The following is a 218,602-nucleotide window of genomic DNA, read 5'->3' as shown; positions in this document are numbered from 1 at the left end:
GCTCGATCCGATGGCGCCGGCGGCGGGTTCGCTGCTCGCGGGCGCCGCGATCCTCGTTCCGCTCAGCCTTGTCGTCGAGCGGCCCTGGACGCTTTCGCCGTCGACGACATCGCTCACCGCATTGCTGGCGCTTGCCGTGTTCTCGACCGCGATCGCGTTCGTGATCTACTTCCGCCTGATCCAGACCCTCGGCTCGGTCGGCACCACCGCGCAAGCTTACTTGCGGGTGCCGATCGGGGTGGCGCTCAGCGTCATGGTGCTGGGCGAACGGCTGAGCCCGACGGCGTGGATCGGCCTCGCCTGCGTCGTGATCGGCGTCGCCGCGATGACGATTCCTGCACGAAGGATCGCCACAGCCTGACGTCATCGCCGCGATGACGATTCCTGCGCGTAAGATCGCTACAGCCTGAAGTTTCGCCCGCTGAAACCGGCGCCTTGCTGCCGCCGGCCAATGCCTGCATGCTGCCCGCAACGAGATCACTGGGCGGGAAACGGACGATGTTGCGGCGGGTCAGCCTCATTGCCGGTGCGTGCATGGCGTTGCTGGCGATGGCCGGCACGGTGCGCGCACAGGACTTCCCGAGCCGGCCGATCCGCATCGTCATTCCCTACGCGCCGGGCAGCGTCGCCGACGTGTTCGCGCGCATCATGGCGCAGGACATGCAGGAGCAGTGGAAGGGGACGATCGTCGTCGAGGCCAAATCCGGCGCCAATGGCTCGATCGCGGCCGAGGAGGTCGCACGCGCCGCTCCCGATGGTTACACATGGCTGTTGGTGACGACCTTCTTTACCGCAAGCCCGGCGCTGAACACGCAGCTGCGCTGGGATCCCGTGAAGGATTTCGTGCCGGTCGGGCAGATCTGTCTCGCCCCGAACTTCTTCATCGTGCCGACCTCGCTGCCGGTGAAGACCGTCGCCGACTATGTCGCGCTGGCCAAGGCCAAGCCGGGGACGCTGAACTACAGCCATCCCGGCAAGGGCTCGACCGGCCATCTCGGCTTCGAGCTGTTCAAGCGGCTCGCCGGCATCGACGTCACCGCGATCGGCTATCGCGGCTATCCGCAGATGGTGCCCGATATCGCGAGCGGCCTGATCACCTCGAGCTTCCTGTCGGCCAACCAGGCGCTGGCCCAGGTGCAGTCCGGCAGCATCCGGATCATCGGGGCGATCAGCGACGGCCGCTCGAAGTATTTCCCCGACGTGCCGACCATGGCCGAGCAAGGCTTTGCCGAAGCGCAGGTGACGCCATGGTTCGGCTTCGTGGTGCCGGCAGGCACGCCGCAGCCGGTGGTCGAACGCATCAGCGCCGCGCTGGAGACGGCGCTGGCCTCCGCTGAGGTGCGGAAGAAGCTAGATGTCGCCGGTTGCGACGCCCGTAGCGCGCCGCTGAGGCAGTTCGCCGATATCATCAAGGCGGACGTTGCGCTCTGGGCCAGGGTGGTCAAGGAGGCCGGCATCCCGCCGGACTGAGCCCCGCCGCCCTGTGCCGGAATCGGCCACCGGCACCCGCCCGGGGTGACGCCGGTCACACCTCCGGCGGGTTGGGCCGTGCAGCATGTTTCCCCAAAGCCCGTAATTTCCCGTATATTAGGGCGCATTGGACCCCGGCCCTTGATGACATGACCGCTGAATTGCCGCCGAATTCGCAAGCGCCGCGTGCGTTCTCCCTCTCCATTGGCCAGCTCACGTTCGGCAGCTTCCTGCTGGTCCTGGCTGTGATCATCATCACATCCACCGCCAGCGTGATCGCGATCCGTCACATCGATACGACCTTCGCCGAGCTGCAGCGGCTGCAGAGCGTCGGCGACATCGCCGAGGATATCGACCGCCGCATGAACGAGCTGCGGCTGGCGGCGCGCGATTTCGTCACCGAGCCGGGCAGCCAGTCGGTCCAGGTCGCGGAGGCGGCCCAGTCGCTGAGCGAGATCCTGAAAAAGACCCGCATCAAGCTGGCGCCCGAGCAGCAGGACATGATCGACGGCGTCACCCAGCGGCTGGCGACCTATCGCAACGGTATCGAGCGCATCTCGGCGCTGCTCAGCCGCCGCGCCGAGCTGGTCGCCGGGCTGCCGCCGCTGCGCGACGCCTTCGACAAGGCGGTCGCCGCGAGCAACGATGCGGCGTTGGCCAATGCGCTGTCGCAATCCCAGAGCCGGATTGCCACCGCGTTGCTGGCGCACAACACGTCCGCCGCCGAGCAGGCCGCGCAGAGCATGCGGGCGATGACCATCTCCGATCCCGCGCTGCGCGGCGCCGTCGACAATTATGCCGAGGCGATCATCGCGGTCTCGGTGCGTGAGGGCCAGATCGCCGACATCGACAAGGAGGTGCTCGGCGCCGAAGGCCGGCTGATCCAGAAGGTCACCGAGCTGCTGCGCGAGCTCAGCTCGCGCCGCGGCCATGTGCTGTCGCGCGATTTTGCCCGGACGCTGGCTGAAGCAAAATGGCAGAGCATCGTGCTCGGCACGGCGGGCGTGCTGATCGGCCTGTTCGCGTCGGTGCTGGTGGTTCGCCGCACCGTCCGCCCGCTGGCCAGGATCGCGGGCTCGATCCGCAAGGTCGCCGGCGGCGAGAAGAGCGCGTTCATTCCCGGCGCCGACCTCGACAACGAGATCGGCGACATCGCACGCGCCGCCGAAGTGTTCCGCCAGACCCTGGTCGACGCCGACAGCGCGCGCGAGGCTGCGCTGCGCGCGCTCGCCGAGCAGCGGCTTGCCGAGGAGAGCTACCACAAGCTGTTCGAGGCGTCGGTCGAGGGCATCTACGTCACGACGCCGGGCGGCGCGCTGCTCAACGCCAATCCGGCGCTGGCGCGGATGATGGGCTATGCCGCGCCGCAGGACCTGATCAAGGGCATCGACGACATCGCCACCACCGTCTACGTGGATCCGGCGGCGCGCGAGCAGTACCAGCAGCTGATGCAGCGCGACGGCACGGTGCGCGACTACGAGTACCAGGTGCGCGCGAGCGACGGCACCGTGCTATGGCTGTCCGATTCGGCGACCGTCGTCCGCAACGACGAGGGCGAAGTGATCCGCTACGAGGGCACGGTGCGCGACATCACCGACCAGAAGCGCGCCGAAGACGCGATCGCCGAAGGCCGTCGGCTGTTGCAGATGGTCATCGACACCGTGCCCGCCGTCATCAACGTCAAGGACCGCGACCTGCGCTACGTGCTGATGAACCGCTACATGGCGGGAATCTTCGGCATCGAGCCGCAGGACGCGATCGGCCAGACCACCGGCGAGCTGATGTCGCGCTATGGCGCGGCGAAGACCGATGAGAACGACAAGCGCGTCCTGTCGGCGCGGCGCGAGCTCGGCTTCTATGAAGAGGAGTACAAGGACGTCGCCGGCAACATGCGGCAATGGCTGGTCAACAAGCTGCCGATCCTCGACGCGCAAGGCGAGATCGAGAACATCGTCACGGTCGCGCTCGACATTGGCGAGCGCAAGCGCTCCGAGCAGGAGATGCGCAAGGCGAGGGATTCCGCGGAGGCCGCGTTGCGCAATCTGCGGGAAACCCAGAATTCGCTGATCGAGGCCGAAAAGCTCGCCGCGCTCGGCCGCCTGGTGGCCGGCGTCGCCCATGAGGTCAACAATCCCGTCGGCATCAGCCTGACGGTGGCGTCCGCGCTGGAGCGCAAGACCGCGAATTTCGCCACCCAGGTCGAGCGCGGCGACTTGCGCCGCTCCAGCCTCAACGATTTCCTGAACACGGCGCGCGATGCCTCCTCGCAACTCGTCGCCAATCTCAACCGCGCCGCGGAGCTGATCCAGTCGTTCAAGCAGGTCGCCGCCGACCGCAACTATTCGGACCAGCGCACCTTCGACCTCGGCGATCTCACCGAGCAGGTGGTGATGAGTCTGAGGCCCGGCCTGCGCAAGCACAATCTGACGCTCAATGTCGATTGCGAGCCGAACCTGATCATGAATTCCTATCCGGGACCGTATGGCCAGGTGCTGACCAATCTGTTTCTCAACGCGGTCGCGCATGCGTTCCCGGACGGCAAGGCCGGCGAGGTCGAGATCCAGGTCCATGCCGCCGGCGGCGACAATGTCGAGGTGATCTTCGCCGACAATGGCTGCGGCATGAGCCTCGACGTGCGCCGCCGCGCCTTCGATCCGTTCTTCACGACGCGGCGCGATCAGGGCGGCACCGGGCTCGGCCTGCACATCGTCTACAGCATCGTCACCACGCGGCTCGGCGGCCGGCTCTCGCTGGATTCCGCGCCGGGCAACGGCACACGCATCCAGATGATCCTGCCGCGCGTCGCGCCGCTGGAGCAGGCCGCGGAGTAGCGCGAAGCGTAGTGGCCAACCACGCGTTTGCTCTCGATCCGTCATCCCCGCGCAAAGGCGAAGCCCTTGCGCGGGGGTGACGGATCTAGCAGCGAGTTTCAAACCGCTAATTGATATCCGCGAGCTTGTGCAGCGTGGCGCCGAAGATCAGGCTCGCCTTGCCGACCAGCGCGGTCCCGCTCATGGTGCCGCGGGTGTCGGTGAAGGTGCCGGAGACGCCGATGCCGACGGGCGCGGGCCCGCCGAACAGCGGGTTGTCGGTGTCGCGCGGCGTCGTGTGGCGTTGCACAAGGATTTCGCCCTTGAAGGCATCGCCCTTCACCGAGTAGCTGCCGGTGTAGTAAAGATAGGCGTCGCCGCCCAGTATCTGGCCGTCGCGGAAGAGAATGACGCCGCTGCCCTTGCCGACGCGACCGTCCAGCAGGGTGACGTGAATTGAGTAAAGTCCGTTCTTCATGACGTCCCGATTGCTGGCCGCCACGCCCACGGCAAGCCAGTTGGTTTTTTATGCCAAAGCGAGCAACCTCGTGCAATGCGGCAGGTTGATTCCCGGGTGTCCCGCGTTCGGGTGACCCTCGGTTCCTGCCAGGCAGTGTGACGGCGCAATGACAGCGGACCGTACGCGCGAATCAAAGTGGCCCGCGAAATGCATGGCTCTGGTTGCACTGGCCGGTGAGTGCTGGAGCAAACACATGTCTGACTGGATTGAATCCGGCGGCCATTGGGCACGCCCTCGCAGGCTCAATGGAACTCCGGCCCGCTATACGGGCCACATGATCGTATCCCTCGTGCTGATAACGCTGGTGTTGGTCGCGGCCATGCGAATCGCGCAGGCGCGCGATCCCGACGGCCGCTACGCCAATTCGCCGCTGAAGGAATGGTTCGACGGCCTGCGCAGCGGCAAAGGGCCGTGCTGTTCGGATGCCGACGGCACAGCGGTCAGCGATGTCGACTGGGAATCCAAGGACGGGCACTATCGTGTGCGCCTCGACGGGGCGTGGATCGATGTCCCCGACGAGGCCGTGGTCACCGAGCCCAACCGGGTCGGCCGCGCTATGGTCTGGCCGATTCCCAGCTACATGGGCGTGACGATCCGCTGCTTCATGCCTGGCAGCATGACTTAGCGCCGCACGCGTGGCTCAGACGTATTTCTGGTCGCGCTCGAGCAGTTCGATCGAGATGCCCTGCGGGCCGCGGATGAAGCAGATCCGCACGCCCGGACGGATCGTGGTCGGCTCCTTGGTGAATTCGACGCCCTTGGCCTTGATCTCGGCGGCGACCGCGTCGATGTCCTTCACCGTGAGCCCGAAATGATCGAGCCCCTGATAGGGCGTCACCGGCGCGGCGTTGACGCCGTCGCCCTGGGCCACCTCCGCAATGAACACCTTGGCGCCGCCGAGCTGGACGTCGATGCGGCCGGGGCCGCGGATGATCTCGCCGCCGAGAATGTCGCGCAGCCAGGTCGCGGTAGCCTCGGGATCGGGACTGCGCAGGTGGACGTGGTCCCAGGTGACGACAGGCATTGCGATCTCCTTGTTGTTGTCGTGCTGCTGTTCGGTGCGCGGCACTCGCTCCCGGGCGGCGCAAATCTAGCGAGCGGTCTGCTGGGATACCATCCCTCCGTTATGCCTGCCCAAGATTGTCGTCCCGGAATGAAACCATTGCGGCCGTCAGCGATTGTCTTCGCGTGGCCGCTCGACCTGCGGCCGTCCCGGAAGCCGCGCGGTGCGGCTTCCTCTCTGTGTGGGGGGCGGCCCGATCAGGCCGCCAGGGTGAGGGCACGACGATGCGGATCGGCTTGGCGTCGTTTCGGAGGTTGGCCGCCGGACGTCTCGGTGAAGGGGGCTTCTACGCCAGCCTGCTGCTGCCGCTGATTGCGCTCGCCGGGATCGCCGCATGGTTCATGCTCCCCGAGCCGAGCGACGCCGGAGACCAGGATGCCTGGCCGGTGTCGTCCATGATCCGCACCGCGCAGAATGCCCCGACCGGCGCGCAACCAGCCCAAATCACAAATCAGACCGCGAGGGATGCGCTAGCCGCACCGGCGGACGAGCCGACCACCGTCGGCGTGGCCATCGCCCCACAGGGGGCAGAGGAGGCCAAGCCGTTCGGGCCCGGCGCTGAAAGGCCGCCGCTGGACAAGCTGCGGATCGCCTCGCAATCGTGGCGGCGCGGCGGGTTGGGTTCGAAGGCGCTGGTCACCCTGACGCTGCGCAATGCCAATGATTTCGCCGTCAAGGATATCGAGATCGCCTGCGCCTTCATCCGCCGCGACGGTCGGCCGCTGACCGAGCGCAAGCGGCTGATCTCCGACACTATCGCCATGAAAAGCCGCAAGACCTACTCGCAAATGTTGGTCGGGTTCGTCAACGTTAACGCAAACAAGGCGAAATGTTCGGTCGTGACGGCGAGCCGCCTCTAATTCCCGGCATCTCGAAAAAGTGACCGCGAATTGACCTGCCGGGTGAACCGTAACGGCCGGACAGGAACTAACTAATAAACCAGCCGTTGATGAACGACCCGGGAGCGCGGATAGCGTCCGGGTGATCATGCGCAGACGATGAAATCGCCCGCGCGATGACTGATGTCGTCGCGCCGAGATGAGCCGCGCCCTGCTGCGCGGGGGGAGCTACCAAAATGCCTGTGGCGCGTTATTTCCTGTTCGTTGGTGGAGTGCTGCTCGCGCTGCTCTTCGTCGTCAATGCCATCGTGCCGCAGGAGGCCGTGGTCGCCGGCCAGAACCAGGGACTGTCGTCGCCGGGCGTCGACAAGACCATGGTGCGCATCAAGTCGACCCAGAAATTGCCCGAGCGGGTGGTCTACGACACCAATTTGCCGACCATTGTTCCGGCGCAGGTCAACGCGGTCGCCGCGGCCATCCCGTCGGCTACGGGCGATGCGTCGGCGCAAGCCCGCGTCCGCAATACGTTCGCCCAGTTCATTCCGCCGGAGAAGGCTGACGCGCAGAAGGTCGCGGCTGAGGCAAAATCGGCTGAACAACCGGCGCAGGCCCAGCCTCAGCAGCCGAAGAAGCGCAAGGTCGCGCGCTACCATGCCCATCCCCAGCAGCCGATGCGGCTGGCGCAGCCCGGCATGTATCAGCCTTACCGCGTCGCGCAGCAGCAGCCGCGCATGGGCTTCTTCGGCGGCTTCGGGACCTGGTAAGAAAAGGCTGCCGCAGCCGGCAATCGATCCGCCGCCGCAAACACTTGCGGCGGCATTTTCATGTCCGCGATCAGGCACGTCGCCGGATGCGGGAAGGCGTCCGAGCGCCGCCCGCTACCTTTAGCGCGGCAGGCGCGGGATCTTGTCCGCGAAGCCGTTGTAGCAGGTCAGCCGCTCGTCCTCTTCCTTCACGAAGCGGCAATCGTTGACGCCCTTGGCCGGGGCGGCCTTCGGCTTCGGCTGCGGCTTGAAGATCTCGTCGTAGCAGATCAGCCGTTCCTTGGTGGCATCGTCGATGTCCTGACAGGCCTGAAGCTTCTGGGCGACCGATTGCGGCTTGCCGGGCGCGGCAGGCTTCTCGCCCTTCTTGGCGGCCGACTTCTTGCCGACCTGGACCAGCGGCTTGTCGCCGACCATCGGCTGCGAGGTCGCTGCCGGCTTGTCGGCGTCGGCGGGGGCCGGCGTGGTGCCCTGGGCGAGCGCGGCAGCCGGGCAGAAGAGCGCCAGCGCGAGGATGATATGTCTCATGTCGAAAATGTCCGAAATGGCGTGATGACCGGAAGGGATGGCGCCGGGGATCGGAAAAGCCCGGCAAGCGCCGAGACTTAACGCAAGTCTTGCCCGAATCCTACCCCCAGAGGTGACCCGCCCGGCACCGATCCACCGGCAAAAGTGAGGGCAATTCGTCGCCGTTCGACCCGCGGGGAGAGCGTGAATTGCCTTTGCCCGGCGGGGCGGCTATGACCACGCCATCTGCGCGACTGGCGCTTGGATGGACCACCATCGGGGAGCGTAGAGACTGAACGCCGCGCGCCTGGGCACCGCTTCGAAACGGAGGTGCCATGACGGCGAACATTCTCGATGGGCATGCACATGCCCAAATTGTCATCGACAAGATTGCTGGCGAACTCGACCGGCTGCCCCGCGCGCCGGGGCTTGCGGTCGTGCTGGTCGGCTGCGACCCGGCGAGCCAGATCTATGTGCAGAGCAAGGTCAGGATGGCCGAGCGGCTCGGCCTGCGCGGCGAGGTCGCACGCCTGCCGGATGATGCCAGCGAGTCCGATCTGCTTGCCGGAGTAGAGGCGCTCAATGCGCGCGACGATATCGACGGCATCCTGGTGCAGCTGCCGTTGCCGGCGCATATCGACGCCTTGCGCGTGATGGCGGCGGTCGATCCCGCCAAGGATGTCGACGGCCTGCACGCCCTGAACGCCGGCCGGCTGTTTCACGGCGATGACGCGCTGGTGCCGTGCACGCCGCTCGGCTGTCTCCGGCTGATCAAGTCGGTCCGATCAGACCTCACCGGCGCCCATGCCGTGGTGATGATCGGCAGCTCCAACATCGTCGGCAAGCCGATGGCCGCGTTGCTGCTGCAGGAGCACGCGACCGTGACGCAGACCCATATCCACACCCGCGGCATCAGCAGGATCTGCCGCGAGGCCGACATCCTGGTGAGTGCGGTGGGCAAGGCCGGCCTCGTGCGCGGCGACTGGATCAAGCCCCAGGCCATCGTCATCGACGTCGGCACCACGCGCGTCGAGAGGCCGGACGGCGGCTATGCGGTGTGCGGCGACGTCTCGTTCGACGAGGCGGTGCAGGTCGCCGGCGCCATCACGCCGGTGCCGCGCGGCGTCGGCCCGATGACGATCGCCTGCCTGATGGAGAACACGCTGAAGGCGGCAAAGGCGAGGGCGGCGCGGCTGCATTAGCGCGGGATACCTGCGGCGATATGCGAGCGGTGGGTGTCGCTCGCGCATCACGCGCGAAGTTCATGACGTCCGGGGTAATGGAAAGCCCGCACCATTCGTCTATCGTCGCGCGACAGATGGAGGCGCGCGATGCTGTATGCGGAAGATCTCACCGAGGGCCAGACGTTCAGGCTTGGCAGCTACACGATCGGCGAGGCCGAGATCCTGGAGTTCGCCGGCAAATACGATCCGGTGCCAATCCATGCCGATCCCGTCGCGGCTGCGGCAGGCCCGTTCGGCGGACTGATCGCAAGCGGCTTCAACACCATTGCGATCTATCAGCGGCTCGTCGTGGAGGCGATCTGGACCAAGGTGGCGGGGATCGTCGGGCGGAGCTTCGAGATCCGCCTGCCGAGCCCGGTTCGGCCCGGCGCCACGCTCACCGGCCAATCCCAGATCCAGAAGATCACCATCAGGCCGGAGCGGCGCGACGCTGTTGTGATCTTCAAGACGGAGCTGGTCAACGACGAGCAGCGCCCGGTTCTTGTCCTCGTGCTCGACGCGCTGATCCGCATGCGGCCGGCGGAGCAGGGGCCGGTATAGGCGCGGCCTGAGGGGCATCCCGAAGTCATCCGCCTCGGACGGCCGTCAGCGCCTCTACGTGTTCCCCGCACGGGACCTTGTCGTCGCGCAATGTTGCGGCAATTATGACAAGCCGGCGGCAGAACGGCAGCGCATCAATGACGTCATCATCGACGAGGTCGTGCTGCCCGGTATTTACTTCGTCGATGCGCCGAAGGCATTCGACCCAGACGGATGTGCCGCCGTGAAACGCAGCAAGCAGACGAACGGAGAGATCGAAGCCAGGCGGCGCAAGGCCGAGGAATGGCGCCGCATCCAGGCGCAACGCGCCGCTGAACGGCAACGTCTCCGCGACTACAAGATTGCGCTGGCGCGCGACGAGGTTGCCGTGGATACGACGCGGCTCGCGCCATCGAACAGCTATTCGACTCCCGATTTCGTGCTGCGCGGAACCTATCGACCGGAGCCCTTTATCTGCAAGGACTGCGGCGTTGCCGAGGTCTGGACGCCGTTGCAGCAGAAATGGTGGTACGAGACCGCCAAGGGCGATGTATTTACCGCGGCAGTGCGCTGCCGGGCCTGCCGCACCAGGGAGCGCGCGCGCAAATCCGCCGCGCGCCGCGTGCACCTGGAAGGGCTCGCAAGGAAGAAGCCTCCCGTCTCGTAGCGATGGGCGTGACATCAGAGTCGCACTTCACATCTGATACGCGGGGAACCGCTGCGCAGGCGGTCAATGCGTCGCGCGTGCGGAACGTTTCGTTGCCTGATTGGTTCGAGACCTTGAAGCCCCCGATGTGGGGTGCGGGCGGGGAGGAACCAGCCAAGGAAACTTGTCAAGGAAACCTGTCAAGGAAACCATCGCGGCCGGAACCAACGAGAAGGAGCAGCGGATGAAACTCAATTCCACGCAAGTCAAGCAGACCATGACGCAACTGAATGCCCAGGTGCTTCCGGACGATCACCCGGCCGTGGCGCAACTGAACAGCGTGTTCGGTGAGCACACGTTCTTCGTCGACACCAGCGGGCTCAAGGTGCTTGAACCGGCCCAGACCTCCGACATGCCGGGGCAGACCGGCGAAGTCGTCAGTCTCGCCGAGTGGAGCGATCCGGAGCTGACCTCGCTTCGGCCGCACGAGCCCGAGCCGACCGGCGTGCTCATCGCGCTTGAACCCAGCAAGCACTGAAGCGTTCCAGCGCGAAGTGAATACCGGTTCGCGCAACCAAAACGCCACCAAGCAAGGGGATTGAGAGCATGATCCGATTCAATCGGATCGTGCTCTTTGTGCTGCATCGTGCGACACCGCGATCGGCCGTCCTGATGGCGACAGCCCCGACGTCGCATCAAGAGGTGCCGAAAGTCACATGGCAAATCAGCGCCGCCTGCGTATGCATCGGTTTGAGATGGGTATCCAGGCGGTGAGGGGCAGATGGGGATCGTGCGGCGCTGGAGCCCTGACGAGGACGAGAAGCTCAGAGAACTCGCCAGGGCCGGCAAGAACGCTCTCGAGATCAGCAACGAACTGACCCGCAGCGCTTCGGCGGTGCGCCGGCGCGCCGAGGTCCTGTCGGTCCTGATCATGGCAAAGGCGTTTCGCGCGCGCCCCTCGCATGTCGCCACCCATCTCGAGCGGGTCGCGATCGACGCGATCCGCAACCGCCGTCCGTTTCCCGCGGGCGTCGGCCCGAGCACCATTGCCGGAATGATCGAGAAGGGCTGGATCGTCCCGGAGATGGGGCGCAGATACAACGTGACCGATGCCGGCGTGGAGGCCGTGCGTCGGAAGATTCCGAGTGGCTGAAAGGAATGCCGGCTGCACGCCGGGCGCGCCATGCCGAAGCGGCTCGCTCTTCCGGTGGGGGAAGGCGGACTATTCGCGACCGAACGCAAGATTTCGCGCCCGAGACGGATGTCCCATCCGTTCAATCATCGGGGCGCGACGACCTGCGGCCTCTCTGTGTCCTCTTCAGCCCACCGATCTGATTGCGCCGATGCTCAACGCCCAGCCAGCCCAAACCGACCGATACCAAGCCGACCGATACCAGCGTTTCGCCGATCTCGCTGTCACCGTCGGTGACGCGATCAATGCGATCGCCGGGTTGAATCCGGCTCAGCGTACAGACGTGGACTTCCTCGAACGCGAATTCATCCCGGCGCTGGGGCTCAATGACGAACTGCTTCATGAGCAGCCGCCGGAGCTGGCGCCGAACTTCGGCAAGGGCCTCCACCTTTGGCAATACCCGAACCAGCTTGCGCCATACCTCGCCTGGCTTGCGCGCAATTCGTCCGGCGTTTCCTCGTACATGGAAATCGGCTGCCGCTGGGGCGGCATGTTCGTCCTGGTTACGGAGTGGCTCAGGAACAGCGGCGCCGACCTCAAGACCGTGATTGCACTCGATCCGATCGCGCCGACGCCCTTTATCTCGACCTATTTCGATCTGCTGCAGCAGCAGGCCGCTATCGAGCCGATCTACATCCAGGATTTTTCGACCTCGCCGCTGGTCGGTGCGCATGTCGACCGGCTGAAGCCGGACTTCGTCTTTATCGATGGCGATCACAGCCTGCGCGGTGCGCTACAGGATCATCTGCTGGTGCGTTCCCACGCCCGCATCATCGTGCATCATGACATCCATTCCCAAGCCTGTCCGGATACCACGCTGCTCTGGAAGGCGCTGAAGCAGTTCGAGGCGCCGAGCTTCGATACGTTCGAATTCACCAGCCAGTATCTGTCGATCAATGGCTCATTCCTCGGCATCGGCGCCATGAAGCGGCGCTCGGCCCAGATGTAGGACCGGGAGCCGGGCAATCGCCGCGATCACGAGCTCGCGGGCCGATCGCGGAGGTTCAGCTTGCTCTTGTCGCCGCCGGCCCAGGCCAGGGTCTTCGGGTCCATCACGCGGAACCAGAGCGGCGGGATCGCCGCCAGCCCGAACATGCCGGTGTAGCCGTTCGGCAGCCGCGGGATGTCGTCGAAATCGCGCAGCGACTGGTAGGGGCGCATCGGGTTGGCGTGGTGGTCGGAGTGACGTTGCAGGTGGAACGTCATCAGGTTCGAGACGATGTGGTTGGTATTCCATGAGTGGCGCGGCTCGACCGCCTGGTAACGGCCGTTCGGCAGCTTCTCGCGCAGCAGCCCGTAATGCTCGACATAGTTGGCCTGGGTCAGCGCGTACCAGCCGAGGAAATGGTGCGCGACGATGAACGGCGCGACCTTCCAGCCGAACAGCGCAATCAGCACGGCCGCGACGACGAGCGTCAGCGCAAAGCCCTGCAGGATCTCGTTGTTGACCGACCAGACCGGCTCGCCGCGCCTGGTCAGCCGTTCGGCTTCATTGCGCCAGCCGCGCTTGAACGCGCCGGGCAGCTCGCGCGTTGCGAACGCATAGATCGATTCACCGAAGCGCGCGCTGGCGGGGTCCTCGGGGGTTGCGACCCAAGTGTGATGGCCGCGATTGTGCTCGACGCGGAAATGCGCGTAGCCCACCGCGCAGTTGGCGAGCATGCCGAACAGGATGTTGAGCCTGTCCGGCTTGTGGCCGAGCTCGTGCCCGATCAGGAGCGCGCCGCCATTGATGGTGCCGACGCCGAGCAGCAAGGCGACATAGGACCACCACGGCAGATCCTGGGTGCCGAAGAAGGCGATCAGCGCGACGTAGTTGATCCAGGGAAACACCACGGTGACGCGTGCGAGCCGCAGGTAATAGGGATCGGCCTCCATCGCGGCGACCACTTCCGCCGGCGGATTGTGGGTGTCTTCGCCGAACACGACGTCGAGCAGCGGGATCAGGATGAAGATGAAGACGAACGGGATCAGCGTCACCAGCGGATTGTGCGTCCGCAGGAAGAGCCAGTAGGACAACAGCGGGATCAGCGGCGGAATGAACGAGAGCATCCAGAGATAGCGTTTGCCGTCCCGGTAGGTGATCGTTTCGCCAGCAGCATTGGTGCCCGTGAAGATCATCGCATTCCCTCCAGCATCTCTTGCGAGGCGGCGTTCGCCATTGTTGGGCCGAGCATGCCGCGAGGCGGGCCTGCGCCGCCAGTTCACAACAGGCCAATTTTGTGGCATTTTGCGCCAAGCTTGTTCGGCCGGACGTTCACGAGGGGGAGGTCGCCGACGCCATGCACGGATCGGAATCCGATGCCCTTCGCTCGCCGGTCTCCGCGGCCTATGCGCGGGCCCTGGTGCGGGCGTTTGGCCAGACGCGAAGCGATCGCGACGAGCTGCTGAAGGGCACCGGAATTCGGCTCGAGGCGCTCGACCAGCCCGGCGCTCACATGCCGGTATCCTCGCTGGTGGTGCTGGCGGCCAACATCACGCGCCGGCATGGCGAGCTGTGGCCGTTGTCGGCCGCGGCGGTGTGGTCGACATCGCTGCAAGGCGCGCTCGACGTCGCGACCAGGACGGCGCCGACCATCGCGGACGCGCTGGCGACCGGCGCGCGCTTCGGGTCGACCCGCGCGCCCTTCGTCCGTAACCGGCTGCGCAAGACCGCGCGAGCGATCCAGATTGAAATCTCTCCCGCCGTCGCGATGGATGAAGCGCTGTGGCACGCCGTGGCGCTGGCGGTCAGCCTCAATGTGCACGCCGTGTACGTCCAGCTGCTCGAGGATTCGATCGGGCAGGCGACGCTGCAATTTCCCTGGCCGCCGCCTGCGGGCGCGGCGCGGCTGCTCGAGCATTATTCCTGCGCGGTGAAGTTCAACGCTGCCGCTTTCATCTTCGAGGTGCCGAAAGCGCTTGGCGCGCGGCCGTCGCCGTTTGCCGATCCGCAATTGCACGCCAAGGCCATCGAAGCGCTCGAGGCGATCGAGAATCCGCAGCCCGACACCACGGCGCTGGCGGGGATCGTCGAGCGCCTGATCGCGGCGCGCCTGCCGCAGCGTCTTGGTGAGGAGGAGGCCGCGCGCCTCATCGGCACCTCGCGGCGAACGCTGGTGCGGCGGCTCGCCGAGACCGGCAGCGCCTTCCGCCCGCTGCTCGACGGCGTGCTGCGCGAGCGCGCGAGGATCATGCTCGCGGCCGGCACCCAATCGCGCGACGAAATGGCGGCCGCGCTCGGCTACACCGATGCGACGAGCTTCAGCCGGGCGTGCCGGCGGTGGTTCGGCGAGAAGAACGGGCGGGGTTAGGGCGCGATTGTTGGCTCGCGCAAGTCCACAGACCCTGGTGGACGGTACGCAGACCTAAACGATGCCGATCCCGTCAATGCGTATGCAGGGCGTCGTAGGCGTGGGCAAAAAACACAGCGGCGCTGAGGAGCAGCAGCGCGACAATGGTCGCTTCCATCATGACACTTCCCCATTATTGTTTGGGACAAGTGGTACCGGTCAATTGTTTCCGCCCGGTTTCGTCCGCTGATGAAAATGGTTTCGCGGCAGGATCGCTGCAACGATCGGCTGCCGGATCGAGCTCGCGCGGTGCTCGGATCGCTCGGCATCGATACTGTGACGCCGACCTAAAAGCTACGCCGCCGGGCCCGAAATGGTTTGTCCCGGCGGCGCCCTGTCATTCCCAGCGCTAGGGCCCTGAAATTCCCAGTGTCATTTCCTTAGCAGATCCGCGGAGAGACGGCTGTTGCCGAACTCACACAAGCTTCTAAGAGAGGAGCCGACGCCAGGGCCTACACGTCAGCTCCTCCGAAACGTGACCGTGCTGCGTCCCCAACGGTCCCGTCCCTCAGAGAAGCCTGCGCCGATCTAGTTGCCGATTTGCTAACCGTCCCTCTCGTCGGCAGGGCGGCCGATACCATCACTCGAGTTCCGATATCGTTTTTCGGCGAGCCTGGCCGGGAGGTAATCCCTATTGGTGCTATTGGCGGCAGGAACGAGCGGTGGTTTTGGAAGTAGTGTCTTCCGGCTCCCGGCTCTATACCCCCAACCCGGCTGGGAGCCACAGGGGCGGCCTCGGCGCGTGGCGTCGGGGTCGTTCTCATCTTGCAGCGTCGCTTCAGAACAGACGCTAAACCGCCGTATTGCGCCCGTGTTGCGCGGAGTGATTTGTAGCGGCTGGTAGCGCGTTGATTTTACTTGCAGCGAGTTGAGCTGGCTCGCAACGCGAAAACGCTCACTCAGAACGAAATGAGCGCGGCTTAAATTATTGATCTATCGGTAAAATCGCTGGCGCGCTCGGAGAGGTTCGAATTTTCCCTCTAAGTCGTTCAGGCACCAATGAATTTTTGCTTCGATTTTGTTCGAGGGGCAAGTCGAGGGGCTGGCAGTGAGGTCAGTCAATCAAATTTGTCGCCTTGATCTTGCGAGCTGTCGTTCGGGAGATCGGCGGCGCGGTGAAGAGCTTTGGAGACAAAAAAATCGCCGCTCGCTTGAAATAAATCGCGAGCGGCGGCTTCCCAGCCCCCGGGAGGGTCACGCAAAACCCGGTGCCGATCATTCAGCACAAAACGTGCCAAGGTTTTATGTCACGTAGCGTAGGCGGTCGGGGCTCGCTCCCGATTCGGCATAGGAACAACTGGCCCCGGCCCCATCGCCAGGGCCTTTTTGGGCCTGCTGCTCAGCACAATGCCGCCCTGGGGGCTCCGACGATCATTAGCCGGTGCGCTGAATATTTGAGCTTGTCCAATCACGTCCGTGGTCCCGTCTCCGGGGCACCAATGTTGAGGGATGTAGGGCTGGTTCTAAGCACCCTAAGGCTCGGTGCAGCCAAACCATTCACACTGCGTCCACCTACTGCGTGCTGAGCGATACCCCGAGGATATGCGCTTTCGCGGCTGTGGCGGCGGGAGTTCGCTTCAGCGTCTTTGCAATTTTTTTGACGCCAGCTTTTTGCTTGGCAAGCGACTTCAGCGTCTTAACATCATCCTTCGTCCACTCACGACGAGCACTCTTTTTCTTTTTGACCAAGGCATCGATCCTTCATCCACTTTCGTGGCGGCGTTCTAGCACGGGAGGTAGTTGGTGCAAGCGATCAGCCGTTGTGGGCACGGCCCTGTGGCACTCACCTCGAGGAATGTTGCAACGGGGAATACAAAAAAATGGAAGCCGACAGACGAAAGTTTTAAGCGCCACCTGCGTCCCAAACGATGCGAGCCGGCTCAGGTCATCGCATCAGCCTGAACAGCTCAAGCACGTCGGCAAGCCGCAGCTTCGCGCCCTTGGGCATCTGCTCGAGGAGGAGATGACTGGTATCAGCTGCGATCTCGTCCCGCTTGAGCGGATCGTGCTCGACATGAAACGCCCGCATGTTGGCGGCGAACTGCCGGGCTACCGCAGGCGGGATTTCCAGCGGTCTCCGGATGGGCATGTCTGGACAGATAATTATCGGACCCTGGATTTGCGAACCCTAGGCAAATATTCGATTGCGGCAACTGGAAAACAGGCAGAGAATTTGATGGTCCCCGCGGCTTTAGAAGTTGCGCATGCGCCCTAGCGGTACGCAGGGCGCACGCTATCAACCCACAACAAGCCCCACGGCTATCACCGAAGGAGGAGGGAATGACCGCTCATAATTCCGGATGGAGGCCGCCTACTGCCGCCCAACGTGAGGCGCAAAAGGTCTTCAAGGAAACCGATGCCAAGCCGGCGATGTCCGAGTATCAACGCACCCAAGCGGCGTTTCATGCAAACCGCGAGCGCTTAAAGGCTGAACGACTGGCCCGTGAGGCCGAAGCGGCGGCCCGGAAGCACCGCAAAAACTTGGTCACGGCCCACTCTCAGAATGTGCACGGCGGTCTGCGTCACCGCTGATATGAGAATCCAGATTAACCGTCTCAGTTGGCGGAGATTAGACACCAGCGCTGACTGACATGCGTTAATGCGATTAATCGTGCTTTTTGTCGCGCTTCATGTCCATGCGGTCGATGCGTTCGTCGATCAGCCGACGTATTTCCTCGTCCCGCCGCGCTCTTCTTCTCCTGAGGCTGCCACACAGGCCATAGACGAGGATGATCAGGACGAGCGCAAAGCCCACGAGATAGAAGGACCGGTCCATTTCCATTATTCGAGCTGTCGATACATGGCCGGGTGAATTCGGTTCTTGACCTTGATCCAGTGCGCACACCGGCCGCCGCGGTAGGGGCGACTTGGAAACGCCTCACGTCGGTCTTAGTTGCTGGCCCCTCCAACACCACGACGAAGGCTCCCTGACGCACCCATCAACTCAGCGGGGGCCTCCGCGGCTTACGTCACAGCGATGGACGCTTGGAGTTCATATCCATCCTGCACCGGTCGCAATGGAGCCGCCGGCAACAGGAGGGAGAGCAGATGAAGATGACGAGCATTCGTGAACTGTCAGCCGACGAGCCGGGAGCAGTTTCGGGAGGTAAGCCGTCCAGCCCGGTCAGAGTTCCTGCAAATGCGTTACGACAAGCTGCTGGCGGCGATCGACAAGAATCTTGCGATGGTGAAGCAGCTGCAGCCCGGCGGTTACCTTCCGCCCGGCTGAGGCAATCAGCCGCCGATCGGCAACATGCGGATTCACTCAAACAACAACGCCGCCCGCTTGAAATGATCGCGAGCGGCGTTGGTCCAGCCCCGGGAAGGTTCTGCAAAATCCCGGCAGCTAAGGCTGCAACATGTAGAACTAGCAGTCTGTTCGGTGTCCGATACTATTCCGCAGCCCTGACACATGGGCCCATGCGTTGCCTTTGTCATAAGAGGGTCAAATAGCTTTGCTCATACTTTTGTCGGCCGGCTATGGCCGCTGCCAGGATAATTGATGTGGCCGGTAGGGGCCGCCTGAATTTTAAAGCAAGGCAGGCGGTCCCGCTAAACCCTCAAGGTGCGCACGGAAGGCTGTCCGACAATTGTAATCGCCGTGACGTATTAAGCTGAAATATGCTCGAAGGTCTCAGCGAGGAGTGTGGCAATGGAGAATATTCGGAGCTACCGCGCACTCAGCACGTTGTGCCGCCAGAAAGCGGCATTGCGTCCTACCGAAAGATCGATGTGGCTCTGCCAAGCTGAGCGTTGGGAGCAGATCGCCGAGGCCGAAATTGCAGCGCATTTCAGGGCCTGCAACACCGATTATTCGGAGAATAATCAATCGGCGGCTTGAGTTCACACCGATCTTAAGCCGCTTGGAAAGCCCAATCGATCCGCGTGGTTCAAACTCCGAACCAATGCCTCATCTGCCTCAGCATCGCTAGCACGGCATCGGTATAAAAACCGTGGGTCAAATACTGGTCTACTTGCGATGTGCCTAGCACCGCGATTGCTGCAATTGCGAAGCCTTTGATCATAGTGGGCCCCATTGAGAGACCGCCAACTGGGCTAGTCGGTTAAGCCTTTCCGAATTCGCTGTCGTCTGCAGTGAGCCTAGCCTGACACCAATTGGTACCAAATCGTTAATGCGTTGCGTGTTGAAGGGCGGGATAAGTCGCTCACTGCCGGGAGCGTACATGGGCCGTTCCGGTTCGCGCGTCACTTTTTTCCAAAAGAAACGGCCCGAGCACCCTTGGAGCTTAATGCTGGGGCCGTCTCACCGCGCCGGCTGAATCGAGAGGGGGCCGTTCGCGTCTTACGGCCCCCAGCCAAGGAAATTCTCGAAAATCTCACGCACTGAAATGCTCTCACCTCGGCAAGAACCTACTTTACTCTTATCCACAGGCTTGAGGATTCCGGGAGAGCACGGTGTTCCGAGGAGCGGAACCGATCAGCATGTCAGCCAAACAGAAGCCACGCCATACTGGCAAGAAGCGCAATGAATGACACTGCTACAGTGCTGGCGAGGGCGATCTCCACGCTGTCTATCCGATCAGATCAGAGTACAGCCGCATTGAAATTCCCCAGCGATAAAATGACCGCTGTGGCCATTAACAACCGAAGGGTGTCCTAGTTCCGATCTGCGGGTGTCCTAACTAGGACGGTACCCCGAGTTTGCGTGACCCGCGGGCGCGCGCCTCATTTGGCCTTCCCCAGACTGATCTCGACCAGCCGGCGGATCACCTCAGAACGGCTGGGCGTGTCTTTGCGCCCTGCGTCACTGCCTGAGCTCATCTTGCGCTCTATGACCAACACCAGCAAAAGCGCGATCAGTGGGGAGATGATTAACGCAAGGATGAACCATCCTGCTCCATTGCGACCGCGCGCATTCGCGGCGACGCCGACAACGATCGATAGACCTCTTGGTCGAGCGCAAGGGAGTGCGATGCCGTGGTTTTACGGGGGACGATTTGTGAACTGGTTCACAAACGGCCGGCGAGCGAGCTGACGCGCATCTACGCGGACATGCGGGCTCTCAAGACAAAGCGAAACTACCTCGTCCATGGGGAGACTTATGAGGCGTCTTTCAAGCGGCGTCCTCGTGCACCGTATCGCAGTACCCTTTGATAACCATCCGAATTGTACGCAAATGCGTCCGAAACTGCGCCGTTTTGTATCGGTTCGTTGTCGAGCGCTCGCCTTGAATCTATGGCTGTTCCGCTTCTCTTGAAGAGACCGCAGTGAAGGTCTCATGCATCGGTAAGGCGAACACACGCGACCGACGAGCCGCTTTCAAAGCAAAGATCGATGACGATAGCAAAACGCGACGCACCCGTCCGGCCTACCTTGGAAAGACTCGGTCTTACTGTTGCAGAAGCTGCAGTGCTTTCCTCACTCGGCCAGACGTCGGTCTATAAGGCGATTAGGGAAGGGCGCTTGCGAATTCGCAAGTACGGCACACGAACCATCATCACGCGTGCCGACCTGGCGTCCTTCTTGGAGAACCTACCCGATGGTCGCGATGGCTTCGAAGCCTGATACCTAGCGGCGGGCGGAGACAGCCAGTTAGGCGGCCCTTATCGATTTGACGTTGTTTTTTGGTGGTCGCGTCGCGAAGTCAGCAAACGCCTGCATCACGACACGACGCTTCTTGAGCGCCTCACCGCGCTTATAGGCTTTTTCAGCATCATCGCCGGTGATGTGATGTAGGCAATGCTCGACGATCTCCTCCTCGAAGTCGGTTTCCTCCTGTGCCCAGGTCCGGAACGTGGTCCGGAAGCCGTGGACCGTCAGTGTTTCGTCTCCGGTGATCTCCTTCAGATGTTTGAGCATGGTCATATTTGAGATCGGCTGCTTTAGGCTGCGACCTGGAAATACGAACTCGTCACTAACGCGGCTCTGATAGGCCTCGCGCAGATAGGCTAAGGTCTGTCGGGGCATCGGCGTCCGTTTGGGCCGTTCGTTTTTGGTATCAAGCGTGTTCAGATCCCAAAGCCCGCCTTCGAGATCGAGTTGCGGCCAGCGCATGTTCTGCACTTCATTGGTTCGAGCCAGCGTGAGGATTGCGACCTCGAGGGCCCGCGCGCTTTGATCGGGATCAGCGTTGAGCTTCTGCATGAATGCCGGCAGATCATGGTAGTCCATGGCCTTATGACTGCCGCGGATCGTGCCCCGCTTTCGCTGCTTCGGCATAATCGGCTTCAGTCGGCTGTCCCAGTCCGCCGGGTTGTGTTTCGGCCGTGGATTCAGCGCTATCGCCGCGTCCAGAATCTTTTTGATCCGCTGGCGTGCATCGCGAGAGATCTCGCGCTGATGCCAGACCTTCCGCAGGACTCCGCTAACATGTTCGGTTTCAATCTGGTCGAGTTGCAACTTGTGCAGCGGTTGGCAGGTAACCTGTACGATGCGCCGAAGCTTGTTGCGCGCAGCTTTGTGTTTCAGGCCGGTCTCATAAGTCTGCCGCCATTCCTCGGCGAATTCACCAAACAGACGCGATCCTTGCTCGCGGCGTCTGTCCTCGTCGCGCTGATCTCGCGGATCGGTCCCTTTGGCAAGAAGCCGCAGGGCGTCGATCGCCTTGTCCTTGGCCTCTGAGGGCTTGAGGCCTGCAGCTTTGGCCGAGCCGAAACCCATCTTTCTGACGATGCCATTGCGCTGGTAACGGAACGCCCAGCGCCGGCCGCCGCTGGGGGTGACGATCAGATAGAGGTTGTTGCCGCACGGGTACTCGCCGGGACCGACGGAAAGGTAGTTCTTTGCGGTGATCTCCGGTTTTTCAGTTGGAATCTGCATGGGAGATTCGAACTCCTGTCCCTCGCAAAATAATGCGGCTCTCGGCGATGGGAGATTCTAACTCAGATCGAGGGACAGCAAAAGGGGCGTTCCGGCGCGGGATCGCCGGCGACGACGAGCGACGGACGACGACGCTCGGCGACGCGAAAATGAGATGTAAAACAGGCGCTTAGTTGGTTGGTGGAGGCCGCGGGCGACGATGAGCGAAGGGCGGCAAAAGCGGGCTTGGCGCGCTCGGAGAGATTCGAACTCCCGACCCTCGGAATCGAAATCCGATGCTCTATCCAGCTGAGCTACGAGCGCGTCGCGGGTCGATTATCAGACTTGGGCGGGGAGGGCCAGCAGGCACGGAGCGCGGCACCCGGCGGTGCCGGCACGTCCCGCCGTCTCCCCTACAGCCGTCAGAAGCAGGGATGCCGGCGGTGGTCCTGGCCGATATAGGCGGCCGCACTCTGGTAGCACTTGTTGCGCGGGGAGCCGTCGTAATAGGCGAAGCTGCCGGCAGTCGGGCCCGGGCCGTAATTGTGCAGATAGCTGATGTGGTAGGGCAGGCCCCAATGGGCGTGGTGGTGATGCCTGTGGTGGCGCGGATGGGCCGTGAGATCGGCCGCGACCGCCGGGGTCAGGGCCATCACGGCAACAGCGAGGGCGGCGAAAAGCTTGGTCTTGGTCATGGGCGGCCTCCGGGCATTTACGGGAATCGGCATTGTGGGCCGCCCCGGGGGCCCATCTAACCCGGAATCGGGGCCAAAAGCTGCGGGAAATCAGTCACAGCGCGCCAAATTTTGCCTTTTTGCGGATGCTTAACGGATTGCCAACACAGTCCGGCCAGAGTCTTGCGGTCAGGTCCGCCCGGGCCCGGCCTTTCCCGCGGTTTCGAACGATCCATGCGCATCACGCCCCTTGTCGCCTTGCTGCTCTCGGTTCTGGCCGCGACGCCTGCGCGGGCGGTGCTGCACATCACGCGCGACCATGGCGGCTATGTCGAGGAGTACAAGGCCAAGTACAAGCAGATCCGCGAGCGCCGCGAGCGCGTCGTGATCGACGGCATCTGCAACTCGGCCTGCACGCTGGTGTTCGGCATCGTGCCGCTGAACAAGATCTGCGTCACGCCGCGGGCCAGCATCGGCTTCCACCAGGCCTATTACGACAAGGCCTTCACCTTCGGCATCAAGGTCACCAGCCTCGAGGGCACCTCCGATCTGATGTCCTACTACCCCGATACGGTGAAGGACTGGATCCGCCGCAATGGCGGGCTCACCACCGAGATGAAGAAGATCAAGAACGGGGTCGATCTCTGGAAGATCGTCGATCCCTGTCCGGAAGAGTGGTAGGCGCGGACGCGCTCGCGCTTCGAACCTCCTTGCTCAGGTCTTTGTTTCAAGTCTTGGGAGATTCAGGTGTGGGGTTTCAGGTCTTGGGCCTGACGTCGCCATCCGACACCAGCAGCACGGACGCCTTCGACTTGCCGAGCACGGCCGCGGCGACGCTGCCGAAATTCAGGCTGTCGCCCTGGATGCGGTCGACACCGATCACGACGAGGTCGGCCCGGCTTGACGCGATCTCCTGCAGGATCGCGACCTCTGGTGCGGTGTTGGCACGTAGCCGCGTCGTCACGTTGATGTCGTAGCGCGCCGCGGTCGCCGCGATGTCCTTCAGGATGGCTTCCTCATGCGCCAGCGACATGCTGGGGCTGGTGCGGCGGGCGCCCTTGTCGCGCGTGGTCGAGACGTAGACCACCTGCAGCGGCTCGCTCGAGAGGCGCGCCAGCGCGATCGCGACCTCGGCTCCGCGCCGCGAGACGTTGCTGCCCGAGACCGGCACCAGGATCTTCCGCGCATTCGCCGTCGGCTCCTTCTCGTGCACGCCCTTGGCGGCCGCGATCGCCAGCGGACCGTCGAAGCCGGAGGTCAGGTCGTCGAGCCGCCGGTCGAAGCCGCCATCGGGGCCGGCGACCGCGTCCATGCCGACCACCAGCAGGTCGAAACCTTTTTTGGCTTCCTCGGCGATCGCCTCCGCCGCCGTCTCCTCGCGGGCGCGGCTGATGACGTCGACATTGCCGCCGCCGTCGGCATCGGCTTCGGCGCTCGCCTTGGCCGCGTTGATGACCGCCGCCTCGGGGCTCTCCTCATCCGCACGGTTCTTCTCCTGCAGCTTGGCGTTGGCGCCGACATGCAGCACCGTGATCGGCAGACCGCGCCCGCCGGCGAGCTGGCCGGCGAGATGCGCGGCGAATGTCGCGTTGCTGCTCTCGTCGACCGCGACCAGCAGCCGCTCGAGATTGGCGACGAAGCCGCGCTGCTCGTATTCCTCGCGCTCCAGCCGATCCTTCTCGTCCTGGCCGAGCGGCAGCCGCGCCAGCGCGCTGCGCAGCATCGGCGGCATCGCCATCGTGGTCAGGATCGCCATGGTCACGATCATCGAGAACATGGTCTGGCTCAGTACCCCCATCGAAAGGCCGATGGTGGCGATGATCACCTCGGTCGAGCCGCGCGCATTCATGCCGCTCGCCAGCGCATAGGACTCCTGCCGGGTCAGCCCGCCGAGCGCACCGCCGGCAAAGGCGCCGCCGAATTTGCCGATGCTCGCAATCAGCACCAGCGCCGCGGTCAGCCCCAGCACCGACGGATCCTTCAACACCGTGAGGTCGGCGCTGAGGCCGGCGAGCCCGAAGAATACCGGCATGAACAGGCTCGAGATCAGCCCGCGCAGCCGTTCGTCGATCTGCCGGGTCAGGATCGGGGATTCCCCGACCAGCACGCCGGCGATGAAAGCGCCGAGCACGGTGTGCACGCCGATCAGATGCGTGATCATCGCCATCCCGCACATCAGCAGCAGGATCACGGTGATCACCGCCGCCGAAGAGACCAGATTGTCGTTGGCCCAGCGGATCAGCCGGAACACCAGCCGCCGGCCGATCGTGAAGCTGACCGCGAGGAAGGCGAGCGTGCCGAACAGCGCCTGCGCGACCGAGAGGATGTCGAGGCTGCCGCGCGAGGCGAGGCTGAAGATGACAGCGATGATGATCCAGCCGAGGGTGTCGTCGATGATCGCGCTGGCGACGATGATCTGGCCGACATTGCGGCGCATGAAGTTCATTTCGCGCACCACGACGGCGACGATCTTCACCGAGGAGATCGACAGCGCCGTGCCGAGAAACAGCGAGGCGATCAGCCGTGCTTCGGGATGCGGCAGCAGGCCGTCGGGGAGGAATTCGGCGAGCACGAAGCCGCACACGAATGGCACCGCGATGCCCGCGACCGAGATCGTGGTCGCGGCGCGGCCGACCTTCCGCACCAGCTTGAGGTCGGTGTCCATGCCCGTTAGCAGCAACAGGAGCAGGATGCCGAACTGCGCAATGCCGTCGATCAGCGCCTTCTGCTCGCCGGATGGCGGAAAGATCACGCCGTGCGCCGATGGCCACAGCCAGCCGAACAGCGATGGTCCGAGCAACAGGCCGCCCAGCAGTTCGCCGACCACGGAGGGCTGGCCGATCCGCTGCATCAATTCGCCGAGACCGCGCCCGACCGCGATCAGGAGCGCGATCTGGACGAGCAGGATGAACTCGGATGGCTTGCTCGCCTTGTCGCCCGCAGCGTCGGCTGCCGTGATGCTCACGAGCAGGATGACGGTCGCCCAAATCGCCGGTTGAAGCCGCCCCCAGCGGATCACCATGGCATCTCCGATTTCCAATTCCAGCGCGGCTCGGCCGGCTTGCCGCATGCGGTCAACGCCCGGGTTCCGAAAGCGATCCACTGGGTCAGATTTTGGAACGGACGCACCGGCGGTTCGTTTCGCTCATGATGCGTTCATCCTGGTGATGCGAATGTCTCCATGAGCGAGCCTGACCGCCGGAGCGGCTATGGCTCAGCTCGCGCGAACGGGAGGCTGCAATGGCAACCAGATCCAATCTTTCGAAGGCTGAACTCGCGCGTAGCGTTGCCGGCGCCACATCGGCATTGGTGCTTAGCGCGCTCGTCCTATTCGTCGCCGCGCATCACCTGAGCGGCGGGTAGGAAGGCGGCGCGTGCTGCGCCGATTCATCAAAGCAGGAAGGTCCCGATCAGGAGGCCGGCCGCAAATGCCCAAAGCCCGAGGGTGCAGGCCGATATGACCCGGACGAGATTGCGCAGATCCACGTCCTGCCAGCTGCTATGGGACCGATACGTCAATTGCAGGCACCCCCTGCGGCGGCCGCCTTTGCTTCGCTTTTGCTTCTTTGCTTCTTTGCTTCGCTTTTGCTTCCTGGGCCGACAGCCTGTTCCCGATAGGTGCCGAAATGAAGGCAACCGGTGGTGGCGCCCGATCACGCATTTGCGAGCCGTCGCCTAACGCGCGATGAGATCGTGTGCCGTCGTCATCGCGCTCTAGCTCATTGTTTGAGCATGATTTTTTCGGAAAACCGCCGCGCATTTCCCGGATCATGCTCCGGCTTGCGGTATTGTCTTCCTGTCTGTGGGGCCACGTCCGTGCCGGTCAGGCGGCCCGGCGCCTGCGTGCCGCCTTTTTCGCCGAACGCGACCGCTCCGCCGCGGGGCGGCTCGCGGCTGCCTTGCCGCCGAGCTTGCCGCCCTTGCGCGACGGGGAATGATCCTCGCGCGTGCCGCGGCCGGAGCCGCTCTTCTTGCCGCCGTGGGTCTCCTTGTTGACGGTCGCCCATGCGCGCCGCTCGGCCTCGCGATCCGGAACACCACGCGTCTCGTAGCCTTCCTCGATGTGCTCGGCCTGCCGCTTCTGCTTGTCGGTATAGCTCGACTTGTCGCCTCTGGGCATCGCGCTCTCCTGTCTATTTTGATCGAGACGTCTGCCGGACTTCGGCCGTGTCGTCGCTCGTCTCGACAACCTCGAATCTGGATCGGCTGAAGCGGCCCAATCCGCTGAGCTCGTAATAGCCGTCACGTTCGATATCCCTTGTCACCTCGTAGACGCGCCCGAGCGAGAGCGTATCCCGCTGCAACGTGTTGTCGACGCAGCGAACGTGAAAAATCTTGCCGGTTTCGGCCATGCGCTCATCCTGAATTGTTGGTCTGGTTCGGCGTTACTTATCGCGCAACGTCACGATCGCAACCGGCAACCCTGCCGCGGGCCGATCACGAAATTTCGTTCGGTAACTTCCATTCGGGCGCCGGTTCGAACACTTCGCTATCGGCGGGAATTCGCTTCATGTGATAGCCGGTCGGCAGCACCTGGCCCGGCGCTTCATCCGCGACCGGAACGTCGAAGACCAGCCCGCAGATCAGTGCATGTTCCCACGCTTGCTTCTCCGTCGGAAAAGCCTTGTCGATCTGTCTGTCGCGATCGAACAGCGCGTAGGGCATCTGGCATCCTCGCTGCATTGGCTTGGCGCAGGCGGCTCGCTTGTCGTTCGCCCGATATGTCGAAAACGTCCGTTGCCGACCGGTGTTCCTAAATTCGCCCGCCGGCCGCGAACGCCGAGCCGCTCCCTTGCATGATATCGCTGAGATATTTCGCCGGTGGCTTGCCGAGCGCCTTCTTGAACATGGTGATGAAGGCTGTGACGGATCCATAACCGAGTTCGGACGAGACCTGCTGAACGCTCGCGCCGGCGGAGAGTTCGCGCAACGCGACGATCAAATGCAGTTGCTGACGCCAGCGTCCGAATGTCAGGCCGGTTTCCCTCAGGATGAGCCGCGCGAGACTGCTCTCGCTCAGCGCCACGCGTTCGGCCCATTCGGCCATCGTGCGGCGATCGGCCGGATCGTCGGCGAGCGCTGCCGCGATCCGTCGCAAGCGTGGCTCGGGCGAGATCGGCAGATGCAGCTGCTGCAGCGGCATGTGCGGCAATTCGCTCAGCAGCAATTGCGCAACGAGGGTTTCAGTGCCGTGGTCCTGCTGCATACGGTCGGAAAGCGCGATGATCAGCTCTCGCAGCAAGGGTGAGATCGACAATGTGGAGCAGCGGTCGGGCAGGTCGGCCGCACCGGGCTCGATGAAGACGAAGAAGATTCGTGCATTGGCGGTTGCGATATTGGTGTGGCGCGTGCCGCCGGGAAGCCAGACGCCGCAATGCGGCGGCACCATCCACAACCCGTTCGGAACGCGGCACATCACGCCGCCGCCGAGCGCGAAGACGAGCTGTCCCTTCCGGTGCGCATGCTCGGCCGCCTCGACCTTGTTTTCGGTGACGTCGAGGCGCACGGCGATGGCCGCCGCCGCGACGTCATCCGGATCAAGGTCCGGCCAGGGATAGCGAAGTTGAAAGCCCATAAGGGAGCCGGAAACCCGTCGAGTGACCGAATTTAGCGATCGATAGAACAGATATGTAAATTCTTCCGACAGCCAAGTCGATAGCCTGGCGATGCAGATGGGCAGGAGCATGCGATGACGATGATAGCGCCGATGCGCACGCTGGGCGGGCAGGGGCTGTTGTTGACGGGGATCCTGCTGATCGCCTCGACGCTCCGCGCGCCCATTACCGGCGTCGCGCCGATGCTCGGCATGATCGGTGAGACCAGCGGGATCAGCGCGGCCGAGGCCGGAATCCTGACGACGCTGCCCTTGCTGGCGTTCGCCGCGATCTCACCTGTTGCAGCTGTGCTCGGGCGCAAATGGGGCATCGAGCGGTCGCTGTTCGGTGCGCTGCTTGTCATCGCGGCCGGGATCGCGCTGCGCTCGTCCGGTCCGGTCTGGGCGCTGTTCGCGGGCACCGCCACCATTGGTGCCGGAATCGCCGTTGGAAATGTGCTGCTGCCGAGCCTGCTCAAGCGGGACTTTCCGACCCGTATCGCCAGCCTGACCGGCGCTTACGCGATCACGTCCGCATTGGCCCAGGCGCTCGCGTCGGTCGTGGCCATCCCGCTCGCGCAATTGCTGGGATCGAACTGGCATCTCTCGCTTGCCAGCACGCTGATCTTTCCGTTGGTGGCGCTGATGGCCTGGGCACCCCAGCTGGGGGCGCACTCGGCCCCGACAGTCGAGCCGGCCTCCTCGCCGCATCGCGGGCGCATCTGGCACTCGCTGCTCGCCTGGCAGGTGACCGGCTTCCTCGGCCTGACCTCGCTGGTGTTCTACATCATCGTCGGATGGCTGCCCGCCATCCTCGTTCAGGCAGGCTACGCGGCGGCGACGGCGGGTACGCTGCACGGTGTGCTGCAATTGGCGACCGCGGTCCCCGGCCTGATCCTCGGGCCGATGGTCCGGCGCATGAAGGACCAGCGCGGGATTGCGATCACCGTGTCGCTTGCGACCTGCCTCTCGCTGCTGGGATTGTGGCAGTGTCCGTCGCTCGCAATGCTGTGGGTCGCGCTGTTCGGCTTCGGGGCGGGTGCAGCCTTCATCCTCGGCTTGACATTCGTCAGCCTGCGAACCTCGCACAGCCAGCAGGCGGCCGTGCTGTCGGGCATGGCGCAGTGCCTCGGCTACTCGCTCGCCGCCGCGGGCCCGCCGCTCGCCGGACTTGCCCATGATGCGACCGGAGGCTGGGAGGTTGCGCTCGCGTGCTGCGCCGTCGCGACGGTGTTGATGGCAGTCCTGGGCCGATCAGCCGGCCGCGCGGCGACAATCTGATTGTCCTTCGATGCGGAAATATCGCGAGCCAGATCCGGCTCGCAACAAGGCGTGGCGGCGGGCGGTCGGTTGTCTGCGCCGCAGGCGCGCGCTACAGAAGGCGGGAAGCCTCGCAAGCAAGAGCCAAGGGAAAAGTATCGTTGAGGACATCTGCCAGCACGCGCATCGCGATCGGATCGACGCTCTTTGCCTTGGCGTCGAGCGCATTCCTTTTTCTGGTTCCTCCGAGTCCGATCGACAGGAACCTGTTGCGTGGCGCCTTCCGTCTTTACAAGGGATATGCGTATCTCATCCCCGTCAAATACGTGGACGGCACGCTCGAGACTGCCCGATTGTACGAAGACGACCGGCTTCTCGGCCCCGCGAACACCACCCAGCAAGAGATCATCGACAAGGGTGCCGGCCGCTTCGCATTTTACCGGGACACCTGGAATTACTTCGGCCCGGCCTTGATGTTCTCGACAAGCGACAACACCGACCCGAACACCAACGGCAGGAAGTATCACCTGAGATGACGAGCTGACCTGCGCTGTGTCCGGCTGTCGTCACGTCGTGCGTATCACGCCCAGTTCCTTCGACCGTTGGAGCAGAGCCGGCCGGTAAGGCGGGGAGGGATCGTCGTCGTCAGGGATGGCGCAATGGCCGAACTCCTGCTGGATGCGCTGGATCTCCATGACCCGATCGTTCAACCGCTGCAGATGCTCAAGCGATGTTGCCTTCCAGTAGCGGAAGGTGTCGAGCGAAATCGGCACGAAGGCGGTGCCGAACAGGGTTGGATCGGGCACGATGGTCCGCCCGAGCAGCAGGTAGCGATCCTGACCGACGATGACGAGGGTGGCATACGGCCGCCCTTCACTTACCCTGAGGCCCTTCAACGAAAGTTCGCACAGCTTGCTGAAATAGGGTTCCTCGCGCCAGCGGTCGGGATCATCGAGGTCGACCTGCACATTCAGCGCGTCGAGCCCGAAATGCGGCACCATGCCCGTGGTCTCGGGAAACCAATCATCATCGAGGTGGCCTTGCAGCCAGGCACAGCTGAATGAGCGGCACTGCCGGGGACGCTCGTGGTAGATCTCGCATCCGCCGCCCGCCAGGATGTGGCTGCAGACCGTATTCACCGGCTTGCCGAGATCGGTCACCTCAAGCACCTTGCAGCAGAGGGTGCATGATCCACATTGCCTGACCGTCGGAGCCACGGGAAAGCCGAGGGCCCACGAGCCCTGCCGTTCGCGGAGGAGCAGCTTCTGCTTCTCCAGCGTGCTCAGTGCACGCTCGACCTTGAGACGCGACAATCTGGTCACGCCGATAATATCTTTCGTCGTCGTCGCGCCGCTCTCGACCGCCCGAACGACGACCAACGCCACTTGATCCATTGTTTTTCTTCTTGTCCGGCTCGTGGCCGGTTCTTCTTGTGCAGTGTTTTTGGCCGCCGGTATTCGGCGACGGTATATTCCAGTGCAATCCGGAACGTGCCGCGACCGACGGCTGCGAGATTCTACCGAAGCGTATCGGCGAGGGCGGCATGTCGCATCCGACAAACGCGCATGGCATCCCTGAGGACAAATCGTCGTGATTGGCAGCGCGTGCGGCCGGCGCTTCGCATCGCATGAGAGGGCTGACGAGCCGGCGAGCTCGCGAGCCGCTGTTACCGCGGCAAGTCGACCCGACGGGCAACCCCTCGCGCACACCACTGACCGCGCAACACACTCAGTGTCGTCCCTGCCTAGTGCGCAATTGCGCACGGGAGCAGGGACCCGTAACCACGAATGCTGATTATTGCGCGATGCTGATACGACGGGTCCCGTTCACAACAACCGCCGCGGAGTATGGGTCCCTGCTTGCGCCGGGACGAAAGTGTGCTTGCGGAAACGGGCGCGGCACCCCGCCAAAATTCGCGATTGCTGGCTGCCTCATCTTCGGGCAATGACAGCCTGCAATGAACAAGAGCTTCGAGGAAACTGCCGCTCGTCTGGCGCCGGCGATCTTTGTGGTGCTGTGGAGCACCGGATTCATCGGCACCAAATACGTCATCAACAATGCGGAGCCGCTGACCTATCTGGCAATCCGGATGGCGTTCGTGGTGGTGGTGATGGCGGTCATCGCCGCGATCGCGCGGCCGAACTGGCCGGACCGGACTGGTATTTTCCACAGCGCGGTCGCCGGCATCCTGGTGCACGGCTTCTATCTCGGCGGCACCGCGATTGCGATCGCGCATTCGGTTCCGGCGGGGCTCTCGGCCTTGATCCCGGGCCTGCAGCCGATCCTGACCTCGACCATTGCCAACCGCTGGCTGGGCGAGCGCGTCACGCCGCTGCAATGGGGCGGACTGGTGCTCGGCCTCGCCGGCGTCGTCTTGATCCTGCACAACCGGCCGATGACGAGCGAGGCGGGGTGGGGCTGGCTCGCCTCCGGCGTCTCGCTGATCAGCATCACCTTGGGCACGCTCTACCAACGGCGCTATTGCAACCGGATCGACTGGCGCGCCGGCAATCTGGTGCAGTACATCGCGGTGACGATCTTCTTCGGTATCGGCGCCTTCGTGTTCGAGACCAATGTGGTGCATTGGACCGGCGAGTTCGTGCTGGCGCTGGCCTGGCTCGTGTTCGCGCTGTCGATCGGTTCGATCGGGCTGTTGTACTGGCTGATCCGTCACCATGCCGCGACCTCGGTCGCGAGCCTGTTCTATCTGGTGCCGGCGGTGACCGCGCTGATGGCCTACGTCCTGTTCGACGAGCGGCTGGATCATGTCGCCATTGCCGGCATGGCCGCCTGCGCCGCGGCGGTGCTGCTGGTCAATCGCCGCGCTTAGTCTTTGCGACGGATCTTCGCGTAAGCTGCAAGCGCGCGTTCGCGCCCCTGCTTGTGATCAACGATCGGCGGCGGGTACGTCTTGCCGAGTTCGATGCCGGCGCTCGCCAGCTCGATCGGTGTCGCTGTCCAGGGCTGATGGATCAGCTCGTTGGAGAGCTGCGCGAGCTCCGGCACCCAGCGCCTGACATAGCCGCCGTCGGGATCGAATTTCTCGCCCTGCAGGACCGGATTGAAGACGCGGAAATAGGGCGCGGCGTCAGCGCCGCAGCCCGCGACCCATTGCCAGTTGGCGGGGTTGGAGCCGGCATCGGCATCGACCAGCGTATCCCAGAACCATTGTTCGCCTGTGCGCCAGTCGATCAAGAGGTGCTTGACCAGGAACGAGGCCGCCACCATTCGCACCCGGTTGTGCATCACGCCGCTGTGCCAGAGCTCGCGCATGCCGGCATCGACGATCGGATAGCCGGTGAGTCCGCGTTGCCACGCCTCCAGGGCGAGAGCGTTGCGCCTCCACCGAAAGGCATCGAACAGCTCCTGCAAGTTCCGATCCGCCATATCGGGGACGTCGAACAGCAGATGGCGGCAGAATTCGCGCCAGCCGAGCTCGCTGAGGAACTTGTCGATGTCGCCGGCAAGGCGCGAGTCTTCCGCGGCGGCGAAGCGGGCCGCGTGAAAGACCTGCCGCGGGCTGATCTCGCCGAAGCGCAGATGCGGCGACAGGCGCGAGGTGCCGTCGCGGTCGGGCCGATCGCGGTCGTCGGCGTAACCGCTGATCCCCTCATCGAGGAATCGCTTCAGCCGCGCCTGCGCCGCGGCTTCACCCGGTGTCCAGGTCTCGCGCAGGCCGCCGGCCCAATCCGGCCGTGTCGGTTCGAGACCCCAGTCATCGAGGGCGTCGCTCGCGATGCCGCCGATGGATGTGAGTCTCTTCGGCGCCGGCAACGGCCTTGGCGGATCGCCGAGGCCTTGGACGCGCCGCCAGAACGGCGTGAACACGCGCAAGGCCCGGTTGTCCTTGTTGCGGATCGCCTTCGGTTCGACGAGCAGATCGCCGCGGAAAATTTGCGAGTCGATGCTGTCACTTGCGAGCGCGGCTTCGACTTCTCTGGCAACGGCCTGATGCGGTGCCTGCGCGATGTCGTTCCAGAATACGGCGCGTGCGCCGATTTCGCGCGCCACCGTGGCGATCACCGACGCGGCCGGTCCGGTGCGCAGCACCAGCGATCCGCCTGCCATGGTGAGGCTCTTGCCGAGTGCGCGCAACGACTGCGCCAGCCACCAGCGCGTCGCACCCCCGAGCCGACGTACGGCCGGCGGCATCAATGCACAGCTCTCTTCGTCACGCACATAGAGGCCGACGACCGGCGCGCCGCTTGCCGCCGCCTCATGCAACGCCGGGTGATCCGACAGCCGCAGATCGTCGCGAAACCAGACGATGATCGGCTGTGCGCGGGTCACCCGGACGCAGTGAGCCTGCCGTTACTTCGGCTGCGGCACGATGCGGATGTAAGGCTTCGGCGCCTTCCAGCCCTGCGGGTAGATCGTCTTGGCCTCGTCGTCGCTGACCGAGCCCGCGATGATCACGTCCTCGCCCTGCTTCCAGTCGGCAGGGGTGGCGACGCGATGCTTGGCGGTCATCTGCAGCGAGTCGATCGAGCGCAGGATCTCCTGGAAATTCCGGCCGGTGGTCATCGGATAGACCATCACCAGCTTGATCTTCTTGTCCGGTCCGATCACGAACACGTTGCGGACGGTCTGGTTGTCGGCAGGGGTGCGGGTGAGGGGATCGCCCGAGGTCGAGGCCGGCAGCATGTCGTAGAGCTTCGACACGTTGAAATCGGTGTCGCCGATCATCGGATAGTTCGGCGCCGCGCCCTGGGTTTCCTTGATGTCGTCGGACCATTTGGCGTGGCGGTCCACCGGGTCGACCGACAAGCCCATCAGCTTGACGCCGCGCTTGTCGAACTCAGGCTTCAGGCGGGCGAGCGCACCGAGCTCGGTGGTGCAGACCGGGGTGAAGTCCTTGGGATGGGAGAACAAAAGCGCCCAGCTGTTGCCGATCCAGTCATGGAACTTGATCTTTCCTTCGGTGGTCTCGGCTTCGAAGTCGGGGGCGACGGCGCCAATCTGAAGTGCCATGATTTTACCTCATCTCTTTGAAGTTGCGATTGAATTTGTATTTGAGGCTGTCTGTTCCAGTATAGGACGGGATAAGGCTTAAGTGAACGGGTTCTGAAAAAAGGTGAAACATTTCTCCTTGAGGGTGGAATTCCAAGCAACTTGTTTTGATCCGGATCCCTACGGCGAAATATCAGCTGCGGCACAAAGGCTTGGAAATGCCCAGATAATGCCGCTTATCGCAGTCATCACGCCGGCCCTGGCTGCTATAGGACTGAACCGTGACGACGTTTAAAGCGACCAAATAGCAACCATCTAAAAATCTCGGAACGCAAGTTCCGAATCATTAACCACTCGTTTACGCCCGCATGGAAAAGCTGGCCTGAGATAGGAATTGAAAGCTCCCACAATGTCTACCCCAAGTACCAAGACCGCTGAGCCTCTCAGCGGTGCGTTGCATCCGTCCTGCCGCAAGACTGCCGCCCATGCGCTCACCATCGTGCGCGACGGCGTGATCACCGGCGAAGGCCCGACCACCAAGGGCCGCATCCATTTCTCCCGGTCGCTCGATGCCGATGACGCTGCCTGGTGCGCGCGCATCCTGACGGCGGCCGCGGTTGAGCATCAGCCGGTCAGCCGGGCCGAGATCGAGGCGCTGTTCGCGATCAACGAGGCCGCCGCCGAGCGCAGCGATGGCGGCCGGTTCGACGATCTGCTCGCCAAGGCGATCGCCCATCATGCCGCCTCCGAGTCCGGCCTGCCGGTGCCGCCGCGCACGGTGGCGCTGTCGCCCGACACCGAGATCGATCGCTGGGCGCCGAGGCAGGGCGCCAAGATGGACACCAAGGTTCTGGAGTGGATCGCGGGCCAGATGCGCGGTCAGCGCCGCACCGGCCGCGCGCTGGCGGCGATGGTGGCGACGCTGGTCGGCGCGACTGCGCTGCCGCTCGCGGCGCAGCTCCCCAACGTGTTCGACATCGGAATGATGTAAACCATCATCCCGCGTGACTGGAATTCGAGCAGAGCGGCGGGGATTACTTCCCCGCCGTTTTCTGTTTGCCACCGGTTTCCTCGAGCCCGAGCGTCCGCCCCGGAAACCCGGCGACGTCGAAATAGCGGGTCGAAAGCACGCGTTGGAATTTCAGCACGGTGCGCAGGCCGTTGGCCGACGGCTTCTTCGACATGATGGTGCCCTCGGCCATCTTCGGCACGATGCCGTTCGGCAGCGCCTCCGACATCACCCGGCCGATCAAGCCGCCATTGTTCGGCGCGCGCAGGCCGAGCAGCTGGGCCGCGGTCATGCCGACATCGGCGTTGCTGACCGGCAGCGGATCGACATAGCCCGCCTTGAAGTCGGGGCCGATCGCCGCGGTGAAGTTGAAGGTGTCGCCGCGGCTGAAGCTGCCATGCATGCCCTGGCCCTGGCGCAGCACGGTGTCGGCGACCTGCACCGAGCAGTTGGTCGGGATCTCGCAACCGCTCGACCAGGAGCGGAAATTGACCACGATCGACGGGTTCGGCGTCACCGCCTTGCCCTTCAGATTGAGGTTCGAATTCGGCAGCGTGCCGGGGAAGGTGCCGAGCTTGTCGTCGACAAACAGGCCGCTGACATAGTCCTGCTCGAGCAGCGCCTTGATGACGCGGTCGGCGAGCTTCTTGTCGCGGTTCGGCAGATAGATCAGATCCGAGCCGCCATTGGTCGCGATCACGACGTCAGGCTTGGCCGGATCCTGGCCGAGCACGCCGTTGCCGGCCTTCGGGTGGGCATTGTCGGCGACCTTCGCGTTCTTGTCGTTGGGGTCGAACAGCGGCAGGTCCAGCGCCTTGGCGAGGTCGATCGCCAGAAAGCCCATCGGCAGGAAATCCTTCGGCGTGTCGCCATAGACGATCTTGGCCGAGGGGCTGGTCTTGCTCTCCTTCGAGATCGTCGAGAAGCCGTGGTCGGAGGAGACCATGATGTTGGTGTCGGCGGAAAGCCCGAGCTCGTCGAGCGCCTTGCGCAGCTGCGCGAGGTTGTTGTCGGCATTCTTGATGCCGGCCATCGAGGTCGGGCCGTTGATGCCGGGGGTGATGGTGTTGAGGCTGTCGCCGGTGTTGTGCTGGCTGCCGTCCGGATCGCGCGACCAGAACACCAGCACGAACGGCTTGTTGCGCGCCTTGAACATCGGCAGCACGACCTTGGTCGCGACGTCGGCCATGTAGGCCTGCTGCGCCACGTTGGCGACCGTGGTGCCGGGTGTCTTGGCGTCGCCCGCCTTGGCGTTGTCGCCGCGGCTCGGGGTGGCGAGCGGCAGGCCCGCTTTGGTCAGCGCCTCCTTCATCTCGTCGGAGAGCGGCACGCCGGTCTTGCCGCCGGTGGAATCGTCGATCACAATCGTGTTCTTGCCGCGATCGGTGTGGTCGAACAGCAGGGTCGGGCCGACCTTGCCGATGGCGGCGGTGCTGAAACCCTGGCCGCGGGCCATCTTCAGCAGCGTCTCCTCGTTGAGGTAGTCGCCGTTGAAGTGATCGTCGACATCGGCGAGCACCGCGTCGTTCTCGATGAAGGGGACCACGGTGTCGCCGGCGGGCACCGAGGTGTAGCCGGTATAGATCGTGTTGGAGAAGGTGCCGGTGTCGCCGAGATAATGGCCGGTCGACAGCGCCGAGCTGTTAGGTTAGCCATCGTGAAGGTCGGGAACAGCGAGTGCGAATTCTTGAAATTGACGCCCTTGTCGCGGATCTCGGCCATGGCCGGTGCCGTCTCCGGCGTCACGATGCCGCCGCGCAGACCGTCGGGGACGAACAGGATGAGGTTGCGGGGGTTAGCGTTCTGCGCCGAGGCGGCGCCCGCCGAAAGCGCGATCATGCTCGCGGACAGTAAGGTAATGGCACGACGCATATTGTTATTCCCCCTGATGAAGCCCCGCGGCAGCCCGCCGCAGTCTTCGTTTAGTTTTGCCATATGACAGAAATGTTACAGCGCTTGTTCGGCGCTGTAACGGCCGGATTTCTCCCGCGGACGGTCGGTCAACACACCGTCATTCGGCAGGCTGAATCGCGGTTCTCCCATTGCGCGCAGCACTGCCGGCATGCCCGTACCGGGCATAGAGCGCCGGCAGCACGGCAAGCGTCAGCAGGGTCGCGCTGATCAGCCCGCCGATCACGACCGTAGCGAGCGGCTTCTGCACCTCGGCGCCGGTGCCGGTGGCGAACGCCATCGGCACGAAGCCGAGCGAGGCCACCAATGCGGTCATCACCACGGGGCGGAAGCGGGTGAGGGCGCCTTGCTCGATGGCTTCCCGCATCGGCACGCCGCGCTCGCGCAATTGCCTGATAAAGCTCAGCATCACGAGCCCGTTCAGCACCGCAACGCCCGACAGTGCGATGAAGCCGACCGCCGCCGAGATCGAGAACGGCATGCCGCGCAGCCAAAGTGCGGCGATGCCGCCGGTGAGCGCTAGCGGCACCGCGCTGAACACCAGCAGCGCATCGCGGGCCGAGCCCATCGCCGCCAGCAGCAACAGGAAGATCATCGCAAAACACGCCGGCACCACCACGGCCAGGCGCTGTCGCGCCGCGGCAAGATTCTCGGATTGGCCGCCCCAGGTCATCCAATAGCCCGGCGGCAGCTGCACCGATTGCGCGACTTTTGCCTGGGCTTCCTCGACCACCGAGCCGAGATCGCGGCCGCGAACATTGGCTGTCACCACGATGCGGCGCTTGCCGTTCTCGCGGCTGATCTGGTTCGGCCCTTCGGTGAAGGAGAACTGGGCGACGCGGTTGAGCGGCAGGCTCTGCACCGGCGAACTCGGCGTTGCCTTCGGCAACGCGACCGGCAAATTGCTCAGCGCCTCGAGATCGGAGCGCACGCTCTCCGGCAATCGCACCACGATGTCGAAGCTGCGGTCGCCTTCGTACACAACGCCGGCATCCTGGCCGCCGACCGCGGCACCGATCACGTCCTGCACGGCAGAGACGCTGAGGCCGCGCCGGGCGATCGCCCCCTTGTCGACCTTGATCTCGAGCACGGGCAGGCCGCCGGCCTGTTCGACCTTGACGTCGGTCGCGCCGCGCACGCTGCGCAGCGCTGATGCAATCTGGTTGGCGGCTTTCTGCATCGGCCCGAACTCGTCACCGAACACCTTGACCGCGATGTCGCCGCGAACGCCGGCGAGCAGCTCGTTGAAGCGCATCTGGATCGGCTGGGTGAATTCATAGACGTTGCCGGGCAGCCGGCCAACCGCCTTCGAGATGTCCTCGATCAGTTGCTCCTTGGTCAGCGATGGATCCGGCCACTGTTCGCGCGGCTTCAGGATGATGAAGGTGTCGGACGCGTTCGGCGGCATCGGATCGCTCGCCACCTCCGCGGTGCCGGTCTTGGAGAAGACGAACGACACCTGCGGAAAGCGGCTGACGGCCTTCTCGACCGACAGCTGCATCGCCTGCGACTGCGACAGTGCTGTGCTCGGAATCCTGAGCGCGTGCATGGCGATGTTCTTCTCGTCGAGCGAGGGGATGAACTCCTGGCCGAGGCGGAAGAACCCGAACAGGGCGGTCGCGAACAGCACGACCGCCACCGCGATGACCGGGATCGGCGTTGCAACCGCGCGCCGGAGCAGCGGGCTGTAGCAGCGCTTCAGGGCGGCAACGAGCCGGTTTTCCTGCTCCTGCACGCGGCCGGTGATGCCGATCGCGATCAGCGCCGGAACCAGTGTCAGCGACAGCACGAAGGCGGCCGCGAGCGCAAGGATCACGGTCAGCGCCATCGGCTCGAACATCTTGCCTTCGACGCCGGTGAAGGTCAGCAGTGGCACATAGACCAGGAGGATGATGGCCTGGCCGTAGAGGCTCGGCTGCACCATTTCCACCGCGGAGGCCTGCACCGTCGCCAGCCGTTCATCGCGCGTCAGCACGCGGCCGAGCGCATGCTGCTTCTCGGCGAGGTGACGCAGGCTGTTTTCGGTGATGATCACGGCGCCGTCGACGATCAGGCCGAAATCCAGCGCGCCGAGGCTCATCAGATTGGCGCTGATCCGGCCTTGCCACATGCCGATCGCGGTCATCAGCATCGCGACCGGGATCACCAGCGCCGTGATCAATGCCGCGCGGAAATTGCCGAGCAGCACGAACAGCACGGCGATCACGAGCAATGCGCCTTCGCTGAGGTTGCGCGCCACCGTGCCGATCGTTGCATCAACCAGCTGGGTCCGATCCAGCACCGTCTTGACCTCGATGCCGGCCGGCAAGGACGGCATGATTGTCAGCAGTTTGGCGTCGACCGCGGCCGACACGGTGCGGCTGTTGGCGCCGATCAGCATCAGCGCGGTGCCGACCACGACCTCGCGGCCGTTCTCGCTGGCGCTGCCGGTGCGCGTCTCGCCGCCGATCGAAAGCGTGGCGAGGTCGCGGATCCGGACCGGGACGCCGCCGCGGGTGGTGACGACGACGGCGCCGAGCTCGTCGATGTTCTCGAGCCGGCCGCCGGAGCGCACGACGAAGCCTTCGCCGTTGCGCTCGATATAGCGCGCACCGCGGCTGACATTGTTGGTCTCGATCGCCTTGGCGACGTCGGCAAAGGTGAGGCCGAGCGCGATCAGCTTCGCCGCATCGGGATGGACCTGATACTGCTTGAGGTATCCGCCGATCGTATCGACGCCGGCGACACCAGGCACCATCTTGATCTGCGGCTTGATGATCCAGTCCTGCACGGTACGCAGATAGGCGTCCTTCTCGACCTCGCTTTGCAGCATCTGGCCGTCCGCCGTCAGGAAGCGGCCGTCGCTTTGCAGGCCCGGCGCGCCGTCGGCCTGCACTTTCTGCCCGGAATAATGGACGGTCCACATGTAGATTTCGCCGAGGCCGGTCGAGGTCGGGCCGATCCGCGGCTCGATGCCTTGCGGCAGCCGCGCGCGGACCTCGGTCAGGCGCTCGCCAACCTGCTGGCGGGCAAAATAGATGTCGGTGGCCTCGCTGAACACCGCCGTGATCTGCGAGAAGCCGTTGCGGGAGAGCGAGCGCGTGCTCTCGAGCCCCGGCGCGCCGGCCAGGGCCGTCTCGATCGGGAAGGTGATCTGCTTCTCGATTTCGGCCGGCGACAGCGCCGGGGCCACGGTGTTGATCTGGACTTGCTTGTTGGTGATGTCGGGCACCGCGTCGATCGGCAGCCTGGTCAGCGCAAGGCCGCCGAGGAACATCGCGATCGCCGCCAATGTGACGACCACCCAGCGCCGTTGGATCGCAAGACCGATGATGCGCTCAATCATGGTCGTGCTCCGCCTCGTCCTTCTCGAACTCCGCCTTCAGCGTGAAGGTGTTCTGTACCGCGATGGTCTCGCCGGCTGTGAGGCCGGCAACGATCTCGATATCGTCGTCGTCCTCGCGGCCGGTCCGCACCGATCTCGCCTCGAAGCCGTCGGCATCGCGCACGAACACGGTCGGCGTTCCCTTGATGGTTTGAAGCGCCTTCTTCGAGACGATCACGGTCGACGGCGCGCCTGACAGCGGGACCTCGGCGGTGACAAAGGTACCCGGCTTCCAGCGGTGGTCCTTGTTGGGCATGGTCGCGATCACGCGCGCGTTGCGGGTCTCGCGGTCGAGCAGGGGGCTGACAAAGATCACACCGGCATTGGCTTCATCTTCGGTGCCGATGGCCCGGATTCTTACCGAAACGCCTTCGCGGACCGCGCCGATGTCTTCGGGTGAGACCGCGAGGTCGACCCAGATGTCATCGAGATTGACGATGACATAGAGCTCGCTCTCCTGGCCCTCGCGCCCGATCAATCCGCCGAGATCGACGCGCCGCTCGGACACCCGGCCGCTGATCGGCGCGCGCAAGAACTGCGTCCGCAGGCTCTCCGGGGGCTGGTTCGGCAGGTCGGCGATCTCGGCCTCCGAGAGACCAAGCGCAAACAGCTTCTGCCGAGCGCCGTCGAGCTTGATCTGGGCATCGTTCGCGGTCAGCCGCGTGCGCAGGAACTCGTTTTCCGACACGATGCGGGTCTCGACCAGCGTCTTCTGCCGCGCGTAGAGGGTCTGCTGCAGATCGTTGGTGAGCCGTGCGGCGAGGTATTCGCTCTTGGCGTCGGCCACCTCGCGGCTTTCGATCGCGGCGACGATCTCGCCCTTCTCGACGACATCGCCGAGGCGCTTGCGCAGTTCCGTGACCGTCGCGAGCACGCGCACCGATACCCGGCCGATGTGATCCGCATCGGGGATCAGCGATCCCGGCGCGAGGAAATGCCGCTTCAGCATGCCGCCGCTGGCTTGCGCGAACGTGATGCCGGCTTCGCGAACCTGGTCTTCGCTCAGCTCGATATGTCCGGGGGCCTCGTGCCGGGCCTCGGCCTTTGTGTCTGTCGTCGCAGTCTCCTGCATCGCGGCCGGGAACCTGACCGGCCAACCGATCCATCCGGCCGCCACAACGACCAGTGCAATGCCGGCGGCCACGCCGGCGAAAAATAGAACAACCCGTTTCATATGCGCCTCTCCGCAGCGCAGGCCGATGGCCCTGCGCTGTCGCGACATCGATCTGTGCGGAAGGGTGCGCGCTGCCGAATGGCAGCAGCGCACGGCCGGTCATGTCGACCGGATCAGGCGCGGGGTGGCTTGAAGGGCGAGCGGCGATCGGCCGAAGCCGGCAGCCCGATGTTGGTGTCGCCGTAGCTGTGCGGTGCATAGGCGATCGGGAACGCGGCCTCCTGCGGAGCCACGGAGGCGACGTGCGTCAGGCAATGGTCGCTGTGAGGCGAGGCGGGATGCGCCGGAGCCTTGCCGCCGGCGTCGTTGATCGGCTGCGCGATCGAGAAACCGGGAGCCGCGTCGGCATCGCCGTCGGAGGTCCAGCCGTGGAAGAACGACAGCACCAGCGCAAGCGAAATCAGTCCCGCAAGCAGGCTGCGCCAGCGGCGCGATCCCGTCGCGTGAGGGGAAGACTGAATCATGGTGCGCGAAGCGTCCATGAGGCCTACTTAGCGCCGTGCTAGCGCGCATTCAAGTTCGCGTCCGCGACAGATTGGCCGTGGATACTATAACGTTACGCGCTGTCTGCGGTTCGGCGCAGCAGCCATCGGCGCGCCGCGACGACCGCCCAGATCGCTTCGACGAGGCCGAACGGCCAGGCGCCCTGCAGGAAACCGTAGGCCGAGCCGAGCGCGCAGGAGACAGCGAAGGCCAGGATGAACCAGGGGCTGCGATCTTCGGCCGCATAGCAGACGAGCATCATGGTCACGGCGAATAACCCGAACAGCGTCAGCGCATCCATTCCGCAGCAGAACTCCTGTTGTAACGCTGTTGATATCTGAGCATGCTTGGGATGGAATATCCATCCAGCGTCGCCGCCCTGAAAGGACTGCCCCATGAAGCGCATGCATGTTCACGTCGCGGTCAAGGATATCCCGCAATCGGTCGGCTTCTACTCGGCGCTGTTCGGGGCCGAGCCGACGGTCGTGAAATCCGACTATGCCAAATGGATGCTCGACGATCCCCGCGTCAACTTCGCGATCTCGAGCCGCGGCCGCGAACCGGGCCTCGACCATCTCGGCATTCAGGTCGAGAGCGCTGAAGAGCTCGGCGAGGTGTACGGACGGCTGCGCAAGGCCGGCGGCGAGGTCATCGAGCAGGGCCAGACGGTGTGCTGCTATGCCAAGTCCGAGAAGTCGTGGATCGACGATCCCGCGGGGATCGCCTGGGAGACGTTCCATACGACCTGTGAGAGCATCGTCTATGGCGACGGCACCGGCGAGCGGACCGCGCGAGTGGCGCACGAGAAGCAGGAAGACAAACAGAGCGCGTGTTGCGCCCCACAGCCCAAGGCCGCGCCGCCGGAGGCTTCGGCTTGCTGCAGCTCGTGAGTATGGAGCGGCCGAGGGGCCGGCTCTGCGCGAGTCCACGTTGGCCTTAACCGTCCGATAACTGATTTTCCTAACCACCCCTTGGGTTGTGTTCCCGTACAAGGGCATCCACAGGGGCAGGAAAATGTCGGTTGTCTCAACGAGCAGCGTGCCGGAATACCGGCGGCTGTCGATCAAGGGTGTGTTGCGCGCCAGCAGGATGGGCGCGATCCAGTGGCTCGTCTTGAGCGCCGCGCTGTTGGTGCTCGCCATCACGCTCGGCACCGGCTATCTCGCGCTGCAGTTTCGCGAGCGCGCGCTGGAGATGTCCGAGCGCGAGCTCAACAACACTGCGCTGCTGCTGTCGCGGCATTTCGACCAGCAGCTTACAGATCTCCAGCATGTCCACGACGACATCGTGAATTACCTGCGGGCCGAGCAGGTCGAGACCGCCGATCAATTCGAAAAGAATATGTCGCTCTTGAGCGCGCACGAGATGCTGCGCACGCGGCTGGCGGCGCTGCCGCATGTCGGCGGGCTCAATCTGTTCAACGCCAAGGGATGGCTGATCAACTCATCCGAGATGTGGCCGGTGCCCGACATCAGCGTTGCGGACCGGCGCTATTTCCACGAGTTCACTTCGGGGCGTCCGACCTCACCCGTGATCGTCGAGCCCGCAATGAGCAAGGTGACCGGCAACTGGACCACGATCTTTGCGCGCAAGATCACCGGGCGCAACGGCGAGATCATCGGCTTCGCGAGCCGCGGTGTCGAGCCGAGCCATTTCGAGGATTTCGTCGCCTCGCTGGCACTGAGCGGCGACACCGTGATTTCGATGATCCACCGCGACGGCACCATCATCGCGCGCTATCCGCAGGATGCCAGCGTGATCGGTCGCAACATCATCAACCTGCCGGTGTTCCAGAAGGTCATCAGCTTTGGCGGCAACACCTCGGGACGGTTCGTTGGCGCTTCGGGCGAGGAGAGCGTCGGCGCGGTCAGATCGCTGTCGCATTTTCCGATCCTGATCCTCGCTAACACGAAGACATCGAGCGCGCTGGAGGACTGGCGCACCCAGACCAAACTGCAATTCTGCGCGGCCGTGTTGGCGGTACTGATCATCAGCTTCGCGGTCTTCCTGATCGTCCGCCAATTGCAGCGGCAGCACGATGCGGCAAGCCGCCGGCTGTCCGAGAAGAGCCAGCACCTCGACACCGCCATCAACACCATGACGCAGGGGCTGCTGCTGTTCGACGCCTCGGCGCGGCTCGTGATCTGCAACCAGCAATACATCGACATGTTCGGCCTCTCGCCTGATGTCGCGAGGCCGGGCTGCCATCTGCGCGAGCTGATCCTGCATCGCCAGGCGATCGGCTCGTTTGTCGGCGACGTCGACGAGTACTGCGCCCGCTTCACCAACCCGAGGGGCGATGAGGTTCGGGACTCCGTGATCATGACGCCTGACGGTCGCAGCATCCGCCTGATCTATAAGCGTGCGCCCGACGGCGGCTGGGCCACCACTCTCGAGGACGTCACCGACGGGCGGCGTGCGCAGGCGCGGATCGAGTATCTCGCGCATTACGACGCGCTGACCAATCTGCCAAACCGGACGCTGTTCCAGCGCCACGCGGAAGGGCTGCTGCTCGAGGCCGCCACGCGCGAGTTCGCCATCCATTACATCGATATCGACGAGTTCAAGCGGATCAACGACACGCTAGGCCATCTGATCGGCGATGAGTTTCTCCGGCGCGTGGCCGAGAAGTTGCGCCAGTCGGTCGGGTCGAACGACTTCATCGCGCGGCTCGGCGGCGACGAGTTCGCGATCGTCCAGCACGACATCACCTCGAACGACGACGTCGGCGACCTGGTCGCACGCATCTATCAGTCGCTGCGCACGCCGTTCGACTGCCTCGGCCACCATTTGTCGAGCGACGCCAGCATCGGCATTGCGATCGCCCCGCGCCACGGCTCCGATCTGTTCCGCCTGCTCAAATGTGCCGACCTTGCGATGTACGCCGCCAAGGCGGCGGGCCGCAGGACCCATCGCTTCTTCGATCCGGCGATGGAGGCGCAGGCCAATCTGCGCCGCGTGCTGGAGGCCGATTTGCGTATCGCGCTGGCCGAGGGCGGCTTCGAGCTGCACTACCAGCCGCTGGTCGACCTGCGCAGCGACGAGGTGACCGGCTGCGAGGCGTTGCTGCGCTGGCGGCATCCCGTGCGCGGCATGATCTCGCCGGCGGAGTTCATACCGGTTGCCGAAGAGACCGGGCTGATCGAGGAGATCGGGCAGTGGGTGCTGCGCACCGCCTGCACCGAGGCGGCAGCCTGGCCGGCGCATGTGTGCGTCGCGGTCAACGTCTCGCCGATCCAGTTCAAGTCGGAGACGCTGGCGCTGAAGGTTGCGAATGCGCTTGCCGACAGCGGGCTCGACCCGCGCCGGCTCGAGCTCGAGATCACCGAGGCGGTGCTGATCGCCGACGACGATGCGGCGCTGGTCACGCTCGGCCAGCTCCGCGCGCTCGGTCTCCACATCGCGCTCGACGATTTCGGCACCGGATACTCGTCGCTGCAATATCTGCAACGCTTCCCGTTCGACAAGATCAAGATCGACCGCAGCTTCGTCAAGGAAGTGACCCGCAACAGCGGCTCGGCCTCGATCATCCGCGCCGTGGTTTCGATCGCAGCCGACCGCAACATGATCACCACTGCCGAGGGCGTCGAGACCGATCAGCAGCGCGACACCGTGCAGATGCTCGGCTGCACGCAGATGCAGGGCTACCTGTTCAGCAGGCCGGTTCCTGCACGGGACCTGCGGACGCTGCTCGCGGCCGATTGCGTCGCCGCCTGAGCGCCTGCCGATCCGGTCCGTCAGGAACAATCGTCGCCGTCTCCGATTGAGAGTGGAAGCTCTTGAGAGGCGAGGCGGTCCATGAAAAGCAAGCTCGTGTCCGATGCGCCGAGCGCGCAGGTTCACGTCGTCGTGCTCGACAGCGGCGAGGAAGCGTTCGGCGCGCTGACGAAGTTCGCCAATGATGCGAAGGTGACGGCGGCGTCGCTCACTGCGATCGGCGCGTTCGAGCGGGCAACCGTCGGCTGGTTCGATTTCGCATCCAAGAGCTACCGGAAGATCGAGATCAACGAGCAATGCGAATTGCTGTGCGCGATCGGCGATATCGCGACCGGCGACGACGGCAAGGCCAGCCTGCATATTCACATCGTGCTCGGACTGTCGGATGGATCGACACGCGGCGGCCATCTGCTTGCCGGCATCGTTCGGCCGACGCTGGAGGTTGTGGTCACGGAAGCCCCCGCCAGGCTTCGCCGGCGGAAGCGATCCGAGCTCGGCATCGCCCTGATCGATCCAGCCGCGACCGCCTGACGCTTTCCGCCGAAAAGTTCCTAAAAATCGACCTGCCGACGCTGAGGCGCGGAACCGAACCCGTGGAACCGCGTTCCCTTGCGGGGCTCGACCGGCAGGCGATCAATGAAAACCGCAGCAACGTCCGCGGCCATGCTGCTGTTTGCCTCGTGCATGGCAAACGCAGAGAGTGGCCTTGCGTCCTATTATCGTGGCATCGGCAGGAGTGGCGAGATGACCTGCGCGCATCGCAAGCGGCCATTCGGCAGCATGATCACCGTCTCGTATCTGGGAAAATCGATCCGGTGCCGCGTCAACGACCGGGGCCCGTTCGTTCGTGGACGGATCATCGATGTGTCGACCACGGCGGCCCGCGCGCTCGGCATCCTTCAGCTCGGCGTCGCGCATGTCGTGATCCAGTAGAGCGCGGCCGGCGGCAGGATCAGGGCCTGGAAGCAGTCGCCCGCTGTTCGGCGATCGCCTTGCGGAGCGTCCGTGACAGCGCCTCGACCGAATAGGGTTTCTGGATCAGCTCGAAGCCGCTGTGCGCGTTCTCGGCGAGCACGTTGCTGTAGCCGCTGGTCAGCACCACCGGCAGTCCAGGAAAGCGATCGCGGATGATTCCGGCGAGCTCGACGCCGTTCATGCCCGGCATGATCACGTCGGAGAACACCAAGTCGGCGGAGAACTCGTTCTCCGAGAGGATCGAGAGCGCGGCATTGGCATTGGCCGCGCGCTTGACCGAATAGCCGAGATCCTCGAGCAGCTCGGTGGAGAACTGGCCGACATCGTCGTTGTCCTCCACCACGAGGACGCGATAGCCGCGGCCGATCGAAGCCTGCTCGGTGCCCGCGCGGGCTGCGACCTTGGCGTCCGCCGGGCGCATCGCGTGCGGCAGATAGATGGTGAAGGTCGCACCGTGCCCGGGCGTAGAGGTGACCTCGATGTCTCCATCGGATTGCTTGACGAAGCCGAAGGCCTGGCTCAATCCGAGACCCGTTCCCTTGCCGACCTCCTTGGTCGTGAAGAACGGCTCGAAGATCGCGTCGAGGTTTTCCGGCGAGATGCCGGTGCCGGTGTCCTGGATCGAGACCGTGACGAAATCGCCGCTGCGCGAGGCCTGGGCGCGCAGGGCAGGGATATTCTTGACCTTCCGGACGCCGATCGTCAGCTGGCCTTCGCCGCTCATGGCATCGCGGGCGTTGACCGCGAGATTGAGTAGCGCGGTCTCGAACTGGCCGATGTCGGCGATCGCAAAGCAGTCGGGATCCTCGATCCTGACCTCGATGTGGATCCGCGCGCCGACCAGCGGGCGGATCAGCTGCGTCACGCTGTCGACCTGCGTGCCGACATTGAACACTTCCGGATTGAGCGGTTGCCTGCGCGCAAATGCCAATAGCTGGGCGGTGAGCTTGGAGGCCCGCTCCACGGTCTCGGAGATCGCATCGATATAGCGGCGGCGCCGGTCATCCGGCAGATCGCGGCGGCGCAGGAAGTCGGTCGCGGAGCGGATGATGGTGAGCAGGTTGTTGAAATCGTGCGCGACGCCGCCGGTGAGTTGGCCGACGGCTTCCATCTTCTGCGATTGCCGCAGGGCTTCCTCGCCGCGGCGCCGTTCGGTGATATCGACGGCCTCCGGAACGGCGCCGACGATGGTGCCGTGCTGGTCCTGCAGCGGCCGCATCGCGAAATCGAAATAGCGCTCGCCGATCGGCAGGCGCAGCTGCATCTCGATCTTGACTTCCTCGCCGCGCATCACGGTCGCGAAGGCATTCTGGATCACGCGCGGCATGCCCTCGGTCGCGGCGAACCACGGCGTGTCCCAGAACGGCTTGCCGACGACGTCGGCGGCATCGGTACAGATACCGGCCAGCGCCGTCTGGTTGCTGTAGAGCAGGCCGCCATTGCGGTTGAGCAGCATCTGGTATTGATGGCTGGTTTCCAGGATCGCGCGCGTCTGCGCTTCGCGGGATTCGAGTTGCGCGGTGCGCTCCAGGATGCGCCGCTCCAGCGACTCGTTGAGCTTGCGAAGCTCGATCTCGGCTTCCTTGGCCGCCGTGATGTCGTGGGCGACGCCGATGAAGCCGATGTGCTTGCCGTTCGGGTCCCAGCGCGGCTGCGATTCCGAGCGCAGCCAGCGCCAATCGCCTGCGGCGTTCCGATAGCGGGCCTCGAGCACGAATGGCTTCAGCGAGAGCTCGCCGGTGATCTGCTCCTGCAGGATTTGCGGCAGGTCATCCGGATGCAGCGCCTTGCGCCAGTCGAACACGATCGCTTCCTCAAACGGCAGTCCAAGGAAGTCGAGATAGGCCTGGTTGGCAAAGGAGCGGGTGCGGTCGAGCTTGGTCACCCAGATCGGCACCGGCGCGCTGTCGGCGATCAGGCGGAAGCGCTCTTCGCTCTCGCGCAGGGTCTCCTGTGCCAGCATCTGATCGGTGACGTCGAGATCGGCGCCGACCAGCCGCAACGCACGGCCGCTGCGGTCGCGCTCGATCTTGGCGACGACGCGGATCCAGCGGCTCTCGCCGTCGTTCGGGCGGATGATGCGGTATTCGGCCGTGTAGTCTTCGCCGCCGGCCTTGAGCACGCCGAACAGGTGCCGGATCGTGCGCTCGCGATCCTCGGGGTGGATGCGCGCGACCCAGTTCTCATAGGTCTCGTTGACCTCTTCGGGTGGCAACCCATGCACCAGGAGATATTCGGGAGAGCGGCGGTTGCGCACGCCGTCGCGGAAATCGATCTCGAGTCCGCCGACCCGCGCGATGCGCTGGATCCGCGCCAGCTCCGCCTCGCGCTCCTGGAGCTCGCGATGGGCGCGATCGCGTTCGCGCGCGATCTCCTCAAGATGCTGCCGCAGCCGTTCGGCTGCCGCAGCTTCGGGAAGCACATCAGCGGGATCGGATGGGGTCATACGCGCCGGCAACCTCTCGGTGCAGTCTCACACAGGACGCGGCGGCTTTGCCAGCTTGATTTATCGCGATCACTTGCCCTTCACTTGGCTTTGGGCGGCCGGCAATTATAGGCCCGGCGGAACCCGGCGGCCTGTGCATCCTCCTCGGAGCAGAACCAGCGATCCGGATTGCCGAGGCCTGGATAACTGCGGCACGCCTGCAGGTGGTAGATGCCGACATTGCCGGTGACGCGGGCCCGCACGGCGTACTTGCCCTTGATGTTGCAGCTGGCCGGCATCGGCAGGTCGTCGGGGAAGAGCGCGTTGCGGATCTGCTGGTCGCGGTCGGCGGGGCAGGCGTTGCCGAGCAGGGCGCCGTCCTTCCTGGCCGTACGAAAATCGCGTGGCGCCACGAAGCAGCCCTTCCAGAGCCCGGCACGATTGTCCTTGGCGGTGGCTTCATCCGGCTTGAATCGGCCAGTGGCCGAGTTTTCGACATTGAGAGCGTAGCCCTTCTGGACCAGCACCTGGCTGAGGCTGGTCGGGTCGCCCTCGATCTTGCAGACGCCGAGGCGGCGCTTCTTGAAGGTCGGATCGACGCCGATATCGTCGCATTGAATTGGCTTGCCGCCGATCAGCCTGGTCAGCTGGTCGCGCGCCTCGATCCCGCAGGTCCAGGCGTCGGCGTGCTCGTCGATGCAGAGCTGATCGACCGCCGGCGCGTCGATGCCGTCGAGCCGATAGGTCGTGTTGCCGAGCTGAATGGTGCCGGCGTCCTTGATGACCGCAGTGGCCGTGGGGCCTGCGGTTGCAGTCAGGCTGGTAGTTGCAGACAGGAAGGCCAGGAGAAGCGTCGTGGCGACCGGATTTCGAAACCGCATTTTCTCAACTTCAGATCTTTGGCGGGCAGCCGAACTTCTAGCACAAGCCGGTACGATCCAACCAAGGACTGTTCGCGAGTGGGGGCGTGCGCACCGTCACGTCCCGATCGGCATTCCGCGACGTAGAACGGCCGGACAATTGCCATTGAAGCGGTGCGCATGGGCAAGTTTCGTTATCAACGTCCTCCGCCGAAATCATCACCGGCATTTGGAGCCTGCAATGCTTCGCGCGCTGGCGGCGGAAGAGAAAGACGGCCCAGGAGGCCGCGCCCGATCAAAGATCCAATTGACTTGATGGGAACAAAATAGGAACATGATGCGCCACCTGAATCCCGGATACCCCATGATGTCTGCACGGCCCGAATCTGACGACGATGACGGGCTGGAAGCCGCTGTCGATCAGGCCATTTCCGCCTGCGGGGGGAATCTGCGTGCCACTATCCGGGCGCTGATCGTGGCCAATGAATTCCTGGAGAACGAGGTCAGCGAGCTGATGAAGGCCGTCGCGAAGGCTCATTCGCGTGGCCGCTTCAAGACCTATTCGGGCTGAAATACCGATCGGGCTACTGCCGAGGACTGACCTTGGACTGGCCGGGCAGTAGGCAGGGTCTGCATTAGACCGTTGCCTCCGGGGCAATTTGCTGTACCAACGGAGTGGTTACGCCCAATCGCCCGTGCCAGATTGCGCGGGGAGGAATCCTGCCAAATGGACAATTCGAAGTCCGAAAAAGCCCAAGCAAGAAGAGCATGTTCAAACGAATCCTGATCGCCAACCGCGGCGAGATCGCCTGCCGGGTCATCAAGACTGCGCGCCGTATGGGGGTTGAGACGGTCGCCGTCTATTCCGAGGCCGACCGCGACGCGCTGCATGTCGAGATGGCCGATGAGGCCGTGCTGATCGGACCGCCCGCCGCGGCCGAGAGCTATCTTTTGATCGACAAGATCGTCGAGGCCTGCCGCAAGACCGGCGCGCAGGCGGTGCATCCCGGCTACGGCTTCCTGTCCGAGCGCGAGGCGTTTCCGCGCGCGCTGGAAGCCGCCGGCATCGTCTTCATCGGTCCGAACCCCGGCGCCATCGCCGCGATGGGCGACAAGATCGAATCCAAGAAGGCCGCGGCGAAGGCGAAAGTCTCGACCGTGCCGGGTCATCTCGGCGTCATCGAGGACGACAAGCACGCCGTCCAGATCGCCGACGAGATCGGCTACCCCGTGATGATCAAGGCCTCCGCCGGCGGCGGCGGCAAGGGCATGCGCATCGCGCATTCGAAGGCGGAGGTCGCCGAAGGCTTCAACCTCGCCAAGGCCGAGGCGAAGTCGTCGTTCGGCGACGACCGCGTCTTCATCGAGAAATTCATCGTCGATCCCCGGCACATCGAGATCCAGGTGCTCGGCGACAAGCATGGCAATGTGATCTATCTCGGCGAGCGCGAGTGCTCGATCCAGCGCCGCAACCAGAAGGTCATCGAGGAGGCGCCGTCGCCGCTGCTCGATGAGACCACCCGCCGCAAGATGGGCGAGCAGGCCGTCGCGCTGGCGAAGGCCGTGAACTACGATTCGGCCGGCACCGTGGAATTCGTCGCAGGCCAGGACAAGAGCTTCTACTTCCTGGAGATGAACACCCGCCTGCAGGTCGAGCATCCCGTCACCGAATTGATCACCGGCATCGATCTCGTCGAGCAGATGATCCGCGTCGCCGCCGGCGAGAAGCTCGCGATCGCGCAGAAGGACGTGACGCTGACCGGCTGGGCGGTGGAATCCCGCGTCTATGCCGAGGATCCGTTCCGCAACTTCCTGCCGTCGATCGGGCGCCTGGTGAAATACCGTCCGCCGGCCGAGGCCAGCCATGACGGCATCACGATCCGCAACGACACCGGCGTGCAGGAAGGCGGCGAGATTTCGATCCATTACGATCCGATGATCGCCAAGCTCGTCACCCACGCCCCGTCGCGCGCCGCGGCGATCGAGGCGCAGGCGACCGCGCTCGACGCCTTCTATGTCGACGGCATCCGGCACAACATTCCGTTCCTGTCGGCCTTGATGAACCATCCGCGCTGGCGCGAGGGCCGGCTGTCGACCGGCTTCATTGCGGAGGAATTCCCGAAAGGGTTTTCGGCGCGCGCGCCCGAGGGCGAGATCGCGCGGCGGCTGGCCGCGGTCGGTGCCGCCATCGATCACGTGCTGGGCGAGCGCAAGCGGCAGATCTCCGGCCAGATGGGCGGCCGCGTGGTGCTGCGCGAGCGCCGCCGCGCGGTGTGGCTCGACCGTGCCGAGATCGCGCTCGACGTGGCGCGCGAGGGTGACGCGATTGCAGTGCGCTTCATCGGCGCCGACGGGCTGCCGGGCAACCCTCATAACCTCGTATCGAGCTGGGTCCCGGGCGATCCGGTTTGGCAGGGCACCATCGACGGCAACTTTGTTGCCGTGCAGGTGCGGGCGATCAACAGCGGCTTCCGCCTCGCGCATCAGGGTTTTGAGGTGCCGGTCTATGTCTTCACCGAGACCGAAGCGACCTCGGCGCGGCTGATGCCGGTGGTCTCGGCCGCCGACACCGGCAAGAAGTTGCTGTGCCCGATGCCGGGCCTCGTCGTGTCGATCGCGGTGACCGAGGGGCAGGAGATCAAGGCCGGCGAGACCCTGGCGGTGGTCGAAGCCATGAAGATGCAGAACGTGCTGCGCGCCGAGCGCGACGGCACGGTCAAGAAGATCCACGCCGCCGCCGGCGCCACGCTCGCGGTCGACGCGCTGATCCTGGAGTTCGCGTAACCCTGTCATATTGGGGCGCGCGGTACGCGCGAACCCGGAATCTCGAGATTGAGAGCGAGATGAGATTCCGGGTTCGATGCTTCGCACCGCCCCGGAATGACGGAGAATAGGACATAGCAAATGGCCTTCCGCAAACGCCGCGAAGCCCTGCGATCGATTCTCACCGGATCGACCTGCATCCGCCCGGGCTCGGTCTATGACGCGACCTCGATCCGGATTGCGGAGGATCTCGGCTTCGAGCTCGGCATGTTCGGCGGCTCGGTGGCGTCGCTCGCCGTGCTCGGCGATCCCGATATTGCGCTGATCACGCTGACCGAATTCGCCGAGCAGATACGCCGCATGTCGCGTGCGTCGACGCTGCCAGTGCTCGTCGATGCCGACCACGGTTACGGCAACGCGCTCAATGTCCGCCGCACGGTTCAGGAGGTGGAGGCCGCCGGCGCGGCCGGCCTCACCATCGAGGACACGCTGCTGCCGCAGGCGTTCGGCCAGGCCAAGACCCAGCTGATCTCGCTGGAGGAAGGCGTCGGCAAGATGAAGGCGGCGCTTGACGGCCGCAGCGATCCGTCGCTCGTCATCCTGGGCCGGACCGGTGCCGTCTCGATCACCGGTCTCGACGATGCGATCGCACGCGCCAGGGCCTATGAGGCGGTCGGCGTCGATGGCTTGTTCTTCACCGGCATCAAATCGCGTGGCGAGTTGGAGGCGCTCTCGGCCGCGACGACGCTGCCGATCGTGCTCGGCGGCGCGCCGGAGGAGATGACCGCGCTCGACTATCTGGCAAGCCGGCGCGTCAGGATCGCGCTGCAAGGCCACGCGCCATTCGCGGCCGCAACCCAGGCCGTCTACGAGACGCTGAAGGCGCTGCGCGAAGGCACCTCGCCGAAGAACCTCAAGGGTATCGCCTCGTCCGAACTGACCGGCCGCGTCATGCGCGAGGCGGAGACCAAGGCGCGCAGCGGCGAGTTTCTCGGTCTGAAGAAATGAGCGGTGTGATCCGCCACGTCACCATCAGCGGCCGCGTCCAGGGCGTCGGCTATCGCGCCTGGGTCGACGAGCAGGCAAACGCGCGCGGCCTCGAAGGCTGGGTCCGCAACCGCCGTGACGGCAGCGTCGAGGCGGTGTTCGCCGGCCCCGACGACGTCGTCACTGAAATGATCACGGCATGTGGCCGCGGTCCGTTCTCGGCGCGCGTCGCTGCCGTGCACGCCGCATCTGGCAGTTCCGATCTTTTGAACCAGCGCCGGGCAGGGGAGCGGTTCTCGGTCCTGCCCACGATCTGAAGCGCGTCGTTACGCGACCGCTGAGATCACCAGCGCCTGAATCCGGCCTTCGATCGCGCCGTTGCCGAAGCGGCGCGCGATCGCCGACGCGGCGTGCTCGGTCGCGGCATCAAGGCCGATACCGCCGCGCGCCTCGATCTCGCCGCGTAACCGTGATCCCTGGCAAAAGCCGATCGCAGGATCATGCGGCGCATTCGCCCGGCTTTGCAGCCGAACGTCGTCGATCTCGATCTTGCTGAAGCCCGCGGCTGCAAGATCGGCCCGGATCGGGTCGGCCGCGTAGTGGCCATAAGGCGTGCGCGCCAAGAAGCGCGGCGGGTCGGCCGGAAAGACCTCCGCCAATGCCTGGGTCACCACGTCGGCAAACTCGTTGTCTTCGATGCGACCCCACATGCTGAACAGGAAACGGCCGCCTGGCTTCAGCACACGGCGCGCCTCCGAATAACCCTTGGGCTTGTCGGGGAAGAACATCGCGCCGAATTGGCAGGCGACGACGTCGAAGCTCGCGTTGTCGAACGGCAGGTTCAGCGCATCGGCCTGCCGCCAGGTGATTGCGGTCCGGCCCGGCATCTGTGACTTCGCTCGTTCGAGCATCGGTTCATTCAGGTCGGTCGCCACGATCCTGGCGTCGCTGCCGAGCGCGGACGCCAGCGCGCGGGTGACGGCGCCGGTGCCGGTTGCCGTCTCAAGCAGGTCGCGCGGGCCAAGCACCTTGGCGCGTTGCGCCAGATCGCGTGCGTAGGGTTCGAAAATCATCGGCACGAGGAGCCGGTCGTAAAGCTCTGGAATGGACCCAACGAACTCCTTGTCGGACGCTGGCATGCGCAATCTCCCTTGCGGCCGTGACGCGGGCGACCCGGTGCACGGCCCAAAAACATCCACCCGGATCAACTTGGACGAAGAGCTCGGGGGCCACAAAGGAAAACTCCTCACCTCCGATGCACGGCATTCGCCGAGGCGCCGGATAGGTCAGGAGACCTGCCATGTCTCGTGCGCCGTCGTGGACAGCATGGCCAGCCTTGACTTCTGCTCCGAACCGTCTGATATTTCTGTCATGACAGAAATAACCGCCAAGAAAAAACTTCCCGCCGTCGTCGAGCGCTTCATCCTGCATTGGGGCGACATGGGCGACGAATGGGGCGTCAACCGTTCGGTCAGCCAGATCCACGGGTTGCTCTACCTTGCCGAAGCGCCGATGACGGCGGAAGACATCGCCGACACCCTCGGCATGGCGCGCTCCAACGTTTCCAACTCGATCAAGGAGCTGTTGTCCTGGGGATTGATCCGGCGGGTGCCGATCCTTGGCGATCGCCGCGACCACTTCGAGGCCGAGACCGACATCTGGGAGGTCGCGGCCAAGATCGCGGCGGGACGCAAGGAGCGCGAGATCGATCCCGCGCTCGCAGCGCTGCGCGCCTGTGTCTCCGACGCGGCCGACGATCCCGCGATCAGCCCGCTCGCCAGCAAGCGGCTGAAGGAGATGCTGACATTCACCGAGCTGGTCGATCGCTGGTACACGCAGATGCTGAACGTGCCGCGGCCGCGCCTGGTCGCGCTGATCAAGCTCGGCGAGAAGATCGTGAGTTTCCTGCCCACGAGCAGGGCCAAATAAAGGCGGCGGCGTAACGGGAGCGTGCGATGGCGTCAGCAAGGATATCCACCTTAAAGACAGCACCGGCTTCCGATACAAAGCTGCTCGACGACCATCGCTTCCGCGCATTGCTGTCGGACGAGGATTGGGGCCGCCTGCCGGTTGCGATCTGGCGGCGCTTCTCGAAACGGTTCGAGGACGGCAACACCGTCGTCTATGTCGGCGAGGTCGAGGAGGCGGCGTGCAGCCGCATCGGCTGGTGGCTGGCGCAGGCCGCACGGCTGATCGGCGGACCGTTCCCGACCGGCACCGAAACGCGCGTGGCGATGATCGTCACCGTCACCGAGGACGCGGCAAGCGGCGGCCAGGTCTGGACCCGCATCTGCGCGCGCCGCGACGGCTTCCCGCAGGTGATTCATTCCGCCAAGCGCTTTGCCGGTTCGACCGGGCTCGAGGAATATGTCGGCTTCGGCGTCAGCATGGCGCTGCGGATCGCGGTCGAGCACGAGGCGCTGGTGTTTCGCAGCGTCGGCTATTCGCTGCAACTCGGTCCGTTTCGCCTGCCGCTGCCCGAATGGCTTACGCCGGGCGATCTCACCGTGACCCATTCCGATCTCGGCTGCGGTGACTTCCGCTTCACGCTGGAGATCATCCACCCGCGTTTCGGCAGGCTGATCCGTCAGTCCGCCGTGTTCAGGGAGGCCACTCCATGACGCCGCTGCTTTGGACACTTGTCGCCATCCAGATTGCGATGGGCGCATTCGATACGTTCTATCACCACGAATTCACCGAGCGGCTGGCCTGGCGTCCCTCGCAGCGCCACGAGCTGCAGCTGCACAGCGTGCGCAACATGCTCTATGCGCTGCTGTTCCTCGTGCTCGGCTGGCTGCAAGTGCACGGCATCCTTGCGATCGCGATCATGGCCGTCCTCGTCGTCGAGGTCGTCATCACCTTGATGGATTTCGTCGAGGAGGATCTGAGCCGAAAGCTGCCGCCGAGCGAGCGGATCAATCACACGCTGCTGGCGATCAATTACGGCGCCATCCTCGTGCTGCTGGTGCCGGTCCTGATCGGCTGGGCGATGCTGCCGACCGCCGTCGCGCCGGCCTATGCGGGTCCGTTAAGTCTGTTCGCGACGGCTGCGGCCTTCGGCGTCGCGCTGTTCGGCGCGCGCGACTTTGCCGCGACGAGGCGCCTCGGACGGATGGCCAGCGTGCCGGCCGCGACTCTGGTCGAGAAATTGCCGGCGCGGCAGACCGTGCTCGTCACCGGCGCCACCGGCTTCATCGGCAGCCGCCTGGTCGCGAGCCTCACCGCATCCGGCCATCAGGTGATTGCGTTGATCCGCAATCCGGCAAAGGCCGACATGCTGCTGCCGCCGGTGACGCTGATCACGAGCCTCGACCAATTGCCCGCCGACTCCGGGATCGACGCCATCGTCAACCTCGCGGGCGAGCCGATCGGCAACGGCCTGTGGACCGAGGCCAAGCGCCGCAAGATCGTCGCCTCACGCATCGAGATGACGTCTGATGTGGTCAAGCTGATCGCGCGCCTCGAACGCAAGCCGTCGGTACTCGTGAGCGGCTCCGCGATCGGCTGGTACGGGCTCTGGCAGGACCAGGTGCTGACGGAGTCGGCGAAATCCCACGCCTGCTTCAGTCACGAATTGTGCGAGGCCTGGGAGAATGCGGCGAAGCCGGCCGCGGATCACGGCGTGCGGGTGGTATATTTGCGCATCGGTCTCGTGGTCGGCACCGATGGCGGCTTCATCACGCGGATGCTGACGCCGTTCGAGTTCGGCCTCGGCGGCCCGCTCGGCTCGGGCAAGCAGTGGATGTCGTGGATCGAGCGCGACGACCTCGTGCGTCTGATCGCGCATGTGATCGCGAGACCTGAGCTGTCCGGTCCTGTCAACGCGACCGCGCCGATCCCGGTGACCAACACGAAATTCACCGAGGAGCTCGGACGCCGTCTGCACCGGCCGGCGATCTTCCGCGTGCCGGCGGCGCTGCTCCGCGCCGTTGGCGGCGACTTCGCCGACGAGCTCTTGCTCGGCGGCCAGCGCGTGCTGCCGAACAAGGCGCTGAGCAACGGCTTTGTGTTCCGTCACGAAACCTTGCGCAGCGCGTTCGATGCGATCCTGTGAGGAGGCCTCGATGTGCAGCACCTGTTCCCGTGCATTCGGAGGCTGGCTTGCGGGCTGTGGCGCCGCGACCGCGGTGATTTCCGCAGTCGGTCAGACCGTTCTGATGATGACGTCGCACGGCGATGTCGCGCGGCTGCTCTACGGCATCGTCATGATGCTGCTTCCGTCGGCCGCGGTCTTCATCATCACCTGTCTGCTCACAGCAATTCCCACTGCGATCGTCGTCTGGTTCACTGAGGAGTTCCATATCAGGGCCGCGGGATTTTTCGCCTGCGCAGGCGCGGCGATCGGTGCGTTGAGCATCACTGTCCTTCTACGATCCCCGGCTGTCTGGACATCCGGACTGGTTTGCCTGTTCGTCGTGGCCGGGTTTGTCGCCGGCCTGACCTACTGGTTCGTCATGTGCGAACTGGCGGCAAGCGAAGACTCGATGTGAACCGCTACGATGTTCAACCTATGCCGCAGACGCCACGCTCCGAAACGTCGCAGCCAGCGTCCTGAGTGCCGCGAGCTTGGCGGGATCGCTGACTTTCGAATGCAGCATCACCTTCGACGTGCCGAGCCGCGGCAGCTTGTGGGCAGGGCCGATATCGACCAGGCCCGGCGGCGCGATGCGGCGGACGAGGGGCGCGACGGCAAGCCCTGCAAGCGCGGCCGCCACCACCGCGGTGACGCCGCCGCCGACGAAGCTTTCGGTCCAGGCGATGCCGGCCTTGTCAAGCGCGCGCACGGCGAGGGCGCGCACGCCGCAGGGCGGCGCCAGGGTCGCGAGCGGCAGCGCATCGCCGCGCGGCCAGACGAAGCGTTTGGCGGCGAACCAGCCGAATTCGTCCTCGGTCAGCTTCTCGCCGCCGCGCCGGCTGCCTTCCTGGCGCACGATCACGGCGTCGAGCTCGCCGCCATCATAAGCGTCGAGCATTTCGCGCGAGAAGCCGATGGTCACGGATAGGGCAAGCTGGGAGGCCATCGCGTGCAGCCGCTCCAGCAGCGGCACCAGCTCCGGGCCCGCGGCGTGATCGCTGATCCCGAGCGTGAGCTGCTGCCGCGCGGGTTTCTCGCCGGCCAGCGCGCGATCATGCACCTCGATCAGCGCGCGGGCGTGCTGCAGGAAGGTCGCGCCGTCGGCGGTCAGCCGCACCGCGCGCGGCGAGCGCTCGACCAGCCGCTTGCCCAGCACCGTTTCGAGCCGCTGCAACTTCATGCTGATCGCCGCTTGCGTGGTGCCAAGCGCCTCGGCGGCGCGGGTGAAGCCTTGCAGCTCGGCGACCAGGAGGAAGGCCTGCACGGTGTCGATATCGAGCGTGGCGGTCATGATCAATGATCGCTATCATTGCTATCAATATAGATAAGATACCAAGATGATGAGCGAAGGTCTAGCTAGAGGAGGCGCGATTGACCCGCGCCAACCGGATTCAAGGAGACCGATCATGCCGCTCATCACCGTCACCTACGCGACCTCGCGCGAGAGGCCGTCGCTGAAATCCGACATCGCCGCCGCCGTGTCGGACCTGACCGCCGGGATTCTGCACAAGGATCCCAAGGTCACCGCGATCATTGTGAAGTCCGCCGATGCGGCCGACTGGTTCGCGGGCGGCAAGTCGCTCGCCGAGCAGGGGCTCGCGAGCTACTGGCTCGACATCCACGTCACCGAGGGCACCAACACCAAGGACGAGAAGGCGGCCTATCTCGCGGCGCTGTTCAAGCGGATGGGCGAATTGCTCGGGCCGCTCCACACCGAGAGCTACGCCCATGTCGACGAGGTGAAGGGCGACGCCTACGGCTTCGGCGGCCTCACCCAGGAGCGCCGCTACATCGCCAGCAAGCTCGAGGTCGCGCCGCAGAAGGCGGCGTGAAGCCTATGACGTCGCTTCCGGCAGGCGCGCTGCGGTGTCGCCGAACACCTCGGAAAAGGCCTGCCGGAGCGCGACGTCGACATCGGCCATCGTGACCGGCAATCCGAGATCGACCAGCGAGGTGACGCCATAGCGCGGATCGACCACGCCGCAGGGCACGATGGCCTGGAAGTGCGCAAGATCAGGCTCGACATTGATCGCGATGCCGTGGAACGAGACCCAGCGGCGCAGCCGCACGCCGATCGCGGCGATCTTGTCCTCATGGTCCGGTCCCTTGTCCGGGCGCCGCACCCAGACCCCGACGCGGTCCTCGCGGCGCTCGCCGCGGACGTTGAAGGCGGCGAGGGTGCGGATGATCCATTCTTCCAGCGAGGCGACATAGGCGCGCACATCGGGCCGGCGCCGCTTGAGATCGAGCATCACATAGGCGACGCGCTGGCCCGGGCCGTGATAGGTGACCTGGCCGCCGCGTCCGCTCTGGAAGGTCGGAAAGCGCGGCGCGAGCAAATCGTCGGCCTTGCCGCTGGTGCCGGAGGTATACAGTGGCGGGTGCTCCAGCAGCCATACCAGTTCGGGGGCCGAGCCCGCCGCGATCTTCGCCACCCGGTCGTCCATTGCGGCGAGCGAATCGGGGTAGGGCACCGCGCGGTCGGAAATCCGCCATTCGACCGCTTCGCCGCCCGGAGGGCGCGCAAAGGTCGTCAAATCGAGGCTTTGGCGGTCGTTAACCATTAGCTAACCCTAACGTGGTCAGGTGAACCTACAATCTAGTTCCCGTTCGGCGGCTCAGAAGTGCCCACCCTCGATAAAGTCAGCGTTGATCTCATGGTGGTCCTCGGTACCACGACGATGCCGATTCACCAGGTCATGCGGCTGTCCCGCGGCGCCATCATCGAACTGGATGCCACCGAGGCCGACGAGGTCAAGATCCTCGCCAACAACCTGCCGGTGGCCAGCGGCGTGGTCCTGGTCGACCGCAACCGGATTGCGGTCGAGGTCAAGCAGATGCTGCCGAAATCTCCCGGGGTTCGCGGCTAATTCCCGCATTAATCGCCTTGTCCCTGCATCCGTGATTTGTTACATGGCCCCGTCGATCCGGCGGGGCCTTCGGGGTTCCATCCGGTATCCCAAGCGCTCGTGGCGGAATTGGTAGACGCGCTGCCTTGAGGTGGCAGTGGGTAACACCGTGGGGGTTCGAGTCCCTCCGAGCGCACCATGCCTCAACTAATCCTTGAAATCGCTGAGGTTTTCGTAGCGCGGCCGCTCGCCGGCCGCGCGTGACTCATGTCCAGACTTGGAGCCGGCTGCTGAGGCGGAGATGCCGCTCGACGCGATCCTGTAACGCCGACCGAATAGATGCCGGTACCGCGGCCACCGATTCTGGCGATTGCGCGGATGCAAGCTTGCTTACCCGGAGCGCCTGATGATCTTTGGCAGCTACGCCTACCGTGTCGTCTCCAACTTCGTGTTCCTGGGGCTGGTCTATTTCACGCTGAACCTTCTGGAGAAGTACGAGCAGCGCGCGACGGTCGCGATTCTGGTCCTGGTCTATGCGGCGATGCACGCCTTTTCCGGCCTGCGCTCGTTCTATTTCTTCCAGCGCATCGAGCGCCTGGAGGGCGAGACGCGACGGCTCGCCGCGGCGGCCGGCGAGGGGCCCAATGCTGTCGCCTCGCGCAGGCAGATCGTCGCCGATGTCACCGTGCTCAGGCATGCCGGCGAGATCAAATCCTATATCGATATCTTCTTCCTGGCGCTGGTGATCCTGCTCTGCGTCGCCAAGATCGTGGCCAGCTAGATCACGTCAATCAGGCACGCGCCTGCCGGCCGCCGCCGCCTCGGCGCGCGGCGTACGCTTCTTCAGATTATTGGCGACGTGAACTGACGCATTGTCCGCGGCCGGCGGTGCGACATGCAAGGGGGCGCCATGGGCTCTGCCGTGCGCCGCGGCGGGCACGTGATGCGCGGCCTGTTTCGGATGCCTGGCCTGGCGCGCGGAGAACGCCTGCGCGCGCGGTATGCCAACGCCAACTGCCGCGCGCTGCACGAGGCGGCGATTGGCCGCCGATCGGGCTGCGAGCAGGGTCAGGTCAAGCGCCTCGGGAACGCGGAACACGTCGGACGCCGGGACCGGCAATGTCGAGACGGATGCGAACCGGGCAAGCTGGGGCTGCGGCCACAGCGTGCGGACGGGCATCGCAACCCGGGCGTGCTGTGCGTGGTCGAGGATGTCGGCATCGCGCCAATCCATGTCGGCAAACACCGGGGCAGGCAGCGTCCGCGTCGCGGTGAACACGAAATTCGGAATTTTGGGCCAGCGCGTGGTCGCCACCGTCTCGGTCGGCGGATGCAGGTACCATTGCTGCGGCTGGGTCGGCGTCGCCGGGCGATCGGGCGTTGCGGGCACGACATGAACGATCCGGTAGCCGCGCTCCTTCAGCGTGCTGAGGATGCGCGGCAGCGCCGCAACGGTGCGCGGCTGGATGTCGTGCAGCAGCAGGATGCCCTTGCGCTTGGCTTCGATCCGCTGGATCGCGAGGTCATAGACCCGCTGCGGCGAGATGTGGCGCCAGTCGTCCGCGGGGAAGTCGGCGCTCCAGACCTGGATGCCCTGGGACGCCAGATAGGCCTCCGGGATCTCGGCGCGCATCAGGCCGGGAATCCGGAAGAACGGCGCGAGCTTGCTCTTGTCGCCATTGAGGGCGGCGAGCGTCGAGGCGATGCCGTCGTCGACCTCTTGCCGCACCTTCTCGAGCGGCATCTTGTTCATCGTCAGCGGATGGTTCTGGCTGTGCGTGCCGACGGTATGTCCGGCCGCGATCAGCTTGCGCACGCCCTCCGGATTGAACCGGGCCTGGGAGCCGATGGTGAAGAAGGTCGCCTTGACGCACTGGCTGGCGAGAATCGCCAGCACCTGGTTGCTGTATTTAGGTAACGGCCCGTCGTCGAAGGTCAGTACCACTTCGTGATCGGCGAGCGGCAAGGTCTCCGGATACTGCATGGTGCCGATCCGGGGATGCTCCTTGGGATCGACGACGAGGGTCCGCGAGGTGCCGAGTGCGTTGGGGTTAGGGCAGTCTGCGGCGAGGGCGGCATACGGCGTCATCAAGCCGCAGCCCAGCAGCCCCGCGCGGACCACGGTCCGCGACCGCTTCCGGATCATCACCAGGACGTTTGCAATCATCGAATCTCGGCCGCATTCCAAACGCACTGACGAATCCTTAGGTGCGGCGCCATGAATGCCGCCTTAACGGTCTGTAATCCACCTTGGGTCCCGGGTTCAATGTGACCGGTCGGACACGGTTTTCAGCGCCGCCGGGACGACGTGGACGACGTGGTATTTATGCTCCTGCAGGTACCTCAAGAAGGCGGGCAGCATCTCGGCTGTCCGCATTTGCGGGTCATGCAGCAGGACAATTCCCTTGCGGTGGCCTTCGAGCCGCCCGGTGAGCAGCTTCAGTTCCTCCTCGGGGGTCATCTTGTTCCAATCGCTGGCCCAGAAATCGGCTCCGAACACCGCGATACCGCGCTTTTCCAGGTGGTCCAGCAGGGCGGGTGTCGATTCGAAATAGGGGAACCGGAAGAACGGCGTGCTCGGAATCTTGCTCTCGGTGCCGCGCAGGGCCTTCTGGACCGCTTCGATCCCCCGGTTGATGTTCGCCTCGGCCTGATCCGGCGGGAGTTTGTTGAGATGTGGATGGTCCCAGCTGTGATAGCCGATGGTGTGGCCGAGGCGCGCGATCTTGCGGACCATATCGGGATGATCGGCCGCGTTGCGGCCGACCATGAAGAAGGTTGCCTGCACGCATTCAGCCGCCAGCGCCGTCAGCACCTTGTCGGTGACCCCCGGCGTCGGTCCGTCGTCGAAGGTCAGCACGACCTCGCCATCCCTGAGCGGCAGGGTCTGCGGAAAGCTCTTCAGCCCGACGCGCGGATAGGTCGCGGGGTCGACCTCGAGTACACGTGAGGTGCCGAGCGCGTCCTTGCGCTGGCATTCGGCGGCGTGCGCCGAGCCGAACAGTGCAATAGGCGCGAGCGCGACCAGCGCCGCGAAAGCCTTCCGGAGCGGTCGCGGTGCGCTCGACATCTTTCTCATTGCACTGGGCCCCACCGATTAGGTAATCCGTTCCGCACTCATCCAACCAGTTTTTCCCCTCCTGTCAAACCGGCGAAACACGGCATGGCCGAGAATTTCGACGTTGCCGAACCCGCCGAGGCCGATCCGCTGGCCCGGATGCCGATGCGGGACGAGGAGGGCGAGCTCCGCGGCGAATTCGTCGCGGCGATCACCCGGGCCATCCACGCCGCCGACCGGCCGTTGCTGTGCGAGGTGGTGGCGGAACTGCACGAGGCCGATCTCGGCGACCTGATCGCGGCGCTGGAGCCGGACGACCGCGTCACCCTGGTCGAGATCACCGGCACCGATTTCGACTTCTCGGCGCTCAACGAAGTCGACGAGACCGTCCGCGAGGAGATCCTCGAGGAACTCGAGCCGGAGACGGTTGCCGAGGGCGTCCGCGAGCTCGAATCTGACGACGCCGTCGAGCTCCTGGAGAGTCTCGACGAGGAGGACCAGGAAGAGATCCTGGAGAAGCTGCCGGCGGCCGAGCGCGAGGACATCGAGCGCAGTCTGCTGTACCCGGAGAATTCCGCCGGCCGGCGGATGCAGACCGAGTTCATCGCGGTGCCGCCAGATTGGAATGTCGGGCAGGCGATCGACTACATGCGCGACACGCCGGACCTGCCGGATCGCTTCTACGAAATCTATGTGGTCGATGCCGACAAGCACCTGCTCGGCGCCGTGCCGCTCGACGTGCTGCTGCGCGCGCGCCGCCCGGTCCCGATCAAGGATCTGATCGACGAGGACCGTCGCCGGGTTTCCGCGCTGGAAGACCAGGAAGAGGTCGCGCGGATGTTCGGCAAGTACAACCTGGTCGCAGCTCCCGTGGTTGACACCATCGACCGGCTGGTCGGCGTGATCACCATCGACGACGTCGTCGACGTGATCGAGGAGGAGGCAGACGAAGACTTGAAGGCGCTCGGCGGCGTCACCAGCGACGAAGAGCTGTCCGACACGGTGTGGACCATCGCCCGCGGCCGCTTCAACTGGCTCCTGGTCAATCTCGCTACCGCGTTCCTGGCCTCGTCGGTGCTCGGTCTGTTCGAGGGCCAGCTCGAGAAGATGGTGGCGCTCGCGGTGCTGGCGCCGATCGTGGCGAGCCAGGGCGGCAATGCCGCGACCCAGACCATGACGGTCGCGGTGCGCGCGCTCGCCACCCGCGAGCTCGGCCCGTACAACGCGATGCGGGTGGTGCTGCGCGAGACCATGGTCGGGCTCGTCAACGGCATCGCCTTTGCCGTCATCACCGGCGTTGCCGCGGTGGCGTGGTTCAAGATCCCCGGCCTCGGCATCGTGATCGGGCTTGCGATCATCTGCAATCTGGTCGCCGGCGCGCTCGGCGGCATCCTGATCCCGATGGTGCTGGAACGGGTGCGGGCCGACCCCGCGGTCGCCTCCGGCACCTTCGTCACCACCGTCACCGACGTGGTCGGCTTCTTCTCGTTCCTCGGCATCGCCACGCTGTGGTTCGGCCTCAAGTAACGCGCTCGCGGGTAGGGCGGCGCATGGTTCGGGCGCGAGCCGCGCCGGGCCGCTTATCGTTAATCCGAACTTAACGCGCTTCATCGATGATGCCGCTATCTCCAAGGGGCCATCACGGGGGCCATCATGCAGCGGTTGCGGCTCAAGGCGGACGGACGCATCGTCGAATTGCGCGACGGGCAGGAAATCCCGCTCGTGCCCGCACATCCCGACCGGGCGGCGATGCAGCCTGCGGCCGCGCAGCCGGCCGTACGCGATCTGCGCCGCCGGGCCCAGCTCACCCAGCTGGAATTCGCCGCCAAGCTCGGCGTGCCCGTGGAAACCATCCGCAACTGGGAGCAGGGCAAGCGCGCGCCACGCGGACCTGCCCGCGCGCTGCTCGCCGTGATCGCCCATTCGCCGGAGACGGTGTTCGCCGCGCTGTCGAGCGAGCCGACGGCGGCTTGAGCGGGTAGGGCGCGCTCCATCATCGCTGCAATCTCGGTGTCGTCCCTGCCTAGTGCGCAATTGCGCACGGGAGCAGGGACCCATACTCCGCGGCCCGTGTTGTGAACGGGACTCGTCGTTCAACCATCCCGCGACAATGCCGATCTGTGGTGGTCCCTGCTTTCGCAGGGACGACAGCGAGTGTGTTGCACGATCGGGAGTCAAACTTTCGCATTCTCGCGACATGATCTGCCCGAGCTTTGCTTTTTGTTCCGCCCTCTCTTGAACAGAGGGCGCAGGGAAAGCCGGGTGCCGATCGCACCCATGGGCCCCGAGCAAAAGGTAGAAAGCTCGGGGGGTAGGACCACAGGTGTAACCGGAAACAACCCGGCTTTCCCTGCGCGATGGGTTACGGCTTATACGTGCTCTCCCCGGCGAGACTGGGCTTTTTTGTCGCCGCCCTCGCAAACGTTTGCGCACTTTGCGAGAGGACACCTGCCGCTAGGGCGTCAGGCCTGCACGATTTCGCCGTCCGCATCATGCGCACTCGTCAGTTGCGCTTGCCGCGTCCACCGCATCTCACCGCAACACCCGTGACGATGCGCAGCGCCCCTCGATCGGGTGAGACGCGTTATTCATACACTGAGTTGCGCTTCTGATAAAGCGAAATATTTTTGCTTCGGAGGCTTGACCTGTCGGGCAACTCAGTGATCGGCGATTTCCGGGCAGCCTTGCCGCGAGCGCCAATCCGCGTGACACGTCTGGCCATATCAGGCGTTCAAGCATCCATCACCCGCAGCAAGGCTGTTTGGCTTTCGGTACGCAGCAGGACTGCTGTTCCTGGAGCCATCGGTCGCGCGGCTTGCAGCTCGACGGGCGCGCCGAGAGATAGACGCGGATCGCCGCGTCGCCGGCATCCATGCGTTCGGCGCGATAGATCTGCATCGGCCGAACACCGTCGCTCACCTCGAACGTCAGCCGGGCTTGCGGGTCGAAGCCGACGGCCTCGTCGACCTTGCGGATGATCGCAAGAAATTTTCCGGCCGGCATGTGACCGCGGTTTTCCTCCTCGATGTCCCAGAGCTGAATGAAGGTCTCGCTCCAGCTCTCCGGGTTCGCGCCGCAATCGAGCGCCCTGAACGAACCGGTCTTGACTTCGGTCACGTGGTAGCTGGGGCGGACGTCCCGGCCGTCGTAGCTGAAGATCAGCGGTTTCTCCTTGTGCGCCTCAAGGCCGGAAAGGAGGGCCGCGGATGACAGCTCTTCCACCGGAAGCAGGGCGCCGACGATCGAACGGGTATTGGCAAGCGTGTCCATGGCTGCTATCCTCATTCCAATGATTATTGAATTGTAGGATTATCGAAAGATGGAGGAGCGTCAAGCCCGAACCGCGTTTGCCGCGCTGTCGCAGGAAACGCGGCTGCGGATCGTGCGATTGCTGGTCAAGGCCGGTCCTGAGGGGATGGCCGCGGGGGCGATTGCCGAGGCGGTCGAGGTGTCGCCATCCAACGTGTCGTTCCATCTGAAGGACCTCGAACACGCCGGCATGATCCTGCCGCGCCGCGAGGCGCGCTCGATCATCTACTCGGCGGATTTCACCGGTTTGCGCGACCTCATTGCCTTCCTGATGAAGGATTGCTGCGCGGGCCACCCGGAGATCTGCGCGCCGGCGCTCGCCGCCGCCCAGTGCAAGCCTTCCACGAGCAAGAAGAAGGCGCGCGTCTGATGCGCGATTTCGATCTGCCACGGCGCCTTGTGGCCGAAGGTCTCGGCACGTTGCTTCTGGTCGCGACCGTCGTTGGCTCCGGCATCATGGCAGAAACCCTGACCAAGGACGTGGCGCTGGCGCTGCTCGGCAATACGCTGCCGACCGGTGCCATCCTGGTGGTGCTGATCACGATCCTTGGACCGATATCCGGCGCGCACTTCAATCCGGCGGTTACGCTGGTGTTCACGCTCAAGGGCGAACTCCGCCTGCCGCACGCGGCGCAGTACGTCGCGGCGCAGGTGCTCGGGGGAATCCTGGGTGCGATGGTCGCGCATGCCATGTTCGGCCTGCCGCTCCTGGAGTTCTCCGCCAGGGCGAGGACCGGGTTCCCGCAGTGGTTTGCGGAATTCGTTGCCGCGTTCGGACTGGTCGCAACGATCATCGGTGGCCTGCGGTTTCGCGAGGCCGCTATCCCATGGCTGGTCGGGCTCTACATCACCGCCGCCTACTGGTTCACCGCCTCCACGTCTTTCGCCAACCCAGCCGTTGCCATCGCGCGATCATTCACCGATACGTTTTCCGGTATCCGCGCGCAGGACCTGCCGGGATTCATCGTCGCCGAGATTCTGGGGGCGATGGCCGCGCTGGCGCTGATGACGTGGCTCCTGCGGCAGAGCGAAACGAAGATGGAAGCAATCCGATGACGATCACGATTTACCACAATCCCGCTTGCGGGACGTCGCGCAACGCGCTGGCCATGATCCGCCAAAGCGGGGAGGAGCCGGAGATCGTCGAGTATCTCAAGACGCCGCCCGCGCGCGACACGCTGATCTCCCTGATCAAGGCCATGGGCATGACGCCCCGCGCGCTGCTCCGCGAGAAAGGCACGCCTTATGCAGCGCTCGACCTTGCCAATCCGAAATGGAGCGACGACGAGTTGATCGATTTCATGATCGCGCATCCGATCCTGATCAATCGGCCGATCGTGGTCTCGCCGAACGGCGTGAAACTGTGCCGGCCGTCCGAGGTCGTGCTTGACCTTCTCGCCACGGACATTGGCCAGTTCGTCAAGGAAGACGGAGAAGTGGTTCCGTCCAGGACGCCGGGTGCGCGCGCCGGATGAGCCGCCGTGCAGACAACGTCCTGATTGTTGCGCTCGGGACCACGCAAACCCTTGCCTGGGCGTCGAGCTATTATCTGCCTGCCATCCTCGCGGACTCGATCGCGCGGGACCTCGGCATCTCGACGAACTGGCTGTTCGCCGCGTTCTCGATGGCGCTCGTGATCTCCGGGCTGCTCGGTCCGCGCGTCGGCCGCCAGATCGACCGGATGGGCGGACGCGAAGTGCTCTGCGCGTCCAACCTCATCCTGGCGTCCGGTCTGATCCTGCTCGGGCTGTCGCAGGGCGGCGTGCTGATGGCGGTGAGCTGGCTGTTGCTCGGCGTCGGCATGGGTCTTGGCCTGTATGATGCAGCCTTCGCGGCGCTCGGGCGCATCTACGGCAACGCCGCCCGTCGCTCCATCACCGGCATTACCCTGATCGCGGGCTTTGCCAGCACGATCGGCTGGCCGCTGAGTGCGTGGGGGCTCGCAACCATCGGCTGGCGCTGGACCTGCTTCGGCTGGGCCGCTGCGCACATCCTGATCTGCTTGCCGCTCAACGGCCTCCTGATCCCCGGGCTAAAGCGGGAGCATCGGATCGCGGCCGACACGCCGAAGCCGCACATTGCCATCGATCGCGCGATGGTGTTGCTCGCCTTTGCCTTCGCCGCCGCCTGGAGCGTGACGTCGGCGATGGCGGTTCATCTGCCGCGAATTCTGGAGTCGCTCGGTGCGACGCCGGCGCAGGCGATCGCGGCGGGCGCACTGATCGGCCCGGCGCAGGTGGCGGCACGCATTGTCGAAGCGAGCCTGCTGAAGCGCTTCCATCCGCTCTGGTCAGCGCGCCTGGCCTGCATCACACATCCCTTGGGCGCCTGCGTCATCGGTCTGTTCGGCGGTGGCTTCGCGGGGGTGTTCGCGCTGTTGCACGGTGCCGGAAACGGCATCCTGACCATCGCGCGCGGCACGCTGCCGCTGGCGATATTCGGTCCGAAGGATTACGGCTACCGCCTGGGACTGCTCGGCGCGCCGTCGCGACTGTCTCAAGCGCTCGCGCCCCTCATATTCGGATTCCTGATCTCGCCGCTCGGTGGCTACACGCTTGCGGTCACATCGGCTCTGAGCTTGGCCGCGCTTCTGGCGCTGTTCGCACTCAAGGCCGGGCCGAAGACCCCCTCGCGGTAGCATCACGCCCCTTCATCCGCCGAACCGTGTCGATGAACGCCTTGATGATCGGGGAATGACCGCGCCCGCTGTGATGGGCGATGCTGTACTGGGTCTTGATGGTGCGGTCGCTGATCTCCAGCGCGCGCAGGTTGGGATGCGGCACGAATTCGAAGTCGGCGACGACGCTGATGCCGAGGCCGCGCTCGACCGCCTTCCACACGCCCTCGCGGCTCTCGATCTCGAACACCGGCTCGATCCTGATGCCCTCGGCCTGCATCGTCGCCTCGAACGCGCGCCGCGTGGTCGAGCCGCGCTCGCGCAGCACGATAGGCTGGTCGGCCAGCTCGCGCAGCCTGACCGATTTGCGTTTGAACCAGGGATGGTCGCGGTTGACGAACACGATCACGCGGTGCGTGCGGTAGGGGATCATGGTGACGCGCGGATCCTCCGGCACCTCCGCCAGGATCGCGACGTCGGCCTCGAAGTCGACGATGTGGCGGAAGGTGCGTTCGGAATTGCCGAGCAGGGTCGAGATCTGCACCTCCGGATGATCGCGCTTGAACGCCGCGATGATTTCGGTGGCATGAAACGGTCCGACGGTCGCGACCCGCAGATGGCCCTTGGTCGCCTTGCCGTGCGCGGCCAGGAGGTCGTGGGCCTCGTCGCAGAACGTCATGATGCCGCGGGTGATCTCGAACAGCGCGGCGCCGGCCTCGGTGAGTTCGGTATGCCGCGGCTTCCGGATCAAAAGCTCGACGCCGTAGCTCTCCTCCAGCTCCTTGACCTGGATGGTCAATGTCGGCTGGCCGACGTTGAGCACGCGCGAGGCCGCGGTGAAGCCACCATGGGCGGCGACCGCATGGAAGGCGCGCAGCTGGCTGAACACTATTGACATAATCAATAGAACGCATCCGTAGAATGAATTTGTCAATAGCAGCCGGCGCCGTACCTTCGCGCCAAACGGAGGACGCGCTGATGGACTGGACTTATTCCAACCCGGTGAGGATCGAATTCGGAGCCGGCAGCTTCGACAAGCTGCCGGGACTGATCGGCAAGCGCGCCTACGCGCTCGTGACCTATGGCGAGCCGGTCTTCGACGAGCTGGAGCGGCGGCTGCGCGCCGCGGCGGGACCGTCGGTCCTGACCATCCGCGACGTCGCGCCCAATCCGGACTACCGCCTGCTCACCGAACAGACCGCGCGCTTTGCCGGGCTCGCGAGGCAGCCCGAGGTGATCGTCGCGCTCGGCGGCGGCTCGGTGATCGACTCCGCAAAGGTGTTCGCGGCCGCCGGCGGCGACTTCGCGACCGTCAAGACCTATCTGGAGACGCAGCAGGGCGCCGAGCGCCTCGCGGCGATCCCGATCATCGCGGTGCCGACCACCGCCGGCACCGGCAGCGAGGTGACCTGCTGGGGCACGGTGTGGGACGAGGCCAACGGCAAGAAATATTCGCTGGCGCGTCCGTCGCTCTATCCGACCCATGCCGTGATCGATCCGCGCCTGATGCTCGGCAAGCCGCAACTCCTCACCGTCAGCACCGGGCTCGACGCGCTGTCGCATGCACTGGAGAGCATCTGGAACGTCAACAACAACCCGGTGTCGGCCAACCACGCGGTGGCCGCGGCGCGCAGCATCCTCGACGTGCTGCCGAAGCTCGCCAATGACCTCGGCAATCTCGAGCTGCGCAGCCGCATGGCGCAGGCGGCACTGTTTGCCGGCCTCGCGTTCTCCAACACCAAGACCGCGATCGCGCATTCGCTGTCCTATCCGATCACGCTGCGGCACGGCGTGCAGCACGGCATCGCCTGCTCGTTCTCGCTGCCGATGGTGCTGCGCAGCGTCAAAGGGGCAGGCGGGCTCTGCGAGGACAGCCTCCGGCAGATCTTCGGCAGCGACCTCGCGCGCGCGGCCGACGATCTCGAGGACTTCATGGCGCGGCTCGGCATCTCCTGCAATCCGGCCGCCTACAGGATCGAGCGCGCCGAATGGCACGCGCTGATCGCGGACTCGCTCGAAGGCGAGCGCGGCCGCAACTTCCTGGGATCGAAGGAACGGCTGATCGAGGCAGCGCAGACGCAGCGGATGCCGAGCGCGGTGAGCGCGTGACGGCGGCGCAGTGACAAGGAGAGGTATCATGCAAGACAATCGCAAGACAATCACCGTCAACGGGCGCCGTTACGACGCGCCGACGCGGCCGACGGTCGTGATCTGCCTCGACGGCTCGGAGCCTGGCTATATCGAGCGGGCGATCGAGGCCGGCGTCGCGCCGACCTTCGCGCGCTTCATGAAGGAGGGCGCGCATGTCCATGCCGCCAGCGTGATCCCGAGCTTCACCAATCCGAACAACCTCTCGATCATCACCGGACGGCCGCCCGCGGTGCATGGCATCGCCGGCAACTACTTCTATGACACGGCGAACAACGCCGAAGTCATGATGAACGATCCGAAGTTCCTGCGCGCACCGACCATCCTCGCCGGTGTCCACGACGCCGGCTACAAGGTCGCCGCCGTCACCGCCAAGGACAAGCTGCGCACCTTGCTTGCGTACGGTCTGGACTATTCCAGCGGCCGCGCCATCGCGTTCTCGTCGGAGAAGGCCGACCAGGCCACCAAGGCCGCCAACGGCATCGATGATGTGCTCGATTTCGTCGGCCTGCCGCTGCCCGAGGTCTACTCCGCCGATCTGTCGCGCTTCGTGTTCGCGGCCGGCGTCAAGCTGGTCGAGCGCTACCGTCCCGATCTGATGTACCTGTCGACCACCGACTACATCCAGCACAAGGTCGGGCTCGGCACCAAGATCGCCAACGACTTCTACGCGATGATCGACGGCTATCTCGCGAAGCTCGATGCGCTCGGCTGCAACATCGTGGCGACCGCCGACCACGGCATGAACGACAAGTTCCTGCCCGACGGCAAGCCCGACGTGATCTACCTCCAGGACGTCATGGACGACTGGACGGGTACGGGTGCCGCACGCGTGATCCTGCCGATCACCGATCCCTATGTCGCCCATCACGGCTCGCTCGGCTCGTTCGCGACGATCTACACGCCGGAGGGCGCCAACGTCGACACGCTGCTGTCGCGGCTGCGTGCGACGGGAGGCATCGAGGTCGCGCTGACGCGCAACGAGGCCTGCGCCAGGTTCGAGCTGCCGCCGGACCGGATCGGCGACATCGTCGTGATCTCGACCAGGCACAAGGTGCTCGGCACCAGCGAGGCGCGTCACGATCTGTCGGGCCTGACCGAGCCGCTGCGCTCGCATGGCGGACTGACCGAGGAGCGGGTGCCGCTGATCGCCAACCGCAAGATCGCGCTGCCCGCCGGCCACGCCCTGCGCAACTTCGACGCCTTCGACGTCGCGCTCAACCGCATCCAGTGACGCATTCGGACCCCAAGGACAGTGCCATGAACATCCAGAGCCCGGCCGTTCGCCATGAGCAGATGCGCATCGCGGGCATCCTCGTCGACACCGACGAGCATGTCGAGGTTTTCAGTCCCTACACCAACAAGGTGGTGGGCACGGTGCCGGCGGCGCGGCCGGAGCATGTGCGCAGCGCCTTCGCCAAGGCGGCCGCGTTCAAGCCGAAGCTGACGCGCTACGAGCGCCAGCGCATCCTGCTGCGCACCGCCGAGATCCTGGCCGGGCGCAAGGAGGAATTTGCGCGGTTGATCACCGCCGAGTCCGGCCTGTGCTGGAAGGATTCGCTCTACGAGGCCGGGCGCGCCTATGACGTCTATTCGTTTGCCGGCCAGCTCGCGATCAAGGACGACGGCGAGACGTTCTCCTGCGACATCAGCCCGCAGGGCAAGGCGCGCAAGATCTTCACGACGCGCACCCCGCTGCTCGGCGCGATCTCGGCGATCACACCGTTCAACCATCCGCTCAACATGGTGAGCCACAAGATCGCGCCGGCGATCGCGACCAACAACCGCGTGGTGCTGAAGCCGACCGAGCTGACGCCGCTGACCGCGCTCGCGCTCGCCGACGTGCTGTACGAAGCCGGGCTGCCGCCGGAGATGCTGTCGGTGGTGACCGGCAATCCGCATTCGATGGGGGATGCGATGATCACCGATCCGGACGCCGATCTCGTGACCTTCACCGGCTCGGTCAGGGTCGGCAAGCACATCGCCAATAAAGCGGGCTACAAGCGCCTGGTGCTCGAGCTCGGCGGCAACGATCCGCTGATCGTGATGGAGGACGCCGACCTCGACAAGGCGGCCGAACTCGCGGTCACCGGCGCCACCAAGAATTCCGGCCAGCGCTGCACCGCCGTCAAGCGCATCCTCTGCGTCGAGGCGGTCGCTGACGATTTTGTCGCGTTGGTGCTGAAGAAGGCGCGCAAGCTGAAATGCGGCGACCCGATGGACCCGACGGTCGACGTCGGCACCGTGATCCATGAGGGCGCGGCGAAGGAATTCGAGCGCCGCGTCAATGCCGCCGTCGCCGACGGCGCCGAGCTGCTGCACGGTAACGCTCGCGACGGCGCGCTCTATCCGCCGACCGTGGTCGACCGGATTCGCTACACCAGCGAGCTGGTGATGCAGGAGACCTTCGGGCCTGTGATCCCGATCATCCGCGTGCCCAACGACATCGACAGCGTGATCCGGATCTCGAACGCGACCGCGTTCGGCCTGTCGTCTGGCGTCTGCACCAACCGGCTCGACTACATCACGCGGTTCGTCAATGAGCTCGACGTCGGCACCGTCAACGTCTGGGAAGTGCCGGGCTACCGGATCGAGATGTCACCGTTCGGCGGGATCAAGGATTCCGGCCTTGGCTACAAGGAAGGCGTGCAGGAGGCGATCAAGAGCTTCACCAACGTCAAGACCTATTCGCTGCCCTGGCCGGCATAGGGACGTCCGAACGAGGGCCGCACGCGCGCAACAAGAACAACGCGGCGGCCGACTGCAATCACCAATCAATCAGGGGAGGCCTTAATGTCGATCACGTTCAGTCCGTCGGGCGTCGGCTCGGTCGGAGTGCAAAATCCGGAGCTCGCGACATCGTTCCGCCGCGCGCAGTGGCGGATGCTGTTCGCGGCGATGTTCTGCTATCTGTTCTTCTACACCGGGCGGCAAACCTTCGGCTTCGCCATTCCCGGCATCCAGGCCGAGTTCGGCGTCACCAAGGAGGCGCTGGGCTGGGCCAGCGCGGCGCTGCTCTGGTGTTACGCGGTCGGGCAGGCGATCAACGGCAATCTCGGCGACAAGTTCGGCGGCCGCCGCGTGATGAGCGCGGGCGCGATCCTTTCCTTCATCATGAACTGGGCCACCAGTCTCTCGACCGGGATCGTCAGCCTCACCGCGTTCTGGGGCATCAACGGCTATTTCCAGTCGATGGGATGGGCGCCGGGCAGCCGGCTGCTGTCGAACTGGTGGGGCCGCCACGAGCGCGGCACGGTCTACGGACTCTATACATTCGCGGCCGGTCTCGCCTCGGTGCTGTCGTTCGTCACCTCGCTGGTCGTGGTCGGCTACTTCCAGCTCGACTGGCGCTGGATCTTCCGTATCCCGGTCGTGCTGCTGCTGCTCGGCGGCATCGCGTTCTATCTGATCGCGCGCGAGAAGCCCGAGGACATGGGCTTTGCCTCGCCGCATGACGAGGCCGACGATGTCGCCTCTGCGGAAACTGCGGTCAGCGCCAATGAGGGCTCGCTGGCGCGCTACAAGGCGGTGCTGTCGAACTGGCGCCTTTTGGTCGCCGGCGTCGCGATCGGCTTCCAGAACGCGGCGCGTTACGGCCTCTTGGTGTGGGTGCCCGTCCACTTCCTCGGCGGCAACTGGGCCAAGGCCGGCGCCGCCTCGGTGATCGATCCGCGCTGGATCAGCATCGCGCTGCCGGTCGGCATGGCGGTCGGCGCGTTCAGCAATGGCTGGGTCTCGGACAAGGTGTTCGGCTCGCGCCGCTACCTCGCCATCGTGCTCTACATGGCGCTCGCCGCGGTCACCTCGCTGTGCATGTACGCGATCCCGACCTCGGACATCGTTCTCGGGATGACCGTGCTGTTCCTGTGCGGCTTCTTCACCTACGGTCCGCAATCCTCGTTCTGGGCGCTGTGCCCGGATCTGGTCGGCCACAAACGGGCAGGGACCGCGACCGGGGTGATGAACTTCTTCGCCTACCTGTTCGCAGGTCTCGGCGAGCCGATGATCGGCCACTTCATGGACAAGCATAACCAGACCTCGCTGGTGTTCCTGGTGGTCGCCGTCTGCGCAACCTCCAGCGCGGTGGTGGCGGCCTTCATCCGTCGCTAGCTCACTCACTGCGTCCCGGGCAACGGCCCCGGGGCGCCGCTGTCCGTGCCTACGTAGCCCGGATGAGCGAAGCGATATCCGGGGCTGGTTTTGTCCCCGCATGTCGCTTCGCTCATGCGGGCTAGGCTCGTTTTTGCAGTGAGCAGAGCACCGAGGCGGGCGATTGTTGCAGCGGCGACGCCGGGCCAATTCCCTGCAATCGCCTGCCTCGTGCGGCTGACCTGACGCCCAATTCCTGATCATCGGCTGCTCAATTGAAGCGCAAGATTGATAAAATATCGACTTATATCAATAAGATAAACTAAATTGTATGCAGAATACAAAATGTGCTTGTCCCGTTTGCCGCCTTGAAGCAGACTTCACGCAGGGCAGGAGAGGCCAGCGACCGTCAAGGACGAGGGGCGCGGCAGGGCAAAACAATCTGTCGGGAGGAGCAAGCAATGAGCGATCAGGTGTCCACCATCGCAATGGCAGATACGGCAAAGCCTTCAGGCGTGCGCTGGAAGATTTTCCTGCTGATGCTGTTCCTGATCTCGATCAACTATATCGATCGCGCCTCGCTCTCGGTCGCGATGCCGGTCATCGCCAAGGAGTTCGATATCGATCCGGCGATGCAGGGCCTGATCCTGAGCTCGTTCTTCTGGACCTATGCGCTGATGCAGGTGCCGGGCGGCATGCTCGCCGATCGCTTCAAGCCGCGTATCGTGATCGCGCTCGCGACGCTGTTCTGGGGCTTCTTCCAGGCGCTGGCGGCGCTGTCCACCAGCTGGATGCTGCTGCTGCTGACCCGGCTCGGGCTCGGCGCGTCGGAAGCGCCGATCTATCCGGCCGGCGGCAAGCTCAACGCGATCTGGATGACGCAGACCGAGCGCGGCCGCGGCGCCACCTTGCTGGACGGCGGCGCGCCGCTTGGTGCGGCGCTCGGCTCGATCGTGATCGCCTGGTTGATGGCGGCGTTCAGCTCCTGGCGCGTCGCCTTCGTCATCGCCGGCGTCGGCACCATGCTGTGCGGGCTGTGGGCCTGGTACTACATCCGCAACGTGCCGCGCGAGCATCCGTCGGTCAATGAAGCCGAGGCGCGCTATCTCGAGGAGGCGCACGCGATCGAGGATGCGGCGACGCCGCCGTCTTCGGGCGCAAGCTGGATGGCGTATTTCCGGTTTCGCTCGGTGTGGTGCATGTGCCTCGGCTGGATGTTCTTCAACACCACGTTCTACGGGCTGCTGACCTGGATGCCGACCTACCTGTTCAAGGTGCACGGCTTCGACATCAAGGCGCTGGGCGGCGCGTCCTTCATCATCTTCTTCGCAGGCTTCGTCGGCGAACTGGTCGGCGGCTGGATCGGCGATAACTGGCGGGAGCGGGGCGGGTCGCCCAACACCGTGTTCCGCACGCTGTTCGGCATCGCGGCGATCATGGCGACGGTGTCGATCTTCCTCGTCGCCTACGTCACCAACGCGGTTGCGGTCGTGGTGCTGCTGTCGACGACGCTGTTCTTCTTGCGCTGGTGCGGCATGTACTGGGCGATTCCGTCGGCGCTGGCGGGCCGCGGCAAGTCCGGCTTCCTCGGCGGCTGCATGAATCTCGGCGGCAACATCGCCGGCATCACGACGCCGCTGATCGTCGGCTTCATCGTGCAGGCCACCGGCTCCTATTTCCTGGCCCTGATGTATTTCGCCGCCGCGGGCATTGCGCTGTTGATCTGCTCGACCCTGATCGATTACAGCCGCAAGCTCCCGGTCTAAAACGGATGCGGCCGAATCCGCCAAGGATTCGCCCGCTTGATGAGGCTCACCAATGACACGTCCCGTCCGGCTCGGCATGCTGACGCCGTCGTCGAATACCGCGCTCGAGCCGATCACCTGCGCGATGCTATCGGGCGTCGACGACGTCTCGGCGCATTTCTCGCGCTTCAAGGTGACCGAGATCGCGCTGTCGGAGCAGGCGCTGCGCCAGTTCGACGCCAGCGAGATTCTTCGCGCGGCCGAGCTGCTGGCGCATGCCAAGGTCGACGTCATCGCCTGGAATGGCACCTCGGCAAGCTGGCTCGGTTTCGACCGCGACGAGAGCCTGTGCGAAGAGATCACGGCGGCAACGGGTATCAAGGCCTGTACCACGGTGCTGGCCTATCGCGACGTGTTGCGGCGGATCGGCGCCAGCCGCATCGGGCTGGTGACGCCGTATCGCAAGGACGTGCAGGAGCGGATCGTCGCCAACTGGAATTCGCAAGGGCTGCACTGTTTTGCCGAGCGGCATCTGTCGCTGCAGGACAATTTCTCCTTTGCCGAGGTCAGCGAGGCCGAGGTCGCGCGGCTGATCGAGGAGGTGGTGCGCGAGGGCTGCGATGCCGCCGTCGTGCTCTGTACCAACATGCGCGGCGCCGGCGCGGCCGAGCGGCTGGAGCGCGGATTTGGCGTCCCGGTGCTGGATTCGATTGCGGTGACGCTGTGGGCATGCCTTGCCGCGGCCGGCTGCGATCCGTCGCGCGTGCAGGGCTGGGGCAGCCTGTTCTCGAACCCCGATCTGCGCGCGGCCGCCGCGATCCACGTGGGAGGGCGCGATCTCCAATCATGACAGTGAAGGCAAGCGGTGACTGAACCCAAGGCGACCAGACGTAACAAGGAACCCAAGCGCGCGATGACCGCGCTGCAACGGCGCCGCCTGCGTGTGCCGCGGGTCGGGCTACACGAGCAGGCTGCGGCGCGGCTGCGCACCATGATCGTGCGCGGCGAGCTGGCGCCGGGGCAATCGCTGGGGGAGGCGGACCTGTCCGACGCGCTCGGCGTCTCGCGCACGCCGCTGCGCGAGGCGCTGAAGCAATTGGCGAGCGAGGGCCTGGTCGAGCTGCGGCTCAACCACAGCGCCGTGGTGGCGCCGTTCCGCCGTGCCGAACTCGCCGAACTGTTCGAGGCCGTCAGCGGCATCGAACGCTGCGCCGCCGAGCTCGCCGCGCTGCGCATGGAGCCGGACGACTTCGAACGGCTCGCGGCGCTGCAGGACAAGATCGAATGGCATCACGGCCGCGGCGAGCTGCGCGATTATTTTCAAGTTAATCAGCAGATCCATTCGGCGATCGTCGGCTTCGCCCGCAATGCCGTGTTGAAGGCGACGCACGAGGCGCTGCTGGCGCGGGCCGAGCGGGCGCGCTTCTTCGCGCTGTCGGTGCTCGGCCGCTGGGATGAATCGGTGCAAGAGCATCAGGAGATTTTGTCGGCGCTGAAGGCGCGTGATGCGGCCCGGGCCGGACAGATACTGGCCCACCACGTGCGCCGCACTGGCGAGATCGTCGCCGAGACGCTGGATGCCAAGGCAATGAACGACAAGGCGGACGACGCCGCGGCACCGGAGGCACCGGCAAGGCCGCGCGGCCGCAAGACGAGGAACGTTGCGCCATGAAGATCCTGCTGCTCAATCCCAACACGACGGCTGATGTGACGGATCTGCTCCATGCCGCCGGCAGCAAGGCGGCATCCGCCGGCACCGAGCTCGTGCCGCTCACCGCCGCGCGCGGCGTGCCTTATATCGCGACCCGCGCCGAGGCCCAGATCGGTGGTGCGATCGCGCTGGAGATGCTGGCCGAAGCCGGCCCCGGCGTCGATGCCGCTGTCATCGCGGCGTTCGGCGATCCCGGCCTGTTCGGCGCGCGTGAGCTGTTCGCCTTCCCCGTCGTGGGATTGGCCGAAGCTGCGATGCTCACGGCCTGCATGCTCGGCCGCCGGTTTGGTATCGTCACCTTCGCCGGCGCGCTGGCGCCCTGGTACGAGGAATGCGTCGCCATGCACGGGCTGAGCTCGCGCTGCGCCGGCATTCGCACGCTTGACGGTCATTTCCAGTCGATCTCGCAGGTGCAGGCCGAGAAGGAGGAGCTGCTGGTCGCGCTCGCCAACCGTGCGGTCGATCAGGACAACGCCGACGTCGTCATTCTGTCGGGCGCACCGCTTGCCGGACTCGCGGCAAAAGTCCGCGACCGCATTCCGGTGCCGGTGGTCGATCCGGTCGCGGCGGCGGTGCGGCAGGCGGAGACGCTCGCCGTGCTCAAGCCGCGCAAGGCGGTGGCCGGCACCTTCCGCCGTCCCGATCCGAAGCCGACGCGCGGGCTGGCCGAGCCACTCGCCGCAATCATCGAACACCGCTCACCGAAGGAGGGAACAAACTGATGTCCTTCGACACCATTATCCGCGGCGGCACCGTGGTGACCGCGGCCGACACCTTCGCCTGCGACGTCGGTATCCGTGGCGGCAAGATCACGGCGCTCGGCCATGATCTCGGCGATGCAGCCACGATCATCGACGCCACCGACCGCCTGGTGCTGCCCGGCGGCATCGACAGCCATGTCCACTTCGCCCAACCGTCCGGTGACGGCATCGTAATGGCCGACGGTTTTGCCAGCGGCACGCGATCGGCGGCCTTCGGCGGCAACACCACCGTGCTGCCGTTCTGTCTGCAGGAGAAGGGCCAGACCCTGCGCGAGGCGCTGAAGCATTACCATTCGCTGGCCGAAGGCGAGTGCCATGTCGACGTCGCCTTCCATCTCATCCTCACCGATCCGACCGAGCATGTGCTGGGCCAGGAGCTGCCGGCCCTGGTCGAGGACGGCTACACCTCGCTCAAGGTCTTCATGACCTATGAGGGCCTCGCGCTGTCGGACCGCGAGCTGCTCGAGACCATGTCGGTCGCGCGCGAGACCGGCGCCATGCTGATGGTGCATGCGGAGAATTTCGACGCCATCCGCTTCCTGACCGACCGGCTCGAACGGACCGGTAACACCGCGCCGCGCTTCCATGCGACCTCGCGGCCGATCCCGGTCGAGCGCGAGGCCACCCATCGCGCGATCTCGCTGTCCGAGCTCGTCGACGTGCCGATCATGATCGTGCATGTCTCGAACCGCGAGGCGATGGACGAAATCCGGCGCGCGCAGCAAAGGGGCTTGCGGGTCATGGGCGAGACCTGTCCGCAATACCTCATGCTGACCGAAAAGGATCTCGATCAGCTCAACATGGAAGGCGCAAAATACGTCTGCTCGCCGCCGCCGCGCGACGTCGCCAGCCAGCAGGCCTGTTGGGAAGGGCTGCAGCAGAAGGTGTTTTCGGTGTTCTCGTCGGACCATTGTCCGTTCCGTTACGACGACCCGCAGGGCAAGCTTGCGCCGAAGGGACGTACCAGCTTCCGCTGGGTGCCGAACGGAATCCCGGGTGTGGCGACGCGGCTGCCGATCCTGTTCTCCGAAGGCGTGGTGAAGGGACGGATCGACCTCAACAGCTTTGTCACCTTCAGCGCCACCAACCACGCCAAGATCTACGGCCTCTATCCGCGCAAGGGCACCATCGCGGTCGGCTCGGATGCCGACATCGCGCTGTGGGACCCGAAGCGCAAGGTCACGATTCGCCACGAGTTGATCCACGACGGCGCGGACTACACGCCCTATGAGGGGCTCGAGGTCACGGGCTGGCCGGTGCTGACCATGGTGCGCGGTAAGGTCGTCGTCGATAACGGTACGCTCATCGGCGGCAAGGAGCACGGCACCTATCTGCCGCGCGCCAAGCCGCTGAAGGCCGCGACCATTCCGTAACGCGACCAATCCGTAACAAGCAAAGAGAGAAGGCAGGAGATCAACATGCCCTATGCTGTGACAGACGACGGAGTGCGGCTCTATTTCGAGGAGACCGGATCGGGGCATCCGGTGATCCTGGTTCACGAGTTCGCCGGCGACCTGCGCAGCTACGAGCCGCAGATGCGGCACTTCGGCAAGCGCTTCCGGACCATCGCCTACAATGCGCGCGGCTTTCCGCCGTCGGATGTACCGGAGCAGGTCTCGTCCTATTCGCAGGCGCGCGCCGCTGACGATATCCTGGCCGTGCTCGATCACATCGGCGCGCCGAAGGCGCATATCGTTGGTCTGTCGATGGGCGGCTTTGCGACGCTGCATTTCGGATTACGTCACCCTGATCGGGCGCTGTCGCTATGCATCGGTGGCTGCGGCTACGGCGCCGAGCTCGATAAGCGCGAGACGTTTCGCGCCGAGGCCGACGTGATCGCGGGCATGATCCGCAAGGAGGGCATTCCGACCTTCGCCGAGCGCTACGCCTACGGGCCGACCCGCGTGCAGTACGAGAACAAGGACCCGCGCGGCCATGCCGAGTTCAAGGCCATGCTGGCCGAGCATTCGGCGGTGGGATCGGCCAACACCCAGCAGGGCGTACAGAAGGAGCGCCCTTCGCTCTACACGCTGGTCGACGAGATGAAGCGGATCAAGGTGCCGACGCTGATCATCACCGGCGACGAGGATTGGCCTTGCCTGCTGCCGGGCATCCTGATGAAGCAGAGCATCCCGTCGGCCGCGCTCGCGGTGATGCCGAACTGCGGCCACGCCATCAACATCGAGGAGCCCGACGAATACAACCGGATCGTCGGCGAATTCCTGGCGCAGGTCGAGAGCGGCCGCTGGCCGCAGCGCGATCCGCGCGCGGTCAGTGCTTCGATCACGGGAATGAAGGGGTAGGCTTCACGCCGAGTTGAATCGCGGCCTTCATCCGCCACCAGACCAAGCATCCGCGCTTTTCGGGACACATCCCCGGAAGGCGCGGATTTTTTTCGGGCGTGAGCAAGCCGCGACAGCCGGCGGTGCACAACCTGTTCGCATGATTGCTGACTGCTGCAGTCATCTCCAACGCGATCCGTTCAATTCCATGTCTTGTGACCGAAACCGCGTCCACAGATAGCCGATCGCGTGAGACGGAAGAGGAGGGCGTCTGTCATGCGCGCAAAGATTGGTCCCCCGATATCTGCAACCGATGCGGACATGAGCGCGCATCATCGTTCGTCGCATTCATTCGACCGACACAGCGCTGTCATCGGTGGTGGATAACTTGTCGCAGGTCGACGTCATAAATCCTTAAAAATAAAAAGGGGCACTACGGTGAAAGCCAAATTTCTTTCGACGGTCGGAGTCTGTCTGGTTGCTGCCGCTGCGGTGATGTGCAGCGCCGCCGCTCAGGACGACAACAAGGGCAATAACGGCCACGATCATCATCCGCACGACATCCACACCCAAACGCCGATCAAGCATCTCGTCGTCATCTTCAACGAGAACCGCTCGTTCGATCACTACTTCGCAACCTACCCGGTTGCGACCAACCCGACCGGCTCGATTCCGTTCACGGCGAAGCCGCATACGCCGAAGGTCAACAATCTCGCCAGCGCCAATCTGTTGACCAATAACCCGAACACCAATCCGGCCAACGGCACCGGCGCAACCAATCCGTTCCGCCTCGACCGCACCCAGGCCAACACCAAGTCGCAGAACCACGCCTATACGCCCGAGCAGCAGGCGGTCGACAACGGCAAGGAAGACCTGTTTCCGAAATTCACCGGTCGCGGCACCGCCGGCGGCGTCGGCGCGTTCGGCACCAACGGGCAGGTGATGGGCTATTTCGACGGCAACACCGTCACCGCGTTCTGGAATTACGCCCAGAACTTCGCGATGAGCGACAACAGCTGGACCGACACCTTTGGTCCGTCGACGCCCGGCGCGCTCGAGGTCGTGTCCGGCCAGACCAACGGCGCGCAGAACATCGTCGGCTCGTCATCGTCGATCGCCGACGGCCAGGGCGGCCTGACGCTCATCGGTGATACCGACCCTGCCTACGATGCCTGCTCGAGCACGACGAGCCAGGTCTTGATGACCAGCAAGAACATCGGCGACCTGCTCAATGCCGAGCAGATCAGCTGGGGCAGCTTCATGGGCGGCTTCGACCTGACGCTCAAGAACAGCAACGGCACCACCAACTGCGGCCGCAGCACGTTCTCGAGCAACGTCAACGGCACCGTCGTGGACTACATCCCGCACCACGCCTGGTTCCAGTACTACAAGTCGACCGCGAACCCGACCCATGCGCGACCGAGCTCGGTGAATGCGGTCGGACACTCCTATATGCCCGGCAGCAAGACGCTCGATCCGGCCAATCATGCCTACGATCTCGAGGACTTCTATGCTTCGGTGAAGGCCGGCAACTTCCCGGCCGTCTCCTACATCAAGATGCCGGCCTATCAGGACGGTCATCCTGGCAACTCCGATCCGCTCGATGAGCAGGCCGGCAATGTCGAGCTGATCAACTTCCTGCAGAAGCAGAAGGAGTGGGGCGAGACCGCCGTCATCATCACCTATGACGACTCCGACGGCTGGTACGACCACCAGTACCTTGCACCGATCAGCGCCTCGTATGATCCCACCGCCGACCAGGTCAACGGTCCCGGCCAGTGCGGTCGCGGTATCGGCAGGCAGACGCCGCCGAACGGCCTCAACGGCCAGCCGGTAAACGGCCGCTGCGGTCCCGGTACGCGTGTCCCGTTCCTGGTGATCTCGCCCTTCGCCAAGCGGAATTACGTCAGCCACACCCGCATCTCGCAGGCCTCCGTCGTTCGCTTCATCGAGGACAACTGGCTGCACGGCCAGCGTCTCGGCGGCGGCTCGTTCGACGACAACGTCGAATCGATCGCCGACATGTTCGACTTCGAGCGCGGCCACGGCCAGGACCACGAGTACCGGCAGGACACGCTGTTTCTCGATCCGACCGCCGGCACCGTCATCGTCAGCGCGCCGGACGATCACCATCACCACTAACGCCCTTCGGTTCTGATCCAATCAGAACCGAAGCTCTGCCCTGACGCGTTCTGCTCGCGCGAACTGGTCTCCAGTTCGCGCGAAAACGCTTAACGACACTGGATCTGATATGAATGGCCGCACCTTGTGGCTTCTCGGCGCCGGCCTGCTGTGCATGGCCGGCGCCGTTGCGGCCGTCGAGACGCAGGGACTTCCGGGGACCAATCCGAACCCGGTGCAGCTCAGGCGTCCGCCTGTTGCTCCGCTGTCCGCCATGGCGCAGCTCGGCCAGAAGATTTTTTTCGACGCGTCGCTGTCCTCGTCGGGCGCATTGTCATGCGCGTCCTGTCACAGTCCGGACCACGCCTACGGGCCACCCAATGATGGGCCGGTGATGCTCGGCGGGCCCGCGCAATCCCGGCAAGGGACACGCGCCGTGCCGGGCCTGACCTATCTCGAGCGGCAGCCGAATTTCAGCATCGGGCCGGAAAAGGACGAAGACGACAATGTCGTCGACTTCGCGCAACTGGCCGCGCTCGGCCAGCAGGCTCCGCGCGCCAAGAAGGTCGCGACCGGGACTGCCGCGTCGGCGGTCAACATCGTGCCGCAGGGCGGACTGTTCTGGGACGGCCGCGCCGATACGCTGCAGGACCAGGCGATCTTCCCGCTGCTCGATCCCAACGAGATGGACGGCGGCAGCATCGAAATCGTGGCGCAGAAGCTGCGCCAGGCGAGCTACGCGCCGCGCTTCGCCGAGCTGTTCGGCGCCGGTGTCTTCGACAATACGCGGCTGCTGGTCGCGGAGGCGATGTTTGCCGTCGCGCGCTATCAGGTGGAGGAGCCGAGCTTCCATCCCTACACCAGCAAGTTCGACTACTGGCTGGAGGGCAGGGCGCGATTGAACGAGAGCGAATTGCGCGGCCTGCAATTGTTCAATGATCCGGACAAGGCCAATTGCGGCGGCTGCCATACGTCGCAGCCGACCCGGGACGATCTGCCGCCGCTGTTCACCGATCACCAATATGAGGCGCTCGGTGCGCCGCGCAACGCCGCGCTCGCCGGCAACCGCGATCCCGATCATTTCGATCTCGGGGTCTGCGGTCCGTACCGCACCGACATTGCCGAGCAGACGCAATATTGCGGGATGTTTCTGACGCCGACCTTGCGCAACACGGCAACGCGTCGCGTGTTCTTCCACAACGGTGTCTTCACGAGCCTCGAGCAGGTGCTCGACTTCTATAACTTCCGCGATACCAATCCGGAGAAGGTCTTTCCGCGCAGCGCCGACGGCACGGTGCGCAAGTACGATGACCTGCCGGAGAAATATCACGGCAATGTCGACGTCAGCGATCCGCCGTTCGAGCGCCATCTCGGCGACACGCCCGCGATGACGGCGCAGGACGAGGCCGACATTGTCGCCTTCCTGAAGACGTTGACCGACGGCTACCAGCCGGAGCGGTGAACGTTCCATCGCGGAACCGAACTGCGAGTTGGCAGGGCCTCGTCATGCGCGCATAATGAGCGCATGAATGTCGTCGAAGGCAACGGTGCCAGGATCCCGGCAATCGGGCTCGGCACATGGGAGCTGCGCGGGCGGACCTGCGCCCGCATCGTCGAGCAGGCGTTGCGGCTCGGCTATCGCCACATCGACACCGCCCAGATCTATGACAATGAGCGCGAAGTCGGCGAGGGGCTGCGTGCCTCCGGCATCAAGCGCGACGACGTGTTCGTCACCACCAAGGTCTGGACCACGCATTTCATGGCGAAGGATCTCGAACGGTCGGCGAAGGAGAGCCTGGCGCGGCTGCGCCTAACCGAGGTCGATCTGTTGTTGCTGCACTGGCCCAATGCACAGGTGCCGCTTGCCGAGACGCTCGGCGCGCTGGCGCGGGTCAGGCAGGCGGGCCTGGCGCGGCATATCGGTGTCTCGAATTTCAACGTGGCGCTGATCGAGGAGGCGGTGGCGGCATGTCCCGAGCCGCTGGCGTGCGACCAGGTCGAGTACCATCCCTATCTCGACCAGGCCAATGTGATCGAGGCCTGTCGACGCCACGGCATGGCGTTCGTTGCCTACAGCCCGATCGCGAAGGGACGGGTCAAGGGCGACCGCGCGCTGGCGCGGATCGGCGACCGCTATCGCAAGACCGCTGCCCAGGTCAGCCTGCGCTGGCTGGTGCAGCAGAATGTCTCCGCGATCCCGCGTACCTCGAAGCTCGAACGTCTTCAGGAGAACATCGACATCTTCGATTTCGAACTGTCGGTTGACGACATGCGCGAGATCTCGGCGATCGGGAGCGCTGACGCGCGATGATGAGCCCCGCGATGCATGGGTCTTTGCCTGAGCATCAAGTCTTGGAAAGCATCAAGTTTTGGAAAAATGGCTGGGTCCTGATCCGGATCATGCTAATGCCCCGCTGGCCGATTGCGGCTTTGGACCGAATGGGGATTGAGGCAGGCGGGTTCCGGCCGGTATTGTAGCCCGGCGGGGAGAGACGTCACTGATGTGATCGAGTGGGATGAAGTTTCGGCCAAACGCGGATCTGATGGCGTCGGTGTTCGTGCACCTGATGCTGCTCGCGCTGATTTTCCTTTATTCGGAGGTCCATCAATTCGATCCCGTTGCCGCTGACACGGTGCCGGTCGAGATCGTGACGCCGCAGGAGGTCGCCAAGTCCGAGGTCGAGACCAAGCCCGAACCGGCACCGAGCCCGTCGCCGACGCCCGAGTTGCAGTTGCCGTCGCTCGATAAGCCGGTGGATTCGGCCAAGCCCGAACCATCGGCGCAGGCGCCCGCGCCGCAGAAGCAGCAGGCCGCGCCGCAGCCGCCGGAGAAGCAGGCGACGCCGCCGGCGCCCAAGCCCAGCCCGGCACCGCAACGTGCCGCGGCCGAGCCGCCGCCCACGCCGGCACAGCAAACGCCACCGATGCCCCAGCCAGCGGCGCAGCAACAGGCGGCAGCGTCGCCGCCTGCCTATGCGCAGCCCGAGCCTGATCTTTCGGTCAAATACAACGTCATGCTCGGCCTGCCGCCCGATATCTCCGTGAAACCGCCAGCCAGCGCGCCGTCCGGCCCCGGACCCGGCAAGGACAATTTCGACGCGGCCGCCACCGAGCAGGCCGATGTCGGCTCGAGCGTGGTTGCCGAATTCCGCCGTCACCTGAAGACCTGCCTGAAGCTCCCGCCGACGCTGAGCGCGGGCGACGACGTGAAGATCAAGCTCAGGGTGTTCATGAAGCCTGACGGCAAGCTCGCCGCGTCACCCTTGCTGATCGAAGCCACCGCCTCGGAAAAGGGGCCGCTGTTGCTGAAGAGCGCGACCGATGCGCTGCAGGCCTGCCAGCCCTATGCGATGCTGCCGCGGGATCGCTATGGCGAATGGAAGGTGCTCGACCTCGATTTCAGCCCGCGCGATTTCGCGTCGTAGACCAGGGACGAGCGGCGCACTCGGCCTCGCCCCGCGTGCGGGGAGAGGCCGGATTGCATCGCCAGATGCAATCCGGGTGAGGGGGAGTCTCCGCGAACGCGTCTCTCTCCGTCGATGCGGAAACAGCCCCTCACCCCAACCCTCTCCCCGTAAGAACGGGGAGAGGGAGCGCAGCACGGCCTCGACCGTCGCGTCAGCTTCCCATCGCCTGCCAGGCATTCGAGGCGAACTGCCGGCGCCAGATCACGATCACGACGGCGGCTGTCGTGACGAACAGCACCCAGGGGCTGACGAACCAGCCGAGATAACCGAGGGCGAAGAAAAACGCGCGCTGGCCGCGGTTGAAGTGCCGGCCCGCCGTCTCGAACAGCCGCGTGGTGCGGATCACATGGGCCTCGGCCTCCGGCGTATCGCGCTGGTCGGCCGGCGGCATCGCGCCGAACAGGATCGCCACATAGTTGAACAGGCGATAGGCCCAGGCGAATTTGAAGAAGGTGTAGATGAAGATCAGGATCAGCCCGATGCACTTGACCTCCCACAAAGCGGGCGAGGGCGTGAGGTTGACCGGCAGCGCGCCGAGCACGGCGAGCGCGTCATTGGTGGCACGCAAGAGCGCCAGCCCGCCGCCGATGGCGATCAGGCTGGTGGAGGCAAAGAACGCGGTGCCGTTCTGCAGGCTCGCCATGATCTGCATGTCGACCATCCGTGCGTCGCGGTTGAGCAGATTCCGCACCCAGATCTCGCGATAGACGTGCATCCGCGCCGACAGGCTGTCGCGTCCATACGCGGTGTGCTCCAGCGTGATGGCGTAGACCAGCCATTCCAGCGCAAAGAAGCCGACGGCCAGGATGTCGGTCCAATAGCCGGTCATGTTGCCTTCCTTCGTGAGCGCGCGGCTGACTGTCCGCGCCGGGCCGCATCCGCGTCATGTACAGGTTGAACGCGTGCAATGCACTATGGCAAACTACCGAGGCAACAGGATTCCCGGACATGCTCAAGCTCGTCATCGGCAACAAGAACTATTCGTCATGGTCGATGCGGCCCTGGCTGGCGTTGCGCGCCAACAACATCCCGTTCGAAGAGGTCTTCATTCCGCTCTACACGGACCAGGTCGACAAGGACCGCATCCTATCTTTCAGCAAGGCCGGCAAGGTGCCGACGCTGATCGATGGCGACGTCACGGTGTGGGATTCGCTGGCGATCATCGAATATCTCGCCGAGAGATTTCCCGAGGCGAAGCTCTGGCCTGCGGATCGCGCCGCGCGCGCGCATGCCCGCGCGATCTCGGCGGAGATGCATTCCGGCTTCATGCCGCTGCGCAACGAATGCGGCATGAACCTGCACCGGCCGATCCGCGCCGTTGCGCTCTCCGATGATGCGCGCGCCAACGTGGCGCGGATCCAGGAGATCTGGGCCGAGTGCCATGCGCGCTACGGCAAGCGGGGTCCGTTCCTGTTCGGCGCATTCTCCGCGGCCGATGCGATGTACGCGCCCGTGGTGCATCGCTTCCGCACCTACGCGATCCCGGTGAAGGCCGAAGTGCAGCACTATGTCGATGCCATGATGCAGCTTCCGGCGTTCCAGGAATGGACCCGCGACGGCGTTGCCGAGACGCTGCGGATCGCCCGATTCGAGGATGTCTGACGGTTGCTGCGCTTCCGAATTGTGACAGCGGTCGCAAAGATCGCGGCTTGACGCCGCGGGGCCGAAGGCGTCGAATCCCGGAAGGCTGGTTTTGCAAGTCGTGAAAGGACTTAGACCATGGGCATTCTCGATTCCCTGGAGAATTCGCCGGAGCTGAAAGGCATGCTTGGCCAGCTTGGCGCGGCGGTGATCCCCGTCGTGCTCGGCGAGGTCCTGGGCAATGGCGGGCAGGGCGGCTTGTCCGCGATCGTCGCCAAGCTCGAGCAGGCCGGGCTCGGCGAGCAGGTCAAATCCTGGATCGGTACCGGTAAGAACCTGCCGATCACCGCTGAGCAGCTCCAGCAGGTGCTCGGCAGCGACACGGTCAAGCAGCTCGCCGCCAGGTTCAACATTCCGGTGGACCAGCTGTCCAAGGTGCTCGCCCAACAACTTCCGGCTGCGGTCGACGGCGCGAGCCCGGGCGGCAAGCTGCCGCAGACCGCTTGAGCCGGTGGAATCAGGGTTCCAACCGGGCTCGGTGGGCAATTTCCGGCTGGCACGCAAATTGCTGCCTATCGCCCTGAAAAACCTGCAAAATCGCACCTTCGCTATGCCCCAATCTTGCTGGATTTGGGGAGGTGCGATGTGCTAGCTTGCCGCAGGGTTCTCAAAATGCCGGCCTGAGCTATCGGGACTGTCAGCTCAGCCAGCAATCTCTAAGAAAATGGAGAGGGCGTTGAAGCATAAGTACTCGATTGGCGAGACCGTCTATTTCACGGCCAGCAACGTGGCGCGCCCCGCCGCGAGCGGCACCTATCAAGTGATCCGTCTGCTGCCGACCGACGGTGATGATTGCCAATATCGCATCAAGAGCTCGACCGAAGCTTTCGAACGGGTGGCCAAGGAGAGTCAGCTCGCGCTGTCCTGAAGGAGTTGTGCGCAAGCCGGAGGCTGGAGCGGGTTCCGCGCCGCCGCCGTCAAAAGGCCCTGTTCGCAGAACCATTGTGCTGAAGGTTGGACGTCGGGGTGGCGGCGTTCGCCGTCGCCGATTGTGCTTACGCTGCGTTGAGGGACATCGCGCATGAACTGGGCTTCCTCGCTGGATCAGATCTGGCGCTCACCGACCTTCCCGATGTGGCTGACGCTGGCCGCTGCGGGGTTCTTTGGGATCGTCGTTCTGGTCACGCTGCTGCGTGCGGAAAAATCCGTCGCCAACGGCGCGCTGACCGTGATCACGCTGCTGTCGATCGCGGTTGCGGTCGCCGCGACGATCCGTGGCTTCGGCCCGGGCGGGCAGGCGGCGCCGGCCGAGACACGGACGGCGCAACTGGCCAGCCAGACGGTGCCGGCGCTGGCCTGCGTCGACGACCTCGCCGGAGACGCCGTTCTCAACGCCTGCGAGAAGGTGCTGTTCGGTTCATCGGATACGGCCGCGGCGGCGGTCAGCTACGCGGCGGCGCAGGTCTCGCGCCTGACCGCGCTGGGCGACCTCGCGACCGCCGAGCGCAATTCGACCACCGAGTTGCAGGCGCTGCGCCGCGCCATCGAGCATGACCGCTACGGCCTGGTCGCCTATGCGCTGATGGCGCGCGACCACTGCACGCCGACCGCGTGCCCCGCGTTCCGCTCGCTCGGCGACAACCATCAGATCATCGCCAACATGAACGAGCGGACCTACGAGAACCTGATCACGCGCTACGCAGGGTCGTGGAACGCGCCGGCCGGCGCCCAGGCATCGGCTGCCTCCGGCCTGGTCGCGGCGCTGCCGCAGTCGTTGCCCACCGGCAAGCCGACCAATGCGGAGTTTCCGAGCTCAGCGAACACGCCGCCGGTCAGCATCATGACGCCCGAGCCGGCAAAGCCGGCCGCCGCCGCACCAGCGCCGGCCGCGCGCGCCGCCGCGCCGCCCGCCGCAGCCCCGAAGCGTCCGCCGGCGGCGAAGCGCCCGGTCCAGATCGCGCCGGCCCCGGCCGCGCCGGCGTCGCCTCCTGCCGCCGCCAGCGCACCGGCGGCTGCGAACGAGCAATGAGCGTGATGACGGCGGCTTGAGCCGCCGTCGTTGCGCTGTTCCGGCTTCGTTTGGCTCGAAAAGCGCTCTAGTCCCGATATCCACCGCCGCGGAGAGCGCTCCCTTTTCAAAGCGCTCGCCGGCCGCTACATCCGGCGCATGCCGCTTCATCTCATCAAGCTCGCCGTCGGTTGCGACTCCGTCAAGGAACTCAAGGGCTGGGTTGCCGAACGGATGGCGACCGCGAAGAAAAAGGGCCTGCCGCTCCGTCACGTCCACATCACGCGGATGACGCCGAAGCGCGAGGAGGAGATCCTTGCCGGCGGCTCGCTCTATTGGGTGATCCGCGGCGAGATCGCCGCGCGCGAGAAGATCATCGCCATCGAGCCGTTCCGCGACAAGGACGGCATCGGACGCTGCCGGCTGGTGATGCAGCCCAAGGTGATCGCGGTCTCGCCGCGGCCGATGCGGCCGTTCCAGGGCTGGCGCTACCTGACCGCAGACTCCGCGCCGGCCGATCTCACCAAGTCGAGCGCCGCCAGCGTGGCATCGATGCCCGAGCCGATGCGCCGCGAGTTGCGCGACCTCGGCTTGCTGTAAGCAATCGGGTTGCTCTGAGCAATCGAACGGCAGTGATCCGGGATCACTGGGTCACGAGATGCAGCCGAGCCCATTCTGAGGCCGGGACCTCGACATAACGGCCACCCGCCCTGTCGGCGGTGACGTCGAACAGTTCATGGCCGATCCCCATCTCGCTGAGATATCTCCGGAACTGATCGGTGAAGATTGTGGTAAGGCCTTCGCGGTGCTCGGCAGAGACGTTGGGTGCAAGCCGGTCGTAGATCTGCATCCTTGCGGTCAGGATGACGCGGTTGCCGGGCGGCAGGTTACGATGCACGCCGCCCGCAAGCATCAATACACATGCAAGCTCGCAGGGCACACCGGAGAGCTTTTCCTTCGCATCCAGCGGGCCGCCAGGCCGCTTCAGTGCAAAGCATTCCTCCTCGGGTTTTCCGTTGCATGCCTCGACCTCGGTTGCCGCCACCGCCGCATCGATGCCGCGACCGCGCAGGATGCGACCGAGGCTGGCAGCGACGGTGAGGTCGGAGCCCGGTTTGACATTGATCACCACCGGCAGCTTGCGTCCGTTCTGCCGGTCGAGGATCGCTAGCAGGCGCTTGTAGGTGTCCCATTGCACCGCGCCTTCGGCCGCGATCCAGTCCGAGCAGCCGGGGCCGCAGGCATCAGGCGCACCATGCGCGACGTAGAAGATCATGGCGCCGGGCGCCGAATTGACGCCGCCGACCGGCGGCCGGGTCTGTGCCTGCGCCCCAGCCGCGGCCAGCAGCGCGATGCCAAGAACAATGCCTTGCCTGAAGTAATGGTTCATTCCGATCGCCCTTGAAAGGCGCGATCATCCATGCGTCGCGAGCGTGGCGCAAGCACCCGGCCGCACAGATGAGGCCGAGCCCTCATTACAGGCTCGCATCCTCTCTGCGCATGAACCGTTTCACACTTTTCCGGTCCGGTCTCAGACCGCGATATTGTCGATCAGGCGCGTGCTGCCGAGCTTTGCCGCCACCAGCATCCGCATCGGGCCGTCCTTCAGCGAGCCGATCGGCGCCAGGGAGGCGGCGTGGCGCACTTCGAGATAATCGAGCACGAAGCCGGCCCTGGTGATCGCCGCGGCGCCGTCAGCCATTGCGGTCGCGGTATCCTCGCCGGCGCGCAGGCGGCCGGCCGTTTGCTTCATCACCCGGTGAAGCTCAGGGGCGGCGCGCCGTTCCTCCGGCGAGAGGTAGACGTTGCGTGACGACATCGCGAGACCGTCGCGCTCGCGCACCGTTTTGGATCCGATCACCTTGACCCCGAGGTCGAGGTCCGCGGCCATCTGAGTGACGACCCGGAGCTGCTGAAAGTCCTTCTCGCCAAAGATCGCGACGTCGGGCCGGACCTGGGTGAACAGCTTGCCGACCACGGTGGCGACGCCGCCGAAGAAATGCGGCCGGAAGCGATCCTCGAGCCCGGCGGTGGCCGGCCCCTCCGGCACGATCCTGGTGGCGAAGCCGTCCGGGTACATCGCCTTCACCTCGGGATGCCAGATCAGGTCGACGCCCTCGGCGGCGAGCTTGGCGACGTCGGCTTTCCAGGTGCGCGGATAGGAGCCGAAATCTTCGGTCGGCGCGAACTGGGTCGGGTTGACGAAGATCGAGACGACGACCCGCTTGGCGCGGCGCTTGGCGAGCCGCACCAGCGACACATGGCCGTCATGGAGCGCTCCCATGGTTGGGACCAGCGCGACGGTTGCCTTCTTGGCGCGCAGCGTGTCGACGGCGCGACGAAGGGCGGGGACGGTACGGACGACGGTGGGATTTCTCGGCATCTGGTCTCGGCTCGTGGGGCAATCCGGGTGGGAACGAATCTGGGCGGGACGGGTTGGCGTTCGGCAGGTCACGCAGCTTACCAAGTCCGAACCACGATCGGCAAACCGGCCGATAAGCCTTACACGATCTCGAACGTGCGCGGATCAAAGCCGCCGATCGACGCAGCAGTCTTGCTTGATCGATTCATCAGCACGGCCGCAATCGATTTCCTGTCGCAGCGATGCATTTCACTTGACCGCAGCGGCGCTCGCTTTGAAGATCATTGCGGGGATTTGAATCATGTTGGTGCAGGCTCGTCAGGGTCAATCCGGCTCCGCACATGTCATCGTGCTGGGCAACGAGAAGGGTGGATCGGGAAAGTCGACCACCGCCCTGCATATCGCCGTCGCGCTGCTGAAGGCCGGGCAACGCGTCGCCAGCATCGATCTCGACTGCCGCCAGCAGAGCTTCACCCGCTACATCAGCAATCGCCAGGCCTGGGCGCGACGCACCGGGCTCGACCTCGAGCTCCCGGCACACCACTGCATCAAGTACGGCGAGACGATGCAGATCGAGGAGAACGAGAACGCGGAATTCCAGCAGTTCATGGCCGCTGTGAGCGCGGTGGAACGCGCCTGCGATTTCATCGTCATCGATACCCCGGGCGCGGACAGCTACCTGATGCGGCTCGCGCATTCGATGGCCGACACTTTGGTGACCCCGATCAACGACAGCTTCCTCGATTTCGACGTGCTCGGCACCGTCGATCCCGCGACCTATGCGGTGACCGGCGAGAGCCATTATGCGGAGATGGTGCGCGACACCAGACGCAAGCGCCGCCAGCTCGATGGCGCCTCGACCGACTGGATCGTGGTGCGCAACCGGCTCTCGATGCTCGGCTCGCGCAACAAGCAGCTGGTGGCCGACGGCTTGAAACAGCTCTCGCTGCGGCTCGGGTTCCGTGCGGTCGACGGCTTTGCCGAGCGGGTGGTCTATCGCGAATTCTTCCCGCGCGGGCTGACGGCGCTCGACGACATCGACGAGGCGACGCTCGGCACCCGCCCGAGCCTCGGTCACGTCACCGCCCGCGAGGAGGTGATGAGCCTGCTGCGCCAGCTCAAGCTGCCGCTCGACGAGCGCGGCCGCCGCAGGGCCGCCAACCGGGCCGAATGGTTCAGCCAGGTCGACAAGCCGCTGGAAGTCGACGACATCATCGGCAGCTAGACCGCCGGGCACTCCTTCTGGCAGGTTCCAGGGCGTCGGGCGTCCAGGAAGTGACTATCGTCACTTCCTGGCCCGTCCAGAAGTACGGTAGTCTTGCGGGGTTTTCGGCCACTCCGTCGCCAATATGCCGGAACAAAGCTGGCCAGATCCGGTTTTCCCAAGCCAGCCGCGTTTCCGCTCCCCGTCGGTTGGTCTTGAGGTATTATCGTGCCGCAGAGCCATGGCGCCAGAAGCGAATGCACAAAGGTTGTGTGCACCGCACAATGAACGTGCTGCGAAGTCCCAACTTTTAGACTTCCTGTCACAGCGCTGTGACATATATTCTCAAAAGGAGGCCGAAGAGTCTCCGGCCAAGAATAGCCCTGAAAAGGCGGGCACCTCGAGGACGTCATGAAGCGTGGAATTCTCGTTCTGCTTTCTCTCTCCGTGGTGATCACGGCGGCCTATTTCACCGCGAGCAAGTGGGCGATCCGTCACGAAACTCTCATGTTCAAGGACCCGACGCGCGATGAGCGGCCGGTCGCGGTCGACGTTGCCGTGCGCTTCGACAAGGAGATGCAGGCCGACGCTGGCATGATCACGCTGCCGGTTGCGATCCTCAATCATGGCAATACCGTCAAATTCACCGAATATTCCTTCCTCGCGAACGTGTTCGCGGCGCGCGGCTATCTGACCATCAGCATTCAGAACGACCTGCCGTCGGACGGACCGATGGTGACCAAGGTCGGTGAGCTCTATGTCGGCCGCCTGCCGCAGTACCAGCGCGGCATCACCAACATCAAGTTCGCGATCGAGGAGATGAAGAAGCGCCAGCCGAACGCGGACTACAGCAAGCTGACGATGGTCGGCCATTCCAATGGCGGCGACATCGCGATGTATTTCGCCAAGCAGTATCCGGACGAGATCAAGAAGGTGGTGACGCTGGACAATCTGCGCGTGCCGTTCATGACCGACGGCAAGTTCAAGATCCTGTCATTCCGTTCGCATGACTCGCAGTTCAAGCCGGATCCGGGTGTCGTTCCCGATGCCGACGAATGCGAGAAGGCCGGCATCACCGTGGTGAACACCAACTTCCAGCACAACGACATGCGTGACACCGGGCCCGAGAAGGCCAAGGACTCGATCCAGGCCATGCTCGATAAATTCCTCGCCGACACCGACAGCGCTGTCGCGCCGGTCGACACCAGGAATGCGCCGCCGAAGATTCTGGAGCCCGGTCCCGTCTCGCTCTACGTGCCGGTCGAGAAACCTCAGACCTTGACCGATAAGCTCAAGAAGTCGCTCTCGCTGACCAAGACCGAGACGAAGAAGGATCCGTCGGTCACGAATTGACCGGGCGGCCCGCGATCGAGGCTCGCCGGTCAAGTTGACCAATCCACTGCCGCGGCCCACATAGTGTTTGCTGTACGAGGCAAGCGCTGATGGCCGGCAAGACGATCAAACCGACATCCGGAAGCGATGTACGCCCGGCCCATGCGCCTGGCGTGCCGGCATCCAGCGCGAACGACATCGCGGCATTCGTCGCCAAGGCGCGGGCGATGTCGCCGCATCGCGCCGGCGCCCACGGCAGGCTGGTGTTCGCGCTCGACGCCACGATGAGCCGGCAGCCGACATGGGACATGGCGTGCGCGCTGCAGGCGGACATGTTCCGCGAGGCCGGCGCGCTCGGCAGTCTCGATATCCGCCTCGTCTATTATCGCGGCTTCAATGAATGCCGTGCGTCGGGCTGGATCTCCGACAGCGCGCAGCTCGCGCGGCTGATGAGCAAGATCGATTGCCAGGGCGGCAACACCCAGATCGGCAAGGTGCTGTCCGAGACGCGTCGCGAAGCGGTCGAGGCAGGGGTGCGCGCCTTGGTGTTCGTCGGCGACGCGATGGAGGAGAGCGCCGACGATCTCTGCGCCAAAGCCGGTGAGCTCGGCCTGCTCAAGGTGCCGGTCTTCATGTTCCAGGAGGGCAGGGATGCGACCGCCGAGCAAACGTTTCGCGAGATCGCGCGACTGACCGGCGGCGCCTGGTGCAGGTTCGATCCCGGCGCGGCCGCCCAGCTCCGCGAATTGCTGCGTGCCGCCGCAGCCTATGCCGCCGGCGGCCGCGAGGCGCTGCTGCAACTGGCGAAGACGACGAGCGGCGCGGCGAAGCTGATCGGCCAGATGAAATAGCGCCGCGTCGCGTCAGGCTCCGCCTGATGCCGGTGAGACGAAGCTTCGCATGCTTTTTGCCGCCGGGCCGCCTATATTCCCGACATGCCAACGCTGATCGCCGGCGTCATCGCCGTTGTCGTCCTTTATTCCGCGCTGCAGATGTTCCGTGCGGCCAATCCCGCCGTGCTTGCGCGCGCGATCAAGATCGGCGGCGGGGTGCTCGCGCTGGCGGTCGCGGCCTTTACCGGCGTGCGGGGCGAACTGGCGGTGGCAATTCCGCTCGGCATTTTCGGCGCCGGACTGCTCGGCTGGTCGCCGTTCGGAAGCACCGGATTTCCCAATCTCGGCGGTATGTTCGGCGGTTCGCGCAGCCAGGGACAAAGCTCGCGGGTGCGCTCGCAATATCTCGATATGACCCTCGATCACGGCAGCGGCGTGCTCAGGGGCCAGATCGTGGCCGGACCGCAGGCCGGCCGCATGCTCGATGAGTTCGACCTGTCGCAGCTATTGGCGATGGTCCCGAGCTTCGACGCCGAGAGCGTCGCGCTACTTGAAAGCTATCTGGACCGCCGCTTTCCCGCCTGGCGTCAGGACGCACAGGGCGACCGGGCACGGGGGCAGGGCCGTGCGGCGTCGGGCGGCAAAATGACGAACGAGGAGGCCTATCAGATCCTTGGCCTGCAGCCGGGAGCGACGCGCGACGACATCAGCCGGGCTCACCGTACCCTGATGAAGAAACTCCATCCCGACCAGGGGGGCTCGACGTACCTCGCGGCCCGTGTGAACGAGGCCAAGGACACTCTGCTTCGCACGCATCTCTAACTCCGGCTACGCTACCAACGCCACAGCCGAGAGCTGCCTTCCGTTTCTGATTGATGCCCCGTTGGCCCGCCGCTGTCCGGCGTGGCCGATCGCTCTTTCGGGAAAACTTAACCGTAAAATCTTGACGAGAAGTTTCATGGTTGCGCCGCGCGCGGCCGGCCGGCTGTTTTCGCGGCGGCAAAAACAAAACGGCCGGCGCTCGCGGCGCCGGCCGTTTGAAATCAGCAGACGCTGACGATCAGTTGCGAACGGTGATGCAGGAGATCTCGGCGCGCTTCAGCGTCTTGCAAGCCGCCTCGGCCTGATCGCGCTCGAGGCCGGCAAAGCGGGCGCGATAGAGCTTGCGATTATCCTTGGCGACCACCTCGGTGAACGGATCCGCCTTGCTGAGCAGGCCGCGAGCGGAGCTGCGCGCCAGGTCGATGCGCTTGTTGGCCTCGCCCTCGGACTCCAGCGCGCCAACCTGGATGATCCAGCCGGTATGCGCGGCGCTCGGCTTGGCCGCGCTGGTCGGCGGGGCGGCCTGCACGCTGCGGGTTGCAGGTTCGATCGACGCCACGGCCTGCGGCGCCGGGGTAGCGGGCGCATGGACGGCCGAGGCCGGCAGCACGCCGAGGATGCCGTTGCCGGTGCCGAAATTGGCCGGCTGCGGCGGCATTTCCGGCCTCGAGGTCTCGGCGGCCCGCGCCATCATCGCATTGGAGGTCTCGGGGACCTCGCCGCGCGAGGGGATCGTGTTGGTGATCGGAGGCGCGGACTGCGCGGGGCCGGCCGCGGCGAGCTTGATCTGGCCGGCCTTGACCTGCACCGTCTTCACCTTGACCGGCTTCATCGGTTCAGCCGAGCCGGGGATCGCGGCGATCGGCTGGGTCTGGATCACGCCTGAGGTCAGCGGCGCCGGCTCGGGCTTGGCCTGCGGCTCCGGCTTGGCCGGAAGCGGCGGCAGCGCGGCAGCGGCCGCCGCCATCAGCGAGGGCTTGCTGGCCGGGCGCGGCGCCTGGATCGCGGCAGCTGCAGAGGCGGGCTCCGATGCCGCGACCGGCGAAGTGTCCGGCGCACGCGCATTATCCGCGTCGGCGACCTCGACATTGGCGTCGGCCGGATTGCGTTCGGTGATCGCTGCGGCAGTGCGGGTGGTCGCGGCCTTCGCGACGTTCTCGGCGAGCAGGTTGCGCATGATGGCGTCACGCGAGCCGCCGCTGCGGCCGCCAAGCACCACGCCGACCAGGAAGCGATTGCCGCGGCGCATCGAGGTCACGAGGTTGAAGCCGGACGCGCGGGTGTAGCCGGTCTTGATACCGTCAACGCCCTCGACGTTGCCGAGCAGATGGTTGTGGTTGCGGATCGATTGGCCGCGGAAGTTAAACACCGAGGTCGAGAAGTAGCGGTAATAGCGCGGGAAGCGGTCCTGGATCGCGCGGCCGAGGGTCGATTGATCGCGCGCCGTCGTCACCTGCTCATCGTTGGGCAGGCCGGAGGCGTTGCGATAAACGGTCCGGCTCATGCCGAGCGCGCGGGCCTTGCGGGTCATCATCCGGGCGAAATCGTCTTCGCTGCCGCCGATCGCCTCGGCGATCACGACCGCGGCGTCATTGGCGGAGCGGGTGACCAGGCCCTTGATGGCGTCTTCGACCTTGATGGTCGAGCCGGGCCGCAGGCCGAGCTTGGTCGGGTCCTGTTCGGAGGCGTGCTCGGACACCGGCATTTCGGTGTCGAGCTTCATCTTTCCGGAATCGAGGCGCTCGAACAGCAGATAAAGCGTCATGATCTTGGTCAGCGAGGCGGGGTGGCGCAGGCCGTCGGGACTGGTGGCGGTCAGCACCGAACCGGTGTTGCCGTCGACGATGATCGACGCGAATTGCGGGCTGTAGCTCTCGCGCGCTTCCTGGCTGTGGTGGTGACGGGCGTAGTGGCGCCGGTGACGGCGCGCCTCGGCGCTATCACTCGTGATCAGGATCGCCGTCGTGACGGTCACGAGCCCAAGAACGCCAACTCGCAGCGCCCGCGAGGAGGCCAAGGTTGTTCGAAGCATCTACTTCCCCGTCCCAATTTCTATCTAGATCACTGGCTCGTGAGGCGAAATTGTGCCCAGCGGCCATCGATCCTTGCCTGCGCAACAAACCACTTCGGGCAGAACCATCGGCCCACGTGGCGGCTCAGGTCGCTCTTCTAGCTAAGGTGTTGTTCACAAACAGCTTTCGAGGCTGTCTGTCGGAAGGCGAACAAAGTCCGGGAATCAGGTTAGGCGGACCGAGTTTCCAAAAGATTAAGCAACCGTTGCGTAGTCCCCCGGGGTTTATCGCGAATGCCGGAGATTCGGGGCTGTGTGATTGTGCGATGCACAATATTCATTGACTCTATTGTGCGATGCGATATGGCTATCGGCGTCAGGGGGCCGGGAGCTTCCCGGCAATGGGAATTTGCGCCTTCAAGTCTGGGAAAAGGAATTCCATCCATGGTCAAGATCGAAGACATTCAGAACTACGGCAAAGAGCATTTCGAGTCGGTCACCGCGTCGGCGAACAACCTGCAGAGCGGCGTTCAGGCCATCGCTACCGCCTATGGCGACTATGCCAAGAAGTCCTTTGAGGACACCAAGTCGTTCGTCGAGAAGCTGTCGGGCGTGAAGTCGCTGGACAAGGCGCTCGAGGCGCAGACCGAGTACCTGCGCTCGTCCTACGAGACCTTCGTTGCGGAATCGCAGAAGATCGCCGGGCTGTACAGCGACTGCGCCAAGCAGACCTTCAAGCCCTATGAGGGCCTGGTCTCCAAGTTCGCGCCCGCCGCTCAGTAAGCGCAGCGGACCAAGACAAGCGAAAAGCCCGGCCGTTTGGCCGGGCTTTTTTGTTGTGCCTGAGGTGGGCGACTATTTGGCCAGCCGCAGCTTCGAGATCTGCGTGAGAATATTCTGAAAGGCGTCAGCCGTCTGACCGGCTGACGTGATCATCTGGAAGTTGCCGTCGGTCGCGCAATCCTGCAGCACCTGCGATTTCGGGTCCGCGTTGTTGATGTTCACCTGAATCGTGAAGATTGTGATGCTGCTGGTCGGATCGGCCTTGACGTTCGAACACAGCAACTCTTGCCGAGTGTCAATGTCCGACTGGGTCGTGCTCCACCGGTTTTGGGTGTTCAGTCCGTCGGACAGCAGGACGATATAGTCCTTGTATGCGTAGTTGCTCTCTTTCGGCGGTGCCGTGATCGGCGGGTTTGCGGTGTTCAGCGACAGCCATCCCCACGCCAGCCCCACCGCCTGATTGGTGTTGCCGCTTGGATACATATTGTCGATCTGGGTTTTGAGCGTGCTCCACTGGTTGCTCATTGGCGTCACCGTGCCGGGAAGACAATCCGCGAACTGCTCGGCATAGAACTGCGTGGACGGCGTCCCGCTGCCGGAGGAGGGGCCCGTATTCTTCGTATCGTAGTCCTGATCGCGATCGTTCACGCAGCCGGTCCACGTGCTGTGGCTGGGTGCGGCTGCCGCGGTCGCGGTGGTACCGTCGCCGCGCCAGAGGTGAGAATACGTCGTCGGCGTGCTGCAGACTCTGCTGCTGCCGCTCCCGGAGCAGGTGCAATTGCTGGTCGAGCCGCAGCTTGCGCCGGAGCCGGAAGCCACGGTCGTGCCCGGCACGGTAACAGTCGTGTAGCACCCGTTGTAGTAGATGCTGGTCTTGCCGGGTAGCTTTCTGCCGCTGTCCATGCTGGGGCAGATGTAACCTGCATACGTGCCGCTCGAGGGGATTGTGCTCGTGCTTCGGGCACCGCTCACGGTCGCTGGCCGGTCCGTGCACGTAAAGCCGTGCGTCTTGTTCGTGAACGGGCAATCCGATCCTGCTTGGATCGTGTTCCAGCCGCTCGGATAGTTGTTCTTGAGAATCGGCGGCTCACCCTCCCACTCCGTCCAATTCAACCAAGACTGGTTCAGATTCGACGGATCAACATTCACATCCTTCGAGAACGGAATGATCGAAATATAAACATCGCCGGTCTGCTTGTTGTACGTCGACAGCGTATCGATCATGCTTTTGGCAGCGGATTGGAGTGCTGCCATCTTGCCGTTCTGGGCCATTGATCCGGTGTTATCGAGCACCATCGCGACACGCATACGGGTGTTGCCCCATGTGGTGGTCGTCGAGCTTTTGAAACCCAGCGTCGGAAAACCGGCCAGCTGCATGAAATCGGATTTGATGTGGCCGGATCCGCCCAGCAGAATGTTGGCCGCCGCGCCAGAGGTCGGGGTGGTATAGTTGGCCGTGACGGAAATGCCCTGGCCGTCCTTGTTGGTGTAAAGCGCCGTGAAATAGGTCTGCGCCTTGCTCGGGATGTCCGCGGCCGTGATGTTGCCCATGGTCAGATCCTTGGACAGCATCAGCGCGGTCGAATCGAGCGCCGCCTGCATCGCGGAGCGGGCGTTGTTGGCGCGGGTATAGTCGATCGCGGCTCCCACGAAAGCGAGGAGCGGCAGCATTGCGAAGGTGAAGATCACCGCGACATTGCCGTTATTTGCCCTGGAGAACCGGCGAGCAACCGCACAGACGCGATCGGAAATGGCTGAACCAAGCATGGCACTCTCGTCGAAATGGATTGCGGTGGCATCTCGACCGGCGCCGCTAAACAGATGGTGAATCGGGCGCGGGAAACCCGGCAGGGTGGCGCGGGGGAGGCTCAAAAGCCGGGCAAAAGCGCTCGCTATCCTCAATGACGTCTAAATTGGCGGCCCGGCTCCTTTGTCAAATCGGGCAGAAATGATTAACCTTCGAGGGTTGCCGCGCCGGGAATCGGACCGGTGGGCCGCGCCGGGTCTGCGCTTGCGGCAGGGCCTCGCGAGGCCCATATTCGGGAAGTCGATCCGGCCGCCGGATCGGACCGGGAGCGGCAATCTGGAAAGCATTGCTGGGGGTTCCGCGATCAGTCTTGCGGCAATCGCGACCACCATCCAATTGCCATCCGGTTTCCCGCCATCCGGCTTCCCTTGGGGAATTCGAACGCCTGAGCCATGTTGCGATCCACGTTGACAGTCCCGATTTCCGAGCCGGTTTCGTCGATGCCGGCGGTGGCCGCCGCGCCGGCGCCGAAAATGAACAATGACGACAACCGCAATGGGGCGGGCAGCGGCCCGTCGACCTCGGTCATCACCAAGGTCAAGCCGAAGACCAAGCGGCCGAACCTGTACCGCGTCCTGATCCTGAACGACGACTACACGCCGATGGAGTTCGTCGTTCATGTGCTGGAACGATTCTTCAACAAGGACGCCGAGGCGGCGACCAAGATCATGCTGCACGTTCATCACCACGGGATCGGCGAGTGCGGCGTTTTTACCTACGAGATCGCCGAGACCAAGGTGACGCAAGTCATGGACTTCGCGCGCAAGCACCAGCATCCACTGCAGTGCGTGATGGAAAAGAAATAGGTCGCTGGAACGACTGACCCGCCGCGAGGCGCGGAACGGGTCTTGCATCGCGGTTTTTGATGGTGGTGAACGGCGTTCCCGTACGATCACGGGCGTCGCCGCGCGACGCCCCGATGCCCCGAATTTAGAAGAAAACCATCATCGCGGGACCGGTCTTTCGCCACGATCCGTCGTAACTATATCAAAGGCGATCACGAAGGTTGTTATTGCCTGACCCGGTAATGGCGATCATGATGGCAGGGGGCCATAGAGGACGCGAATGCCAACTTTTTCCCAAAGCCTTGAACAATCGCTGCACCGTGCGTTGGCGATCGCAAACGAGCGCCACCATCAATACGCGACGCTCGAACATCTGCTGCTGTCGCTGATCGATGACTCGGATGCGGCGGCTGTGATGCGGGCCTGCAGCGTCGATCTCGACAAGCTCAGGACCAGCCTCGTTAATTATCTCGAGACCGAATTCGAAAACCTGGTGACTGACGGCGCCGATGACGCGAAGCCGACCGCCGGGTTCCAGCGCGTGATCCAGCGCGCAGTGATTCATGTCCAGTCGTCCGGTCGCGAGGAAGTGACCGGCGCCAACGTCCTGATCGCGATCTTCGCCGAGCGCGAGAGCCATGCCGCGTACTTCCTGCAGGAGCAGGACATGACGCGCTACGACGCCGTCAACTACATCAGCCACGGCATCGCCAAGCGGCCCGGCGTGTCCGAGGCGCGACCGGTGCGCGGCGTCGACGAGGAAACCGAGGCCAAGGGCAACGAGGACGCCAAGAAGAAGGGCGAGGCGCTCGAGACCTACTGCGTCAACCTCAACAAGAAGGCGCGCGACGGCAAGATCGATCCGGTGATCGGCCGCAATGCCGAGATCAACCGTGCGATCCAGGTGCTGTGCCGCCGCCAGAAGAACAACCCGCTGTTCGTCGGCGAAGCCGGCGTCGGCAAGACCGCGATTGCCGAAGGCCTCGCCAAGCGCATCGTCGACAGCGATGTGCCGGAAGTGCTGGCGGCCGCGACCGTGTTCTCGCTCGACATGGGCACGCTGCTTGCGGGCACCCGCTACCGTGGCGATTTCGAGGAGCGGCTCAAGCAGGTCCTGAAGGAGCTGGAGGCGCATCCGAACGCTATCCTGTTCATCGACGAGATCCACACCGTGATCGGCGCCGGCGCCACCTCCGGCGGCGCGATGGATGCGTCCAATCTGCTGAAGCCCGCGCTGGCTTCGGGCACGATCCGCTGCATGGGCTCGACCACCTACAAGGAATACCGTCAGCACTTCGAGAAGGACCGCGCGCTGGTGCGGCGCTTCCAGAAGATCGACGTCAACGAGCCGACGGTGGAAGACGCAATCGCGATCCTCAAGGGCCTGAAGCCCTATTTCGAGGATTACCATCGGCTGAAATACACCAATGAGGCGATCGAGGCGGCGGTGCAGCTGTCGTCGCGCTACATCCACGACCGCAAGCTGCCCGACAAGGCGATCGACGTGATCGACGAGTCCGGCGCGGCGCAGATGCTGGTCGCCGAGAGCAAGCGCAAGAAGACGATCGGCATCAAGGAGATCGAGACCACGATCGCGACCATGGCGCGGATCCCGCCGAAGAGCGTGTCGAAGGACGATGCCGAGGTGCTGAAGCATCTCGAGCAGACCTTGAAGCGCACGGTGTTCGGTCAGGACAAGGCGATCGAGTCGCTGGCGGCGTCGATCAAGCTGGCGCGAGCCGGCCTGCGCGAGCCGGAGAAGCCGATCGGCAGCTATTTGTTCTCGGGTCCGACCGGCGTCGGCAAGACCGAGGTGGCGAAGCAACTGGCGGCGTCGCTCGGTGTCGAGCTGCTGCGCTTCGACATGTCCGAATACATGGAGCGGCACACCGTGTCGCGCCTGATCGGCGCACCTCCCGGCTATGTCGGTTTCGACCAGGGCGGCCTGCTCACCGATGGCGTGGACCAGCATCCGCATTGCGTCGTGCTGCTCGACGAAATCGAGAAGGCGCACCCGGATCTCTACAACGTGCTGCTGCAGATCATGGATCATGGCCGGCTCACCGACCACAACGGCAAGCAGGTCAACTTCCGCAACGTGATCCTGATCATGACCACGAATGCCGGCGCGGCCGATCTTGCGCGGCAGGCCTTCGGCTTCACCCGCTCGAAGCGGGAAGGCGACGATCACGAGGCGATCAATCGCCAGTTCGCGCCGGAGTTCCGCAACCGGCTGGATGCGATCGTCTCCTTCGCGCACCTCAATGCCGAGGTGATCGGCATGGTGGTCGAGAAGTTCGTGCTGCAACTCGAGGCGCAACTCGCCGACCGCGACGTCACGATCGAGCTGTCCGAGCCTGCAAAGGCCTGGCTGATCGAGCACGGCTATGACGAGCAGATGGGCGCACGTCCGATGGCGCGCATCATCCAGGAACACATCAAGAAGCCGCTCGCGGATGAGGTGCTGTTCGGTCAGCTCAAGGGCGGCGGACACGTCCGCGTCATCCTGGTCAAGGACGAGGCGACTGCCAAGGACAAGATCGGCTTCGAATATGTCGAGGGCCCGGTCACGCCGAAGCCCGAGAACCTGCCGCCGCGCAAGCGCAAGCCGCCGAAGGGCGGTCCCAACGGCGGCGGAGGCGGCACCAAGGGGCCGGCCTCAAAGGGGCCGATGGTCAAGGTCTGAGGCGCGAGCGAACAACCAAACGAAAAGGCCGGCTGAACAGCCGGCCTTTTGTTTCTGGCGGTGGGAGGCGCGTCTCCGCGCCTTCACTCGCCCTTCAGCCGCTGACCCTCCTGGACCCGCACCCGGTCGGCGCCGCGGCTGCCGGCGGAGGACAGCCGGAGCGTGCTGAGCGCAGCTCCCACGACGGCAAAGCCGACGCCGACCATCAGCGAGATCCGGGTGCCGTCAGCCGGATAGCGCGCCAGCAGCAGCGCCACCAGAGCGGCGCCGATGGTCTGTCCGAGCAGGCGCGCGGTCCCTAACATGCCGCTGGCGCCGCCCGAGCGCTCGCGCGGAGCGGCGGCGATCATGGTGCGGTTATTCGGGGTCTGGAACAGGCCGAAGCCGGCGCCGGCGAGCGCCATGCGCCAGATCACGTCGATCGGCGTCGCGTTGGCCGGCATCAAGGCCAGCGTGCCCAATCCCGTCGCGAACAGCAGCAGGCCGATGCCGCCGAGCAGGCCGGCCGGATAGCGTTCCACCAGCCAGCCCGCGAGCGGGGCCGCGAACGCGACCGCGATCGGCCACGGCGTGATCAACAGGCCGATCTGAACCGCCGAATATCCGAAATGGTTTTCCAGATAGAACGGCATCGCGACAAAGGCCAGCATCTGGCCGCAGAACGAGGCGATCGAGGTGCCGATCGAGAGTGCGAAGATCGGAATCCGCAGCAGGTCGACGGGCAGCAGTGGCGAGGGCAGATGCTGCTGCCGCCGGTACAGCAAATGCGAGGCGACCGCGGCGACAGCGAACTCCAATGCGCAGAGATACAGCGACCCGCCATGGCCGGCGCTGTCGATCGCGCTGATGCCGAACCCGAACGCGATGGCGCTCAGCGCGGCGCTCTGCCAGTCGAAGGCGTGAACCGCCGGCCTGGTGTGCGGCAGGAAGCGCCAGCCCAGCGCCAGCGTGACGATACCGAGCGGGACATTGATGGCGAACAGATACGGCCAGGTCCCGACCGCCAGGATGAACGAGGCGATGGTCGGGCCGACCGCGGCCGAGATCGCGACCACCAGCGCGTTGACGCCGATGCCGCGGCCGAGCAGCGAATGCGGATAGATGAAGCGGACCAGCGCGGTGTTGACGCTGAGGATGCCTGCAGCGCCAAACCCCTGCAGGATGCGGGCGACCGTCAGCAGCGGCAGGGTGTGCGACAGCGCGCAGAACAGCGAGGCCAGCGTGAACAGCAACAGCCCCGCCAGATAGACGCGGCGGTAGCCGATGATTTCGCCGAGAGAGGCCAGCGGCAGCAGCGAGATCGTGATCGCCAATTGATAGCCGTTGACGATCCAGATCGAGAACGCGGGGCTAGCGTTCAGATCCCGGGCAATGGTCGGCAACGCAACGTTGGCGATCGAGCCGTCGACGACGGCCATCACGAGGCCGAGCGCGATCGTGAGAATGGCCCAATTGCGCTGCGGCTGCGGCAGCCCGTCGGGATGCTCAATGATCGCGGACGACATGTCGTGGAGTGGCTCTCGGTTCCGGCGTTGCGGGGGTTACCGCATGCTGGATTAGCCCGGCCTTTGCAACCCCGAATGCCGGATGCCGGCCGCGACTGGAACGAGGGCTCCGAGCCGAGGCGGCTCAGCCCTGGCCGAGCAATTCATTGATGCGCCGCTGAAGCTGCCGCTTCTTGATCTCGCTGCGGCGGACCCGCTCGTCGAGATCGCTGACCGGCGTGTCGGAGGTCATGATCCGGAAGGCGAGGCCGACCTTGTTAGCCTGGCGCCAGATCAGGCGGGCCAGGAACGAGCGGCCCTTGCGTGCGACGCTGAGATTCATCTCTTCGGGCAAGTGCGCGGCATCGCTAAATTCAACGCAGGCACCGCCTTCGCTGATATTGCGGACGACGCAATCCATCGTCGAGCCGCGTCCATTGATCTCCGCAACCGCACCATAGAACACCTTCTCGCGTACGTTCTGGCGCCGGTCCTGCATGGGAAATCCTCCAAATGAACGGCACGACTGTACCGGTCCGCCCCAGCGAAAAGAAGGGCGCCGGGGAACCCGTTGCAGTTAGTGTAAATATTTGCATCCGTGAGGGCGTGGATTCCCGGCTATTTTGCGCCGCAAGAGACCTATGGCTTCCCTCAAAAGCTTTAGTTCGGCAGCCGGCTTTGCCGCCAATCGCGCGGCGACAGGCCGTAATGGTCGCGGAACACGCGGCCGAAATGCGAAAGATCGTTAAAGCCCCAGGCGAATGCGATCTCGCCGATGTGGCGATGCGCGTGCGCCGGCGAGGCGAGGTCGCGCTTGCAGCGCTCCAGCCGCTGCGCCAGCACGAAGCGCTGGAACGAGGTGTCCTCGTCGGCCAGCAGGCTGTTGACGTAGCGCGGCGAGATGCCGAGCGCTGCGGCGGTCTCGGTGAGGTTGAGCTCGGCGTTCGGCAGATGCGCGAGCACATGCGCCTTCAGGCGGTAGAGCAGCGCGGAGCGGTGGGTCGAGGCGGGCAGCGCGGCGCCGCCGAGCCGCTCGCTCATCGCCATCGCGAGCAGGTCGGCGGCCTGGTCGGCGAGGCGGATCGCGTTGTCAGGATCGAGCTTGTCGGCGATCTCGGAGAGCCCCGCGATGAACTGCCAGGCGAGCCGCTGCACGGGACGATCCGATGTGAACGTGGTCGCAGTTAAGCCCTGGGTGCCGGCGAAGCGCCGGTGCAGCATGGCGCGCGGCACCTGGAAGATGGTTTGCGTGAAGTCGGCGTTGAAGCGCAATTCATAGGGCCGGGTGGTGTCGTAGAACGCGAACTCGCCCGGTTGGATCACGGTCTCGCGGCCGTCCTGCAGCACGGCGCCCGCGCCACTCCGGCCGAAGGCGAACAGAACAAAATCCTCGCTGGCGCGAGCGATCCGCGACGGGGTACGCAGCACCCGTTGCCGGCTCGACGAGACGACCGAGCATTTCACCGCGCCCAGCTGCGCGCTGGTGATGGCGCCGTGGAAGGCGGTGCCGAGGTCGGACTTGCAGTCGAGCTGCACGAACACGTCGCAGACGATGTCCTGCCAGAGCGCAAGGCGCCGATGGGTGGGCGCGTCTTCCGTGGTGAACAGGGCCGGCATGATTTCCTCCCTTCACGAGTGCAAACGCTGGCCACGCAAACAAAGCAAGCTTCATACCGGGGACGGCCGGGGAATCTCCTCCGCAGTCGAATTTTCCTTCCGTCCTGGTCGAACGGCGTGCCCGGTCCCGGGGCAGCATGATGTCAGAGGCCGCCATGGCCGATCAAGCACGAACCGGCCGGAAGCGTCGGCCGCGAGGAGGACATCATGGGCATCGAACATCCGAAATACCGCGTTGCGGTGGTGCAGGCCGCACCAGCCTGGCTCGACCTCGACGCCTCCATCGCCAAGTCCATCGCGCTGATCGAGGAGGCCGCCGCCAAAGGGGCGAAGCTGATCGCGTTCCCCGAGGCGTTCATCCCCGGCTATCCCTGGTACATCTGGCTGGACTCGCCGGCCTGGGCGATCGGGCGCGGTTTCGTGCAGCGCTATTTCGACAACTCGCTGAGCTACGACAGCCCGCAGGCCGAGAAGCTTCGGCTCGCGGTCAAGAAGGCCGGCATGACCGCGGTGCTCGGCCTGTCCGAGCGCGACGGCGGCAGCCTCTATCTCGCGCAATGGCTGATCGGGCCCGACGGCGAGACCATTGCGAAGCGGCGCAAGCTGCGGCCGACCCATGCCGAGCGCACCGTCTATGGCGAGGGCGACGGCAGCGACCTTGCCGTGCATGACCGTCCCGGCATCGGCCGGCTCGGCGCGCTGTGCTGCTGGGAGCATCTGCAGCCGCTGTCGAAATACGCGATGTACGCCCAGAACGAGCAGGTCCATGTCGCGGCCTGGCCGAGCTTCTCGCTGTACGATCCGTTCGCGCCGGCGCTCGGCTGGGAGGTCAACAACGCGGCCTCGCGGGTCTATGCGGTCGAGGGCTCATGCTTCGTGCTGGCGCCCTGCGCCACGGTCTCGCAGGCGATGGTCGACGAGATGTGCGACCGCGACGACAAGCACGCGCTGCTGCATGTCGGCGGCGGACACGCCGCGATCTACGGGCCGGACGGCAGCGCGATCGCCGAGAAGCTGCCGCCCGAGCAGGAGGGCCTGCTGCTCGCCGATATCGATCTCGGCGCGATCGGGATCGCCAAGAACGCCGCCGATCCGGCCGGGCACTATTCGCGCCCCGATGTCACGCGTCTGCTGCTGAACAAGAAGCCTTCGAAGCGCGTCGAGCATTTCGCGCTGCCGCTCGACAGCCTTGAGGAGATCGACGCGGCCGCGAGCTGAACAGACTACGGGCATGATCTTTTCGGAAAACCGCTTCGCACTTTTCCGGATCATGCCTTGGGCGACATCCAACCGGAGGCGACTGCCATGGAATCCGCCATTCCTTCTCATCTGCAGACAGCCCGGTCGCGTCATCGGCGTGTGCCCGACGATTACGCGCCGCCTTATCCGTCCTTCGTTGCGCGCCACAAGCCCGCGATCACGCGCGTGATCATGGCCTATTTCGGCGTGCAATATCGCGGTGAGCGGAGCGCGGCGGCGAACGAGGCGCTGGCATCGATCGCAAAACGCTTTGCCGGCGAGAACGGCCCGACGCATTGGGACCGCGCGCAATATGTCGACCAGGCCGGCTTCACCAACGTCGTCTCGGTCGCCTATTGGGACGATGCCGGGCGCTTCGACGCCTGGTTCGACGGCGCGCGCGAGGCCTGGACCGGCGGCGGCGCCACTGAGGGCGTCGGCCGCTTCATCGAGGTGCTGCGGCCGCATGTTGCGCGCTACGAGACGCTGTTCTCGTCGCTCGGCCGTCCGGAGGGCGTCGCGGTGCTTGCCGACGGCATGAGCGGCGAGGTGCAGGAGCACGCCTATTGGGGCGGTATGCGCGACCGTATCCCGCTGTCGCAGACCGACGCGATGACGCCGGGCGGCGAGCCGCGCGTGATCCGCGACGGCGCACGCATCCGTGTGGTCGCGCATGACAATCTCTGCCTGATCCGCTCCGGACAGGACTGGAGCGACACCGAGGCATCGGAGCGCAAGATGTATCTCGACGATGTCGAGCCGGTGTTGCGTGAGGGCATGGATTTCCTGCGCGACGACGGCGTGCCGATCGGCTGCTATGCCAACCGCTACATGCGCGTTGTCGATGCGGAGGGCAGGCCAACCGAAAAATCCTACGGCCAGAGCTGGTGGAAGAGCCTCGCGGCGCTGGAGCGGTGGGCGGAATCGCACCCGACCCATGTCAGGATTTTTGGCGCGGCGATGAAGTATCTCTCGACCTTGGGGCCGAACGCCAAGCTCAGGCTGTATCACGAGGTCACGGTGGCAGGCGCCGACGAGCAGTTCTTCGAGTATCTCGGCTGCCATGAACGGACCGGCATGCTCACCGCCGTACAGGTCGCCCGAGCGACGACACCTTGAGTTGGCAAAGTGCTCGTATCTAGCGCCGAACCTTACGCAACGCGCTCGCGCAGGCCCTTGGCGACTTCCTTCTGCGCGTCGAACTCGCGGCGCAGGTGGGCCAGCTCCTCGGCGCTGAGCGCATCGGCGTTGCTGTAGTCGCGCTTCCAGGAAGCATCCTCGCTCCAGCGCAGCGGTGACTGCACGGTGGTCTGCGGACCGGGCGCCTGCTCAAGCACGCGCAGCGCCAGCTCCAGCGTGAACGCCTGCGAGGCGACGTCCTGCGGCTTGCCTGCGGAATTGCCGAGCGGGAAATCGGAGAACAGGAAGCGCGGCACCGCGGCATGCTCGACGATATCCTTGGCGCAGCCCATCACGACCGTGGAAATCCCGTTGGCCTCGAGATGCCGCGCCACCAGGCTGACGGTCTGGTGGCAGACCGGGCAGTTCGGCACCAGCACCGCGGCGTCGACCTTGTCGTCACGGCAACGCTTGAGGATTTCGGGCGCGTCGGTCTCGATGGTGACGCGGTGGCTGCGGTTGGTCGGGGCGCCGAAGAAGCGCGGCGCGACGTCGCCGATCGTGCCGGCCGCGGCGAGGCGCTTCAGCTGTGCCAGCGGGAACCAGGTGCCGTTGTCGGTCGCCGTGGTGTGGGTGCGGTCATAGGCGATGTGCGAAATCCGCAGATCGTGCTGCTTTGACGTGTCGCCGTCATAGACCGCATAGAACTTGGCCCCGCCGTTGTATTTCGCGCCGGGACCCTGGTCGCCCCGTGCCGGATCGAACGGCGCCGCGGTCGTGATGATGGCGACCCGGGACTGGTTCAGCGGCTTCTTCAGGGGCTGGAACGGGGCGGAGGTGTAATGCGCCCAGCGGTAGGGGGTGGTGTAGCCGATCGCCGCGTAATAATCGCGGGTTCGCTTCATATAGCCGATCGGGGCGTCGTCATCGGGGGCAAAGCCGAGTTGATCGTCGGATGCTGCGGCCATTTTGCGCTCCCTTTTGCGCGCCATCATTTCAGTCCATAGCTAGACCACGAGCTTGCGGTGTCAAGCCGCGCCCGCACGGGAACAGAATTGCCATGCGAACCGGTCGTTGCGCCGCATTGGTCATGCTTGTGCTGCTGGTGCCGCCGGCCCGGGTCGGCGCGGAGGACGCTCCGGCCGCGGCCCCGGCGCCGCCGCCTGGCGCCGAGCAGCCGGCAGCGCCGCCCCCGGACAAGCCCGCTGAGCAGCCCGCGGCCGCGCCGGCGGAGCCGCCTGCGCCACCGCTGGGAGAGCAGGCCGCACCATCGGCCGAGAAACCTGCCGCGCCCCCGGCGGATACGCCCGCGGCGGCGACCGACAAACCCGCGGACGATGCGCGCGAGAGCGACACCCGCGAGGCGATGTGCCTGATGATCGAGTCGGCGGCGCGGGCCAACGATCTGCCGCTCGAATTCTTCGCGCGCGTGATCTGGCAGGAGAGCCGCTTCCAGGCCGATGCGGTTGGTCCGATGACCCGCAACGGCCAGCGCGCGCAGGGCATCGCGCAATTCATGCCGGGCACCGCGAACGAGCGCGGGCTGCTCGATCCATTCAATCCGGTGCAGGCGCTGCCGAAGTCGGCCGAATTCCTCAGTGAGCTGCGCAACCAGTTCGGCAATCTGGGCCTCGCGGCCGCGGCCTACAATGCCGGCCCGCGCCGGATCCAGGATTGGCTCGCCGGCTCCGGCTACATGCCGCAGGAGACGCGCAATTACGTCTCCGCGATCACCGGCTCCAGCGTCGACGACTGGGCCGCTGCCGGGCGCAACGGCAAGATGCCGCAGCGCGCGCCGACCACGAGCTGCCGCGAGCTGATGGCGCTGCTCAAGCGCGCGCCGAATCCGTTCGTCGCTGGGCTCGAGCAGCACATCACGCTGTCGGCCGCCAAGGTCTGGGGCGTGCAGCTTGCCGCCGGCTTCAGCCGCGACAAGGCGCTCGCGATGTATGCCCGCGCCATCAAGCGCCTTGCCAACGTGATCGGCGATCAGGATCCGAGTTTGCTGAGCTCACGGCTTCGCACCCGCGGCAGCGCGACCTTCTACCAGGTGCGCATCGGCGCCGACACGCGCCCCGAGGCCGACGGCCTGTGCAACCGCATCCGCAAGGCGGGCGGGGCGTGCTTCGTGCTGAAGAACAGGGCGTGATTGCGTGGATCGGTAGCCCGGATGAAGCGAAGCGCAATCCGGGACAGCTCTCGCCGGTTGCAAGAGCGGCCCCGGATTTCGCTGGCGCTTCATCCGGGCTACCAAGGCGCATACCCGCCCTGTGCCGTCTCTTGCTTGACCCTGCGTTGTCAGCGCCCTAAGCCGCCGCGATTGCAAAACCATCCGGTTCCCCGTGGCGCTTCCTCCGCTCGATTCTCCGCAATGGCACACCTCGTTCCGCGCCTTCCTATGGGGCGCGCGGTCGATCGGCGCGACCGTGCTGACCCTGGTGCTGTTTGCGACCTATCTCGGCATCGGCGCGCTGGCGCATGATTCCGGCTTCTCGCTGGGCTGGACGCTGGCGAGCACGGCGTTCGTCTGGGCTGGCCCTGCGCAGATCATCGTGATCACGACACTCGGCTCCGGCGCCACCGTGCTGCAATCGGCGATCGCGGTCACCGTCAGCGCGATCCGCCTGTTCCCGATGGTGGTCTCGGTGTTGCCGATGATGCGGACCGAACAGACCAAGCGGCGGCATCTGATCCTGGTGGCGCATCTCACCGCCGTCACGCTGTGGGTCGAATGCTTCCGCTTCCTGCCGCAGGTGCCGCGCAACCGGCGGATCGCCTTCATCCACGGGCTCGGCTGCGGGCTGGTCACCGTCTGCCTGATCGCCAACACGATCGGGTACATGCTCGCGGCCAATCTCACGCCGCTCCTGGCCGCCGGCATGCTGATGCTGACGCCGCTCGCCTTCCTGTTCTCCACGGCGCGCAACTGCCGCGAGCTCGCCGACGTCATCGCGCTGGCGCTCGGCCTATTGCTGTTTCCGCTGGCGGCGATGCTGAACAGCGGCGTTGATATCCTGGTCAGCGGGGTCGTCGCGGGCACCATTGCCTATGCCGTGCACCGGGCGAGGGCGGGCATCGTCGGGGCGCGCGCATGAGTACCTTCATCGGCGACTGGCACGCGCTCGCGATCCTGTTCGTCGCGGGCGTCATCCCCAACCAGATCTGGCGCATGCTCGGCCTGTGGTTCGGCGGCGGCATCGACGAGAACTCCGAGCTCTTGGTCTGGGTGAGGGCGGTCGCCACCGCGATCCTCGCCGGTATCATCGCGCAGATCGTGGTGCAGCCGCCGGGCGCGCTCGCCAGCGTGCCGGACTGGCTGCGCTACGGCGCCGTCGCCGCCGGCTTTGTCGTGTTCATGCTGGCGAGGAAATCGATCTTCGCCGGCGTGATCGCAGGCGAAGTCGTCATGATCGCGGGCAAATACTGGCTCGGCTGATTGCGGCGTCCGCATTATCCGCTACTCTCGCTCCCCAAGAACAAGACAACGGGGAAACGGCATGCAGCGGCGCGCATCATCGCTAATCATTGTTGCTCTGACGGCGTTGCTGGCGGCGACGCTGCCGGCGCGTGCCGCGGATTATCCAACGCGGCCGATCAAGCTCGTGGTGCCGTATGCCGCGGGCGGGCCGACCGACGTGCTCGGCCGCATCGTCGGCGAATATCTCGGGCGCGATCTCAAGCAGGTGGTCGTGGTCGAGAACAAGGCCGGTGCGCAGGGCGCGATCGGCGCCGAGGCCGTGGCGCGCTCCGATCCCGACGGCTACACGCTGTTCGTGACGGCCGCCTCGATCTTCGTGCTCAATCCGATGCTCTACAAGAAGCTGCCCTACGATCCGGCCAGGGATTTTCACCTGCTGTCCGTCATCACGGACGCGCCGATGATCATGGAGGTGCACCCGTCGGTGCCGGCGAGGACGATCGCGGAGTTCGTCGCTTACGCGAAGAAGAATCCCGGAAAACTCAATTTCGGATCGGCGGGCACCGGCGGCACGGTTCATCTCGCCGGCGAGATGTTCAAGCAGATGGCCGGCGTCGAGATGACCCACGTGCCGTACAAGGGCGCAGGACCCGCGCTGACCGATCTGCTGTCCGGCAACATCCAGCTGATGTTCGACACGCTCGGCACCGCGCTGCCGCCGGTCAAATCGGGCCTGCTGCGGCCGCTCGGCGTCAGCTCGACGGAGCGCATCCCCGATTTGCCCGATCTGCCGACGATCGCCGAGAGCGGCTATCCCGATTATGCGGTCAGCGTCTGGTATGGTATCGCAGCGCCGTCGAGGGTGCCTGACGACATCGCCGACAAGATCAAGGCGAGCCTCGACCGGGCCTTGAACGACGAAGCGTTCCGCGCTTCGCTGCTCAAGATCGGTTTCCCGCCGCTGCGCGCGAAGAGCCAGGCCGAGATCGACAAGTTTGTGAATACCGATCGCGCGCGATGGGCGGGCGTGGTCAAGGCGCTGAACATATCGCTGGATTGACACATGGTACGTGAAATGGAACTGCGCCAGGGCGAGGTGGCCGTCGACATGCCGACGGCGCGCGATGCCGGGCTCGTCTTCATCGGCCGCATCCGCACGCCCTGGACCTCGCGGCTGGCGACGCCGCGGCAGGGGCGGCATGACGGCCCGGTGTGCCGGCTCGAGATTTTCGAGCCCTGGGTCGCCGCGATCAAGGGCGTCGATTTCTATTCAAATCTCGAGGTGCTGTACTGGCTGCATCAGTCGCGCCGCGACATCGTGCTGCAAAGCCCGAAGAACAACGGCAACACCCGCGGCACTTTCTCGCTGCGCTCGCCGGTGCGCCCCAATCCGATCGGCACCTCGGTCGTCAAGCTGGTCGGCGTCGAGGGCAACGTCATTTTGGTGCGCGGCCTCGACTGCCTCGACGAGACGCCGCTGATCGACGTCAAGCCCGACCGTTGCGAGTTCACCCCGCTCGCCCCGCCGCAGGCCGGGGACTTCGATACGGAGTAGAATCTCTCAACCGTCATTCCGGGGCGATGCGAAGCATCGAACCCGGAATCTCGAGATTCCGGGTTCGCGCTCCGCACGCCCCGGAATGACAGCGGTGGGATTACTTCAACGCTGCGCTCAGCTTTGCCGCGCTCGCCTCCAGCACCTTGCCATCTTCCTTGTGGCTCGCAGGCGGCAGCAGTGCGACACCGTCCTTGCGTGGCATGACGTGCATGTGCAGATGGAATACGACCTGGCCACCGGCGGGCTCGTTGAATTGCTGCACCGTGATGCCGTCGGCTTCGAACGCCTTCATCGCGGCGGCGGCGATCTTGTGCGAGGCGCGCGCGACATGGGCGTAGTCGTCGGGCTTGATGTCGAGGATGTTACGGGCAGGGGCCTTCGGAATGACGAGCGTATGCCCCGGCGAGCGCGGCATGATGTCGAGGAAGGCGAACACGTGCTCGTCTTCATAGACCTTGTAGCAGGGCAGCTCGCCGCGCAGGATCTTTGCGAAGATGTTGTTGCTGTCGTAGGCGGCGGGCATGGTGGCGGCTCCTCGATGATGCTGCTTTTATTGCCTAGGTGGCGGCGGAGACGTCAAGCGTCGTCGTCGACCGTCTTGCGGAACGGGCCGGCCTCGGCGAGCTCACGGCCGACCTCGGCGACATAGTCGCGCTCGCGCTTGAGGTAATCGGCGATCGCCCGGCGCAGTCCGGGGTCGGCGATGAAATGCGCCGAATAGGTGGTCTGCGGCAGGTAGCCGCGCGCCAGCTTGTGCTCGCCCTGCGCGCCGGCCTCGACCACCTTGAGGCCGCGCTGAACCGCGAAATCGATCGCCTGGTAGTAGCAGACCTCGAAATGCAGGAACGGGTGGTGCTCGATCGCGCCCCAGTTGCGGCCGAACAGCGCGTCGGAGCCGATGAAGTTGATCGCACCGGCGATCCAGCGGCCGTTGCGCTTGGCCATCACCAGCAGCACGTCCCGGCTCATCGTCTCGCCGATCAGCGAGAAGAATTCTCGGGTCAGATACGGCCGGCCCCATTTGCGCGAGCCGGTCTCCATGTAGAACTCGAAGAACGCATCCCAGGCGTCCTCGGTGATGTCCGAGCCGGTCAGCCAGTGGATGGTGATCCCGGCGGCGACCGCCTCGCGGCGCTCGCGCTTGATGCCCTTGCGATGGCGGGAGTTCAGCGAACTGAGAAAGTCGTCGAAGGTCTTGTAGCCCTGATTGTGCCAGTGGAACTGCTGGTCGGTCCGCTGCAGGAAACCGTGGGCGCCGAGGAACCTGGCCTCGTCCTCGCGGGCGAACGTCACATGCACGGAGGACGCCTCGGTGGCGTTGCAGAGCGCCCGCAGGCCCCGCGCCAGCGCCGAGCCGATCACCTCGCGGTCGACGCCGTCGCGGATCAACAGCCGCGGCCCGGTCGCGGGCGTGAAGGGGACCGACACCTGAAGCTTCGGGTAATAGCTGCCGCCGGCGCGGTGGTAGGCCTCGGCCCAGCCGCGATCGAACACGTATTCGCCCTGCGAGTGCGATTTCAGATAGCAGGGCACGACGCCGACGATCCGGCCATCGAGCTTCGCGATCAGATGCCGCGGGCCCCAGCCGGTCCGCGGGCAGGCCGACTTGGAGGCTTCGGCGGCGGCAAAAAAGGCGTGGGAAACGAATGGGTTATAGCTCGAACTTGCGGTGGTCTGGCAATCCTTTGCGGAACCGGGCGAGGCCAGCGTGTCGAGGTGATGGATGCTGTCCGCATCCGCCTTGGGATTGGCGCAGGCGTCCCATTCGGCGGCCGGAATGCCGCCGATGTCGGCTACAGCCTCTAGGGTGATTTCAGAAGACGCCATCGAGAATGAAGACCGGTGCCTCGTTTGAGCGTGATCTTTCCGGAACAGCTGGCTCCACTTCCGGATCATGCCCCGCATTGCGCCATCGCCGATGACGACCAACCCTCGCCAACATCGTGCGTCGCAGCGACGAGTTCAAGACTGCAAGGGCATGTCTCGGACATGTCAGGTTCCCGGCACAAACCCCTCGAAAATCATCTGGTCGGCGTAGCGCGCCGCGCGCTCGCGCTGTTCCACCGTCCGCACGGTCCAGGCCAGCAGCGGACAGCCGAACAAGTTGCGGGCGATCCACGGCTCCGGCGCCGGCAGCTGGTTGACCCAATAGGCGACGAAATGCGGCTCGGTCGTAAAGCCGTGCCGCAGGTACAGCATGCTGTCGCGTTGCGCCGGCGTCAGCTTGTCCCAATGGCCGTCGTCATAGGTGCGCTGGGCGGTGATGCCGCGCGGCAGGTTCGGCATGATCTCGCGCAGCGCCAGCACCTGGTCGGGATCGAACGACATGCCGACCACCGGGCCGGAATACGACGCCAGCACCTCGGCCATCCGCCGCACCAGCTTGCGGTCGCCGTCGAAATGGCTCTTCACCTCGACCACCAGCGGCACGCGGCCGGCGACCAGCGCGCAGAGATCGCCGAGCGTCATCATCTGCTCGGCGGTGTCCTTGAACTTGACGGCCTTCAGCTCGGCCGCGGTCCTGGTTGCCAGCAGGCCCGCCTCCTCGGTGAGGCGGCCGAGCGCATCGTCGTGGTGCACCATGGCCTCGCCGTCGGCGGTGAGCTGGATATCGCACTCGATGGCGAAGTTGCCGGCGACCGCGGCGGTGGCCGCGGCCGGCATGTTCTCGATGATACCGCGCGCGGCATCATGCAGGCCGCGATGGGCGACCGGCCGTTTCGTCAGCCAATCAGGAGCGCGCATCGATCAGGCGACTTCGAACACGCCTTCGACTTCGACCGCGGCGTCCGCGGGCAGCGAGGCGACGCCGACGGTGGTGCGGGCATGGCGGCCCTTGTCGCCGAATGCTTCGACCATCAGGTCGGAAGCGCCGTTCAGTACCTTCGGCCCGTCGAAGAAGTCGGGCGCCGAATTGATGAAGCCGCCGAGCCGCACCACGCGCACGACCTTATCGAGGTCGCCGAGCGCGGCCTTGATCTGGGCCAGCAGGTTGATTGCGCAGCCGCGCGCGGCAGCGGCGCCCTGTTCGAGCGTGACGCCGGCGCCGAGCTTGCCCTTGGCGATCAGCTTGCCCTCGGCGTTGAAGCAGACCTGGCCCGACACGAACAGCAGGTTTCCGCTGCGGACGAAGGGGACATAGTTTGCGACCGGGGAGGTCGGCTCCGGAAGTGTGATGCCCTGTGACGCCAGTTTTTGTTCGACGGTACCCGCCATCTTTTGGTCCCCCAATTGGATTGCACGAAGCCTGAAACGCGGTCAGGGCCAAGTTTGTTTCGATTGTTTCGCGCATCGTGCCGCCGGTTGCAAGCGACGGTAAGGTGAGGACAACGCGGCCATGAGGTGCCGAATCGCACGGAAAGCTGCCGAAAATGACGGCATTTTCGCTGCGTACATTGCCATTTTGTCAGACTTGCCCCAGTTGCGGCGCAATACCACCGTCACTATTGTGGCGAATCCCTGCCTCCTTGAGGAAACCATATGACCCTGCCGTTCCGGACTCCGTCGCGTGCCCTGGTGTTTGCGATCGCCGTTGCCGCAGGATCCGGCCTGGTTCAGGGGTCCGCAGTCGCTGCGGCAAGCGGGCCGTTTCTCGCGCATCAGGCGCTCTACGACCTCAGCCTGGTGAAGTCGCGCGGCTCCAACTCGGTCAGCGATGCGCGCGGGCGCATCCTCTACAATTTCTCCGGCAACTCCTGCGAAGGCTATACCTCCGAATTCCGCCAGGTGTCCGAGCTCGACAGCGGCGAGGGCAAGGTGACGCTGTCCGATCTTCGCTCCACGTCCTGGGAGGACGCGTCGGGCAAAAGCTACCGCTTCAAGATCGACACGCGGATGAACGACAGCGAATCGTCGCCGGTCGACGGCATCGCCGAGCGGGTCGGCGATCATATCACCGTGAAGCTGACCCAGCCGGTGAAGAAGACGTTCAATATCGACGGCAAGATCGTGTTCCCGACCGAGCAGATCCAGCACATCATCGCTGCCGCCCGCGACGGCAAGTCGGTGCTCGAGCAGACCGTCTATGACGGCTCCGACAACGGCGAGAAGATCTACAACACGCTGACCGTGATCGGCCGGCCGATCGCAGGCGACCGCGCGCCGTCATCGCCCGATCCGTCGACGGCGAGCAATGCGATGAAGACCATGACGCGCTGGCCGGTGACGGTGAGCTATTACGACAGCGACGCGCGCGCGAAGGACGGCGAGCAGACGCCGGTCTACGCGATGTCGTTCGAGCTGTACGAGAACGGCGTCTCCCGCGCGCTGGTACTGGACTACAACGATTTCGTGATCTCGGGCGCGCTGGACAAATTCGACGTCAGGGATTCCAAGCCCTGCAAGTGAGGGCTGGCTATCGCCACCCACTCAGCGGCGTCCCGGGCAAGCGAAGCGCGACCCGGGACCCATCACCACAGGGGTGAGTTGTTGAAGGGGGCTGTGGCCCCAGCGTCGCACAACAATCACCTTCGGTGGTTATGGGTCCCGGCTTTCGCCGGGACGACAGCGGAGCAAGCGCCCCCCGCGAGACCGCACTGGCCGTAGCCGTCCGACACGAGTACGCTTCCCTAAACACGCGTGTCAGGGAGGCACATCATGAGCAAGCTCGACCATCTTCGCCCCAGCGGCCTGCATCACAATCCGGCTTACTCCCACGTCGTCGTCGCCTCCGGCGCGCGCACGATCTACATTTCGGGACAGGTGTCGGTCGACGAGGAGGGCCGCGTGGTCGGCGCTGGCGATCTTGCCGCGCAGACGACGCAGGTGATGCAGAACCTCGGCATGGCGCTGAAGGCCGCCGGGGCCAGCTATTCCAATATCGTCAAGATCACGACCTTCGTCGTCGGCTACAAGCCGGAGCTCCGTCCCATCATCGGCAAGGCACGTTCGGCGTTCTTTGAGGGCATGCAGCCGCCGGCCTCTACGCTGGTCGGCGTCACCGCGCTCGCGGCGCCGGAATGGCTGATCGAGATCGAGGCGGTTGCGGTCACGGATTGAAGGGCTGCGCAGTCGTCATGCGCGGGCTCGACCCGCGCATCCATCGCTTTTCAAAGAGTCCTCGTTGATGGATGGCCGGGTCAAGCCCGGCCATGACGACCGGTTACTCCTCCGCGCTCTTCTGCGGCCCCTCATAGGCAATGCCCCTGATCACGGCGGCATTGCCGAATTTCTTGCGCAGATTGTCCATCGCGCGTTCGGCGTGCGCCGAGCGGCGGTCGAGCATGTCGGAATCGTTGGCCTGTGCGCCCGGGCGCAGCGCGCTGACGCCGGCGCCCATCAGGCGGAAGGCGGTGCCGTCAATTTCCTTCGCGAGCATCTCGCGCGACACCGCAAAGATCTTGGCGGCAAGCTGGGTCGGGGTCTGGATCGATTGCGAACGGGTACGCTGGCGGAAGTCCGCGGTCTTCAGCTTCAGCGTGATGGTGCACCCCGAGAGCTCGCTGGTCTTCAGCCGCGCCGAGACTTTCTCCGACAGTTTCCAGAGCAGTCTTTCCAGCGTTGCGAAGTCGCGGATGTCGGTCTCGAAGGTGGTCTCGCTCGAGATCGTCTTGGCGCCGCGATCGGCCACCACGCTCCGGTCGTCGATGCCGCGCGCGAGCCGCCACAGCCGGCGGCCTTCGCTCGCGAACTGCTTCATCAATTCGTTCTCGTCGGCGCGCTGCAGGTCGGCAATGAGGCGGAAGCCGCGCTGCACCAACTTCTCCTGCGTCGCGGGACCGACGCCGTAGATGAACCCGACCGGTTTGCTGGCCAGCATCTCGCGCGCCTCGTCCTGGTCCAGCGCGGCAAAGCCCCTCGGCTTGTCGAGGTCGGAGGCGATCTTGGCGAGGAACTTGTTGCAGGACAGGCCGACCGACACCGTGATGCCGATGTCGCGCTCGACATCGCGGGCGAATTTGGCGAGCACCTTGGCCGGAATCATGCCGTGGACGCGCTGCGTGCCGGCGAGATCGAGGAAGGCTTCGTCGATCGACAGCGGCTCGACCAGCGGCGTCAGCGCCTGCATCGCCTGCCGCACCTCGCGCCCGACCCGGACATACTTCGCCATGTCCGGCGGAATTACGGTCGCATCCGGGCAGAGTTCCAGCGCCTTGAACATCGGCATCGCCGAGCGGACGCCATAGGTGCGGGCGATGTAACAGGCGGCCGACACGACGCCGCGCTTGCCGCCGCCGATGATGACCGGGCGGTCGGCGATCTCGGGATTGTCGCGCTTCTCGACGGTGGCATAGAACGCGTCGCAGTCGATGTGCGCCAGCGCCAGCGCGGGCAGGGCGCGATGACGCACCAGCCGCGGCGAGCCGCAATGGCTGCATCGCTTCACCTTGATATCGAGGTCGCCGAGGCAGTCTCGGCAGAAACGGAGGGGGCCGTCGGAAGCTGCCGCTGCCGTCGTCACGGCACGTCGCGCTCCCATTTCGGGTCGCCCAGCGCCTGATGGGCGGCGGCGATATTGGTCGGGTGCAGTTCCGAGGCCCTGGCAAACGCCTTCACGGTGGCGTCGTCGCGCATCACGAAATCGAGCACGCTCGCAAGAAATTGAGGATCGGACGCGGCGTTCCGCAGCGTCTCTGGACCGATTCCGGTTTCGGCCAGGAACAGGCCCAGCCGCTCGGGATCGCCGGCAATGAAACCGAGCGCCTGAATCGCAACGATTTCAGCAACTTCCCGGGGGTTGTGAACAGGCTTTTTCAACGCGCCGGTTTGCCTTTCCGTTAACTTATGGTCTCTATTGAGAGGCCCATCATGCCCGAGTCTTCCGCATGTGTTCAAGCAACGGAAACCACGCTGCGGAAGTTGGACTTCGGGTTAACGGGTTAGAGCGATTCTGGCGCTAGTTTGAATTCACATTTTCGACGCGCCCCGAGCGCGGTGCGTGAGGTACCGCAGCCGGGCCCGTCTCCTGGGTTTGGGAGGGACGGGATGGCCAAAACCGTCCTGATCGTGGAGGACAATGAGCTCAACATGAAGCTCTTTCGCGATCTGTTGGAAGCGCACGGCTATCAGACTTCGGGCACCAGCAATGGCTTCGAAGCGCTCGATCTTGTCCGCAAGCTGCGCCCCGACCTCATCCTGATGGACATCCAGCTACCCCAGGTTTCCGGCCTGGAGGTCACGCGCTGGATCAAGGACGATCCCGATCTGCGCGCAATTCCGGTGGTCGCGGTCACCGCCTTCGCCATGAAGGGCGACGAAGAACGCATCCGCGAGGGCGGCTGCGAAGCCTATTTGTCCAAGCCGATCTCGGTCGGCAAATTTATTGAGACTGTCCGACGCTTTATCGGATAGGGGAGTTGTGGTGCAATGTCCGCGCGTATCCTCGTGGTCGATGACGTTCCGGCGAACGTCAAGTTGTTGGAAGCCCGTCTGTCAGCCGAATATTTCGATGTGTTGACTGCCTCCAACGGGACCGAGGCACTGGAAATCTGCGCACGCGCCGAATGCGACATCATCCTGCTCGACGTCATGATGCCCGACATGGACGGCTTCGAGGTCTGCCGCCGGCTGAAGTCGAATCCGGCGACCCATTTCATTCCGGTCGTCATCGTCACTGCGCTCGACAGCCCGGCCGATCGCGTGCGCGGCCTTGAAGCCGGCGCCGATGACTTCCTGACCAAGCCGGTGTCCGACGTCGTGCTGATCGCGCGCGTGCGCTCGCTGACGCGGCTGAAGATGATGACCGATGAGCTGCGCATGCGCGCCATCACCTCGCTCGAGATCGGCATGCAGGCGCCCGAGCGCAGCGCGATCGCCGACAAGGGAACCGGCGGCCGCATTCTTCTGGTCGACGACCGGCCGTCGTCCTACGAGAAGCTGGCGCCGATCCTCTCGGCCGAGCATACCGTCGACGTCGAGATCAATCCGTCGGAAGCCTTGTTCCACGCCGCCGAGGGCAATTACGACTTGCTGATCGTGTCGCTCAGCCTCGACAATTACGACGGCCTGCGGCTGTGCAGCCAGGCCCGCTCGCTGGAGCGCACGCGCCAGGTCCCGATCCTCGCCATCTCGGATGCCGACAACAACACGCGGCTGATGCGCGGGCTCGAGATCGGCGTCAACGACTATCTGCTGCGTCCGGTCGACAAGAACGAACTGCTGGCACGCGCGCGCACCCAGATCCGCCGCCGCCGCTACACCGATCATCTGCGCGACAATGTCCAGAACTCGATCGAGATGGCGATCACGGATGCGCTGACCGGTCTCAACAACCGGCGCTACATGGAGAGCCACCTCGCGACGCTGGCGGAGCAGGCCTCGATCCGCGGCAAGCCGCTGGCGCTGATGATCCTCGACATCGACTACTTCAAGGCGATCAACGACACCTATGGCCACGATGCCGGCGACGACGTGCTGCGCGAATTCGCGGTCCGTATCCGCAAGTCGATCCGCGGCATTGATCTCGCCTGCCGCTATGGCGGCGAGGAGTTCGTCATCGTGATGCCCGAGACCGACCTGCACGTCGCCGGCATGGTCGCCGAGCGGCTGCGCCGCTCGATCGCGGGCGAGCCCTTCACCGTCGACAAGGGCGGCAAGCGGATCACAGTCACGATCTCGATCGGTCTCACCACGCTGGAGCGCAAGGGCGAGCAGGTCACCGATGTGCTCAAGCGCGCCGACACCGCGCTCTATCGCGCCAAGCACGACGGCCGTAACCGCGTGGTGTCTGCGGCAGCGTAGCGCGATCTCGTAGCCCGGATGCAGCGAAGCGCAATCCGGGGTATCGCGCCGCTTGCACCAGCTTCCCGGATTTCGCTGCGCTCCATCCGGGCTACGAAGTGCCCTTAGCGGCCGCGCTTCACCGCGTCATAGGCCATCCGCTTGAACTCGAACGAGAACGGATGGACGAACGCCATCTGGCGCTGCGCCATCATCACGCCGGCGATGCCCGTTTTGGGCGAAATCCACCACTGCGTGCCTGCGACGCCGCCCCAATAGAGCTCGCCGGCGGCGTCGGGATGATCGATCGGGGAGGGGTTGAGGATCAGTCCGCCGGTAAGACCATAGGTCTTGCCGGGTTGCTCGCCCATCATCGCGAAGCGGATCCATTGGCCCGGTGTGAGCTGGTTGGTCATCGCCTGCGCGATCGTCTCCGGCTTCAGCAGCGTCGGTCCGCCGGGCAGCAGGCTGCGGATCAGCGCGACCATGTCATGCAGCGTCGAGACGAGGCCGCCACCGCCATTGAAGCGCGGCACCGGGCGCAGATAGGCGCCAGGATAGGGCGCGTTGTCGGTGCGCGTCAGCCCGGGCTTCATCGGGTCCATCAGATCGGCGCCGGCGTAATAGGCGACGAGCCGGTTGTGATCCTTCTCCGGAACATGGAAGCCGGTGTCGACCATGCCGAGCGGATCGAGGATGCGGGCCTTGATGAACTTGTCGAACGGCTGGCCGCTCACCACCTCGACCAGCCGTGCGACCACGTCGATGGCAACGGAATATTCCCATGACGAGCCGGGATGGAACACCAGCGGCAGATCGGACAGACCGTCGACCATGTCAGCGAGCGTCGTCATCGGATTGAGGATCTTGCGCTCGTTGTAGGCCTTGAAAATCGGTGTGCCCGGATCGAACAGGCCGTAGCTGAGGCCGGCTGAGTGGCTCAGCAGATGGCGAATGGTGATCGACCGCTGCGCCGGCTCGGTGTCGTCGACCGACGTCGCGCCCGGCCGCAGCACCTTGCGGTTTCTGAGTTGCGGGATGAAGGTCTCGATCGGATCGTCGAGCCGGAAGCGGCCTTCCTCGACCAGCAGCAGCACCGCGCAGGAGGTGATCAGCTTGGTGTTGGAGAAGACGCGGAAGATGTGATCGGTGCGCAGCGGAATCTGCGCTTCCTTGTCGGCCCATCCGACGCAGCCCGTGTCAGCGATGTCGCGCCCGACCAGAACCGTCCAGGAGATGCCGGACAGGAGATCGTTGTCGATGTAGCGCTGCATGGCCGCGCGCGCCGGCGCGAAATCATAGCCGGTGGCCGTCACCTTCAGATCTTCCATGGTCGTTTCCCCTGTTGTGCCGCAAGTCTTCTAAGTAGCAGGTCTTCGCGCGGTCGCTGCCAATCTCGCCGGACGGAATATCCAGCCGGGAATGCCGTGGCCTGCGGTCGGTGTTAACAACCAAACCTGACTTCCGCACGCAACCGGATTTATCCGGCGCGTTTCTTGCCGGCGGGGGCGGGGCTGCCGACCTTGACGCCTGCATTTGCCAGCAACACGCGCGCGGCTTCCTTGGCCGCGCGCGCCATCGCCGGATCGTCGCGCACCAGATCCTGCGCGATCGAGCCATCGACCAGCAGCGTGAGCTGGGTCGCAAGTCCCTCGGCATCGGCGACGCCGAGCCGCCGCAGCAGATCGCGAAACCAGAGCCGGCGGCTTTCCTTGAAGGCGATTGCGATGTTCCTGAAGGTGCGATCCTCGTCCTCCGGCCCGAGCTCGGCCACCGCGTTCACGAACGGGCAGCCGCGAAAGTCCTTCGCCGAGAAGCGCCGCTCCAGCGAATCGAAGGTTGCGAGAATCTGCTCGGCCGGCGGCTTGTCGGAGGGACGCGGCTGCACGAAGCGGCGTTGCAGATAGGCTTCTATCAGCGCGTCCTTCGACGGGAAGTGGTTGTAGAGCGTGCGCTTGCTGATGCCGATCTCGGCCGCGATGGTGTCGACGCCGATGGCGCGAATGCCCTGCAGGTAGAAGAGCTTGTCGGCGGTCTCGAGGATCCGCTCCTTCATGGTCTGTTTGGGAGGCGGGGAAGCCATGCGCCAGCCGTGATCCTCTTCGCTTGACAGTCAGCCCCCTGTATAGCCTAAGTACACAGGTCTGTGTAACCAAAACATGCATGAATCGCAGGCCATGGCACGCGTGCCGTGCCGTTATGGGAGAACAAGAACAATGCCCCTGTTGCAGGTCCTGCGTCCCACCCTTCCCATCCTGATCGGCGCCTCCATCATGCTCACGCTGAGCATGGGGCTGCGGCAGAGCCTCGGCATCTTCATGCAGCCGCTGACGCACGACATCGGCATCTCGATATCCCACTTCACGCTGGCGCTCGCGGTGCAGAACCTCGCCTGGGGTTTTCTGCAGCCGGTCGCCGGCGCGATGACGGTGCGTTACGGCTTCCGCCCGATCATGCTGGTCGGCGCGCTGGCCTACATCGCGGGCCTCGTGCTGATGACGACGGCGCATGGGCTCGTTGCCATCATGATCGGCGCCGGTGTCCTGATCGGCCTTTCGCTCGCCTGCACCGCGAATGCGATCGCAATGTCGGTCTCGGCGCGCGCGGTGCCGGAGACGGTACGCTCGACAGTGCTCGGCATGGTCTCCGCCGCGGGCTCGCTCGGCGCGCTGCTGTCGGCGCCGATCGGCCAGATGCTCAATGAGGGTTTCGGTTGGCGCGTCGGACTTGCCGGCTTTGTCATTCTCTCGATCTTCATGATCCCGGCGGCGTTGTACGCCGGGCGCGTCGACAAGATTCCGCTGCCGAAGCCTGCTGGCGACGACATCGGCAACGCCACCGCGGCGACGGCGGCGAAGACCGCGTTCGGCAACGCACCCTTCGTGGTGATGACCTGCGCCTACATGGTCTGCGGCATGCAGCTCGTCTTCCTCACCACGCATCTGCCGTCGTATCTCGCGATCTGCGGGCTCGATCCGATGCTGAGCGCGCAGACGCTCGGCATGATCGGCGGCTTCAATGTGCTCGGCTCGCTGTTCTTCGGCTGGGCCGGCCAGCGCTGGAACAAGCTGGCGCTGCTCGGCGCGATCTATATTCTGCGCTCGCTGGCGCTTGCCTGGTACTTCATGCTGCCGGCAACGCCGGGCTCGACGCTGCTGTTCGGCGCCATCATGGGCTTCCTCTGGATGGGCGTCGGTCCGCTGGTCGCGGGCGCGGTGGCCGAGATGTTCGGCTTGCGCTGGCAGGCGATGATCCAGGGCCTCGCCTTCATGAGCCACCAGGTCGGCAGCTTCCTCGGCGCTTACGGAGGAGGGCTGATCTACGACTCGCTCGGCTCCTACACCATGGCCTGGCGCATCGGCGTCGCGCTGGGCCTTGCCGGCGGCATCATCCAGCTCGCCTTCGCGCTGATCCGGCCGGCGCAGCCGCCGCTGCTGAAGGCCGCTTAGCAGAATCCCTGCGAAGCTGGCGGCTGCTCCTTGCGAGGGCAGTCGCCAGATGCTGCCTAGTTTTTGACCGGCCACTTGCCGCAAGAGCGTGCAATGGAGCGCGATGCTGTTCCGGTCGCGGATCGAAGCGATAGCGTTTTCAAAGTGTTACGCGGCGCGCAGTGGTGGCACGAATCTTGTTTCAATTTGGCTAGAAATCGTGCCGGAAACCCTCGCTGAGGGTTCCGGCCTGGGGACTTTGGGAAGGGCTGGCCGCGATGGGGCTAGTCGCCGTCATTCTCCAGCCATCCGCGCACCACGGCCTTTGCCGCGCCGCCGAGCAGGAGGCCCTTGTGCCCTGCGTCGGGCCTGATGCCGCTGCGACTTCGCTGCATCCGGCCACCCGCACCGCGGCACTTCGAGACATCCCGATAGCCGGACGCGCGCTGTCCTTCGGCGCTCACGCTGCGAACGCGCTGCGCCCATTCCGAACGCCAGCATTTCTCTTGTGATGGGAGGTCGATATGGAGTCTGCGACACATACGCGCCAGAAGCTCGTGAGAATCGTGGTTGCCTTGTTGGGCGTGGCGTTCCTTTGCCTGCTGTTCAGCGAGCTCGCGCTGGCCGAGGATGCGGCGGCGCCGCCGGCCTGTGGCGGCAAGATTCTCGAGAAGTGCACGCCGAATTCCGGCGACACCGCCTGGATGCTCACGTCAGTCGCGCTCGTCCTGATGATGACGATCCCGGGGCTCGGACTGTTCTATGGCGGCATGGTGCGCAAGAAGAATGTCGGCGACACCGTGATGACCAGTTTCGCGGTCACCTGCCTGGTCACGATCCTGTTTGCCGTCCTCACCTACAGCCTGGCGTTTCGTGCCGGCACGCCGTTCATCGGCGGCCTCGATCGCCTGTTCCTCAAGGACATCCTGAGCGACATCGGCAAGGGGGGCATCGGCAATCCCAATCCACTCGCCGCGACGATCCCCGAGTCCGTTTACATCTGCTTCCAGATGACGTTCGCCATCATCACGCCGGCGCTGATCGCCGGCGCTTTTGCCGAGCGGATGAAGTTCTCCGCGATGCTCTGGTTCATCGGGCTGTGGGCGATCTTCGTCTATGCGCCGATCGCGCACTGGGTCTGGGGCCCTGACGGAATCTTCTCGGCGGGTAACGACGCTGCGTATGTCAAGGTTCTCGATTTCGCCGGCGGCACCGTTGTGCACATCAATGCCGGCGTAGCCGGCCTGATGTGCGCGATCATGCTCGGAAAGCGTAGCGAGACCGGACCGGCGCACAACATGGTGCTGACCTTCATCGGCGCCTCGCTGCTGTGGGTCGGCTGGTTCGGCTTCAATGCCGGCTCCGCCGTCACGGCCGGAATGCAGGCGGGTATGGCCATGCTGGTGACCCAGATCGCAACGGCTGTGGCAGGCTTCACCTGGATGCTGGTGGAATGGGCGTTGAAGGGCAAGCCGACCGTGGTCGGCATCTGCTCGGGTGCCGTGGCGGGCCTCGTCGCGATCACGCCGGCCTCCGGCTTCGTCGGGCCGGTCGGCGCTTTCGCGATCGGCATCGCCGCCGGCGTCTGCTGCTACTGGGGATGCACCGGCTTGAAGCGCATGTTCAGCTACGATGATGCGCTGGACTGCTTCGGTGTCCATGCCCTTGGCGGCATCGTCGGGGCGCTGCTGACCGGGGTGTTCGCGGTCGAGCAGTATGGCGGAACGGCAGGTGTTCTGGAAGGAAATCCCGGGCAGTTCCTCAATCAATGCATCGGCGTTGCGACGGTTTTCGTGTATGATGCCGTGGTGAGCCTGATCATCCTGTTCGTGATCAATCTCTTCGTCGGGCTTCGCGTGACGCGGGACATCGAGCGCGAAGGGTTGGATTTGGCACTGCACGGCGAGGTCGTGCAGTAGACTTTGGCGGCATTCCGCGCAGCTGGCGATCTTCGCCCGCTGGCGCGGATCTAAGCTGTTCGAGGTGATCCGATGAACTGGTTCTATTGGAACACAGCGTGGTCGCTGTTCTTCAGCCTCATTTGGTTCATGACGATCACACACAATCCGGATGCAGAGATCGCAGACGCGCATCTGCGTGACGAGGCGTTCAAGGGTTAGCTCCGGTAGTAACGCCACATCCTGAGGAACGTCCGGTGGATCTCGTCGGGCGTCCGGTCGAATGGCTCCAGATTGACGCGGACTACGCCACGATGGTCCATGCGCCACGGCAGGCGCATCAACAGCCGGTAGGCCGGCCGCTTGCGCCAATCGGCCACCAGCGCGCTGCCGAGCGGTCCGTTAAGCGCGATCTGCAACTCGTGAACCGTCATCGCGCGCTCGGCGATCTCGACGAGGTCGATGCGCGTGATGGCGCGCCAGCGGATCAGCCCGAAGGCCTGGATGAAGATGCCGTACTGGTTGGCCCCGATCGTCGGACGACCAGCCTCCAGCAGGGGGATGTTGTAATAGGTGAAGCCGCCCGCTGCCGCTGCCGGCGCCAGCCAATAGATCGCGCCCGTGATCCAGGTCGCGGTCAGGAAGATCGCGGCGAGGGCTGCCGTGACATAGACCGGAAAGTAGATGTCCTCGCGGCCGTAAGCGACCGAGTAACCGCCGACGTTTCCCTCGTCCAAGGTTGCGATCATCTGAGCCCTGCGCCCGGGACTGCTCCGGGAATCATGAGGGATGACGCAAGCCTAGAAAGCAAAAACGGGGCCGCGAGGGCCCCGTTTGAAACGTCGGAAGCAGCCGATCTTACTTGATCTTGGCTTCCTTGAACTCGACGTGCTTGCGCGCGACCGGGTCGTACTTCTTCTTGACCAGCTTGTCGGTCATGGTGCGCGAATTCTTCTTGGCAACGTAATAGAAGCCGGTGTCGGCCGTCGACACGAGCTTGACCTTGATGGTGACCGCCTTGGCCATGTGCAAAACCTCGAAAATCGGGGGAATTCGGGAGCCGGCCAAATCGGCCCGCGTTTGGCCCGGAAACTAGCCAGAAACAGCCCAAAGTCAAGGATTTCTGAGCCAAGATCACCCCGATTCCGGGCCTATTACCCCTCGAAGAACTGATTTTTCGGCCGCGGCAGGCCCAAATTCTCGCGCAGGGTCCGACCTTCGTACTCAGTGCGGAAAATCCCGCGCTTTTGCAGTTCCGGCACCACCTTGTCGACGAACTCGAACAGGCCCTGCGGCAGATAGGGGAACATGATGTTGAAGCCGTCGCTGCCCCGGCCGGTCAGCCATTCCTCCATCTGGTCGGCGATGGTCTGCGGCGTGCCGACGAAGGCGAGCCCGCCATAGCCGCCGACGCGCTGCGCGAGCTGGCGCACGGTGAGCTTGTCGCGCGCCGCGACATCGACGAGGCGCTGCCGGCCGCTTTTGCTTGCATTGGTTTCGGGGATCGGCGGCAACTGTCCGTCGGGATCGAAGCCGGATGCATCGGTGCCGAGGATCACCGACAGCGAGGCGATCGCGCTGTCGTAATGCACGCGGCTGTCGAGCAGCGCGCGCTTCTCTTTTGCTTCCTCGACGCTGTCACCGACCACGACGAAGGCGCCGGGCAGGATCTTCAGATGCTCGGGATCGCGGCCGATCTTCTCCATGCGGCCCTTGATGTCGGCATAGAGCTTCTGTCCGTCGGCCAGGCTGCCGCCGCCGGTGAACACGGCTTCCGCGGTCTCGGCCGCAAGCTGCCTGCCGTCATCGGAAGCACCGGCCTGCACGATGACAGGCCAGCCCTGCACGGGGCGGGCGATGTTCAGCGGACCGCGGACCGAGAGATATTTGCCCTTGTGATTGAGCACATGCATCTTGTCGGGATCGACGAACAGTCCGGACTCGACGTCGCGCACGAACGCGTCATCGGCGAAGGAATCCCACAGGCCGGTGACGACATCGTAGAACTCGCGGGCGCGCCTGTAGCGCTCGGCGTGCTCCATATGGTCGTCGAGCCCGAAATTCAGCGCCGCGTCCGGATTGGACGTGGTGACGATATTCCAGCCGGCGCGGCCGCCGGAGATGTGGTCGAGCGAGGCGAAGCGCCGCGCGACGTGATAGGGCTCGTCGAAAGTGGTCGAGCCGGTCGCGATCAGGCCGATATTCTCGGTGACGGCGGCGAGTGCCGACAGCAGGGTGAATGGCTCGAACGAGGTCACGGTGTGGCTGCGCTTCAGCGCGTTGATCGGCATGTTCAGCACGGCCAGATGGTCGGCCATGAAGAAGGCGTCGAACTTGCCGGCCTCGAGCTTGCGGATCAGCGTCTTGATGTGGTCGAAGTTGAAATTGGCGTCGGGCCAGGCCCCGGGATAGCGCCAGGCACCGGTGTGAATGCTGATCGGCCGCATGAACGCGCCGAGCTTGAGTTGACGCTTCGCCATTGCCCCGTTCCGTCCTTGATGTCGTTAGCGGAACAGATAGGGAGGCGTTTCGCGGCGCGCCATCGGGAAGATTATTTTGTTTTTGGCCGCTCTCTCGACAGTGTCATTCCGGGGCATCGCGCAGCGATGAACCCGGAATCTCGCGCCGCAATCTCGGGATTCCGGGTTCGATGCTGCGCATCGCCTCGGAATGACGAGGATCATACTACACCCCCAGCACGTCCTTCTGCATCTTGCCGCCGTAGAAATGGAAGAACGGCACCGGCGCGTCGTGGCGGAGCGGGCCGGTGGCGAGACGGCGGTCGAGCTCGGCGAGCACGTTCTTGGTCATGGCATGCGCGTCGGCGAGCGGCTCGGAGCCGATCTCGACCCAGACCAGCTCGACCAGCTCGGCATCGGCATGCACCACGCCCTCGACACGATGCGCGATGGTCGACGCGTCGGCAGTGAAGAAGCGCGTGTCGAAGCGGCGGACGCGGCCGGGCGGGGTGATCGCGCGCGCGATCAGGAACAGGCCGGATGGATCGGGCAAGAGACCAGCGTCGGCGAACGGTGCCCAGGGCCCGTCGAGCTTGTGCCGCTTCTCGACCTTGCGGCCGAGGCAGAGCCCGGTCTCTTCGCAGGCCTCGCGGATCGCGGCGTTGGCAAGCGCACGCGCGCGGCCGGGCGTGATCTTCGGGCTGCCCTTCAACAGATTGGCTTCGAGCTCCGGCGTGATCGGCGCTGCGACCGGCACGCGGTTGTCGGCCTTGTCGACGCGGCCGCCGGGGAAAACGAATTTGCCGGGCATGAACACGACCTTGTCGTGACGCTTGCCGACCAGCACCTTCGGCTTGGCGCCGGAGCGATCGATCAGGATCAGCGTCGCCGCATCCTTCGGCCGGAAATACGCATGATGGTCGGCTTCTTTTTCGCCCTGGTGGACGACAGCGGCGGGCGCGGCAGCTTCAGTCATTTCATCCCTTTCATTTCTTCTTGCGGCCCGGTTTAGCTAGACCGGCGGGATGTCGCTAGGGGGATTCTCGTCAAAGCCATGCATGCGCAGGGCCCATTGCAAGCCGATCACGGCTCCCTTCACCGGCTGCAACAAAGCCAGCGATGCGAACAGCGTGAACGGCAGATAGATCGCAAGTTGCAGCCACACCGGCGGCGAATAATTTGTCTCGATCCACAGCGCCATCGGTACCACGATATGGCCGACGATAACGATGACGAGATAGGCAGGCAGATCGTCGGCGCGATGCGGCGTGAAGTCGAGGTCGCAGACCGGGCAATGGCCGTCGCATTTGAGAAACTTGCGGAACAGTCTGCCTTTTCCGCATCGCGGACAACGGCTGCGGAACCCGCGCTTCATCGCGCTCCACACGTCGCGCTTCTCGGGTTCGGCCGCCTCGCGAGTCCAGACCACCGTCGGCGGTGTCACATCCATGACTTGCCTCGCTTCGATTTGCCGGACTTCTGCTGCGCCGGCTTGCGATCCTTCTTGCGCGATTTCCGCTCCTTGTGCGCCTTCTTGCCTGATCCTTTTGGTCCCTTGCCAAATCCGGCGGCACGGCGCTCGGCCGTTACGCTGTCTCGTTTTCTGCCGCGCGGAATTGCCTGACCATCGGATAATAACTCAAACCGCAGCGCGCCCGCTATCGGCGCGGCCTCCACCAGACGCACATCGACGACGTCGCCGAGCCGATACATGGTGTTGCTGCGCGTGCCGATCAGCGCGTGGCGGGTTTCGTCGTAATTGAAATATTCGCTGCCGATGGTGCGGATCGGGATCAGACCGTCGGCGCCGGTGTCGTCGAGCTTCACGAACAGGCCGGATCGCGTCACGCCGGAAATGCGGCCCTGGAACGAGGCGCCGACCTTATCGGCAAGGAAATGCGCGATCAGGCGGTCGGTGGTCTCACGCTCCGCCTTCATCGCGCGGCGCTCGGTGACGGAAATCTGCGCGGCGATCTCGGCGAGCGTCTCCACGGTCTCATCGGTCGGCAACGCGCCTTCGCCAAGCCCGAGCGCGCGGATCAGCGCGCGATGCACGATCAGATCGGCATAGCGGCGGATCGGCGAGGTGAAGTGCGCGTAGCGACGCAGGTTCAAGCCGAAATGGCCGTAGTTCTCGGCGGAGTATTCGGCCTGCGCCTGCGAACGCAGCACCACCTCGTTGACCAGCGGCTCGTAGTCCTCGCCGGCAACCTGCGCCAGCACGCGGTTGAATTGCGTGGGACGCAGCGCGCCCTGCTTGGTGAAGGGCAGGTCGAGCGTCTTGAGGAATTCCTGCAGGTTGTGCACCTTCTCCTGGCTTGGCTCGTCGTGCACGCGGTAGATCAGCGGCAGCGCCTTCTTCTCCAGCATCTCGGCCGCGGCGACGTTGGCGAGGATCATGAACTCCTCGATCAGCCGGTGCGCGTCGAGCCGCTGCGGCACGATCACGCGATCGACGGTGCCGTCGGCTTTCAGCAGGATCTTGCGCTCGGGCAGATCGAGATCGAGCGGGTCGCGCTCGTTGCGTGCAAGCTTGACCAGCTCGTAGGCCGACCACAGCGGCTTCAGGATCGGATCGAGGATGGGGCCGGTGGTGTCATCGGGCCTGCCGTCGATCGCAGCCTGTGCCTGCGCGTAATGGAGCTTTGCGGCCGAGCGCATCAGCACGCGGTGGAAGGTATGCGAGCGCTTGCGGCCGTCGGCGCCGATCACCATGCGCACCGCGAGCGCGCCGCGCGGCTCGCCCGGCACCAGCGAACAGAGATCGTTGGAGATGCGCTCGGGCAGCATCGGCACGACGCGATCAGGGAAATACACCGAGTTGCCGCGCTGCAGCGCGTCGCGGTCGAGCGCCGAGCCGGGCCGCACATAGAAGGCGACGTCGGCGATCGCGACATGGACGATGAAGCCGCCCTTGTTGTTGGGATCGGGATCGACTTCCGCATGCACCGCGTCGTCGTGATCCTTGGCATCCGGCGGATCGATGGTGACGAGCGGCACGTCACGCCAGTCCTCGCGGCCCTGCAAGGTTGCGGGCTTGGCGTCTTCAGCTTCGCGCAGCGCAGAAGTGGAGAACACCTGCGGGATATCGTGGGTGTTGATCGCGATCAGGCTGATCGCCTTCTCACTGGCGATCGAACCGAGCCGCTCCTTGACGCGGGCGGAGGCGAGGCCGTAGCCGCGGGTGCGGATCAGGTCGACGCTGATGAGATCGCCGTCTTCGGCGCCGCCGCTGTCGGCCTTGGCGATGTTGAGCTCGCGGCCGGCCTGCTTCTTGTCGACCGGGATCAGGCGCCCGCCGCCATCGGGATTGCGACGGAAGATGCCGAGGATCCGGGTGCGCCCGTGATCGATCACCTTGATGACGCGGCCGCGATAGGGTGTGCCGTCTTGCTCGTCCGTGACTTCGACGCGCAGCAGCGCGCGGTCGCCGACGCCGGCGGTGGTGCCGGGCTTCGGCCGCCGCGGCGTCTCGATACGGATTTTCGGGGCGGTGCCGTTCTCGTCCGAGTCCCACTCGGCGGGCGTGGCGATCAGCTCGCCGTCGCTGTCGCGGCCGGTGATGTCGGCGAGCAGGGTCGGCGGCAGCGCCGCCGGCTCGTGGATCTTGCGGCCGCGCTTGGCAATCGTGCCATCGTCGGCGAGCTCGCGGAGGATCCGCTTCAGCTCGACGCGGTCGGCGTTCTTCAGGCCGAACTCGCGCGCGATCTCGCGGGTGCCGACCTTGCCTGGATTGGCGCGGATGAAGGCGACGATGGCATCCCGGCCCGGAAAGCCATGGTCGGGTTTTCGTTTCACTTATCCTCGTGCCTTGCCGGCGCTCTTCTTCGCGGGCGCTTTCGCTGGTGCCGATGATTTTGCAGGCGACGTCTTGGCACCGGAGGCGACCGGCGCGCGCGCCTTGCTGGTCGCATCCGTTTTCGGCTTCGCCGCGGCTTTCTTCGACGCAGCCTTCTTGGCGGGCTTGGCCTCGCCGTCGCCGTCAGTCTCGGTCGCCTCGGACTTGGCTTTCTTCGCCTTGGCGGGCTTTTCCGCCTTGGCCTTCTTGGTCTTTTTGCCGCCGCCCTTGGCCGCGCGCTCGTCGATCAGCGCGATCGCTTCGGCGAGCGTGATCTGGTCGGGGGTGCGGTCGCTCGGGATCGTCGCGTTGACGCCGCCCGCCGCGACATAGGCGCCGTAGCGGCCGTTCTTCAGCGCGACCGCGCCGAGCGTCGGATGATCGCCGAGCGGCTTGCCGGGATCGGCACCGAAGCGGCGGCCGCTCGGGCCCTTCGCGATCTTCTCCGCGATCAGTGTGACGGCGCGGTTCAACCCGATATCAAAGACCTCGTCGCCGGCCTCGAGGCTCGCATAAGTCTTCTCGTGCTTGACGAACGGCCCGAACCGGCCGAGGCCGGCGGTGATCGGCTGCCCGGTTTCCGGATGCTTGCCGATCTCGCGCGGCAGCGACAGCAGTTTCAGTGCCAGTTCGAGATCGACATCGGCCGGTGAGGTGCCCTTTGGAATGCCCGCGCGCTTCGGCTTCTCGCCTTCGGCGTAATCCTTCTGCTCGCCGAGCTGGATGTAGGGGCCGAAGCGGCCGGCCTTCACCGTGACATCGAAGCCGGTGTCGGGATCGGTGCCGAGCACGCGGTCGGCGCTCTCGGCGCTGTCGGCCGCGAGTGGGCGGGTGTAGCGGCATTCCGGATAGTTCGAGCAGCCGACGAAGGCGCCGAACTTGCCGGCCTTGAGGTTGAGCCGGCCGGTGCCGCAGGTCGGGCACTGCCTGACGTCGCCGCCATCCGTGCGCGGCGGATAGATGTGCGGGCCGAGCATCTCGTCGAGCGCGTCGAGCACCTCGGCGACCCGGAGGTCCTTGATGTCGTTGACCGCGCCGATGAAGCCGCGCCAGAAGTCCTGCAACACCTGCTGCCAGGCGATCTCATTGTTGGAGATGCGGTCGAGCTGCTCCTCGAGATCGGCGGTGAAGTCGTATTCGACGTAGCGCGAGAAGAAGTTCTCCAGGAACGCGACCACGACGCGGCCCTTGTCCTCGCCGTGCAGCCGCTTCTTCTCGAGCTTGACATAGCCGCGGTCCTTCAGGACCTGCAGGATCGAGGCGTAGGTCGAGGGGCGGCCGATGCCGAGCTCTTCCATCCGCTTCACCAGCGAGGCTTCCGAGAAGCGCGGCGGCGGCTCGGTGAAATGCTGGGTGACGGCGAGGCTCTGGCGCTTCACGGCCTCGCCCTCACTCATCGCGGGCAGGCGGCGCGAATCCTCGTCCTCCTCGTCGTCGCGGCTTTCCTGATAGAGCGCAAGGAAACCATCGAACTTGATGACCTGGCCGGAGGCGCGCAATTCCAGCACGCGGGAGCCGGCCTTGGCCTCGATGTCGACGGTGGTGCGCTCGAGTTCCGCCGACTCCATCTGGCTCGCAATGGTGCGCTTCCAGATCAATTCATAAAGCCGCGCCTGATCGGCATCGAGTCTTCGGCCGATGGTCGCCGGGCGACGCGACAGATCGGTCGGGCGGATCGCTTCGTGGGCTTCCTGCGCGTTCTTGGCCTTGGCCTGGTACTGGCGCGGGGCGTCCGGCACGTAGGCGTTGCCATAGTCCTCGCCGATCACCTTGCGCGCCTGCGTGATCGCTTCGGGCGCGATCTGCACGCCGTCGGTTCGCATATAGGTGATGAGGCCGGTGGTCTCGCCGCCGATGTCGATGCCCTCATAGAGCCGCTGCGCGATGCGCATGGTGTGCGCCGGCGCGAAGCCGAGCTTGCGGCTCGCTTCCTGCTGCAGGGTCGAGGTGGTGAAGGGCGCCTGCGGATTGCGCCGCGCCGGCTTGGCCTCGACGGTCGCGACCTTGAACAGCGCGGCCTCGATCGCCTTCTTGAAATCCTCGGCTTCCGCGCCGGAGCCGATGTCGAGCCGTGCGATCTTCTTGCCGTCGGCGCCGACCAGCCGCGCCTCGAAGGCATCGCCGCGCGGCGTCAGCAACGTCGCGACCAGCGACCAGTACTCCTTCGGAACGAACTTCTCGATCTCGAGCTCGCGGTCGCAGACCAGCCGCAGCGCGACCGACTGCACGCGGCCGGCGGAGCGGGCGCCGGGCAGCTTGCGCCACAGCACGGGGGAGAGGGTGAAGCCGACCAGATAGTCCAGCGCACGGCGCGCCATATAGGCGTCGACCAGCGCGCCGTCGATCTGGCGCGGCGCCTTCATCGCCTCGGAGACGGCCTGCTTGGTGATGGCGTTGAACACCACGCGCTCGACCTTCTGGTCCTTAAGCGCGCGCTTCTCCTTCATCACCTCCAGCACGTGCCAGGAGATCGCCTCGCCCTCGCGATCGGGGTCGGTTGCGAGGATCAGACGGTCGGCACCTTTGAGCGCCTTGGCGATGTCGTTGAGCCGGCTCGCGGCCTTGGCATCGACCTCCCAGATCATCTGGAAATTGGCGTCGGGATCGACGGAACCATTCTTGGCCGGTAGGTCGCGAACATGGCCGAACGACGCCAGGACCTCGTAGGAGGACCCCAGATATTTGTTGATCGTCTTGGCCTTGGCCGGCGACTCCACAATGACGATATTCATGTCATTCCAATAGCTTATGGGAAAACTTGAAGGTGGGTTCCGCTAGACTCGCGGCCCGCCGTGTCGGGGCGAACATGGGTGCTGGGGCGGTCCCTGTCAAATCGCCAGATATTGAAGGGAGGCGCCAAGCTGCGGAGTTTCTATCCCAAGGGTTGCAAAATGCGTCCTAGAGTTGCGGCCGGAAAGGGCTTATCTCTTTATATATAGCGTAGGAATCGGATTAGGCCTTTTGAGCAGCACAGGGGGCGGCCGGAAGCGCAAGGCGTCCGGCGGGCGGCGACCGGCGGGCGACGAGACGGCTGGGGAAGGCGGCCCCGACGACGCCCTGGTCCTGATCGCAGGCGCCGCGACCGAACTCGCTAAACTCGCCCGGCGCCACAAATTCGAAGTCCTCGAGCGCCTGTTCGCGATGGCCCGTCTGGAGGCCGACGAGCAACTGCGTTCGCGGAGCCGGCGGAAGTTGTCGTGAGGGGCGTCGCGGGATGGAGGGGCGCCTATGAGCGGGGCTCTCTCCATTCGTCGTCCTGGCGAAAGCCAGGACTCATAACCACCGCAGTCGGTGATGAACGGGATCGCGGCCCCAGCGTCGCGCAACAACTCTCATTTTGGGTAATGGGTCCTGGCTTTCGCCGGGACGACACCCAATATGGGTCGTCGTATGTGAGTCATACATCCCGCATCCTCGCGACGCGAGGCGTATTCGGATAAAGCGAAATATTTTCGCGGGCGAGGATTGACAAGTTTTTGGTGAGTTGCCCGTACCAGCAACACCCGTCCTACGCACTCACGAGGCGCCGCGCGCGCTTCGCTGCAGGCCGCGGCTTCAGCGTCGTATCCGCGGCACCCAGCACGCGTCCATCCTGCGAATAGAGCGCGAGCTTCTTCACCGGCTTGCCCTTGTCGCGGTCGACCAGGATGGTCGCGATCTCGTCCGGATGCTCGTCGAATTCCTCGGTCCATTGCCGCAGCGCGACCAGGATCGGAAAGATGCCGTGGCCCTTCGGCGTCAGGACATATTCCTGATAGGCGCTGCCGTCGGAGGCGGGGACCGTCTTCAGGATGCCGCGTTCGACCAGCGTGCGAAGCCGTGTGGCAAGGATGTTCTTGGCAAGCCCGAGGCTCGCCTGGAATTCGCCGAAGCGGCGCCGGCCGAGGCTGGCGTCGCGGATGATCAGGAGCGACCACCAGTCGCCGAACACGTCGAGCGCGCGTGCGACGGGACAGCTGTCGCCTGCAAGGCTGGTTCGTTTCACCGGCTGTCTCCAGGAGTTTGGGCCATCACGACCTTGTGTGGTTGCAATATTAAACCGTATGCCTTAGCTAGGCAACGAAGTTTAATAATGCAACCAACTGGAGGCGGACATGAGACTGGCGAACAAGACGGCGTTGATCACCGGCGGCAACAGCGGCATCGGGCTCGCGACAGCGAAGCTGTTCGTGGCGGAGGGCGCCAAGGTCGTCATCACCGGGCGCAACAAGGAGACGCTTGCGGCGGCATCCAGGGAACTCGGGCCGAACGCGCTCGCGGTGGCGGCTGATGCCACCGACGTCGCGGCGCTGGAAGCCGCGGTGAAGCAGGGCGCCGAGAAGTTCGGCAAGTATGACGTTCTGTTCGCCAATGCCGGCATTCCCGGCCAGACGCCGGTGGGCGGCACCACGCTGGCCGCATTCGAGAATGTGATCCGGACCAATCTCACCGGCGTGTTCTTCACGGTGCAGGCGGTCGCGCCGTACCTCAACGACGGCGCATCGATCATTCTCAACGGCTCGGTGATCTCCGTGCTCGGCAATCCCGGCTACTCGGCCTATGCCGCGAGCAAGGCCGGCGTGCGCGCGATGGCGCGGGTGATGGCGTCAGAATTCTCGCCGCGCAACATCCGCGTCAACGTGGTGGCGCCGGGTGCGGTGCGCACGCCGATCTGGGGCGCGGCGATCGCAACGCCCGAGGCCGAGAAGATCTTCGAGCAGCGGATCGGCAAGACCACGCCGCTCGGTCGGATCGGCGAGCCCGATCACATTTCGAAGACCGTGTTGTTTCTCGCGTCGGACGACGCCGCGCATGTGCAGGGGCAGGAGCTGTTCATCGATGGCGGTGCAACGGCATCACCGGCGGGCGCGCCGATCTATCGCGGATAGAGCCTTTCCGTTCCGATTAAATCGGGCCGGGGCTCTGGTTTTATTCTGACGCGTTTTCTTCACGCGAACCGGTATCCACGTCGCTCGAAAACGCTCTGGTTTGTTTCTCATTGTATCGAACGGCCGGTGTGAAGCGTTTCATACCGGCCGGTTTGGCTTGCGACTATCATCGCGCATTGAACCTTTGACGTACTGCCCGGACTCCTGATTGGGCGGGGAGTTTTTCACCACGGAATCATTTGGAGTGCCGCCATGCCGAAAGCAGCCCGCATTTCGACGTCGATCCCGGTTTCGCCCGCATCCGAAAGTTCAGATACGACGCAGTTCGTGACGGTCGCGCTGTTCTCCGGCATCGGCCTGTTGATTTCGCTGGTCGCCGTCATCCTCGGCATACAGGGCGTCTGGTTCTGAGTTCGTCCACCTGAACGGCCTGCCGCCGCCAGGCGACGGCAGGCACTTTGAATCACATCAGGCTGCGTTCAGGCTGCCGGCGGCCTGCAGCGCGCCCGCAACCGCCTTTTCGCGATGCTCGGGGCCGACCTGGATGCCGTCGGCGGGGATGAACTCAACATTCTTGACGCCGATGAAGCCGAACACGCCGCGCAGGTAGGTCTCGAGGTGCTCGAGCGCGGCCATCGGCGTGTCGGCGCCGTAATAGCCGCCGCGCGAGATCGCGATGATGACGCGCTTGTTGCCGGCCAATCCCTCGACGCCGCCGGTGCCATACTTGAAGGTCTTGCCCGCGACCAGGATGCGGTCGATCCAGGCCTTGAGCTGGCTCGGAATCGTGAAATTGTACATTGGCGCGCCGATCACGACGATGTCGGCGGCGAGGAACTCGTCCAGCACCGCTTGGCCGGTCGCGATGTCGTCGCGCACCGACGGATCCGGCGCCGCGCCTTGGCTGGCGGCGAGGTGCAGGCCGGAGAGGTGGGCGAGCGGGGTCTGGCTGAGGTCGCGGTAGCTGACGACGAGGCCCGGATTGGCCTGGCGCAGCCGCTCGACGGCAGCGGCCGAGACCTGGCGGCTGACGGAGTGGGGGCCGAGGACCGAGGAATCGATGTGCAGAAGTTTCATGGCTGGGGTCACCTTTGGTATAGGTTTGTAACTGGCGCTATATGAGTGACCGCCCTAAATCTCCGCAAGAACGCACATTTTTGAAACCCGAGCACACCAATGGAACCCGAGCACATCGATGTAACCGCCGAAACCGGCCTGCCGCGTGGCCCCGGGACGCATCAGGACTGCCGCGGCGTGGCCTCGGTGCTGTCGCGGGTCGGCGACAAATGGAGCGTGCTGGTCATCATGCTGCTGCGCGATGGACCGCGCCGCTTCAACGAGCTGAAGAGGATGATCAACGGCATCTCGCAGCGCATGCTGACCTTGACGCTGCGCGGCCTGGAGCGCGATGGCCTGGTGACGCGCACGGTGTTTCCGACCATTCCGCCGCGGGTCGACTACGAGCTGACCGATCTCGGGCGCGGACTGGCGGTGCCTGTGATGGCGCTCGGCGAATGGGCGTTCGCGCATCTGCCGGAAATCGAGGGCGCGCGGAACGATTTCGACGCGCGGAATGGCGAAGGCTGAGTTCGGAGCCTTCGCGTTCGGACAAGCAGACCCGTCATCCTGAGAGCCTGCGTAGCAGGCGTCTCGAAGGATGCACGGCCACCAGTCGGGCCGTCGATCCTTCGAGACGCGCTGCGCGCGCCTCAGGATGACGGACAGGCGTTTGCGCGAGCGAGATATTCAGCTCGTCAAATCATCGACACCAGCCCGCCGCCGTGGCGTTCGAGCCTGCCGGCGAGCTCGAGCTCGAGCAGCACGGCGCGGACAACGGCCGGCGACACGTCGGCCATCCGGATCAGATCGTCGAGGCTGATCGGGCTCGGCCCGAGCAGATCGATGATGCGGGCGCGATCGCCGCTATCAGTGGCAAAGTCCAGCGGCTCGTCGTCCTCGCGCGCGCCAAGCATCACCGGCCGCTCCATGATCGGCGTCACCGCGCTGATGACGTCGGCGGCTTCGGTGACCAAGGTGGCGCCTTGCTTGATCAGGTCGTTGGCGCCGGCGGCGCGCGGATCGATCGGCGAACCCGGCACGGCGAACACCTCGCGGCCCTGTTCGGCCGCCATCCGCGCCGTGATCAGCGAGCCCGAGCGATGCGCGGCCTCGACGATCACGACGCCGAGCGAGGCGCCCGAGATCAAACGGTTGCGACGGGGAAAGTCGCGCGCCCGCGGCACATGGCCGAGCGGCATCTCCGAGATCGCCGCGCCGCGCTCGAGCAGGGCGGCCAGCAGATCCTCGTGCTCCGGCGGATAGATCCTGTCGTGGCCGCCGGCGAGCACGGCGACCGTGCCGCTGGCAACGGTGGCGCGGTGCGCTGCCTGATCGATGCCGCGGGCGAGGCCCGAGATCACGACAAAGCCGGCATCGCCAAGATCGCGCGCCAGGGTGCCTGCAAATTTCAACCCGGCGCCGGAGGCATTGCGGGAGCCGACGATCGCGATCATCGGCCGCGTCAGGGTATCGCGCGCGCCGCGCACGGCAAGCAGCGGCGGCGCGTCGTCGATGGTGGCAAGCCGCGCCGGATAGTGCGCTTCCTCCGGCGCGACGAGATCGATGCCGAATTTGCGGCAGGCCGCGAGCTCGGCGGCGGCGTCGGCCTCGCTGCAGATCCGCCCGGGGCCGGAGGCGCCGCCGCGGCGCGCGAGGTCAGGCAGGCGCTCCAGCGCGTGCGCCGCATCGCCAAAATGGCGGAGCAGCGATGCAAAGGTGCGCGGGCCGACATTGTCGGAGCGGATCAGCCGCAGGCGGTTGAGCCGTTCGGTGTCGGTGAGTTTTGGAGGGCTGGGCGAGCGGGTCATGCATACGGGGCCCAGCTTCGCCCAACCTGAGATTGCGATCAACTGCGACATTGGCGCAGCCGCGCGCGACGCGCTAAAAGCGCTTGCCAAGAAGCCGCCAAAGAACCGTCAGGAAACAGGACGTCCGCCGATGATCTCGCTTGCCGATCTCCAACGCCGCATCGCCTCTGGCGAATTGTCCACCGATGCCGCCATCACGCAGACGCGGGACGCCATCGCGGCGCAGGACAAAACCATCGGCGCTTTCGTCCGCCTCGACGAGAAGGCGCGTGCGCAACAGGCCGGGCCGCTGCGCGGGATTGCGGTCGGCATCAAGGATATCATCGATACCGCTGAACTCCCGACCGAGATGGGCGCCGCAATCTATAGCGGGCATCAGCCGCGCGCCGACGCTCCGGTCGTGATGGCGCTGAAGCAGGCCGGCGCCACCATCATCGGCAAGACCACGACGACGGCATTCGCGGCGAACGATCCGACCGCAACGCTCAATCCGCACAATCACGCGCGCACGCCGGGCGGCTCGTCGTCGGGCTCGGCCGCCGCGGTCGCCGCCGGGATGATCCCGCTGGCGCTCGGCACGCAGACCGGCGGCTCGGTGATCCGGCCGGCCTCGTTCTGCGGCGTCGCCGCGATCAAGCCGAGCTACCGGCTGCTGCCGACCGTCGGCGTGAAATGCTTCTCCTGGACGCTCGATACCGTCGGGCTGTTCGGCGCCGGCGTGCGCGACGTCGCGCTGGGGCTCGCTGCGATGACGAAGCGGCCCGAGCTGGTGGTGCCGTCGAAGGTTTCCGCGCCGCGCATCGGCGTCGTCACGCAGGCCTTCGCCGGCGCGCCTGAACCTTCCGGCGCGGAGGCGTTGCAGAAGGCGGCGCGTGCGGCGGAGCAGGCCGGTGCAACCGTGCACGAGCTCGCTGTGCCCGAGGTCGTCGCGGAGGCGTGGCGGATCCATCCGGTGGTGCAGGAGTTCGAGGCGCATCAGTCGTTCGCCTGGGAATACGGCCAGAACTACGATGCGATGCCGCCGCTGCTGCGCGGCCGGCTCGACGAGAGCAAGGGCGGCACGCCGGCGGAGTACGACGCTGCAATGGACGTCACGCTGCGCGCACGGCTGGCGCTGGCCACGATCCTCACCGAGGTCGACGTGCTGCTGACGCTGTCGGCACCGGGCGCGGCACCCGAGGGTTTGGCGTCGACCGGCGATCCCCGTTACAACCGGCTCTGGACCTTGATGGGCGTGCCCTGCGTCAACGTGCCGACACTGACCGCCGAGGGCGGATTGCCGGTCGGCGTCACCGTGATCGCGGGGTTTGGCGACGACGCGAAGGCGCTGGCGGCCGCGAGCTTTGTCGAGGACGCGCTGAAGCGGTAGGCTTGGTCATTCCGGGGCGATGCGCCGCATCGAACCCGGAATCTCGCCCCACAACTTCTGGATTCCCCGGTGCGCAATTGCGCACCTGAGGTTCATCGCTGCGCGATGCCCCGGAATGACATACGTCACTTCCGCTCGCCGATCTTGCCCTCGGTACCGGCCTGCAGGCGCTGGATGTTCTCGCGGTGCATGTAGAACAGCAGCAGCGTCAGCACGGCGAACAGCGAGGCGAGCGCGTTATGGCCGAACCACCACAGGAACAGCGGCGTCACGAACGCGGCGATCAGCGCCGACAGCGACGAGTAGCGCGTGGTGTAGGCGGTGCCGAGCCAGATCACGGCGAAGATCAGCGCCGCCGGCCAGAACAGGCCGAGCAGCACGCCGAGATAGGTCGCGACACCCTTGCCGCCGCGAAACTTGAGCCAGACCGGGAAGAGGTGGCCGAGGAAAGCCCCCAGCGCCGCCAGCATCGCCGCGTTCGGGCCGTCGATGGTGCCGGCGATGATGACGGCGACGGTGCCCTTCAGCATGTCGCCGAGCAGCGTCGCCGCGGCGAGGCCCTTGCGGCCGGTGCGCAGCACATTGGTGGCGCCGATATTGCCCGAGCCGACCGTGCGCAGATCCTGCGTGCCGGCCATCCTGGTCAGCACCATGCCGAACGGGATCGAGCCCAGCAGGTAGCCGATCAGGAAGGCGAGCGGCAGCAGCCCATCAGCAGACATCGCGGTGGTTCCCTGGAGCGGTCCCGCCCGCACCGGGCAGTGCCGTCAATGAAATATTAACCATAAATCCGCACCATGGCCTTGGTAATGAGGGAGCTTATCATGGCTTCTGTTCGCAGGCGGCTGGAGCAGTTTTTCTTTGTCGTTTACGTCGCGGCCATCGTCGTTGGCACAACGATGGAAGCGATGTCGCAACTCGCGTCGCGCTGAGTTCCACCCAGTTTCAGACGTGCTCGTACACGGTCCGTCCGCCGACGATCGTCCGCGTCACGCGGCCCGAGAAGCGGGCGTCGTCGAACGGCGTGTTCTTGCACAGTGATTTGAGATCGTCGCGGTCGAGCACCCAGGGCGTGTCGGCGTCGATCACGATGACGTCGGCCGGCGCGCCCGCGCGCAGCGTGCCGCCGGGCAGGCCCAGCAACTCCGCCGGCCGCGTCGACATCGCCCGGATCAGCGTCTTGAAGTCCATCTCGCCGTTGTGGATCAGCCGCAGCGCCGCCGGCAGCATGGTCTGCAGGCCGACCGCGCCGCTCGCCGCTTCCGCGAACGGCAGCCGCTTGACCTCGACGTCCTGCGGATTGTGGTCGCTCATCACGACGTCGATCAGCCCGGAGGCCAGCGCCGCGACCAGCGCCTTGCGGTCCTCCTCGGTGCGCAGCGGCGGGGCCAGCTTGAGGAAGGTGCGGTAGGGGCCGATGTCGTTCTCGTTCAGCGTCACGTGATTGATCGAGACCGAGGCCGAGACATTGTGGCCGGCGTCGCGGGCGCGCTTGAGGATCTCCAGCGACTCGATCGAGGTCAGCGACGCCGCGTGATAGCGCCCGCCGGTCAGGCCCGCGAGGCGCATGTCGCGCTCGAGCATGATCGACTCGGCCGCGGTGGGAATCCCTGCGAGACCGAGCCTCGTGGCGAATTCGCCCTCGTTCATCACGCCTTCGCCCACCAGATTCGGATCCTCGGTGTGATGCACGATCAGCGCGTCGAAATCGCGGGCATAGGTCAGCGCGCGCCGCATCACCTGGGCGTTGGTGACGCTGCGGTCGCCGTCGGTGAAGGCGACGGCGCCGGCAGCCTTGAGCAGGCCGATCTCGGTCATCTCCTGGCCCTGCATGCCCTTGGTCAGCGCCGCCATCGGATGGATGTTGACGATCGCGGTGTCGCGGGCCCGGCGCAGCACGAAGTCGACCGTCGCCGAATTGTCGATCACCGGCGAAGTGTCGGGCTGGCAGATGATGGTGGTGATGCCGCCGGCCGCGGCGGCCTGGCTGGCGGAGGCGAAGGTCTCGCGGTGGCTGGCGCCGGGCTCGCCGACAAAGGCGCGCATGTCGATCAGGCCGGGGGCCACGATCTTGCCGGCGCAATTGACGATGTCGGTGCCTTCGGGGACGCCGGCGGCGCCGATGCCGCGCTTGGCGTCACGGATCACGCCGTCGGCAATCAGGACATCGCCCGGACCGTCGAAATCGCGCGACGGATCGATGACGCGGGCGTTGGCGAGCAGGATGGGGCGGCGGTCGGTCAGCATCGGTCTCACGCGTTCGGCAGGTTGCGGGCGAGCGCTTCCAGCACCGCCATGCGCACTGCCACACCCATTTCAACTTGTTCACGGATCAGCGACTGCGCGCCGTCGGCGACGAAGGTGTCGATCTCGACACCGCGGTTCATCGGGCCCGGATGCATCACCAGCGCATCCGGCTTGGCATAGCCGAGCTTCTTCTGGTCGAGGCCGAAATAGTGGAAATACTCGCCCGACGACGGCACGAAGGAGCCGTTCATGCGCTCGCGCTGCAGCCGCAGCATCATCACGATGTCGGCGCCGTTCAGCCCCTCGCGCATGTCGCGCGCGACCTCGACGCCCATCCGCTCGATGCCGGGCGGCAGCAGGGTGGAGGGGGCCACCACGCGGACGCGTGCGCCCATCGTGTTGAGCAGGAAGATGTTGGAGCGCGCCACCCGCGAATGCAGCACGTCGCCGCAGATCGCGATCGTCAGCCCCTCGAGCCGGCCCTTGTTGCGGCGGATCGTCAGCGCGTCGAGCAGCGCCTGGGTCGGGTGCTCGTGGCTGCCGTCGCCGGCATTGATCACGGAACCGTCAACCTTGCGCGCCAGGAGCTCGACCGCGCCGGAGGCGTGGTGGCGCACCACCAGGATGTCCGGGTGCATCGCGTTCAGCGTCACCGCGGTGTCCATCAGGGTCTCGCCCTTGCGGGTCGACATCGACGACACCGACATGTTCATGACGTCGGCGCCCAGGCGTTTTCCGGCGATCTCGAACGAGGACTGGGTCCGGGTCGAGGCCTCGAAGAACAGATTGACCTGGGTACGGCCGCGCAGGCTGGCGCGCTTCTTGTCGACCTGGCGGTTGAGCTCGACATACTCCTCGGAGAGGTCGAGCAGGCCCGTGATGTCGTCAGCGGAAAGGCCCTCGATGCCCAGCAGATGCCGGTGACCGAGGACAAAAGTCGATTTCAATGATGGGGTCATTAAAGCGAGAGCTATAGGCGCGGATGGCCGGTGGGGCAAGCGCGAAGAGGGCTCGCGGGAGTTTTCCCCGAGTAAGATGTCGCCGCCTTCTCGGCGGTCCTGCCGGGGCTCGCCGCGGGACATCCGCGCCTTGCTTTTGCGGGGGTTTCCGGAACAAGACGTGGATGGCCGGGCATAGGCGGAGCGGCCGCGACGCCGTCCTCCTGACGGGCTATACCCGGCCGCGACGCCGGAGCGAGACCTCGTGAAAATTGTCGTGATCGCATGGATGACCATCGCGTTGATCCCGGGGGCGATCTCGCCTGCCTTCGCTCAGAACTTGCCCGGCGACTTCGCGTTCCTCCGCGACATCGACCCGACCATCATCCAGGACATCCGCTACGCCGGCGTGAACAATTTCATGGGCCGGCCGCTCGCGGGCTATGGCGCGGCGGAATGCGTGGTGAAGCGGGAGGTCGGGCTCAGGCTCAAGGCCGTGCAACAGGAACTGGCCCGGCAAAGACTGTCGCTGAAGGTGTTGGATTGCTACCGGCCGGCCCGCGCTGTCGCCGACATAGTGGCGTGGTCGAAGAACGGCACCGAGACCGCCGCCGAGCGGCGCTACAACCCGGCCTTTTCGAAGGCGGATCTGTTCCGCCTCGGCTACATCGCCACCCATTCGGGGCATTCGACAGGGGCCGCGGTCGATCTCACGTTGGTCGATCTTGGTGCCGACAATTCGCACAAGTTCGATCCGGCCAGGGACTATGCCGACTGCACCGCGCCGGCCGCCGCGCGCGCTCCGGAGGGCAGCGTCGACATGGGCACCGGCTACGACTGTTCCGACCTGAAGGCCCACACCGCGACGGGCTCGATCACCCCTGCGCAGAGGCGCTGGCGCGCCATGCTGGTCGCGGCGATGGCCCGGCAAGGGTTCGCGAACTATGCCAAGGAATGGTGGCACTTTTCGCTGCCGCGGGCAGGCGGGCCGGCCTACGACGTCCCGATCGTCCGGGCGCGGTAGCGCGTTTTCGAGAAGTGGACGCCGGTTCGCGTGAAGAAAACGCCTCAGAACAAGAGGCTGGAGCTTCGATTCTGTTTCAATCAGAGCCGAAACTCTAGGGCAGGATTTTCCTCAAATCCGAAACATTTTCGCAAGACGACGCTTGCCATCGCAAAAGTAGCCGAGCGCACTTTCAACACTCCTTAATTGTGGCCGTATGAAGTGCGGGCAACACGGGAGCATGCAGCATGCGTTTCGCAGCCATTGCAATTGTCGTCGTCGGCGTCGCCGGAGTCTTGATCTACGATCGACACGACAAGAGCGCGAATTATCAGCGCGTCGATGCCCGCATCAGCGGCGTCAGCGAGCAATGCTATCTGGAAAAGGTCGAGCGCGGGGTCATCACCAAGACGACGTCGACCTCCGATCTGACTCGCTGCGAGATTGCCGAGCTGCTGCGCAAGGAGCATCCGAAGTGGCAGGGCTATGACGTGAAGCACAAGATCGAGGTGAAGGTCGTCTATGTCTCGCCGGTCGACGGGGCCACCCACCAGTCGAGCCTGCAGATGTCCTATTTCCCCAACGGCAAGCCGCTGCGCGCCGGGGACGTGTTTCCTGTCCTCGCCTCCAAGACCAAGGCGGACAAGACGCGTTCGATCTGACCGCCGCGGTTCGACAGGACGGAAGCACAACCATGCGCCTTGGCCTCTACGCTATGATCGCTGTCGCCGTCGCGAGCTTCTATGTCTATAGCGAGCTCGACAAGCGGTTGAACTTCCGGCCGATCGATGCGCGCGTCAGCAGCGTCAAGGAACAATGCTACATGGAGAAGACCGAGGGGTCGCGAAGCTCGACCTCCGATCTGTTGCCGTGCGAGCTTACCGAGCTGCTGGCACGCCATCATCCGAAGTGGCAGGGCGCCGACATCAAGCACAAGATCGAGATCCGGTTTGCCTACATCTCGCCGGTGGACGGCGCCGCGCATGAGTCCAACCTGCAGTTGGCGGCCTATCCCGATAACCGGCAATTGAGCAGCGGCGACATTTTTCCTGTCCAGGCTTCCAGGAAGGAGGCGAACCGGACCCGCGTCAATGACTGGGTCGATCGCTGGCTCGGCCGCCATGCGCCCAAGCGCGCAAGCATCTAAAGCATGGAAGCATCCAGCGGACGTGTACTTTTCGCTGCCCCGCGTCGGCTCGCAGGCTTATGATCCTCCGATTCCATTGCGCCGCGGCTGGCCCGTGATCCCGGCCGGAAGAGGCCGGTTGTCCAGGCCGCATGCGTGCAGACCAGTTGCCGAGGAGACCATGACGCAGGCTCCGTTTGCCACCCACGACGTCTTCAACCAATCGCCGCCGTTCGAAAATGTCGACCTGTTCACGGTGGATGCGCCGCTCGCCGCGGCGGTCGCTGCCAATGGCGGGGCGGCGGCAACGGCGGAGCTGTCGGATTTCGGCAAGCATTGGGGCTCGGACGCGATGGCGGAGCGCGGACGCATCGCCAACGAGAACACGCCGAAACTGCGCTTGTTCGATGCCAGGGGCAATCGCCGCGACGAGGTCGAGTTTCACCCGGCCTATCACGAGCTGATGGCGCACTCCGCGCATGCCGGCGTGCACAACTCGACCTGGAGCGCCGACGGCAAGCCGGCCGGCGGAGCGGCCGAGGTGGTGCGTGCGGCAAGGTTCTACATCGCTTCCCAGGTCGAGACCGGCCATCTCTGCCCGATCACGATGACGCGCGCCTCGGTCGCGGCGCTGGCCTCGCAGCCGGATATTCTGGCGAAGACGATGCCGGTGATCGGAACGCGCGCCTACGATCCCACCTTTGCGCCGTGGTGGACCAAGCGCGGCATGACCCTCGGCATGGGCATGACGGAAAAGCAGGGCGGCACGGATGTGCGCGCTAACATGACGCGCGCCGAGCGCGCCGGCGAGGCCTGGCGCATCACCGGGCACAAATGGTTCATGTCGGCGCCGATGTGCGACGCCTTCCTGGTGCTGGCGCAGACCATGAATGGGCTGAGCTGCTTCTTCATGCCGCGCTTTGCGCCCGACGGCACGGTCAACGCGATCCACTTCCAGCGCCTGAAGGACAAGCTCGGTAATCGCTCCAATGCCTCGTCGGAGGTCGAATTCCGCGGCGCCTATGCCGAGCTGATCGGCGAGGAGGGCAAGGGCATCCGCACCATCATCCAGATGGTGCAGCTGACGCGGCAGGATTGCGCGATCGCATCCGCCGGCCTGATGCGCTCGGGGTTGGCGCATGCGCTCCATCACGCGCGGCACCGCAGCGTGTTCCAGAAGCATCTCGCCGACCAGCCGCTGATGCAGGCGGTGCTGTCGGACATGGCGCTGCATGTCGAGGCATCGATCGCGCTGGTGATGCGGCTCTGCCGTGCCTTCGATCGTGCGCCGTCCGATGCGGGCGAGGCCGCCTATATGCGGCTGCTGACGCCGGCGATCAAATACTGGACCTGCAAGAGCGCGCCCGGCTTCCTCTATGAGGCGATGGAGTGCCTCGGCGGCAATGGCTATGTCGAGGAAGGCATTTTGGCGCGCCATTACCGGGAGTCGCCGGTCAACGCGATCTGGGAGGGGTCCGGCAACGTGATGTGCCTCGACGTGCTGCGCGCGCTCGGCCGCGAGGCCGATGCCGCGCTCGCGGTGCTGCGCGCGCTCGCCGAGGAGACCAGGGGCCTGCCCGGCGCCGCCGAGGCTGTTGCCTCGATCGGGCAGTCGTTCCGGCGGCCGGACAGCGAGCGCGTCGCGCGGCTTGCGGTCGAGCAGCTGGCGCTCCTGGCGGCAACCGCGGCGCTCAACCAGGTCTCGCCGAAAAACGCCGAACTGTTCGCGGTGACACGGCTTGCCGAACGCCACGCCGGCATGTACGGCGCGGTGGACTTATCCGATGCCGATCAGCGCGCGCTGCTGGCGCGGGCGCTGCCATGACCACATTGACCACCGTCATGCCCGGCCTTGTGCCGGGCATCCACGTCTTTGCTTCGACAGGGCAGGGAAAGACGTGGGTGGCCGGGACAAGCCCGGCCATGACGAATTGATAGAGCCGAGGTTCGCTGATGGATTCTCTCACGCCGCAAGACGCGACTGCTGCTATCGAACCGCCGCCGCTCCCCCCGCGGGTCTGGAAATTCTGGGGCACCGCGCTGTGGGGCCTGTTGATCTTCGCCGCGATGTTCGTCGGCCAGGTCACGGTCATCGTCTGGCGCATCGTCGCGCAGGGCGGGGAGGTGTCGACGGCCGGCATCACCCATGTGGTCGCCGACGGCCTGACGATCTCGCTCTCGGTCCTCGCCGGCCTGCCGATGGTGTTGCTGGTGCTGTGGTTCGCGATCCGCAGGACCCGGATCCCGTTCGCCGATTATCTCGGGCTGCGCGGGACGTCGTGGAAGAACGTGATCATCGGCGTCGTCGCGCTCGTCGTGCTGGTCGGAGCCTGGGACATGGTGTCCCGCGCCGCCGGCCGCGAGGTGTCGCCGGGCTTCATGGGCGACGTGCTGAAATCGGCGCAGGAGCACAGTGCGCTGTGGCTCCTGGTGATCGCCTTCGCCGTGGCCGCGCCGCTCTGGGAGGAGCTGTTCGCACGCGGCTGGCTCTACCGCGGCTGGTCGGAATCCGCGCTCGGACCCTATGGCGCGATCCTGCTGTCGTCGATCGTCTGGACGGTGATGCACCTGCAGTACGACTGGTTCTTCCTCTGCCAGGTGCTGACGATCGGCCTCCTGTTCGGCTATTTGCGCTTCCGCACCGGCTCGACCTGGCTGACCATCCTGCTGCACGGGCTGAACAATTTTGCGGCGACGATCCAGACCTGGTGGCTGGCTGGCTGAGAGTTCCCTATGCTAGGTTGAAGCTAGGCCCACCTTCGCTGCAACGTTGTTGCAGAAGAATCCCATATGTCGAACTTCGAGAATGCCAACGCGCCGGTACCGGCACCGCCGCAGCGGACCTGGGATTTCGTGGAGACGGCATTCGTCATCCTGATCGCTTACGGCGTTTTTACGCTGGTTGGAGGTTGGGCCATGACGATCATCATCGCGGCGCAAGACGGCGTAGCCAGAATGTCGCCGGCTCAATTGCGGGATTTCGCCGCCCAGGGGCGATGGTACGGCGCTGGCCTTACCATCGCGAGCCCCTTGACGATCGGCGTGCTCTGGATCGCGATCCGGAAGGCTCGCCGCGGGTTCGAGGAATATCTCGCGCTCAACTGGCCGAGCCCGGCCGAAGCCATGCGCGCATTTGCAATCTTTGCCGGCATTCTGCTCGGTGAATCGGTCATCAATTCGAGTGTTGGTGGCGAGGGGGCCGCGGTGGATGACCCGGTCTTCGTGGTCAAGGGCGCGAACGGCTTGATGATCCTGCTCATCGGTACCTGCATTGCAGGACCCATCATGGAAGAGTTCCTCATTCGTGGCTTCTTGTATCGCGGCTGGTCGGAGTCGTTTCTGGGTCCGATCGGAGCGATCGTTCTGACCGCCGCCGTCTGGGCTATGACCCACACACAGTTTGACGTTTATGGGAAGTTGGAGATATTCGGGATGGGATTGGCGCTGGGCTATTGCCGTTGGCGCAGCAACTCAACCTGGCTGACGGTCATGATCCATTCCGCCCTCAACACATTCATCTTTTTCGTGACAGGCCCGTATGTCTAGGGCCCAACGGCTGCGATCACGATTGGCATCGTGATGTCCGGGATCGTCTGCGGCGTGATCATCATCCGGAACCAGCGCCGGTGCGTCGCCAGCCATCGGAAGGTTGGAGGATGCCAGCGGCCCCCCTCGAGTGCTATGATCTAGATCAATGAATGAGCGCGGGCCGGACTGAAACCAGGCAGCGGCGGCTGCCGTCGTGCGAGCTCTTCTCATGGCTATCTTGATCCGAGCACTCCTGGCCGGCGTCGTCGCGCTGGCGTCTCTCGGCGCCATCACGCAGCAGGTGCGCGACCAGGGCGTTACCGACACCGAAATCCGCATCGGCAATGTCATGCCGTATAGCGGCGCGCTGGAGATTTTCGGCCAGATCGGCAAGGCGGAAGCCGCCTATTTCGAGATGATCAACGAACGCGGCGGCATCAATGGCCGCAAGATCCGCTTCATGTCCTATGACGATCTGTCAGATCCCTCCAACGCCATGGATCTCACGCGAATTCTGGTCGAGACCGACAATGTGCTCTTGATGTTCGGTTCGTTCGGCACGCCGGGGAATCTCGCGGTGCGGAAGTATCTCAACGAACGCAAGATCCCCCAGCTTTTCGTTGCTTCCGGCGATCACGAGCTCAGCGAGCCGTCGCGTTATCCGTGGACCATGGGCTGGCAGCCTTCGTATCGCGAGGAGGGACGCATCTACGCGAACTACATCCAGGCTTTCTATCCCGGCAAGAAAATCGTGGCGCTTTGGGAGAATGACCAGTTCGGGCGCGAATTGTTCAAGGGACTGGTGCAAGGGCTGGGCGACGTCGCCCACAACATCAGGGTCGACATCGCCTATGATGTCGACGATCAGCACCTGGACGGCCACGTCTCGATCCTGAAGCAATCTGGCGCCGAGGTCTTCGTGTTTGCCGGAGTACCGGAAAATGCCGCCAAGGTGATCCGCGCGGCGGCCGACCACGGCTGGCGGCCGGTGTTCGTCGTGAACCAGATGGCGTCATCGATCGAGACGGTGCTCAAGCGGGCCGGCACGGAGAATGCGACCGGCGTCATCACCGCCGCGTTCCTGAAGGATGCGAGCGATCCGGCCTGGAGAGCGGAGCAGGGCGCCTGGTACAGCTTCCTGGACAAGTATACCAAAGCCGGCGGCAAGGATGACGCGGCCGCAGTCTACGGCTATGCCGCCGCCGAAACGATGGTCGAGGTGCTCAGGCAATGCGGCAACGACCTGTCGCGCGAGAACGTCATGAAGCAGGCCGCGGCGCTCAGGGATTATCAGGCGTCCGCCTTGCTCCCCGGCATCAAGATCAACACCGCTCAGTTCCGACCGGTCGAGCAATTGCGGTTGCTTCAGTTCGATGGCCGTAGCTGGCAGCCGATCGGGGATGTGCTCGATACGGCGTTCGCCGGTTCGGCCGGGAAATAGCGGCGATCAGGAGAAGCCGTACAAGCTGCACCCAGTCGTTGCAGGCCCTCGCTCTTGCTGAAGCGCAAGGGCGAGTTGTGGCGCTACGTCGCTGGGACTCGCGGGCTGGTCTATTGCGGGAGGGCGCGCGCCGCTCGGCGCCGACGGGGCTTCAAAGAGACGCGACTTCGAAAGTGATGACTTGTTGCGCGGATGGCACAGGAGCCCGCGGCCAAATCAGGTACATTGATACTGTATTGAAAGACTTTTCATCACCCGGAGCATTGCGTTGGCGTCAGACGCAGTCAGTCTGGCTGATACTACAAGCGTAGCGGACGCGGCGGCTGCTACAGCGCCTTTTCGCGTAAAGATCGTGACGCGCGACGAAATCGCCGGTTGTCCCGCTTGGGCTGCCAGTTTCGCCGACCTGCGCAAGGATCACCGTTACTACGAGATCCTGGAGGATACGCTCCGCGAGCGTGTCGAGTACCGGTACTTCGCGATCATCGACCGGGCGGGCTGTCTCCACGCCGTCCAGCCGTTCTTTCTTCTCGACCAGGACGTTCTCGAGGGACTTGGAGCGGAATGGCAGCCGCTGCTGGCGCGCATCCGAGGCTTCGTTCCCGGGTTTCTCAAAATGCGAACCCTGATGGTCGGATGCTTCGCCGGTGAAGGGCATCTTGCCGGATCAAGCACGGTGCCGTCCGGCAAGATCGCCGAGATTCTTTGCGGCGAAATCGTCACGCTCGCCCGATCGTGCGGGGCGCAACTCATCGTCCTGAAGGAATTTCCTGCGCGCTACCGGCCGGTGCTGGATTGCTTTGTCCGGCGCGGCTTCGCCCGTGCGCCGAGCATGCCGATGACGGCGCTCAATATCGAGCACGACGACTTCGATGCCTACATGCAAAATGCGCTGCCGCGATCGGCACGCTGGCAGCTCCGCAAGAAATTCAAGGCAACCGACGGTGAAACCATAGCCCTTACCGTCACCGACGACGCAAGGGATGCCGTCGACGAGATCTATCCGCTCTACCTGCAGGTCTTCGACCGCTCGAAATTCCGTTTCGAGAAACTGACAGCCGACTATCTCCGCCGGCTCGGCAGCGACATGAAGGACAAGGTCCGCTTCTTCATCTGGCGCCGTGGCGGCAAGGTGATCGCCTTCAGCCTTTGCATGGTCGAAGGCGACAGTCTGTTCTGGGAGTATGTCGGCCTCGACTATGCTGTCGCGCTCGACCTTCATCTTTATTACTACACCATTCGCGACATGATGAATTGGGCGATCGCCAACGGTTACAGGTGGCTTCGAAGCACGGGTCTCAGCTACGAACCGAAATTCCGGATGCGGCATGATCTCGATCCGCTCGACCTCTATGTGCGGCTTCGCTCTCCGCTTCCGAACGCGATCTTCAGGCTCCTGTTGCCCTGGATCGTCCCGGCCCGCTATGACAAGACCCTGCGCAAGTTCGCGAACTATCACGAAGTCTGGTAGCGACCGATTGCGCGGCGATATTCAAGGCCGATCGGGTACGCCTTCTAAAGCCCCACCGCGGCAATCACGATCGGCATCGTGATCGCGGCCAAAATCGTCTGCAGCGTGATGATCTGGGCGAGCAGGGGCGCGTCGCCGCCCATCTGGCGCGCCAGCACATAGGCTGACGGCGAGGTCGGCACCGCGGCGCAGGCCGCGACGATGGCGAGATTGGACCCGGTGACGCCGAACCACACCGCGAGCGCGACGGTCAGCGCCGGCATCAGGACGAGTTTCAGCACCAATGCCGCGCTGGCAGCGAGGCTGGGCCGGAAGATGCCTTCCAGATGCAGCCCGGCCCCGGTGACGAGCAGGCCGATCGCCAGCGACGAGCCGCCGAGCGCGTCGGCGACGTCATACCAGATCTGTGGCAGCGGGATGTGCGCGACATTGATGACGAGCCCGATGACGCAGGCCCAGATCAGCGGGTTCTGCACGACCGTCATCACGATGGCGCCGGTCGACCGCTTCTCGGACGAGGCATATTTCGCCAGCACGGCGACGCTGAACACATTGACCAGCGGGATGATCGCGACCATCGCGACCGAAGCCAGGGCAAGGCCTGTGCTGCCATAGAGATTGCGCGACACCGACAGCGCGACATAGGTCTGCCAACGGGTCGCGCCCTGGAAGATCGAGGTGAAGGCGGGGCCGTCGACGCCGGCGCGCGCCAGCGGGCCGCGCAGCGCGAGACAGAACAGCGACATCACCAGCGCCGCGAGCAGCAGCGCGCCGCCGACGCCGGCGACCGGCACCGTGGTCAGGTCAGCCTTCACCAGGGTCTGCACCAGGAGCACCGGGAACAGCACGTAATAGGTCAGCCGCTCCAGCCCGTGCCATTGCGTATCGAGCGGCATCAGCGTGCGCTTCAGGACGAAGCCGAGCACGATCAAGAGGAACACCGGCAGCAGCGCCGCGATCACCACGACCATGGTCAGCGCTCACCGCGCAGCTTCGCGAGCCGGTCCAGCGCACCCTGCAGGATGAAGATCGCGGCGTGCTCGTCGATTACCTCGGCGCGACGAGCGCGGCTGACGTCCATCCCGATCAGCTCACGCTCGACCGCCGCAGTCGAGAGCCGCTCGTCCCACAGCCCGATCGCAAGCGCGGTGAGGCCGGCGAGGTTGCGGGCAAACGCCCGGGTCGACTGCGCGCGCGGGCCTTCGCTGCCGTCCATGTTGATCGGCAGGCCGAGCACGAAGCCGACGGCATTGCGTTCGGCGGCGATCGCGAGCAGCCGCGCCGCATCGGCCTTGAACTGCTTGCGCTGGATGGTCTCGACGCCAGTCGCCAGCCGTCGGTCCGGATCGGAGGCGGCAACCCCGATGGTCTTGGTGCCGAGGTCGAGGCCGACAAGCGCGCCGCGCTCGGGCCAGTGCGGCGCAGCTTCGATCAGGGGAAGGATGGGGGCGGGCATGGCGCTAGCGCTTAGCACGCAGCCGCGCGCCGAGGCAAAGCCCGGCACTGCCGTGGCGTCCATGCGAAAACGCCGGTCAGGCGGCGATCACCCGCTCGTCGCCACCGAGGCACGCGGCGAGCCCCTGCAATGCGCTGTACTGATGCGCGGTGCGGCGCTGGATGAACAGCGTCTCGACATGCGCATGCTGCGGACTGAGCTTGTGGATGTTGATGTCGCGCTGGACGTGATCGCGATCGACGACGGCGCGCGGCAGCAGGGTGACGCCCATGTCGGCGGCGACGCAGCCGACCATGCCGTCGAGCGTGCCGAACTCGAAGCGGACCGCCGACGGCCAGCCGAACTCGGTGAACACCTGTTCGAGACGCTGCCGGTAGGTACAGCCGGTGCGGAACACCAGCGCGGTCGGGCCCGACTCCGGCGTGCCGGCGCGCAATGCGGCCAGCGATTTCCAGCGCTGCGCGGTGACCAACACCAGTTCCTCGGTGAAGGCGGATGTCGCCGACAGTTCCGCATGCTCGATCGGGCCGGCGACGAAGGCGCCATCGAGCGAGCCGTCGAGCACGGCGGCAACGAGGTCGGCGGTCGGCGCGGTGCGCAAGGTCAGGCGCACCGCCGGATAGCGGCGATGAAACTCGGCGAGCAGCGTCGGCAGCCGCACCGCGGCGGTGGTTTCCATCGAGCCGATCGACAGCGGACCCTTCGGCTCGCCATCGTCGCGCGCGGCGAGCACGGCTTCGCGCGACAGCGCCGCCATGCGCTGCGCATAGGGCAACAGGCGGCGGCCGGCGCCGGTCAGCGACATGCCGCGGCTGTGGCGCTCGAACAGCGCCGTGCCGATCTCGGCCTCCAGCGCCTTGATGCGCTGGGTGACGTTCGACTGCACGGTGTTCAGCTCGTCGGCGGCCCGGGTGATGCCGCCGAGCCGCGCGACCGTGGAAAAGGTGAGCAGGTCGGTCAATTCCATCTGGGACCACCGTTCTGATTTAGAGATGGTAGCGTTCTCTAGTATTCATTATCCGAGAATGTTAGGCCCGCTTAGGCTGCAAGTCCAGAACAGCAAGTCCAGAACAGGGAGCAAGCGCATGGCGATCAGCACCGAATTGACGGCACGTCTGGACATCGAGCATCCGATCCTGCTCGCGCCGATGGACACGATCGCCGGCAGCGGGCTGGTCAAGGCGGTCAGCGCCGTCGGCGGCTTCGGCATTCTGGGCGGCGGCTATGGCGACAAGACGCGGCTGCAGACCGAGACCGCGAAGCTGAAGGGTTTTGCAAAGCCGTTCGGCATCGGCTTCATCACCTGGAGTCTCGCCAGGCAGCCCGAGCTGATCGACATCGCGCTGGATGCGCGGCCGCGCGCGGTGATGCTGTCATTCGGCGATCCCGCGCCGTTCGCGCCGAAGATCAAGGCGGCGGGCGCGCTGCTGATCTGCCAGGTGCAGAGCGAGGAGATGGCGCGGCAGGCGCTCGACTGCGGCGCCGACATCCTGATCGCGCAGGGCACGGAGGCGGGCGGTCACGGCGCGTCGCGCACCACGCTCGACATCGTGCCGGCGATCATCGATTTCGCGGCGGGGCGCGTGCCTGTGGTCGCGGCCGGCGGCATCGCGGACGGGCGTGGCCTCGCGGCGATGATGATGCTCGGCGCGTCCGGCGTGCTGATGGGAACGCGCTTCTACGCCAGCGTGGAGGCCGACGCGGCCGAGCAGGCCAAGCAGCTGATCTGTGCGGCAAGGAGCGGCGAGACGGTGCGCGGCGTGGTGTTCGACTGGTCGCGCAAGCTGATGTGGCCGGCGCCGTTCACCGCGCGTTCGCTCGCCAACGATCATCTGCGGCGCTGGAGCGGCCGCGAGATCGAGCTGATGCAGCGCGCTGACGAGGTCGCGGTGGAGTATGCCGCCGCGAAGGCCGCGGCCAATTTCGATGTCGCCGCGGTGTTTGCCGGCGAGTCCGTCGGCCTGATCCATGATATCGTTCCGGCGGCCGAGATCGTCGGCCGCATCGTCGCCGAGGCCGAGCAGTCGCTGCAGGGCCGGCGCAACTTTTTTCCTTCTCCCCTTGTGGGAGAAGGTGGCGCGGACGCAGTCCGCGACGGATGAGGGGTCTGTCCCCGCGGAGGGAAACCCCTCACCCGCGCTCGCCTTGCGAGCGCACCCTCTCCCGCAAGGGGAGAGGGTAATTCCGAGCAAGCCAGGAAAGAGACACGCCATGTGGCCGGACCGTCGATTGATCGATCGTTTCAAGACCGAATTCCCGATCGTGCTGGCGCCGATGGCCGGCGTGATGGATGCGGAGCTGGTGATCGCGGTGGCGCAGGGGGGCGGGCTCGGCTCGCTGCCATGTGCGATGCTGTCGGCCGAGAAGGCGCGTGAGCAGGTCAACATCATCCGTCAACGCGTCTCTGCGCCGGTCAACCTCAACTTCTTCTGCCACAAGGCGGTCGACGCCGATCCGGCGCGCGAGGCGAACTGGCGGCGACGGCTGGCGCCCTACTATCGCGAGCACGGCCTCGATCCGAATGCGCCGATCAATGCGGCGAACCGCGCGCCGTTCGATGCGGCGTTCTGCGCCGTGGTCGAGGAGCTGAAGCCGGAGGTCGTCAGCTTCCATTTCGGCCTGCCGGAGCCAAATCTGTTGCAGCGGGTGAGAGCCACCGGCGCCACCGTGATGTCGTCGGCGACGACGGTGAAGGAGGCGATCTGGCTCGAGGAGAACGGCGCCGATGTCATCATCGCGCAAGGCGCCGACGCCGGCGGCCATCGCGCCATGTTTCTGACCGACAACATCGCCGAGCAGCCCGGGACGTTCTCGCTGCTGCCGCAGGTGGTGGATGCGGTGAAGGTGCCGGTCGTCGCGGCCGGCGGCATCGCCGACGGGCGCGGGATCGCCGCGGCATTTGCCCTCGGCGCCTCCGGCGTGCAGGTCGGCTCGGCCTATCTGCGCTGCCCGGAGTCCAAGGTGACGGCGCAGGCCCGCGTCGCGCTGGCGCAGGCGAGCGACGAATCCACCGTCATCACCAATGTGATGACCGGCCGCCCGGCGCGCGGCGTCGCCAACCGTGTGATGCGCGAGGTCGGGCCGATCTCGCCGGACGCGCCGGCGTTCCCGCACGCAGCGACCGCCCTCGGACCGCTGAAGGCGGCTGCCGAAAAACAGGGCAAGGTCGATTTCACCAATCTGTGGGCCGGGCAGGCGGTGCGGATGGGCAAGGAAATGCCGGCGGCCGAGTTGACTCGCGCGCTGGCCGGCGCCGCGCTGGCGCGGATGGCGGCTCTGTCTCAGGCCTGACGCGCGGGCTCGTTCAGACCAGGCATGCCACGTAGAGGATCGCGACCCCCAGCGCCGTGCCGATCGACCAGAGGGCCGGGTCCCAGCCCTCCGGGCGGGGGCTGCCGTTGAGCATTGACATGACGCGCTCCGAACTTTTCTGCTTGGGGTCTTGGTCGTGTAAAAACGCCAGTCCCGAGGCAGTCGGGACTGGATTGGTGTCATGCCGCGATCGCAGCCATCAGCGGCTTGATCCCGACGATGTTCATGACCCGTGTCAGATTGTAGGCCAGGACGGAGAGCGCCATTTCGGCCGCCACTTTCGGAAGCGTTTTGGTGAGGAAGTGTGTCGCTCCCATGCGGGCCTTCATGGTGCCGAACGGATGCTCGACAGTTTCGCGGCGCTGACGCATGGCGTGCGGGCTTGCATCAAGGCGCTGCTGCACAGCCTCGAGCAGATGCTCATGCTCCCATCGCGTAATCCGCCGTTCTGACCCAGGCGTGCATTGGGTCTTGAGCGAACAGCTTTGACAGGCCGTGGTCCAGTAGCGCCGCAGCACCTTGCTGTCTTCTTCATTCGTATAGCGATATGATAGCCGCTCCCCGGCCGGGCAGCGATAGACGTCCTCCTCTGGCAAATAGGCAAAGTCCTGTTTACCGAAGCGTCCGTCTGCCTTAGCGCCGGACGTTAGCGGTTTGGGCAGAGTTACCGTGATGCCCGCTTCGTGGCACGCAAGGATCTCTGGGCTGTTGAAGTAGCCGCGATCGGCTACAGCTTCGAGCGTCTCAGTCTTCAGAACAGCCTTCGCCCGCTTGGCCATATTGGCAAGTTGTGCCCGATCCGAGCCGCTGTTCGTCACCTCGTGCGTCACAATCAGATGGTGTTCGGTGTCTACGGCGACCTGTACGTTGTAGCCGACAACACCAGAGCCGCGCCCGCTCGTCGCCATCGAGCGGCTGTCGGGGTCGGTCAGGGAGATTTGCTGGTCGGGTGACGCAAGCATCTGCTTCTCGTAGACGGCAAGCTTGCCCATTTCCTCCTTCAGTTTCGTCAGCTTCTCGGTAAGCCTCGTCACCTTCGTGGCCAGGGCCTCGGTCGGCTCCTGGCGGTCGGCCGTGTCAAGTTGGCTCAGATAGCGCGCGACGCTCTCCTCCAACTGAGCACGCCGTCGCTCCATCTTCGCGCGCGTGAAGTTCCTGTCCCGGTTGTTCACGGCCTTGAACTTGCTGCCATCGATGGCGACGCTCGCCGTCGCCAGCAGACCCATCTCTCGGCAGAGTTCGACGAAGCGCGCACATACCCTGCGCAGCGCCAGGCCGTTGTCCTTGCGGAAGTCCGCAATCGTCTTGTGATCGGGAGCGAGCCGACCCAGCAGCCACATCACCTCGACGTTGCGCCCGGCCTCTCGTTCCAGCCGCCGGCTCGACTGTACCCGGTTCAGATAACCGTAAATGTAAAGCTTCAGGAGCACCGAGGGATGGTACGACGGCCGACCGGTGGCCGCCGGCTCCACACCCTCAAAGCCCATCTCAGCCAAACCGAGCGCATCGACAAATACGTCGATCACGCGAACAGGGTTGCTCTCGTCAATGAAGTCATCGAGGCATTCGGGCAACAGCGACCGCTGTCCACGATCCGCCTCTTCAACGAAGCGCCTCATCGATTCCCCCAAAGAATCACAGGAGAATCATAACAGCAGCCCAGCGTTTTCACACAGCCAGGGTCAGTAGGCGCCGTGAATGTTTCGGGACGACTTCGCGGCGGCCGCGAACTGGTTTCGCCGTGCGTTTCGCAACCGGAATCCGTGGCAGGGTGTCTTGTCCGGTCGCCGGATGGGCTCCAAAGCCCCGTTGGGCGGGCAAATTCGCGCGGTTGCGGCGCAAAACCGGCCTCTGCTATACGGCAGGCTGACCTTTCAGCCTGACCTTTCAGCCCCGAGGCCCTATATAATGTCCGTAGACGCCACGACCGTCCGCCGCATCGCGCATCTGGCGCGGATCGCGGTCAGCGACGCCGAAGTTCCCCATCTCCAGGGCGAGCTGAACGCGATGCTGGCCTTTGTGGAGCAGCTGTCGGAAGTGAATGTCGACGGCGTCGAGCCGATGACCTCGGTGACGCCGATGGAGATGAAGAAGCGCGCCGACGTGGTCAATGACGGCGAGATCGCCGACGTCATCGTCCGCAACGCGCCCGACACCGTGAACGACTTCTTCCTGGTGCCGAAGGTGGTCGAGTAACGCAAGCATCGCGTTTTCGAGCGAAGTGGATACCGGTTCGCGTGAAGAAAACGCGTCAAACAAAAGCGACAAAGTCCAATGTGTCTGCTGTGCGACGATGAGAAGGCCTACAAGGCCTATATGGACTTCCTCGATGCCATGGAGCGCAAGGGGAAGGTCGCCGATCCCAACGCGGCGATGGACGCCGTGCTTGACCATCTTGAGGCGCTTGACGCCGCCCGCGCCAAGGAAAATGCCAAGGCAAATAACCTGGCGCGCCAAGACGACCCCGCCAACGACAAGACCCTGTCTCCGTTCTTCTGCAGCCCGATCAATAAATGACTGATTTGACATCGCTGACGATCGCCGAGGCCCGCGAGGGCCTGGCGAGCAAGTCTTTCACCGCCCGCGAACTGACCGATGCGCATCTCGCCGCCATCGAAGCCGCGCGTGTGCTCAATGCCTATGTGCTCGAAACGCCCGACCGCGCCCGCGAGATGGCGAAGGCCGCCGACGCGAAAATTGCAAAAGGCGAGGGCGGACCGCTCGCCGGCATCCCGCTCGGCATCAAGGACCTGTTCGCGACCCGCGACATCAGGACCACGGCGTGCTCGAATATCCTCGGCAATTTCATTCCGCCCTACGAGTCGACGGTGACCTCGCAGCTGTGGCGCGACGGTGCAGTGCTGCTCGGCAAACTCAACAATGACGAATTCGCGATGGGCTCGTCGAACGAGACCTCGTGCTTCGGCCCGGTCACCAACCCGTGGCGGCGCGAGGGCTCCAACACCACACTGGTGCCGGGCGGCTCGTCCGGCGGCTCGGCTTCGGCGGTGGCGGCTGCTCTCTGCATGGGCGCGACCGCGACCGACACCGGCGGCTCGATCCGCCAGCCCGCCGCGTTCACCGCAACCGTCGGCATCAAGCCGACCTATGGCCGCTGCTCGCGCTGGGGCATCGTCGCGTTTGCATCCTCGCTCGACCAGGCCGGCCCGATCGCGCGCTCGACGCGCGATGCCGCGATCCTGATGCGCTCGATGGCGGGGCACGATCCCAAGGACACCACGTCGGTCGACATCGCCGTGCCGGACTACGAGGCCGCGATCGGCAAGTCCGTGAAGGGCATGAAGATCGGCATCCCCAGGGAATATCGGCTCGACGGCATGCCGGCCGAGATCGAAAAGCTCTGGAGCGAGGGCGCGCAGTGGCTGAAGGCCGCCGGCGCCGAGCTCGTCGAGGTGTCGCTGCCGCACACCAAATACGCGCTGCCGGCCTATTACATCGTTGCGCCGGCCGAGGCCTCGTCGAACCTCGCGCGCTATGACGGCGTGCGCTACGGGCTGCGCGAACCGGGCAGGAACATCATCGAGATGTACGAGAACACCCGCGCCGATGGTTTTGGCGACGAGGTGCGCCGCCGCGTGCTGATCGGCACCTATGTGCTGTCGGCCGGCTACTACGACGCCTATTATCTGCGCGCGCAAAAGGTCCGGACGCTGATCAAGAAGGACTTCGAGGACTGCTTCGCCAAGGGTGTCAACGCGATCCTGACGCCGGCGACGCCGTCGGCGGCGTTCGGCATCGGCGAGAAGGGCGGCGCCGATCCGGTCGAAATGTATCTCAACGACATCTTCACGGTGACCGTGAACATGGCGGGCCTGCCGGGCATCGCCGTGCCCGCCGGCAAGGACACGCAAGGTCTGCCGCTCGGCCTGCAGTTGATCGGCCGTCCGTTCGACGAAGAGACGCTGTTCTCGCTCGGCGAGGTGATCGAGCAGGCGGCCGGCCGGTTCACGGCGCCTAGATGGTGGTGAGCGATGGCGGATTTCCGCGTCAGTCTCGCTGACACCGCGCCCGATGCGGCGCTGTCGCCACCGCTCGCCGCGTTGTGGTGGGCGAAGAAGGGCGATTGGGACCAGGCGCACCGCATCGTGCAGGACGAGGGCGACGCCAATTCGGCCTGGGTGCATGCCCATCTGCATCGCGTCGAGGGCGATCTCGGCAATGCCGGCTACTGGTATCGCCAGGCCGGCCAGCCGGTCGCAAAGGACACGCTCGAGGCCGAGTGGGAGCGGATCGTAGCCGCGCTGCTGGCGCAGCGCGGCTAAAGGACGCCGGTGCGGAGGCACCGCGAGCATTAACCCTGTTTCGGCCGCCATGCCGCCGCCCAGATTGGCCGTGATAGGCTAGTGGAACCGGGCGGGGGCCAGCGGCAAAAGAGAGTATTCGTGCGTGGGTCGGGCATAGGGGGATGGCTGTCAGCAATGCTGGTGGCCGTGGTGGCGGCGGGCCTTGCCGGCTGCGCCTCCGTCTACAATCTGCCCGGCAATGTGCCGCTCGGCGCCGCGCTCGCCGACAACAGCAGCGCCCGCGACATTCCGGCCTACGAAGATGATCTGCTGCTCGCGCTGTCGTTCTCCGGCGGCGGCACCCGCGCGGCGGCGTTTTCCTTCGGCGTGCTGGAGGAGCTTGACCACACGCGTTCGAGTGCGGCGGGCACCAAGACGCTGCTCGACCGCGTCGACTTCGTCTCCGGCGTCTCCGGCGGATCGGTCACCGCCGCCTATTTCGGATTGAAGCGCCGCGCGGCGCTCGACGATTTCCGCCAGCGCTTCCTGCTGCGCAACGCCGAGGAGGGACTGAAGACCCGGATCTCGCTCGGCAATATCGGGCGCGCGCTCGGCGGCGGCGTCAACGACAGCCAGTTCACCGACTGGCTCGATCAGAATTTGTTCGACGGCGCGCGGTTCGACGCATTGGCCGACGATCGCCGGCCGCGGGTCTGGATCAACGCGTCTGACATCTACAACCGCACGCCGTTCGTGTTCGGCAAGACGTCGTTCGACGCCTTGTGCAGCGACATCAGATCGTATCGTGTCGCCGAAGCGGTGGCGGCATCCGCCGCGGTGCCGCTGGCGTTTGCCCCGATCGTGCTGCAAACCTATCCCGGCGGTTGCGCCGTGCCACTGCCGGCCTGGCTCGAGCGGGTGCGCAACGATCCGAACGCACAGCCGTTGCTGCGCGCCTATGCCGAGGCCCAGGCACATTACCGCGACGGCTCGATGCGCTACGTCAAGCTGCTCGATGGCGGCCTCGTCGACAATTACGGTCTGTCGGGGCTGAGCATCGGCTTGCTCGCCGCTCAGCGTCCCTACGAGCCGCTGAACGAACGGCAGGCGGCCAAGCTGAAGCGCATCCTGTTCCTGGTGGTCGACGCCGGCCGCGGCATCTCCGGCGACTTCGTGCAGACGCTCGAAGGGCCGAGTGGCGTCGAACTGGTGTCCGCGGCCGCCGACACCGCGATCGATGCCAGCGTGCGCTCCAGCTACGCCGCCTTCACGGCGCTTGCCGAGGACTGGTCCGGCAAGCTGAAGCGCTGGCGCTGCGGGTTGTCGGCGGCGGAGCGCAGCCGGCTCGGCGTCGGCGCCGGCTGGAAATGCGGTGACGTCGCGATCTATGTCGAGCGGCTCGGCTTCGACCGCCTCGGACCGGACCGCGCCGGCATCCTGAACGCCATCCCGACGCGGCTGTCGCTGCCGCCGGAGCAGGTCGACCAGCTGATCGCGGGCGGCGCCGACGCGCTGCGTTCGAGCAAGGCCTACCAGCAGTTCCGGCGCGGGCTCTGATCCCGCCTCAGGCGACGGCGGCGGGCTGCAAGGGGACTGGAAGGCGGCTTGACTGGCGCGATTGGTTGCGCGAAGCCCAATCTATCCCAGATATCCTTTATCCGGAAACCGAGATCCATGACCGCATCTGCCGCCCCGCACAAACTGATCAAGAGCGCCACCGGCGATTGGGAGGTCGTGATCGGCATGGAGATTCATGCCCAGGTCACCTCGAACGCGAAGCTGTTCTCCGGCGCATCGACCGCGTTCGGCGGCGAGCCCAACTCGCATGTCTCGCTGGTCGATGCCGCGATGCCGGGCATGTTGCCCGTGATCAATGAGGAGTGTGTCCGCCAGGCGGTGCGCACCGGTCTCGGGCTGAATGCGAAGATCAACCTGCGCTCGGTGTTCGACCGCAAGAACTATTTCTATCCGGACTCGCCGCAGGGCTACCAGATCAGCCAGTACAAGTCGCCGATCGTGGGCGAGGGCGAGGTGTCGCTCGAGCTCGACGGCGGCCGCAGCGTCACGATCGGGATCGAGCGGCTGCACCTGGAACAGGACGCCGGCAAGTTGCTGCACGATCAGTCGCCGACGATGTCCTATGTCGACCTCAACCGTTGCGGCGTTGCGCTGATGGAGATCGTCTCCAAGCCCGACATCCGCGACGCCGAGCAGGCCAAGGCCTACGTCACCAAGCTGCGCTCGATCCTGCGCTACCTCGGCACCTGCGACGGCGACATGGAGAAGGGCAATTTGCGCGCCGACGTCAACGTCTCGGTACGCCGTCACGGCGAGACCGCGCTCGGCACCCGCTGCGAAATCAAGAACATGAACTCGGTCAACTTCATCGGCCAGGCGATCGAGTACGAGGCGCGGCGTCAGATCGAGATCATCGAGGACGGCGGCTCGATCGACCAGGAAACCCGGCTGTTCGACCCGAACAAGGGCGAGACCCGCTCGATGCGCTCCAAGGAAGAGGCGCACGACTACCGTTACTTCCCCGATCCCGATCTGTTGCCGCTCGAGTTCAGCCAGGCCTTCGTCGACGATCTCAAGGCGCAGCTCCCGGAACTGCCGGACGAGAAGAAGTCCCGTTTTATTACGGGCTTCGGCCTGTCGCCCTATGATGCGAGCGTGCTGGTTGCCGAGCGCGAGAGCGCGGAGTTCTACGAGACGGTGCTGTCGGGTCTTGCCGACAAGGCGCGCGATGGCAAGCTCGCCGCCAACTGGGTGATCAACGAACTGTTCGGTCGTCTCAACAAGGAAGGCGTCGAGATCGCGGCCTCGCCGGTGTCGGCGGAGCAGCTCGCCGCGATCGTCGACCTGATCGGCGAGGGAACGATTTCCGGCAAGATCGCCAAGGACTTGTTCGAGATCGTCTGGCAGGAAGGCGGCGATCCGCGCGCACTCGTCGAGGCGCGCGGCATGAAGCAGGTCACCGACCTCGGCGCGATCGAGAAGGTGGTCGACGACATCATCGCGGCCAATCCCGACAAGGTCGAGCAGGCGAAGGCGAAGCCGCAATTGGTCGGCTGGTTCGTCGGTCAGGTGATGAAGTCGTCGGGCGGCAAGGCGAACCCGCAGGCGGTCAACGACCTCTTGAAGTCGAAGCTCGGCATCTGAACAACAGGACAATGATGTTGTCCTTGGCGCATGATCCAGGCGGATCATGCTCCCTTGCATGCTCCTTTGCCGTCACCTTCGGTGTCGTCGCGCGCGCGTGAACGCGGCGTGATCCTGCCTCACACCCTCCGTTCGCGGCGCGCCGGCGCCACTGGCGCCGAATCGCAGAAGCCGCGATTCGTTCGCAAATCCGGTTCGGATGACCTCAAACGAGGCAAAACCCGTCTTACCCACGAAAATTTTTTCGTTGCCAAAAATTACGACTCGGCGTCGGCGTCGCGCCGCTTTTCGTCGCCGCTCGCGACTCAACGCAATGACGGTCGCGCGTCGATCGCTTCAATGCGAATTCAAGAAAGGCCTGCAATACAAGCGTTTCCTGCAACGTTGACAAATGCCGATGTCGGCGGCTGTTGCACTTCTTGCATCGTCGCGCGATTGCATCGTCGATTTGAACGGCGACGCGCGCTGTGCGCGTTGCCACCGCTGCGTCAACACTTCCTTAAGCGGGACACTGTTTTTTTCGGTCTGTTGGTGTATTCGGGAAGTAGTGCATATCGATTCCCGAGTGCACGCAGCGAAGTAGAGCCATCTCACATACTGGAGGGCAACATGGCTAAGAAGGCAAAGAAGGCGAAGAAGGCGAAGAAGGCGAAGAGCGCAGTGAAGAAGACTGCGAAGAAGACCCGCAAGGTCGCCAAGAAGAAGTAAGCCTCTCGCCTCGAGAGGATTGCCGGCGGCTTGACGCCGGCACGTCGCGAGAGCCAGCGGACGGACTGCTGAGAGGCACATCCCACCCCCAAGGCTCTGGCTGACGAAAGAGGGTGTCGGCGAGACATCAGGTCAAACGGCTGGATCGAATTTCGGAGAGGGCAACCTTCCCAAAACCGGTCCGGCAGAAGAAACAGAGATTTCTTCGTTCGGTGCGGAGCCCGCTTGGTTCCGCAATTTCACCGGCGAGAATGCCGAGCTGAAATCTGGTCCTGACGTGTTCGCCGACCCCCTCGTTCCGGCGGCCCGCGCAGTCCGCGCCCGGCAGCCACTTTCCCCATCCATCCCCGTTCCGGATCGACGCTGGGCCTGACGGCCTCGCGTTGCTTTTGTCTGTGCACCCGACCGCACGCCGCTCCGCGGCTCGTCCATGGTCGCGCCGCCCCTCCGTCAATTTCGAAACTGATTGCCTGGTGGGACCCGCCGGCGCCGCGGCCAATGTCCGCCATGGTTATCGTTGTCCCAAACACCAGGGTAAACCGGCGTTCACGAATGCAAGGAAGTGCCTGCGGCACAGGCACTTCTGCGATTCCTCGATGCGCCCTCGGCGACGCCGATTTACATCCCGTTCATCGCGATACTTAAACCGCTCTTCAAATTTGATGGGCCATGATCATCCCAACAAGCCGGCAAACGGCACGCGGTGATCCCGAGGATCGGCGCGGGGCATGATCAAGAGATCAGCCCGGGCATGATCAAAGATCAGCCAGGGAATGACAGGGTAGTTTCAACAGTGGACGGGGGCCGCGCTCGGGGGAGGGCGGCCAACAACAAAAAGGGGAATGAGAATGTTTCAGGGGGTCATCGATCAGGAAAGCGCCGTCCCGGTTGCCGCAACGGCGATCCAGGACGTGCTGTTCGAACGTGGCATGTATTGGGCGAGCGGCCGCTCCGGCGTGGTCAACCTCGTCGCGGCGCACAAATGGTTCAACCTGGCGGCGCTCAAGGGACGTACTGATGCGATCGCGCACCGCCGCGAAGTCGCCGAGCAGATGTCCGATGTCGAGATCGCGGCCGCCCAGCGCGAAGCCCGCGCCTGGATGACGACGCACTAAGCCAACCGATATCGATGGGAGCCTCGGCTCCCTCGCTCCACCTAGAACCAGTATCGCGCCGCGTAGACCACCGTCATCAGCGCTCCGGCCACGATGACGAACTGCCGGACGATGTGGGCGGGAAGGATCCGGATCAGGAAGCCTCCGGCATAGCCGCCGATCACGGCGCCGAGCAGCATCGCCAAGGTCTCCGGCCACCGCACCGCTCCCTGCAAGATAAAGATCAATGTGGCAGCGAGCGACACGCAGGTCGCGAGCAGGTTCTTCAACGCCTTGATCGCCCTGATGTCGTTGGGCTCGGTGATCGACAGCACCGCGGTCAGGATGACGCCGAGACCGGCGCCGAAGAAGCCTCCATAGATGCACGCCAGCCCCAGCCCAGCACCGCTCGCGCCGGTCGAGGGCAAGGCCGCGGCCTTGTGGCGCCCGACGGTCCATCCCTGGATCTGCGGGGCGAAGCCGAACAGCAGCGTTGCGAATGCAATCAAGGCCGGTACCGGCAGCAGGAACAGCCGCTCGGGAAGCAGCAACAGCACGCCGGCGCCGACCGCGCCGCCCACCGTGGCGATCACGACGTAGCTGATCGTGCGCCGCGTCGGCGGCGGCAGCTTGCCGCGATCGGCGAGCGCGGCGATCAAATGCCCCGGCGAGATCGCCACCGCATTCGACGCGTTGGCGATGACGGCCGGCAGGCCCGCCGCGAGCATCGCCGGAAAGGTGATGAGCGTCGCGCCGCCCGCCAGTGCATTGATGATCCCTCCGGCGACCCCGGCCGCCAGCAGCAGAAGACTTGTCTGGGTATCCATCCTTCACCCTCTTCAGGGTGAGCAGGCTAGCGGGCGATGCGCCAATCGGTCTGGAACGTCTGTGACGTCACTTCAGCCGCGCCGGTAGACGCCCGGCGTCGTGCCAAAGGTGCGGCGGAACAGCCGGGTGAGGTGGCTCTGGTCGGAAAAGCCCGCATCGACCGCGACTGCTGCGATCGGCGCGCCGGCGCGCAGCAATTGCCGGGCAAGATTGAGACGGGCCAGCAGGCGGAAGGTATGCGGCGCGATGCCGAGCTCGCGGCTGACCATGCGGCTGAACCCTTCGCGGCTTCGCCCGAAGCCGGCGGCAATCGCTGCGATCGGCGCGACGCTCTCGGCCAGCGCGATGCGGAGCTTCGTCCTGTCGGTGTACTCGGCGGGGTGGGATGGCGCGCACGACAGGATGTCGTCGGCGATCTCGCTGACGTGCTCGGGCGAGATCTCGCCGACGTTCCGCCAACGCTGCCCGAAACGGATGATCCGCACCGATGAGCAGACGCGGCCGGCAGGAACGTAGGCGTTGAGGCAGACCGTTTCCTCGTCCGACATCGTCATCGGCGCATGCAGCATTCCCGCCGGAATAAGCGCGGCATGGCCGGCAGGTACGGTGACGGTCGCGCTGCCGATGCGAAAGGCGCGCGACCCCGACAGCACCAGCACGATCTGGCTCTCGTCATGGAAGTGCGGCTTGAGGCCAAGCGAGCCGGCGCCGCGCCACGATGCCAGTTCGACGATGTCTTCCCTGTCGGCTCGCTGATAAGTCCAGGCATTGGTCATGACGAGGCGCGTGATCACAGAGGCTCGAAACGATGGGGCGGTGATCTCCGAGCGTAGCACGGGGGTCACCGACCGTCATGAGGGCCTCACGCCTGCGCAACTGAGGCGATCGGCGAGGCCGTTCGCATGGTCGCCATTGCAATGAGGGCGGCGACGAGGTTGGCGGCTGCACTGATCGCCACCGGAATGAAGTAGCTGTGGCTGATGTCGTAGGCGAAGCCGGCGGCGCTCGGGCCCAGCAGCGTGCCAACGGCGACGCTGGTGTAGAGGATGCCGATGATGCCGCCGACATTGCGGCCGCCGAAATGGTCGGTGACGACAGCGGGCAGGATCGCGACCCAGCCGCCATAGAACAGGCCGAAAAGCAGCGCGAAGACCGTGAGCGACCAGAAGGTGCCGGCGATCGCCCAGATCGCCAGCGAGACGGCCATGCCGAGATACATCGCGACCAGGAATGCATCGCGGCCGACGCGGTCGGCGATGCCGCCGAGGAAGAACCGGCCGGCCGTGCTGCCGACCCCGATCATCCCGAGCAACAGCACGGCCAGCGTCGGCGCCACCTGATGATCGACCGCAAACGGCACGAGGTGCACGAAGGGCACGAATACGCCGAACGCGCTGATCAGGCAGGCGGTATAGAGCCCGGCGAAGCGCGCGCTCCGTACCGCGCCGCGGATCGAGACGCCCTGGCGGAGCGGCGCGCCCGAAACCGTCTCGAGCGGATCGCCGTCCGGTCCGGTGCCGTAGCGGCGCGGATCGTCCGCGATCAGCAGCGATGCACCGATCCCGGCGACGGCGGCGACAACGCCCAGCAGGACATAGGCATCGCGCCAGCCGAGGCTCGTGATCAGCCAGGTCGCGAGCGGCGCCATCACCAGCGTGCCGACCCCGATCCCGCTGACGGCGAGGCCCGACGCAAAACCGCGCCGCCTGACGAACCAGCGCTGCACGGCGCCCAAGGTCGGCACGTAGGCGCAACCGACGCCGGCGCCGATCCCGATGCTGTAGGCGGCATAGACCTGGAGGATGGTCTGGGCCTGTCCCGCCAGCACCATGCCGAGACCGACCAGCGCCATTCCGAGGCCAGCGAGCCTGCGTGCGCCCCAGCGATCGGCAAGCGGACCGGAGATCATCCCCAGGCCGAAATACAGGAAGCCAGCGAAGGAGAACACCAGCGACACCGAGCCGCGCGAGGCGCCGAACTCCCGCTGCAGGGACTCGACGAAGGACGAGAATGTGTAGGCGCTGCCGAAGCCGATCAGCGTCACGACGAAGGCTGCTGCGACGACGTACCAGCCGTAGAACGGTCTGGCTCGTTGATAACCGGCGTGCATGACGGCATTCCTCATGATCGTTCTCCCTGTGCCGCATGACCACCGGCCGTGCTCGGCGGGTAGAGCAGCATCTGCGTGCAGCGAAACAGCGCGATGGTCTTGCCTGTCGCCTCGCTGCGGATCTCGGCGTCCCACACCTGGGTGGTGCGCCCGGCGTGAACGAGGCGGGCCTCGCAGCTCACGCCGCCTTCGCGCGCGGCGCCGATGAAGTTGGTCTTCAACTCCCCGGTGGCGAAGCCGATGGCGCCGTCCGGCAACGACGCGAGGCACCCGAACCCGCATGCGGTATCGGCCAATGCGACGATGCTTGCGCCGTGCAGCAGCCCGTGCGGCGAGAAGTGTTTTGCGGCAATCTCGAAGCGGCCGCGGATGTGGCCACGTCCGGCTTCGAGCCATTGAAAGTCCAAGAGGCTGGGCAGGCTGCCGGCTTGCGACGCGTTGATGCGCCCGACGAGCGGGCCGGTCTGGCCGCCTGCAGCGATCTCGCGGATGGCGAGCTTGTTTGCGACCTCAGTCATGGCTTGCTCCATCAGGTGAGCTGAGCCGTCGGGAGCGGCAGAGAAGGTTAGAAAATCTAAGTTCCATGGTTCGACTTTCTCTGCGTTGACGCGGCTTTCAGCATCGGATTAGGCTGATAGGGCGCCCGTAACGCTGAATTGGCAAACCAGATTTGCTGCGCAATTGAGATTAGAAAATCTAAATTATGGAAAGCAGGCTTCCACCGCTGAACGCGCTCAAGGCGTTCGAATCCGCCGCTCGCCATCTCTCGGTGAAGCTCGCGGCCGAGGAGCTATGCGTGACGCCGGGCGCGGTCAGCCAGATGCTCAAGACGCTTGAAGTCGATCTCGGCGTGAAGCTGTTCGAGCGGGTGCCGCGCGGTATCTATCTCACCGACGCCGGCCGCGACTATCTGCCGTCGATCCGCAACGCCTTTCGCCAGATCGCGGATGCCTCGCGCCGCGTCGCGGCATCCGTCGATGTCGGTACGCTGACGGTGAGCGTCACGCCATTCTTTGCGTCGGCCTGGTTGGTACCCCGCATGGCCTCGTTCCAGGGCGCGCATCCCGAGATCGATCTGCAGATCGTCACCAGCAACACAGTGGTGGATTTCTCGCGCAGCGGCGTTGACGTCGCGGTGCGCCATGGCCTTGGCCGCTATCCGGGGCTGCGCAGCGACCGCGTCGTCACCGTGGAGATGGTGGCGGTCGCATCGCCGTCGCTGGTGGAGCGACTTGGCCGGCCGGCATCTCCGGGCGAACTCGCGGGCTGGCCGCAGGTGCATGACGCCGATCGCAAGGGGTGGAGCCTGTGGTTTCAGGCCAACGGCATCGCGGAGGTTCGCACGCCGCGCGGACCCTCGTTCGATGACAGCGGCCTTCTGCTGAAGGCCGTGCTGACGGGGCAGGGCGCGGGCCTGCTGCCGGCCGCGATGGTGGCACATGAGATCGCGAGCGGTGAACTGGTCCAGCTGCTCGAGACCGCGCATCTGGAGGAGTTCGCCTACTATCTCGTCTGTCCCGACAACAGGCAGTCGCTTCCGAAGATCGCGGCGTTCAGGGATTGGATCCTGGGACCGGAGGCTCAGTCGGCGGCGGAGCACTAAAGCGCGACGAGATTATGTCAGGTCGAGCAACGGACTCTGCTTCACCTCGCCCCGTGTGCGGCAGGGCTATCGCATATGAGCTCGGTCGCTCCACAAACTCGTCATGCCCGGGCTTGTCCCGGGCATCCACGTCTTTGTTTGCAGGCGAAGAAAGACGTGGATGGCCGGGACAAGCCCGGCCATGACGGTGCGGACAAATCCATTTCCTCCCATATGCGATAGCCCTGCCGTGTGCGGGGAGAGGTCGGATCGCATGGAGCGAGGCGCAATGTGATCCGGGTGAGGGGGAATCTCCGCGAGTCTAACTCGAAGTTATTTTGCGGATGCAGCCCCTCACCCCAACCCTCTCCCCGTAAGAACGGGGAGAGGGAGCACAGCGGGCAGTGGACAGCTTACCGATAGAACGCGTTGGGCGGCACGCCAAAATGCTTGCGGAACATCGCGGTGAAGGCGCTCTGGCTGGCATAGCCGGCATCGAGCGCGACATCGATCACGCGGGCGCCGCGCGCGAGGCGTTCGAGCGCGAACAGCAGGCGGGCCTGCTGACGCCATTCGCCGAACGTCATGCCGGTTTCCCTGGCGAACAGACGATGGATGGTCTTCGACGTCAGCTTCAGCCGGCGCGCCCATTGCTCCGCCGTGGAGCCATCGTCCGGGTGGGCCACCAGCGCGGCGCAAATCCGCGCGAGCCTTTCGTCGCGCGGCATCGGCAGGTGCAGCGGCAGCACATCGACTTCGCGCAGCTGGTCGAGCAGCACGCGCATCAGGCGCTCGTCGGAGGTCGCGGGCGCATAGTCCAGCGGGACGCGCATCGCGGCGACGAACAATTCGCGCAGCAGCGGCGAGACCGCGAACACGCAGCTGGCCTCCGGCAGATCGGGAGCCGCGTCGGCGCCCACGAACACGGTGCGGATCTTGACCGGGCCGCACATCCGGACCTCGTGCGCGAGATCGGCCACCAGCCACACCGCGCGGTTGGGCGGCACCACCCAGGTGCCTTCAGCGCAGCGCACGACCATTACGCCCTCGACCGCATAAAGCAGCTGGCCGCGCGGATGCGCGTGCAGGCCGGTCGACGCGCCGCTCGGATAGTCGATCTCCATCGCCGCCATCGGCCGCGCCGTGGCGTGATAGTCGAGGTGCCGTGTGATCAGCTCGTCCAACACGTCTTCGTCTCGAATGTCCCAATCTCGCTAGGTGGGGTCACTCTAGCGTGAGACGGACGTTAGGGCGACAGGTCGTTGCTGGAGTGTCCTTCACCAACGCGCTGCCGGGTCATGTTCAAGCAGAAAGTCGCACTTCTCTATCCCTTCGTTGCCATCGTGCTGTGGGCGGGCAACGTCATCGTCTCTCGCCTCTCGGCGCACACGATCGGTCCGCAGGCGATCACCTTCTATCGCCTGCTGGTCGCGGTGCTGCTGATGTCTCCGTTTGTGGCGCGCGGCGCCTGGCGCAATCGCCGTGCGATCTGGCCGCATCTCGGTCCGCTCGCGATCCTCGGCTTCCTTGCGATGTGCCTGTTCCAGAGCCTGTCGTATCTGGCGGCCGAAACCACCACCGCGACCAACATGGCTGTCTTCACCGCGCTGACGCCGCTGTTGACGGTCGCCCTCAGTGCCGCGCTGCTCGGCGAACCGCCGACGCTTTGCATGATCTGGGGCGCGCCGCTGTCGTTTGCGGGCCTCGTCTATCTCGTCAGCGGCGGCGACTTGTCGTCGCTGTTGCAGAACGGCGTGCATGCGGGCGACGCGCTGATGCTGCTGGCCGCGATCGTTTATGCGCTGTACGGTGTGCTGCTGAAACGCTGGAATCTCGCGATCACTGGATGGCAGTCCACCTACATGCAAGCGCTGTGCGCGCTGGCCGTGATGTTTCCCGCCTTCCTCGCGACGCCGGCGCCGCTGCGTCAGGTCAACGCCGAGACTTTGCCGCTGATCGTCTATGCCGGCGCGCTCGCCTCGGTCGTGCTGCCGTTCCTCTGGATCCGCGGCGTCGCGCAGCTCGGCCCGAACCGCTGCGCGATCTTCATGAATCTCTTGCCGGTGCTGACCGCTGTGGCCGCGATCGTGATGCTCGGCGAGCCGGTCAAACCATTCCACGTCGTCGGCGGCGGCCTCGCGCTGCTCGGTGTCGCCTGCGCGCAGGCCTTGCCGCGGCCGCTAAAGACCGCGATCGATGCGCGATAACGAAGTGACGGATCGCCGATCTCGCTGTTTTGATCGCATGTGAGAAGCCAGGGCAGAATACAGCGCTACGCTCGGCGATCACCTGTTCGGTGAAACGGAGTGATCGCGATGCGTGTTGCCTTGCGTGTTTGCTTGCCTATGTCCTTGGCCTTGGCGTTGCCGCTTGTGATGCTGTGGAGCTCGGTTGCCGGCGCCGCATCGGCGCATCATCGTCGCGTGCGACAGCACCTCATCATCCGTCCAAGTGAACAGGTCGTCCCTCCGGACCGGTACGTATATCCGGGCTTTGGCCCGATCCCGCCCGGCGAGAACCGAAACCTCGATCCATCCACCCGCGGCAGCGGCTGACGTCGTCGCCGCCGCACTGATGCTTCATCGCATCGATCGCTCTGCCCGCGTGCAAGGAGTTGGTCGAAGACCGAGCTATGCTGCGTCGGTCACCATCTTGTGCTGAGATCTCTCGGCGACACGCTTTTCGAGCGTGGCAATCGTTCCCTTGAGATTGGCGTGCCGCTCATTGAGCGACCTTGCCAAAATCGGATACCTCGCGTCCGATCGGTCATAAATTCCCACGCGCGCTTCTTCGGTCGCGATGTCGGCTTCGATCTGCTGGCAGGCCAGGATGAGATCGGACAGCATCTTGCTGACCGTCGACTCGCGTCCGCCACGTCCGCGACCTGTCTCAAAACGATGATGCATGTTCATTTGCGTGCTCCGAATGTCTGAGTTCGGCACACCGAGAACAGCTGGCGCCGAACTACTCACGGATACATCGCAAGTTCCCTGCCAGTTCGGGGTCCGTGAGAATACTGTCGGGGCGGCGCGGCGTATGCCGCCGGGGGGGCGACAGTTTGATGGCTCGGACTAGTCTCGCCGCCACGCCGGAACGCAAGCACCCAGCGTGATGCGCTTGTAGTCTCGCGCGGCGTCCTGATCTCCCGCCTGTTCGGCAAACCTAACCGCTGCTTCCATGTCTTGAGCGGCGGACGCGCTGTCGCAGAATTGGCTGCGAATTTCAGCCCGGTATCGATATGCCCTGTAGTTCATCGGGTTATACTGAAGCGCAAGGTTGTAGCTACTTTGCTCCTCGGTGGCGCCTCGGCGCGCTTCATCCGACTGACTGCCGAAATTGGTTTGGCGATTGAGCGCCTGGAGTGTCCCGAGCTCCGTGTAACGCAGAGACATCGCACCGAGACTGGCAGGAAGTGCGTCACCCGACGAAGAAGGTTGCCTCGCCGAGGAACGTTCAATTTCGATCTTCTTGTACTTGATGGCGTTGCCGTAGTCTCGCAAGCCTTGGAAGGTGCTCGATATTTCACCGGTGATCGACGCTAGATAAGCGGTCGAGAGGCGTCGATCGCTCAGCAGGTTGAGACACGCCCGTATCTTTGCCTGCGCAGGCAAGACGTCGCGGCATTCCTTGTCAACCACACGCCACTCGTCCCGCGAATGCAGCGTCGGCGGCGTCTGCGCAGCAGGCAGAACGAGAACCAGCGCGAAACAGATCGCTAACCTGAGACCGCGACTTGGGCCATCCATCTATTTCTTCGCCTTCAGCTCGATCTCGACCGGCCGGCGGATTCTTCGTGCGGGCGCCGTGATCAGTTGATGCCAAATAATCAAGCCGAGGGAAAGCTGACGCGGTTCATGGATGGACCTAAAAGTGGGGCCGTTCGTGACTGGGAAAGACCGAACGGCCCCAGCCGGCCCGTAGTGCCAAAATGGAAGAAATAGGCCGGCGCTCCAGCTACGGAGTCGCCGGACAGATGGTTTCACCAGTGCCAATTGACGTCGCTACCGTACGTCCCCGATGCGGCTGCTTGCTATGAACGGGCAGGGTCGGCTTGATGACAGGTCGTCAGGACAAACGCCGTCTTGCTGCATTGCCACTCGCTGCCAAGCGCAGCGCTCGAGACCGGCCGCGGGGCAGCAGCGATCGCCAGCACAACAACCATGCAAGCCAGCGAAGTCGCGACCACGAGCCTGCCTGCCTTGGATGAGAAGCGCTGCCGTAACCAGGGACCCAAGTCGGCGGATCGGCGAAGCTGGGCGTTACGCAGAACCTGGTCGGTATCCTGGAAGTGGATGCCACTGTCTTGCTGCATGGCTTTACCCCGGAAATGTTCAGGTGAAATAAACAATGCGGGGATGGTGGGCGCGGTTTGTTGCGTGCTCGCTTCGCGGAGCCGGGAATGATGTTTCATTCACGCGGAGGTGACAACCGGTCCAGGCCAGGGGCCGATGCCGGCATTCCTCCAGGACGACCCTCTTAGGACCGCCGCTCAAGAGTGAGTAAAGGGCTGCTTTTTCTGCGGCTTATGGACAATACCGGGCGAACAAGAGATCTGGAAAATACTTTCGAAGTCACAGTCAGCGGGTCGCACGCCAACACCGTTTTGGATGTGGGCGATTGCCTCGGCGGTCCCCCATTTCGGATGGAGCAACGGCGAAGGCGCCATCAAAGGTGCGGCGCTCGCCGTGTTGGTCGCTGGGCTGCTCGATAGGCCGCTTCCGGATCGTCTGCCCGGCTGGGCAACCGACTGGATCTGGTCGAATCCCCAAAAAGTACGCCGCCGGTCTCAAAAATACACGCCCGGCGGCGTTTCCTTCCTGAACTGGGACACTGAAATCCCCAGCACGGTCAAAAGTGCAGACGCTATGCCATCGCGGTTCGCGCCGGGGCGGCTAAGTACCCATGCCGCGTCGCTGGATGGCTTGACCTAGATCAAACCCCACGACCGAAAAACAGCCTCGCATGCGCTCCTCCTGTAATTTCAATGGAGGGTAGCATGGCAGTAGTCGTGCAGTACGTGGTCAAGCCGAATCCAGGCGGTGACCTCGCAGGAATACTGGAATTGGCAAAGGAGAGTGCCGGGCTTTGGCGCAAGCATGGTGGCAAACCAAGGTTCTGGTCTGTCGCCGTCGGTGAAGCCGGCAATTTCGTTTTCTCAGTAAATTTTGAGACGTTTTCGGCTTATGGCGCGGCGGTTGATAAGCTAAACGCCGATCCAGCTTTCCAGACCTGGCAAGCGAAGAGATTGAAAGCGGGCTTGACCACCCTTGTGCGCGCGAACATGGCGATCGAGATTGAACTTTAAGGGAGCGCCGTTCAGCACGCCAAAAGTACGCCGCCGGGCTCGAAATGGCATTGTCCCGGCGGCGCTTCTTTATCCAGCCTTGGTCATATTTGCAGTAACGGTCGAACTGATCGCCGTCTCAAGTTTCGGAAAATCGGCTCGATTCTGAGAGATGAATTTGACCACGCTCTCGCACGAGGTTGTCACCCATGTCTTAGGTACGACCTGTTACCCATGTCTCCGGGCTGGACCATAGTTGGCTGGCGGAGACGGAGGGATTCGAACCCTCGATAGGCCTTTACAAGCCTATAACGGTTTAGCAAACCGCCGCCTTCAGCCACTCGGCCACGTCTCCAATGGCGCCGATATGCCCGAGAGGGCGCTGAGCCGCAAGCGGCAGATTCAGATTGCGCCAAGGTGATTTGAGGGCAACTCGGCCGCCGGCCGTCCCCAAGCCTTTATAAACCGCGCCGATCGGCTCGTATCGGAGCGCGCGGTTGCTTAAAATGCAAGATATAACAATAGATTAGCTGGATCTTTGGTCGAGGCTGGAAGCTGCGGTCGCCCAGCCTGTTGAAAACCGGTTGCGCCGGCTCATTCCACGCTGGCGCCGCGTCGCAAATCGGCCTCGATCTGCAATTTGGTGCCGCCGCCGAACCGGGCGCGATAGACCTGCAGGTTTTCCATGATCCGCTGGACGTAGTTCCGCGTCTCCGAGAACGGAATCAGCTCGACCCAGTCGACCGCGTCGACCTTGGGATCGCGCGGATCGCCATAGCGCTCGATCCACTTCCGCACGCTGCCGCGGCCGGCATTGTAGGCGGCGAAGGTCAGGATGTAGGAGCCGCGATAGTCCTCGAGCAGGCCGCCGAGCTCGGCGGCGCCGAGCATCGCGTTGTAGACCGGATCGGTCTTCATCCGGTTGAGGTCGAAGCCGATGCCGGCGCGCTTGCAGACGTAACGTCCGGCGTCCGGCGTCACCTGCATCAGGCCGTAGGCCTGGGCCGGTGACACCACCGCAGGATTGAACGCGCTCTCCTGGCGCGCGATCGCGTAGACGACGCTTTGCTCGACCTCCGGCCCGACCTGGCGGAACGAGGGGATGCCGTTCACCGGATAGGCGTAATGGTCGAACGGCAGTCCGCGGTTGAGCGCGGCCTTGCCCATCAGCAGCATGCCGCGGGCATCGCCGTGGCGCGCGGTGAGCTCGCCGAGGCCGGCAAGGGCTTCCGGATCGCCATTGTCGCCAATGTCGCCGAAGATCGGGATCGCGAGCTCGCGCGCGTCGATTTCGTAGAGCAGCGCTACCGCGCGTACGATCTCCAGCCGCTCGGCGCCGCGGCCGCGCGGCGCGCTGTTCAGCTCGATCTGCGGCAGGCCGAGCTTGGCGCGCGCGAGCTGGCCGTAATAGCTGGTGGACTGCTCGGCCGCGCGTCCGTAGGCGGCGCGCGCCTCCTGGCCGCGGCCGGCGGCTTCCGCGGCGCGGCCCTGCCAATAGCCGGCACGCGCCAGCGCGGTCGGATTAGCGCTGCCGACGCCGATCCGCGCGAAATGCTGGGCGGCGAGGGCGGGATCGTTGAGGAAGCGCAGCGCGATCCAGCCCGAGGTGAATTCCTGCTCGGTCTTGTAGATGTCGCGGGCCGGCAGCGCCGCGTCGCGCGCGATCAGATAGGCGGTGCGAAACTCGTTGGTGTCGATCATCTTGCGCGCCAGCAGCCGGCGCTCGATCCACCATTCGTCGACGTTGTAGAGGCGGGAAGCTTCCTTCGGTGCGCTCAGCATCAGCCGCGCGGCTTCGGAGAATTTCTCCTCGCGGCGGAGCAACTGGATCCTGGCGAACAAGTAGCCGGTGTCGCCGGAGAGTTCGCTCGGCACGGCTTCCAGCAGCGCGCGCAGGTTCGAACCCTTGCGGGTGGCGGCGATGCGTGCTTTCGCGAGCGCCACGTAGCCGGAGCCAAGGCGCTTGGCTTCGCGCATGCCGGCGGCCTCGTTGTCGGTGCCGTACAGCATGGTGTCCATGCGTGCCTTGTGGTCGCCGGCAGTCAGGAAGGAGCCGAACAGCTCAAGCGCGGTGTTTTCGGTGTCCTCGCTCATCCCGTCGTTGCGCCAGGCCTCGCGGACCAGGCGCTCGGCATTGCCGCGGTCGCCGCGTCCGATCATCACCTTGGCGAGCGCGAGCCGGCCCTTGGCCGAGACCGGCGATTCATTCTGGAACCAGGCCCAGACCGCGGAATCGTCGCGGCGGTCGTCCCACAACGAGGCCTCGATGCGGCGACGCAGGAAGGTCTGCGACGGCCAGCTCGGATTGGCATCGAGGAAAGCGCGGTAGCGCTCGACCGAGGCGCCGTTGTCCTCGCTGCGCAGGATCAGCCATTCGGCAAGCTTGCGCGCGACCGGATCTGAGATCGAGGCCTCGGCCTCGGTGGCGTCCGCCGGCTTGCGCTTGCGCAGCAGCTCGACGACGCTTGCAAGCGCTTCCTTGTCCGAGTGCGACGTCGAGGATGTCGCGGCCACGGCCGCAGGCAGCACCGGCTTGCGCGCGATCGGCGCGGCATGCTGGCGGGTTGCCGGAACCAGTGCGGGCGCGGGCACCGACCTGTTCGATACAGTTCCGGTTGCAACCGGAGAGGCGGGCTTTGACGCGGTGGTCTTTGACGTGGTGCCCTTGGATTCCGTTGTCTTCGGAGCCGTTGCCTTGTGAGCTTCGGTCTTGGCAGGAGCGGCCTTGGCTCCGTCTGTCTTGACCGCACCGGGCTTGGGCGACGTTGTCTTGTGAGCTTCGGTCTTGTGAGTGTCAGCCTTGGCCGCGTCGGACTTGGCCGCGTCAGTCTTGGCGGCGCCGGGTTTGGTCGCCGCTGGCTTTGAAGCCGCCGCCTTCGGAGCCGTGGACTTTGGCGCGGTCTTGGAGGCGGCGCTCTTGGAAGCCGCGTCTTGGGCAGCCGGCTTTGCAGTTTGAGCATCCTCGGCGGCCCAGGCATCGGCCGTGATGGCTGCAAGGCCGACAACGAGCGCCAGGCTCGTCGCCAGCGCCGTCGACCGCAATGTGCCTGCACGAACGGAACGGATCACAGAAGTCCTCTGCGGCCCCGAATCATCTGGTCGTTTGGGCCATGGGTTCTTATTTGATTGAAAACGTACACAAAATACTAAGAAGCCTGCCGGTGCGGCTGTTTGCGCCAGCACAACGGCAAAATCGCGGCTGGAAACGATTTCGCGCGCCGCAGATTACCGTTGGGAATAGGTACGGTACGGCCCTTTCGCCTGTCCGCCAGACCCGATATGAATTGCCTTTCATGGCGTTTCGCAACAACCGGGTGCCGGTCGCACGGACGTGAAGCGCGCCAACAACAAAGGTCCGTCGACCTAGCCTTTAGCCTGAAGCGTTTGGAGGAAGTCCATGGCAGCCAAGACAAAATTCCGGGGATCATTCACTGCCTTGGTGACGCCCTTCAAAAACGGCTCGGTGGACGAAGTCGCCTTCCGCGGCCTTGTGAACTGGCAGATCGCCGAGGGCACCCACGGCCTGGTGCCGGTCGGCACCACCGGCGAGAGCCCGACGCTGAGCCACGACGAGCACAAGCGGGTGGTCGAGTGGTGCATCGAGGAGGCCAAGGGCCGGGTGCCCGTGATCGCCGGCGCCGGCTCGAATTCGACCAAGGAGGCGATCGAGCTCGCCGAGCACGCCGAGAAGGCCGGCGCCACCGCGGTGCTGGTCGTGACGCCGTACTACAACAAGCCGACCCAGGAAGGCTTGTATCAGCACTTCAAGGCGATCAACGATGCGATCGGCATTCCGATCATCATCTACAACATCCCGCCGCGCTCGGTGATCGACATGTCGGTCGACACCATGAAGCGGCTGTTCGAGCTGAAGAACATCGCCGGCGTCAAGGACGCCACCGCGAGCATGGTGCGGGTCTCGCAGCAGCGCGCGGCGATGGGCGAGGATTTCAACCAGCTCTCCGGCGAGGACGCCACCATCATCGGCTACATGGCCCATGGCGGCCATGGCTGCATCTCGGTGACCTCGAACGTCGCGCCGCGGCTGTGCTCGGAGTTCCAGACCGCCTGGCAGAAGGGCGACGTCACCACGGCACTGAAGATCCATGACAAGCTGATGCCGTTGCACACCAACCTGTTCATCGAGAGCAATCCGGCGCCGGTGAAGTACGCGATGTCCCTGCTCGGCAAGCTGGACGAGAAGCTGCGCCTGCCGATGGTGCCGGTCACCGAAGCGACCCGCCAGGCGGTCCGCAGCGCCATGGTCCATGCCGGCCTGATCAACTGAGCCGGACCGCGACCGCCGTGAACAGTGCCGTGCGCAATGTCGAGCAGAAGGGGATGGGCATGCTGAAGGAATTCCGCGAATTCGCCATGAAGGGCAATGTCGTCGACCTCGCCGTCGCCGTCATCATCGGTGCGGCCTTCGGCGCGATCGTCACCTCGCTGGTCGGCGACATCATCATGCCGATCATCGGCGCGATTACGGGCGGACTCGACTTCTCCAACTATTTCACCGGGCTTTCCAAGGCCGTGAACGCGACCAACCTCGCCGACGCCAAGAAGCAGGGCGCGGTGCTGGCCTGGGGCAGCTTCCTGACGCTGACGCTCAATTTCCTGATCGTCGCTTTCGTGCTGTTCATGGTCGTCCGCTTCATGAATCAGTTCAAACGCAAGGATGAGGCCAAGCCCGCCGAACCGCCGAAGCCGTCCGACGAAGTCGTGCTACTGACGGAAATCCGCGACCTCCTCAAGAAGAGCTAAAGTGGCCGAGAAGAACGAACGCCCGATCAAGGTTGTTGCCGAAAACCGAAAGGCCCGCTTCAACTACGCAATCGAGGACACGATCGAGGCCGGCATTTCGCTGACCGGCACCGAGGTGAAATCAATCCGCAACGGCAAGAGCACGATCGCGGAATCCTATGCGGATTCCAAGAACGGCGAGATCTGGCTGATCAACGCCAATATTCCTGAATATCTGCAGGCCAACCGCTTCAACCACGAGCCGAAGCGGCCGCGGAAGCTGCTGCTGCATCGCAAGCAGATCAACAAGCTGCTCGGCGCGGTCGACCGCGAGGGCATGACGCTCATTCCGCTGAAGCTGTATTTCAACGAGCGCGGCCGTGCCAAACTGCTGCTTGCGGTTGCCAAGGGCAAGAAGCTGCACGACAAGCGCGAGACCGAGAAGAAGCGCGACTGGAGCCGCGAGAAGGGCCGCCTGATGCGAGCGCGGGGATAGCACGGTGCGGAACGGCGTCATTGCGATGACGGCGGATGGAGAGGGTCCGATGAGCCAGAGCAGCCTCACTGACGTCGACTGGAGCAAGATCCCGGCGCCGACGGATGACGGCGGCGCGGCGCACCTCGTCGGCATGACGATCCCGCCGGTCAGGCTGCGCGCCACCGACGACACCGCGGTGGCGCTGTCGGCGCTCAAGGGCCGCACCGTGGTGTTCGCCTATCCGCGAACCGGCGAGCCCGGCAAGATCGGGCTGGTCGACGATTGGGACATGATCCCGGGCGCCCGCGGCTGCACGCCGCAGACCTGCGCGTTCCGCGACCTGTTCGCCGAGCTGAAGGCGGCCGGCGCTGCCCAGGTGTTCGGGCTGTCGACGCAAAGCAACGCGTACCAGACCGAGATGGCCTCGCGCCTGCATCTGCCGTTTCCGGTGCTGTCAGACGAAGCGCTGGAACTGACGCACACGCTGAAGTTGCCGACGATGTCGGTGGCGGGGCTGATCCTGATCAAGCGGCTCGCCCTTGTGATCGACGATGCGCGCATCAGCCACGTGTTCTATCCGGTGTTCCCGCCCGACCGGAACGCCGGAGACGTGCTGGAATGGCTGAAGGCCAATCCGCGGACGGACTAGAGCAATATGAAGTCGTGGGGTCGTTGCAGGGGGCGCTGCCAAAATATCGAGAACAACCCCATGCAAAGTAGCCGGCGGCGGCCGGCGTTCACCCAGGCAACTTGACACGTCGGGCAATTCAGGGATATTTTCTATTATTCCGAAGTCGCGCGAGCGTCCTGTAGCATTTGCAGACTTTGGATAGCGGTTCGCTAAGCGGACACCGGAAGGGGCGCTAGCCGAGCTCCTTGCGCACGGTCGCGAACACCTTGCGGAACATATCGGTCGTCAACACGCCGGTGTTCGTGTTGTAGCGCGAGCAGTGGTAGCTGTCGTAGAGCTTGAATTTGCCCGCACTATGCACGGCACCGTGCACAAAGGGCGCGGCAGCCAAACGAACATCCAGTGCCTTGAGAGTCGATTCGTGGGCGATTCGCCCGAGAAGCACGATCGCGCGCAGCTTCGGCATCGCGGCGATGGTGGCGCGGAGGAATTGCCGGCAGGTGTTGATCTCGGCCGGCAGCGGCTTGTTCTGCGGCGGCACGCAGCGCACCGCATTGCTGATCCGGGCGTCGACCAGCTTCAGCCCGTCGTCCGGCCGCGCCTGATAGACGCCGCTGGCAAAACCATATTCGAGCAAGGTCGCGTAGAGCAGATCACCGGCGTAGTCGCCGGTGAAGGGACGGCCGGTGCGGTTGGCGCCCTGCAGGCCCGGCGCGAGGCCCACGATCAACAACAACGCATTCGGATCGCCGAACGATTCCACCGGCGAGTTGAACCAGTCCGGATGCAGTGCGCGCGCCTGCGCGCGGAAGTCGGCCAGCCTGACACAAAGCTGACAGTTGCTGTCGGGGCGCGTAGCAGCAGCGACGAGATTACTCGTCGAAATCGTCATCGGCTCCCCGTGGGGCCATGGTGGTCGCGCGCTGCAGGAATTGCGGGGAGTGGTGGCGCGGTTCGCGCGGGGCCGGGCGTTCGGACGGATCACGGCCAAGCTTGGATTGCAACTCGACGAGGTCGGTGAAGACGTCGGCCTGGCGGCGCAGCTCGTCGGCGATCATCGGCGGCTGGCTGGCGATGGTGGAGATGACCGTGACGCGAACGCCGCGGCGCTGCACTGCTTCCACCAGCGAACGGAAGTCGCCATCGCCGGAAAACAGAATCATCTGGTCGATGTGCTCGGCGAGTTCCATGGCATCGACGGCGAGCTCGATGTCCATGTTGCCCTTCACCTTGCGGCGGCCGCTGGCGTCGATGAATTCCTTGGTCGCCTTGGTGACGACGGTGTAGCCGTTGTAATCGAGCCAGTCGATCAACGGGCGGATCGACGAATACTCCTGATCCTCGATGATCGCCGTGTAGTAGAACGCACGGAGCAGGGTGCCGCGACTCTGGAACTCCTTGAGGAGGCGCTTGTAGTCGATGTCGAAGCCCAGCGTCTTTGCGGTGGCGTAAAGATTCGCTCCGTCGATGAAGAGCGCGATCTTGTTGGAAACAGGTGACGACATCAAAGTGTTCTCGCGTGGTTGTTAGTGTTCTTAGCGCGGCGGTGATCAACCGCGCGCAATTTCCGGCGTTGCTGCCTAAAGTTCTGTGAATCTTTCCCCACGACAGTCACCACCGCAATTATGGTGAGGCGAGGGCAAAAAGCCTAGACCCTTGACATTGCAATGAAGAGATTTACTCGCCTGGGACAGCAACCTGGCCATGTCGTCAGACGCTCCGGCCCTTCTGGCCCCCGTCAGACCGGGTTATCAGAGCCTGTTCGGAAGGCAAATCACAAATTTTACCTTGCGAAACGGGGGCTAGCCCTATAACTAACCCTCATAACCTACATGTTCGGTCCCTTTTACCACGGAGCGCCTCGAGATGGCTCGCGTCACCGTCGAAGATTGCATTGACAAGGTCGACAATCGTTTCGACCTCGTCCTGTTGGCCGCGCATCGCGCCCGGATGATCTCCTCGGGGTCGCAACTCACGGTTGATCGCGACAACGACAAGAATCCGGTCGTCTCGCTGCGCGAGATTGCCGATTCGACGATCTCGCCGGAAGACCTGAAAGAGGAACTCGTTCACTCCCTGCAGAAGTTCGTCGAGGTCGACGAGCCCGAGCCCGACACCGTGCCGCTGATCGGTTCCGCCGGTGCCAGCGTCGACGCCGACGACACCGAGGTGGCGGTCGAGCGGATGACCGAGGAAGAGCTGCTGAAGGGCCTCGAGGGTCTGGCGCCCCCGGAGGAGCAGCCCGAGGAAGACGAGTAAGCTCGCCGTCGTTTCGAACAGATTTGCCGAAGGCCCGGACATTGCTCCGGGCCTTTGCTTTTGTTGACAATTTTGCTGTTACGGTGCGTCCTACGCGGACGCGGGAAATTGAATGGTTCCAAGGCCCGCGCGGGGTGCTGCTTCATTGGAAAGCGCACTAGATTGAGGAAAGGTGGGACGTTCCGGTCCCGCGCGAGAGGCAGCGAGTTCATGGCGTATCGACGCCGCAGTTCCATCCAGATGCAGGCTGCAACCGAAACGGTCGCGGTGGCGCCGACGTCGTCCACGGCGGAGAGGCCGGCCAAGCCGCGGACGCGAATGATGCGACAATATGACCTTGTCGAGCGCGTCCGCTCCTACAACCCCGACACCAACGAAGACCTGCTCAACCGCGCCTATGTCTACGCCATGAAGGCGCACGGCACGCAGACCCGTGCTTCCGGCGATCCCTATTTCTCGCATCCGCTCGAGGTCGCTGCGATCCTCACCAACCTCAAGCTCGACGACGCCACGATCGTGGCGGCGCTGCTGCACGACACGATCGAGGACACCGAGGCGACGCGGGCCGAGATCGACAATGTGTTCGGCCACGAGATTGGCGCGCTGGTCGAAGGCCTGACCAAGCTGAAGCGGCTGGAACTGGTGTCGCGCGAGGCCAAGCAGGCCGAGAATTTGCGCAAGCTGCTGCTTGCGATCGCCGACGACGTCCGCGTGCTGCTGATCAAGCTCGCCGACCGGCTGCACAACATGCGCACGCTGGAATTCGTGCCGCCGGCCTCGCGCCGCCGCATCGCCGAGGAGACGCTGGATATCTATGCGCCGCTGGCCGGTCGCATGGGCATGCACGAGATGCGCGAGGAACTCGAGGACCTGTCGTTCTTCGTGCTCGATCCAGAGGCCTATGCGGTGGTCAAGCAGCGGCTCGACTCGCTGGCCGAGCGCAACCGCAATTTGATCGGCGAGATCGAAACCCAGCTCTCCAAGAACCTGCAGAAGAACGGCATCACCGCGCGGGTATTCGGCCGCCGCAAGCAGCCGTTTTCGATCTGGACCAAGATGGAGCGCAAGTCGGTCGGCTTCGAGCAGCTGTCCGATATCTACGGCTTCCGCATCATCCTCGACGATGTCGGCGCCTGCTACCGCGCGCTCGGCATCGTCCACACCACCTGGCCGGTGGTGCCGGGCCGCTTCAAGGACTACATCTCGACCCCGAAGCAGAACGACTACCGCTCGATCCACACCACGGTGATCGGGCCGGGCAAGCAGCGCGTCGAGCTGCAGATCCGCACCGAGGACATGAACCAGATCGCCGAGTTCGGTATCGCCGCGCATGCCTTCTACAAGGAAGGCGCGGGCTCGCCGCACGAACGGCTGAAGCACGAGTCCAACGCCTTCGCCTGGCTGCGCCACACCATCGGCATCCTCTCGGAAAGCGCCAATCCGGAAGAATTCCTCGAGCACACCAAGCTCGAGCTGTTCCACGACCAGGTGTTCTGCTTCACGCCGAAGGGCAAGCTGATCGCGCTGCCGCGCAACGCCAACGTGATCGATTTCGCCTATGCCGTTCACACCGGTGTCGGCAACAGCGCGGTCGGCTGCAAGATCAACGGCAAGTTCGCGCCGCTGTCCTCCGAGCTGCAGAACGGCGACGAGGTCGAGGTGCTGACCTCGAAGGCACAGTCGGCGCCGCCGTCGGCCTGGGAGGCGCTCGCCCGCACCGGCAAGGCGCGGGCTGCGATCCGCCGTGCCACCCGCGACGCGGTGCGCGACCAGTATGCCGGCCTTGGCCGCCGCATCGTCGACCGCCTGTTTGCCCGCGCCAAGATCGAATATGCCGACGACAAGCTGAAGGGCGCGTTGCCGCGGCTCGCGCGCAGCTCGATCGAGGACGTGATGGCCTCGGTCGGGCGCGGCGAGATCAAGGCCTCCGACGTCGCACGCGCGATGTATCCCGACTACAAGGAAGAGCGGCTGGTGCGCTACGGCGCCAAGAAGGGCCTCGCCGCCAAGCTGAAGACGCAGAACCCGCCGCATCCGGCGCGCGCCACCTCGGTGATCCCGGTGCGCGGCATCAATTCCGACCTGCCGGTGAAGTTCGCGCCGAACGGCGGCGCCGTGCCGGGCGACCGGATCGTCGGCATCGTCACGCCGGGCGAGGGGATCACGATCTATCCGATCCAGTCGCCGGCGCTGAAAGATTTCGAGGAGGAGCCGGAGCGCTGGCTCGACGTGCGCTGGGATATCGACGAGACCATGCCGCAGCGCTTCCCGGCCCGTATCCTGGTCCACAATGTCAACGAGCCCGGCAGCCTCGCCCAGATCGCGACCGTGATCGCCGAGCACGACGGCAATATCGACAACATCCACATGTCGCGCCAATCGCCCGATTTCACGGAGCTGACCATCGATCTTGAGGTCTATGACCTCAAGCATCTCAGCGCTATCATCGCCCAGTTGCGCGCCAAGGCCGTCGTCGCTCGGGTCGAGCGCGTCAATGGGTGAAGATGGATGCGCGGGGCATGGGCGAGCGGAAGCGACGCCGTCCTTCGACGGCTATGCCCGCGCATGACAGGATAGAATTGCAGGTCCAGGGAAATGTCGAAGGCTCCGCCGCTGCGTCTCGGTATCAATGTTGATCACGTCGCCACCCTGCGCAACGCCCGGGGCGGAGCGCGGCCCGATCCGGTGCGGCTGGCGCTTGCCGCGATCGCGGCCGGCGCCGACGGCATCACCGCGCATTTGCGCGAGGATCGCCGCCACATCCGCGATGAGGACATGGCGCGGCTCAAGGCCGAGATCTCCAAGCCGCTGAATTTCGAGATGGCGGCGACCGACGACATGCTGCGGATCTCGCTCGCCACCAAGCCGCACGCGGTTTGCCTGGTGCCGGAACGGCGCCAGGAGCTCACCACCGAAGGCGGCCTCGACGTGGTCGGCCAACACAACGCACTGGCGCCGTTCATCGCGCGGCTCAATGACGCCGGCATCCGCGTCTCGCTGTTCATTGCCGCCGATCCCAGGCAGATCGAGATGGCGGCGAAGCTGAAGGCGCCGGTGATCGAGATCCACACCGGCGGCTGGTGCGACGCCGTGGTCGACAGCCACCAGGACAAGGCGGAGGCCGAATGGAAGCGCATCGTCGCCGGCGCCAGGCTCGCGCAGGCGGCCGGGCTCGAGGTCCATGCCGGCCACGGGCTCGACTATGACACCGCGGAGACGATTTCCGCGCTGCCCGAAATCCGGGAGTTGAACATCGGTTATTTCATGATGGGCGAGGCACTGTTCGTCGGCATCGCCGGGACGGTGCGTGAGATGCGTGCGGCGATGGACCGCGGCCGCGCCAGGGCGCAGGGTGGCGTCAGCGCATGATCATCGGCATCGGCTCCGACCTGATCGACATCACCCGGGTGGCCAAGGTGATCGAGCGCCATGGCGAGCGATTCCTCGATCGCATCTTCACCGACGCCGAGCGCGCCAAGGCGATGCGCCGCGCCAACAACGAGAAGATGGTGGTCGCAACCTACGCCAAGCGCTTTGCCGCCAAGGAGGCTTGCTCCAAGGCGCTCGGCACCGGTATCCGGCGCGGGGTGTGGTGGAAGGACATGGGCGTCGTGAACCTGCCGGGCGGGCGGCCGTCGATGCGGCTGACCGGCGGGGCGCTGGCCCGGCTGCAGGAACTGACGCCCGAGGGCATGCAGGCGCAGATCGACCTTTCGATCACCGACGATTGGCCGTTGGCCCAGGCCTTCGTCATAATTTCGGCGGTTGCCCCCGCCAGATGATCCCGCGGTGCCGGATTCTGCCGGAAAACTTCAGCAAACTAAAAAATCATTGATATTTCAATGAATTGCGAAGTTTTGAGGCGGCGATTGATTGCGCCCCTGCGAACAACCGTCTAAAACGCCGCAGGGTTATATCGAGCGAGACGCTGATTCCGGGTTTAGGCCGGAATTTGCCCTCAAGATCAGAATCAAGGCCATTTTCCTCACGCGAAGGCCGAACGCTTCGCGCGAAGAGAACGTTCTGCCACCGCGTGGACATCAGTCCACGGGAATTGAGAAAGCAATGAGCGTGACCACCGGGACCAAATCTGAAAGCGGCTTGGGCGAGACCATCCGCGTCGTCATCCATGCTCTTCTGATCGCGCTCGTCATCCGCACCTTCCTGTTCCAGCCGTTCAACATCCCCTCCGGGTCGATGAAGGCGACGCTCCTGGTCGGCGACTACCTGTTCGTCTCGAAATATTCCTATGGCTACAGCCACTACTCGATCCCGTTCTCGCCGAACATTTTCTCGGGCCGCATCTTCGGCTCGGAGCCGAACCGCGGCGACATCGTGGTGTTCCGCCTGCCGCGGGATGACTCCACCGACTACATCAAGCGCGTCATCGGGTTGCCCGGCGACCGCATCGAGGTGAAGAGCGGGCTGCTCTACATCAACGATGAGCCGATCAAGCGGGAGCGGCTGAGCGACTTCGTCGGCGAGGATCCCTGCGGCTCGGCGGATGCGACCGCCCGCGTCAAGCGCTGGAAGGAGACGCTGCCGAACGGCGTCAGCTATGAGACGCTGGACTGCACCGACAACAGCTACATGGACAACACCATCGTCTACACCGTTCCGCCCGGGCATTTCTTCATGATGGGCGACAACCGCGACAACTCCACCGACAGCCGCTTCCTGTCGCAGGTCGGCTACGTGCCGTTCGAGAACATCATCGGGCGAGCCCAGATGATCTTCTTCTCGATCGCCGAGGGCGAGCAGGCCTGGATGATCTGGCGCTGGCCGCTTGCCGTGCGGTGGAATCGCCTATTCTCTATCGTGCGATGAACGACGATACCGCATCCATCAACGATCCAGCGCCGACCGGCGAGCCGAGCCAGACGCCTGCCGCCGATGGCACAGCCGCGCCGAAGAAGCGGCGCAGCAAGGCGGCCAAGGCCGCTGAGGAGAAGGCCGCGATCGCCGGCACCGAGGCGCGGATCGGGTACACGTTTCAGGATCCCGCGCTGCTGACCACCGCGTTCACCCACGTCTCCGCGCTGAAACCCGCCACCCGCAACCGCGCCGACAGCTACCAGCGGCTGGAGTTCCTCGGCGACCACGTGCTCGGGCTGATCGTATCGGACATGCTGTTCCGGTCGTTCCCCAAGGCCGACGAGGGCGAATTGTCGAAGCGGCTCGCCGACCTCGTGCGCAAGGAGAGCTGCGCCGACGTCGCCAAGGCGCTCGGGCTGCTCGAGGACATCAAGCTCGGCATGGTGAAGGCGGTCGAGGGCGCCCGGCTGCGCAAGTCCGTGCTCGGCGATATCTGCGAAGCGGTGATCGGGGCGATCTTTCTCGACGGCGGCTATGATGCCGCACGCCAGTTCGTCGAGCGCAACTGGACCGAACGGATGCACAAGCTGCGCCGGCCGCTGCGCGATCCCAAGACCGTGTTGCAGGAATGGGCCCAGGGCAAGGGGCTGCCGACGCCGGTCTATCGCGAGGTCGAACGCACCGGTCCGCATCACGATCCACAATTCCGCGTTGCGGTCGACCTGCCGGGCCTGGCCTCCGCCGAGGGCCTCGGTGGCAACAAGCGCGCGGCCGAGAAGGCGGCGGCATCCGCGATGATCGAGCGCGAAGGCGTCGGCACCAATGACTGACGAGGCCAAAGGGCAAGGGGACGCGACGCGCTGTGGCTTCGTCGCGCTGATCGGTGCGCCCAATGTCGGCAAGTCGACGCTGGTCAATGCGCTGGTGGGCTCCAAGGTCACGATCGTTTCGCGCAAGGTGCAGACCACGCGCGCACTGATCCGCGGCATCGTGATCGAGGGCAACGCGCAGATCATTCTGGTCGACACGCCCGGCATCTTCGCGCCGCGGCGCCGGCTTGACCGCGCCATGGTGTCGACCGCCTGGAGCGGCGCGCACGACGCCGATCTCGTCTGCGTGCTGCTCGATGCGAAGTCGGGCCTCGACGAAGAGGCCAACGCGATCCTGGCCAAGCTCGAAACCGTCGCGCATCCGAAGATCCTGGTGCTGAACAAGGTCGATCTCGTGCAGCGCGAGAAGCTGCTGGCGCTGGCGCAGGCCGCCAACGAGCGGATGCGCTTCGAGCACACCTTCATGATTTCGGCGCTATCCGGCGACGGCGTTGCCGATTTGCGCCAGACGCTCGCCAAGCTAGTGCCGGCGGGGCCGTTCCTCTATCCCGAGGACCAGATGTCGGATGCGCCGATGCGGCATCTGGCGGCCGAGATCACGCGCGAGAAGATCTACAGCCATCTGCATCAGGAACTGCCGTACCAGTCGACGGTCGAGACCGACAGCTGGACCGACCGCAAGGACAAGTCGATCCGCATCGAGCAGACGATTTTTGTCGAGCGCGAGAGCCAGCGCAAGATCGTGCTCGGCAAGGGCGGCGCCACCATCAAGTCGATCGGCGCGCAGGCGCGTGCCGAGATCGCCGAGATCATGGGCGTCCCCGTGCATCTGTTCCTGTTCGTCAAGGTGCGCGAGAACTGGGGTGACGATCCCGATCGCTACAAGGAAATGGGACTGGAATTCCCCAAGGAATAAGAGTCGACGCTTGCATGAACGTGCCCAGAAATGTGCTGTGGTTTGAGGTTCTGCTCTATATGTCGCTGACGCTGGATGCGCTGTCGGTGGCGTTCCAGGACCGCACGCCGACCGTCCTGAAGACCGAGCAGGTGATCATGGGTGAGACCCTGACGGCCGGCTGCATGATCCTGCTCCTGATGTATTTCGTCCGGCTTGCCGCGCAGCACCGCAAGAACTGGCCGCGCTGGGCGCTGCTCGCGGTGCTCGTCTTGTCGGTGATGTCCCTGCTGCAGGTCATCGGCGCAAGGGGCATGGAGATCGACAGCGCCATCGAGGTGGTGTCATGCATCCTGACCACGGCCGGGCTGTATTATTCCTTCACCGGCGACGCGCGAGGCTGGTTCAACGCGTAGCGGCACCCACCGTCATTCCGGGGCGATGCGAAGCATCGAACCCGGAATCTCGAGATTCCGGGTTCGCGTCTTCGACGCGCCCCGGAATGACGCGTCGGATAGCTGCGTTCGTCAGCAAAATGCTGCTAGACTCCGCACATGGAATGGACCGACGAAGGCATCGTGCTGGGTGTGCGGCGGCATGGCGAATCCTCCGCCATCGTCGAGCTGTTGACGCGCGAGCACGGCCGCCATCTCGGCCTGGTGCGCGGCGGCGCCAGTTCGCGGATGCGGCCGCTGCTGCAGCCCGGCAACAGCGTCACCGCGGTATGGCGGGCGCGGCTCGACGAGCATCTTGGCATGTATGCGCTGGAGGGCACGCGGCTGCGCGCGGCGACGCTGCTCGGCTCGTCGCATGCGGTCTATGGCGTCACGCATCTGGCGGCGCTGGCCCGGCTGCTGCCGGAGCGCGATCCGCATGAGGACATCTACGAGATGCTGCAGGGGACGCTCGACGATTTCGAGGACGCAGGCGTTGCCGCCGTGCACCTGATCCGGTTCGAGCTCGCGATGCTGACCGAGCTCGGCTTCGGGCTCGACCTGGAAAACTGCGCGGCCAGCGGGGAGACCACCGACCTGATCTACGTGTCGCCGAAATCCGGCGGCGCGGTGTCGCGCGCCGCCGGCGAGCCGTGGCGCGACCGGCTGTTGCCGCTGCCGGCGTTCCTGCGCGAAGGCGAGGGCGGCGCCAACAGCTGGTCGGACCAGGACCTGCTCGACGGCTTCCAGATCACCGGCCTGTTCTTGCTCCGCCACGTGCTGGAGCCCCGCGGCCAGGGCCATTCCGACGCCCGCGACGGATTTATCAACGCCGTGACGAGGCGACGGGGCCGGAGCGCGGTTCCGTAAGGCCGATTCGGGCCTTAAATTCCCGCTGATTCGCGGCTTGCCCGATTCACCGCCAAGGTTTAACGCCTCCCCATGGGAAAACGACAGATTCCGCCGGAAGAGCCGGCCGAAATTCACGAGGTGCCGCTGCGTGACGCGCTCGAGGAGCGCTATCTCGCCTATGCGCTCTCGACCATCATGCACCGCGCGCTGCCTGATGCCCGCGACGGGCTGAAGCCGGTGCACCGGCGCATCCTCTACGGCATGGACCTGCTCGGGCTCGACCCGCGCGCCGCGTTCAAGAAGTCGGCCAAGATCGTCGGCGACGTGATGGGCTCGTTCCATCCGCATGGCGACCAGGCGATCTATGACGCCATGGTGCGCCTGGCGCAGGATTTCTCCTCGCGCTACCCGCTGGTCGACGGCCAGGGCAACTTCGGCAATATCGACGGCGACAACCCGGCCGCCTACCGCTACACCGAAGCGCGCATGACCGAGGTCGCGCGCCTCTTGCTCGAAGGCATCGACGAGGACGGCGTCGAGTTTCGTCTCAACTATGACGGTCAGTCGAAAGAGCCTGTCGTGTTGCCCGGCGGCTTCCCGAACCTGCTCGCCAACGGCGCGCAGGGCATCGCGGTCGGCATGGCGACCTCGATCCCGCCGCACAACGCCGCCGAGCTCTGCGACGCCGCGCTGCATCTGATCGAGAAGCCCGACGCCAAGTCGAAGGCGCTGCTGAAATGGGTCAAGGGCCCGGACTTCCCGACCGGCGGCATCGTGGTCGATTCCAAGGAAGCGATCGTCGAGGCCTACACCACGGGGCGCGGCTCGTTCCGCACCCGTTCGCGCTGGACCCAGGAGGAGGGCGCCCGCGGCACCTGGGTGGTCGTCGTCACCGAGATCCCGTGGCTGGTGCAGAAGTCGCGGATCGTCGAGAAGATCGCCGAGCTCATCAACGAGAAGAAGCTGCCGCTGGTCGCCGACGTCCGTGACGAGTCGGCCGAGGACGTCCGGCTCGTGATCGAGCCGAAATCGCGCACCGTCGATCCGGCGCTGATGATGGAGTCGCTGTTCCGGCTGACCGAGCTGGAAAGCAAGATCTCGCTGAACCTCAACGTGCTGATCAAGGGCCGCATCCCCAAGGTGGTCGGCCTTGCCGAGTGCCTGCGTGAATGGCTCGACCACCTGCGCGACGTGCTGGTCCGCCGGACCAAATTCCGCAAGACCCAGATCGAGCACCGCCTGGAAGTGCTGGGCGGCCACCTCGTCGCCTATCTGAACCTCGACAAGGTGATCAAGATCATCCGGACCGAGGACGAGCCGAAGCCGGTCTTGATGAAGACCTTCAAGCTCACGGAGATCCAGGCCGATGCCATCCTCAACATGCGCCTGCGCAATCTGCGCCGCCTGGAGGAGATGGAGATCCGCACCGAGGACAAGGATCTTCGCAAGGAGCTGAAGGGCATCGAGGGCCTGCTCGGTTCCGAGACGGAGCAATGGGCCAAGGTCAGCGATCAGGTGCGCAAGGTCCGCGATATCTTCGGGCCGAAGACGCCGCTCGGCAAGCGCCGCACCACCTTCGCCGATGCGCCCGAGCATGACCTCGCCGCGATCGAGGAAGCGCTGGTCGAGCGCGAGCCGTGCACCGTCGTGATCTCAGAGAAGGGCTGGGTACGGACGCTGAAGGGCCATGTCGAGGATCTCTCCGGCCTTGCCTTCAAGACCGACGACAAGCTCGAGCACTCGTTCTTCGCCGAGACCACCTCGAAGCTGTTGCTGTTTGCGACCAACGGCAAGTTCTATTCGCTCGACGTGGCAAAACTGCCGGGCGGCCGCGGCCATGGCGAGCCGATCCGCATGTTCATCGACCTCGAGCAGGACGCCGCGATCATCTCGCTGTTCGTCAACAAGGGCGAGCGCAAGTTCCTGATCGCGAGCAGCGAGGGGCAGGGTTTTGTCGTCAAGGAAGAGGACTGCGTCGGCAACACCCGCAAGGGCAAGCAGGTGCTCAATGTCGAGATGCCGAACGAGGCCCGCGCGATCACGACCGTGAGCGGCGACACCGTTGCGGTGATCGGCACCAACCACAAGATGGTGCTGTTCGGCCTCGACCAGGTGCCGGAGATGGCGCGCGGCCGCGGCGTGCGCCTGCAGAAATACACCAGCGCGTCGCTGTCTGACGTTGCGGTGTTCGACGCCAAGGCCGGCCTGAGCTGGAAGGATTCCGCCGGCCGCGAGCACAGCATGACCATGAAGGAACTGGCCGACTGGCGCGGCAACCGCGCCGACGCCGGCCGGCTCGCCCACGGCCTGCCGAAGTCGAACAAGTTCAATCGCGGCGTGGAGTAACGGTGTTGTAGCCCGGATGAAGCGAAGCGAAATCCGGGAGCTCGCGCCGGATCACCAGTGATCCCGGATTGCGCTTCGCTCCATCCGGGCTACGCCTTCGACTAGCGCGGTGTGATAGTATCCACAATTCACCGCGCTATAACCGTCGCCGACGACATCGGGCGACGGTTGCCATGGCGCACAATCACGACCACGACCACAGCGGTCATTCTCACGGACATGCCGGGCATTCCCATGCGGGGCACAGCCACGCGCCCGACAGTTTCGGCACGGCGTTTGCGGTCGGCGCGTCGCTGAACACCGCCTTCGTCGTCGCGGAGCTGATCTTCGGTTATTCCGCCAACTCGCTGGCACTGGTCTCCGACGCGATTCACAATCTCTCCGACGTCATCGCGCTGCTGCTGGCCTGGGGCGGAGCATGGCTCGCCGGCAGGCGGCCGACCGATACTCACACCTATGGCTACCGTCGCGCCTCGATCCTGGCGGCGCTGTTCAATGCCGGGTTGCTCCTGATCGCGGTCGGCGGCATCGCGGTCGAGGCGATCAACCGCTTGCGCGAGCCGGCGGAGGTCGCAAGCTGGACCGTGGTCTGGGTCGCGGCGCTCGGCATCCTGATCAATGGCGGCACCGCGCTGCTGTTCATGCGCGGCCGCGACAGCGACCTCAATGTCCGCGGCGCCTATCTGCACATGGCGGCGGATGCCGGCGTCTCGCTCGGCGTCGTGATCGCCGCGCTCCTGATCATGGCGACCGGCTGGCAGTGGCTCGATCCGGCGATCAGCCTGGTGATCGCCGTGGTGGTGCTGCTGAGTGGCTGGGAGCTCGCCCGCGACAGCGTCAACCTCGCGCTCGACGCGGTGCCGAGGGGGATCGATCTCAAGCAGGTGAGGGACTATCTCATCGCGCTCGAAGGCGTCACCGAGGTGCACGACCTGCACATCTGGGCGATGAGTACCAGCGAGACCGCGCTGACCGCGCATCTGGTGCGGCCCGGCGGACACGACGATGTCTTCCTGCATCATGTCTGCGCCGAGCTCTCGGAGCGCTTCAGCATCCACCACGCCACGCTGCAGGTCGAGATCAGCAGCGAGACCTGCCGGCTGGCGCCGGCGGAAATGGTCTAGCCTAGGCAGCCGCGATCCACTCGCATTCAATTGATCGATCGACCCATGTCCACGTCTTCCACGGGCGGCGACGACACGGCACATTGCGACCGCACGCGTTCAAATCACCGGCGCGATCAAACGGGGGGGGGGCGACATGAAGAAGGCAATCGGTCTTGCGATGCTGCTCTGGACTGTGGGCGCGCTGCCGCATGCGGACGCCGAGCCGGCGAAATCGGGCGTCGAGAAGCTCTACATCCTCAACTGCGGCGAAGGCGTTGCCGGCGACATTTCACGCTGGTCGCCCGGCGTCAATGAAGGCAAGTCGATGGACTTCGTGGACAATTGCTACCTGATCAAGCATGCCCAGGGCTGGTTCCTGTGGGACACCGGGATTCCCGACGCGGTGGCGGCAATGCCGAACGGCCTTGCGCCGGCCGACCCCAAGGCGGTCACCTGGCGGCGGCCGAAGACGCTCGCCGCGCAGCTCGACCAGCTCGGCGTCAAGCCGTCGGACGTCAAGGCGATCGCCGTGTCGCACACCCATCCCGATCACATCGGCAATGTCGAGCTGTTCCCGGCCGCGATGCTGTATGTGCAGAAGGCGGAATATGAATGGCCCGGCACCAACAACGCGCCGCGCTTCAAGCCCGAGCATCCCGTGACCAAGCTCGAAGGCGACCGCGACGTGTTCGGCGACGGCAGCGTCACCATCCTGTCGACGCCGGGCCATACGCCCGGCCACCAGTCGCTGCTGGTGAAGCTGCCGAACACCGGCGCGATCGTGCTGACCGGCGATGCCGTTCACTTCAGGGACAATTGGGACAATCGGCGCGCGCCGAGCATGAACGCCAGCAAGGAGCAGACGCTGGCCTCGATGCAGAAGATCGCCGATACGCTGACGAAAGAGAAGGCGCAGCTCTGGATCAACCACGACAAGGCGCAGCGCGACGGGCTGAAGCTGTCGCCGGAATTCTACGACTGAGCCGCCGTGGCGGTGTTCGCTTTCGACCAGTTTCGAAAGATCTGCGCGGTCTCCTCGTCCATCGGAAAGAAGCTTTCGATGCGCAGCTCCTGCAGCGTGACGTCCTGGGGCGTTCCCAGCGTCGCGATCGTGGTGAACAATTGCAGGCTGACGTCGCCCTTGCGGAACAGCATCGGCAGCACCGGTCCGGATGCGGGACTTGCCGGCGCGGCCAACGCGGCCTCGACACCGTCATAGGCCAGCAGGCGCTTGAGCAATTCCGCCGTCGCGGTGGTGCCGTCGGCGGCGGCATCGGCCTCGACGCTGCGGACGAAGTAGCCGGCAACCTCGGTCCAGTTGGTGAGATAGGGGCGCAACACGCCGGGCGCGACCAGTGCGTCGGCGAGATTCACCGCCGTGCCTGGCGCCAGCGGCCCGACCAGGAATTCCACCAGTTGGCTTGCGCCTGCATTGGCGAGCAGCAGATTCCAGTGCCGGTCGACCACGACCGCCGGGAAGGGCTCCTGCTGTGCCAGGATGAAATCGAGCGCGTAGCGAATCTGGGCGAGCTCCGGCGCGGCGAGGTCGGTTTGCCGCCACACCGGCGCGAAGCCGGCCGCAACCAAGAGCGCGTTCTGCTGGCGCAACGGCACGTCGAGCGCCGCGGCAAGCCGGATCACCATGTCGCGGCTCGGCGCGGCGCGGCCGAGCTCGAGAAAGCTGAGATGGCGCTGCGAGATATCGGCGCGCCCGGCGAGCTCGAGTTGCGAGTGGCCCTTGCGCTGCCGCCACCAGCGCAGGCTGGCCGAAAAATCGCGCTGCTGCGACATGAATACCTGTGAAGTAGTTGCCGGAATGATCTCGCCGGGCAAGATGCCACAAACGAACCGAAAACGCATGGGGATCGGGATGGGCGAGTGGATCGGCGTTGCGATTGCACTGGTCTCGAGCTGCCTCGGCGGCACCGCCGCGGCGATCACGCGTTATCTGGCGGGCAATGCCGACCCGATCACGCTGGCGATCCTGCGCTGGGCGATCGGCTTTCTCTGCGTGCTACCGGCCGCGGTCCTGCTCGGCGCGAAGTGGCCGCGACGCGCGGATTGGCCGGCGGTCGCGGCGCTCGGCGTCGCCTTCTTCGGCGTGTTCTTCGTGCTTTATAATCTCGCGATGTCCTACACGACGGCGGCGCGCGCCAGCCTGGCGCTGGCGACCTTGCCGCTCTCCACCATGGTGGTCGGCGCCATGCTCGGCATCGAGCCGCTGACAATGCGCAAATCGATCGGGGTCTCGATCGCGGTGCTCGGCGTGGCGGCGGCGCTGGCATCCGGGCTGGCGGCGGCGCCAGTGGGGGCATGGCGCGGCGAACTGATCATGGCCGCCGCGGTGCTCTGCATGGCCTTCTATAACGTGCTGTCGCGGCCGTTCATCCGCCGCTCCAGCGCGCTCGGTTTCCTTGCCGTCGGCATGGGCGCCGGCGCGGCCGCGCTGGTGGCGGCGGGATCGTTCACTGGCAGCCTGGCGACGCTGCGCGAGTTCGGCACGTCGCAATGGATCGCGGGGCTCTATCTCGGCATAGCCGGCGGCGCGCTGGCCTTCATCCTGTGGGTGCTGGCGCTCGAGCGGGCCTCGCCGACCCGCGTCGCCAACACCATGACGGTCAATCCGATCGCCGCCGGGCTGCTTGCGAAGCAATTGGTCGGCGAGCCGATCACGGCCAATCTGGTCGTCGGCCTGATCGCGGTCTTCGCCGGGATCTGGATCGCGACCTCGGAAACCAAATCGGTCTGATCAGCTGCGCGGGGCGGCAGGTGCGGTCGTCGGCGGCGCAGGCGAGTGCGTCGGCTTCAGCGTGCCGGCGTAGAACGACAGGACGAACACCAGGATAAGGCCGACAAGATAGACCCCATAGGATTGCGGCGGGGTGATCGCCCATTGCATGAGGCGTCGGATCGGGTTTGGCGGGCCAGTGTCGTTGTCCATGCGCTGTTTGTGCGCGAAGGGCCGGACAAAAGGAAGCGGAATCGGCGCCATTCAGCGGTCGTGTTCCGCGCGAAATGGTGAGGCGGGCGGCCTTGCAATGCCGCATTGGCATCCGCATCTGTCACGCGACGACCTGCCCTTCCTCCCGCACCAATTGCCCGGCATAATCCAGCTTATGGAACTGACGCCCCGTTTGCGCCTCATGAATTGGCTGGTCCGCCAGGGTCTGACGGGCCTGCCGGAAAACGACCTGCTGCGCGGTTTCTGCGAGCGCTGCCGGGCGGCCGGCATGCCGCTGTCGCGGGCGATCGTCTTCATCGATACACTGCATCCGATCTTCGAGGGACGCGGTTTCCGCTGGAACGACGGCGAGAGCAACGAGGCCGACATCTTCGAATACGGTTCGACCAGCACCGGCGAGGCCAGCCAGACCTGGCGGCGGTCGGCCTTCTATCACATGCTCGAAAACGGCCATGACGAGATAGTGATCGATCTCGCCGACACCTCGCACGATTTCTCCATGATCGGCGAGTTGGCCGAGAAGGGCCACAAGCATTTCGCCGCCTTCGTGCATCGCTTCGGCGAGGCCGGCACGATCGGCGAGATGGACTGCTTCTACTCCTACTACACCACCCGCCATTCGGATGGGTTCGACGAGAACCACATGGCGGCGCTGCGCGACCTGGTGCCGGTGCTCGGGCTCGCGATCAAGTCGGCCGCGCAGGTCGAGATCGCCCGCACGCTCGGACGGGTCTATCTCGGCCGTGACACCGCGGAGCAGGTGCTGCGCGGACGCATGCAGCGCGGCATCACCGAGAAGATCAAGGCCGTGCTGTGGTACTCCGACGTGCGCGGCTCCACCGCGATCAGCGAGCGGATCGGCCCGGACGAGATCATTCCGTTCCTCAACGACTATGCGCAGGCATCGATCGACGCGATCCATGACGCCGGCGGCGAGGTGCTGAAGCTGATCGGCGACGGCGTGCTGGCGATGTTCACCGGCGAGAACGTGGCAGGCGCCAAGCGGGCCGCGCTGCGGGCCGAGCACAGATTCCGGCATAACATCCGCGTGCTGAACGATCGCCGCGAGAACGAGGGCCGGCCGACCACCACGGCCTATGTCGGGCTCCATGTCGGCCAGGTCTTCTACGGCAATATCGGCAGCGAGGACCGGCTGGATTTCACGGTGGTCGGACCGGCCGTCAACGAGGTCAGCCGGATCGCGTCGATGTGCGCCTCGGTCGATCGGGAATTGCTGACCTCGACCGATTTCCGCACCGGGCTCGACGCCGCCGGCCGCAACTATCTGGTCTCCACCGGCCGCTTCGTGCTGCGCGGCATCGGACATGCGCAGGATCTCTACACGCTGGACCCGGCGATTGCCGCCGACGAGGTCGTCGGCGGCAAATACGAACGGTACCTGGCGAGCTAGACCTTCCCGTCATTGCGAGGAGCGAAGCGACGAAGCAATCCATCCCTCCGCAAGTGGAGACATGGATTGCTTCGCTTCGCTCGCAATGACGTGGGTGGAGAGTCCGTTCAGCACCGCGCGGGTTCGCCGACCATGTCGGGCTGCCGCGTCAGCGACACCGCGGGCGACATCAGGATCACCAGCGCCTGGGCGGCGAAGATCGCGGCCGCGAGATAGAGGCAGGCTTCGGCGCCGTAGAGGCCGCCGACGATGGCGCCGAGCGCGGAGCCGAGCGGGCGGGCGCCGTAACTCATGATGTTGATCGCCGAGACGCGGCCGAGCAGCGAGGGCGGCGTCACCGACTGCCGCAGCGTGGTGGTCGAGATCACCCACAGGATCGGGCCGACGCCGAGCAGGAAGAAGCTGAGGCCCGCGAGCAGCGGCGTCGCAATCCAGGTCGTCAGCGCCATCACGGCTGCGGCGACGAAGCCGGTAACCGGGCCGAGCCCGATCACGGTGCCGAACGCCAGCCGCTTCATCACGCGGGTCGCGAACAGCGCGCCGACCACCATGCCGACGCCGTACATCGCAAGCGTGGTGCCGACACCGGTCGCGCTGAGCCCGAGGTGGCGCACCGCATAGGGCACGAACACGGCGAGCAGCAGGAACGATGCGGTGTTGAAGATGAACTGGGTGATGAACACCGGCCGCAGCAAGGCGTGATGCATCACGAAGACTGCGCCTTCCTTGATGTCCTGCAACGGATGGCGCCGCGGGGCAGGCTGGCGCGCCGGCTCGTAGATGCCGGCGAGCAGCACGACTGCGATCGCCGACAATGCCGCGGCGAAGCCGAATGCGGGCGCGGCACCGACCCAGCCGACCAGCACGCCGCCGAGCGCGGGGCCGCCGGCGAACGCGACGGTACGCGCGAGCTCGATGCGGGCGTTCGCCGCCGGCAATTGCTGTGACGTCACCAGCGAAGGGACCAGCGCCGGCGCAGCGACGCTATAGGCGACCGTGCCGCAGACCGCGATGAAGCCGAGCAGCGCGAGCAGCGGCAGCGTCATCAGGCCGAGCCACAATAGCAGCAGGATCGCGGCAACCGCGGCCGCGCGCAGCGCTTCGGAGCCCGCCATCACCCAGCGCCGCGACACGCGGTCGGCGAGCAGGCCGGCGGGGATCGCAAACAGGATGAAGGGCAGCGTCAGCGCGGTCTGCAACAGGCCGGTCTGGCCTTCGCCGACGCCGAGCAGCAGCACGGCGACGATCGGCGCAGCCGCTAGCGCAATCTGTTCGGCCGATTGCGCGGCAAGGTTGGACCAGGCCAGGCGGTTGAAGGTGGCCGGCAGGCGAGGCGTATCGGCGGACATGACGGAATCCTTGATCATTCGACTGCCCGGTAGTGTGTGGTTGGAAGAGGCCCGATCCCACCCGTTTCCCGATAACGCCAAAAGCAGAAGCCCGCCGAAGGGGATCGGCGGGCTCTTCCAGAGTCAGACTTGGCTGAAAGCTGTCACTGCGGTTTGGGAGCAGGCGCCAGTTGGCCCGTAATGGTGCCGACCAGCGCGGTTGGCGCGCTTTCGATGCCCACCGTCGGTGTTTCGGCGACCTCGGCCTTGCGCTGCGCCAGCGCGCTGGTCAGGCTGGTGAGCGCGTCGGAGCCGGCCGGGAAGCCGGCCTCCGAGAGGATCTTGTCGATCATCGGCTTGAATGCCGAGACCGACAGCAATTGCGCGGCGAGGCCGTCGCCGAGCCCGAGGCCGCCATTGCCGTTGGCGTGGCCGTTGGCGCCGCCGCGGCCGAGCATGCTGCCGGTGTCGAAGATCCGGATGTCGGAGATCTTCTCGATCGGCTTCACCGCCTCGGCGAGCGCGCTCGGGATCACGTTGATCCGCGCGAGGTTGAGATCGTAGGCGATCATGTCGGCGCTCAGTCTGTTGCGCGCCTCCGCCTTCATGGTCGCGACCTCGGCTTCGGCCTGGCCGAGCGCCTTGACGCCGGCAGCGCGGGTGGTGGCAGCCGCTGCATCGGCCTTGGCGAGCACGTTGGTGGCTTCCGCCTTGTTGGCGGCGGCCTGGCGTTCCGCCTCGGCCATCACCGTGATCGGCATCGCGTCGGTCTCGGCCGCCTTGCGCGCCGCGATCACGTTGATGATCTTGTCGCGCTCGGCGATCTCGGTGGCGCGGGCGGTGGTGACCTTTTCCTCGGCGGCGATCGCAACGGCACGCGCGGTCTCGGCGATGGTCTGGGCCTCCGACTGCTCCTTGCTCTTGGCCGCGACCGCGATCGCGCTTTCCTGCGCGACGATCTGAAGGTCGCGCTCCATCTCGGTGTTGCGGCGCTTGACCGCGAGATCGGCCTCGATCTTGCGCGTGTCGCGGGCCTGGTTGGCCTCGGTCTGCTTGTTAGCGACCGCGAGCTCCTGCTGGATGCGGTATTCGGCCTCGTTCTGTAGCGCGGTCTGTTCGACCTGCGCGGTCTGCGCGCGCATCGCGGCGGTCTTGTTGGCGATGTCGCGCTGCTGGGCGAGCTCGGCCTCGCGCTTGGTGCTTTCGATCGTCAGCGTGGTCTGCCGCGCCACCAGATCCTGCTGGGCGATGTTGACCTCGGTGGTGCGGACGATCTGGTTGCGCTCCTGCTCACGCTCCTTGGTGATCTTGGTCAGCGTGGTGAGACCATGCGCATCGAAGAAATTGCTCGGGTTGAAGTGCTTGATGTCGCTCTGGTCGAGCTTCGTCAGCGACACCGATTCAAGCTCGAGACCGTTGTTCTGGATGTCGGCGCCGACCGCGTCCTGCACCGCCTTGACGAAGGTGGCGCGCTGCTCCTGCAATTCCTCGAGGTTCATGGTCGCGGCGACCGAGCGCAGGCCGTCGACGAACTTGGCCTCGACCAGTTCGCGCAGCTCGGCCGCGTCATTGGTGCGGTTGCCGAGCGTCTGCGCCGCGAGCGCGATCGACGACGCGTCGGGTTTGACGCGCAGATAGAACTCGGCGCCGATGTCGACGCGCATGCGGTCCTTCGTGATCAGCGAGTCCGGGCCGCCGCGCGCGACCTCGAGCCGTAGCGTTTTCAGGTTCACCGCCGCGGTGGAGTGGAAGATCGGCAGCACGAGCGAGCCGCCGTCGAGCACCACCTTCTGGCCGCCGAGGCCGGTGCGGACATAGGCCTCATCGCGCGTCGAGCGCTTGTAGAGCTTTGCGAACAGGAGACCGATAACGAGGATGACGATGACGCCAATAACGACGGGTACAGCAAGTTCCCACATGTGTTATGCCCTGTTGGAAGATCGTTGTTGTTCGACGAGGTCGGCTGGAGCGGCAATCGCGATGAAGCCCTTGGCATCGCGATCGACCAGCAGCACGCTGGCGCCGACCGGCAATGCCTCGGACTCCGCGCTGGCACGCGCCGACACGGTGTGCCAGTTGCCGAAGACATCCTTGAGACGGACCCGGCCGGGCAGGCCCTGATCGAGCGGGCCGACCGACACGGTTGCGACCTTGCCGACAAAGTCGCTGTCGTTGACCGCATAGCTCTCGTCGCGCGGAATGATGCGGGCGAGGCCGCGGCTGGTATTTCTGATCACGGGGATGCTGCCTGCGGCAGCAACCACCGCGGCAAGCGAGACCGGGATGGCGGTGCCTGCGGCGTGCGCCAGTCCCTGAAGCAGGAAGCCTCCGATCGAGAAGATGCCGAGGATCAGGATGATCAGGATCAGGAGGGGAAGCCGTCCGGCGTTGATCCAGAGAAACAGGCCACTGAGAGCATTGTGGCTCTCGGCCTCGACCGCGAAATCCTTGCCGATCAATTCGCTGATCGAAAGTCCGACCATGGTGCTGAGCAGTTCGATACCGCCAAGTGCCACCATGATCGCAGCCGCGACCGCGAAGGGCCGCACGTCGGGGGCGAGCAGAATGTCGCCAACTGCACTCATTTTTCTGACTTGATCCTTTCAAGCCGCGCCGCGATTTCCTTTTCGCGATGCAGGCGATCGAGTTCGTCAAGCTCCTTGTCGCCGAGCACGCTGGAGGCGGGAACGCCGGTGACCCGGGCGATCGCCGCCATGGCGCGCTCAGCACTCAATGTATTGGTCGCGGATGGGCCCCGGCTGGTTTCGTCCTGGGCCTCGCGGATCAGGCTTTGTTCGAGATCGGCCAAGCGCGTCTCCGCCTCGCGGCGCGCGCCGAGCATGGCCTGCAGCGCCTTGGTCTGCTCGTCGATTTCGAGCTCGATAAAATCCATCGCGCGTTCCAGCGCGATCACCTGCGACTCCAGATCAATTTGCCGTGCGACGCCGGCACGCGCGAGATCCTCGCGATTTTCCGCAAGTGCGAGACGAATCTTCTCGTTCAGACCAGCCGTTTCGGTATCCAGTTCTTCGCGCCGCTTCTTCAGGCGGAATTCTTCGGCGCGCGACTTGCCGAGCGCGTAGCGCGCCTCGTCGGCGCCGGCGTCGATCTCGCGGATCGCCTGTTTGACCAGCGCGACCTTGTTGTTGTTCTCGACATTGTCGATGGTCTGGCTCGCGATGGCGGCAAGAAGCCGGCCCATGCGCGCAAGGATGCCTTCGTGAAGCATGGTCTTCTCCTCCGGTTGTGCTGATTTCGATTTGACGGCGATGTGGATTTCGTAGCCGCGTCCATCCGAGATCAAATGCGCCGGGAAGGGGCTTTCCCAGCCCGAGACATATCCCGGCACATCGAACGGCACCAAGACGCGTCCGCTGACAGTGCTAATGGTCAGTGAAGTTGGGCCCTTGATTGCGAACAACTTGTCGTCGAGCGGTATCCGGCGGACGGCGGCGCCTGCGATGTAATTGGCGCGGTCGCGCAGGCCGAGCGTCACCAGCCGTGCGGGCAGGCCGGTCTCCTTGCGGATCTTCTCGTAGGCCTGGGCGTGCAGCGAGACGAGGTTGGCGCCGACGGGGGCGACCTCGGCGAGGATTGCCATCATCCGGTCGTAGGCCGCAAGGGTCGCCTCGATCGCCTCGATGCCTGAAGGGTCAGGGGCGAGGGCGTAGCGCAGGGTTGCGGTGGGCGTCTCGACGGGCAGCTTGATCATGCATCTAACGTAAAGCACTTCCTCAGTACTTTACAAGCAGCGCGGTTGGTATCATTTTCGTGAGCCTAGATGCAGTTGCAAATGAGTTGCAATAACGGGAGAGATCGGCCATCCTTGTCGGATGGATGCTCGGACCCCTGAACTGTCTTCCGTTTCCGTTCCCAATGCCGTGCCAGGCGGCTGGCGGGGCGATGCCGGACATGTGCGCAGCCTGCCGGAGGTGAACGCGACCGTCGCGGTGCCTTCAGGCGGCCTTTGTTGGCGGCGACTGCTGGCCTTCGCCGGGCCGGGCTATCTGGTTTCGGTCGGTTATATGGACCCCGGCAACTGGGCCACCGACCTCGCGGGCGGATCGAAGTTTGGCTACACGCTGCTGTCGGTCATCCTGCTCTCCAACCTGATGGCGATCCTGCTGCAGGCGCTCGCCGCAAGGCTCGGCATCGCCACCGACCGCGATCTCGCCCAGGCCTGCCGCGCGACCTATTCGCGGCCGGTGAACCTGCTGCTTTGGCTTGCCTGCGAGGCCGCGATCATCGCCTGCGACCTTGCCGAGGTGATCGGCACCGCGATCGCGCTCAAGCTGCTGTTCGGCATTCCCCTGATTGGCGGCGCGCTGCTGGCGGCGCTGGATGCGTTCCTGCTGCTGCTCCTGATGAACCGCGGCTTCCGCTTCCTCGAGGCCTTCGTCATCGCGCTCTTGATCGTCATCGCGGTCTGCTTCGTCGTCCAGATCGCGGCCGCCGCGCCGCCGGTTGCCGCTGTGATCGGCGGCTTCATGCCCTCGCGCGAGATCGTCACCAATCCGGAGATGCTGTACATCGCGATCGGCATCATCGGCGCCACCGTGATGCCGCATAATCTCTACCTGCACTCCTCGATCGTGCAGACCCGCGCCTATCCGCGCACCGAGGAGGGACGGCGCGACGCGATCAAATGGGCGACCACCGATTCCACCATCGCGCTGATGCTGGCGCTGTTCGTCAATGCCGCGATCCTGGTGCTGGCGGCCGCGACCTTCCACAAGAGCGGCCATTCCGACGTCGCCGAGATCGACCAGGCGTTCGAGCTGCTGTCGCCGCTGCTCGGCCTCGGTATCGCCTCGACGCTGTTTGCCGTGGCGCTGCTCGCCTCCGGCCTCAACTCGACGGTAACGGCGACGCTGGCGGGCCAGATCGTGATGCAGGGCTTTCTCGATCTGCGGCTCCCCGACTGGCTGCAGCGGCTGGTGACCCGCGGCATCGCGATCGTCCCGGTCATCGTGGTCGCCGCGCTCTATGGCGAGAGCGGCACGGCGCAGCTGCTAGTGTTCAGCCAGGTCGTGCTGTCGATGCAGCTGCCGTTCGCGGTGATCCCGCTGGTGCGCTTCGTGTCCGACAAGCGCAAGATGGGCGCGTTCGCGATTTCGCGTCCCGTCGCGGTGGCGGCGTGGATCGTCGCCGGGTTGATCGTGGTCCTGAACGTGAAGCTGCTGATCGATACGTTCTTCGGCAGCTAGTCTTCGGCAGCTAGTCCTGCGGCTCGGCGAGCACCTCGCCTGAGGCGTCGACGCGGAGCCAGCCCGACGGCGCGAGCCGCTGCTGCGGCAGGAAGCGGCCCTTGTAGTCCATCTTCTTGGAGCCCTCGATCCAGTACCCGAGATAGACGTAAGGAAGGCCCTGCCGGCGGGCGCGGGCGATATGGTCGAGGATCATGAAGGTGCCGAGCGAGCGGGCCTCCAGCCCGGGCTCGAAGAACGAATAAACCATCGACAGCCCGTCGCTGAGCACGTCGGTCAGCGCCACCGCCATCAGCTCGTCGCCGCGGCCGGTGATGGCGCTGTCGGCATTGCGCTTGCGGTACTCGATGATCCGGGTCTCGACATGGCTGTCCTCGACCATCATCGCGTAGTCGAGCACGGTCATGTCGGCCATGCCGCCGTTGCGGTGGCGGCGGTCGAGATAGGCCCGGAACACCGAATATTGCTCCGAGGTTGGCACCGCGGTGCGCTGCTCGCCGATGATGTCGGCGTTGCGGGCCAGCACCTTGCGGAAGTTGCGGGAGGGGCGGAATTCGTTGGCGATCACCCGGACCGAGACGCAGGCCCGGCACTGGTCGCAGGCCGGGCGGTAGGCGATCGACTGGCTGCGGCGGAAGCCGCCATGGGTCAGCAAGTCGTTGAGATCGCCCGCTTTGTCGCCGACCAGGTGCGTGAAAACCTTCCGCTCATGTCGGCCCGGCAAATACGGGCAGGGCGACGGCGCCGTCAAATAGAACTGAGGAGTATCACGCGAATGCTGGGTCACGTCAGATCGTCGGGCTCCACAAACAATACAGGCAGCCGAGTTAACATCGCCCCCCTGAGGCTAACGGTCAATTGGTTTAGGCGGGCCTAATAGGAGGTCCGCGCGGCCGGGGCGACCGGGGTCCGGACCGAGCTGTTGATAATGACGGTTCCGAGGATGATGTCGTGCAGCAGCCGGCGGCGGCCGTTGAGCAGCCCGATCAGGAGCACCAGCGGCGACAGGAACGAGATCGTCACCCAGAACAGCACCGCATGGGTGGCGCCGAGCACGAAATAGCCGCGCGCGCCGTACCAGGTCCGCAGTTCCAGATCCATCATGCGCATGCCGATGGTGGCCGAGTGCTGCCCGCCGATCGAGGCGCCGTAATAGACGATCGCCCAGACGATCGAGGCCGGCGACAGCAGTGCGAACAGGTGCCAGCCTAGGAAGAAGGTGACGAGACCGAATAGCAAAATGAAGATCGCCGCGAGGATCACCGGCACCGACAGCACGAACAGGTCGATCAGGAACGCAAAGACACGGCGCGTCAGCACGCCGCGGAACAGGTCCGGCTGCATCATTGGGTCGAACGCATGCGGAGGAACGCCGCCGTCGTTGCGCCAGGCCTCATTGCGCCAGGTGCCGCCGTCATTGCCGTAGGACATGACCAACCTCCGATGAAAGTCCCGCGCAGGACATGGGAACAGGAGGCGCGTTCGCCAAGCCTGCGCGAACATTAACTAGCCGAAATATTCCGGCGATTCGGGGGCTGGATCGAGCGGTTCTACCTTCACGCCGTCATTGCGAGCGGAGCGAAGCGATCCACTTGTCGCAATAACGGCGACGGCCGTCAGCTCTCCGCCTTGATCTTTTCGGCGGCCTTCGGCGCGAAATAGGTGAGGATGCCGTCGGCGCCGGCGCGCTTGAAGCCGACCAGGCTCTCCATCATCGCGCGCTCGCCGTCGATCCAGCCATTGGCGGCCGCGCCCGCGATCATCGCGTACTCGCCGGACACCTGGTACACGAAGGTCGGCATCGCGAAATGGTCCTTCACGCGGCGGACGATGTCGAGATAGGGCATGCCGGGCTTCACCATCACCATGTCGGCGCCCTCGGCGATGTCGAGCTCGACCTCGCGCAGCGCCTCGTCGGAATTGGCGCTGTCCATCTGGTAGGTGCGCTTGTCGCCGGTCAGCGTCTTGGCCGAGCCGATCGCGTCGCGGAACGGGCCGTAGAAAGCGGAGGCGTATTTCGCCGCATAGGACATGATTTGCACGTCGCCGAAGCCGCTGTCGTCGAGCGCCTCGCGGATCGCACCGATCCGGCCGTCCATCATGTCCGACGGCGCGATCACGTCGCAGCCGGCCTCGGCCTGGGTCAGCGCCTGCTTCACCAGCACCGCGACGGTCTCGTCGTTGAGGATCCTGCCGCCCTCGATCAGCCCGTCATGGCCGTGGCTGGTGAAGGGATCGAGCGCGACGTCGCAGAGCACGCCGATGTCGGGAAACTCCTTCTTGATCGCGCGCACCGCCTGGCAGACCAGATTGTCGGGGTTGAGCGCCTCCGAGCCCTGCTCGTCGCGCAGCGACGGCTCGGTGAACGGGAACAGCGCGATGCAGGGGATGTTGAGCTTTGCCGCGCGCTCGGCGTCGCGGACGATCTGGTCGACGGTGAGCCGGTCGACGCCGGGCATCGAGGCCACCGGCGTGCGGGTGTTGTGGCCATCGACCACGAACATCGGCCAGATCAGGTCGTTGGTGGTCAGCACGTTCTCGCGCACCAGGCGGCGCGCCCATTCCGACTTGCGGTTGCGCCGCATCCGGATCGTGAGGTCGAGCGAGGGGGAGGCGAGGGCGTCAGTCTGGCGCCGCGGCGCATCGCGCAGTTCGATCGGGCGCCCGAATTTGATCGCCATGTTGTCTTCTCCTCGACGGACGGCAGTTCTGGACCAGATAAGGTCTGGACCTGATATAAGTCCGGTTCTAGCACCTGTCAGGGCCGCCGTCATTGCGTCGCTTTTGCATCCGTGGCGCCCTTGATTTGCCGCAACGGCAATTGATTTTGCGTCCCCGGCGGGCCAAGACTGCGCCCATGAACACCATTTTGCAGCCGCTCTGCGGCGATTCGGATGTCTGACACCTCTGCACGCGATCAGGCGCGGGACAATGCCATCTCGGTGAGCGCGATCTCGTCCGACCGGATCGAGCCGGACGACAATGCGTGGACGCGGCGCCTCGTCATCTTCCTGCGCATCATGGCTGTCGTCTCGGTCGCCAAGGGCCTCTATCACTGGGCCCAGGTAACCGGCTTCGTCGGCGGCGAGGAGGAGGCCTTCGAGAACCAGTCGATGGCCTGGCAGACCGCCACGATCTATTTCGCCGTCATCGAGCTCGTCGCCGCCGTCGGGCTCTGGCTCGCGACGCCCTGGGGCGCCGTGGTGTGGCTGACCACCGTGGTGTCGATGGCGGTCATCGAGCTGATGTTTCCCGGCATCTATGGCGGCAGTCTCACCGTGGTCGGGCTCGAGGCGCTGATGCTCGCCGCGTATCTCGCGCTGGCCTGGATGTCGGCGCGCGAACGCCCGCCATAGGCCGGCGTGCAGCGCTGGCCTGATGCACTGTTGCCCCGTGGCGACAGCGCCACGAATAGCCGGCCGCGGCCGGCAATATTTGCCAGCCGTGCGCGCAACGAGAAGACAGCTCTGCTGGTTCTGATAGGTGGGTGCCGACAGATCGCATCCGTTTGAGACACCCCCTTCAGGGACCGTCTCTACGGGACCTGCCGTCGGGGCCCATTTCACCGGACCTCGGCGCGTGTGCCGGCCGGCTTTGCGCGGGCCGACGGCGGAACCGGTCTTGCTCTCCGCAACAGATCTGCACCCGCTTGCGCGCATCGCGTGCACGTCCCGCCGCTGCACTCCGATAAAATTTTCAAAGAATTTTCCGGTAACCAATCGGTCACCGTAAAGGGTTCCCTCATACCCGTTACGCCACCGTTTCGAATTCAGACGATGCTGTTTCCGAATGTGACAGGGCAGGCAGACGAAGCGTGAACAAGGGTCCGCCACCGTCAATGAAAAGTTGCGAAAAGCCTTTGATCCATGGGCTTAATCCACGATTCACTGTCTTAAATTCATGATCTCTTTATTCTCTTATTTAAGCGGATATTCAAACGGCCCCCTTACGTTGGACCTATCAGGCGGGACACAAGTTTCGTCGAATAAAGTCGATAAAAACGACAAACAGGGGAAGTGTCATGATGAAAGCCGTTGCGACAACGGCGGCGGATGCCGCTGATCGCGCTACCGGTCAAGCTCCGGTGCAGCCGCTCTATCTCGAAGCCCTGACTTTGGTGGAGCGGCTGCATCGCCGGCTCCTCGACGTCATCAAGGACGAATTCGATCGTCGTGGCCGCGCCGACATCAACTCGGTGCAGGCGCTGCTCCTGTACAACATCGGCGACAAGGAGTTGACCGCCGGCGAGCTGCGCACCCGCGGCTACTATCTCGGCTCCAACGTCTCCTACAATCTGAAGAAGCTCGTCGAGCTCGGCTTCCTCGATCACCAGCGTTCGCGCGTCGATCGCCGCTCGGTCCGCATCCGTCTGACCCCGCAGGGCCAGGAGGTCCGCAAGATCGTCGACGCACTCTATCAGAAGCACGTCAAGACGGTGGAGCAGGTTGGCGGCATCTCGAACGAGGAGTTCGCGAGCCTCAACAAGTCGCTGCATCGCCTCGAGCGCTTCTGGACCGACCAGATCCTGTATCGCCTCTGAGCCTTCCCGTTTTCGCCTGATGGCCAAGCCGGCCGCGCGAGAAGACCGGCAGCCTTCCTTCAGTCCAGCCTTGCTCCAGTCAACGCATCGGTCATGCCCGGCCGATGCGTTTTTCATGCTGCACCTGCGAAAATAAATGGGCCCCGGCGAGGAACCAAGGCGTTCCCGGCGGCTTATCCGTTAGCCAACGGAGAGGCAGGGATATGTTGCTCGAACGCGGGATTGAGGTGCTGAATGTCGAGGTCGTCGGTGACGCCTACGCGATCGCCTCGAACTATCTGCGCAAATCCGGCGCTATCGCCGACAATTTCGCCACCAATGAGCGCCTGCTCGGCATCATCGTGAAGCTGTTCCAGCGTGGTGAGATGAATCGCCTCCGCCTCGCCAACAAGGCGATCGCAAAGTTCGAGGCCGAGACGCTGGTGGTCGCCTGAGCGTCAACCCGGAGACTTCAATGGAAGCCGCTATCGATCGGATCATGCAGACGTATGATCTGCTGCTCAACCGCACGCCCGCTGCGAGCGACGAAGCGCGGGCGAAGGTGACAGAGTACGTGCAGACGCTGTTCGACGCCGGCGAGCGCGATCCGCATCGGTTGACGGTGTGCGGGCTGACCTATCTGCGCCAGCTCGACGGTAGTACCGACCACGTGAAGGCCGGCTATACCGGGCTGTAGCGGCGCGCCTGGTTTCGCAGTCTGATTCTGCATCGTCGGCAAGGCTTCCTCGGCGGCGGTTTGCTTTGCTCGCAACGACGCGATGACGGTGCGGGTTCCTCACGCACGATCGTCGTCCTGAAAGCAGGACCTATAACCACCGCATTTGGCGATGAGCGGGATCGCGGCCCCAGCGTCGCGCAACAATAGTGATTTGGGGTAATGGGTCCTGGCTTTCGCCAGGACGACACTGAGTTTGTCGCAACTCAAAACTGAAATGGAGCAACCGAAACCGCCAACTTTCCGTCGCTCGATTTCTGCACGGTGAATTCGACTTCCTTGGAAGCCTTGATGTCGCCCACAGAGACCGAGATGCCGCCGCTGCATTGCAATGTTCGCTTGTCCTCACTTGCCGAGGTCGTGACGATCTTTTCACCGAGGAGGTATTGTGGATTTGCGTTTTCCGCAGTGGGCTTCGCCGTCGATTCCCTGGCGGCGAAATTGACAAGCGGATTGCGGTGATCGTTGGAGATGGTCTGGAGCACTGCCTTCCGGGTTTCGATTGAATCGCACTCGAGTTGATCGCCGCAACCACCCAGAACAACCAGAACCGGAAACCCTAAAAACCAAAGCAGTCGTGACGGCATGCCGATTGACTTGTGTGGGATGGATGGTTTCCGACAACCGACCCAACGGAGCATGGTTCCTGCGCTCGCGCTCGGCGCGGCCGCTCCGGCTGCGGCTTGCGATCTTGCTAACCGGCCGGCCACTATCGAAGGGAACGCTAATCTTGCTGCTCCGTTGGTCCTCGATTGCTTGCGAGGAGCCGATCATGCGCACAACTGTCCTATTCGCTGTCCTGGCGTTCGTCCTGGCTTTCGGCGTTGCAGGACTGGCAAGTGTGCGCCCGGCCAGCGCCCGGGATTATCCCTGGTGCGTGCAGGGGCGCGGCGTCGGCTATCCCGGCGATTGCATGTACCGAACCCGTGCCCAGTGTCTCGCGTCAGCTTCCGGAAGGAACGTGACCTGCGGGATCAATCCTCGCGCCGCATATGGTCAGCAGCGGCGGGGATATCGCGACCGCTATTAGTTGTCTCGCCGATGGCGCGCGCGAGGCGATGGGGAAGGGCGCACCCAACGGGTGATGCGGTTAGCTGGGGCCGCTTTTGAGCCGGCCGTTTTGAAACCTCTACTACCCTATGGATAGGTGTGGCCTTTCTGAGCAACGCGCACAGCCAGTGGCGTGCGGGGAAGATCCCCAAACTCGGACGAGTCGTAGTCTCGGCCTTCAGGTGTCACGATGTGGATGTCGTAACACTGCGACCGTGAAAGCTCTTTTGCCTTGCGTAGAGCTGCTTCGGCCGTGCCACGACGGTGCACGATCTCTCCAAACCTGCACCTAGCTTTTACGGTGAAGCTCATCTTTCTTCTTTTTCTTGTTTCGCTTGACGACCTCGGCCTGAGCCCGGAAGGCTTGGGCGAGGCTCTTCATTTGCTCGG

221 protein-coding genes, 3 tRNA genes, 1 pseudogene and 1 riboswitch (2 of these 226 only partly in view) are annotated in these 218,602 nt (G+C 64.9%); of the genes and pseudogenes, 134 read left to right on the top strand and 91 right to left on the bottom strand.

What is annotated here, in order from left to right; all coding sequences use genetic code 11:
* The 3 genes from ACVIHF_RS18320 to ACVIHF_RS18310 all read left to right on the top strand — a co-directional run.
* Positions 1 to 361, top strand: partial view of a DMT family transporter gene (locus ACVIHF_RS18320; protein WP_229158986.1) — the 3' end only. The gene continues 548 nt to the left of window position 1, outside the view; the window shows 361 of its 909 coding nt (coding positions 549-909); its start codon lies beyond the left edge, outside the window; its stop codon occupies positions 359 to 361.
* 137 nt (positions 362 to 498) lie between these two features.
* A complete protein-coding gene (locus tag ACVIHF_RS18315) occupies positions 499 to 1,470 on the top strand; it encodes a Bug family tripartite tricarboxylate transporter substrate binding protein (protein WP_229158987.1) in 972 nt (323 codons plus the stop codon).
* A gap of 149 nt (positions 1,471 to 1,619) precedes the next feature.
* Positions 1,620 to 4,301, top strand: coding sequence for a PAS domain S-box protein (locus tag ACVIHF_RS18310; protein WP_057015976.1), 2,682 nt, complete (start codon positions 1,620 to 1,622; stop codon positions 4,299 to 4,301).
* Between the two features lie 106 nt (positions 4,302 to 4,407).
* Here ACVIHF_RS18310 and ACVIHF_RS18305 read toward each other — a convergent pair whose 3' ends face one another.
* Entirely contained in the window at positions 4,408 to 4,758 is a 351-nt protein-coding gene (locus ACVIHF_RS18305) for a GrlR family regulatory protein (RefSeq protein ID WP_253608248.1), read from the bottom strand.
* A gap of 235 nt (positions 4,759 to 4,993) precedes the next feature.
* Between ACVIHF_RS18305 and ACVIHF_RS18300 the strand changes: the two genes are divergently transcribed.
* Positions 4,994 to 5,425, top strand: coding sequence for a hypothetical protein (locus tag ACVIHF_RS18300; protein WP_375167080.1), 432 nt, complete (start codon positions 4,994 to 4,996; stop codon positions 5,423 to 5,425).
* Between the two features lie 15 nt (positions 5,426 to 5,440).
* Here ACVIHF_RS18300 and ACVIHF_RS18295 read toward each other — a convergent pair whose 3' ends face one another.
* The gene (locus tag ACVIHF_RS18295; RefSeq protein ID WP_028339253.1) at positions 5,441 to 5,824 is read right to left on the bottom strand and encodes a VOC family protein; all 384 of its coding nucleotides are present in this window, start codon (positions 5,822 to 5,824) and stop codon (positions 5,441 to 5,443) included.
* Between the two features lie 263 nt (positions 5,825 to 6,087).
* Between ACVIHF_RS18295 and ACVIHF_RS18290 the strand changes: the two genes are divergently transcribed.
* Together ACVIHF_RS18290 and ACVIHF_RS18285 are read left to right on the top strand one after the other, a co-directional pair.
* The gene (locus ACVIHF_RS18290; RefSeq protein WP_253608249.1) at positions 6,088 to 6,723 is read left to right on the top strand and encodes a hypothetical protein; all 636 of its coding nucleotides are present in this window, start codon (positions 6,088 to 6,090) and stop codon (positions 6,721 to 6,723) included.
* A 215-nt stretch (positions 6,724 to 6,938) separates the two neighbouring features.
* Positions 6,939 to 7,466: a hypothetical protein gene (locus ACVIHF_RS18285; protein ID WP_253608250.1), complete on the top strand. Its 528-nt coding sequence runs from the start codon at positions 6,939 to 6,941 to the stop codon at positions 7,464 to 7,466.
* Positions 7,467 to 7,586: 120 nt separating this feature from the next.
* Here the strand turns inward: ACVIHF_RS18285 and ACVIHF_RS18280 are convergent, their stop codons facing one another.
* The gene (locus ACVIHF_RS18280; RefSeq protein ID WP_028337625.1) at positions 7,587 to 7,994 is read right to left on the bottom strand and encodes a hypothetical protein; all 408 of its coding nucleotides are present in this window, start codon (positions 7,992 to 7,994) and stop codon (positions 7,587 to 7,589) included.
* A 219-nt stretch (positions 7,995 to 8,213) separates the two neighbouring features.
* A riboswitch (ZMP/ZTP riboswitch) is annotated at positions 8,214 to 8,293 on the top strand.
* A 15-nt stretch (positions 8,294 to 8,308) separates the two neighbouring features.
* On the opposite strand from ACVIHF_RS18280, the gene ACVIHF_RS18275 reads away from it, so the two are divergent.
* From ACVIHF_RS18275 to ACVIHF_RS18250, 6 genes are all read left to right on the top strand, one after another.
* Positions 8,309 to 9,175 carry a bifunctional 5,10-methylenetetrahydrofolate dehydrogenase/5,10-methenyltetrahydrofolate cyclohydrolase gene (locus ACVIHF_RS18275; protein WP_456792409.1) on the top strand — a complete coding sequence of 289 codons (867 nt, stop codon included), beginning with the start codon at positions 8,309 to 8,311 and terminating at the stop codon, positions 9,173 to 9,175.
* 129 nt (positions 9,176 to 9,304) lie between these two features.
* Complete coding sequence (locus tag ACVIHF_RS18270; protein WP_253608252.1) at positions 9,305 to 9,757, top strand: MaoC/PaaZ C-terminal domain-containing protein; 453 nt, start codon at positions 9,305 to 9,307, stop codon at positions 9,755 to 9,757.
* A 58-nt stretch (positions 9,758 to 9,815) separates the two neighbouring features.
* Positions 9,816 to 10,403 carry a zinc-ribbon domain containing protein gene (locus tag ACVIHF_RS18265; RefSeq protein WP_253608253.1) on the top strand — a complete coding sequence of 196 codons (588 nt, stop codon included), beginning with the start codon at positions 9,816 to 9,818 and terminating at the stop codon, positions 10,401 to 10,403.
* A 223-nt stretch (positions 10,404 to 10,626) separates the two neighbouring features.
* Positions 10,627 to 10,920, top strand: a complete 294-nt coding sequence (locus ACVIHF_RS18260; RefSeq protein ID WP_016846480.1) for a hypothetical protein — start codon at positions 10,627 to 10,629, stop codon at positions 10,918 to 10,920.
* A 243-nt stretch (positions 10,921 to 11,163) separates the two neighbouring features.
* Positions 11,164 to 11,535 (top strand): SANT/Myb-like DNA-binding domain-containing protein, encoded by a 372-nt coding sequence (locus tag ACVIHF_RS18255; RefSeq protein WP_016846479.1) that lies wholly within the window; start codon positions 11,164 to 11,166, stop codon positions 11,533 to 11,535.
* 190 nt (positions 11,536 to 11,725) lie between these two features.
* Positions 11,726 to 12,523 (top strand): class I SAM-dependent methyltransferase, encoded by a 798-nt coding sequence (locus ACVIHF_RS18250; RefSeq protein ID WP_253608254.1) that lies wholly within the window; start codon positions 11,726 to 11,728, stop codon positions 12,521 to 12,523.
* Positions 12,524 to 12,549: 26 nt separating this feature from the next.
* On the opposite strand, the gene ACVIHF_RS18245 is transcribed toward ACVIHF_RS18250, so the two are convergent.
* Complete coding sequence (locus ACVIHF_RS18245; protein ID WP_253608255.1) at positions 12,550 to 13,695, bottom strand: alkane 1-monooxygenase; 1,146 nt, start codon at positions 13,693 to 13,695, stop codon at positions 12,550 to 12,552.
* Positions 13,696 to 13,856: 161 nt separating this feature from the next.
* On the opposite strand from ACVIHF_RS18245, the gene ACVIHF_RS18240 reads away from it, so the two are divergent.
* Positions 13,857 to 14,867, top strand: coding sequence for a helix-turn-helix domain-containing protein (locus tag ACVIHF_RS18240; protein WP_253608256.1), 1,011 nt, complete (start codon positions 13,857 to 13,859; stop codon positions 14,865 to 14,867).
* A 1,097-nt stretch (positions 14,868 to 15,964) separates the two neighbouring features.
* Here ACVIHF_RS18240 and ACVIHF_RS18235 read toward each other — a convergent pair.
* The 3 genes from ACVIHF_RS18235 to ACVIHF_RS18225 all read right to left on the bottom strand — a co-directional run bounded on the left by ACVIHF_RS18235 (position 15,965) and on the right by ACVIHF_RS18225 (position 16,995).
* Entirely contained in the window at positions 15,965 to 16,144 is a 180-nt protein-coding gene (locus tag ACVIHF_RS18235; RefSeq protein ID WP_253608257.1) for a hypothetical protein, read from the bottom strand.
* Between the two features lie 274 nt (positions 16,145 to 16,418).
* The gene (locus ACVIHF_RS18230) at positions 16,419 to 16,595 is read right to left on the bottom strand and encodes a hypothetical protein (protein ID WP_456792408.1); all 177 of its coding nucleotides are present in this window, start codon (positions 16,593 to 16,595) and stop codon (positions 16,419 to 16,421) included.
* A 196-nt stretch (positions 16,596 to 16,791) separates the two neighbouring features.
* Positions 16,792 to 16,995 carry a hypothetical protein gene (locus tag ACVIHF_RS18225; RefSeq protein WP_253608259.1) on the bottom strand — a complete coding sequence of 68 codons (204 nt, stop codon included), beginning with the start codon at positions 16,993 to 16,995 and terminating at the stop codon, positions 16,792 to 16,794.
* A gap of 191 nt (positions 16,996 to 17,186) precedes the next feature.
* On the opposite strand from ACVIHF_RS18225, the gene ACVIHF_RS18220 reads away from it, so the two are divergent.
* Entirely contained in the window at positions 17,187 to 17,438 is a 252-nt protein-coding gene (locus ACVIHF_RS18220; RefSeq protein WP_253608260.1) for a hypothetical protein, read from the top strand.
* Positions 17,439 to 17,511: 73 nt separating this feature from the next.
* Here the strand turns inward: ACVIHF_RS18220 and ACVIHF_RS18215 are convergent, their stop codons facing one another.
* The gene (locus tag ACVIHF_RS18215) at positions 17,512 to 17,682 is read right to left on the bottom strand and encodes a hypothetical protein (RefSeq protein ID WP_253608261.1); all 171 of its coding nucleotides are present in this window, start codon (positions 17,680 to 17,682) and stop codon (positions 17,512 to 17,514) included.
* An 876-nt stretch (positions 17,683 to 18,558) separates the two neighbouring features.
* On the opposite strand from ACVIHF_RS18215, the gene ACVIHF_RS18210 reads away from it, so the two are divergent.
* Together ACVIHF_RS18210 and ACVIHF_RS18205 are read left to right on the top strand one after the other, a co-directional pair.
* A complete protein-coding gene (locus ACVIHF_RS18210) occupies positions 18,559 to 18,747 on the top strand; it encodes a hypothetical protein (RefSeq protein WP_253608262.1) in 189 nt (62 codons plus the stop codon).
* A 1,454-nt stretch (positions 18,748 to 20,201) separates the two neighbouring features.
* Positions 20,202 to 20,432: a helix-turn-helix domain-containing protein gene (locus ACVIHF_RS18205; protein ID WP_253608263.1), complete on the top strand. Its 231-nt coding sequence runs from the start codon at positions 20,202 to 20,204 to the stop codon at positions 20,430 to 20,432.
* Positions 20,433 to 20,459: 27 nt separating this feature from the next.
* Here ACVIHF_RS18205 and ACVIHF_RS18200 read toward each other — a convergent pair whose 3' ends face one another.
* From ACVIHF_RS18200 to ACVIHF_RS18190, 3 genes are all read right to left on the bottom strand, one after another.
* Entirely contained in the window at positions 20,460 to 21,686 is a 1,227-nt protein-coding gene (locus tag ACVIHF_RS18200) for a tyrosine-type recombinase/integrase (protein WP_253608264.1), read from the bottom strand.
* A gap of 226 nt (positions 21,687 to 21,912) precedes the next feature.
* Positions 21,913 to 21,989, bottom strand: a tRNA-Arg gene (locus ACVIHF_RS18195).
* A gap of 98 nt (positions 21,990 to 22,087) precedes the next feature.
* A complete protein-coding gene (locus ACVIHF_RS18190) occupies positions 22,088 to 22,360 on the bottom strand; it encodes a hypothetical protein (RefSeq protein ID WP_253608265.1) in 273 nt (90 codons plus the stop codon).
* A gap of 213 nt (positions 22,361 to 22,573) precedes the next feature.
* Between ACVIHF_RS18190 and ACVIHF_RS18185 the strand changes: the two genes are divergently transcribed.
* A complete protein-coding gene (locus ACVIHF_RS18185; RefSeq protein WP_018272072.1) occupies positions 22,574 to 23,020 on the top strand; it encodes a hypothetical protein in 447 nt (148 codons plus the stop codon).
* 76 nt (positions 23,021 to 23,096) lie between these two features.
* Here ACVIHF_RS18185 and ACVIHF_RS18180 read toward each other — a convergent pair whose 3' ends face one another.
* From ACVIHF_RS18180 to ACVIHF_RS18160, 5 genes are all read right to left on the bottom strand, one after another.
* A complete protein-coding gene (locus tag ACVIHF_RS18180) occupies positions 23,097 to 25,361 on the bottom strand; it encodes a cation:proton antiporter domain-containing protein (RefSeq protein ID WP_253608266.1) in 2,265 nt (754 codons plus the stop codon).
* A gap of 801 nt (positions 25,362 to 26,162) precedes the next feature.
* Positions 26,163 to 26,459, bottom strand: coding sequence for a plasmid stabilization protein (locus ACVIHF_RS18175; protein ID WP_253608267.1), 297 nt, complete (start codon positions 26,457 to 26,459; stop codon positions 26,163 to 26,165).
* Positions 26,460 to 26,472: 13 nt separating this feature from the next.
* Positions 26,473 to 26,691, bottom strand: coding sequence for a hypothetical protein (locus tag ACVIHF_RS18170; protein ID WP_028337636.1), 219 nt, complete (start codon positions 26,689 to 26,691; stop codon positions 26,473 to 26,475).
* Positions 26,692 to 26,776: 85 nt separating this feature from the next.
* Positions 26,777 to 27,004 (bottom strand): hypothetical protein, encoded by a 228-nt coding sequence (locus tag ACVIHF_RS18165; RefSeq protein WP_253608268.1) that lies wholly within the window; start codon positions 27,002 to 27,004, stop codon positions 26,777 to 26,779.
* Between the two features lie 88 nt (positions 27,005 to 27,092).
* Complete coding sequence (locus tag ACVIHF_RS18160; protein WP_253608269.1) at positions 27,093 to 27,914, bottom strand: AraC family transcriptional regulator; 822 nt, start codon at positions 27,912 to 27,914, stop codon at positions 27,093 to 27,095.
* 114 nt (positions 27,915 to 28,028) lie between these two features.
* Between ACVIHF_RS18160 and ACVIHF_RS18155 the strand changes: the two genes are divergently transcribed.
* Together ACVIHF_RS18155 and ACVIHF_RS18150 are read left to right on the top strand one after the other, a co-directional pair.
* Positions 28,029 to 29,213, top strand: coding sequence for an MFS transporter (locus ACVIHF_RS18155; RefSeq protein WP_253608270.1), 1,185 nt, complete (start codon positions 28,029 to 28,031; stop codon positions 29,211 to 29,213).
* The gene (locus ACVIHF_RS18150; protein ID WP_253641426.1) at positions 29,144 to 29,728 is read left to right on the top strand and encodes a hypothetical protein; all 585 of its coding nucleotides are present in this window, start codon (positions 29,144 to 29,146) and stop codon (positions 29,726 to 29,728) included. Before ACVIHF_RS18155 ends, ACVIHF_RS18150 begins: the two co-directional genes overlap by 70 nt.
* A gap of 30 nt (positions 29,729 to 29,758) precedes the next feature.
* Here the strand turns inward: ACVIHF_RS18150 and ACVIHF_RS18145 are convergent, their stop codons facing one another.
* Positions 29,759 to 30,586, bottom strand: a complete 828-nt coding sequence (locus tag ACVIHF_RS18145; protein WP_253608272.1) for a YkgJ family cysteine cluster protein — start codon at positions 30,584 to 30,586, stop codon at positions 29,759 to 29,761.
* Positions 30,587 to 31,149: 563 nt separating this feature from the next.
* Between ACVIHF_RS18145 and ACVIHF_RS18140 the strand changes: the two genes are divergently transcribed.
* Positions 31,150 to 32,022: a DMT family transporter gene (locus tag ACVIHF_RS18140; RefSeq protein ID WP_253608273.1), complete on the top strand. Its 873-nt coding sequence runs from the start codon at positions 31,150 to 31,152 to the stop codon at positions 32,020 to 32,022.
* Here the strand turns inward: ACVIHF_RS18140 and ACVIHF_RS18135 are convergent.
* Both ACVIHF_RS18135 and ACVIHF_RS18130 read right to left on the bottom strand, forming a co-directional pair.
* Positions 32,019 to 33,482, bottom strand: a complete 1,464-nt coding sequence (locus ACVIHF_RS18135; protein WP_253608274.1) for a cryptochrome/photolyase family protein — start codon at positions 33,480 to 33,482, stop codon at positions 32,019 to 32,021. The two genes, ACVIHF_RS18140 and ACVIHF_RS18135, sit on opposite strands and share 4 nt — an antisense overlap.
* A gap of 21 nt (positions 33,483 to 33,503) precedes the next feature.
* A complete protein-coding gene (locus ACVIHF_RS18130; protein WP_092088955.1) occupies positions 33,504 to 34,163 on the bottom strand; it encodes a peroxiredoxin in 660 nt (219 codons plus the stop codon).
* A gap of 388 nt (positions 34,164 to 34,551) precedes the next feature.
* Between ACVIHF_RS18130 and ACVIHF_RS18125 the strand changes: the two genes are divergently transcribed.
* Positions 34,552 to 35,133 carry a hypothetical protein gene (locus tag ACVIHF_RS18125; protein WP_026192875.1) on the top strand — a complete coding sequence of 194 codons (582 nt, stop codon included), beginning with the start codon at positions 34,552 to 34,554 and terminating at the stop codon, positions 35,131 to 35,133.
* Between the two features lie 43 nt (positions 35,134 to 35,176).
* On the opposite strand, the pseudogene ACVIHF_RS18120 reads toward ACVIHF_RS18125, so the two are convergent.
* From ACVIHF_RS18120 to ACVIHF_RS18100, 5 genes and pseudogenes are all read right to left on the bottom strand, one after another.
* Positions 35,177 to 37,023 (bottom strand): annotated as a pseudogene (locus ACVIHF_RS18120) (alkaline phosphatase family protein).
* A gap of 139 nt (positions 37,024 to 37,162) precedes the next feature.
* Positions 37,163 to 40,387 carry an efflux RND transporter permease subunit gene (locus ACVIHF_RS18115; protein WP_456780401.1) on the bottom strand — a complete coding sequence of 1,075 codons (3,225 nt, stop codon included), beginning with the start codon at positions 40,385 to 40,387 and terminating at the stop codon, positions 37,163 to 37,165.
* Positions 40,380 to 41,600 (bottom strand): efflux RND transporter periplasmic adaptor subunit, encoded by a 1,221-nt coding sequence (locus ACVIHF_RS18110; RefSeq protein ID WP_253608277.1) that lies wholly within the window; start codon positions 41,598 to 41,600, stop codon positions 40,380 to 40,382. The genes ACVIHF_RS18115 and ACVIHF_RS18110 overlap by 8 nt, the downstream gene beginning before the upstream one ends.
* Before the next feature lie 113 nt (positions 41,601 to 41,713).
* The gene (locus tag ACVIHF_RS18105; protein WP_143029738.1) at positions 41,714 to 42,064 is read right to left on the bottom strand and encodes a hypothetical protein; all 351 of its coding nucleotides are present in this window, start codon (positions 42,062 to 42,064) and stop codon (positions 41,714 to 41,716) included.
* A 92-nt stretch (positions 42,065 to 42,156) separates the two neighbouring features.
* Positions 42,157 to 42,384: a hypothetical protein gene (locus ACVIHF_RS18100; RefSeq protein WP_018272058.1), complete on the bottom strand. Its 228-nt coding sequence runs from the start codon at positions 42,382 to 42,384 to the stop codon at positions 42,157 to 42,159.
* A 94-nt stretch (positions 42,385 to 42,478) separates the two neighbouring features.
* On the opposite strand from ACVIHF_RS18100, the gene ACVIHF_RS18095 reads away from it, so the two are divergent.
* The 4 genes from ACVIHF_RS18095 (at position 42,479) to ACVIHF_RS18080 (ending at position 46,733) form a co-directional block, all read left to right on the top strand.
* Positions 42,479 to 42,973 carry an ArsI/CadI family heavy metal resistance metalloenzyme gene (locus ACVIHF_RS18095; RefSeq protein WP_253608278.1) on the top strand — a complete coding sequence of 165 codons (495 nt, stop codon included), beginning with the start codon at positions 42,479 to 42,481 and terminating at the stop codon, positions 42,971 to 42,973.
* Positions 42,974 to 43,097: 124 nt separating this feature from the next.
* Positions 43,098 to 45,800, top strand: coding sequence for a bifunctional diguanylate cyclase/phosphodiesterase (locus ACVIHF_RS18090; RefSeq protein WP_456792407.1), 2,703 nt, complete (start codon positions 43,098 to 43,100; stop codon positions 45,798 to 45,800).
* A gap of 81 nt (positions 45,801 to 45,881) precedes the next feature.
* Positions 45,882 to 46,331 (top strand): PPC domain-containing DNA-binding protein, encoded by a 450-nt coding sequence (locus ACVIHF_RS18085; protein WP_253608280.1) that lies wholly within the window; start codon positions 45,882 to 45,884, stop codon positions 46,329 to 46,331.
* 105 nt (positions 46,332 to 46,436) lie between these two features.
* Positions 46,437 to 46,733, top strand: coding sequence for a septal ring lytic transglycosylase RlpA family protein (locus ACVIHF_RS18080; RefSeq protein WP_016840471.1), 297 nt, complete (start codon positions 46,437 to 46,439; stop codon positions 46,731 to 46,733).
* Positions 46,734 to 46,752: 19 nt separating this feature from the next.
* Here the strand turns inward: ACVIHF_RS18080 and ACVIHF_RS18075 are convergent, their stop codons facing one another.
* The gene (locus tag ACVIHF_RS18075; RefSeq protein ID WP_253608281.1) at positions 46,753 to 49,221 is read right to left on the bottom strand and encodes a PAS domain-containing hybrid sensor histidine kinase/response regulator; all 2,469 of its coding nucleotides are present in this window, start codon (positions 49,219 to 49,221) and stop codon (positions 46,753 to 46,755) included.
* Positions 49,222 to 49,301: 80 nt separating this feature from the next.
* Complete coding sequence (locus tag ACVIHF_RS18070; RefSeq protein ID WP_456792406.1) at positions 49,302 to 50,081, bottom strand: thermonuclease family protein; 780 nt, start codon at positions 50,079 to 50,081, stop codon at positions 49,302 to 49,304.
* 343 nt (positions 50,082 to 50,424) lie between these two features.
* Between ACVIHF_RS18070 and ACVIHF_RS18065 the strand changes: the two genes are divergently transcribed.
* The 4 genes from ACVIHF_RS18065 to ACVIHF_RS18050 all read left to right on the top strand — a co-directional run bounded on the left by ACVIHF_RS18065 (position 50,425) and on the right by ACVIHF_RS18050 (position 54,127).
* Positions 50,425 to 50,631: a hypothetical protein gene (locus ACVIHF_RS18065; protein ID WP_016840474.1), complete on the top strand. Its 207-nt coding sequence runs from the start codon at positions 50,425 to 50,427 to the stop codon at positions 50,629 to 50,631.
* A gap of 197 nt (positions 50,632 to 50,828) precedes the next feature.
* Positions 50,829 to 52,844 carry an acetyl-CoA carboxylase biotin carboxylase subunit gene (locus tag ACVIHF_RS18060; RefSeq protein ID WP_253608283.1) on the top strand — a complete coding sequence of 672 codons (2,016 nt, stop codon included), beginning with the start codon at positions 50,829 to 50,831 and terminating at the stop codon, positions 52,842 to 52,844.
* 120 nt (positions 52,845 to 52,964) lie between these two features.
* Positions 52,965 to 53,831, top strand: coding sequence for an isocitrate lyase/PEP mutase family protein (locus ACVIHF_RS18055; protein WP_253608284.1), 867 nt, complete (start codon positions 52,965 to 52,967; stop codon positions 53,829 to 53,831).
* Positions 53,828 to 54,127 (top strand): acylphosphatase, encoded by a 300-nt coding sequence (locus ACVIHF_RS18050; RefSeq protein ID WP_253608285.1) that lies wholly within the window; start codon positions 53,828 to 53,830, stop codon positions 54,125 to 54,127. Before ACVIHF_RS18055 ends, ACVIHF_RS18050 begins: the two co-directional genes overlap by 4 nt.
* 9 nt (positions 54,128 to 54,136) lie before the next feature.
* On the opposite strand, the gene ACVIHF_RS18045 is transcribed toward ACVIHF_RS18050, so the two are convergent.
* Positions 54,137 to 54,949 carry a class I SAM-dependent methyltransferase gene (locus tag ACVIHF_RS18045; RefSeq protein ID WP_456792404.1) on the bottom strand — a complete coding sequence of 271 codons (813 nt, stop codon included), beginning with the start codon at positions 54,947 to 54,949 and terminating at the stop codon, positions 54,137 to 54,139.
* Positions 54,950 to 55,181: 232 nt separating this feature from the next.
* Between ACVIHF_RS18045 and ACVIHF_RS18040 the strand changes: the two genes are divergently transcribed.
* From ACVIHF_RS18040 to ACVIHF_RS18025, 4 genes are read left to right on the top strand one after another with little or no spacing between them, the layout of a single operon-like run.
* Positions 55,182 to 55,739 carry a GbsR/MarR family transcriptional regulator gene (locus tag ACVIHF_RS18040; protein ID WP_253608287.1) on the top strand — a complete coding sequence of 186 codons (558 nt, stop codon included), beginning with the start codon at positions 55,182 to 55,184 and terminating at the stop codon, positions 55,737 to 55,739.
* A gap of 26 nt (positions 55,740 to 55,765) precedes the next feature.
* The gene (locus ACVIHF_RS18035; RefSeq protein WP_253608288.1) at positions 55,766 to 56,431 is read left to right on the top strand and encodes a DUF4166 domain-containing protein; all 666 of its coding nucleotides are present in this window, start codon (positions 55,766 to 55,768) and stop codon (positions 56,429 to 56,431) included.
* Positions 56,428 to 57,864 (top strand): TIGR01777 family oxidoreductase, encoded by a 1,437-nt coding sequence (locus ACVIHF_RS18030; protein ID WP_253608289.1) that lies wholly within the window; start codon positions 56,428 to 56,430, stop codon positions 57,862 to 57,864. The genes ACVIHF_RS18035 and ACVIHF_RS18030 overlap by 4 nt, the downstream gene beginning before the upstream one ends.
* Before the next feature lie 10 nt (positions 57,865 to 57,874).
* The gene (locus ACVIHF_RS18025; RefSeq protein WP_253608290.1) at positions 57,875 to 58,300 is read left to right on the top strand and encodes a hypothetical protein; all 426 of its coding nucleotides are present in this window, start codon (positions 57,875 to 57,877) and stop codon (positions 58,298 to 58,300) included.
* A gap of 18 nt (positions 58,301 to 58,318) precedes the next feature.
* Here ACVIHF_RS18025 and ACVIHF_RS18020 read toward each other — a convergent pair whose 3' ends face one another.
* Positions 58,319 to 59,176 carry a LysR family transcriptional regulator gene (locus tag ACVIHF_RS18020; RefSeq protein WP_253608291.1) on the bottom strand — a complete coding sequence of 286 codons (858 nt, stop codon included), beginning with the start codon at positions 59,174 to 59,176 and terminating at the stop codon, positions 58,319 to 58,321.
* Positions 59,177 to 59,291: 115 nt separating this feature from the next.
* Between ACVIHF_RS18020 and ACVIHF_RS18015 the strand changes: the two genes are divergently transcribed.
* Complete coding sequence (locus ACVIHF_RS18015) at positions 59,292 to 59,717, top strand: tautomerase family protein (protein ID WP_253608292.1); 426 nt, start codon at positions 59,292 to 59,294, stop codon at positions 59,715 to 59,717.
* A 3-nt stretch (positions 59,718 to 59,720) separates the two neighbouring features.
* On the opposite strand, the gene lipB is transcribed toward ACVIHF_RS18015, so the two are convergent.
* Positions 59,721 to 60,449, bottom strand: a complete 729-nt coding sequence (lipB, locus tag ACVIHF_RS18010; RefSeq protein WP_253608293.1) for a lipoyl(octanoyl) transferase LipB — start codon at positions 60,447 to 60,449, stop codon at positions 59,721 to 59,723.
* Positions 60,450 to 60,509: 60 nt separating this feature from the next.
* On the opposite strand from lipB, the gene ACVIHF_RS18005 reads away from it, so the two are divergent.
* The 3 genes from ACVIHF_RS18005 (at position 60,510) to ACVIHF_RS17995 (ending at position 61,515) form a co-directional block, all read left to right on the top strand.
* Positions 60,510 to 60,755, top strand: a complete 246-nt coding sequence (locus ACVIHF_RS18005; protein ID WP_076831216.1) for a FliM/FliN family flagellar motor switch protein — start codon at positions 60,510 to 60,512, stop codon at positions 60,753 to 60,755.
* Between the two features lie 93 nt (positions 60,756 to 60,848).
* Positions 60,849 to 60,933 (top strand) — tRNA-Leu (locus ACVIHF_RS18000).
* A gap of 207 nt (positions 60,934 to 61,140) precedes the next feature.
* The gene (locus ACVIHF_RS17995) at positions 61,141 to 61,515 is read left to right on the top strand and encodes a hypothetical protein (RefSeq protein WP_456792403.1); all 375 of its coding nucleotides are present in this window, start codon (positions 61,141 to 61,143) and stop codon (positions 61,513 to 61,515) included.
* Positions 61,516 to 61,521: 6 nt separating this feature from the next.
* Here ACVIHF_RS17995 and ACVIHF_RS17990 read toward each other — a convergent pair whose 3' ends face one another.
* On the bottom strand, positions 61,522 to 62,901 hold the full coding sequence (locus ACVIHF_RS17990) for a polysaccharide deacetylase family protein (RefSeq protein ID WP_253608309.1): 1,380 nt from the start codon (positions 62,899 to 62,901) through the stop codon (positions 61,522 to 61,524).
* Between the two features lie 96 nt (positions 62,902 to 62,997).
* Positions 62,998 to 63,813, bottom strand: coding sequence for a polysaccharide deacetylase family protein (locus ACVIHF_RS17985; RefSeq protein ID WP_253608310.1), 816 nt, complete (start codon positions 63,811 to 63,813; stop codon positions 62,998 to 63,000).
* Positions 63,814 to 63,897: 84 nt separating this feature from the next.
* Here ACVIHF_RS17985 and mgtE point away from each other — a divergent pair, with 84 nt between their 5' ends.
* Positions 63,898 to 65,319 carry a magnesium transporter gene (gene mgtE, locus ACVIHF_RS17980; RefSeq protein ID WP_253608311.1) on the top strand — a complete coding sequence of 474 codons (1,422 nt, stop codon included), beginning with the start codon at positions 63,898 to 63,900 and terminating at the stop codon, positions 65,317 to 65,319.
* A gap of 126 nt (positions 65,320 to 65,445) precedes the next feature.
* Positions 65,446 to 65,766 carry a helix-turn-helix domain-containing protein gene (locus tag ACVIHF_RS17975; RefSeq protein ID WP_253608312.1) on the top strand — a complete coding sequence of 107 codons (321 nt, stop codon included), beginning with the start codon at positions 65,446 to 65,448 and terminating at the stop codon, positions 65,764 to 65,766.
* 768 nt (positions 65,767 to 66,534) lie between these two features.
* Here the strand turns inward: ACVIHF_RS17975 and ACVIHF_RS17970 are convergent.
* Positions 66,535 to 67,062: a DUF6428 family protein gene (locus ACVIHF_RS17970; protein WP_253608313.1), complete on the bottom strand. Its 528-nt coding sequence runs from the start codon at positions 67,060 to 67,062 to the stop codon at positions 66,535 to 66,537.
* A gap of 49 nt (positions 67,063 to 67,111) precedes the next feature.
* Between ACVIHF_RS17970 and ACVIHF_RS17965 the strand changes: the two genes are divergently transcribed.
* The 4 genes from ACVIHF_RS17965 to ACVIHF_RS17950 are packed head-to-tail and all read left to right on the top strand — an operon-like array spanning position 67,112 to position 69,739.
* A complete protein-coding gene (locus ACVIHF_RS17965) occupies positions 67,112 to 67,471 on the top strand; it encodes an ArsR/SmtB family transcription factor (RefSeq protein ID WP_253608314.1) in 360 nt (119 codons plus the stop codon).
* Complete coding sequence (locus ACVIHF_RS17960; RefSeq protein WP_253609993.1) at positions 67,471 to 68,157, top strand: aquaporin; 687 nt, start codon at positions 67,471 to 67,473, stop codon at positions 68,155 to 68,157. The genes ACVIHF_RS17965 and ACVIHF_RS17960 overlap by 1 nt, the downstream gene beginning before the upstream one ends.
* The gene (gene arsC, locus ACVIHF_RS17955) at positions 68,154 to 68,576 is read left to right on the top strand and encodes an arsenate reductase (glutaredoxin) (protein ID WP_253608315.1); all 423 of its coding nucleotides are present in this window, start codon (positions 68,154 to 68,156) and stop codon (positions 68,574 to 68,576) included. Before ACVIHF_RS17960 ends, arsC begins: the two co-directional genes overlap by 4 nt.
* Entirely contained in the window at positions 68,573 to 69,739 is a 1,167-nt protein-coding gene (locus tag ACVIHF_RS17950) for an MFS transporter (protein ID WP_253608316.1), read from the top strand. The genes arsC and ACVIHF_RS17950 overlap by 4 nt, the downstream gene beginning before the upstream one ends.
* Here ACVIHF_RS17950 and ACVIHF_RS17945 read toward each other — a convergent pair.
* Positions 69,708 to 70,616 carry a LysR substrate-binding domain-containing protein gene (locus ACVIHF_RS17945; protein WP_253609994.1) on the bottom strand — a complete coding sequence of 303 codons (909 nt, stop codon included), beginning with the start codon at positions 70,614 to 70,616 and terminating at the stop codon, positions 69,708 to 69,710. The genes ACVIHF_RS17950 and ACVIHF_RS17945 overlap by 32 nt on opposite strands.
* An 80-nt stretch (positions 70,617 to 70,696) precedes the next feature.
* Between ACVIHF_RS17945 and psrA the strand changes: the two genes are divergently transcribed.
* From psrA to ACVIHF_RS17875, 14 genes are all read left to right on the top strand, one after another.
* Positions 70,697 to 71,827, top strand: coding sequence for an iron-containing alcohol dehydrogenase PsrA (gene psrA / locus ACVIHF_RS17940; protein ID WP_253608317.1), 1,131 nt, complete (start codon positions 70,697 to 70,699; stop codon positions 71,825 to 71,827).
* A 25-nt stretch (positions 71,828 to 71,852) separates the two neighbouring features.
* On the top strand, positions 71,853 to 73,100 hold the full coding sequence (phnA, locus tag ACVIHF_RS17935) for a phosphonoacetate hydrolase (protein ID WP_375166701.1): 1,248 nt from the start codon (positions 71,853 to 71,855) through the stop codon (positions 73,098 to 73,100).
* A 26-nt stretch (positions 73,101 to 73,126) separates the two neighbouring features.
* Positions 73,127 to 74,575, top strand: a complete 1,449-nt coding sequence (phnY, locus tag ACVIHF_RS17930) for a phosphonoacetaldehyde dehydrogenase (RefSeq protein ID WP_253608319.1) — start codon at positions 73,127 to 73,129, stop codon at positions 74,573 to 74,575.
* 84 nt (positions 74,576 to 74,659) lie between these two features.
* Positions 74,660 to 75,976, top strand: coding sequence for an MFS transporter (locus ACVIHF_RS17925; RefSeq protein WP_253608320.1), 1,317 nt, complete (start codon positions 74,660 to 74,662; stop codon positions 75,974 to 75,976).
* Between the two features lie 440 nt (positions 75,977 to 76,416).
* A complete protein-coding gene (locus tag ACVIHF_RS17920; RefSeq protein WP_028336433.1) occupies positions 76,417 to 77,721 on the top strand; it encodes an MFS transporter in 1,305 nt (434 codons plus the stop codon).
* A gap of 52 nt (positions 77,722 to 77,773) precedes the next feature.
* Entirely contained in the window at positions 77,774 to 78,550 is a 777-nt protein-coding gene (locus tag ACVIHF_RS17915) for a maleate cis-trans isomerase family protein (protein ID WP_076834556.1), read from the top strand.
* 63 nt (positions 78,551 to 78,613) lie between these two features.
* Complete coding sequence (locus ACVIHF_RS17910) at positions 78,614 to 79,372, top strand: GntR family transcriptional regulator (protein ID WP_057020880.1); 759 nt, start codon at positions 78,614 to 78,616, stop codon at positions 79,370 to 79,372.
* Entirely contained in the window at positions 79,369 to 80,133 is a 765-nt protein-coding gene (locus ACVIHF_RS17905; RefSeq protein ID WP_253608321.1) for an aspartate/glutamate racemase family protein, read from the top strand. The genes ACVIHF_RS17910 and ACVIHF_RS17905 overlap by 4 nt, the downstream gene beginning before the upstream one ends.
* Positions 80,133 to 81,545 (top strand): dihydropyrimidinase, encoded by a 1,413-nt coding sequence (gene hydA / locus ACVIHF_RS17900; RefSeq protein WP_253608322.1) that lies wholly within the window; start codon positions 80,133 to 80,135, stop codon positions 81,543 to 81,545. The genes ACVIHF_RS17905 and hydA overlap by 1 nt, the downstream gene beginning before the upstream one ends.
* 45 nt (positions 81,546 to 81,590) lie before the next feature.
* Positions 81,591 to 82,475, top strand: coding sequence for an alpha/beta fold hydrolase (locus ACVIHF_RS17895; protein WP_253608323.1), 885 nt, complete (start codon positions 81,591 to 81,593; stop codon positions 82,473 to 82,475).
* Positions 82,476 to 82,949: 474 nt separating this feature from the next.
* Positions 82,950 to 84,596 (top strand): phospholipase C, encoded by a 1,647-nt coding sequence (locus ACVIHF_RS17890; protein ID WP_256558989.1) that lies wholly within the window; start codon positions 82,950 to 82,952, stop codon positions 84,594 to 84,596.
* A 109-nt stretch (positions 84,597 to 84,705) separates the two neighbouring features.
* Positions 84,706 to 86,037, top strand: coding sequence for a cytochrome-c peroxidase (locus tag ACVIHF_RS17885; RefSeq protein WP_253608325.1), 1,332 nt, complete (start codon positions 84,706 to 84,708; stop codon positions 86,035 to 86,037).
* 63 nt (positions 86,038 to 86,100) lie between these two features.
* On the top strand, positions 86,101 to 86,886 hold the full coding sequence (locus ACVIHF_RS17880) for an aldo/keto reductase (protein ID WP_310880562.1): 786 nt from the start codon (positions 86,101 to 86,103) through the stop codon (positions 86,884 to 86,886).
* Between the two features lie 205 nt (positions 86,887 to 87,091).
* Positions 87,092 to 88,000 (top strand): hypothetical protein, encoded by a 909-nt coding sequence (locus ACVIHF_RS17875; RefSeq protein ID WP_253608327.1) that lies wholly within the window; start codon positions 87,092 to 87,094, stop codon positions 87,998 to 88,000.
* Between the two features lie 193 nt (positions 88,001 to 88,193).
* Here ACVIHF_RS17875 and ACVIHF_RS17870 read toward each other — a convergent pair whose 3' ends face one another.
* Entirely contained in the window at positions 88,194 to 88,871 is a 678-nt protein-coding gene (locus ACVIHF_RS17870) for a DUF599 domain-containing protein (protein WP_076834541.1), read from the bottom strand.
* Between the two features lie 119 nt (positions 88,872 to 88,990).
* On the opposite strand from ACVIHF_RS17870, the gene ACVIHF_RS17865 reads away from it, so the two are divergent.
* The 5 genes from ACVIHF_RS17865 to ACVIHF_RS17845 all read left to right on the top strand — a co-directional run bounded on the left by ACVIHF_RS17865 (position 88,991) and on the right by ACVIHF_RS17845 (position 92,231).
* Complete coding sequence (locus ACVIHF_RS17865) at positions 88,991 to 89,644, top strand: glutathione S-transferase family protein (RefSeq protein ID WP_253608328.1); 654 nt, start codon at positions 88,991 to 88,993, stop codon at positions 89,642 to 89,644.
* Positions 89,645 to 89,761: 117 nt separating this feature from the next.
* The gene (locus ACVIHF_RS17860; RefSeq protein ID WP_253608329.1) at positions 89,762 to 90,130 is read left to right on the top strand and encodes a YidB family protein; all 369 of its coding nucleotides are present in this window, start codon (positions 89,762 to 89,764) and stop codon (positions 90,128 to 90,130) included.
* A gap of 217 nt (positions 90,131 to 90,347) precedes the next feature.
* Positions 90,348 to 90,551: a hypothetical protein gene (locus ACVIHF_RS17855; protein ID WP_018272021.1), complete on the top strand. Its 204-nt coding sequence runs from the start codon at positions 90,348 to 90,350 to the stop codon at positions 90,549 to 90,551.
* Positions 90,552 to 90,704: 153 nt separating this feature from the next.
* Entirely contained in the window at positions 90,705 to 91,652 is a 948-nt protein-coding gene (locus tag ACVIHF_RS17850) for a hypothetical protein (RefSeq protein ID WP_253608330.1), read from the top strand.
* Between the two features lie 138 nt (positions 91,653 to 91,790).
* The gene (locus ACVIHF_RS17845; RefSeq protein WP_028336418.1) at positions 91,791 to 92,231 is read left to right on the top strand and encodes a DUF1489 family protein; all 441 of its coding nucleotides are present in this window, start codon (positions 91,791 to 91,793) and stop codon (positions 92,229 to 92,231) included.
* A 43-nt stretch (positions 92,232 to 92,274) separates the two neighbouring features.
* Here ACVIHF_RS17845 and ACVIHF_RS17840 read toward each other — a convergent pair whose 3' ends face one another.
* Both ACVIHF_RS17840 and panC read right to left on the bottom strand, forming a co-directional pair.
* A complete protein-coding gene (locus ACVIHF_RS17840) occupies positions 92,275 to 93,021 on the bottom strand; it encodes a hypothetical protein (protein WP_253608331.1) in 747 nt (248 codons plus the stop codon).
* Positions 93,022 to 93,162: 141 nt separating this feature from the next.
* The gene (gene panC / locus ACVIHF_RS17835) at positions 93,163 to 94,014 is read right to left on the bottom strand and encodes a pantoate--beta-alanine ligase (protein ID WP_028336416.1); all 852 of its coding nucleotides are present in this window, start codon (positions 94,012 to 94,014) and stop codon (positions 93,163 to 93,165) included.
* A gap of 280 nt (positions 94,015 to 94,294) precedes the next feature.
* Between panC and ACVIHF_RS17830 the strand changes: the two genes are divergently transcribed.
* The 4 genes from ACVIHF_RS17830 to ACVIHF_RS17815 all read left to right on the top strand — a co-directional run bounded on the left by ACVIHF_RS17830 (position 94,295) and on the right by ACVIHF_RS17815 (position 98,184).
* Positions 94,295 to 95,218, top strand: a complete 924-nt coding sequence (locus ACVIHF_RS17830; protein ID WP_057020819.1) for a division plane positioning ATPase MipZ — start codon at positions 94,295 to 94,297, stop codon at positions 95,216 to 95,218.
* 390 nt (positions 95,219 to 95,608) lie between these two features.
* Positions 95,609 to 96,550, top strand: coding sequence for an alpha/beta hydrolase (locus tag ACVIHF_RS17825; protein WP_050999547.1), 942 nt, complete (start codon positions 95,609 to 95,611; stop codon positions 96,548 to 96,550).
* 89 nt (positions 96,551 to 96,639) lie between these two features.
* Entirely contained in the window at positions 96,640 to 97,380 is a 741-nt protein-coding gene (locus ACVIHF_RS17820) for a vWA domain-containing protein (RefSeq protein WP_253608332.1), read from the top strand.
* Positions 97,381 to 97,464: 84 nt separating this feature from the next.
* On the top strand, positions 97,465 to 98,184 hold the full coding sequence (locus ACVIHF_RS17815) for a DnaJ domain-containing protein (RefSeq protein WP_076834525.1): 720 nt from the start codon (positions 97,465 to 97,467) through the stop codon (positions 98,182 to 98,184).
* A gap of 238 nt (positions 98,185 to 98,422) precedes the next feature.
* Here ACVIHF_RS17815 and ACVIHF_RS17810 read toward each other — a convergent pair whose 3' ends face one another.
* A complete protein-coding gene (locus tag ACVIHF_RS17810) occupies positions 98,423 to 100,216 on the bottom strand; it encodes a serine hydrolase (RefSeq protein WP_253608333.1) in 1,794 nt (597 codons plus the stop codon).
* A gap of 423 nt (positions 100,217 to 100,639) precedes the next feature.
* Here ACVIHF_RS17810 and ACVIHF_RS17805 point away from each other — a divergent pair, with 423 nt between their 5' ends.
* Entirely contained in the window at positions 100,640 to 100,978 is a 339-nt protein-coding gene (locus ACVIHF_RS17805) for a phasin family protein (protein WP_016844841.1), read from the top strand.
* Between the two features lie 72 nt (positions 100,979 to 101,050).
* On the opposite strand, the gene ACVIHF_RS17800 is transcribed toward ACVIHF_RS17805, so the two are convergent.
* Both ACVIHF_RS17800 and ACVIHF_RS17795 read right to left on the bottom strand, forming a co-directional pair.
* Complete coding sequence (locus tag ACVIHF_RS17800; RefSeq protein ID WP_253608334.1) at positions 101,051 to 102,745, bottom strand: TadE/TadG family type IV pilus assembly protein; 1,695 nt, start codon at positions 102,743 to 102,745, stop codon at positions 101,051 to 101,053.
* 344 nt (positions 102,746 to 103,089) lie between these two features.
* The gene (locus ACVIHF_RS17795; protein WP_176936713.1) at positions 103,090 to 103,266 is read right to left on the bottom strand and encodes a hypothetical protein; all 177 of its coding nucleotides are present in this window, start codon (positions 103,264 to 103,266) and stop codon (positions 103,090 to 103,092) included.
* On the opposite strand from ACVIHF_RS17795, the gene clpS reads away from it, so the two are divergent.
* Together clpS and clpA are read left to right on the top strand one after the other, a co-directional pair.
* Positions 103,259 to 103,591: an ATP-dependent Clp protease adapter ClpS gene (gene clpS, locus ACVIHF_RS17790; RefSeq protein WP_028336409.1), complete on the top strand. Its 333-nt coding sequence runs from the start codon at positions 103,259 to 103,261 to the stop codon at positions 103,589 to 103,591. The two genes, ACVIHF_RS17795 and clpS, sit on opposite strands and share 8 nt — an antisense overlap.
* A 259-nt stretch (positions 103,592 to 103,850) precedes the next feature.
* Positions 103,851 to 106,256 (top strand): ATP-dependent Clp protease ATP-binding subunit ClpA, encoded by a 2,406-nt coding sequence (clpA, locus tag ACVIHF_RS17785; protein ID WP_253608335.1) that lies wholly within the window; start codon positions 103,851 to 103,853, stop codon positions 106,254 to 106,256.
* 83 nt (positions 106,257 to 106,339) lie between these two features.
* Here the strand turns inward: clpA and ACVIHF_RS17780 are convergent, their stop codons facing one another.
* The 3 genes from ACVIHF_RS17780 to ACVIHF_RS17770 form a co-directional block, all read right to left on the bottom strand.
* On the bottom strand, positions 106,340 to 107,761 hold the full coding sequence (locus ACVIHF_RS17780) for an MFS transporter (protein ID WP_253608336.1): 1,422 nt from the start codon (positions 107,759 to 107,761) through the stop codon (positions 106,340 to 106,342).
* Positions 107,762 to 107,885: 124 nt separating this feature from the next.
* A complete protein-coding gene (locus tag ACVIHF_RS17775) occupies positions 107,886 to 108,239 on the bottom strand; it encodes a PilZ domain-containing protein (RefSeq protein WP_229160680.1) in 354 nt (117 codons plus the stop codon).
* A gap of 161 nt (positions 108,240 to 108,400) precedes the next feature.
* On the bottom strand, positions 108,401 to 109,357 hold the full coding sequence (locus ACVIHF_RS17770) for an AraC-like ligand-binding domain-containing protein (RefSeq protein ID WP_456792402.1): 957 nt from the start codon (positions 109,355 to 109,357) through the stop codon (positions 108,401 to 108,403).
* A gap of 207 nt (positions 109,358 to 109,564) precedes the next feature.
* On the opposite strand from ACVIHF_RS17770, the gene ACVIHF_RS17765 reads away from it, so the two are divergent.
* Together ACVIHF_RS17765 and ACVIHF_RS17760 are read left to right on the top strand one after the other, a co-directional pair.
* The gene (locus tag ACVIHF_RS17765; protein ID WP_253608338.1) at positions 109,565 to 110,575 is read left to right on the top strand and encodes a carbon-nitrogen hydrolase family protein; all 1,011 of its coding nucleotides are present in this window, start codon (positions 109,565 to 109,567) and stop codon (positions 110,573 to 110,575) included.
* 87 nt (positions 110,576 to 110,662) lie between these two features.
* Positions 110,663 to 111,715, top strand: a complete 1,053-nt coding sequence (locus ACVIHF_RS17760) for a phenylacetaldoxime dehydratase family protein (RefSeq protein WP_253608339.1) — start codon at positions 110,663 to 110,665, stop codon at positions 111,713 to 111,715.
* Positions 111,716 to 111,747: 32 nt separating this feature from the next.
* On the opposite strand, the gene ACVIHF_RS17755 is transcribed toward ACVIHF_RS17760, so the two are convergent.
* Complete coding sequence (locus ACVIHF_RS17755; protein ID WP_253608340.1) at positions 111,748 to 112,683, bottom strand: glycine/sarcosine/betaine reductase selenoprotein B family protein; 936 nt, start codon at positions 112,681 to 112,683, stop codon at positions 111,748 to 111,750.
* Between the two features lie 92 nt (positions 112,684 to 112,775).
* Here ACVIHF_RS17755 and ACVIHF_RS17750 point away from each other — a divergent pair, with 92 nt between their 5' ends.
* The 5 genes from ACVIHF_RS17750 to tsaA all read left to right on the top strand — a co-directional run bounded on the left by ACVIHF_RS17750 (position 112,776) and on the right by tsaA (position 116,688).
* Positions 112,776 to 113,864, top strand: coding sequence for a lytic transglycosylase domain-containing protein (locus ACVIHF_RS17750; protein ID WP_253608341.1), 1,089 nt, complete (start codon positions 112,776 to 112,778; stop codon positions 113,862 to 113,864).
* Between the two features lie 193 nt (positions 113,865 to 114,057).
* A complete protein-coding gene (locus tag ACVIHF_RS17745; RefSeq protein ID WP_253608342.1) occupies positions 114,058 to 114,810 on the top strand; it encodes an AzlC family ABC transporter permease in 753 nt (250 codons plus the stop codon).
* Positions 114,807 to 115,151: an AzlD domain-containing protein gene (locus ACVIHF_RS17740; protein ID WP_092078229.1), complete on the top strand. Its 345-nt coding sequence runs from the start codon at positions 114,807 to 114,809 to the stop codon at positions 115,149 to 115,151. Before ACVIHF_RS17745 ends, ACVIHF_RS17740 begins: the two co-directional genes overlap by 4 nt.
* Before the next feature lie 61 nt (positions 115,152 to 115,212).
* Positions 115,213 to 116,193: a Bug family tripartite tricarboxylate transporter substrate binding protein gene (locus tag ACVIHF_RS17735; protein WP_253608343.1), complete on the top strand. Its 981-nt coding sequence runs from the start codon at positions 115,213 to 115,215 to the stop codon at positions 116,191 to 116,193.
* 3 nt (positions 116,194 to 116,196) lie between these two features.
* Positions 116,197 to 116,688, top strand: coding sequence for a tRNA (N6-threonylcarbamoyladenosine(37)-N6)-methyltransferase TrmO (tsaA, locus tag ACVIHF_RS17730; protein WP_253608344.1), 492 nt, complete (start codon positions 116,197 to 116,199; stop codon positions 116,686 to 116,688).
* Between the two features lie 100 nt (positions 116,689 to 116,788).
* On the opposite strand, the gene ACVIHF_RS17725 is transcribed toward tsaA, so the two are convergent.
* The 4 genes from ACVIHF_RS17725 to ACVIHF_RS17710 all read right to left on the bottom strand — a co-directional run bounded on the left by ACVIHF_RS17725 (position 116,789) and on the right by ACVIHF_RS17710 (position 119,907).
* Positions 116,789 to 117,214, bottom strand: a complete 426-nt coding sequence (locus ACVIHF_RS17725) for an HIT family protein (RefSeq protein WP_168857445.1) — start codon at positions 117,212 to 117,214, stop codon at positions 116,789 to 116,791.
* Positions 117,215 to 117,267: 53 nt separating this feature from the next.
* A complete protein-coding gene (locus ACVIHF_RS17720; RefSeq protein ID WP_253608345.1) occupies positions 117,268 to 118,518 on the bottom strand; it encodes a GNAT family N-acetyltransferase in 1,251 nt (416 codons plus the stop codon).
* A 165-nt stretch (positions 118,519 to 118,683) separates the two neighbouring features.
* A complete protein-coding gene (locus tag ACVIHF_RS17715) occupies positions 118,684 to 119,436 on the bottom strand; it encodes a glycerophosphodiester phosphodiesterase (protein ID WP_253608346.1) in 753 nt (250 codons plus the stop codon).
* A gap of 3 nt (positions 119,437 to 119,439) precedes the next feature.
* On the bottom strand, positions 119,440 to 119,907 hold the full coding sequence (locus ACVIHF_RS17710; protein ID WP_016845428.1) for a RidA family protein: 468 nt from the start codon (positions 119,905 to 119,907) through the stop codon (positions 119,440 to 119,442).
* Between the two features lie 264 nt (positions 119,908 to 120,171).
* On the opposite strand from ACVIHF_RS17710, the gene ACVIHF_RS17705 reads away from it, so the two are divergent.
* Together ACVIHF_RS17705 and ACVIHF_RS17700 are read left to right on the top strand one after the other, a co-directional pair.
* A complete protein-coding gene (locus tag ACVIHF_RS17705) occupies positions 120,172 to 121,038 on the top strand; it encodes a cell envelope integrity EipB family protein (RefSeq protein ID WP_253608347.1) in 867 nt (288 codons plus the stop codon).
* Positions 121,039 to 121,287: 249 nt separating this feature from the next.
* Positions 121,288 to 121,689 (top strand): RidA family protein, encoded by a 402-nt coding sequence (locus ACVIHF_RS17700; RefSeq protein ID WP_253608348.1) that lies wholly within the window; start codon positions 121,288 to 121,290, stop codon positions 121,687 to 121,689.
* A 103-nt stretch (positions 121,690 to 121,792) separates the two neighbouring features.
* Here the strand turns inward: ACVIHF_RS17700 and ACVIHF_RS17695 are convergent, their stop codons facing one another.
* Positions 121,793 to 123,109 carry a DNA polymerase IV gene (locus ACVIHF_RS17695; protein ID WP_456792401.1) on the bottom strand — a complete coding sequence of 439 codons (1,317 nt, stop codon included), beginning with the start codon at positions 123,107 to 123,109 and terminating at the stop codon, positions 121,793 to 121,795.
* On the bottom strand, positions 123,088 to 123,387 hold the full coding sequence (locus ACVIHF_RS17690; RefSeq protein WP_253608350.1) for a DUF3572 domain-containing protein: 300 nt from the start codon (positions 123,385 to 123,387) through the stop codon (positions 123,088 to 123,090). The genes ACVIHF_RS17695 and ACVIHF_RS17690 overlap by 22 nt, the downstream gene beginning before the upstream one ends.
* A 228-nt stretch (positions 123,388 to 123,615) precedes the next feature.
* On the opposite strand from ACVIHF_RS17690, the gene ACVIHF_RS17685 reads away from it, so the two are divergent.
* Both ACVIHF_RS17685 and ACVIHF_RS17680 read left to right on the top strand, forming a co-directional pair.
* Positions 123,616 to 123,981 (top strand): response regulator, encoded by a 366-nt coding sequence (locus ACVIHF_RS17685; protein ID WP_028336390.1) that lies wholly within the window; start codon positions 123,616 to 123,618, stop codon positions 123,979 to 123,981.
* A gap of 15 nt (positions 123,982 to 123,996) precedes the next feature.
* Positions 123,997 to 125,370: a PleD family two-component system response regulator gene (locus tag ACVIHF_RS17680; RefSeq protein WP_028336389.1), complete on the top strand. Its 1,374-nt coding sequence runs from the start codon at positions 123,997 to 123,999 to the stop codon at positions 125,368 to 125,370.
* Between the two features lie 104 nt (positions 125,371 to 125,474).
* Here the strand turns inward: ACVIHF_RS17680 and ACVIHF_RS17675 are convergent, their stop codons facing one another.
* On the bottom strand, positions 125,475 to 126,680 hold the full coding sequence (locus ACVIHF_RS17675; protein WP_253608351.1) for a serine hydrolase domain-containing protein: 1,206 nt from the start codon (positions 126,678 to 126,680) through the stop codon (positions 125,475 to 125,477).
* Positions 126,681 to 126,829: 149 nt separating this feature from the next.
* The gene (locus ACVIHF_RS17670) at positions 126,830 to 127,432 is read right to left on the bottom strand and encodes a TetR/AcrR family transcriptional regulator (RefSeq protein ID WP_057020800.1); all 603 of its coding nucleotides are present in this window, start codon (positions 127,430 to 127,432) and stop codon (positions 126,830 to 126,832) included.
* Between the two features lie 133 nt (positions 127,433 to 127,565).
* Here ACVIHF_RS17670 and ACVIHF_RS17665 point away from each other — a divergent pair, with 133 nt between their 5' ends.
* The 3 genes from ACVIHF_RS17665 to ACVIHF_RS17655 all read left to right on the top strand — a co-directional run bounded on the left by ACVIHF_RS17665 (position 127,566) and on the right by ACVIHF_RS17655 (position 130,897).
* Complete coding sequence (locus tag ACVIHF_RS17665) at positions 127,566 to 128,798, top strand: MFS transporter (protein ID WP_253608352.1); 1,233 nt, start codon at positions 127,566 to 127,568, stop codon at positions 128,796 to 128,798.
* Between the two features lie 503 nt (positions 128,799 to 129,301).
* On the top strand, positions 129,302 to 130,696 hold the full coding sequence (locus ACVIHF_RS17660) for an ammonium transporter (protein ID WP_456780427.1): 1,395 nt from the start codon (positions 129,302 to 129,304) through the stop codon (positions 130,694 to 130,696).
* A 72-nt stretch (positions 130,697 to 130,768) separates the two neighbouring features.
* The gene (locus ACVIHF_RS17655) at positions 130,769 to 130,897 is read left to right on the top strand and encodes a hypothetical protein (protein WP_256527872.1); all 129 of its coding nucleotides are present in this window, start codon (positions 130,769 to 130,771) and stop codon (positions 130,895 to 130,897) included.
* Here ACVIHF_RS17655 and ACVIHF_RS17650 read toward each other — a convergent pair.
* The 7 genes from ACVIHF_RS17650 to topA form a co-directional block, all read right to left on the bottom strand.
* Entirely contained in the window at positions 130,894 to 131,424 is a 531-nt protein-coding gene (locus ACVIHF_RS17650; RefSeq protein WP_076834482.1) for a hypothetical protein, read from the bottom strand. The two genes, ACVIHF_RS17655 and ACVIHF_RS17650, sit on opposite strands and share 4 nt — an antisense overlap.
* Positions 131,425 to 131,533: 109 nt before the next feature.
* Positions 131,534 to 131,701 carry a 50S ribosomal protein L33 gene (gene rpmG / locus ACVIHF_RS17645; protein ID WP_018271988.1) on the bottom strand — a complete coding sequence of 56 codons (168 nt, stop codon included), beginning with the start codon at positions 131,699 to 131,701 and terminating at the stop codon, positions 131,534 to 131,536.
* A 128-nt stretch (positions 131,702 to 131,829) separates the two neighbouring features.
* The gene (locus tag ACVIHF_RS17640) at positions 131,830 to 133,155 is read right to left on the bottom strand and encodes an LLM class flavin-dependent oxidoreductase (protein WP_076834480.1); all 1,326 of its coding nucleotides are present in this window, start codon (positions 133,153 to 133,155) and stop codon (positions 131,830 to 131,832) included.
* 205 nt (positions 133,156 to 133,360) lie between these two features.
* Positions 133,361 to 134,110 carry an NUDIX hydrolase gene (locus ACVIHF_RS17635; protein ID WP_253608354.1) on the bottom strand — a complete coding sequence of 250 codons (750 nt, stop codon included), beginning with the start codon at positions 134,108 to 134,110 and terminating at the stop codon, positions 133,361 to 133,363.
* 36 nt (positions 134,111 to 134,146) lie between these two features.
* Positions 134,147 to 134,584 carry a DUF983 domain-containing protein gene (locus ACVIHF_RS17630; RefSeq protein WP_253608355.1) on the bottom strand — a complete coding sequence of 146 codons (438 nt, stop codon included), beginning with the start codon at positions 134,582 to 134,584 and terminating at the stop codon, positions 134,147 to 134,149.
* Positions 134,575 to 136,932, bottom strand: a complete 2,358-nt coding sequence (gene rnr, locus ACVIHF_RS17625) for a ribonuclease R (RefSeq protein WP_456792400.1) — start codon at positions 136,930 to 136,932, stop codon at positions 134,575 to 134,577. Before rnr ends, ACVIHF_RS17630 begins: the two co-directional genes overlap by 10 nt.
* The gene (gene topA / locus ACVIHF_RS17620; RefSeq protein ID WP_456792399.1) at positions 136,933 to 139,704 is read right to left on the bottom strand and encodes a type I DNA topoisomerase; all 2,772 of its coding nucleotides are present in this window, start codon (positions 139,702 to 139,704) and stop codon (positions 136,933 to 136,935) included.
* Positions 139,705 to 139,933: 229 nt separating this feature from the next.
* On the opposite strand from topA, the gene ACVIHF_RS17615 reads away from it, so the two are divergent.
* Positions 139,934 to 140,173 (top strand): hypothetical protein, encoded by a 240-nt coding sequence (locus tag ACVIHF_RS17615; protein WP_456792398.1) that lies wholly within the window; start codon positions 139,934 to 139,936, stop codon positions 140,171 to 140,173.
* Between the two features lie 307 nt (positions 140,174 to 140,480).
* Here the strand turns inward: ACVIHF_RS17615 and ACVIHF_RS17610 are convergent, their stop codons facing one another.
* Positions 140,481 to 140,957 (bottom strand): winged helix-turn-helix transcriptional regulator, encoded by a 477-nt coding sequence (locus tag ACVIHF_RS17610; protein ID WP_057020794.1) that lies wholly within the window; start codon positions 140,955 to 140,957, stop codon positions 140,481 to 140,483.
* Positions 140,958 to 141,066: 109 nt separating this feature from the next.
* Here ACVIHF_RS17610 and ACVIHF_RS17605 point away from each other — a divergent pair, with 109 nt between their 5' ends.
* Together ACVIHF_RS17605 and ACVIHF_RS17600 are read left to right on the top strand one after the other, a co-directional pair.
* On the top strand, positions 141,067 to 141,840 hold the full coding sequence (locus ACVIHF_RS17605) for an SDR family NAD(P)-dependent oxidoreductase (RefSeq protein ID WP_057020793.1): 774 nt from the start codon (positions 141,067 to 141,069) through the stop codon (positions 141,838 to 141,840).
* 252 nt (positions 141,841 to 142,092) lie between these two features.
* A complete protein-coding gene (locus tag ACVIHF_RS17600; RefSeq protein ID WP_092078167.1) occupies positions 142,093 to 142,251 on the top strand; it encodes a hypothetical protein in 159 nt (52 codons plus the stop codon).
* 57 nt (positions 142,252 to 142,308) lie between these two features.
* Here ACVIHF_RS17600 and ACVIHF_RS17595 read toward each other — a convergent pair whose 3' ends face one another.
* Entirely contained in the window at positions 142,309 to 142,917 is a 609-nt protein-coding gene (locus tag ACVIHF_RS17595; RefSeq protein WP_456792397.1) for an FMN-dependent NADH-azoreductase, read from the bottom strand.
* Positions 142,918 to 143,016: 99 nt separating this feature from the next.
* On the opposite strand from ACVIHF_RS17595, the gene ACVIHF_RS17590 reads away from it, so the two are divergent.
* Entirely contained in the window at positions 143,017 to 143,427 is a 411-nt protein-coding gene (locus ACVIHF_RS17590; RefSeq protein ID WP_038380388.1) for a winged helix-turn-helix transcriptional regulator, read from the top strand.
* A gap of 167 nt (positions 143,428 to 143,594) precedes the next feature.
* Here ACVIHF_RS17590 and dprA read toward each other — a convergent pair whose 3' ends face one another.
* Positions 143,595 to 144,707: a DNA-processing protein DprA gene (dprA, locus tag ACVIHF_RS17585; RefSeq protein WP_456792396.1), complete on the bottom strand. Its 1,113-nt coding sequence runs from the start codon at positions 144,705 to 144,707 to the stop codon at positions 143,595 to 143,597.
* Positions 144,708 to 144,837: 130 nt separating this feature from the next.
* Between dprA and ACVIHF_RS17580 the strand changes: the two genes are divergently transcribed.
* A complete protein-coding gene (locus tag ACVIHF_RS17580; RefSeq protein ID WP_456794103.1) occupies positions 144,838 to 146,076 on the top strand; it encodes an amidase in 1,239 nt (412 codons plus the stop codon).
* Positions 146,077 to 146,201: 125 nt separating this feature from the next.
* Here the strand turns inward: ACVIHF_RS17580 and plsY are convergent, their stop codons facing one another.
* The 3 genes from plsY to ACVIHF_RS17565 all read right to left on the bottom strand — a co-directional run bounded on the left by plsY (position 146,202) and on the right by ACVIHF_RS17565 (position 149,282).
* A complete protein-coding gene (gene plsY, locus ACVIHF_RS17575; protein WP_076834465.1) occupies positions 146,202 to 146,798 on the bottom strand; it encodes a glycerol-3-phosphate 1-O-acyltransferase PlsY in 597 nt (198 codons plus the stop codon).
* Between the two features lie 223 nt (positions 146,799 to 147,021).
* On the bottom strand, positions 147,022 to 148,323 hold the full coding sequence (locus ACVIHF_RS17570; protein WP_141341912.1) for a dihydroorotase: 1,302 nt from the start codon (positions 148,321 to 148,323) through the stop codon (positions 147,022 to 147,024).
* A gap of 5 nt (positions 148,324 to 148,328) precedes the next feature.
* The gene (locus ACVIHF_RS17565; protein ID WP_026192854.1) at positions 148,329 to 149,282 is read right to left on the bottom strand and encodes an aspartate carbamoyltransferase catalytic subunit; all 954 of its coding nucleotides are present in this window, start codon (positions 149,280 to 149,282) and stop codon (positions 148,329 to 148,331) included.
* 268 nt (positions 149,283 to 149,550) lie between these two features.
* Here ACVIHF_RS17565 and ACVIHF_RS17560 point away from each other — a divergent pair, with 268 nt between their 5' ends.
* From ACVIHF_RS17560 to ACVIHF_RS17525, 8 genes are all read left to right on the top strand, one after another.
* Complete coding sequence (locus ACVIHF_RS17560) at positions 149,551 to 150,285, top strand: M15 family metallopeptidase (RefSeq protein ID WP_456794102.1); 735 nt, start codon at positions 149,551 to 149,553, stop codon at positions 150,283 to 150,285.
* 227 nt (positions 150,286 to 150,512) lie between these two features.
* Positions 150,513 to 150,926, top strand: coding sequence for a hypothetical protein (locus ACVIHF_RS17555; RefSeq protein ID WP_092078151.1), 414 nt, complete (start codon positions 150,513 to 150,515; stop codon positions 150,924 to 150,926).
* Positions 150,927 to 150,958: 32 nt separating this feature from the next.
* Entirely contained in the window at positions 150,959 to 151,411 is a 453-nt protein-coding gene (locus ACVIHF_RS17550) for a hypothetical protein (protein ID WP_028341011.1), read from the top strand.
* Between the two features lie 160 nt (positions 151,412 to 151,571).
* Positions 151,572 to 153,215 carry an acyl-CoA dehydrogenase family protein gene (locus tag ACVIHF_RS17545; protein ID WP_456792395.1) on the top strand — a complete coding sequence of 548 codons (1,644 nt, stop codon included), beginning with the start codon at positions 151,572 to 151,574 and terminating at the stop codon, positions 153,213 to 153,215.
* A gap of 128 nt (positions 153,216 to 153,343) precedes the next feature.
* Positions 153,344 to 154,114, top strand: coding sequence for a CPBP family intramembrane glutamic endopeptidase (locus ACVIHF_RS17540; RefSeq protein WP_076834453.1), 771 nt, complete (start codon positions 153,344 to 153,346; stop codon positions 154,112 to 154,114).
* A 66-nt stretch (positions 154,115 to 154,180) separates the two neighbouring features.
* A complete protein-coding gene (locus ACVIHF_RS17535; RefSeq protein WP_456792394.1) occupies positions 154,181 to 154,936 on the top strand; it encodes a CPBP family intramembrane glutamic endopeptidase in 756 nt (251 codons plus the stop codon).
* A gap of 211 nt (positions 154,937 to 155,147) precedes the next feature.
* Positions 155,148 to 156,359 (top strand): ABC transporter substrate-binding protein, encoded by a 1,212-nt coding sequence (locus ACVIHF_RS17530; RefSeq protein WP_253608371.1) that lies wholly within the window; start codon positions 155,148 to 155,150, stop codon positions 156,357 to 156,359.
* 352 nt (positions 156,360 to 156,711) lie between these two features.
* The gene (locus tag ACVIHF_RS17525; RefSeq protein ID WP_456792393.1) at positions 156,712 to 157,830 is read left to right on the top strand and encodes a GNAT family N-acetyltransferase; all 1,119 of its coding nucleotides are present in this window, start codon (positions 156,712 to 156,714) and stop codon (positions 157,828 to 157,830) included.
* A gap of 44 nt (positions 157,831 to 157,874) precedes the next feature.
* On the opposite strand, the gene ACVIHF_RS17520 is transcribed toward ACVIHF_RS17525, so the two are convergent.
* From ACVIHF_RS17520 to ACVIHF_RS17510, 3 genes are all read right to left on the bottom strand, one after another.
* Positions 157,875 to 158,801 carry an AEC family transporter gene (locus tag ACVIHF_RS17520; RefSeq protein WP_225158880.1) on the bottom strand — a complete coding sequence of 309 codons (927 nt, stop codon included), beginning with the start codon at positions 158,799 to 158,801 and terminating at the stop codon, positions 157,875 to 157,877.
* Positions 158,802 to 158,803: 2 nt separating this feature from the next.
* On the bottom strand, positions 158,804 to 159,286 hold the full coding sequence (gene ruvX / locus ACVIHF_RS17515; RefSeq protein ID WP_018271965.1) for a Holliday junction resolvase RuvX: 483 nt from the start codon (positions 159,284 to 159,286) through the stop codon (positions 158,804 to 158,806).
* 76 nt (positions 159,287 to 159,362) lie between these two features.
* Positions 159,363 to 160,253, bottom strand: coding sequence for a LysR substrate-binding domain-containing protein (locus ACVIHF_RS17510; RefSeq protein WP_456792392.1), 891 nt, complete (start codon positions 160,251 to 160,253; stop codon positions 159,363 to 159,365).
* Positions 160,254 to 160,371: 118 nt separating this feature from the next.
* On the opposite strand from ACVIHF_RS17510, the gene ACVIHF_RS17505 reads away from it, so the two are divergent.
* Together ACVIHF_RS17505 and ACVIHF_RS17500 are read left to right on the top strand one after the other, a co-directional pair.
* Complete coding sequence (locus tag ACVIHF_RS17505; RefSeq protein ID WP_456792391.1) at positions 160,372 to 161,388, top strand: NAD(P)H-dependent flavin oxidoreductase; 1,017 nt, start codon at positions 160,372 to 160,374, stop codon at positions 161,386 to 161,388.
* 109 nt (positions 161,389 to 161,497) lie between these two features.
* A complete protein-coding gene (locus ACVIHF_RS17500; RefSeq protein ID WP_456792390.1) occupies positions 161,498 to 162,577 on the top strand; it encodes an NAD(P)H-dependent flavin oxidoreductase in 1,080 nt (359 codons plus the stop codon).
* Between the two features lie 200 nt (positions 162,578 to 162,777).
* On the opposite strand, the gene ACVIHF_RS17495 is transcribed toward ACVIHF_RS17500, so the two are convergent.
* Positions 162,778 to 164,217 carry an IS1182 family transposase gene (locus ACVIHF_RS17495; RefSeq protein ID WP_253607763.1) on the bottom strand — a complete coding sequence of 480 codons (1,440 nt, stop codon included), beginning with the start codon at positions 164,215 to 164,217 and terminating at the stop codon, positions 162,778 to 162,780.
* Between the two features lie 289 nt (positions 164,218 to 164,506).
* On the opposite strand from ACVIHF_RS17495, the gene gatC reads away from it, so the two are divergent.
* The 8 genes from gatC to ACVIHF_RS17455 all read left to right on the top strand — a co-directional run bounded on the left by gatC (position 164,507) and on the right by ACVIHF_RS17455 (position 171,827).
* Entirely contained in the window at positions 164,507 to 164,794 is a 288-nt protein-coding gene (gatC, locus tag ACVIHF_RS17490; protein ID WP_225158886.1) for an Asp-tRNA(Asn)/Glu-tRNA(Gln) amidotransferase subunit GatC, read from the top strand.
* Between the two features lie 78 nt (positions 164,795 to 164,872).
* Positions 164,873 to 165,115 (top strand): hypothetical protein, encoded by a 243-nt coding sequence (locus ACVIHF_RS17485; RefSeq protein ID WP_028333819.1) that lies wholly within the window; start codon positions 164,873 to 164,875, stop codon positions 165,113 to 165,115.
* Entirely contained in the window at positions 165,112 to 166,587 is a 1,476-nt protein-coding gene (gene gatA, locus ACVIHF_RS17480) for an Asp-tRNA(Asn)/Glu-tRNA(Gln) amidotransferase subunit GatA (protein ID WP_253623789.1), read from the top strand. Before ACVIHF_RS17485 ends, gatA begins: the two co-directional genes overlap by 4 nt.
* A 3-nt stretch (positions 166,588 to 166,590) precedes the next feature.
* Positions 166,591 to 166,881 carry a hypothetical protein gene (locus ACVIHF_RS17475; protein ID WP_456792389.1) on the top strand — a complete coding sequence of 97 codons (291 nt, stop codon included), beginning with the start codon at positions 166,591 to 166,593 and terminating at the stop codon, positions 166,879 to 166,881.
* A gap of 156 nt (positions 166,882 to 167,037) precedes the next feature.
* Entirely contained in the window at positions 167,038 to 168,399 is a 1,362-nt protein-coding gene (locus ACVIHF_RS17470) for a patatin-like phospholipase family protein (protein WP_456792388.1), read from the top strand.
* Positions 168,400 to 168,516: 117 nt separating this feature from the next.
* Positions 168,517 to 170,004: an Asp-tRNA(Asn)/Glu-tRNA(Gln) amidotransferase subunit GatB gene (gene gatB / locus ACVIHF_RS17465; RefSeq protein ID WP_456792387.1), complete on the top strand. Its 1,488-nt coding sequence runs from the start codon at positions 168,517 to 168,519 to the stop codon at positions 170,002 to 170,004.
* Positions 170,005 to 170,034: 30 nt separating this feature from the next.
* Entirely contained in the window at positions 170,035 to 170,712 is a 678-nt protein-coding gene (locus ACVIHF_RS17460) for a hypothetical protein (protein WP_456792386.1), read from the top strand.
* An 848-nt stretch (positions 170,713 to 171,560) separates the two neighbouring features.
* Positions 171,561 to 171,827 carry a hypothetical protein gene (locus ACVIHF_RS17455; RefSeq protein WP_021078341.1) on the top strand — a complete coding sequence of 89 codons (267 nt, stop codon included), beginning with the start codon at positions 171,561 to 171,563 and terminating at the stop codon, positions 171,825 to 171,827.
* A 41-nt stretch (positions 171,828 to 171,868) separates the two neighbouring features.
* Here ACVIHF_RS17455 and ACVIHF_RS17450 read toward each other — a convergent pair whose 3' ends face one another.
* The 4 genes from ACVIHF_RS17450 to ACVIHF_RS17435 all read right to left on the bottom strand — a co-directional run bounded on the left by ACVIHF_RS17450 (position 171,869) and on the right by ACVIHF_RS17435 (position 175,262).
* Entirely contained in the window at positions 171,869 to 172,633 is a 765-nt protein-coding gene (locus ACVIHF_RS17450; protein ID WP_456792385.1) for a sulfite exporter TauE/SafE family protein, read from the bottom strand.
* A 72-nt stretch (positions 172,634 to 172,705) separates the two neighbouring features.
* Positions 172,706 to 173,428 carry a helix-turn-helix domain-containing protein gene (locus tag ACVIHF_RS17445; protein WP_456792384.1) on the bottom strand — a complete coding sequence of 241 codons (723 nt, stop codon included), beginning with the start codon at positions 173,426 to 173,428 and terminating at the stop codon, positions 172,706 to 172,708.
* 68 nt (positions 173,429 to 173,496) lie between these two features.
* Positions 173,497 to 174,759 carry an MFS transporter gene (locus ACVIHF_RS17440; protein WP_456792383.1) on the bottom strand — a complete coding sequence of 421 codons (1,263 nt, stop codon included), beginning with the start codon at positions 174,757 to 174,759 and terminating at the stop codon, positions 173,497 to 173,499.
* On the bottom strand, positions 174,756 to 175,262 hold the full coding sequence (locus tag ACVIHF_RS17435; RefSeq protein WP_456792382.1) for a PaaI family thioesterase: 507 nt from the start codon (positions 175,260 to 175,262) through the stop codon (positions 174,756 to 174,758). The genes ACVIHF_RS17440 and ACVIHF_RS17435 overlap by 4 nt, the downstream gene beginning before the upstream one ends.
* A 185-nt stretch (positions 175,263 to 175,447) precedes the next feature.
* Between ACVIHF_RS17435 and gcvA the strand changes: the two genes are divergently transcribed.
* Positions 175,448 to 176,347 (top strand): transcriptional regulator GcvA, encoded by a 900-nt coding sequence (gcvA, locus tag ACVIHF_RS17430; RefSeq protein WP_456792381.1) that lies wholly within the window; start codon positions 175,448 to 175,450, stop codon positions 176,345 to 176,347.
* 392 nt (positions 176,348 to 176,739) lie between these two features.
* Here the strand turns inward: gcvA and ACVIHF_RS17425 are convergent, their stop codons facing one another.
* Entirely contained in the window at positions 176,740 to 177,513 is a 774-nt protein-coding gene (locus ACVIHF_RS17425) for an AraC family transcriptional regulator (RefSeq protein ID WP_456792380.1), read from the bottom strand.
* 111 nt (positions 177,514 to 177,624) lie between these two features.
* Between ACVIHF_RS17425 and ACVIHF_RS17420 the strand changes: the two genes are divergently transcribed.
* Positions 177,625 to 178,533 carry a DMT family transporter gene (locus ACVIHF_RS17420; RefSeq protein WP_456792379.1) on the top strand — a complete coding sequence of 303 codons (909 nt, stop codon included), beginning with the start codon at positions 177,625 to 177,627 and terminating at the stop codon, positions 178,531 to 178,533.
* A 423-nt stretch (positions 178,534 to 178,956) separates the two neighbouring features.
* Here ACVIHF_RS17420 and ACVIHF_RS17415 read toward each other — a convergent pair whose 3' ends face one another.
* The 3 genes from ACVIHF_RS17415 to ACVIHF_RS17405 form a co-directional block, all read right to left on the bottom strand.
* Complete coding sequence (locus ACVIHF_RS17415; RefSeq protein WP_456792378.1) at positions 178,957 to 179,238, bottom strand: hypothetical protein; 282 nt, start codon at positions 179,236 to 179,238, stop codon at positions 178,957 to 178,959.
* Positions 179,239 to 179,397: 159 nt separating this feature from the next.
* Complete coding sequence (locus ACVIHF_RS17410) at positions 179,398 to 179,964, bottom strand: hypothetical protein (protein ID WP_456792377.1); 567 nt, start codon at positions 179,962 to 179,964, stop codon at positions 179,398 to 179,400.
* Between the two features lie 392 nt (positions 179,965 to 180,356).
* Positions 180,357 to 180,737 (bottom strand): hypothetical protein, encoded by a 381-nt coding sequence (locus ACVIHF_RS17405; RefSeq protein ID WP_310881968.1) that lies wholly within the window; start codon positions 180,735 to 180,737, stop codon positions 180,357 to 180,359.
* Positions 180,738 to 180,933: 196 nt separating this feature from the next.
* On the opposite strand from ACVIHF_RS17405, the gene ACVIHF_RS17400 reads away from it, so the two are divergent.
* On the top strand, positions 180,934 to 181,257 hold the full coding sequence (locus tag ACVIHF_RS17400; RefSeq protein WP_456792376.1) for a hypothetical protein: 324 nt from the start codon (positions 180,934 to 180,936) through the stop codon (positions 181,255 to 181,257).
* A 65-nt stretch (positions 181,258 to 181,322) separates the two neighbouring features.
* Entirely contained in the window at positions 181,323 to 181,631 is a 309-nt protein-coding gene (locus ACVIHF_RS17395) for a hypothetical protein (protein WP_157340985.1), read from the top strand.
* Between the two features lie 240 nt (positions 181,632 to 181,871).
* Here the strand turns inward: ACVIHF_RS17395 and ACVIHF_RS17390 are convergent.
* Positions 181,872 to 181,965: transfer RNA gene (locus ACVIHF_RS17390), tRNA-Ser, on the bottom strand.
* Positions 181,966 to 182,204: 239 nt separating this feature from the next.
* On the bottom strand, positions 182,205 to 184,676 hold the full coding sequence (locus tag ACVIHF_RS17385; RefSeq protein WP_456794101.1) for a transglycosylase SLT domain-containing protein: 2,472 nt from the start codon (positions 184,674 to 184,676) through the stop codon (positions 182,205 to 182,207).
* 331 nt (positions 184,677 to 185,007) lie between these two features.
* Here ACVIHF_RS17385 and dapA point away from each other — a divergent pair, with 331 nt between their 5' ends.
* Genes dapA through ACVIHF_RS17365 form a run of 4 tightly spaced genes read left to right on the top strand, consistent with a single transcriptional unit; the run spans position 185,008 to position 187,480 of the window.
* Positions 185,008 to 185,898: a 4-hydroxy-tetrahydrodipicolinate synthase gene (gene dapA, locus ACVIHF_RS17380; protein ID WP_456792375.1), complete on the top strand. Its 891-nt coding sequence runs from the start codon at positions 185,008 to 185,010 to the stop codon at positions 185,896 to 185,898.
* 59 nt (positions 185,899 to 185,957) lie between these two features.
* The gene (mscL, locus tag ACVIHF_RS17375; RefSeq protein WP_057020874.1) at positions 185,958 to 186,374 is read left to right on the top strand and encodes a large conductance mechanosensitive channel protein MscL; all 417 of its coding nucleotides are present in this window, start codon (positions 185,958 to 185,960) and stop codon (positions 186,372 to 186,374) included.
* Position 186,375: 1 nt separating this feature from the next.
* Positions 186,376 to 186,849: an SsrA-binding protein SmpB gene (gene smpB, locus ACVIHF_RS17370; protein WP_076834415.1), complete on the top strand. Its 474-nt coding sequence runs from the start codon at positions 186,376 to 186,378 to the stop codon at positions 186,847 to 186,849.
* A gap of 49 nt (positions 186,850 to 186,898) precedes the next feature.
* Complete coding sequence (locus ACVIHF_RS17365; protein WP_253608387.1) at positions 186,899 to 187,480, top strand: peroxiredoxin; 582 nt, start codon at positions 186,899 to 186,901, stop codon at positions 187,478 to 187,480.
* Positions 187,481 to 187,694: 214 nt separating this feature from the next.
* On the opposite strand, the gene ACVIHF_RS17360 is transcribed toward ACVIHF_RS17365, so the two are convergent.
* Positions 187,695 to 188,354: a uracil-DNA glycosylase gene (locus ACVIHF_RS17360; RefSeq protein WP_456792374.1), complete on the bottom strand. Its 660-nt coding sequence runs from the start codon at positions 188,352 to 188,354 to the stop codon at positions 187,695 to 187,697.
* Positions 188,335 to 188,967: a LabA-like NYN domain-containing protein gene (locus ACVIHF_RS17355; RefSeq protein WP_016844002.1), complete on the bottom strand. Its 633-nt coding sequence runs from the start codon at positions 188,965 to 188,967 to the stop codon at positions 188,335 to 188,337. Before ACVIHF_RS17355 ends, ACVIHF_RS17360 begins: the two co-directional genes overlap by 20 nt.
* Positions 188,968 to 189,328: 361 nt before the next feature.
* Here ACVIHF_RS17355 and rpoZ point away from each other — a divergent pair, with 361 nt between their 5' ends.
* From rpoZ to ACVIHF_RS17295, 12 genes are all read left to right on the top strand, one after another.
* Positions 189,329 to 189,721, top strand: a complete 393-nt coding sequence (gene rpoZ, locus ACVIHF_RS17350) for a DNA-directed RNA polymerase subunit omega (RefSeq protein ID WP_016844003.1) — start codon at positions 189,329 to 189,331, stop codon at positions 189,719 to 189,721.
* Positions 189,722 to 189,931: 210 nt separating this feature from the next.
* Positions 189,932 to 192,223 (top strand): RelA/SpoT family protein, encoded by a 2,292-nt coding sequence (locus tag ACVIHF_RS17345; protein WP_026192848.1) that lies wholly within the window; start codon positions 189,932 to 189,934, stop codon positions 192,221 to 192,223.
* Between the two features lie 93 nt (positions 192,224 to 192,316).
* Positions 192,317 to 193,090 (top strand): pyridoxine 5'-phosphate synthase, encoded by a 774-nt coding sequence (locus ACVIHF_RS17340; RefSeq protein WP_456792373.1) that lies wholly within the window; start codon positions 192,317 to 192,319, stop codon positions 193,088 to 193,090.
* Positions 193,087 to 193,503 (top strand): holo-ACP synthase, encoded by a 417-nt coding sequence (gene acpS / locus ACVIHF_RS17335; RefSeq protein ID WP_021078359.1) that lies wholly within the window; start codon positions 193,087 to 193,089, stop codon positions 193,501 to 193,503. Before ACVIHF_RS17340 ends, acpS begins: the two co-directional genes overlap by 4 nt.
* A gap of 283 nt (positions 193,504 to 193,786) precedes the next feature.
* Positions 193,787 to 194,548, top strand: a complete 762-nt coding sequence (gene lepB / locus ACVIHF_RS17330; RefSeq protein WP_028333840.1) for a signal peptidase I — start codon at positions 193,787 to 193,789, stop codon at positions 194,546 to 194,548.
* Positions 194,545 to 195,366 carry a ribonuclease III gene (gene rnc, locus ACVIHF_RS17325; RefSeq protein ID WP_456792372.1) on the top strand — a complete coding sequence of 274 codons (822 nt, stop codon included), beginning with the start codon at positions 194,545 to 194,547 and terminating at the stop codon, positions 195,364 to 195,366. Before lepB ends, rnc begins: the two co-directional genes overlap by 4 nt.
* Positions 195,359 to 196,282, top strand: a complete 924-nt coding sequence (era, locus tag ACVIHF_RS17320) for a GTPase Era (RefSeq protein WP_016844010.1) — start codon at positions 195,359 to 195,361, stop codon at positions 196,280 to 196,282. The genes rnc and era overlap by 8 nt, the downstream gene beginning before the upstream one ends.
* Positions 196,283 to 196,296: 14 nt before the next feature.
* On the top strand, positions 196,297 to 196,677 hold the full coding sequence (locus ACVIHF_RS17315; RefSeq protein ID WP_225158904.1) for a hypothetical protein: 381 nt from the start codon (positions 196,297 to 196,299) through the stop codon (positions 196,675 to 196,677).
* Positions 196,678 to 196,815: 138 nt separating this feature from the next.
* Positions 196,816 to 197,565 (top strand): DNA repair protein RecO, encoded by a 750-nt coding sequence (gene recO, locus ACVIHF_RS17310; RefSeq protein ID WP_456792371.1) that lies wholly within the window; start codon positions 196,816 to 196,818, stop codon positions 197,563 to 197,565.
* A gap of 72 nt (positions 197,566 to 197,637) precedes the next feature.
* The gene (gene parC / locus ACVIHF_RS17305; RefSeq protein ID WP_456792370.1) at positions 197,638 to 199,893 is read left to right on the top strand and encodes a DNA topoisomerase IV subunit A; all 2,256 of its coding nucleotides are present in this window, start codon (positions 197,638 to 197,640) and stop codon (positions 199,891 to 199,893) included.
* A gap of 173 nt (positions 199,894 to 200,066) precedes the next feature.
* Complete coding sequence (locus ACVIHF_RS17300; RefSeq protein WP_310881961.1) at positions 200,067 to 201,017, top strand: cation diffusion facilitator family transporter; 951 nt, start codon at positions 200,067 to 200,069, stop codon at positions 201,015 to 201,017.
* Positions 201,018 to 201,153: 136 nt separating this feature from the next.
* Complete coding sequence (locus ACVIHF_RS17295; protein ID WP_456792369.1) at positions 201,154 to 201,981, top strand: N-acyl homoserine lactonase family protein; 828 nt, start codon at positions 201,154 to 201,156, stop codon at positions 201,979 to 201,981.
* Here ACVIHF_RS17295 and ACVIHF_RS17290 read toward each other — a convergent pair.
* Positions 201,972 to 202,790, bottom strand: a complete 819-nt coding sequence (locus tag ACVIHF_RS17290; protein ID WP_076834395.1) for a helix-turn-helix domain-containing protein — start codon at positions 202,788 to 202,790, stop codon at positions 201,972 to 201,974. The genes ACVIHF_RS17295 and ACVIHF_RS17290 overlap by 10 nt on opposite strands.
* Before the next feature lie 79 nt (positions 202,791 to 202,869).
* Between ACVIHF_RS17290 and ACVIHF_RS17285 the strand changes: the two genes are divergently transcribed.
* The gene (locus ACVIHF_RS17285) at positions 202,870 to 203,748 is read left to right on the top strand and encodes a DMT family transporter (RefSeq protein WP_456792368.1); all 879 of its coding nucleotides are present in this window, start codon (positions 202,870 to 202,872) and stop codon (positions 203,746 to 203,748) included.
* Here ACVIHF_RS17285 and ACVIHF_RS17280 read toward each other — a convergent pair whose 3' ends face one another.
* On the bottom strand, positions 203,749 to 203,991 hold the full coding sequence (locus tag ACVIHF_RS17280) for a hypothetical protein (RefSeq protein ID WP_456792367.1): 243 nt from the start codon (positions 203,989 to 203,991) through the stop codon (positions 203,749 to 203,751).
* 124 nt (positions 203,992 to 204,115) lie between these two features.
* Between ACVIHF_RS17280 and ACVIHF_RS17275 the strand changes: the two genes are divergently transcribed.
* Positions 204,116 to 205,372 (top strand): adenylate/guanylate cyclase domain-containing protein, encoded by a 1,257-nt coding sequence (locus ACVIHF_RS17275; protein ID WP_050384941.1) that lies wholly within the window; start codon positions 204,116 to 204,118, stop codon positions 205,370 to 205,372.
* Positions 205,373 to 205,479: 107 nt separating this feature from the next.
* On the opposite strand, the gene ACVIHF_RS17270 is transcribed toward ACVIHF_RS17275, so the two are convergent.
* The 4 genes from ACVIHF_RS17270 to ACVIHF_RS17255 form a co-directional block, all read right to left on the bottom strand.
* Positions 205,480 to 206,721: an MFS transporter gene (locus ACVIHF_RS17270; protein WP_456792366.1), complete on the bottom strand. Its 1,242-nt coding sequence runs from the start codon at positions 206,719 to 206,721 to the stop codon at positions 205,480 to 205,482.
* A gap of 143 nt (positions 206,722 to 206,864) precedes the next feature.
* Complete coding sequence (locus ACVIHF_RS17265) at positions 206,865 to 208,619, bottom strand: flotillin family protein (RefSeq protein ID WP_168855951.1); 1,755 nt, start codon at positions 208,617 to 208,619, stop codon at positions 206,865 to 206,867.
* 3 nt (positions 208,620 to 208,622) lie between these two features.
* On the bottom strand, positions 208,623 to 209,285 hold the full coding sequence (locus tag ACVIHF_RS17260) for an OB-fold-containig protein (RefSeq protein ID WP_092078044.1): 663 nt from the start codon (positions 209,283 to 209,285) through the stop codon (positions 208,623 to 208,625).
* Positions 209,282 to 210,412, bottom strand: a complete 1,131-nt coding sequence (locus tag ACVIHF_RS17255; protein WP_456792365.1) for a PspA/IM30 family protein — start codon at positions 210,410 to 210,412, stop codon at positions 209,282 to 209,284. Before ACVIHF_RS17255 ends, ACVIHF_RS17260 begins: the two co-directional genes overlap by 4 nt.
* A gap of 121 nt (positions 210,413 to 210,533) precedes the next feature.
* Between ACVIHF_RS17255 and ACVIHF_RS17250 the strand changes: the two genes are divergently transcribed.
* Entirely contained in the window at positions 210,534 to 211,907 is a 1,374-nt protein-coding gene (locus ACVIHF_RS17250) for an Nramp family divalent metal transporter (RefSeq protein WP_456792364.1), read from the top strand.
* Positions 211,908 to 211,917: 10 nt separating this feature from the next.
* Here the strand turns inward: ACVIHF_RS17250 and ACVIHF_RS17245 are convergent, their stop codons facing one another.
* The 3 genes from ACVIHF_RS17245 to hemB all read right to left on the bottom strand — a co-directional run bounded on the left by ACVIHF_RS17245 (position 211,918) and on the right by hemB (position 214,588).
* Positions 211,918 to 212,694 carry an arginyltransferase gene (locus ACVIHF_RS17245; protein ID WP_026192842.1) on the bottom strand — a complete coding sequence of 259 codons (777 nt, stop codon included), beginning with the start codon at positions 212,692 to 212,694 and terminating at the stop codon, positions 211,918 to 211,920.
* Positions 212,695 to 212,780: 86 nt separating this feature from the next.
* Positions 212,781 to 213,338, bottom strand: coding sequence for an RDD family protein (locus ACVIHF_RS17240; protein ID WP_456792363.1), 558 nt, complete (start codon positions 213,336 to 213,338; stop codon positions 212,781 to 212,783).
* A 185-nt stretch (positions 213,339 to 213,523) separates the two neighbouring features.
* Positions 213,524 to 214,588, bottom strand: a complete 1,065-nt coding sequence (hemB, locus tag ACVIHF_RS17235; protein ID WP_456792362.1) for a porphobilinogen synthase — start codon at positions 214,586 to 214,588, stop codon at positions 213,524 to 213,526.
* A gap of 213 nt (positions 214,589 to 214,801) precedes the next feature.
* Between hemB and ACVIHF_RS17230 the strand changes: the two genes are divergently transcribed.
* The 4 genes from ACVIHF_RS17230 to ACVIHF_RS17215 all read left to right on the top strand — a co-directional run bounded on the left by ACVIHF_RS17230 (position 214,802) and on the right by ACVIHF_RS17215 (position 217,123).
* Positions 214,802 to 215,263, top strand: a complete 462-nt coding sequence (locus tag ACVIHF_RS17230) for a DUF6163 family protein (RefSeq protein WP_016845013.1) — start codon at positions 214,802 to 214,804, stop codon at positions 215,261 to 215,263.
* A gap of 665 nt (positions 215,264 to 215,928) precedes the next feature.
* Positions 215,929 to 216,447, top strand: coding sequence for a transcriptional regulator LdtR (gene ldtR, locus ACVIHF_RS17225; protein ID WP_018271925.1), 519 nt, complete (start codon positions 215,929 to 215,931; stop codon positions 216,445 to 216,447).
* Positions 216,448 to 216,650: 203 nt separating this feature from the next.
* On the top strand, positions 216,651 to 216,881 hold the full coding sequence (locus ACVIHF_RS17220) for a hypothetical protein (RefSeq protein WP_141342653.1): 231 nt from the start codon (positions 216,651 to 216,653) through the stop codon (positions 216,879 to 216,881).
* Between the two features lie 20 nt (positions 216,882 to 216,901).
* Positions 216,902 to 217,123 carry a hypothetical protein gene (locus ACVIHF_RS17215; RefSeq protein WP_016845010.1) on the top strand — a complete coding sequence of 74 codons (222 nt, stop codon included), beginning with the start codon at positions 216,902 to 216,904 and terminating at the stop codon, positions 217,121 to 217,123.
* A gap of 245 nt (positions 217,124 to 217,368) precedes the next feature.
* On the opposite strand, the gene ACVIHF_RS17210 is transcribed toward ACVIHF_RS17215, so the two are convergent.
* The gene (locus tag ACVIHF_RS17210) at positions 217,369 to 217,749 is read right to left on the bottom strand and encodes a hypothetical protein (RefSeq protein ID WP_141341081.1); all 381 of its coding nucleotides are present in this window, start codon (positions 217,747 to 217,749) and stop codon (positions 217,369 to 217,371) included.
* A gap of 23 nt (positions 217,750 to 217,772) precedes the next feature.
* Between ACVIHF_RS17210 and ACVIHF_RS17205 the strand changes: the two genes are divergently transcribed.
* Positions 217,773 to 218,192 carry a DUF3551 domain-containing protein gene (locus tag ACVIHF_RS17205; RefSeq protein WP_456792361.1) on the top strand — a complete coding sequence of 140 codons (420 nt, stop codon included), beginning with the start codon at positions 217,773 to 217,775 and terminating at the stop codon, positions 218,190 to 218,192.
* A gap of 309 nt (positions 218,193 to 218,501) precedes the next feature.
* Here the strand turns inward: ACVIHF_RS17205 and ACVIHF_RS17200 are convergent, their stop codons facing one another.
* On the bottom strand, positions 218,502 to 218,602 hold the 3' portion of the coding sequence (locus tag ACVIHF_RS17200; protein WP_016845008.1) for a hypothetical protein. 79 nt of this gene lie beyond the right edge of the window; 101 of the gene's 180 nt are visible here — the last part of the coding sequence; the start codon falls outside the window, past its right edge; the stop codon is at positions 218,502 to 218,504.

The sequence above is a fragment of the Bradyrhizobium sp. USDA 4506 genome (genome assembly GCF_054058795.1).
Note: the sequence above shows the minus strand (reverse complement) of the source record. Positions and strands in the feature narration are given on the sequence as shown.

Excerpts from the sequence above, each read along its gene's own strand:
- ACVIHF_RS17800 (WP_253608334.1), bottom strand. The coding sequence starts at position 102,745 with ATGCTTGGTTCAGCCATTTCCGATCGCGTCTGTGCGGTTGCTCGCCGG.
- ACVIHF_RS17475 (WP_456792389.1), top strand. The coding sequence starts at position 166,591 with ATGGCGGATTTCCGCGTCAGTCTCGCTGACACCGCGCCCGATGCGGCG.
- rpmG (WP_018271988.1), bottom strand. The coding sequence starts at position 131,701 with ATGGCCAAGGCGGTCACCATCAAGGTCAAGCTCGTGTCGACGGCCGAC.
- ACVIHF_RS17890 (WP_256558989.1), top strand. The coding sequence starts at position 82,950 with ATGTGCAGCGCCGCCGCTCAGGACGACAACAAGGGCAATAACGGCCAC.
- ACVIHF_RS18130 (WP_092088955.1), bottom strand. The coding sequence starts at position 34,163 with ATGGCACTTCAGATTGGCGCCGTCGCCCCCGACTTCGAAGCCGAGACC.
- ACVIHF_RS17950 (WP_253608316.1), top strand. The coding sequence starts at position 68,573 with ATGAGCCGCCGTGCAGACAACGTCCTGATTGTTGCGCTCGGGACCACG.
- ACVIHF_RS17845 (WP_028336418.1), top strand. The coding sequence starts at position 91,791 with ATGCCGCTTCATCTCATCAAGCTCGCCGTCGGTTGCGACTCCGTCAAG.
- ACVIHF_RS17590 (WP_038380388.1), top strand. The coding sequence starts at position 143,017 with ATGGAACCCGAGCACATCGATGTAACCGCCGAAACCGGCCTGCCGCGT.
- ACVIHF_RS18075 (WP_253608281.1), bottom strand. The coding sequence starts at position 49,221 with ATGACCCCATCCGATCCCGCTGATGTGCTTCCCGAAGCTGCGGCAGCC.
- ACVIHF_RS17290 (WP_076834395.1), bottom strand. The coding sequence starts at position 202,790 with ATGTCGCAGCAGCGCGATTTTTCGGCCAGCCTGCGCTGGTGGCGGCAG.
- ACVIHF_RS17925 (WP_253608320.1), top strand. The coding sequence starts at position 74,660 with ATGTCGATCACGTTCAGTCCGTCGGGCGTCGGCTCGGTCGGAGTGCAA.
- ACVIHF_RS17640 (WP_076834480.1), bottom strand. The coding sequence starts at position 133,155 with ATGGCGAAGCGTCAACTCAAGCTCGGCGCGTTCATGCGGCCGATCAGC.
- ACVIHF_RS17440 (WP_456792383.1), bottom strand. The coding sequence starts at position 174,759 with ATGAGGAATGCCGTCATGCACGCCGGTTATCAACGAGCCAGACCGTTC.
- ACVIHF_RS17830 (WP_057020819.1), top strand. The coding sequence starts at position 94,295 with ATGTTGGTGCAGGCTCGTCAGGGTCAATCCGGCTCCGCACATGTCATC.
- ACVIHF_RS18060 (WP_253608283.1), top strand. The coding sequence starts at position 50,829 with ATGTTCAAACGAATCCTGATCGCCAACCGCGGCGAGATCGCCTGCCGG.
- ACVIHF_RS17985 (WP_253608310.1), bottom strand. The coding sequence starts at position 63,813 with ATGAGAAAGATGTCGAGCGCACCGCGACCGCTCCGGAAGGCTTTCGCG.
- ACVIHF_RS17850 (WP_253608330.1), top strand. The coding sequence starts at position 90,705 with ATGAACTGGGCTTCCTCGCTGGATCAGATCTGGCGCTCACCGACCTTC.
- ACVIHF_RS17520 (WP_225158880.1), bottom strand. The coding sequence starts at position 158,801 with ATGGTCGTGGTGATCGCGGCGCTGCTGCCGGTGTTCCTCTTGATCGTG.
- hemB (WP_456792362.1), bottom strand. The coding sequence starts at position 214,588 with ATGGCGATCAAATTCGGGCGCCCGATCGAACTGCGCGATGCGCCGCGG.
- ACVIHF_RS17670 (WP_057020800.1), bottom strand. The coding sequence starts at position 127,432 with ATGGCTTCCCCGCCTCCCAAACAGACCATGAAGGAGCGGATCCTCGAG.
- ACVIHF_RS17715 (WP_253608346.1), bottom strand. The coding sequence starts at position 119,436 with ATGCGCGCTCCTGATTGGCTGACGAAACGGCCGGTCGCCCATCGCGGC.
- ACVIHF_RS17705 (WP_253608347.1), top strand. The coding sequence starts at position 120,172 with ATGACCCTGCCGTTCCGGACTCCGTCGCGTGCCCTGGTGTTTGCGATC.
- ACVIHF_RS17780 (WP_253608336.1), bottom strand. The coding sequence starts at position 107,761 with ATGTCGTCCGCGATCATTGAGCATCCCGACGGGCTGCCGCAGCCGCAG.
- ACVIHF_RS18270 (WP_253608252.1), top strand. The coding sequence starts at position 9,305 with ATGCTGTATGCGGAAGATCTCACCGAGGGCCAGACGTTCAGGCTTGGC.
- ACVIHF_RS17510 (WP_456792392.1), bottom strand. The coding sequence starts at position 160,253 with ATGGAATTGACCGACCTGCTCACCTTTTCCACGGTCGCGCGGCTCGGC.
- ACVIHF_RS18145 (WP_253608272.1), bottom strand. The coding sequence starts at position 30,586 with ATGGATCAAGTGGCGTTGGTCGTCGTTCGGGCGGTCGAGAGCGGCGCG.
- ACVIHF_RS17855 (WP_018272021.1), top strand. The coding sequence starts at position 90,348 with ATGGAGAGGGCGTTGAAGCATAAGTACTCGATTGGCGAGACCGTCTAT.
- ACVIHF_RS18290 (WP_253608249.1), top strand. The coding sequence starts at position 6,088 with ATGCGGATCGGCTTGGCGTCGTTTCGGAGGTTGGCCGCCGGACGTCTC.
- ACVIHF_RS17435 (WP_456792382.1), bottom strand. The coding sequence starts at position 175,262 with ATGACTGAGGTCGCAAACAAGCTCGCCATCCGCGAGATCGCTGCAGGC.
- ACVIHF_RS17905 (WP_253608321.1), top strand. The coding sequence starts at position 79,369 with ATGAAGATCCTGCTGCTCAATCCCAACACGACGGCTGATGTGACGGAT.
- arsC (WP_253608315.1), top strand. The coding sequence starts at position 68,154 with ATGACGATCACGATTTACCACAATCCCGCTTGCGGGACGTCGCGCAAC.
- ACVIHF_RS18260 (WP_016846480.1), top strand. The coding sequence starts at position 10,627 with ATGAAACTCAATTCCACGCAAGTCAAGCAGACCATGACGCAACTGAAT.
- ACVIHF_RS18215 (WP_253608261.1), bottom strand. The coding sequence starts at position 17,682 with ATGGACCGGTCCTTCTATCTCGTGGGCTTTGCGCTCGTCCTGATCATC.
- ACVIHF_RS18070 (WP_456792406.1), bottom strand. The coding sequence starts at position 50,081 with ATGCGGTTTCGAAATCCGGTCGCCACGACGCTTCTCCTGGCCTTCCTG.
- ACVIHF_RS17470 (WP_456792388.1), top strand. The coding sequence starts at position 167,038 with ATGCTGGTGGCCGTGGTGGCGGCGGGCCTTGCCGGCTGCGCCTCCGTC.
- ACVIHF_RS17970 (WP_253608313.1), bottom strand. The coding sequence starts at position 67,062 with ATGGACACGCTTGCCAATACCCGTTCGATCGTCGGCGCCCTGCTTCCG.
- ACVIHF_RS17595 (WP_456792397.1), bottom strand. The coding sequence starts at position 142,917 with ATGAAACTTCTGCACATCGATTCCTCGGTCCTCGGCCCCCACTCCGTC.
- era (WP_016844010.1), top strand. The coding sequence starts at position 195,359 with ATGACTGACGAGGCCAAAGGGCAAGGGGACGCGACGCGCTGTGGCTTC.
- ACVIHF_RS18245 (WP_253608255.1), bottom strand. The coding sequence starts at position 13,695 with ATGATCTTCACGGGCACCAATGCTGCTGGCGAAACGATCACCTACCGG.
- ACVIHF_RS18055 (WP_253608284.1), top strand. The coding sequence starts at position 52,965 with ATGGCCTTCCGCAAACGCCGCGAAGCCCTGCGATCGATTCTCACCGGA.
- ACVIHF_RS18180 (WP_253608266.1), bottom strand. The coding sequence starts at position 25,361 with ATGGTGATCCGCTGGGGGCGGCTTCAACCGGCGATTTGGGCGACCGTC.
- ACVIHF_RS18315 (WP_229158987.1), top strand. The coding sequence starts at position 499 with ATGTTGCGGCGGGTCAGCCTCATTGCCGGTGCGTGCATGGCGTTGCTG.
- ACVIHF_RS18255 (WP_016846479.1), top strand. The coding sequence starts at position 11,164 with ATGGGGATCGTGCGGCGCTGGAGCCCTGACGAGGACGAGAAGCTCAGA.
- ACVIHF_RS17265 (WP_168855951.1), bottom strand. The coding sequence starts at position 208,619 with ATGTGGGAACTTGCTGTACCCGTCGTTATTGGCGTCATCGTCATCCTC.
- ACVIHF_RS17885 (WP_253608325.1), top strand. The coding sequence starts at position 84,706 with ATGAATGGCCGCACCTTGTGGCTTCTCGGCGCCGGCCTGCTGTGCATG.
- ACVIHF_RS17635 (WP_253608354.1), bottom strand. The coding sequence starts at position 134,110 with ATGACTGAAGCTGCCGCGCCCGCCGCTGTCGTCCACCAGGGCGAAAAA.
- ACVIHF_RS17405 (WP_310881968.1), bottom strand. The coding sequence starts at position 180,737 with ATGAAACATCATTCCCGGCTCCGCGAAGCGAGCACGCAACAAACCGCG.
- ACVIHF_RS17770 (WP_456792402.1), bottom strand. The coding sequence starts at position 109,357 with ATGCCGGCCCTGTTCACCACGGAAGACGCGCCCACCCATCGGCGCCTT.
- ACVIHF_RS18300 (WP_375167080.1), top strand. The coding sequence starts at position 4,994 with ATGTCTGACTGGATTGAATCCGGCGGCCATTGGGCACGCCCTCGCAGG.
- ACVIHF_RS18170 (WP_028337636.1), bottom strand. The coding sequence starts at position 26,691 with ATGGCCGAAACCGGCAAGATTTTTCACGTTCGCTGCGTCGACAACACG.
- lepB (WP_028333840.1), top strand. The coding sequence starts at position 193,787 with ATGAGCGTGACCACCGGGACCAAATCTGAAAGCGGCTTGGGCGAGACC.
- ACVIHF_RS17870 (WP_076834541.1), bottom strand. The coding sequence starts at position 88,871 with ATGACCGGCTATTGGACCGACATCCTGGCCGTCGGCTTCTTTGCGCTG.
- ACVIHF_RS17680 (WP_028336389.1), top strand. The coding sequence starts at position 123,997 with ATGTCCGCGCGTATCCTCGTGGTCGATGACGTTCCGGCGAACGTCAAG.
- mscL (WP_057020874.1), top strand. The coding sequence starts at position 185,958 with ATGCTGAAGGAATTCCGCGAATTCGCCATGAAGGGCAATGTCGTCGAC.
- plsY (WP_076834465.1), bottom strand. The coding sequence starts at position 146,798 with ATGTCTGCTGATGGGCTGCTGCCGCTCGCCTTCCTGATCGGCTACCTG.
- ACVIHF_RS17340 (WP_456792373.1), top strand. The coding sequence starts at position 192,317 with ATGTCGAAGGCTCCGCCGCTGCGTCTCGGTATCAATGTTGATCACGTC.
- ACVIHF_RS18050 (WP_253608285.1), top strand. The coding sequence starts at position 53,828 with ATGAGCGGTGTGATCCGCCACGTCACCATCAGCGGCCGCGTCCAGGGC.
- ACVIHF_RS17765 (WP_253608338.1), top strand. The coding sequence starts at position 109,565 with ATGGGCATCGAACATCCGAAATACCGCGTTGCGGTGGTGCAGGCCGCA.
- ACVIHF_RS18100 (WP_018272058.1), bottom strand. The coding sequence starts at position 42,384 with ATGGATGCGCTGACGCTGTTCGGGTTATTCGCCGTGACCATGATGCTC.
- clpA (WP_253608335.1), top strand. The coding sequence starts at position 103,851 with ATGCCAACTTTTTCCCAAAGCCTTGAACAATCGCTGCACCGTGCGTTG.
- ACVIHF_RS17495 (WP_253607763.1), bottom strand. The coding sequence starts at position 164,217 with ATGAGGCGCTTCGTTGAAGAGGCGGATCGTGGACAGCGGTCGCTGTTG.
- ACVIHF_RS18225 (WP_253608259.1), bottom strand. The coding sequence starts at position 16,995 with ATGCCCATCCGGAGACCGCTGGAAATCCCGCCTGCGGTAGCCCGGCAG.
- ruvX (WP_018271965.1), bottom strand. The coding sequence starts at position 159,286 with ATGCCCGCCCCCATCCTTCCCCTGATCGAAGCTGCGCCGCACTGGCCC.
- ACVIHF_RS17570 (WP_141341912.1), bottom strand. The coding sequence starts at position 148,323 with ATGCTGACCGACCGCCGCCCCATCCTGCTCGCCAACGCCCGCGTCATC.
- ACVIHF_RS18280 (WP_028337625.1), bottom strand. The coding sequence starts at position 7,994 with ATGAGACATATCATCCTCGCGCTGGCGCTCTTCTGCCCGGCTGCCGCG.
- ACVIHF_RS17530 (WP_253608371.1), top strand. The coding sequence starts at position 155,148 with ATGGCTATCTTGATCCGAGCACTCCTGGCCGGCGTCGTCGCGCTGGCG.
- ACVIHF_RS18310 (WP_057015976.1), top strand. The coding sequence starts at position 1,620 with ATGACCGCTGAATTGCCGCCGAATTCGCAAGCGCCGCGTGCGTTCTCC.
- ACVIHF_RS18285 (WP_253608250.1), top strand. The coding sequence starts at position 6,939 with ATGCCTGTGGCGCGTTATTTCCTGTTCGTTGGTGGAGTGCTGCTCGCG.
- ACVIHF_RS18105 (WP_143029738.1), bottom strand. The coding sequence starts at position 42,064 with ATGATTCAGTCTTCCCCTCACGCGACGGGATCGCGCCGCTGGCGCAGC.
- ACVIHF_RS17580 (WP_456794103.1), top strand. The coding sequence starts at position 144,838 with ATGATCTCGCTTGCCGATCTCCAACGCCGCATCGCCTCTGGCGAATTG.
- dapA (WP_456792375.1), top strand. The coding sequence starts at position 185,008 with ATGGCAGCCAAGACAAAATTCCGGGGATCATTCACTGCCTTGGTGACG.
- ACVIHF_RS17710 (WP_016845428.1), bottom strand. The coding sequence starts at position 119,907 with ATGGCGGGTACCGTCGAACAAAAACTGGCGTCACAGGGCATCACACTT.
- ACVIHF_RS18165 (WP_253608268.1), bottom strand. The coding sequence starts at position 27,004 with ATGCCCTACGCGCTGTTCGATCGCGACAGACAGATCGACAAGGCTTTT.
- ACVIHF_RS17250 (WP_456792364.1), top strand. The coding sequence starts at position 210,534 with ATGGATGCTCGGACCCCTGAACTGTCTTCCGTTTCCGTTCCCAATGCC.
- ACVIHF_RS18185 (WP_018272072.1), top strand. The coding sequence starts at position 22,574 with ATGCGCATCACGCCCCTTGTCGCCTTGCTGCTCTCGGTTCTGGCCGCG.
- dprA (WP_456792396.1), bottom strand. The coding sequence starts at position 144,707 with ATGACCCGCTCGCCCAGCCCTCCAAAACTCACCGACACCGAACGGCTC.
- ACVIHF_RS17865 (WP_253608328.1), top strand. The coding sequence starts at position 88,991 with ATGCTCAAGCTCGTCATCGGCAACAAGAACTATTCGTCATGGTCGATG.
- clpS (WP_028336409.1), top strand. The coding sequence starts at position 103,259 with ATGAACAATGACGACAACCGCAATGGGGCGGGCAGCGGCCCGTCGACC.
- ACVIHF_RS18250 (WP_253608254.1), top strand. The coding sequence starts at position 11,726 with ATGCTCAACGCCCAGCCAGCCCAAACCGACCGATACCAAGCCGACCGA.
- ACVIHF_RS17760 (WP_253608339.1), top strand. The coding sequence starts at position 110,663 with ATGGAATCCGCCATTCCTTCTCATCTGCAGACAGCCCGGTCGCGTCAT.
- ACVIHF_RS17920 (WP_028336433.1), top strand. The coding sequence starts at position 76,417 with ATGAGCGATCAGGTGTCCACCATCGCAATGGCAGATACGGCAAAGCCT.
- ACVIHF_RS18020 (WP_253608291.1), bottom strand. The coding sequence starts at position 59,176 with ATGACCGCCACGCTCGATATCGACACCGTGCAGGCCTTCCTCCTGGTC.
- ACVIHF_RS18110 (WP_253608277.1), bottom strand. The coding sequence starts at position 41,600 with ATGAAACGGGTTGTTCTATTTTTCGCCGGCGTGGCCGCCGGCATTGCA.
- ACVIHF_RS17295 (WP_456792369.1), top strand. The coding sequence starts at position 201,154 with ATGAAGAAGGCAATCGGTCTTGCGATGCTGCTCTGGACTGTGGGCGCG.
- ACVIHF_RS17665 (WP_253608352.1), top strand. The coding sequence starts at position 127,566 with ATGCCCCTGTTGCAGGTCCTGCGTCCCACCCTTCCCATCCTGATCGGC.
- ACVIHF_RS17685 (WP_028336390.1), top strand. The coding sequence starts at position 123,616 with ATGGCCAAAACCGTCCTGATCGTGGAGGACAATGAGCTCAACATGAAG.
- ACVIHF_RS17275 (WP_050384941.1), top strand. The coding sequence starts at position 204,116 with ATGGAACTGACGCCCCGTTTGCGCCTCATGAATTGGCTGGTCCGCCAG.
- ACVIHF_RS17285 (WP_456792368.1), top strand. The coding sequence starts at position 202,870 with ATGGGCGAGTGGATCGGCGTTGCGATTGCACTGGTCTCGAGCTGCCTC.
- gatC (WP_225158886.1), top strand. The coding sequence starts at position 164,507 with ATGTCCGTAGACGCCACGACCGTCCGCCGCATCGCGCATCTGGCGCGG.
- ACVIHF_RS17990 (WP_253608309.1), bottom strand. The coding sequence starts at position 62,901 with ATGATTGCAAACGTCCTGGTGATGATCCGGAAGCGGTCGCGGACCGTG.
- ACVIHF_RS17805 (WP_016844841.1), top strand. The coding sequence starts at position 100,640 with ATGGTCAAGATCGAAGACATTCAGAACTACGGCAAAGAGCATTTCGAG.
- ACVIHF_RS17210 (WP_141341081.1), bottom strand. The coding sequence starts at position 217,749 with ATGCCGTCACGACTGCTTTGGTTTTTAGGGTTTCCGGTTCTGGTTGTT.
- ACVIHF_RS17910 (WP_057020880.1), top strand. The coding sequence starts at position 78,614 with ATGACCGCGCTGCAACGGCGCCGCCTGCGTGTGCCGCGGGTCGGGCTA.
- ACVIHF_RS17975 (WP_253608312.1), top strand. The coding sequence starts at position 65,446 with ATGCAGCGGTTGCGGCTCAAGGCGGACGGACGCATCGTCGAATTGCGC.
- ACVIHF_RS18095 (WP_253608278.1), top strand. The coding sequence starts at position 42,479 with ATGAAGCGCATGCATGTTCACGTCGCGGTCAAGGATATCCCGCAATCG.
- ACVIHF_RS17810 (WP_253608333.1), bottom strand. The coding sequence starts at position 100,216 with ATGCTTCGAACAACCTTGGCCTCCTCGCGGGCGCTGCGAGTTGGCGTT.
- ACVIHF_RS17300 (WP_310881961.1), top strand. The coding sequence starts at position 200,067 with ATGGCGCACAATCACGACCACGACCACAGCGGTCATTCTCACGGACAT.
- ACVIHF_RS17605 (WP_057020793.1), top strand. The coding sequence starts at position 141,067 with ATGAGACTGGCGAACAAGACGGCGTTGATCACCGGCGGCAACAGCGGC.
- ACVIHF_RS17270 (WP_456792366.1), bottom strand. The coding sequence starts at position 206,721 with ATGTCCGCCGATACGCCTCGCCTGCCGGCCACCTTCAACCGCCTGGCC.
- ACVIHF_RS17395 (WP_157340985.1), top strand. The coding sequence starts at position 181,323 with ATGGCAGTAGTCGTGCAGTACGTGGTCAAGCCGAATCCAGGCGGTGAC.
- ACVIHF_RS18125 (WP_026192875.1), top strand. The coding sequence starts at position 34,552 with ATGTCTACCCCAAGTACCAAGACCGCTGAGCCTCTCAGCGGTGCGTTG.
- ACVIHF_RS17660 (WP_456780427.1), top strand. The coding sequence starts at position 129,302 with ATGGAGTCTGCGACACATACGCGCCAGAAGCTCGTGAGAATCGTGGTT.
- recO (WP_456792371.1), top strand. The coding sequence starts at position 196,816 with ATGGAATGGACCGACGAAGGCATCGTGCTGGGTGTGCGGCGGCATGGC.
- hydA (WP_253608322.1), top strand. The coding sequence starts at position 80,133 with ATGTCCTTCGACACCATTATCCGCGGCGGCACCGTGGTGACCGCGGCC.
- parC (WP_456792370.1), top strand. The coding sequence starts at position 197,638 with ATGGGAAAACGACAGATTCCGCCGGAAGAGCCGGCCGAAATTCACGAG.
- ACVIHF_RS17880 (WP_310880562.1), top strand. The coding sequence starts at position 86,101 with ATGAATGTCGTCGAAGGCAACGGTGCCAGGATCCCGGCAATCGGGCTC.
- ACVIHF_RS17485 (WP_028333819.1), top strand. The coding sequence starts at position 164,873 with ATGTGTCTGCTGTGCGACGATGAGAAGGCCTACAAGGCCTATATGGAC.
- ACVIHF_RS17965 (WP_253608314.1), top strand. The coding sequence starts at position 67,112 with ATGGAGGAGCGTCAAGCCCGAACCGCGTTTGCCGCGCTGTCGCAGGAA.
- ACVIHF_RS17460 (WP_456792386.1), top strand. The coding sequence starts at position 170,035 with ATGATCCAGGCGGATCATGCTCCCTTGCATGCTCCTTTGCCGTCACCT.
- ACVIHF_RS17230 (WP_016845013.1), top strand. The coding sequence starts at position 214,802 with ATGTCTGACACCTCTGCACGCGATCAGGCGCGGGACAATGCCATCTCG.
- ACVIHF_RS17825 (WP_050999547.1), top strand. The coding sequence starts at position 95,609 with ATGAAGCGTGGAATTCTCGTTCTGCTTTCTCTCTCCGTGGTGATCACG.
- ACVIHF_RS17755 (WP_253608340.1), bottom strand. The coding sequence starts at position 112,683 with ATGGCCGCAGCATCCGACGATCAACTCGGCTTTGCCCCCGATGACGAC.
- gatB (WP_456792387.1), top strand. The coding sequence starts at position 168,517 with ATGACCGCATCTGCCGCCCCGCACAAACTGATCAAGAGCGCCACCGGC.
- ACVIHF_RS18200 (WP_253608264.1), bottom strand. The coding sequence starts at position 21,686 with ATGCAGATTCCAACTGAAAAACCGGAGATCACCGCAAAGAACTACCTT.
- lipB (WP_253608293.1), bottom strand. The coding sequence starts at position 60,449 with ATGGTTAACGACCGCCAAAGCCTCGATTTGACGACCTTTGCGCGCCCT.
- ACVIHF_RS17415 (WP_456792378.1), bottom strand. The coding sequence starts at position 179,238 with ATGAACATGCATCATCGTTTTGAGACAGGTCGCGGACGTGGCGGACGC.
- ACVIHF_RS17725 (WP_168857445.1), bottom strand. The coding sequence starts at position 117,214 with ATGCCCGCCGCCTACGACAGCAACAACATCTTCGCAAAGATCCTGCGC.
- ACVIHF_RS17945 (WP_253609994.1), bottom strand. The coding sequence starts at position 70,616 with ATGTCAATAGTGTTCAGCCAGCTGCGCGCCTTCCATGCGGTCGCCGCC.
- ACVIHF_RS17820 (WP_253608332.1), top strand. The coding sequence starts at position 96,640 with ATGGCCGGCAAGACGATCAAACCGACATCCGGAAGCGATGTACGCCCG.
- ACVIHF_RS18025 (WP_253608290.1), top strand. The coding sequence starts at position 57,875 with ATGTGCAGCACCTGTTCCCGTGCATTCGGAGGCTGGCTTGCGGGCTGT.
- psrA (WP_253608317.1), top strand. The coding sequence starts at position 70,697 with ATGGACTGGACTTATTCCAACCCGGTGAGGATCGAATTCGGAGCCGGC.
- ACVIHF_RS17365 (WP_253608387.1), top strand. The coding sequence starts at position 186,899 with ATGAGCCAGAGCAGCCTCACTGACGTCGACTGGAGCAAGATCCCGGCG.
- ACVIHF_RS18160 (WP_253608269.1), bottom strand. The coding sequence starts at position 27,914 with ATGGGCTTTCAACTTCGCTATCCCTGGCCGGACCTTGATCCGGATGAC.
- ACVIHF_RS17960 (WP_253609993.1), top strand. The coding sequence starts at position 67,471 with ATGCGCGATTTCGATCTGCCACGGCGCCTTGTGGCCGAAGGTCTCGGC.
- ACVIHF_RS17840 (WP_253608331.1), bottom strand. The coding sequence starts at position 93,021 with ATGAACCATTACTTCAGGCAAGGCATTGTTCTTGGCATCGCGCTGCTG.
- mgtE (WP_253608311.1), top strand. The coding sequence starts at position 63,898 with ATGGCCGAGAATTTCGACGTTGCCGAACCCGCCGAGGCCGATCCGCTG.
- ACVIHF_RS18155 (WP_253608270.1), top strand. The coding sequence starts at position 28,029 with ATGACGATGATAGCGCCGATGCGCACGCTGGGCGGGCAGGGGCTGTTG.
- ACVIHF_RS18275 (WP_456792409.1), top strand. The coding sequence starts at position 8,309 with ATGACGGCGAACATTCTCGATGGGCATGCACATGCCCAAATTGTCATC.
- ACVIHF_RS17455 (WP_021078341.1), top strand. The coding sequence starts at position 171,561 with ATGTTTCAGGGGGTCATCGATCAGGAAAGCGCCGTCCCGGTTGCCGCA.
- ACVIHF_RS17560 (WP_456794102.1), top strand. The coding sequence starts at position 149,551 with ATGACCATCGCGTTGATCCCGGGGGCGATCTCGCCTGCCTTCGCTCAG.
- ACVIHF_RS18220 (WP_253608260.1), top strand. The coding sequence starts at position 17,187 with ATGACCGCTCATAATTCCGGATGGAGGCCGCCTACTGCCGCCCAACGT.
- ldtR (WP_018271925.1), top strand. The coding sequence starts at position 215,929 with ATGATGAAAGCCGTTGCGACAACGGCGGCGGATGCCGCTGATCGCGCT.
- ACVIHF_RS17535 (WP_456792394.1), top strand. The coding sequence starts at position 154,181 with ATGTCGAACTTCGAGAATGCCAACGCGCCGGTACCGGCACCGCCGCAG.
- ACVIHF_RS17700 (WP_253608348.1), top strand. The coding sequence starts at position 121,288 with ATGAGCAAGCTCGACCATCTTCGCCCCAGCGGCCTGCATCACAATCCG.
- ACVIHF_RS18205 (WP_253608263.1), top strand. The coding sequence starts at position 20,202 with ATGACGATAGCAAAACGCGACGCACCCGTCCGGCCTACCTTGGAAAGA.
- ACVIHF_RS17260 (WP_092078044.1), bottom strand. The coding sequence starts at position 209,285 with ATGAGTGCAGTTGGCGACATTCTGCTCGCCCCCGACGTGCGGCCCTTC.
- ACVIHF_RS18030 (WP_253608289.1), top strand. The coding sequence starts at position 56,428 with ATGACGCCGCTGCTTTGGACACTTGTCGCCATCCAGATTGCGATGGGC.
- ACVIHF_RS17400 (WP_456792376.1), top strand. The coding sequence starts at position 180,934 with ATGTGGGCGATTGCCTCGGCGGTCCCCCATTTCGGATGGAGCAACGGC.
- panC (WP_028336416.1), bottom strand. The coding sequence starts at position 94,014 with ATGCCGAGAAATCCCACCGTCGTCCGTACCGTCCCCGCCCTTCGTCGC.
- ACVIHF_RS17500 (WP_456792390.1), top strand. The coding sequence starts at position 161,498 with ATGTGGCCGGACCGTCGATTGATCGATCGTTTCAAGACCGAATTCCCG.
- ACVIHF_RS18085 (WP_253608280.1), top strand. The coding sequence starts at position 45,882 with ATGAAAAGCAAGCTCGTGTCCGATGCGCCGAGCGCGCAGGTTCACGTC.
- ACVIHF_RS17740 (WP_092078229.1), top strand. The coding sequence starts at position 114,807 with ATGAGTACCTTCATCGGCGACTGGCACGCGCTCGCGATCCTGTTCGTC.
- ACVIHF_RS18295 (WP_028339253.1), bottom strand. The coding sequence starts at position 5,824 with ATGCCTGTCGTCACCTGGGACCACGTCCACCTGCGCAGTCCCGATCCC.
- ACVIHF_RS18065 (WP_016840474.1), top strand. The coding sequence starts at position 50,425 with ATGATGTCTGCACGGCCCGAATCTGACGACGATGACGGGCTGGAAGCC.
- ACVIHF_RS17655 (WP_256527872.1), top strand. The coding sequence starts at position 130,769 with ATGAACTGGTTCTATTGGAACACAGCGTGGTCGCTGTTCTTCAGCCTC.
- ACVIHF_RS18175 (WP_253608267.1), bottom strand. The coding sequence starts at position 26,459 with ATGCCCAGAGGCGACAAGTCGAGCTATACCGACAAGCAGAAGCGGCAG.
- ACVIHF_RS18080 (WP_016840471.1), top strand. The coding sequence starts at position 46,437 with ATGAAAACCGCAGCAACGTCCGCGGCCATGCTGCTGTTTGCCTCGTGC.
- gcvA (WP_456792381.1), top strand. The coding sequence starts at position 175,448 with ATGGAAAGCAGGCTTCCACCGCTGAACGCGCTCAAGGCGTTCGAATCC.
- ACVIHF_RS18240 (WP_253608256.1), top strand. The coding sequence starts at position 13,857 with ATGCACGGATCGGAATCCGATGCCCTTCGCTCGCCGGTCTCCGCGGCC.
- ACVIHF_RS17875 (WP_253608327.1), top strand. The coding sequence starts at position 87,092 with ATGAAGTTTCGGCCAAACGCGGATCTGATGGCGTCGGTGTTCGTGCAC.
- rpoZ (WP_016844003.1), top strand. The coding sequence starts at position 189,329 with ATGGCTCGCGTCACCGTCGAAGATTGCATTGACAAGGTCGACAATCGT.
- tsaA (WP_253608344.1), top strand. The coding sequence starts at position 116,197 with ATGGTACGTGAAATGGAACTGCGCCAGGGCGAGGTGGCCGTCGACATG.
- ACVIHF_RS17540 (WP_076834453.1), top strand. The coding sequence starts at position 153,344 with ATGGATTCTCTCACGCCGCAAGACGCGACTGCTGCTATCGAACCGCCG.
- ACVIHF_RS17360 (WP_456792374.1), bottom strand. The coding sequence starts at position 188,354 with ATGACGATTTCGACGAGTAATCTCGTCGCTGCTGCTACGCGCCCCGAC.
- ACVIHF_RS17750 (WP_253608341.1), top strand. The coding sequence starts at position 112,776 with ATGCGAACCGGTCGTTGCGCCGCATTGGTCATGCTTGTGCTGCTGGTG.
- ACVIHF_RS17550 (WP_028341011.1), top strand. The coding sequence starts at position 150,959 with ATGCGCCTTGGCCTCTACGCTATGATCGCTGTCGCCGTCGCGAGCTTC.
- ACVIHF_RS17345 (WP_026192848.1), top strand. The coding sequence starts at position 189,932 with ATGGCGTATCGACGCCGCAGTTCCATCCAGATGCAGGCTGCAACCGAA.
- rnc (WP_456792372.1), top strand. The coding sequence starts at position 194,545 with ATGAACGACGATACCGCATCCATCAACGATCCAGCGCCGACCGGCGAG.
- ACVIHF_RS18035 (WP_253608288.1), top strand. The coding sequence starts at position 55,766 with ATGGCGTCAGCAAGGATATCCACCTTAAAGACAGCACCGGCTTCCGAT.
- ACVIHF_RS17220 (WP_141342653.1), top strand. The coding sequence starts at position 216,651 with ATGTTGCTCGAACGCGGGATTGAGGTGCTGAATGTCGAGGTCGTCGGT.
- ACVIHF_RS18090 (WP_456792407.1), top strand. The coding sequence starts at position 43,098 with ATGTCGGTTGTCTCAACGAGCAGCGTGCCGGAATACCGGCGGCTGTCG.
- ACVIHF_RS17565 (WP_026192854.1), bottom strand. The coding sequence starts at position 149,282 with ATGACCCCATCATTGAAATCGACTTTTGTCCTCGGTCACCGGCATCTG.
- ACVIHF_RS17860 (WP_253608329.1), top strand. The coding sequence starts at position 89,762 with ATGGGCATTCTCGATTCCCTGGAGAATTCGCCGGAGCTGAAAGGCATG.
- ACVIHF_RS17505 (WP_456792391.1), top strand. The coding sequence starts at position 160,372 with ATGGCGATCAGCACCGAATTGACGGCACGTCTGGACATCGAGCATCCG.
- gatA (WP_253623789.1), top strand. The coding sequence starts at position 165,112 with ATGACTGATTTGACATCGCTGACGATCGCCGAGGCCCGCGAGGGCCTG.
- ACVIHF_RS17915 (WP_076834556.1), top strand. The coding sequence starts at position 77,774 with ATGACACGTCCCGTCCGGCTCGGCATGCTGACGCCGTCGTCGAATACC.
- ACVIHF_RS17555 (WP_092078151.1), top strand. The coding sequence starts at position 150,513 with ATGCGTTTCGCAGCCATTGCAATTGTCGTCGTCGGCGTCGCCGGAGTC.
- ACVIHF_RS17735 (WP_253608343.1), top strand. The coding sequence starts at position 115,213 with ATGCAGCGGCGCGCATCATCGCTAATCATTGTTGCTCTGACGGCGTTG.
- ACVIHF_RS18045 (WP_456792404.1), bottom strand. The coding sequence starts at position 54,949 with ATGCCAGCGTCCGACAAGGAGTTCGTTGGGTCCATTCCAGAGCTTTAC.
- ACVIHF_RS17895 (WP_253608323.1), top strand. The coding sequence starts at position 81,591 with ATGCCCTATGCTGTGACAGACGACGGAGTGCGGCTCTATTTCGAGGAG.
- ACVIHF_RS17205 (WP_456792361.1), top strand. The coding sequence starts at position 217,773 with ATGGTTTCCGACAACCGACCCAACGGAGCATGGTTCCTGCGCTCGCGC.
- ACVIHF_RS18190 (WP_253608265.1), bottom strand. The coding sequence starts at position 22,360 with ATGACCAAGACCAAGCTTTTCGCCGCCCTCGCTGTTGCCGTGATGGCC.
- ACVIHF_RS17450 (WP_456792385.1), bottom strand. The coding sequence starts at position 172,633 with ATGGATACCCAGACAAGTCTTCTGCTGCTGGCGGCCGGGGTCGCCGGA.
- phnY (WP_253608319.1), top strand. The coding sequence starts at position 73,127 with ATGAACATCCAGAGCCCGGCCGTTCGCCATGAGCAGATGCGCATCGCG.
- ACVIHF_RS18210 (WP_253608262.1), top strand. The coding sequence starts at position 18,559 with ATGGAGAATATTCGGAGCTACCGCGCACTCAGCACGTTGTGCCGCCAG.
- ACVIHF_RS18115 (WP_456780401.1), bottom strand. The coding sequence starts at position 40,387 with ATGATTGAGCGCATCATCGGTCTTGCGATCCAACGGCGCTGGGTGGTC.
- acpS (WP_021078359.1), top strand. The coding sequence starts at position 193,087 with ATGATCATCGGCATCGGCTCCGACCTGATCGACATCACCCGGGTGGCC.
- ACVIHF_RS17240 (WP_456792363.1), bottom strand. The coding sequence starts at position 213,338 with ATGTCCTACGGCAATGACGGCGGCACCTGGCGCAATGAGGCCTGGCGC.
- ACVIHF_RS18040 (WP_253608287.1), top strand. The coding sequence starts at position 55,182 with ATGACAGAAATAACCGCCAAGAAAAAACTTCCCGCCGTCGTCGAGCGC.
- topA (WP_456792399.1), bottom strand. The coding sequence starts at position 139,704 with ATGAATATCGTCATTGTGGAGTCGCCGGCCAAGGCCAAGACGATCAAC.
- ACVIHF_RS18305 (WP_253608248.1), bottom strand. The coding sequence starts at position 4,758 with ATGAAGAACGGACTTTACTCAATTCACGTCACCCTGCTGGACGGTCGC.
- ACVIHF_RS17315 (WP_225158904.1), top strand. The coding sequence starts at position 196,297 with ATGAACGTGCCCAGAAATGTGCTGTGGTTTGAGGTTCTGCTCTATATG.
- ACVIHF_RS17630 (WP_253608355.1), bottom strand. The coding sequence starts at position 134,584 with ATGGATGTGACACCGCCGACGGTGGTCTGGACTCGCGAGGCGGCCGAA.
- ACVIHF_RS17695 (WP_456792401.1), bottom strand. The coding sequence starts at position 123,109 with ATGGGAGCGCGACGTGCCGTGACGACGGCAGCGGCAGCTTCCGACGGC.
- ACVIHF_RS17815 (WP_076834525.1), top strand. The coding sequence starts at position 97,465 with ATGCCAACGCTGATCGCCGGCGTCATCGCCGTTGTCGTCCTTTATTCC.
- ACVIHF_RS17720 (WP_253608345.1), bottom strand. The coding sequence starts at position 118,518 with ATGGCGTCTTCTGAAATCACCCTAGAGGCTGTAGCCGACATCGGCGGC.
- ACVIHF_RS17675 (WP_253608351.1), bottom strand. The coding sequence starts at position 126,680 with ATGGAAGATCTGAAGGTGACGGCCACCGGCTATGATTTCGCGCCGGCG.
- ACVIHF_RS17215 (WP_016845010.1), top strand. The coding sequence starts at position 216,902 with ATGGAAGCCGCTATCGATCGGATCATGCAGACGTATGATCTGCTGCTC.
- ACVIHF_RS17355 (WP_016844002.1), bottom strand. The coding sequence starts at position 188,967 with ATGTCGTCACCTGTTTCCAACAAGATCGCGCTCTTCATCGACGGAGCG.
- ACVIHF_RS17255 (WP_456792365.1), bottom strand. The coding sequence starts at position 210,412 with ATGATCAAGCTGCCCGTCGAGACGCCCACCGCAACCCTGCGCTACGCC.
- ACVIHF_RS17600 (WP_092078167.1), top strand. The coding sequence starts at position 142,093 with ATGCCGAAAGCAGCCCGCATTTCGACGTCGATCCCGGTTTCGCCCGCA.
- ACVIHF_RS18015 (WP_253608292.1), top strand. The coding sequence starts at position 59,292 with ATGCCGCTCATCACCGTCACCTACGCGACCTCGCGCGAGAGGCCGTCG.
- ACVIHF_RS17650 (WP_076834482.1), bottom strand. The coding sequence starts at position 131,424 with ATGATCGCAACCTTGGACGAGGGAAACGTCGGCGGTTACTCGGTCGCT.
- ACVIHF_RS17420 (WP_456792379.1), top strand. The coding sequence starts at position 177,625 with ATGTTCAAGCAGAAAGTCGCACTTCTCTATCCCTTCGTTGCCATCGTG.
- ACVIHF_RS17775 (WP_229160680.1), bottom strand. The coding sequence starts at position 108,239 with ATGCAGGACCGGCGCCAGAACGTACGCGAGAAGGTGTTCTATGGTGCG.
- ACVIHF_RS18140 (WP_253608273.1), top strand. The coding sequence starts at position 31,150 with ATGAACAAGAGCTTCGAGGAAACTGCCGCTCGTCTGGCGCCGGCGATC.
- ACVIHF_RS17545 (WP_456792395.1), top strand. The coding sequence starts at position 151,572 with ATGACGCAGGCTCCGTTTGCCACCCACGACGTCTTCAACCAATCGCCG.
- ACVIHF_RS17995 (WP_456792403.1), top strand. The coding sequence starts at position 61,141 with ATGATCTTTGGCAGCTACGCCTACCGTGTCGTCTCCAACTTCGTGTTC.
- ACVIHF_RS17280 (WP_456792367.1), bottom strand. The coding sequence starts at position 203,991 with ATGGCGCCGATTCCGCTTCCTTTTGTCCGGCCCTTCGCGCACAAACAG.